Below are 224,456 nucleotides of genomic sequence, written 5' to 3' on the forward strand. Positions count from 1 at the left end.
TGTGGCTCAGTAACACCAACCTCAGTACCGGCAACTTTTGCAGTATAACCAGAAATGAAGTGGTACATAGCCTGGCCTTTAGTCAGTTTACTGATTGGAGGCAGGATACCGAAAGCATCACAAGTAAGGAAGAAAATGTTTTTAGGATCGCCACCGTAAGATGGTTCTTTTGCGTTATCGATATGGAAGATCGGATAAGCAGCACGTGTATTTTCAGTGATAGAACCGTCAGCGTAGTTTACTGTTTTAGTTCCTTCATTGAATTTGATGTTTTCCAGCAGAGCGCCTGGTTTGATTGCATTGTAGATCTGAGGTTCTTTTTCAGCACTCAGGTCAATACATTTTGCATAACAGCCACCTTCAAAGTTGAAGATCGAACCGTCAGCCCAGCCATGTTCGTCGTCACCGATCAATGCACGGTTAGGATCAGCACTCAGCGTAGTTTTACCAGTACCAGACAGACCGAAGAACAGTGCAACATCACCGTCTTTACCTTCGTTAGCAGAGCAGTGCATGCTCAGTACTTTGTGGTCGTGTGGCAATACGAAGTTCAGTACACCGAAGATACCTTTCTTCATTTCACCAGTGTAAGCGCTACCACCGATCAAAATCACTTTTTTAGTGAAGTTTACGATCGTGAAGTTTGCCTGACGAGTACCATCTACAGCAGGGTCAGCCTGGAAGCCAGGAGCCTGGAGAATCAGCCAATCAGGATTTTGAGATGCGATTTCAGCTTCAGTAGGACGCAGGAACAGATCGTTGCAGAACAGGTTCGCCCAAGGCGTTTCGTTTACTACACGGATGTTCAGGCGATATTTTGGATCAGCACAAGCGTATGCGTCACGAACCCATACTTCTTTGCCGCCGAGGTATGCACAAACTTTGTTGTAAAGATTGTCAAACACTGCTGGTTCCAGCGGAATGTTCACATCACCCCAATCAACAGATTTTTCTGTGATTGCATCTTTCACGGTGAATTTGTCTTTAGGGGAACGGCCGGTGAATTTTCCGGTACTAACGCAAAGTGCACCCGTATCGTTCAGTTCTCCCTGTCCCAGTTCAATGGTTTTGTTTACCAGCTCTTCTGAAGAAAGATTCCAATGTGCCACAGCTACATTCAGACCCAGATCTGCGAGGTTTGCCGCCGGGTTTTTCTTGCCAAATTCCTGCATAGTCTTATGCTTTTGTTGAAAAAATTTAGACGGCAAAAATACAACTGAAATACTTTCTAATACCATTCCCACCTATAATTTTTATACAAGTGATTTTCAATATTATATATTTTGTGTGATTATCTTTTAATTGCATTCAATGAGCATGTTAAATAGGGTGTGGAATCAAATGAATGTTTCTAATTAAAATTTTCATCAATCATTTTTGATTGAAAACCCATCAATTGTTATTTTTTTGATTTTTATCATATTTTCTGTACACTGCATCCGGGCGTCGTATGCCATTGATCTCCAGCTGTCGATTTTATTGTTATTTTTATCCCGAGAGTCCCTGATAATGGCTTCGTTTAAACAAAATCTACATTGATTTCCTATGAATCGTATCTCTGCCCTGCTGCAGGACAGTATTCTTCGTAAAAAGGGCTATTTGTATGCTCTGTACTGGATTATTCTTTTTATTCTCTATCTGCCGGCAGCGAAAGCTGGTTTTGTAAAAGATTTTACAGGATGGTTGGCCGATCTCAGAGAAAGCAGTTTCATTGATCATATCAACCGTAGCCATTTTACGGTTCATAGTCTATATCAGTTTACCCAGTTTTGTACCTGGCTGTTATACCAGTTTGTTGGCGCAAATCCATGGGGTTGGCATTTGATACATGTGTCCATGCACGCGCTGAACTGCACATTACTTTACGCGATTGTGTCCGGATTATGCACAGATACAGGATTAAAAAATGGTAATTGGATAGCCTTTGGCGGAACGCTTTTATTCTGCGTGTCTCCTTATGTTTCTGAAGTAATTGTCTGGGAATCAGCTTTCCATTTTTTGTTGGGCTTGTTTTTGTTGCTCGTCATACTTTACCAGGCACAGCAGTTTATTCGTACCGGCAAGGCGAAACACGCGCTGATTGCGGGTTTTGTGTTTCTGCTTTCCACATTCTCCATTGAGTTGTTTTATGTAACTCCGTGGATGGTGCTGAGTCTTGGTTTCTTTTATAGTTTGGGCACCGGAAGGGATAAAAGTACACTCAGGCGGATCATCCTTTTCTTCGTTTTGCCAGAACTCTTGCTTTTTGGGGTGAATCTCGCTGTCTTTCGTTTAATGTACGGTACCTGGTTTGCGCATATTGGGCAGGATGTTGTGATCAAACAGGATTTTATCAGTTATGGTTCAAAACCGCTTAAGTATTTATTTCACGTGCTGCTGCTGGGACGGTTTCGTTCTCATGAATTCCGGGCGAAGATTTACGCAATCTGTGAGATGAAAGCGACACTTGCCATTTTCTACGGCGCCATCGTTGTTTGCTGTAGTTTAATCCTATTCCGTTTTCGCAAAATGGCACCGGCATACAAAACTGCCAGTTTGCTTTTCGTCTGGACTTGCTTCACAATGGGCATTATAACGCCGTTGTGGTTCAATGACCTGTTGCTCGTTCAGTTCGACCGCTACAATTATTTCTATCTGGGCTTTTTGTTTCTTTTACTGGTGACGCTGCTGGCGCAAATCCCTTTTCGTAAAACAGTCGGTGTATTGTTATTGATTTTTATTGGTGTAAATGTTGGGTATACCGGACTGCTGAACTATTACTGGTGGCGGTCGGAAAAGATCGGCGATAATCTGATGAAAACAATTCCGGATCAGCCCGAAAAAATTGTGCTGTTGTTGACCGTGCCCGAGAGTTATAAAGGAATACCGATGGTAGGTACAGATTGGGGTAACGAAGTAAAGCTCTGGCATAACCTGCTGGTGCAGCCGCCGCTCAAAGGACCGGTAATGGAAGTTTACTCATTTAATATGAACGGCAGCAAAGACGGAGCACATGTTAATGTGGAAAATGACAGCACGTTGCTTGTCGCTTTAAATCAGGATGCCACCTGGCTGTGGTTTAACTGCATCGGGGCTTCCAACTATGAAAATGAATATTATCGCACAGAGATAAAAGGCAGCTGGGGATATGAAATTACCCTCAAGCGGAAAATGGACGATTATATTTTGCTGTTCCAAAATGGCAATAGTTGGAAAAAGGTAAATCCTGCGATAAAAGTGGAGTCTCAGTATTGATGATTGATATTTAATGCTTTAGATTATATTTTACGCGCAGCATAATTTGGGAGATGATTAGTCCTCCGATTTTTGCGTATTTCCTTTTTATAAAAGAGGTGTGTGGCTTCTATTTACCTGATGAAATAGAATGAGCGATATATAAATTGATGAAATGTATCTGTGTATATAAAATAAGCTTGCAATTCTTGCGTTGGGGGGCATAGAAATAAACATTTTGGATAATTAAACTATGAAAAAACCATGCTCTTACTTTTTTTTGAATTTAAAACAAGTATCTTTGCGCAAAATTTCAGGGCCGCGTAATGAGTTTTAAACGTATTTTTTCCTTTTTCCTACTGGTTCTTACTTTGTCTGTAGCTTCCTTGCCAGCGTTCGCTAATGAAGGCGCTAAAGAGGCCAAAGAAGGTGAGAAATTCAATGCTTCAGAAGTTATATTTGGTCACATCAGTGATGCGCACGAATGGCATTTCTTTACAGCCGGAGATTTTCACGCTACACTTCCGCTGCCGGTAATATTATATAGTCCAACAAAAGGTCTTTCTGTGTTTTCTTCTTCTGCTTTCGGTCATGAAGGCCATCGCGAAGAACATGAAGGTTATCGCCTTGTAGATGAAGACTACAAAAAAGAACTGAATTCTAAAGGTATGGGTGAAGCTGATGTGAAAGCCATGAAAGTGGGTTCTGTTGTAGCTGCCGACGGTTCTAAAGTCTACGATTTTTCCATTACTAAAAACGTATTGTCGATGTTCCTTTCAGTGATTCTGCTGATTCTGATCATGACGAGCGTTGCTAAAAAATACAAGAAGAACGGTGTAATGACTGCGCCAAGCGGTTTCCAGAATGCAATCGAACCAATTCTGGTTTTCGTTCGTGATGAAGTAGCAAAACCAAACCTCGGCACTAAAAAATACGCACGTTTCATGCCGTTGTTGCTTACTGTATTCTTCTTTATCTGGATTAACAACTTGCTTGGTTTGTTCCCTGCCGGTGCTAACCTGACAGGTAATATCGCTGTTACGGGTTGTCTGGCGTTGGTTTCATTCCTGGTAATGGTGTTTAACGGTAATAAGCATTTCTGGGGTCACTTGCTGAATCCTCCGGGAGTACCAATTGGTGTAAAACTGATTCTGGTTCCAATCGAGATCATTTCTCTGTTCATTAAACCAATCGCATTGATGATACGTCTTTTCGCCAACATTCTGGCAGGTCACATCATCATTCTGAGCATCGTGTCTATCATCTTCATCTTTGGTAAAATGGGTGCAAATCCAGGTGGCGGTTTCGGTTTCTCTATCATTTCTGTAGCGTTCTCCATCTTCATGTTCTGCCTTGAGTTGCTCGTAGGTGCAATCCAGGCGTTCATCTTCACTAACCTGACTGCGGTATTTATTGGTCAGGCGATTGAAGAAGGTCATCATCATGCAGATGAAAATGGCTTTGATCACGCGCATTCAAACGAAGAAATTATTCTTTAATCAGTTTTTTATTTTAAATCCATATATAACATGTCTTTGTTAAACACAGTTCTTTTAGCGATTGACGGTACTGCCGCTGCAGGTGGTGCTATTGGTGCAGGCGTAGCTGCTCTGGCTGCTGGTCTCGGTATTGGCCAAATTGGTAAAGGTGCGGTAGAATCTATCGCTCGTCAACCAGAAGCTGCCGGTGACATCCGCTCTAGCATGATCCTGACAGCAGCCTTCGTTGAGGGTGTTGCGCTGTTCGGCGTAATCGCAGGTCTGCTGGCTGTAGTAGGCTAGTAGTTAAAGATTTTAAACTGCATCCAACGCATAGGGCAGCGGGTGCAGTTTAATTTAGATTTGAAATAGTAAAGAAATAATACAACAACATCAATAATTAATTAGATAGATTATGGGATTGCTTACTCCGGAACTCGGCTTATTTGTGTGGACGCTCATCGCGTTCCTCGTTGTGTTGGTGATCTTGCGTAAAGCCGCATGGAAACCTATCCTTAAAATGCTGAACGAACGTGAGACTGGTATTGCGGAATCAATTGCTGCAGCAGACCGTGTGAAGAAAGAAATGAGCGTGATGCAGGCTGAAAATGAAAAGCTGATGGCTCAGGCTCGTGAAGAACGCAGTCAAATGCTGAAAGAAGCAAAAGAAACTAAAGACCGCATCGTAACTGAAGCAAAAGAACAAGCTAAAGCTGAGGCAAACAAAATCATCGTTGACGCTCAACAACAGATCCAGCAACAAAAACTGGCTGCAATGACTGAGGTTAAGAATGAAATCGGTAACCTGGCTGTTGAAGTAGCGGAAAAAATCATCCGCAAGCAATTGTCTTCTGCAGATGCTCAGAATAGCTATGCAAGCCTGCTTGCTGAAGAAATTAAACTTAACTAATTTGAAAATGTGAAAGTATGGAGATTTGAAAATGCACTCATTTTCAAATTTTCAAATTTTCAAATGAACTAATTGAAATAATGCAAAATCCACGTCTCGCATCACGTTACGCTAAATCACTGCTGGAACTGGCTGTTGAACAAAACAAGCTGGACAGCACTCTTGCTGACATGCAATTACTTTCTGCTATCTGTCTTCAAAGCCGTGATTTTCTCAACATGCTGCGCAGTCCGATCATAAAAGCTGATAAAAAACAACACATCATCGATGCTGTAGTAGGACAGAATATCAGTCCGCTGACAAAAGCATTCATGAGCCTGTTGATTAACAAAGGCCGTGAGGCAAACCTCGACGAAATCGCTGAGGCATTTATCGGGCAATACAAAGAATTGAAAAATATCCGCACAGTGAAACTTACCACTGCTGTTGCTGTAAATGATTCAGTGAAAGCGGCAATTATTCACAAACTGCTGGGTAGCACTTCTCAAGATAAAATCGATTTGGAAACAGCTGTAGATCCATCGTTGATCGGCGGCTTTGTTGTAGAATTGGAGGACAAACTGATCGATGCAAGTATTCGCCGTGATCTGAACGAGATTAAAGCTCAGTTTACTAAAAACCTGCACGTAAGCAGTTTTAACTAACTAGGAATTACGATATTTAAAATAATTACTGAATAATAAACTAACACAAGTCATGGTTGAAATTAAACCGGATGAAATATCGGCGATATTGCGCCAACAGTTAAGCAGCTTCGACGCTGGTGCAAACCTCGAAGAAGTTGGTACCGTATTACAGATCGGTGATGGTATTGCTCGTGTGTACGGACTGAATGGCGTACGTCAGGGTGAACTCGTTATGTTTGAAAATGGTGTACAGGCAATCGCTTTGAACCTTGAAGAAGATAACGTAGGTGTGGTATTGATGGGTGATGGTTCTGACATTAAAGAAGGTGCACGTGTTCGTCGCACTGGTCAGATCGCTTCTATCAAAGTAGGTGAAGGTGTAATTGGCCGTGTTGTAAATACGCTGGGTGAACCAATTGATGGTAAAGGTCCGATCGTAGGCGAACTGTACGAAATGCCGATCGAACGTAAAGCGCCGGGTGTTGTATTCCGTGAGCCAGTAAAAGAACCACTGCAAACAGGTCTGAAAGCCGTAGATGCGATGATTCCTATTGGCCGTGGTCAACGTGAGTTGGTTATCGGTGACCGTCAGACAGGTAAAACAGCTATCTGTATCGACACAATCATCAATCAGAAAGAATTTTACGAAGCAGGTAAACCTGTTTATTGTATATATGTTGCGATTGGTCAGAAAGCATCAACGATCGCCGGTGTTATGAAAACACTGGAAGAGAACGGCGCTATGGCTTACACAACAATCGTTGCCGCTCCTGCAGCAGATCCGGCTCCACTTCAGTTCTACGCGCCGTTTGCCGGTGCTGCGATCGGGGAGTTCTTCCGTGATACTGGCCGTCCTGCACTCGTAGTTTATGATGACCTTTCTAAACAAGCGGTAGCTTACCGTGAGGTATCTCTGCTGCTTCGCCGCCCTCCTGGACGTGAAGCTTATCCTGGTGACGTATTCTACCTGCATAGCCGCTTGCTGGAACGTGCTGCGAAAGTAATCGGTAACGATGAGATCGCTAAAAATATGAACGATCTGCCAGAAAGCATTAAGCATATGGTGAAAGGCGGTGGTTCCCTTACGGCGCTTCCAATCATCGAAACGCAAGCTGGTGACGTATCTGCGTACATCCCGACGAACGTAATCTCCATCACTGATGGTCAGATCTTCCTTGAGTCAAACCTCTTCCTGGCTGGTATCCGTCCTGCGATCAACGTAGGTATCTCCGTAAGCCGTGTTGGTGGTAGCGCTCAGATCAAATCCATGAAAAAAGTATCTGGTACACTGAAACTGGATCAGGCACTTTACCGTGAAATGGAAGCGTTCTCTAAGTTTGGTGGTGACCTCGATGCTGCTACGAAAGTGGTACTGGATAAAGGTAGCCGTAACGTGGAAATCCTGAAACAACCTCAGTTTACTCCGTATAGCGTAGAGAAACAAGTTGCGATGATTTACCTCGGTACAAACAACCTGATCCGCGAAGTTCCGGTGAAAAATGTTCGTGCTTTTGAAGATGCATTTATGCGCGAAATGGAAATGAAACTTCCTGATGTATTGCTTGAGTTCAAAAAAGGTAACCTGCCTGAAGACGGTATCAACAAAATGGTGAAACTGGCTCAGGATTTGATTCCTCAGTTTAAGAACTAATACATTTCAGTATAAAATTGGAAAAGGGTATCTCAAACGGGATACCCTTTTTTTATATATTTTTCTGATCAACTTCGCGGATTCGATTTTTTAGTAACCATTGCCGGAAAGCTTGTATTTCCGCCGGCATCACTCTGATAATACGCATATCCTTCAAGCTCAGAATAACGACATCCATGCAGACAGCGAAAGCGGAGATCTGACAGTGCGGAATGTCGATACCAGGATAATAGGAAAGCTGATCAGCCTGATAGCGATGCTGGTTTTGGTTGTTTCTCATTTTGCGGACAGACATTAATTCGAAAGCCTGTAAGCTTAACAGGTCAACAACTATGCCAGTTTTAAAAAAGCGGTTGCTTTCTGTCCGGTATTTTTTCGGAAATTATTTTGATAGGAAAATCCTATATCGGCGTTTTGCTAATGCACAGATTTCTAAGTTTAATGCAGGAGCAAGGGTTGGAACTGGCATTTTTTCTATAAGAATATATGATTTGTTTCTGCTATACTACTGCTTAACTTTACATCAGATCTTTGACAGACGGCCAATCCATATAGGAGAATCGCAAAATGGTAACTATAGATATTACCATAAAAACGACGCAAAAAAAGAAAACTTTCGTCCGGGTAAATACCGCCCTTCGCGCTCTAAAGAAAACGAATCATAACAGAGAAAAGAATCTTCGGAAGACAAGTATTTCGGTAGTTCATATGAAACAATGGCTGTTGGCCATCTGTGTCATATGGCTGTTTTATTCTGGAAACGACATTCATGAAATATTGAGCGAACTTTCCATCTGTCTAATAGCTGAAAGAGTAACCAAACTTTTTCTTATCCGCTAATCAGCGTAAATCAGGCCTCGTCTGTCAAACTTATAATGAAGGCCAGTGGAGCGTATCCGCTGGTCTTTTTTATGGCTCGTAGTGAAAGATAGTGTAGCCATATACAGATCCCATTTTCCGGAATACAGTGCTGTCAAACTGAACGAATGGTAGCTCTTTTTGCAGAATATTCAATTCAGGATGTTCTTCGCTGGTAACAATATATTGCACCAGGCCTTTATTCATACCGTTTGTAAATTGGCTAAAATCAATTGTATTCGGATTGGCAAGATAGACCTGGCTGGCAACGTCCTTATTGGGTAACAGGCTTTGGTTAAAGAAGATATTATCGAGAAAATGACGTTCGGTGAAATAAACATACTGACCGGGCTGCAGCTTTAATTCGCGGATAAAATAATTATGTAACTGCGTTGCCGATGTATAGAGTTTCTTTTCCTCCTTAAACCAGCGTTCAATAAATACGGAGGAGAAAAGGCCGATTACTTTTGAAGAAATCAATACCACCAAACAGAATGTTGCATAGCTTTTCAGGGTGATGTTTTTGCCACGGATAGTAAACAGCTTTGCCTGCGTTGCACTACTGTTTATAACGCCGGGAAATGCCAGTACGATAAACAAAAGCATTTCGGTAAAGTAATTGTTGCTGCTGCCAATCTTTAAACCTGTAATAACGGCAAACAAGAACGAGAGCAACATTGCCCAGCCGAAAAAACGTTGCATATCGCTGCTTTCACGCATCTGTTTGTTGAAAAAGTAAAACAGTACAAACGCCAGGATATAACAAGGAATAAGGTCGAAATAAAATTGAGAAATGAAAATGGTAATTGGAAAGGTATAGTCGAAGCCGTTTTTGAGACCGAGATAGGCGTTTTGATAGAAGGCATTGAAATCACCACCAATCAACCACCAGAGCAATCCCGCGAAACAAGCGACAGAAAGCGCACCATAAAGGAATGCAACCAGCCATTTACGTTGGATAAACGCCAGGTAGAAGCAAAGAATAGCGGGTAGTAAAATGCCACTTTGCTTGGTAAGAATACAGCTGGCCGTAAACAACGAAGCCAGCAGCAACGGTGCAATATTCCTGGAGTTAAGATAATGGCAAAACAAATAAACAGAAATGCTGAAAAACAGCAAATGCATGCTGTCACAACGACCCAGATAGTGGTTGGTCAAAATCATAATGACCGGAAGAGCGAATACAAGCGCTTTTTTCAAATTGCGCAGCCATAAATTGGTGGTAAGCGCTACGAATAATATGGAGAGTAGGTTACAAAGCAAAGAAACCGTTCGGGTTGCTACATAAATTGCCTGCACATTGTAAACCGGAATATGAAACCTTTTGCAGAGCCAGCCCATAAATTCATAATAGACCGGTGTGTATTGCATAATGGCGAACGGCGCTTTCGATGGATTCTGGTAAAGCGCTTCATTATTAATGACACGCTGAATACCATAAATCACATTTTGGTCGACACCTGCCGGATTCGATTTATAAAAATTGATCAGGAAGATGCGTACAAAAAGTGTCAGACAAAATAGGAACAGTATATAAACAGACAGATAATTGCGCTTCAGTTGGGGCGTCGTCATTTTTTCTCGACCGGTTTTATTTCTTCAAAAATGGATTGGCTGTTATAAATGTTTCTTTTGTTATTGAGATTGACAAGCAGAATACCCAGGATGAAAAATCCGATGGAGATAATTGCCATATTGAGCAGTCCGATAGCCGTAGTGCTTGCCCAGCCGAGAATGGCTGTATGTGCCCAGAATTTCTGATACAATATATTGCTGATCGATACAACGAACAGGATCATGATCAGAATGAAAAATTTCAGGAAGATCATGAGCAAGTCCTCGCCATATTCTACCAGCGATTTAAACGCATGATGTACCAGACTTTTAAAATTCATTTTCGATTTCCCGTCAATGCGCTTGTCGCGGGCATGTACCACATACTGACGGCTTCCTTTCTGTTTGGAAAGAAAAGCCGCGAAGTGATGGAAATTATTGTACAGTGCGGTTTCCAGAATACGTCGGTTGAAAAGGCTGTAATTGCCAAAATTCATCTGGTTGCCGGTAACGGCTTTAAAAATGCCTTTATAAACCCAGTAAGATAGTTTGAATGAAAGGCTTTCCTGGCGTTTTCCGCGGACTACATGCACGATATCATAATTGAGATGCGCAACGAGGTCGGGAATTGCCAGTGGCGAATCTTCGCCGTCAGAATCCATTACAATGAAATGGTCGCAATTGAGATGCTGTGCAAAAACCAGTCCCTGATAGATAGCGCCCTGATGCCCTACATTGAACCGCAGTCTGATGATGTGCAATTCAATATTTGATGCCGTAAATTCAAATGCCTTCAGCAGTTTGATTGTATTGTCGGTAGAATAGTCGTCTACGACTACCACGTGAAAATGATACGGAAGCGTTTGCAAAGTATTCTGCAAAAGATCCAGAAACTTGATTACCGTAACATTTTCATTATGGCAAGGCGATATGACTGTAATAGTTTCCGGCATTGGGCTGCAGGCTCAATTCAAAAAAGATGAGGAATAAAAATACTTTAAATAAATAAGTTTTTCGGTTTGAAGGCCGTCCGTGCTATTTCTTCTTTTGGCGAAACTCCTTATAAGAAAGTTTTTTGCTCTTGTGCGGCTTTTCAGAAGCATCGTTATCGTTTTGCTCCTTCGGTGCCGCTTTTTTCTCTTTTGGTACGTCTTTTCCTTTTCCTTTTGGTGCTTCTTTCGATTTGGCTGGCTCCGGTTTTGGCGCAGGTTTTTTCACCTCCGGTTTTTTGCGTTCGATGCGTGAAGCTTCTTCCGTTTTGCTGCTGTCAGAAACCATTTTTTGAATCGTGTCCATTTCCTCCGGTGTCAGATAGCGCCAATGGCCCACCGGTAATTTACCCAGATGCACATTCATGATACGAATGCGATTCAAACGGACTACTTTATAGTCTAATGTCTCACACATGCGGCGGATCTGGCGATTAAGGCCCTGGGTGAGGATAATGCGGAAAACGCTTTTGCCTTCCTGTGTGATCTTGCAAGGTTTTGTCCATTGACCCATGATTTTCACGCCTGAAGACATTTGTTTGATGAATTCAGGAGTGACCGGTTTGTCAACAACAACGATATATTCTTTTTCGTGATTATTGCCCGCACGGAGGATTTTGTTCACCACGTCGCCATCATTCGTCAGGAAAATAATCCCTTCCGAATCTTTATCGAGGCGGCCAATGGGGAATATGCGCTGCGGAAATTTGAGGTAATCAACAATATTGGTCTTGTCTTTGGTGTCTGTGGTGCTGGTTACACCGGCAGGTTTGTTAAAAGCAATATAAATTGTCTTTACTTTTTTGCGGATCGGCTCTCCGTCAATTTCAACTACATCTCCGGGATACACGCGGTTTCCTTTCGTCGCATCTTCGTTATTGATGGTCACTCGTCCCTGTTCAATATATGTATCGGCTTCGCGGCGAGAGCAAAATCCGGAATCACTGATATATTTATTCAGGCTTACGGAATCATCGCTGACCGGTGTATTAGTTTTTTTTGGAAAGTAACGCTGCTTCATAACGGCACGAAAATACCAATTAGTTTCGGGCTGTGCACAGATGAATAAAAAATGGAACGATATTTGCCTTCTTTGATAACGATATATATGGGTTAGTGAATACCGGCTAAAATCATGGGACCGGTCAATAAATGCAGAATTTATATGATGTTTTTTGAAACATGGAATGTCCGTAAGGCCGGTTTATACAAAAAGAATACTTCGGGCTGCAAAGTTGCGCTGCTGGTTGTTCTGGTAATATCAATGCTGTTTGCCGGAGAAATCAAAGCCCAGGGCGTTGTCTATAATGCTCAAACTGCGGCTTATGTGAAGCGCTATAAGAAAATGGCACATACTTATTCCAAACGTTATAACATTCCGGCAAGCGTGATTTTATCTGTGGCCATTGTAGAATCCTCCTCGGGTTGTGCCGATGTGAGTAAAAGATATCATAATCATTTTGGCATTGTAGGCAAGAATACCGGAAGAGGCAGAAAAAGCCGTTATAAAGAATACCACAGTACAGCTGCGTCTTATAAGGATTTCTGTGAAGTTATCTCCCGGAAAGAATTCTACCCCCGGTTAAAGGGTTCTGAGGATCATAAACTTTGGTTCGAGGAGATCGCCAAGACAGGCTATTCAGAAAATCCGGAACAGTGGGCGAAGCGCGTAGAGGACATTGTTCTCGAATATCATTTATAATAGGCGAAATCCCCGAATATCATTTGTTGTGACCGAAATAATTAATTTCCTTTGTGGAATTAAAGGTGCTTCGGTCTTTTATGAATCATAATAGAAGCGTAGTTGTATTTACGCTTACTTCAACTCTTATTTTGCTGGCCGGATCTATCTGTGCCACTGTTTTTCACCTGGATTTTCTTTCGTTTAAAAATATCAACCTCATTGCAGATGTGGTGCATGAGAAGGTTGCGCCTGACGCGCCCGTTGTAGCTGCCGTACAAGCAACGTCTTCCATGTCTGCACCAGTCTCCTCAATGACGCAGATGCCTGCGGTTGCATTTGATCAATACATGTTGCAAAAAACGCTGGTTCATTTTAATGATGATACGACGCGGCCTGCATTGCCGATGCTGATGGAGAAATTTCAGAAGCTGAAAAACGGTGATAAAGCGAAAGTGCGTATTGCCTGGCTGGGTGATAGCATGATTGAAGGCGATCTCGTAACACAAACTTTCAGGAAACAACTGCAACAGATTTTTGGCGGTTATGGCGTAGGCTTTGTACCAGCGCAATCTGTCACGGCACAATATCGCACGACTGTAAAACATTCCTGGAATGGGGATTGGACAGAAGAAACATTTAAAGATAAAGCATTGACTGCGCCTCTGTTTTTCTCGGGTCATACTTTCTTTACGGAGAATGGAACGATTACACTAACAGATGCTACGTCTAAAGATTCCACCAGAATACTTGATAAATACTTGATTTGCGGTAAAGCGGATGGAAAGGTTTCCATTGAGGTAAATGGCCAGCAGCGCGATTTCACAGCAAACAATAAAATCAACCGCATTTTACTCGACAGCAGTAATAAAGCAGCTGTGAGTTTAAAGATCAACAATAAGAAGTTGCCAGTATATGGTATGTCAATGGAGCCGCAGCGCGGTGTAGTGGTTGACAATTTTTCATTTAGAGGAATTACTGGCCTGGAATTGGGGAAAATCGATACCACTGTTTTGCAGCAAATGAGCAATGAAAATGACTACGACCTGGTAGTGATGGAATACGGCGCCAATCTGATGTTCCGTCCGGATGACAAAGATTATAGCTGGTACGAGAAAAAGATGGAAGCAGTGATCAAACAGCTGCGTAAATCCATGCCGAATACAGAATTCCTGATCGTGAGTACTGCCGATCGTGCGTTCCGTTATAACGACGTCTGGCAGTCTGCCGTGGGTATTGACAGTTTAGTAAAAACACAGGCAGAGCTTGCGTTTCATAACAATACTGCGTTTTATAACATGTATGCCAGTATGGGCGGTGCGAATACGATTGTCAACTGGGCGGCGGCTTCTCCCTCCCTGGCTAATAAAGACTATATACATCCGAATCAGCGTGGTGCAGAGATTTTAGGTAAGCTCTTGAGTGACGCCTTTGTGAAGGAATATAATAAAATACAAACTAAACCCGCTGTGACTGCGCAAGGACCGGCGGCTACCCAAAACGTTAGAAACAGAAAATAAGCGGCGGCTGTATGCAATCTTTCGATCTGAGTCTTTTCCTGAAGCAGTTTTTATATGATCCTAAAAATCCATTGTTGTTCAACAATGGTTTCTTCGTATACTTTTTCGCTGTATTCATTAGTTTATACTATCTGCTGCGCAACAACGCCACGGCAAGAACCTGGTTGTTTTGTTTTTTCTCTCTTTACTTTTTTTACAAGGCGAGCGGCTTTTTCGTAGGCCTGGTACTGCTTTCTGCGGTCATTGACTATGGATTGTCAAATGCGATTTATAAGGCCAGAACAAAAAGTACAAAGAAGCTGCTGTTGATTACGAGTGTTGTTATCAATCTTGGACTTTTATTCTATTTCAAATACACCAATTTCTTTATCGCGCTATGCAATGATTTTCTCGCTGCGAAAATCAATCCACTGAACATTTTATTGCCGGTGGGTATTTCGTTTTACACCTTCGAAAATCTGAGTTATACCGTTGACGTATATCGTGGCGAGTTTGAACCGGAGCAGAAGTTCATGAACTATCTACTGTTCTTGTCGTTCTTTCCAAAATTGGTGATGGGACCGATTGTACGGGCAAAAGATTTTATTCCGCAACTGCATAAACCTTACGAAGTAAATCAGCAGGATTTTTCCAGGGGCTTTTATCTGATCGTTTCCGGTCTGTTTAAAAAGCTGGTCATCTCCGATTTTCTGACAACCAATTTTGTCGACTTTATTTTTAGCGATCCGTCGCGTTATACCGGACTGGAATGTTTGATGGCGGTGTATGGATATGCGATTGTGATTTATTGTGACTTTAGTGGTTATAGTGATGTGGCAATTGGTATGGCGAAATGGCTGGGCATCACGATTCCGGTCAATTTTAAATCACCGTATCAGAGCAAATCGGTAACCGAATTCTGGAAGCGTTGGCATATCTCACTTTCCAGCTGGCTGCAGGATTATCTGTACATACCGCTGGGCGGCAATCGTAAAGGGAAAGTACGCACCTACGTCAATTTGTTCATCACGATGTTGCTGGGTGGTTTCTGGCATGGTGCCAGCTGGAACTTTATCATCTGGGGTGCGATGCACGGTATTGCACTGGCGATGCACAAACTCTGGATGTCGAACAACAAACAGTTTATCGATCGTCAGTCGAATAAAACCTATTATCGCCTGATGGCGCAGTTTGTGACTTTTCAGTTTGTATGTTTCTGCTGGATCTTCTTTAAGGCAGTTGATTTCAATACCGCCACACAGCTTATCATGCAAATTACCCATCATTTCTCACTAAGCGTTTTAGGCGCGTTCTGGAGCAATTACCAATATGTGATTTACATGATGGCGCTCGGTTATTTACTGCATATTATTCCCGATGATTTCGCAGATAAAATGTTGCAACGTGCGCATCGTGTACCGATGTTTGCATACGTAGGCGTATTTCTTGTTTTTGTAATGGTTTATGCGCATTTCAAGACAGGAGAGCCTGTAATGCCGATCTACCTTCAGTTTTAAGGAGTAATTGTCTTCGGTTGTTTGCTGCGGTAATCATTGTAGGTTTTTGCCAGCGCGTTAAAAAATAATTGTCCCTGTAATTGATAGCCTTTTGCGCTGTAGTGTACAAGGTCATGGCTCATGAGTCCGTATTTCTTCCATGCAACTGCGCCTGAATAGCCGCTGCTTACGTGATACAGATCCCAGTAAGGTAAATGGTTGTCTTGTGCAAAACGAATCAATGCATTGGTAACCCGTGCCAGTACGGCATTTGGTTTCACTCCTTTGTAATAAGAGCCTGCCGGCGTTGTGATCAGCACTACAGCATTAGGCGCTGCTGCTTTAATTTGCTGCAGGAAATAGTTGAGTTTCGCGAGTAGCGAATCTTCATTCAGATTTTGAATTTGTGCTTCATTCGTTCCCAAAGAAACGATAAACAAATCCGCATTCAATGCCGGCAACTGCTTCCAGAAAAGTGGTGTGTTCGTAAATTGCTCGTATTGTGCGCCATTTACACCAATAGTGTTATAAACTACGCCTGGCGTATTCCTGCGCTCCAGGGACACACCATAAAAAGAATATTCGCCCGGTGTATTTCTCGTGAGCGTGAATTGCGATAACAAACTATCTGATTGATAAACGAGTGATGGATTATCATGACCCGGTTTCGTGACTAGTGTTATTGGTGAGTTTTTATCATTCACTTCGAGCGTATAGCTGCTACTGTCGTCACCGAGGAAGAACTGCATTTTGTTGAAGTATTGCGATTCGCCGTTTACATCTTTAAGTCGCAGGGTAACCGTTGCATCTTTTTGTGTAGTGTGAATGCCAAATCCGCTCAAGCCATTTACGATGCTGATTTCGGGATGTGCTAAACGATTATACTGCCAGGTAATATTAGAGGATGAAACGATATCGCCCGGCGCATTTGACTTCGCCAGTTGATATGGAAAAACCATTCCGCGGCCGGCGTTGCCAAAAAACTCCTGAATGCCATTACGGACAATGCTGCTCATCATATCGGCCTGCAAATGCGAATCGCCGATGTGGACGATACGTACCACGCCTTTCTTCTTCATCTGCACAGCCAGCAATTTTTTCAAAACCGGTGCGAGTTGATCTGCTTGTGAAATCACATTTTCATTTGGGTGAATAAAGCTCCAAACCGGCATGTCCGGTGCTGTCCATGCGCTGTCAGTAACAGACTGTGCATTCATCGAAATAAAAGAAGCAGACAACAAGATCGTAGTAAGAATTTTTTTGCAGTTTATATTCGGCATGAAGCAAATGCTTTTGAGGTCACACAATTCCGGCGAGCCAGAGAGGGTAAATATAAGTAACCTCATTTAAACCGTTTGAAACAAGTACACATAAAAAAGGGTTGAACCTTTAACAGGCACAACCCAGTATCGTTATTTAAAAGTCGGGCGACTTTAAGTCTACTCGCATTTGTCATTGCGAGGTACGAAGCAATCTGCACGGTATGTTTGGTGCATTTTATTGTGCAGGCCGCTTCGTTCCTCGCGGAGACGTAAGTTGTAAATTTTATTTCTTCAACCCAATTTCACGCAGTCTTTCATCAAGGTATTCACCAGCGGTATAATCTTCATATACTTTAGGATGTTCCGCATTAATACAGCTTTCCAGGCATGCCAGACTCATCTCGCTTTTAGGATGCAGGAAGAAAGGAATAGAAAAACGCGGACTAGCCCATTTTTCGCGCGGCGGATTCACTACACGGTGTGTGGTTGACTTCAAACGGTTGTTGGTAAGGCGTTGCAACATGTCGCCAACATTTACTACGATCTGTTCCGGAAGTGAGGTGACTGGCACCCATTCATCTTGCTTGCTCAGTATTTGCAAACCATCTGCAGAAGCACCTACCAGGAGTGTAATCAGATTAATGTCTTCATGTTGTTCTGCACGGATCGCAGATTTTGGTTCTTGCGTAATCGGCGGATAATGGATGGCTCGCAGAATAGAATTTCCGTTGTGTACGTATTGGTCGAAATAATGTTCGCTAAGGCCGAGGTACAGTGCAATTGCCTGCAGCAGTGCTGTTCCGGATTTCTCGAAAGCGCGGTAGGCTTTGCGCAACGTTGGTGTGAACGGTTCTACTTCATTTACCGAAACATTATCAGGATATGCTGATTTGATCGGATCGTTGTCCGTTACTTCTTGTCCGTATTGGAAAAATTCTTTCAGATCCGGAGCTTCATAACCTTTTGCATGTTCGCGTCCGAAAGACGTAAAGCCACGCTGGCCGGCCAGTTCTGGAATTTCGTAAGTTTCTTTTACTTCGGTTGGCAACGAGAAAAATTGCTGTACATATTCGTACAGATCGGCGATAAGATGATCGGAAATGCCGTGATTTTTTACGGCTACAAAACCGACATCTTCGTAAGCCTTACCCAGCGCCTGCACAAAATTCTGCTTACGTACAGCGTCTCCGCTGGTAAAATCCGAAAGATCCACAACCGGAATACTGTTCATAAAAATTACTTTTTAAGGACGGTAAATGTAACGGAATTTCTATTTGTGGATACCTTCGTGGGCGAAAGTTAATAAATTGACAATGCGGGCCGGTTAAATGGTTAATTGGGGTCAAATAGTTAATTAGTGGCGACTTATTTAACCATCGGACCTTCTAAGTATTTCTACAACCACACCTGATTTAACTCTTTAACCAATTAGCCAGGCTACTCAAAAGAGTAGCCTTTCAAGTATTGCATAGAAATGCCGCTAGGTGAATAACCCACCTGGTAATATTCGTAGAAAGCGGTGTCATTTCCGTGGTGAAAACCGATTGTGTAAGACTTCGCGTCTTCATCTTTTCGCAAAATTGGCTTTAGATTTTTGCCGCCTTTCGGCATCTGAAACTGACCACTGGCTTCATTAGCACCAACCGACGCTTTTACTTCGTATTCGCCATAACCTGCTGAATTGGCATTGGTAATCACTTTCACCGAAAAATTAAACTGATTGAGGCCGTCGGTTACAGGCATGCTGTCTGCCACCACCACAGTGCCTGCAGCAGGAACAGTATAAGTTGCGTCCGTCGATTGTTTCGACGAATTGGACTGGCAAGAGGCGAGCAATAACGCACCGCAAAAAAGAGAAGCGAAGATTTTCATTCCGCCGCAAAAATAAGGGCCTCCTCTAACTCCTCCAAAAGCAGGAGGATTTCCGTCGTGAGTGTGCTGCTCGGAGTCTAAACATCTCGCGGCGCCGCCACGGCGGAAAGCTTAATTGGAGCACCGTCGATGAACGTAATGCGTCGCAACGATGTTTAACCGGAGTGATAGTGTTGGAACCCAATGCTTTTATTAATAATGGAAATTGGCGATAGTGTGGGTAACTGGCAATTGTCCATTGTCAACTGTCAATTGGATTATTTACTTTTAGAATCGATTAAAAACTTCTGTTAATGAAAAAATGGGCTTTACCCGCTATGGTACTTATGAGTGCGTCATTATTGAATACCGCTTGCAACAATAGCGGTAGCAACAAACCATCCGGTGCAGACACCGTTGTGCAAAAATCAGAAGGCCAGGAAGGCAACTTCAAAGTAGAAGGTGAAGGTTTTGCTGACCTCCAGACCTTACGTTATGAAGTGCCGGGCTTTAGTGAACTGAGCCTGCAGCAGAAAAAACTGGCTTACTATTTATATGAAGCGGCACTAAGCGGTCGTGATATCATTTACGATCAACGTAGTAAATACGGTGTCATGCTGCGCAAAACGCTTGAAACCATTTACGGTACTTACAACGGCGATAAAAACAGCGATAAATGGAAACAGTTTGCAGTGTATGCCGGCCGTGTATGGTTTAGCAATGGCAATCACCATCATTATGGCAATGAAAAATTCATTCCGGAATGTCCGTATGAATATTTTGCCGAGATCGTGAAAGCCAGTGATACCGCGAGTTTGCCAAAAGAACAGGGCGAAAGTGTAGATGCATTTTTGACACGCATTAAGCCCGTTGTTTATGATCTGAAATTTGAACCAAAACTGGTAGATCAACGTCCGAATATCGACAACGTTGTCAATTCGTCTAACAATTTCTACGAAGGCGTAACTCAAAAAGAAGTAGAAGATTTCTATGCGAAATTTGATACCAAAGGTGATGCACCATCTTGGGGATTGAATAGTAAAGTAGTAAAAGAAAACGGCCAGATTGTTGAGCATGTTTGGAAAAGCGGTGGCATGTATGGTACTGCGATTGATAGAATGATTGGCTGGTTGCAAAAAGCCGTAACGGTGGCTGAAAATGACCAACAGAAAAAATCACTGGAACTGCTGGTGAAATTTTACCAGACAGGCGATCTTAAAACATTTGACGATTACAGCATTGCATGGGTAAGCGATACAGCTTCTCGTGTAGATGTGGTGAATGGCTTCATTGAAGTTTATCTCGATGCCATCGGTAAAAAAGGTAGTTTCCAGAGCATGGTTTCTATCAAAGATCTGGAAGGTACTAAACGCATCAAAGCAATCGCAGATCAGGCACAATGGTTCGAAGATCATTCGCCGATCATGGATCAGCACAAGAAGAAATCAGTAAAAGGTATCACTGCAAAAGCCATTACAGTAGTGGTGGAAAGCGGCGATGATGCACCGAGCACGCCAATCGGGGTAAACCTGCCAAATGCAGACTGGATCCGCAAAGAACACGGTTCTAAATCAGTTTCCCTGAGCAATATCATTCACTCTTACAATATCGCAAGCGCCAAAAGCGGTCTGCTGGAAGAATTTGCGGTGAACGATACGGTGCTGAAACGTATGCAGCAATATGGCTCACTCGCATCTGACCTGCATACCGACATGCATGAGTGTATCGGTCACGCTTCCGGACAAATTAATCCGGGTGTGGAAACAACAGATAAAACGCTGAAAAACTATGCATCGACATTGGAAGAAGCACGTGCAGATCTCGTTGGTCTGTACTTTATCATGGATCAGAAATTGATTGATCTTGGTGTAATGCCAAATATGGATGTAGCGAAAGCTGAATACGACAGCTATATGATGAATGGTCTGATGACACAGCTGACACGTCTGAAGCCAGGAGATGATCTGGAAGAAGCACACATGCGCAATCGTCAGACGAATGCAATGTGGGCCTATGAGCACGGCAAGAAAGATAATGTAGTTGAATTCGTGAAAAAAGATGGCAAAACATATGTTCGTGTAAACGACTACAACAAACTGCGTGATCTGTTTGGTCAGTTGCTGCGCGAAATGCAACGCATCAAATCTGAAGGCGATTTCAAAGCCGGTAAAGCACTCGTTGAAACTTACGGTGTGAAAGTAGATCATACATTGCACAAAGAAATTCTGGAACGTTATGCAAAACTGAATATTAAGCCTTATCGTGGTTTCATTCAGCCAAAACTGGTTCCGGTAATGAACGGTAATGAAATTACAGATGTGAAAGTAGAATATCCGGAAAGCTTCTATCAGCAGATGATGGAGTATGGTAAAAACTATGGTTTCCTGCCAGTGAAGAACTAAAGGAAACATCAGATGAATTTTTGAAGGCCGGCTAGTCATTGACTAGCCGGCTTTTTTATGTCCGCTTTTACACAAATTATTTGGATTGAATTGCTTTACACACGGAGCAATTTTTAGCCACATTTAGGCCAACGAGAATATAAAAACGATGATGAATAGAATTTGTAAAATGGATTGTGAGAACGAAGTATGTCAGTTTTAAGTCTGGTAGCCAGTTTTGCCTAAATCGCACGGGGCATAGGTTCCCGGTAAGAAAAAATGTACATCTGGAACAATAATCGGTACACCCGGAATTTTGAGAGTGTATAGATTCGTACTAGAAAATTTGAACAGTTTGTGCAAGTTTTTTCCAGGCCTGGATGCGGGATACTTCAGTGTTAAACCCAAAGAAAAAATGATGCTGCGCAGCATACCGTAAACAATGCCGTTAACCCGAAAACGATACGTAGGGATGAACTAAAAAAAATATTTTATGAAATTGGAAAAAATGCAAGGGTCAAAATTTGAATCCTTTAAAGGAAATGAATTGCAGAGCACGTTTAGTGTATTGGGTGGGATGATTTCGAACACTACAGAACCATCAAGCGGTAAATGCGATCAAATTAATGATAAAACGAATGATACCGGGACTATCGACGCAAACACTGGAAAGGGGATTGATTCGCGTTATATTTCGTGTTCGATTGAAATGGGGTCGTTGAACGTTATTACTTCTGTTTAATTGCATTAAAAATTGAGGCTGTCTCGCTTAATTGAGACAGCCTTACTTTGTTTGAGATGGTTACCAAAAAAATTGTTTGCTGCATCTTAGCCTTTACTGGTGTTTTTGTAGTATTTGCACAAAAAAAGAAAGAAACGAATTATCTAATTTATCACGATTGGATCAACAATGCGGAGTCGTTTTATTTTTTAGAAAGCAATTACGATTCCGCCGCATACTATTATAAGAAAGCGTTTAGCAACTTTGATTTCGTTTTTGTCAAAGACTGTATCATAGCTGCAGAATTAGCGGCTGCAAATAAAAAGAAAGAGGATTTTTTGTTTTTCACAACAAGAGGATTTGAAAGAGGGTGGCGCCTCGAGGATATGACAAAGCTCGCATACACAGGCGGCAGCAGGTTCGTTCCTGTCAACGTTTTCAACTCACTGCTTACCGACAAGTCTCTGCACGACTATCTCGCTAAAGAATATCCTCTTCGAAGAAAAAAGTATCTCGCCAGCATCGAAGTGTCGTTACGGGAGAAATTGGTTGATATGTTTATGGAAGACGAGCTGAATAAAAATGTACACATGAAACAGGGTGAAAAATTTGAGGATAGGTATATGAAACATGCAAAAGTGGTTCAGAAAAACAATTTGAGGCTCGATTCAATAGTTAAGAAAGTTGGATTCCCCGGGGAGAAATTAACTGGAATAGAAAACGACCATTTGATGGAAGAACTTGGCTGTAAAGGGAAAGACCCCCTGTGGCAATACGATCACTATTATTACAAATATGCTGACAGTCTGAACATTGACAGAAAGATGTTTTCGTTGGATGAGGATGAATATACTTGTAAAATATTATACGTGCTATTGATTCACGCTTCATGTTCATATTGGAAATATCAAAGCGTGTTTCCGAAAAATATCGCTACTGGGAACATTCATCCTCGTGACGTTGCTTTCCTGCTGGATTTTATGATAAATGACGGGCCTGCTGCAGTTCGCAGAAAGCATACTGCGATAAAGAAATATTTAGGTTGTTCTATTGATACAAACGCAAAACGCAATTACACATCAGGCCTGGACGTTGTTGACGCCCCAGAAGAAGTATTCTATGATGTAAATCAATACCGGAAGAAATGGCACATTGTTCCAATTGAAGTGGATATTGCTAAGCGCAAATATGAATTAGAAGCCGGTGTGCAATTATTTTTTGGCTTCTTTAATCATTTATAGCGCTATGATTTTTATACACAGCGATTCAGATGAAAACAGTACGGATGACGTAATGGATTGGTTGTTTTATCTAGGCGACAGAGAAATTCTGAGATTAAACGACGCAATATGCATAGAAAAAATGACGCACTTCATAGGTGACAGCCTTGGTAATTCATATATCCGAACGAGTAGGGGAGAAGATAATCTATTTAGAGAAATTGAATCTAATTGGTATCGTCGTGGTGGCTATATGTTTTCACAAAACAGTGTGCCCGCTAGTTTGTTTGAATACTCGACTATAGCGAGTGCGATCAATCAATATTATTATAAAGAGTCACAACAGGTTTTTGATACCTATTATCACGATCTTTTTCATCGTTTAAATGGGCTAAACAGATTTTCCGATAACAGAATTAACAAGATTGAAGTCTTGTCGAAAGCATTTCGACAAGGTTTGAAAATCCCGAATACGATTGTTACTAACAGTTATTCAGATCTCATGGATTTTGCCAAAGAGAAGAACGCGATTATTACTAAAGCGATAAGTAATGGGGTTGTCCGTTTTATGGTAAATGAGGAAGCAGAAATGGTTTTTGGTATAGGTACGTCAAAGCTTACTTATAATGAATTAGTCGCGCAGAGCTCTAAATATGTTGATGATCATCTAGCTTTTTCTGTAGCGCAGGAATATGTGGAGAAGCAGATTGAGATTCGCAGTTTTTACATAGGCGGTTCCTTTTTTTCAATGGCAATTTTCTCACAGTCCAATGAAAAAACAGCACTCGATTATCGACGTTATGATTTTGAGCGCCCCAACCGGTTTATACCATTTCAATTACCTGATGACATTGAGGTAAAACTACATTCACTCATGGAAGACATGAGTATGAATTCCGGCTCTTTTGATATCATTTATACTCCAGAAAAGGAGTATGTTTTTTTGGAAGTAAATCCTATTGGGCAATACCAGTGGTTAACAAAACATTGCAATTATTTTATCGACAGAGAAATTGCTTCATTTCTATTAAAATTTGATAAGGAGGTTTAATTATGGATATAGAGAAAATAAAGGAGATTATGAGGCAACATCCTGGTTATTTTCAACTATGTGCCGATAATATGAATATCTCAATTGTTGACCAAAAGCAGCCTGTTGAACCACAAGCCAAAGTGACCTTTGGTCACTATAATTCACAAAGAGAAATCTCCTATCCTTTTTATAAGCCGATCAGCAAAGTGATCGATATAAGTAAACTGAAATGACAAAGTCTTTAAAGTTATTTGCAAATTGTATTCCAGTAAGGGGAAATCAGCGGGGGATCATTTGTGACCTTCAGCGAAATGAATGGCATTTAGTGCCAAGTTCGCTAATTGATTTATTTGACACGCGCGGGGTAATGAGAACTGATACGTCAGAATTTGATGACGAAAGCCAAGAAGCTTTGGAGTACTATAGAAGTTTTCTCCTGGAGAAAGAACTAGCGTTTTATTGTGATGCCGCAGAAATTGAGTTGTATCCGGGTCTATCTATGAGGTGGGATTTCCCGTCGGTAATTTCCAACTGCATTTTAGATTTTGATGGTAACAATGAGCTAGCGTTATCAGTGATCGTTCAGCAATTGAGCGACCTAAATTGTCACTATATTCAGATGCGTTTTTTTGTAGAAATAGATTTTGAGAAATTAATAAACCTTATTGCTGTAGTCAATTTATCTACGATTAAGGCAATTGATTTTGTATTGAAGGAAAACGCAACGACAGGCTTCTATGATAGGCTTGAAAATATCGTTCAGCAAAATCGAAAGATTAGAAGTGTAGTGATACATGATGCTATTGACAATCGTTTCGTCGCACAAGCTAGCAATGCTTTTGGTTCAATTGTTTCGGTGCGAGAGAGTATAAATGAGTTGCACTGTGGCATAATCCATCATTCCTATTTTTCCATGAACGTCGAGACCTTCACCGAATCCCAACACCACAATACCTGCCTCAATCGCAAAATCTCCATCGATGCAGAAGGCAATATCAAAAACTGTCCATCCATGAGCGAGAGCTTTGGAAACATACAAGATACAACACTTAAAGAAGCCGTAGAAAAGCCTGGATTCAAGAAGTATTGGGATATTACCAAAGATCAGATTACAGTTTGCAAAGACTGCGAGTTTCGGCATATCTGCACCGATTGCAGAGCCTATCTCGAAAACCCTGAGGATGATTACAGCAAGCCGTTGAAATGCGGTTATAACCCATACACCTGCGAATGGGAGGAATGGAGTACACATCCGCTGAAGCAAAAGGCGATAGAGTATTATGGCATGCAGGAATTGGTGAGAAAATGAATCCCACATTGAGACGATTCCCTCACGACATACAGCGCAACACAATGGATTGCGGCGCCACCTGCCTCCGCATAAAGTTAAACGGAAACATCAGATGAATTTGTGAGCGCATTATCCGTCGGGGCGAGCTTTTTTATGTCTGTTTTTTTGTTTTGGAATCATAAATGCTTGAAGGGGCACATTACGCTTTGAAGAGAATAAATATTTGAAAAAAGTCTTTTCCACTGAGGGACATAGATGGTTTGACGTAGTTCGGCGATAACAAGCTAGACTTGGGGTACGGGTAGCAGGAGGTGCGTTGAATACTGATTGCGATTTGGTTAGCTATCCGTAATATTTGGCACAGTAATTGATACATTGTTTTAAGCGGGATTTTTTTGAATAAGCTCAATTCTGAGGGATGAAAAAAATGTACGATGGTATAGTTCTACTTGTCGAAATTTAATGGACTTGGACCAATCCCTATCTGGCGTTTCCCTTCGTGAAAAATTGTACCATGTACACAATAGTTGCTTAGTATTTCTAATTGTTAGGGCGGCGAAAGCAAGCCGCCCTATATTCTTTTCTAAAGCAGCATTTCTAAAAACGCATTATGAAAAAATCAGTAAAATCAAAATTATACAAAATGAATTCGTACAAAACGAACGTTGATAACGTATTCGGAGGCGGTTGTCAAACAGGCGGAAGTAGTGGCAACCCAGATGATTACCTGTCAGGCACTTTGAGTGCCGACACTACGACAAATTACAGCAACGATGCCACGCTTTGTGACGGTAAAGATTCTGCTCCTTCCATTGCGGCGGCACCTCAAAGCAAAAGCATGTCAACGATAATTGCTTAATACTTATTGGGTGGCGAGAAACAAGCCCCCCATTCCACTTCTCTACACAATGAAAGTGATTCGATTTTCTGTTATTCTGTGTTTGCTGTTTTTTGCCATGAGGGCATCCGCTCAAAATGCTCGAATAATGTTTTATGACAGTTGCGCATCTCAAATTAACAGGTGTGTTAACGAAAAAAATTATGGTGCAGCTGTTTCTTTTGATAAGAAGTTAAATCAGAAACACCAGCTATTGACAACAAGTTTGTTTGAGTTTTGGGGTTTATCGTTGTTGGCGGAAGATTCAGCCGGATTTTATCAGGCAAGTCGTTTATGGATTTTAAATTCGGCATTGCCCATAAAAACAATAATCGAAAATTATGGTAAGCTATCAACGAGAGTATATGCCCTCAATTATACACCGGAAATAATTGCTCAGAGCAAAATATTTGGCCCGGTATATGAGCGGCTACAGCAAGAGGAGTCACCACTTATTGTCAGAGCAAAGAATACTTTAGATTGGCAATGGATCATATTTCTGGAGGGAATTTTAACGAGTAATATTGATTATCGTTACCTGCCGGATTCCGCATTTGCAGGAAGTGAAGGGAAGATGAAGGGAATCATCTTTATAGACTCTCTTCATTTAATGCGCGTCAATTCATTCATTGCAAGTAATGGATTTCCGACAATGAGTAGACTAGGGATGAATTGGGGAGAAATACAGCCGATATTAAAGCATTGCATTGAGCTTGTTGGGCTAGAAGAAGAGAAACGCTCAGACTATTTTTTAGTTATATGGAAATCCCTTTTCCCGAAAATGTATCAAGCCGTTTTAGACTGGGAAATGGAACCGGATTTTTACAGGTTTCTATATCGTTCATTAGAGCGTTCTCTTACCAAGGTCGGACATTCTGAGAAAATGGATTTTTTTAAGCAATATGAACTTCATAAAACCACGGCACAATGATTTGGATTCAATCGACAGATGACGATTTGTCAACAAATATGGTGATTGACTGGTTCGATTTGCTTAAGGTAGACTGGTGCAGAACAAATGATGCAATTGTTCAGTTTAAAAATTTTGCGATCAGTAACACGAAAAATGATTTTCAAATTTCATTTAAAGATGTTGCAGAACATCAACATAATATTCGCTTGTCTGATATAGCAGGATACTGGTATCGACGCGGACATCTTAGTTTCGGCATCACGTCAAACGCTGAAAGCAGGGAATGGTGTCATCCGGCGGAGTGCAATTAGAATCCGTATATAGCTAAATGGAAAAATGAAGATGGTTATGTATTACTTGCTGAGTGTGGCATAAGAAGTACCGGACACGGCTTTATTTATGACAAGGAGAAAATTGAAACCATAAATGCCGAATTATGATGATTTACAATCAATAGTTTCCGATCAGTCATTTTTGAGAAACAATAAACGTATCCAACATTGAAACGTTTCCCCCACGACATACAGCGCAACACAATGGATTGCGGCGCTACTTGCCTCCGCATCATTGGCAGATACTATGGTAAAGTACTGCCATTAGAATATCTGCGCCAGCAAAGCAATACAAGCCGCGATGGAGCGAGCATGCTGGGTCTTTCGAAAGCGGCCGAGCAAGTAGGTTTTCGTACCATGGCAGTAAAGATCAGCTTTGAGCAGTTGCAGAATGATGCGCCGCTGCCGTTGATCGCACATTGGAATCAGAACCATTTTGTAGTTGTTTACAAGGTGATGAAAAATAAAGTGTTTGTATCCGATCCGGGAAACGGGTTGCTTACTTATACACGTGCGCAATTCATGCAGCATTGGATTGGCGCAGTTGTTGCTGAACAGAAGGCTGAAGGTATTGCCCTGCTACTGGAGCCCACACCGGAGTTTGAAACGATTGCAACACCCGGCGAAGAAAAAGAAACAATCAATACCCGGGCATTTCTGTTTCATTACATAAAGCCATACCGGAAGTTGCTTGGACAGATTATGCTGAGTCTTGTTGCGGGAAGTGTTTTGCAATTATTTGTTCCGTTTCTGACACAGAATATTGTTGATACAGGCATTTATAAGAAGGACATAAGTTTTATCTGGTTAGTGCTGATTGCACAGTTGATGCTTACATTAGGTCAGGTGGCGCTGGAAGCTATGCGTAGCTGGATATTATTGCACGTGAGTAGTCGCATCAATATCTCGTTGGTGGCAGATTTCTTTATCAAGCTGATGAACCTGCCTATTCGTTATTTTGATACAAAGCTCACGGGGGATCTGATGCAGCGGATCGGAGATCATCAACGCATCGAATCTTTTTTAACCAGCACATCGCTTAATGCCATTTTCTCTTTGTTTACACTGGTGTTATACGGTTTGGTTTTGGTCTATTACAATGTAACGCTGTTTACTGTATTCATGATCGGCAGCGCGTTATACGTAGGTTGGATACTCTTCTTTCTAAAGCGGCGGGAAAAACTCGACTATAAACGATTTCAGCAGGCTAGTGAAACCAATAGCAAGGTGATGGAACTGATCAGCGGCATGCAGGAAATTAAACTGCACAATGCCGAACAGCAAAAACGCTGGGGTTGGGAACGTATTCAGGTGAAATTGTTTCGTATCAGTTTGCAATCACTTTCGCTGGAGCAGGTGCAATCAATCGGGTCACGCATAATCAACGAGCTTAAAAATATTTTCACGACTGTTATTGCTGCCAAACTTGTAATAGACGGCCAACTTACACTCGGTATGATGTTGTCGGTGAGTTACATCATTGGTCAGCTCAACAGCCCGATTCTTCAATTGGTTGCTGTTGTGAAATCCTGGCAGGATGCGCGTATCAGCCTTGATCGTCTTACGGAAATACACGTTAAAGAAGAAGAGACAACGATCCAATCGCAAAAAATGCCTGTACCCGGCAATCATAGCCTTAATCTAAAGGAGGTTAGTTTTGCCTATGATTCTTTTGCCGTGCCGGTTTTGCAAAAATTAAATTTGCAGGTGCCTGCTGGTAAAGTGACTGCTATTGTGGGCAGCAGCGGCAGTGGTAAAACAACATTGCTTAAATTATTGATGCGCTTTTATGAACCAACTGAAGGTGAAATATCAGTAGGTGGTACTAAGCTCTCCAATACAGATTTGCAGGAATGGCGGAATCTATGTGGCGTGGTGATGCAGGAAGGTTTTATTTTCAGTGATACGATAGCAGGAAACATTGCTGTTGGCGAAGATCAGCCTGACTGGCAACGATTGAATGAAGCCGCTGAAATCGCAAATATCAAGGATTTTGTCACATCGCTTCCGCTGGGTTTTATGACGAAAATAGGCGCTGAAGGATTGGGTACGAGTACGGGACAAAAACAACGATTGCTCATCGCACGGGCCGTATACAAGAATCCCGAGATTATCTTTTTTGATGAAGCCACCTCTGCACTTGATGCGAACAACGAAAAAACAATCATGAAGCATTTGGAAACTTTTTATGAAGGCAAAACTGTTGTGGTTGTTGCGCATCGGTTGAGTACCGTCAAAAATGCCGATCATATCGTGGTGCTGGAGAAGGGCCACATTGTGGAGGAAGGGACGCATCGCTCGCTTACAATGGATAAGGGACATTATTATCATCTGGTAAAAAATCAGCTGGAATTAGGCAATTAAAATATCGCACATGCCTTACGATCAATCAGAAATTGCGGCAAATCAAAATATCGGTCCGATTCTGGAAATACAAACGCCTGTCTATGCGCCGGAAGCTGTAGATATGCTGGAACGCGTACCATCCGGATTAATGCGGTGGGGTACTCTTTCGATCATTTTCGTGATGGGTTTGCTGTTGCTCATTGCTGTCTTTGTGAGGTATCCGGACACGTTGGAAGGGGTGGCCACGGTCACAACAGATCCGTTGCCGATTCAACTCAAATCAGCAGCAAATGGAAGGATCACGCGGCTGTTTGTTCGCGACAACGACCTGGTGTCGAAAGATGCAGTCATTGCCGAGATTGAAAACAACACTGGTTTTGTAAACATTTATATGCTACAACAAAAAAGTGACAGCATTACCGCCGCTATAGAACAGAATGATTTGCCACGTTTAGGGCGCATTAGTAAGGATAATCTTCAATCGCTCGGTGAAGGTCAGACGGCCTATAATCAGTTGTTGCAAAATATTTCAGCTTACCTGCTCGTGAAGCAACAGCATATTTTCGCGAAGCGGGTAGACAATATTCGGGTGCAAATTGGGCAATACCAAAAGCTTTCGAACGTCACGACAGAAGAAACTGTACTAATTAATGAAGAGCTGAAACAGGCGGATGAACGATTCAAGGCGAATGAGAAATTATTCAACGAAAAAGTAATCAGCAGGCAAGAATATTACGAGGAAGCCGCGAAGCTGCGCCAGAAACAATTGACATTGGAACAGCAGCGAAGAGCGAAGATTCAAAATACGATCAGCATTTCAGACAATAGCAAACAATTGTTCGAGATGACCTATAATAAAGAGGAAAAGGAAAATACACTGGTATTGGCCATACAGGAGCAGTTGCGAAATCTTCAGAATTTTATTGCGGGCTGGCGGAGGCAATACCTGATCGTCGCCCCATATTCCGGACATGTTTATTTTGAACGGCCTTTGCAAACAAACGAACTGGTGACAGCAAATGATGCATTATTTTCTATTGTGCCAGATAAGTTTCACTACCTCGCGTATGTGCAGTTGCCCGCTGCGGGTCTGGGAAAGATCAGGAAAGGACAGAATGCGCATTTGTTGTTAGATCATTTCCCTTATAATGAATATGGCTACCTGGAAGGCGTTGTGAAAGAAGTAAGCGCGATTCCTCAAAGTGTAAGTAGTGCGGCGCAGGGAAGCACAGTTACCTATCGCGCCTATATACAATTGCCGGATTCCCTGGTGAGCAGTTATCACAATAAAATTCCGTTTTCGCCGGAGATGTCGGGTACTGCAAGAATTATTACAAAAGACAGGAATTTACTGCAGCGCTTGTTCTCATTTGTGAGTAAAGCCGACAAATAAAATTCACCTTTCTACGCTGTCCAAAATATAAAAAATAAAATTTATTTAAAGGGATGGCTTACTAAATAATTGCGCTTAATTTTGGCCCTGAATCGATGAGCAGGAAAAATATTGCGATTATATGTGTGTCCAAAGGTTTTGGCGGTCTTGAGCTGAATACGCTTAAGCTCGCTGAGTGGCTCCGTAAATATGGCTGGAATGTAAGTCTGATGGTTGCTAAAGACTCGGAAATGGAACGAAACGCAGGAAGCTATTGCGATTCGGTATTTACGACCGATGTTCACGGCACTTTCGGAAAAATGAAAGCAATCCGGAAGTGGCTCAAAGTTTTTGATGCTTCCGTACTTTTTACACCACACAATAAAGACATTGCCGCAATATCGCTCTACAAGCGTCTGGTCAATAATCGCGTAAAGCAGGTTTATCAGCAGCAAATGCAGATTGGCATGAGCAAGAAGGACCTGATTCATACTTTCCGCTACGGTAAAATCGATCTTTGGATAAGTCCGCTCAATTATCTGCGGGAAGAAGCTGCACTTCAAACAAGAGTGCCGTTACGCAAAATTGCCGTTGTGCCTTTAGGAATTGAAGTTGGTCGCTTTCTCAATAATCCAGTCTCCAGAACTGACGCACGCGAAAAACTTTCGCTGCCGCAAGAACCAAAAATGATTGGCGTTTTGGGACGGATAGATCCCAAAAAAGGACAGGACTTCCTGATTAAAGCGATTGATCATCTGCGAAATAATCCCTCGCAGAATTACCATCTGTTGATCATGGGGGCTATTACGCCAAATGAAGGCGATCATTATCTCAAATCATTGTATCAGCTGGTGGCGGATAATAATCTTACCGATCGTGTTCACTTTAGAGAGTCAACTTCTGACGTTGAGCTTTTCTACTCAGCTATCGATGTGTTCGGCATGCCTTCGCATGGAGAGACTTTCGGAATGGTGACTATTGAAGCAATGGCATCAAGGAAACCTGTTGTTGGCACCAATCGTTGCGGTACCAAAGAAATTCTGCAAGACGGCAAACTGGGTTATCTCTATGAATATGAAAACATGGATGATTTCACCCAAAAGCTGGCTGCACTTGAGCATAACGCGCATCTGCCGGAGATGTTGGAAGCTGCCCGCATTGAGGTAATTCAGAAGTATACCAGTGAGATCATGTGTCGCGGTCTGGATGAAGTAATGACAAAGCTTATCGAAAAATAAAAGCCGGTCAAAGCGACTTCAACCGGCACAAAGGGAATTTTAAGCTTTATTCGGTAACAAGACTTGCCTGATGATTTTTTACAGTCACGTTCAGGCCCATAAATCCAAAGAGATTAGAAGTAGTGCTTGCGACAACTTTTCCGTGTTGCGTTGCCGGCGTAAATTTTAATGATTCATCAGAAAGATAGAAATCAATTCGTTTATTGATGGCGTCCGCGGCAGAATTTTCTATCTGGTCTGTTTTTTCCAGGTCCTTAGGATTGGCGGTTATGCCTGGTTTGCCAGCGATATCGTCTACCGTGTATGCAATACCTTGTTTGTTTACACTTTCTTCAAAATAAACCAGGCGGCCTTGTTCGTCAATAACGGGATTGGTAACTGAGATTACATAATCGCCGTCGGGAAGTTTTCCCATGTCGGATTTTATGAATTTGAAAAGATCCTCACCTGGAGTGGCAGAAACGCCTTTGTATACAGCCTTTTGACTTACTTCATTGTCTTCCATTATTGGATTGCCATTTACCTTTATTGGATAAGGGAGTCGCTGCGTAATCATGCTGCTGATTTTGCCGGTCGTAGCATCCGTTACCTGGAGTGTGTCAAATGAACTGTTGCTCATCTCAAACACATTGCCTTTGTAGGTGATCTTATTTCCTTCTTTTTTGCGTTCGTTGTTGTACTGCGATTTAGAGCAGCAAACAACGGTGACGATAAGGAGCGGCGCTACCAGCAGATATTTGGCGCGGGACAATTTTGAAGATGCAGACTGGGTAATCATAAGTACACGTTTTTTTATGGGTGAATGATAGAATGAATGACTGAAAGAGGGTGTTTGCTGCAACATGAATTGATTCAGCAGAAAGTTTCCGTATTGTTTGGGCGCTACAGGAACGGAAGCGTCAGCCTGATATTCGTGTACCAGTATTAATCTGCTTCGATATAAATAAACAAGTGGGTGGAACCAAAGAACGATCTGGAGTAATTGCAACAGGCAGAGGTCAACTGCGTGAAACTGTTTACAGTGCGCCTTTTCATGGTTCAACACGATTTCATATTCTCCGGTATCCCAGTTGTTTTCCGAGCTGATAAAAATGAAATGAAAAATGGAAAACGGCCCATGCTGCAGGTTGGTGCGTACAATCGTCCAGTTGTCTTCTTTTGTTTTTTCACCACGGCGGTAATATTTTGAAATGATGAAAATTTCGCGCAGCAAGAAGAATACCGAAATACCCGCTCCAATCAAATAAGTCCAAAACAGAATCTGCGTCCAGGGGATCGTAATATTAGCTGCAGGCGTTATCGTGTCAACTAGTGCTTGTCTTGAATGCTGACTGCGAATTTGCAATGCGTTGCTAAGAGAATTAGCAGATGTTGTTGCGGGCGACCATTTAATGAAAGGCGCTACCAGTCCGGAGATTAACGTTACAAGTAAATAGGATCTATTCCAGCTGTGATGCGTATCCCGCTTTAGGAAAAGGTCAAAGCACACGAGGCTAACCAACCATATAGCCGTGCAATTGATGAGGAATGTAATCATGAGAAAATGATTTTAATTGGAAATACAATAGGCTTATAAATGATTGGCTCCACGCTTAATGTCATCAATACTTGTATGTCATATTCTACGTTTGTAAACATCTGATGTTTGAATAGGGTATATAGAGGCCTTGAACATGATTTATTTTTTAGAAGATGAATCGTCTAGCTTTTTCATCAATTCATTTAATTCCTTCAAATTGAGGTTGTCTTTCTTCACCAGAAAACTCACGAGTTGTTTGGGTGAACCGCCGAAGTATTTCTCCATCAGACTCTGCACACCATGCTGTGCATAATCTTCTTTGTTGATGATGGGGAAGTACTCATAGGTTTTGCCGTATGCCTTATGGTCTACAAAACCTTTTTTCTCCAGAATGCGCACTACGGAAGAAATAGTACTGTGCGGCATTTCAGGATCGCCGAGTTTTTCCAGGATATCACGAACCAGGCATTTGTCCAGCTCCCAGATAATCTGCATTACTTCTTCTTCGGCTTTAGTAAGCGTCTGTAACTGTTTTTTCTGTTTCATAACGTAATGTTACGTTACAAAACTGAAAAAACAAAAATAAAATGAAAAATTGCTGATGTCTTGTCTTCTGATGTGTGATTTTTGAGGGGGGAAATTTAGACGTTGTCTTCTATTGGGGCTTTTCGCACGTGTGGGAATTTTTCGGTGAAGCCGAAATAAAAACTCGCGTCATTGTTAGGAACGAAGCAAACGGCACGTTAAGTATGATTTACGTACTATGTGCAGGCGCTTCGTTCCTCGCGATGACGCGAGAAGACATTATCGAATTGTCGAATTAATGATTAGGCATCAATTCTATTATCAAATCTTCTATCACTCTTTTGTCGTTGCCGATAAAAAGTTTTCCCTGGTATGCTACTACAGGACGTTTCAAAAATGTATAATGCTCCAGGATGTATTTTTTGTAATCAGCTTCGGTCAGTGTTTTTTCGGCAAGCCCGAGCGCTTTATACTGTTGCGATTTGCGACTAAACAGCGCTTCATAGCTGCCCGCTTTTTCTTTCATGGCATCCAGCTCTTGTTCTGTAATTGGTTCTTTTTTGATATCCTGCAACTCAAAGCCGTGCTCTGTTGCACCAATTTCTTTCATGATCTTTCTGCAGGTATCACAAGTGGAAAGGAAGTAAATTTTATTAATCATCTGATGTTTTGATTGAGTTGTTTAAAAAGAAAAGACCACGCATTCCGGCGTGGTCTTTTGGTATAATTGTTTGTTTATCGTTTTGCTAAAGCAATATTCAATACTTCCGACATTTCGCTTACGTAGTGGAACCGAACGCCTTTGATGTACGCTTTGTTGATCTCATCTACATCTTTCTGGTTTTGCTCACATACGATGATATCCTTGATGCCGGCACGTTTTGCGGCCAGTACTTTTTCTTTGATACCGCCTACAGGCAATACTTGTCCGCGCAGCGTGATTTCTCCGGTCATCGCGAAATATGGCTTCACTTTGCGGCCGGTAAATGCAGACGCAAGCGATGTTAGCATTGTAATACCCGCACTAGGACCGTCTTTTGGCACAGCGCCTTCTGGTACGTGAATGTGAATATTGTATTCATCAAATTTTTCCGGAGCAATACCGTGTTCTTTGCTGTGTGCTTTGAGGTAGGAGAGTGCTGTTGATGCACTTTCTTTCATCACATTGCCGAGGTTACCGGTAAGCGTCAATCCGCCCTTGCCTCTGGAAAGGCTGGTTTCGATAAACAAAATATCGCCGCCGACATAAGTCCACGCCAGACCGACTACAACTCCCGGTGGGTGTCCTTTTGTATAGATATCGTTGTTGTATTTCGGCTTGCCTAATACTTTTTCAATTTCAGCGTTGTCTATGGTTGCATTCGCTTTTCCGTTCATCGCTACCTGTAGCGCTACATTACGCATAATTGCAGCAGTGAGACGGTCCAGCTCGCGAACGCCGGATTCACGTGTGTATTCCTGGATCATCTTCTGAATTGCCTTATCAGGGAAACGCAGCGTGGTTTTGTTTAAACCGTGCATTTCTTTCTGTTTCGGTACTAGATGGCGTTTCGCGATTTCTACTTTTTCTTCGGTAGAATATCCGGAAAGCTGAATAATTTCCAAACGGTCGCGAAGCGCTGGTTGAATATCGCTCAGGCTATTTGCTGTTGCAATGAACAGGACTTTTGACAAGTCAAATTCAAGCTCCAGATAGTTATCGTAAAACGTGCTGTTTTGTTCAGGATCCAATACTTCAAGTAATGCAGAACTTGGATCGCCACGGAAATCTTTGCCGATTTTGTCGATTTCATCAAGAATGAAAACCGGATTCGCAGATTTTACCTTGCGCAGCGACTGAATAATACGGCCAGGCATCGCACCTATATAGGTTTTGCGGTGTCCACGCAGTTCGCTTTCATCATGCAGGCCACCGAGGCTGAGACGTACATATTTACGCTGAATAGCGTTGGCAATACTGCGGCCGAGTGATGTTTTACCGATACCCGGAGGTCCGACAAAACATAAGATCGGAGACTTCATGTCGCCTTTCAGTTTCAGCACCGCGAGGTATTCCAGAATACGTTCCTTAATCTTGTCCATGCCGTAATGGTCATTGTCCAGGATTTTTTGAGCGCGTTTCAGGTCGTAGCTATCTTCTGTGGTTTGATCCCATGGCAGGTCCAGCATCAGATCCAGGTGATTGTAGATCACCGAATAATCCGGAGTGCTTGGATGCATGCGTTCCAGCTTTTCAACGTTTTTACGGAAAAGCTCTTTTGCAGCTTCTGGCCATTGAATGCTTTCTGCACGTTTCTGCAGATCTTTTATTTCTCTTTCGTTCGGCTCACCGCCCAATTCTTCACGAATCGATTTCAGCTGTTGTTGCAGGAAATATTCGCGTTGCTGCTTATCAATATCAGCGCGGGTTTTGTTGGTGATCTCGTTTTTCAGTTCTACAAGCTGTAGTTCCGATTGTAGCATTTGCAACAATCGTTCTGCTCTCACTCTGATATCATCTTCTTCCAGCAGCAATTGCTTGTCTGTAAGCTTTGCATTGATGTTGGATGCGATAAAATGCATCAGGAAAGACTGCTGTTCAATATTGCGCAGTACGATGCCGGTTTCATGCGGCAGGTTAGGCGATTGTTGCAGTATTTTTTCAGAGTAATCCTTAATAGAAGAAATCAGTGCGTCAAACGAAGCGTCGTTTTTGGGAAACACATCATCTTCCAGTTTGATTTTCGCAGTATAATGAGGCTCAGATTGAGTAAAAGATTCAATACGGAAACGAATGCGGCCCATGATAAACACCGTAGTGTTGCCGTCGGGCATTTTGATTTGTTTTACGATTTTGGCGAGTGTGCCCACCGTATACATATCCTCTGGCGTAGGATCATCGTTGTTGCCGTCTTTCTGGGCTACCACGCCAATCCATTTGCCGTGTTTTTGTGCTTCTGCAATTGCTTTTACCGATTTTTCGCGGGCTACAGTTATCGGCAATACTACATTCGGAAATAAAACGGTATTGCGCAGTGCTATGATGGGAACATCTGTGGGGAGTTTCCCTTTTTCTTGTTCATCCATTTCTTCTTCTCCCAGTGGAACGATGGGCATAAACTCCATTTCCTGTTCCGACTGACCGAAGAACATATCGATCATCGACTTTATTTCAGACATTATGGCAAGTTCAGGCTTTTTTTGAAAGCATGCAAATTATATAGTTCAATAGGTGTGCCAAACTTTTCAAAACTGAAATTTTTGCAGAAAAATTGAGTTTAATATCTTTATAGAAGTAATCATAAGAAATATTTATCTGGATCATCCTGAACTAAATATTAATTCGGTATCAGAAAACTGCCAGGTTTTATTTCTGAATCTTAGCGCTCAAACCAAAATTCTTATTAGATGAAAAGTAAAGTACTTGCATTAGTTATGGCTGCCGGCGCCATTGCAACCGGTGCCAATGCTCAGAAACACAAGGCTGATTCTATGTTTCATCCGAAACTGGAGCCAACGCCCGTCCATAAATTTTATTTCAGCAATGGGCTGGATGCTGCCATTTTTTCCACTTCCAACATGCAATTGCTGGGAGAATCGTCAAAACTGACAACGCTTCGCTTTTCCTATGTGATCAATATCGGCTTTAATGCCAACTATGATTTTACGGATCATTTTGGCGTAATGGCAGGTTTGAGTATGAAAAATATCGGCTTTATCGAAAAAGTGTCGGACAGTACGGTAAAACGTCGTGCGTATACAATCGGTATTCCGGTAGCTATTAAATTTGGTAATATTCCGCGTCGCAATTTCGGATTTATTGGCGGCGGTTTTGATATTCCTTTCGAATACAAAGAAAAAGGATTTACCAGCCGCGGCAGCAAAACGAAGCTCAATTCATGGTTTAGTGGCCGTACCGAAAATTTCATGGGTTATGTCTTTGCCGGAGCTTCAATCCGCCCGGGAATCACGTTTAAATTCCAGTACTATCCGGGTAATTTCCTTAACCGCGATTATGTAGACGGCAGCGGTGCAAAACCATATTACCGCTATGAAAAAACAAATCTCATGTTGCTTTCTATCGGCATGGATATTCATTATAAATCACCAATGCATCATTCATCAAAAGCAACTGACGATGATGAAAATGTAACGATGCGGTAAAATAGTGTAGTCAGTTGTGAATAGTCAAACGTGAAAGGCGAAACGTCAAATACATACTGTAGTTTACACGTCATCATCGTTACGAGGTTCGAAGTTTTGATTTTTTGACATAAGAGAAAAGGAGCGCTTTAGCGCTCCTTTTCTCTTATGTAATTTATTGGTCATTGACGTCTGATGTTTTACCTTTTGTGTTCAAATTCACCATTGACCATTCACTATTGTTTATTTCTTCAACACACTTTCTAGTTTAGCTTCCAGCGCTTCACCGCGAAGATTTGTAGCGATGATTTTACCGTTCGGATCAATCAGGAAATTAGAAGGAATTGCTTCTACGCCATAATCGCGGGCGGCGATAGATTCCCATCCCTGCAGATCGCTCACCTGCGTCCAGGAAAGGTTATCGTCTTTAATAGCTTTCTGCCATTTAGTTTTGTCATTATCGAGAGATACGCCGAGTATCGCGAAGTTTTTGTCTTTATAGGCTGCATAGGCTCTTACCACATTTGGGTTTTCAGCGCGGCAAGGACCACACCAAGATGCCCAAAAATCAACCAATACATATTTGCCTTTAAATGAAGCCAGAGAAACTTTCTTGCCATCCACAGTCGGGAGGTTTATTTCCGGAGCAGTCGCGCCTGAAGCGGGGCCATTGCCAGAAGATTGCTGCATCGGTTGCGCCAGAACATGGTTCAGGTTAGTCACAAATTCCTTAGACATTTTAGCGTTCGGGAAGCGACGGTCCAGACCTTGGGCAAATGCCTGGAGGTAAGATTTTTCTACGTCAGCATTTAACATTCTTGCTGCGAACACAGCGTTTGGCAAATAGCGTGTAGTGTCTGCGTAATGTTCAATGTACTCTGTGAACTGCTGATTCATGTGCTGCATATCCTGACGTGCAGCTACCAGCATACTGTCGTTGCCGTGCGCATTCAGGCTGTCCATCACAGTAGCCATCGTATTGAAATCGCGGATGTGTTCGCGAATAATATGCAGGAAGTTTTTCAGGCTTTCAGAAGGTGCGGAACCGGCAATGCTATAGTTTTCAAAAGCATTCCAGTCGGCAGTTACTTTTAATGTGCCATTTTCAATGGCCAGCAGCACAAAATGGTTCTGATCAAAACGCAGGCGATATAAGCCTGGTTCTGGTGCAGTTCCGGATATTTCAAATGAACCCTTATCGTCTGTTTTTGTGGAATCTATAACGGTAATCTCGCTAACGCCAAGCTCTTCCAGAACAACCGGTTGTTTCGGCGGCGCATTCTGAATATCGCCTACAACGGTGAACTTATTTTTACCTTCCTGACAGCCTGCCAGCCATATAAGAGTAATAAAAAGAAATAATGAGTAAATTTTGCGCATCTACTGAAATTAATGTTCAAATGCAAACCTAATCAATTATTTGTGTCGTCACAGTGGTGCACGGCTGTATTCCGCAATAGAATCACTAATTTTAACAGATTAATTAACATGGTTATTGACAAATGACTGACAGTAAATATTACCCATTGATGGATATTTGTGCCGTCATGAGTAAAACCAGATCGAGCGGACGTATACTTACAGCATTGGTTTTTACAGTCTTATTTACTTCTTGCTTAAAGAAAGAAACACCTGTAACACTGCCACCACCGGGAACTTCGATGCACGCACAAGTGTCGATGGGGGAGGATTATACTACTCAGGTTTTTTTCGATCTGGAATCAGGACAGGTTGTTTATACCAGTCCGGTTGCGTCTTGGGATCTTGCTTTTGAAGCATCCGCCGGCGGCCATCATTTATTTATGAATGGCGGCAAAAATGTTCTGATCGCCGATACTTACGACACTTCATTCAGTCACGTAGATAGCACCACTTATTTAAGTCTGATCAATAACCCGCCTGATGGTGCCTGGAAATTTGACTGGCCGTGCGGCATGCCGGACTCAACAGGTTTGGGCGAATGGCAGGACAGGCAAGGCAATTCGTTGAATCACGTATATCTTGTGTTTTGCGATTCTGTATACCGTAAAATAAGATTGCGTTCGGTAAATGATCAAAACTATATAATGGAATTCGGACCGATCAATAACCCGACGCCAACCGTGATTTCTATTCCAAAAAATTCAAATTACAATTACACTTATTTTTCCTTTACCGCTCAGGGGAATATTACTACACCTGAGCCCCCAATGAATACATGGGATATTGTATTTACCCGTTACCGCTATATCTATAAATACCTTGGTAATTTTAAATATCAGGTTTCTGGCGTACTGCTGAATCCATATAAAACGATGGGTATTGCAGATAGCACCAGCGGCTATGACAATATTTCAGATTCTTCTTTGCAACGCTACACATTATATCCTTGGCGTGATATCATCGGTTTCGACTGGAAATCGTATGACTACACCAATGCAAATGCAAGATATGTGGTGAATCCTAAGAAAAGCTATGTGCTTTATACGCGCAGAAGTCAGTACTGGAAAATCCATTTCCTCGATTATTACAGTCCTACAGGCGTGAAGGGAAGTCCGCTATTTGAATATGAAAGGATAAAATAATCTATCTGAAAAAGGTTTTATATTTAAATTGTAGTTGATGTGTAGAGGTCTCTATATGAATATAGATCTACGTAATTCAACTTTTTTCCTTTTGCTTTTTTCTTTTCACATTAGTATCACTACCTTTGCACAAATTTTCACGAATCTTTTTCTTTTATATAACTGAGTCGTATGCCAAACGTTGGTAAAATCAAACAAATCATCGGTCCTGTTGTCGACGTGCATTTCACGGGCGATAGTAAGTTGCCTGAAATCTACAATGCACTTGAATTAACACGCGAAAATGGCGATAAACTGGTGTTGGAAGTTCAACAACACCTGGGTGAAGATAGCGTACGTTGCGTAGCGATGGACGGTACAGAGGGGCTCGTACGTGGTCTGGCAGTAGTAGATACAGGTAAAGCGATTGCAATGCCAATCGGCGAACAGATCAATGGTCGTTTGTTTAACGTAACAGGTGATGCGATCGACGGTCTGCCTCAGCCAGATAAAACTGTTGGTCGTCCGATCCACGCTAAGCCTCCGAAATTTGAAGACCTCAGCACTGCAACTGAAGTACTGTTCACAGGTATCAAAGTAATCGATCTGATCGAGCCATATGCAAAAGGTGGTAAAATTGGTCTGTTTGGTGGTGCGGGTGTAGGTAAAACCGTATTGATCCAGGAATTGATCAACAATATCGCGAAAGGCCACGGTGGTCTGTCAGTATTTGCCGGTGTGGGTGAGCGTACCCGTGAAGGTAATGACCTGATGCGCGAAATGATCGAAGCTGGTATCGTTAAATACGGCGAAAAATTCCTCCACAGCATGGAAGCTGGTGGATGGGATCTTTCTTCTGTAGATTTGCAAGGTCTGAAAGATTCAAAAGCAACTTTCGTATTCGGTCAGATGAACGAGCCGCCAGGAGCACGTGCACGTGTGGCACTTTCTGGTCTTACAATCGCTGAATACTTCCGTGATGGCGATGGTAGCGGTAAAGGTAAAGACATCCTTTTCTTCGTAGATAATATCTTCCGTTTCACTCAGGCTGGTTCTGAGGTATCTGCCCTCCTGGGTCGTATGCCATCGGCGGTAGGTTACCAACCTACACTGGCTACAGAAATGGGTCTGATGCAAGAACGTATCACTTCAACTAAAAACGGTTCTATTACTTCCGTACAGGCGGTTTACGTACCTGCGGATGACTTGACCGATCCGGCGCCGGCAACAACATTTGCCCACCTGGATGCTACAACCGTATTGTCTCGTAAGATCGCGGATCTCGGTATCTACCCAGCGGTAGATCCATTGGATTCAACATCACGTATCCTTTCTGCTTCTGTAGTTGGTGATGCACACTACAATACTGCAAACAGAGTAAAACTGATCCTTCAGCGCTATAAAGAACTGCAAGATATCATCGCGATCCTCGGTATGGATGAATTGAGCGAAGAAGATAAAATGACTGTACAACGTGCACGTAAAGTACAGCGCTTCCTGTCTCAGCCATTCCACGTAGCAGAACAGTTTACTGGTCTGAAAGGTGTATTGGTTCCGATCGAAGACACAATCCGTGGTTTCAACATGATCATGGATGGTGAAGTAGATGAGTATCCAGAAGCAGCGTTCAACCTGGTAGGTAACATCGAAGATGCTATCGCAAAAGGTAAAAAGCTGATGGAACAAGCGAAAAACTAATTTTAATTTGAAAATCTGAAAATGAGCTGATTTGAAAATGGCTCATGTAATTTTCAAATGTTCAAATTGACACATTTTCAAATTAAGTAAAATGCAATTAGATATTTTAACTCCAGAACATAAAGTGTACAGCGGTACAGTGTATGGCATTCAGTTGCCGGGTATTGAAGGTTCTTTCGAGATCCTCGATCACCACGCACCAATCATCGCTTCTCTCGGACGGGGTAAGATGAAAATCATGAAAGACAAAAATCATACAGAGAACTACGAAATCGCAGCCGGTTTTGTAGAAGTTCTGAACAATAAAGCTACAGTGCTGATTGAAGGCGCTACTTCTATTGACTAATTGATTTTGTCTGAAAATATAAAGACCGGATGTGTACAGCACATCCGGTCTTTTTTTATTTCGAAATATATATAGTCACTCTGACTGGGTGCCTTAAGCTTTTCCCTTTAGGCTATTTCAAAGTATTCAGCAATGACATGTACGTGTCTTTGTTTTTCAGGAAGCTGCTGGTAAGTGAGCTTGCATTCATTCCACCTAAAAGTGATTTAATAGAAGAGCCTACGCCGCTAAAGCTTTTCAGCGTATTGGCCGTAGAAATCCATTTAGAGAGGTCAAAGCCTGATTTTGTAGCGCTTGGTTTCAAAAATCCGCCAAGCTGACCGAGTAATTTCCCTGCGCCAGAAGCTGACGTAACGGTGCTGGCACCTTTCAACCAACTGGTTTTATTCGTCAACCAACTGCTGTTAAGCGCGCCAGGTGCAATACCGTTTGCCAATTCACCCAGTGCTTTGGCTGTATTTTCGACATTGGTGGCTGTCCCAGTGGCCTTGCTGGCCATACTGTTCAGATCTACCTGCGCATTTACGCCCGTAGCGACAAAGCATGAAAGTGCGAGAAAAAGGATCAATTTTTTCATAGATTTTTATTTATTACAAATAAAATTAAATTGATTTTTTTGTAAAATCAGACTTTTAGATGTCTTTTTTAGAAAGGCGTTTAAATCTTGATACAGTTTTATGCTGATAATTTATAATGCAAGTTTTTTAAGAGCTATATTCTAGTGGTTTTTGGCTAGTAGAAGAACTATTAGAGAAATATGAAGCCAAGCATTAGATATAATAAATTGATTTAAAGCTTAATCCCGCTTTTAATTATTTTTACCCCGCAGGCAGATAAGCCTTTGTTTCTATTAACTTTGAATGCATTTTGAATCTTCCGTTTTTCATAGCGCGTCGGTATTTATTACGACAAAAAGGAGCGTTTTCTTCTTTTATCATCAGGCTGGCCATTGTGGCTACAAGCCTGAGCGTGGCCGTTATGATACTGGCAATCGCATTTATATCAGGATTCAAATACACCATCCGTGAGAAACTGTTTAGTTTTTGGGGCCATGTGCATATAGCACCTTATAATACAAATCCGTCATCGTTGCTGTCCTCTACGCCGATACAGATCAATAATGGTCTGATACAGTCTGTAAAAAGTATGAAGCATGTGGATCAGGTTTTGCCTTACGCTGTAAGGCCTGCGATTGTGCAGGCGCATGGACAAATGGATGGTATTAAGCTGAAGGGTATTCCGCCGGGATATCACTTTAGTTCGACAGTAGATTTTAAAGGCAACAAGATTGATTATAGTGATACAGCGTACGCACATCAGTTGATATTGTCGCAGACTATCGCTAATCGCCTGGAGCTAAATTCTGGTGATTCCGCATTGATTTATTTCCTTGAGCCGGGCGCTACTTTTCCACGTATCCGGAAGTTGCAGATAGCAGGCATTTTTCATACCGGTATGGATGAAATTGATCAGGATTTTGCGATTTGTGATCTGCGTTTATTACAAAGAATCAACAACTGGAGCCCCGATGAAATAAACGGGTATCAGGTAGACCTTGATAATGAAATGCTGGCTGATTCATTGGCGGAAGACATTCGTATTCGTTATGTGGAGCCGCCGCTGACAACGCATTCCATCAGAGAAATTTTTCCGAATATATTTGACTGGCTCAGTTTGCAGGATGTAAACGCGCAGATCATTATTTTGATCATGGCCATTGTGGCAGTGATTAATCTGGCGGTAGCCTTGATGATCTTGATTGTGGAGCATACGCGGATGGTGGGCTTGCTTAAAGCCCTGGGTATGAGTCAGGGTATGACGCAGCGTATATTTCTTTACCATGCCAGCGTAATTGCTTTTATCGGTATCATGACCGGCAATATTATCGGACTTGGTTTCTGCTGGTTGCAGCAGCGCTATGGTTTCCTGAAACTTTCCGAAGCCACTTATTATATGAGCCAGGTACCGATTCGAATTCATTGGTGGCAGGTAGTATTGATAGATGGGGCAACACTTGTGCTGTGCATACTTTGCATGTGGTTGCCAACGTTGTATATTCGTCGTATACAACCGGCCAGGGTATTACAATTCAAATAAGGACTTGACAGCAAAACAACTCTATAAAGCTATTTGTGCACAATCACCGGATCTGCCGGTGTTCTTGCAGTATTGGTGGCTGGATGCGGTTGTAGGAAAATGGGATGTCGCGATTTCCATGAAAGGGCAGGCGATTACTGGTGTCTGGCCATATGCCATTCAAAACAGGTTGCGGGTAGAGATGCTTCGCAATCCACCGCTGACAGCTTATCTGGGTCCGCATGTTTTTTTTCCGGAGGATATCAAAGAAAGTAACCGGGATAATTTTGAACATGAAGTGATCACGCAGTTGATAGATCAGCTGCCGAATTGTGATGTCTGGAAATTGTCGGTACAGCCGGGCCTGAAGCAAGCAGGAATTTTCAAGGATTATGAGCTTGCAATAACTGTTCAACAGACTTTTTTAATCGATCTGAACGAAACGGAAGAAGTGCTTTTCAGTAATATGAAAGAGCCACTGCGCCGCAATATCAGAGCTGCAGAAAAAGAGTTTGAAATATCAGATGATCCAAATTGTCTGGATGCATTATTTCGTTTTCAAAAAGTAACACTCGAGGATAAAGGTACCGAGCAGCATTACGATTTTGAACAAGTAAATCGTTTGTTTGATGCGTGCAGAATCCATAATAGCACCGCGCTTTGGGTAGCCAAAAAAGAAGGCGTAGCACAAGCCGTGATCTGGAATGTTTGGGACGGCGAACGCAGCTATTATTTTATGGGAGCTAAAAATCCTGAAGCTGATAGTTACCGTGCGATGTCTGCATTGCTTTGGCATTCGATTAAAGAAGCAAAGAAAAGAGGTAACAGGTTTTTTGATCTCGAAGGTAGCATGGATCCCGGTGTGGAGCGCTTTTTCAGGAGCTTCGGTGGTAAGCGGGAATTGTACATGGTGCTGAAGAAAAATCAATCGTTGCTCTGGCGATTGATCGAGATGGTCAAAAAATAATTAACAAATTCATAGGGGAAATCTTCCATTCCTGCGTATTCTCTTATATCGCTTTACCCTATGAATAAATATTTGACCATTGCCCTGTTAGTGTTGTTTGCTGCGTGTAAAAAAAACGACGACAAACAATATATACCGCTCAATGCAGACCTTAAAAAGAATTACAGTTTTAAAGAAGGGAGTTACTGGATTTATCGCGATTCGCTGAGCGGCAGAGAAGATAGCTTTTGCGTAACGGGATATTCTCAGCGCGATCAGTACATCCAGAGTGCTGCAAATGTTTATGAGACAGTAAACATGGTTATCTATCAATATCCGGCCTCTAATCCGTATTCAGATTCTGCAAGCTGGGTTATGAGCCTGAATACCGGTGGCAAAATCAGCCTGGACTATTTTTATCAAATGCAGCCACTGGAAAGTTTTCATATCACCGATCTGAACTACGACTATCCATTTGCTACCAACAATTTTGCGGATATCACCATTCACCCCAAGCTCGTTGTACGTGGCGCAGCGTATGCCAACGTTGCGGAATGTGCGGAAGGGCAGGATTCCTATTTTTTGAAAGACAGTGTTGGTTTTGTGATCATCAAAACGCATTATGAAACCCAAAGCCACGTCTGGGAATTAGAGCGATATCATATCAACTATTAAAAACAAAACAAATCCATTTATGAGAAAAAAATTGTCCTGTCTGACCTTATTGTTTTTGTCCCCAATTGTATTTTTCTCTTGTAAGAAAGGAGATGGCAACTCGGTTACTCCTAAAAGCCAGATAAGCAAAGTGACCTTAAAGGGAGACGGATATACCGACCAATATGTGTTGTCTTACAATGCATCTGGTGAAGTCAGTAAAATCGTTGTCAGTGGCTCACTTTCGTATACAATTAACTACAGCTACACGGCACAGTATAAAGTCGGCACGTATGAATCTGCGACAGGTATTTTTGCTTTGGATTCTACAGTGCTGAGCAATGGGAAAGTGATACAAAATGTACATATCGACAAAGATCACGGCGACACTATTACCACTGCATACACCTACGATAATAGTGGAAATCTTACTCAGGTTACCGAATCAGAAAGCTTCTCGGAAAATAGTACTGCCTACACCTGGCAGAACGGAAATGTCGTTGGCATATCTTCGCCAACATCTACGAATACGACAACGTACACTTATGATGCAAATGCTGTTTTTCAGGCAGGCGACTATCTGTATGTAAATGATCTGATTAAGAATGGTGCCTCAGTAATACTCAATAAAAACCTGGTGACTGGCAGTACAGCAACCTATCCTGGAACCACTATCACTAAAACATTCGTTTATGATAAAGACAGCAAAGGGCGCATTATAAAATGTTCGGAAGTAGAAGCGCTCGGAACAGGCAATGTGTGGACCTATGAGTACAATAACTAAGGAACTGGTAACAAGCAAATAAGCAGTAATTTTCTAAACCACCAGTCTGTTTTCCGCAGGCTGGTTTATTTTTGCGCGGTATTTTATAAGTTTAGGCAGCCAATCTTTGTGCAAGAATGTCATTTTGGCAAAAAAACAGGGACTGGCAAGCTTATTGAGCATAATATTAATAGCATGTTTTTTAAAAAAAAGAAAGCTATGAACGATCAGGCGTTTGACAAAAAGAATGCAGATATGGAAAACCAAGACAACATGACACCAGACCAGAATAAGAATAATGAAGCGCTGGAAGATGCGCTGGCTTCAGAATTGAATGTGGATGACAGCATGGCGGGTACCCAGAAATTGGAAGACCAGCTCGCTGAAGAAGACGAAATGGCAAAACTGAAGAATGAAGTAGAGGAAGCGAAGGATAAATACCTGCGTCTTGTGGCAGAATTTGAAAATTTCCGCAGACGTAATGCCAAAGAACGTGTAGAACTGATCCAGACTGCCGGAAAAGACATCGTACAGTCATTGCTGGTTGTACTGGATGATACGGACCGTGCATCTAAGCAAATGGAAAAATCAACTGATATTGATGCCCTGAAAGAAGGCGTTGGTTTGGTATTCAATAAATTGCGCGGTGTAATGCAGCAGAAAGGTCTTGTGAAAATGGAAAGTATTGGTCAGGATTTTGACCCTGAGCTGCACGAGGCAATTACCGAAATTCCAGCTCCGAATGAAACAATGGTTGGGAAAGTAATCGACGTAATCGAGCCAGGATATTATTTGAATGAAAAATTGATCCGTCACGCTAAAGTGGTGGTTGGTAAATAAATTCATCAAAACAGTCCGTGTAAAACTGGACAATTTGTCTATTAATGGCAATTGTTGAATGACGGATTTTCAAAGAAAGTAAATGTCAAAGAGAGATTATTACGAGGTGCTTGGGGTAGCGAAAACTGCCAGTGCGGATGAAATCAAGAAATCATACCGTAAAATAGCGATGCAGCATCACCCAGATCGTAATCCGGGCGATAAAGCAGCAGAAGAAAAGTTTAAGGAAGCGGCGGAAGCATATGATGTGTTGAGCAATCCAGACAAAAAAGCTCAGTACGATCGTTTCGGACATGCCGGAATGGGTGGTGCAGCCGGCGGTGGTTATGGCGGTGGTCCTGGTGGTATGCGCATGGAAGACATCTTCCAGAACTTCGGCGATATTTTTGGCGATGATATGTTTGGCAGCTTCTTTGGCGGCGGTGGTCGTCAAGGCGGTGGTGGCGGACGTCGCCAGGGTACGCGTGGCGCAAATCTCCGTGTAAAACTGAAAATGGATTTTGGTGAAATCGCAAATGGCGCCAACAAAAAAATTAAAGTAAAGAAATACGTTCCATGTCAACCATGTGATGGCAGCGGTGCGAAAGATAAAAGCTCTGTACAGACTTGCGGTACTTGCGGTGGTTCTGGTCAGGTACGTCGTGTGACGAATACCTTTCTGGGCCAGATGCAGACAGTTACTACTTGTCCAACCTGTAATGGTGAAGGCACACAGATCACTGCGAAATGTACCCATTGTAAAGGCGAAGGCCGCGTATTTGGCGAAGACACGCTGAATCTGGACATCCCTGCAGGTGTAGTAGATGGCATGCAGCTGAGCATGGGCGGCGCCGGTAATGCCGGTGAGCGTGGTGGTCCTGCGGGCGATCTGCTGATCGTTATTGAGGAAGAAAAACATCCGCATCTGAAACGCCAGGATCTCGACGTGATCTATCAATTGCATGTTTCTTTCCCTGATGTGGTTTTAGGCACGCAGGTAGAAGTTCCGACAATTGATGGTAAAGCGAAGATCAAGATTCCGGCAGGTACGCAAAGCGGTAAAATATTCAGACTGAAAGGAAAAGGCTTCCCGGCTTTCCAGTCATATGAAAAAGGTGATGAACTGGTAGAAGTGAATGTATGGTCTCCGCAACATCTGTCTAATGATGAAAAGGCTTTACTTGAAAAGCTGAAAAATTCAACAAATTTTCAGCCAGGACCAGACGCCAAAGATCACAAAGACGAGAAAAGTTTTTTCGATAAGATAAAAGACGCATTCGGGGGTTAAGCATAAGCTTAACCCCTTTTTTTATATATTCCCTTTGCTTCCAACTTTTTTCTTTGTAATATAGTCTTCTTAATAATAATATAACGTTTATTAAGCTAAGCTATTTCCTATGAAAAAGTGGGCTATTTTCTTGCTCTGCGTCTTTTGCGCTACCTGGCCCTTTTCCAACAAGCTAACAGCACAGGCCCTGCCGCCATTACAACCGGAGCAGGACGCTTGTAACGCGCTGGAGCTTTGTGGGCTGTCATTTACCGTGCCGTATTCTTATAGCGGTTACGGACAAAAACTAGAACACTCTCAAGGACCGCCAACCTTTAGCTGCTTTGATGAAACCAATTCAGTCTGGTTCAAAATTACCGTAGCAACACCCGGCAATATTGTCTTTAAGATTGTTCCGGCTGATTCTACCAATGACTATGACTTCGCTGTGTTCGATGTTTCTCAGCATCCATGCGATTCCGTGCTTTATTCAACCCAACAGATCCGTTGCAATGGTAATACCATCTTGCCGATTGGCAGTATTCCCGGTGGTATCATCGGGCTGGATATGACGTCTACTTTGTTGAATGTGCCTGCCGGTACTATAGGTAGTCCGTTTTGTCAATTTATAGCAGGTACTGCAGGGCAACAATTGCTGATACTGGTAGATAACTTCAGCGCCAGTGCTGCCGGCTTTACAATAGACTTTACAGGTACTACAGCCACGTTTGTACAAGGACCGCATCCTGCGCTGGCACAAGTAATGCCGGCATGCAGCAAAAGCGAAAAAATAACGGTAAAAACAACGAAGCCTGTAAAATGTAATTCTATTGCGACTGATGGCTCTGATTTCTTTCTAACTCCGAGTGGTACGATAGCATCGGCTGTAGGACAGAACTGCAGCACGCCGAACGGATATACTACCCAGATAGATTTGCAATTTGCATCACCACTGGCTCCGGGTAATTATGTAGTCAACGCACAAACAGGCACTGACGGGAACACTCTGCTGGATCTTTGCGGCAATGCATTGATAGCGCCGGATACACTACATTTTGTGGTAGACCCTGCGAATAATCCTGCGATGGTCCGCCTTGATACGCCTGCTTGTATTGATGCTAAAGTGGTGCTTAGTCATAGAATCCTAAACAGCACAGTCGCGGCTAATGGTAGCGATTTTAAAATAACCGGTCCCGGTCCGGTGTCTGTAGTAAAAGCGATTCCGCTTGCGGCTAATGCATCGCCATACGCGGATACGATTGAGCTCTTCTTCAACAGTTCCATAAAGGTGCCAGGTAATTACACCTTATCTGTGGTAACTGGTACTGATGGAAACAAAGTGGTAGATACCTGCGGATTTTCGGTCATCAATACAATCGGATGGTATGTGTCTGACCATGGTTATCTCACAGCAAGTGCAACGCCGAATGTGTTATGTAAGCCAGGTTATGTCAGTCTCAGTGCCGCAGCACAGATACCGCCACCTGCGCAAGTGTTGAACTGTGGTGTTAACGGAACTGTTTGCAGTAATCCTTCTAATCCTGTTTCTATCGGTGATCCTTTAGCTGCTGGTAATTCATACGAGTCACCATTCATCGGCTACTATAAAAACGAGCGTACACAAATGTTGTTTAAAGCCTCTGAATTAATTGCTGCAGGCATGACGTCTGGTACTATCTCGCAACTTACGATGAATGTGATGTATAAATACAGCACCAGTCCGTTCAATAATTTCACCATCAAAATGCAATGTACTACACTTGATTCGCTCAATGATTTTGCATCGGGAGGACAAATTGTATATGCGCCTAAAACCTATTCTACCGTTCAGGGCACGAATACTTTTTTGTTTGACAATACCTATGATTGGGACGGTATGAGCAACGTAATTGTGGAAATGTGTTTCAACAATAATTCCTGGACATCTGCCGATGAAGTTCAGGTAACACCAAATGTAGGTTCAAAGGTGTTTTTGAATATGCTTGACGATAACACCAGCGGTTGTGCATTAGCGTCTAATACCGCCTGGTATCCGCCAGCATCTGATCGCCCGAATATTACGTTCTCACAGTGTTTACCTCCGAGTGGCAGTTATGAGCCTACCTGGGTGAATGCTTCATTGATTGGTGATAGTACTAGCTTTAATACGAGTGCTTATGCGCGTAATTCAACAACGTATAAAATCCAGATCTTCGATACAAATCGTTGTTACCGCAGAGATACCGCCAATGTAATCGTATCTGTACGAAATCCGATGCTACTTCCTTCTGCCGATACTGCTATTTGTTACGGTGATTATGCCACGTTAAATGCAAGTGGCGGTGTTACTTATCAGTGGTATCCTGCTAACGGTTTGAGCTGTACTAACTGTCCAAATCCGACAGCTAATCCGATGACCTCTTCCGTGTATTATGTTTCGATTGCGGATCAATATGGTTGTGCGGACACGCTCAAAGAATCAATTAAAGTGAACCCATTGCCGATGGTGGAAACGCGCGCTGATACCAGCATTTACTGGGGCGGATCTGTGGTGCTTAATTCTTCGGTTACGCATGGGCTGTATTATCTCTGGTCGCCGATTACCGGTTTGGATAATCCGAATATTAAAAGTCCGACAGCGACGCCACAAGTGACAACGATTTATACTTTATTGGGCATAGACAGCAATCAATGTAAAAACAAAGATTCTGTGAAGATTACCGTGATGGACAATATTCCGATTTTCATCCCATCAGCATTTACACCGAATGGTGACGGCAGGAATGATGATTTTCATGTGAAAAATTTGTCCATTCAGCGCATCACAGAATTCCGCGTATTTAATCGCTGGGGACAAGAAGTATTCTCTACAAATGGCAATGATAAAGGCTGGGATGGTACTTTCAAAGGCGTTGACCAACCAACCGATGTCTACAATTATCTAATCAGAATCACTTCGCCGGACGGACATTCGGATACGTATAAAGGAGACGTGACCCTAATCAGGTAATGTGTTTAATATGGGAAATGTGGTTTTACTAAATAATAAAAAATGGAAAAAGGGCGTTCATTGAACGTCCTTTTTTATTGCAGCAGGATGCCGTTTAAAATTTGGTATGAAGATTGATTAAAAGATCTGTTGATGGTAAAAAAACATGAAAGATGCGATTCTTGTTTCGGGTTCGTTTTGATGTTTATGGGCTCCCAAATGATTTATAATGTTTAGTTAAGTGTTGTTTTTATGAAAAAGTGGGCTATCCTATTGCTCTGTATGTTATTTGCTGCCGGGCCCTTTGCCAATGATCTGTTTGCACAGGCGTTGCCTCCAATGCAACCCGAGCAGGATGCCTGTAATGCTATAGAACTTTGTGGACTGACATTTATGACGCCTTATTCCTATAGTGGGTACGGACAGAAAATGGAGTATTCACAAGGAGGACCAAACCTCGGTTGCTTTAATGAAACCAATTCTGTCTGGCTCCGGTTTAGAGTAGCGACAGCGGGAAATATTGTATTTAAGATCATTCCGCAGGATTCCACCGACGATTATGACTACTCAGTATTTGATATTACTCAACATTATTGCAACGCTGTGCTGAATACTTCGCCGGTTCGCTGCAACGGTAATACCATTTTTCCAATCGGCACTATTCCTGCGGGGATTGTAGGTTTAAACATGACCTCTACCTTGGTGAATGTGCCGGCCGGTACCATAGGTAATCCGTTTTGTCAGTTTATTACGGCAACGCCGGGACAGCAATTCCTGATTCTGGTAGATAATTTCAGTGCGAGTGCTGCCGGCTTTACCATTGACTTCACCGGCACGACTGCAACTTTTGTACAAGGACCGAAGCCGGTGCTTGCTGAAATAATACCAGCCTGTAACAAAAGCGAAAGCATCAATATAAGAACCTCCAAGCTGGTAAAATGTAGTTCTATTGCATCTGATGGTTCTGATTTCTTCCTAACGCCAAATGGTACGATTAGTTCCGCAACCGGCTTGAATTGCAGTACGCCTAATGGTTATACCGATCAGATAGAATTGCAGTTTGCGTCGCCATTAGCTTTGGGAAACTGTGTTGTCAATGCGAAAACCGGCACAGACGGCAATACCTTGCTGGATCTTTGCAATAATGCTTTGCTTGCCCCAGATACTTTACACTTTACCGTAGATTCATTAATTGATCCTGCGATAACACGTCTTGACACCCCTGCATGTGCCAGGGCCAGGGTCATCCTCAATCATAGTATTAGAAACAGCACGGTTGCCTATGATGGCAGCGATTTTAAGATAAATGGTCCCGGGCCGGTAAGTGTGATTAAAGCAATTCCAATTGCTGCGAATTTATCTCCTTACGCCGATGCAATTGATCTTTTCTTTAATAAATCGATAGAAGTACCTGGCAACTACACCTTGTCTGTAGTGACCGGCAGTGATGGTGATAAAGTCCTCGATATTTGTGGTCTTTCTGTCGTCAATACCATCAGCTGGGATGTGTCTGATCAGGGTTATGTAGTAGCTAGCGCGGTGCCGGCCGCATTATGTAAAGAGGGGTATGTTGATCTCAGCGCGACGGTTGCGGAAGGTTGCTATGGGCCTGTTTGGCTAGACAGTTATATGCTGGGCAACGATACGATTTTCAATACGCAAGCTTACGCCAATGCTACTAATATTTATAAAGTGCAGGTGTACGACAGTAATAGCTGTTATCGGAGAGATACAGCAATGGTTGTTGTTTTCAACGACTGTGTAGATACGCCCATTGTAAAGTCACCGCCGTTTTTCATTCCTTCTGCGTTTACACCAAATGGCGATGGTAAAAATGATTTTTTTCACGTCAGCAATCTTTCTGCCCGGCGTATTTCGGAATTCAGAGTTTTTAATCGTTGGGGACAAGAGGTGTTTCGTACAAGCGGCAAAGATAAAGGCTGGGATGGCACCTGTAATGGTGTGGCGCAACCAGTAGATGTATATTATTACATTATCACAGTTGCCTCGTTCGATGGGCATTCGGATACGTTTAAGGGAGACGTGACACTCGTTAGATAATGTGTTTAATGTGAATAAATCTGTCGAATGTGATTTCTCAGAATAATTTGAAAAGGACGTTCATAGAACGTCCTTTTTTCACGCCCGCACACAAAACACATTCATCATATTAAAACACATTTCGCACATTAGTAGTTCTCGCATTAAATTTGTGTTCTCATCTGACGATTTATGTTTTCACTTCTGATCATTGACGACGAAGAAAAGCACCGGAAATTACTGGCCCGTTTATTGACCATGGAAGGTTATAAAGTTTCAGAAGCCGGAACAGCACAACAGGGTTTAAAATTGCTTGCACAGCAGCATACAGACATCATTATCTGCGACGTGAAATTGCCCGATGCGTTTGGCGTAGATCTTGTGGCCGAGCTAAAAAATAAATATCCTACAACCGAAATCATTTTGCTCACCGCCTATGGTAATATTCCTGATGGCGTGAAGGCGATCAAGAATGGCGCGTTCGATTATATTGTAAAAGGCGACGATAACGACCGGATTATTCCTTTGCTGAGTCGTGCCACGGAGAAAGCGAGTTTGCAACAACGCGTGGCATCGCTGGAGGCAAGGCTGCAGAAGAAATACAATTTCGACAGTATCATTGGTGAAAGTGCGGAGATCAAGCAGGCAATAGCTTTAGCAGGGAAAGTAGCGCCGACAGATGTCGCTGTATTATTGACCGGCGAAACCGGAACTGGTAAAGAAGTATTTGCACAGTCTATTCATTACAATAGCAAGCGGAGTTCAGAACCATTTGTGGCATTGAATTGCAGTGCACTGAGCAAAGAGATTATGGAAAGCGAGTTGTTCGGGCATAAAGCAGGAGCATTCACCGGGGCAATGAAAGACAAGAAGGGATTGATTGAAGAAGCGAAAGGCGGCACTTTGTTTTTGGACGAGATCGGTGAGATGCCGCAAGAACTACAACCAAAGCTGCTGCGCTTTTTAGAGAATGGAACTTATTATCGTGTTGGTGAAACTGTAGAACGCAAAGCAGACGTGCGTATCATCACGGCTTCCAATCGCGAGTTTAAAGAAGAAATAGAAGCCGGCCATTTTCGCAGCGATCTGTATTACCGCATCGCAGTGTTTACAATTTTGTTGCCTGCTCTTCGCGATCGCAATAAAGATATTCCGATGCTGGCGCAATATTACCTCCGGATTTTTGCAGAGAAAACAAACGGACATTTGAAAGCGATCAGTAAAGAAGCAATCAAGGCATTGCAGCAATATGCGTGGCCTGGTAATATACGCGAACTCAAAAACGTTATTGAACGTGCAGTAATTCTTGCTGATGGAGATTCACTGGAGATAAATAATTTGCCGTATGAATTACAGCATTGCGGAGATACTGAATCTGCAACTTCCATTTATGATCTTGCATTGATCGAAAAACAACATATCAGAAAGGTGCTGCAGCATACATCTGGCAATAAAACAGAAGCTGCGCGATTGATGAATATTGGATTGGCAACACTGTATAGAAAGATAGAGGAGTACTCGCTGAAATAATGGACAACTGTCAATTGCGTCCCCGGCGCCTCCTCATTTTGATAAAAAGACCTTCTCATTTTGAGAAGGTTTTTTTGTTTTGGCACGTGCCAATTTCCCTTCTTTTATAAATTAATTCGTTGCGTTTCATTCGGTTGCATGCAGTTTGAATTCCCTTTAACAATTCTGGTACAGCGTTTGGCTTATATAGTTTGTGAAGTGGTCAAAACCGCCTCGCAAACCTAACATGAATCAGTATGAAGTACCGGCCTGCATCGAAGATGAATTGCCGGAAATTAAAGACGAACTGAAAACCGTTAGTCCGGTTGTAAACGTGTTTAAAACACTTCAGTGCCTCACCGGTTATACCCGAAAAATGATTGCTGCTCATGATTTCAAAACAGCAAAAAAATGTTTTTCGCTAGCCGGAAAAATTTATGAAACAGGTAATTCGGTAGTAAGAAATGCTGTCGAAAATGTGTTCGTGTATGCATTTCCGTCCATGTTCTGCCGGTGTGAAGAAACAGAACGTAACAGACTTTACGCCCTCATGCCGATGTCGTTGTACACGGTGTACATCGCTCAGGTGATCAAATCAGGTATCTAAAATTCCATTTATGGTTATTCTACTTCTTATAGCAGCCCTGCTTTGTTTTGGGCTGTTTTACAAATCAATCGACTTCTTTGATAAAATCTGAATCTTATGATGATGCTTCTTTTTCTGGTCTGCATACTGGCTTTTGTCTACCTCATTTATGTATTGCTCAAACCAGAGCGATTTTAGACTGCCACTGTGAAAAAAATAAATTCAAAACGATACAACTAATATGAATAGCGAATATCTGGGCATAATATTTAGTTACATTCTTACCATCTGCATTGCCTTGCTGCTGGCGCGTTACATTGCTAAAGTGTTTTTGGGAGAAAAGGTCTGGACCGATAAATTGTTTGGTCCGCTCGACCGGTTCCTCTTCCGTTTTATGGGGATAAAAGAAGAGGAGGAGATGACCTGGAAAGAGCATCTCAAAGCATTGCTCACCATTAATATGCTTTGGTTGGTCTATGCATTTTTTGTTTTGCTCTTCCAGGATAAATTACCACTCAATCCGGATCACAATCCTGGTCAAACGCCAGACCTCGCGTTCAATACGGCGATTTCCTTCCTTGTAAATTGTAACCTGCAAGATTATTCCGGAGAAAGCGGTGCTACTTATTTCAGTCAGCTGTTTGTGGTTACATTTTTACAGTTTGTAAGTGCTGCCACCGGTATTGCCGCGCTGGCAATAGTTTTCAAAGCACTCAAAGAAAAGACAGTTACTAAGCTCGGCAACTTCTGGGTGTATTTTACAAAATCGATCACACGCATTTTATTACCAATCTCTATTGTTATTGCAACCGTACTGGCATTCAATGGTACGCCGGCCAGCTTCAAAGGAAAGGATACCATCATTACAATGCAGGGCGATACACAAAATGTATCTCGTGGTCCGGCAGCTGGCATGATAGCAATCAAACACCTTGGAACCAATGGTGGTGGCTGGTTTGGCGCTAACAGTGCACATCCTTTAGAAAATCCGAACTACATCACGAATGTTACAGAGATCGTAGCGCAGGTAATTCTGCCGGTAGCATTAATCTTCGCCATGGGCATTTATATACGTCGCAAGAAATTTGCCTACATCGTTTTTGGTGTGATGACTGTGGGGATGTTTATGTTACTCATTCCAACAATTGTCAGCGAAGTACATGGTAATCCTGCTATCGCACACATGGGCATCAACGGTGCCAATACTGCAATGGAAGGCAAAGAAGTACGACTAGGCATACCTGCCAGTGCTTACTGGACAACCATGACGACTATCATTTCTACAGGCTCTGTAAACTGTATGCATGAAAGTATGATGCCGATGACAGGTGGTATGCAACTGCTCGGAATGATGATCAACTGCTTTTATGGTGGTTGTGGCGTGGGTATTCTCAACTACTATATTTTCATCATCATTGCCGTATTTATTTCCGGATTGATGGTGGGTCGTACACCCGAATTTATGGGACACAAAGTAGAAGCGAAAGAAATGAAGATCGCGGCGATTATCGCATTGCTGCATCCGTTTCTGATACTTGCCGGCACAGCAATATCATCGTACGTAATCGTGAATCATGGTGGTGCTGCATGGACAGTGCAACCTAAAAACTGGTTAAATAACCCCGGTTACCACGGCTTCTCCGAAATGCTTTACCAGTATACATCCTGCGCTGCCAACAATGGCTCTGGTTTTGAAGGTCTCGCAGACAACAATATGTTCTGGAATGTGACAGCAGGTTTCGTATTGATACTTGCACGCTTCCTTCCCATCATCGGTCCGGTCGCAATTGCGGGTATTATGGCGCAGAAAAAGTTCATTCCCGAATCTGCCGGTACATTGAAAACAGATACTGCAACTTTCGGTATTATGACGATGGCTGTAATTATGATCATCGCTGCACTGGCCTTCTTTCCGTCGCTGGCACTTGGCCCGCTTGCAGAATATTTTAGTATGAAATAGTCCTTAACTGGAGCTGATAAAAAGATAAAAATGAAATCGTCTGGCAATAAATTATTTGAAAAAGAACTGGTGATGACCAGTCTGAAAGCTTCGTTTGTGAAGCTGAATCCCAAAGTGATGTTCCGCAATCCGGTGATGTTTACCGTAGAAGTGGGCACATTGATTATGCTCATCGTCACTGCATATACTTTCATCACAAAAGATCACACACAAGGTAGTTTTGGTTATAACCTCACTGTTTTCATCGTGTTGCTGCTCACATTGCTGTTTGCCAATTTTGCCGAAGCCATTGCCGAAGCAAGGGGTAAAGCACAAGCGGATAGCCTGCGTAAAACAAGAGAAGATACCCCTGCGAAAAAGATTATCCTCATGGGTGAAATTTTCCTTAATGAAATACACACAGTAAGTTCGGTGGAGTTGAAAAAAGGAGATTATTTTTTGTGTGAGGCGGGTGATGTTATTCCAATGGATGGAGAGATTGTAGAAGGATTGGCTACTATTGATGAAAGCGCTATCACAGGGGAATCTGCTCCCGTAATTCGCGAAGCAGGTGGCGATAAATCTTCCGTAACAGGCGGCACGAAAGTGCTTTCAGATCGTATTAAAGTACGTGTGACCACAGAGCCAGGAGAGAGTTTCCTTGATAAAATGATTGCACTCGTAGAAGGCGCCAACAGGCAAAAAACACCTAATGAAATTGCACTCACCATATTGCTGGCAAGCTTTACACTTGTGTTCATTATTGTGTGCGTTACCTTAAAACCGTTTGCAGATTATGCGCAGACACCTATCACCATTGCGGCATTCGTCTCCTTGTTCGTTTGTCTGATTCCTACTACAATTGGCGGTTTACTTTCTGCCATCGGTATCGCAGGTATGGATCGTGCGTTGCGTGCCAATGTTATTGCGAAAAGTGGTAAAGCTGTTGAAACGGCCGGAGATATAGATGTATTGTTGCTCGACAAAACGGGTACTATCACGATCGGTAACCGTAAAGCATCTCATTTCTGGCCTGCCGACGGCGTCAACGAGAAAGCATTTATGGAAGCCTGTATGCTGGCTTCGCTTTCAGATGAAACACCGGAAGGTAAATCCATTATTGAACTGGCAAACACGCGCAGTATGAATACGCCGGTTTTGAAGAAAGAGGAAGTGTTGAAGTTTATCAAGTTTACTGCTGAGACACGGACTTCCGGTATTGATCTGGATCGCGCACTGCATCTGCAAAAAACAGGCAGTCATAATGGAAATGTGGCTACGCTCGATGATCCTTGTATCCGTATTCGTAAAGGTGCATTTGATGCGATCCGTAATATCGTAACGAAAGCGGGTAATCAATTTCCGCCGGCAACTGCGGAGAAAGTAAAAGAGATATCTGGTAACGGTGGCACGCCGCTTGTAGTGTCGCAGAATGAAAATGTAATGGGTGTGATTGAATTGCAGGATATCATCAAACCCGGTATTCAGGAGCGTTTTGAACGCTTACGCAAAATGGGTGTGAAGACGGTAATGGTAACCGGCGACAATCCGCTTACTGCAAAATTCATTGCTGAAAAAGCAGGTGTGGATGATTATATCGCAGAGGCGAAACCGGAGGATAAAATGAACTACATCAAACGGGAACAAACGGAAGGCCGTCTTGTTGCTATGATGGGTGATGGTACGAATGACGCGCCGGCACTGGCTCAGGCAGATGTGGGTGTGGCTATGAACAGTGGTACTTCGGCCGCGAAAGAAGCAGGTAACATGGTTGATCTCGATAATGATCCGACTAAATTGATTGAGATCGTAGAGATTGGTAAGCAATTGCTGATGACACGCGGCACGTTGACCACTTTTAGTATTGCCAATGATGTTGCCAAATATTTTGCGATTGTTCCCGCATTGTTTATTGCTACTATTCCCGCGTTGAAAGCAATGAATGTGATGAATCTGACAAGCCCTGAATCGGCAATTCTTTCTGCTGTTATTTTCAATGCCATCATTATTCCGCTGCTGATTCCATTAGCGTTGCGTGGTGTTGCCTACAAAGCGATTGGTGCAAGTGCGTTGTTACGTCGCAATCTGCTGATCTATGGTATTGGTGGTGTCATCGTTCCATTTATCGGTATCAAATTAATCGACATGCTCATTTCCCTGTTCCTGTAAAAACGAAAAAGAAAAGCTATATGAAAAAGTATTTGTTGCCATCGATTAAACTCACTGTTGCTTTGCTGGTTTTGCTGGCTGTGATTTATCCGTTGTTAATTGCAGGTATCGCTAAGATGGCGCCGGGTGCTGGCGATGGCGTTAAAGTATATAGAGATGGAAAGGTAGTGGGCTATGAGAATATTGCACAGGCTTTCAGTGATGATACCTATTTCCAGCCACGTCCGTCTGCTGTTGGTTATAATGCCGCAGGTTCCGGAGGTAGTAATAAAGGTCCGACCAATCCTGAATTTCTGAAAACCGTACAGGATCGTATTGATACGTTTATGGTGCATAACCCGGGTGTAAATAAAGCAGATATTCCAACGGAACTGGTAACCGCATCCGGTAGTGGTCTTGATCCCGATCTTTCCCCGGAAGGCGCCCGGATACAAGTGAAACGCATCGCAACATTACGTCGTGTCCCAGAACAGAAATTGTATGATCTGGTAGCGGCACATACGCAGAAATCACTGCTCGGTCCTTCGAAAGTGAATGTGTTGAAATTGAATGTTGCACTTGATGAATTGAAATGAAACATCAGATGATTTTAAAAACGAAAGGACTATATGAAGAAATATTTACTGGCAGGATGTATGCTGTTGGCGATCGAAAATGCATCCGCGCAATTCATTCGTTATGCATCGGGACCGGACTCTGCTAATAATGTACAGGTATCATTGGAAGGTTATGTAGACGCTTATTTTGGCTATGATTTTAATCAGCCGCAGGATGGGAACAGACCCTATTTTGTATCGGCAAACAGACACAGCGAGGTGAATGTGAACCTCGCTTACCTGAGCCTGAAACTTTCCTCAGACAGGGTACGTGCTACCTTCACCCCTGGCTTCGGAACTTACATGAATGCCAATTACACTGCCGAGCGCACAACGCTTCGCAACATTGTAGAAGCAAACGTTGGCGTAAAGCTATTCAAACACAAAAACATCTGGCTGGATGCGGGTATTATTAATTCTTTTTACACCAATGAGTCCGCAATCTCTTTTGATCAGTTGATGTATTCCCGGTCGCTCGGCGCGGAATACGTACCGTACTACCTTGCTGGCGCGAAGCTGAGCTTACCGTTGACGGACGAAGTCAATCTTTATTTATACCTGCTTAACGGCTGGCAGGAGATCGAAGACATCAACAGCCCGCTTTCTTTTGGCAGCCAGGTTGAGTATAAGCCCAACGATAAGCTACTGGTCAATTGGAATACTTATGTGGGCGATGAACGCTCCAATACACATCCTACTTTCAGCACGCGTTATTTCTCGGACGTGTACGCCATCTATAATCCTTCGTCCAAATGGTCATTCAGCTCTAGTGTTTACGGAGGTATCCAAACTGAAAAAACAGAAGTAGAAACAACGAATCCGAAATGGTGGCAGGCAAATCTGATTGGACGGTATTCGTTTGCAAAAAATCAATCGCTCGCTGCGCGTGGTGAATATTTTAGCGATCCGCATGCCGTTATGGTGGTGCCGGTAACCAATGCCGCCAGTTTTTCTTGTTCCAGTGCCAGCCTATGTTATACAATTGGGGTAACATCCAGGGTGTTGGTCAGACTTGATGCCAGATATTTCTGGTCTGCAGGTAACGTTTTCTTCAATCCTTCGAGCATCCCAATTAATAATGATTTTGCATTGCTGGCAGGAATTACTGCTAAATTTTAAACAGTTTTAAACGAACAACAAACCATAGATGAAACATTCACGATTACTCTTAACTTTTATTGCAGGGTTCATGGCTATCCAAAACACATTCGCCGAAGCAACCGATACTGTCGTGAAGGAGAAAATTCCTTTTGAGGGAATGGATTTTACCTGGCAGAACGGATCTGATCGCAGAACCAATCCGATACTGCAAACCAAATACTTTACCGGGAGCGTTATTGTTGATGCAAACTATACGCATTCGTTCAATAATCCCAATGATAATACCGTTGTGGGTTCTACAGCTTTGGCGCGCAACAATGAAATGGAAGTTTCCTGTGCATCGCTTGGTGGTGATTTTTATTACGAAGGTGCACGTGGCCGTATCATGACACAGTTTGGTACGCGATCTACAGTGGTGCCACGCAACGATTACAGCGTTTATCGGGGACAGTATGATCTGGCAAATGCATACCGTTATATCAGCGAAGCATACGGCGGGTATCACTTCAATGTATGGTACGGCATTAACGTAGACGCTGGTATGTTTATGTCTTATGTTGGTTTGAATTCTTACTATCAGGTAGAAAACTGGGAGTATCAGGCGTCTTATACTTCTGATAACACGCCATGGTTTTTTAATGGTTTGCGCGTACAAATGTTCCCGGCACAAAAGCTGAAAGTGGAATTGTGGTTGATTAATGGCTGGCAGAGCTATGGTAAGTTCAATAGTATGCCTGGAGCAGGTTTCAATGTAACCTGGTGTCCGAATGAAGCAGTTAAATTGCTGACGAATGATTATTACGGCAGTGACGCAGCGGGTATTCCGGATCGCAAACGTTTCCATTCAGACAACAGTTTTCTGTACCGTTATTACAATAATCCCACATCGAAAGGAATTACAAAAATGGCCTTTTCACTTACCGGAGATATCGGTTTTGAGAATGGTGGTGGCGTGACTGCATTTGGTGGTTCTGGCGGACCAGCGCAAAATTTTGTGAGCGGTATGTTTTACAACCGTATCTGGTTTGCGAAAAGCAAGCTGGCATGGACTATCGGTGGTGGCGTAATGACTAATCCTGGCCGTTATCTGGTATTGCTGCCAACTGGTGATGCAAGCCCGCTGCCCAACCCGAACGATCCTACTCAGACAATTGGTACGCATCCATTCACTGCTAATCCCGGCGATAAATTTACTGGATGGGACGCGTCAACTAATATAGACTGGATGCCCAATCAGAGTATTACATTCCGGGCCGAATATGTACACAGAGAAGCCAATGTGCCTTATTTCGCCGGCGCAGGTGGCGTGACTTCTCCAACGGGCTACACAACAACGCCGTTGCCTGCAGACTGGAAACCCGATCTGGTGAAGTCAGAGAGTAGATTGATTTTTGCAGTGCTGTTCCGTTTATAGGTACAGTGTTGTTGATATAAACAGGTGAAGTGGCAGCATTAACGTTGCCCGTCGCCATTTTAGCTTATCTTTTAGTTAGAAAAGAAAGCTCGCTGAAAATGAATTTTTGACATCATCATCTGAAAAGGTATGATAGAAGAACAGGAACAAAATGCCGAACATTTCCTGGAGATGATCCGGAAATCACGTCGCGGGAAATTCAAGATTTACATCGGCATGAGCGCTGGTGTGGGAAAGTCGTATAGAATGCTGCAGGAAGCACATTCATTGTTGCACAACAATGTGGATGTGGTTGTTGGTTATATTGAAACACATGGGCGTAAAGAAACGCTGGCGCTCGTTGAAGGCTTGCCGGTAATTCCGCGCCGGAGTGTTTTCTATAAAGGCAAGGAGCTTGATGAGATGGATACACAAGCCATCATTAACCAGCATCCGGAAGTGGTGTTGGTAGACGAGCTGGCGCATACAAATGTGCCGGGAAGTAGAAATGAAAAGCGCTGGCAGGATGTGCTGGACATACTGGAGGCAGGTATCAATGTAATCAGTGCCGTCAACATTCAGCATATTGAAAGTCTCAACGATACTATCAAGAATGTCACCGGTGTAGAAGTTGCAGAACGTATTCCGGATGCTATTTTGAAGGAAGCAGATGAAGTAGTGAACATTGATCTTACTGCCGATGAACTAATAGAAAGGCTGAAGTCTGGAAAAATTTATGCGGCAGACAAGGTTGAAACTGCTTTGAGAAACTTTTTCAAACCCGAAAGTATTCTGCAATTGCGTGAACTGGCGTTGAAAGAAGTGGCCGGACAAATTGAGCGCAAGGTGGAAACTGTAGTGCCGCGTAATGTGGGCTATCGACACGAAAAAATATTAGCCTGTGTGAGTACCAACGAAAAAACGGCAAAGATTGTAATTCGGAAAGCTGCACGACTGGCTAGTTACTACAATGCGCAGTGGTTTGTGCTCTATATAGAAACGCCTGGAGAAAGTCCGGATAAGATTCCACTGGATAAGCAACGTTATTTGATTAATAATTTAAAATTAGCCACAGAACTGGGTGCGACAGTGATTAAAAATACCAGCGACCGTATATCTAAAGGGATTTTGGAAGAAGTGGAGAAGAGGGCTATCACAACAGTTTGCATTGGTAAGCCGCATTTAAGTCTGTTACAAGTAATTTTGTCTACCAGCGTGTTTAATGATCTGTTGAAAAAGTTGTCACAATTTAATGTAGACTTGATTATTCTTTCCTGATATGAAATTGTCCATCAAATCCAAGCTGTCTATCGGTATCAGTGTACTGTTTGTATTACTGCTGACCGTAAGTGTGGTGGCTTTTACCTTCATCAATATTCTTTCGGGACAAACAGAAAATATCCTGAAGGACAACAATCTTTCTATTCGCTATTGCAATGAAATGCTACGTGCTGCCGACGAGTTTAAAGCACATCCGCAGTCATTCGTCAGGTTTGAAAATGCGCTGAAACAGCAGGATGAAAATGTTACGGAAAAAGGAGAATACGCAGCAACAGCAGATGTGCATGCCTATTTTGACAAGATCAAAGACGGACGTTATACAGATGCAGATGTAGATAGCCTTAACAGGAAGATCTATCATCTGTCAGACATCAATCAGTCCGCGATAGAGAAGAAGAATAGTGCTGCTATCAAGGCGTCTCATGAAGCAAGGTTGTGGATCTCTGTATTGGCCGTAGTTTTCGTGTTAGTCGGTTTTACTTTGACCATTAATATTCCTGCTTCTATTGCGGAGCCGATGCGATTGCTCACAGAAGGTATTCGTGAAATATCCGACAAGAATTATAACAAGCGCATTTACCTCGATAATAAAGATGAGCTTGGTGAAATGGCCGGTGCATTCAATAAAATGGCCGAGAAATTATACGGATATGAGCACAGTAATTTATCGCAATTGATGTTTGAAAAGAAACGTGTGGAAACAATCATCAACCAGATGGAAGATGCCGTAATTGGAATGGATGCGGAAAATAAAATCTTGTTTATCAACAATACGGCCGAGCATTTATTTCATCTCAAGTCATCCGAAATATTAGGCAAATACGCACCAGACGTGGCTTTGTACAACGATTTGCTACGTACCGTTTTGCAGAAAGATCAATCGAGTCAACCATTGAAAATAGTGGTGGATGGCAAAGAGAATTATTTTTCTGCCGACGCGCGAACGGTTTTTAATGAAGAAAAACAAATTGGGGAAGTGTTTACGCTCAAGAATATTACCTCATTTAAAGAGCTGGATATTTCTAAAACTAATTTGCTGGCGACTATTTCTCATGAACTGAAAACTCCGATTTCATCCATTAAAATGAGTACAAGACTCTTGACCGACGAACGCATCGGCGACCTGAATACAGAACAAAAGGAGTTGATCGGGAATGTCTCAGATGATGCGGAAAGACTATTGAAGCTGACTGGCGAATTGTTGAACATGACGCAGCTGGAAACGGGGCAAATTCAGCTTAAGCTTCAGATTATCCAGGCTTCGAAAATTATCGATATGGCATTGCCGGCAGTACAGGTGCAGGCGTCTCAGAAAAATATACATCTAGAGAATACCTATGATGATAACCTGCCAGACATCATCGCTGACGCGGAGAAAACTTCCTGGGTTTTGATTAATCTATTGAACAATGCCATCAAGTTTTCACCGCAGGGAACTAAAATTATCATCCATGTATCGCATGACCATAATAAAGTTTTCTTCTCCGTAAAAGATTTTGGTCCGGGAATTGATGAAACCCATGCGGCGCATATTTTTGATCGTTATTACAAAATTCCCGGAGAACAAGCCGGAACTGGTCTGGGACTTTCCATCGGCAAAGAATTTATTGAAGCACAGGGTGGAAAATTGATGGTAGAGAGCAAACTGGGCGAGGGTAGTACGTTTATTTTTCAATTGCCCGCCGGTCGCATTTAGCATCCCGAAGTATACCCAAAAAACGAACGGGCCTGCATCTAGCAGACCCGCCATTATTACAAAACCAACCGAGTTTAAAATAGCTTTCGAACAATGTTTTGGGGGTGGTTGTGTTAACCTTCGGTCGATCTAAAAATTTAAAAGGATTGTGTACCTGGCTTTCGTTTCTGAGTGTAAAATTTGCTTTTTAAATTGATATTCTTTGTTAATGGAATACTATTGAATAGCTTAAAGGGTATCGTTAACAAACGATTAAGAAAAAGTCTACTCTAGCTCCTCCGAAGCAGGAAAACTTCCAGTGGAAATAGGAATCTATTATGAAAGCGATCCAGATAATGTGATATTAAATGCGAAATCAGATCCCCACGTCGTGCCTCTGGATGACCAGCGTGGTGTGTTCCCAATATAGTGTACAATACCGGCCGGGTTATTACGAGGAATTGCCAAACAGCGAAGCTGTGGGGACGACGTGGTAATCTGATTTCGCTCCGGGAAATTATGCACCACATCTTGTGCTGCAAAACATCAGACCTTTTCGTTTTTGCTCCTTGGTGTTTTTTGAGGGAAACCACTCGCTGTTACCCGGAACATTTCCTTCGTCGATGTGACAAACGGGAGTGCATCGATTTTGTGCCAAACAAAACATCAGACCTTTTCGTCTTTTCGGGAAATGCTCGCGCCGAGCTTCGTTTTTATGGAATGCCGTTGCGCCTTCGTGAGAAGAAAGACCTTTACATCTTCGTTCCTTATGATCTTTGCAGGAAACTCTAGTGTTCGGACTTCGACTCCGCTCAGTCTGACAGGAAATAGATAACGAAAGCCGTTGCGCCTACGTGAGAAGAAGAAAGACCTTTACATCTTCGCCCCTTAGCATCTTTGCAGGAAACTCTAGGGTTCGGACTTCGACTCCGCTCAGTCTGACAGGAAATAGATAACGAAGGCCGTTGCGCCTCCGCGAGAAGAATTCAGACGTCAGAAATCAGACATCAGCGATCCTACTCCTGTTCGAAGAAATAAACAATCAGCATCACCGCTGGCTTTTTGCCTATAGTGCGCGGTACGTGCGACAGACGACCATCGAAGAAAAGTGAATCACCTTCCTCCAGCACATAAGAATTACCATTGATTTCGTATTCGACTTTACCACTAATGATATACTTGTATTCAAAAGCTTCCGTTTGCACCATTGGTCGTGTAGCGCCGGGCTCCAGTGTAAGCAATACAATGTCTACGGTTGCGGCAGCTACGTTTTGCGTATGAATGCGATGGTAAAAAAAGCCAATGGCATCTTCTTTCTGGAAAGGTTCATATTCCTCCTTCTTGCGAACAATAACCGGTTCTACATCGAGATGAGCGGCGATGTCCGCGAAAAAATCACTAATGGCGATTTCCAAAGATTTAATAATACTAAACAAAACAGGAAGAGAAGGAATGCTTCGTCCGTTTTCAATTTGTGATATGAGTCCCTTGGTGACACCTGAGCGATCGGCTAATTCTTGAAGTGTAAACCGTTTCTCCGTTCTGTATTTTTTAATTTTTTTGCTGATTTCCAGCAGGAAAGCACCTTCCATTTTGTGAGTCTTGATGGTATTGTGGAAACGCAAAAATAGGTATTTCGTATAAATCTGTCTTTATACGGACGTTAAATAGAAGTAAACAATGTTTAGTATTTCTGTATTTCCTTTCTGGGAGTTAAAGGGCAAAGGGTTAAAAGATTAATTGGTTAAATGGGGGGTGCGAGTAAGTATCATCTTATTTAACCTTTTGCCATTTTAACCCATTAACCGACACAGGTATATAGATACTATACATTTCTCCCTTTTTATCAGACGCTGTTGTGCACTTTTTGTATTCAGATATGGGTGTGAATCTGTTTATTTATAAGTTGTTGATTGGGATAGTGTTTGTTTGGTTTCTTTTTCTAAATACGTAGAATTGTTAAGTAATACTAAACATTCTTAACAATTTGGTAAACTGATGTTTAGAATTAGTAAACATTCCTGAGGCACTTTTGCTGTCGAAAATCGGTAGCAAAAAATGGAACACTTCAACACAACAAAAAAGCTTTTACGCTATGGCATCGCTTGTATGCTGGGCGTGTTTGGCTTTGTAAGCGCCCAGGCACAAGGGGGCGGCAGAGCTATAAGTTTCCCTGGTACATCGGCGAACGAACACATCAATCTTGGCGACTCTCTTTCCAACAAACTGGATACGGTGAGTTTTACGTTGGAGATGTGGGTAAACTTCAATGTAACGAGCAGTGACCCGAGTTTTATCGGAAATAAAGACTGGAATAGTGGTGCCAATACAGGCTTCGAATGGAATCTGAAAAGCAGTGTTGCAACACAGATTCAATTCAATTTTAAACCTGCCGGAGGTACGCGTGTTGACTACGTGATGACGGTTCCGAAACTACAAGGTAACTGGAACCATATTGCAATGGTCGTAGATCGCAAAGGTATGTTGACCGGTTATGTGAATGGCGTGCAGAATGGTACTCCGGTAAGCATTGCGGCTGATTCTGGAAAGACACTGGATGGTGCATTGCCGATTCGCCTTGGTCAGGATGGTACAGGCACATACGGTTCAAAGTTTGCAGGTAAAATAGACGAGGTGCGTTTCTGGAAATCGGTTCGTACACAAGCACAGCTCCGCGACAATATGTGTCAAAAACTTGCTGGTACAGAAGCTGGTTTGCTCGCGTACTATCCGATGAATGAAACGACGGGTAGTGCAATCAATAACAATGCGACTGCTTATGCAACTGTGTTTAATGGTGTGATGACGAACAGTCCGGTGCGTGTAAACAGCGGTGCTGCGATTGGTGATACTTCGGCAAATATTTATGCGTCTTCTTTCACTGGTGTAGTGCTGTCGCTCGCTTCTGCCGCGCATGGCAGCACAACCGTGCAAAACATGACCGGCAGTCTGAAAGGCATGCAGGTCTATCGTGTAGATGCGGCGCCGAATACTTATGGGTCTATTCCAAACCCAAATGCAAACAATGTTTACTTCGGTGTTTTTCCGGTAGATTCTGCTACGTCAGGAAGCTATGCAGTGTTGCATGATTATACCAACTTTCCTGCGGCAAATACGTTTGAAGGCGGCATTGATCTTTATAAAAGAAAAGGTCCGGACTCTACGTGGAATGCTGCAGCTGCAACAAAAAATACAACTGCTAATACACTCGCACTTAGTGCGCAGACTGGATTGTATGAGTTGATTATTGGCAATTTTTCTAACCCGGCTATTTGTAATACGCCGTCAGGTTTAGGTGTACAAAATATCGCGGCAACTTCTGCTACGCTGAATTGGGTAAGTGGTGGTTCTAACCGTTGGAACATTGAATACGGTGCCGGTAACTTCACAATCGGAAACGGTACACGTATAAGCAATCTCAGTGCAATCACGTACAATGCGTCTGGTCTTGGCGCAAACACTACTTATACTTTTTATGTACAAGATACTTGCGCTGGCTTGAACAATAGTAGTCCGTGGGCTGGTCCGTACACATTTACTACACTCGCTGATTACAGCAAATATGGTGCTGGCTATGCAATGTCTTTTCCTGGTACTACTGCGAATGAGCATGTAAACCTTGGTACGGCTGTATCTGCGGAACTGGATACCAACAATTTCTCGATTGAACTGTGGGTAAACTTCGACAAATTCAACGATGATGAGGTAATCATCGGTAATAAAAACTGGAACAACGGTGCAAACGTAGGTTGGTCGCTCGGTCGTTCTGATAAATCTGGTTTTCCTGCCAGTACACTTTGGTTTAACGTACAGCCACTGAACGGTATTCGTCGTGATTGGCATATCAACTTGCCTGGTCTGAATCTGATTCATAACTGGAACCATGTTGCAGTAACCGTAGATCGCAAAGGCAGCATCGCATTTTATATCAATGGTATTCCGGCAAATATTCAAGGATATGCACAAGGTGGTACGAGTAGCTGGACGACGCCAACAATGGACATCTCTGTTGATTCAAATAAATACACAAAAGGTACACTGCCATTCCGTTTAGGTCAGGATGGAACAGGTACCTATGGTGTGAAATTTAAAGGGATGATCGATGAAGTACGTATTTGGAAAACAGTTCGCACGCAAACAGAGATTCGCAACAATATGTGTCGTAAGGTAGCGCCGTCAAATACAGATCTGCTGGCTTATTACCGGATGGATGAATTGACCGGCAACGCTGCTACAAACCTTGCTGCTTCTACTTCAGGTTCTTTCAATGGTACGCTGACAAACAATCCGGTGCGTGTAGCGAGCGGTGCAGCAATTGGTGATACAAGTGCTTATGTTTATGCAAATTCACTAGCAAATAATTCGCTTGAACTGGCTTCTGCACAAAATGGCAAAGTGATAGTAGATAGCTTCGGCGGTACCTATTCTGCTGTCCAGGTTTATCGTGTAGATACCCTTCCAAACACTACTTACGATATGGCAAGCCTTGGCAATAATAAAACATACTTCGGCGTATTTGCCTATGACACTGCGGGGGTAAGTAATACCAACATTGTTCAGATTTCTTCAGATTACCGTTTGCGTTATGACTACAGCAACTATCCGACGGCTGTGACAAATGCTGCAAATCTGCATCTCTACAATCGAAATGCTGCTGATGTAATGATGTGGACGGATTTTGGCGCGAGCAACAACACAACAGTTCATCAGTTGACAGTGGATGGCATTCAGAAACGTAAAGAGGTAATGCTCGCAGATTTCAATGCGCAGTCTTGTGCGAATGTTACCAATGTGCATGTGGATAGTTTGATGAGTCATTATGCACGCATCGCGTGGACTAGTAACGGGAACAAATGGAATGTGCAATACGGTCCGAAAGGTTTTGTGTTAGGTACAGGTACAATTGATACCGTCACAACTGCAAAAGATGGTATTGCTAATCTGAATGCAGATCAAACATATGATGTTTATGTTCGCAATCGTTGCAGTAATACAGACAGTAGCAAATGGGTGGGCCCTTACAGTTTCCATACGCCTGATCCTTGCGCAGCACCTACAGGTCTTGAAATTCATTACCTCGGCGGAGATTCTGTAATCATTATGTGGCCAAATAACGGTGCTACATCTTATACCCTGGAATGGGGGCAGCAAGGTTATTCACTTGGCGCTGGTATCCTGATTGAAGGTGTTGATTCTAATAAATACGTTTTGACTGGTCTTTCTAACAATATGTCATTTGATGTTTATCTCCGTGATAGTTGCGATGGCATTGGTTATAGTAAATGGTTTGGTCCGGTGACATTCCAGGCAAATGGCCCGATCTGGGATCCAAACCCGCCAACACCAACATCCGTTTCAAATACAGCAGCTAAAGGCGCTGAGTTCAAAGTCTATCCGAATCCGGCACAACAATATATCATCATTGAGCCTTCGGTAAAAAATGAAACCAGCACCGTAGAACTCTACAATGTTCAGGGTGTGGTGGTTCGTAGAGAGACTATAAATGCAGATCATTACCAAATGAATACAGGCGACCTGGCAGATGGACTGTATATGCTGAAATGCAGCAACACGACAACGAAGCAGACATTCAAAATCGTTGTCCGTAAGTAAAATAATATTCAATAAAACAATAAGCAGCGCAGATCATGTGTGTATTCAGATTGAAAAGTCTCTTATTGGTTACCCTGGTTTTGCTGTGTCAGATTGGTCTGGCGCAGCAGGGCCTAAAGGGTAAGGTAAGCGGCGTTGATGGAAAACTGGCCGGAGCCTTGATAAAATTGGTCGATACAAAATTGGGTACGGTTACCAATGACGATGGCAGCTTTGAAATCAAAGATGTGCCGGAAGGCCAATACCAATTGCGTATTTCTTATGCAGGGTTCGAAGAAAAATTAATACTGATCACTGTACAGAAAGGAAAGGAGACGGAAATCGGCAGCATTGCATTGAAAGATAATTCGCATGCAATGAAGGAGGTGACGGTGAAAGGTAAGGCCAACAATGGTTCTAACCTGGAAGCATTGAAGATGACGAAGAATTCAACTAAAATTGTTACCGTCCTTTCGGCGGAGAATATTGGTAAGTTGCCGGATAAAAACGTAGCCGAAGCTGTGCAGCGCGCCGCTGGTGTAAAACTGGAACATAATAAAGGGGAGGGTAGTACAGTTGCATTACGCGGTACTCCTACTGATTGGACTGCTACTTTTGTCAACGGTGATCGTTTGCCTACCTCGGATGAAGATGATCCGAGCCGCACTTTTCACTTCGAAGTTTTTCCATCGCAACTGGTCGATAATATCATTGTAACAAGAACTGTGACTCCAGATCTTGATGCGGATAATATTGGCGGTGCCATTAACTTTCAGACAGTAACACCGCCAACAAAAAAGGTATTCAATATTGACCTGGGCGCTGGTATGAATGTGCGTGCTGGCAAGCCTTTGTATGATATCAATTTTACTTACGGGAATACGACGAAGGACAAGAAATTCTCTTACGTACTCAGCGGCTCTTATTATCAGCGGGCTTATGCAACAGATGCCATGCGCATGGTTTACGGCTCTAACTATAGCCATGAGATTAACGCACTGGAGTTGAAAGATTATTTCGGTACGCGTAAAACACTTGGTGCAAATGCGGCGGTAGAATACAAACCTAACTCACGACTGACGCTTGGAGCGCACTTCATGCACGGTCGTATGGACGACGATAAATGGCAGTATAAAACTACTTATAACTGGGCAGATGGTGAAGGGCAGCGTATGCGTGATATCGGTACGCACGGTGTGTTGCAACGCAGATTGTACGGTGGGGATGTCACGGCTTCCTGGAATGTGAGCGATAAATTTAAGCTTGATGCTAAAGTAGCCAGTTACTATAATTCATTCCGCTACGGGCCATTCCCATATGGAAAAGGCGATCCGAGAAATGGTTATGTAACGTTCAATTTTATCAATTCGATTGAGAAGACTTTCTATTACAACGATTTTGTCAACACAGATTTTTATGGCAAAATGCCGTCTGATCCAAGTGTGAAAACCACGCCATATGTATTGTTGGATGGAGATAACCCTTACGGTACAGGGCCGCATTACGACAATATACACCCCACGCCAAATTACCTGCCAGGAACCGATCAGTACTATCTGGAAAGTATCACGAGTCAGACAAATAATACCTGGGAAAAAGATCCGGTAAGTGCGCAGGTAAATGGTACCTGGACTTTAAATGATAAGGTAACTCTTAAAGCTGGATTGAAATTCAGAGCGAAACAGGGAAGTCGTGAAATCAGTGAGTATTCGTGGTATCCGAACACCGGCGAGATTCAGAACTTGCGTATCTGGCTGAATCAGCATGAAACGCAAGACCCGCCGCGCAACAGCACTTTCCTCAACGCAATGAGTGGTGCTTATGCCGGGCAGTTGATGCCATTTCTGACGCCGTCAGCGATGACAGGTCTTATTGGTAATCTGGGCGACAGTCTGAAAGGTTATGCAATGGATCAGTACAATAACAACTATTATGTCTGGGTCGGTTCAAAATACCATTATCAGGAGCAGGTTTCAGCGGGTTATGCAATGGCGGAAGCAAAGTTGGGTAAATGGGAATTAGTAGGTGGGCTACGTATTGAAAACACACATTTTGTAGAAACTGGTGATACGCAGTCTACGCAAGGTCAGATGTACACAACTCCTGATGGGACCACTTCTGTCTGGTATTTTGCGCCGGAGAGCAGAACTGTAGATAGGAACTATCTCGCCATTTTACCTAGTTTAAATGCGAACTATTCCATCGATAGTAAGTCAGATTTGCGTCTGGCGGTATCGCGTACATTTCACCGTCCCAACTTTGAGGAAACCAAGCCTGGCGCACCGGTGATTCGTTTCGAAGATCTGGAATTCAATTTTGGTAATCCGAATCTGAAACCAACCTATTCACTCAATTTTGATGCCACCTATCAACGATATTGGGGTAAAGGTCTGATGACTTTCGGGTTATACTATAAAAATGTAACTGACCACATATTCACCAGAATGGAGGCAGATACAGACCCTGTGAGTGGTATCATTTATAAGTACTATGAGAATGCAGGCAACTCTTACATTATGGGTGCAGAAGCATCTATCGATCGCAAGTTTGATTTTCTGCACGGCTTCTGGAGCGGCTTCGGGGTTTATGCTAACGTAACTTATTCTTATGCGCGCATGCAGGTGCCGGGACGTCCAAGCAGTCAGGCAATGACAGAACAAACACCGTGGTTATACAACATTGCACTCTATTATGAGAAAGGTCGTGTGAATACACGTCTGGGTTTGAACTATACCGGCGCTTATCTGAAAGAGTTGAACCTGGCTTCTGTTGCGGGTTACGGTATTCTGCACAAAGACACAGACTATGATTTGTTTGTTGGTGAAACCTATTCGCTCGATTATCAGCTTGCAGTTACTGTCAGTAAACACATGAGCGTATTCGGTGAGGCAAACAATCTTTTGAATGCGCCTTACAAAACATATATCGGTCAGCCTTGGCGTCCACGTCGTATCGAATACTACGGCCCGCGCTTCGAAGTGGGTGTCAAATTCAATCTGTAATTAATTATCAAAAAATAATCAAACCAAAAATTATGAAGCGCTTAAAGTTACTGGCATTGTTGCTGATGGGAAGTACTGTATTGACTTTCGCATCACAGAAAAGAAAAGTATTGTTGATCGGTATTGATGGTACGCGCGCAGATGCGTTGCAAGCTGCAAATACACCGAACATTGATTCTTTGATCGCTACCGGTGCTTACACATTCGACTCATGGCATACTGGTATTACAGTGTCGGGTCCATCATGGTCTACCATTTTTACTGGTGTGAACTATATGAAACATGGTGTAACGGATAACTCTTATTCTGGCAGTCACTTTGATCAGTACAATGAGTTTCCGAAGCTGGCAAAAGAATACAAGCCAAATTTGTATGCGGCGGAAGTGATCGAATGGTCACCGTTGGTAGACAATGTTCCGAATCAATACGACGGCTATAATTCGCGCATTAAAGTTCCGGACGGCGGTACCACACCAACGGGAAGTGTAGCTGTAACGCAGTTGCTGAATTCAAACATGGATGTACTCACTGTTTATTTTGATGCAGTCGATCTCGCTGGTCACTCCAATGGTTTCAGTCCAAACAATCCATCTTATATCTCTGCGATTCAAGCGGTAGATGCACAAATCGGCAATATCATCACAGCGCTGCATAGCCGTCCGAATTATGCAAACGAAGACTGGTTGGTATTGATCACAACTGATCACGGCGGTCTGGGTACCGGTCACGGTGGTAACTCAAATGACGAACGCCATATCTGGTGGATCGGAAGCGGTAATCATGTAATCCACAAACAACTTTTTGGCGCAGATCCTGGAACATACCGTATCGTTCCTCCGGGTGTTGATACAGCTATTCTGAAACACACACCGGTTCAGGCAGATATCGCTGTAACAGCATTGCACCACCTGATCTACGACGAAAATGTTCGTCCTGATACAGTAACGCGCTGGGCACTGGATGGTAAATCATTGCTGGATTCAATTCACGTAGAAACCGTCGATACAACTGGTAACGACACGACATCGACACCTATTGATCCAACAGCAGTAGGTAATGTAGCCTCTCAGGAACTGAATGTGAAAGTGTATCCAAATCCATCTACAGGTTTGTTCACATTCTGGTTCGATCCAAATCACCAAAAGGTTTCTTACAGCGTGTTTAATACAAATGGCATGTTGATTCGTCGCGAAGAGGATGTGCAGATGGGTTATAAACTCAACGTAGATCTGTCGGCACAGGAGAGCGGTATGTATATCATCCGTATTCAGGCTGGCGCGAAGGTGATGGACAATAAGGTGATTATTGCGCATTAACGGTTTGTCGTTGATTGTTGACGGTTTCAGGAAATCGGAACTCAGTTATGCGTCGAATTCGTTTAGGACGACGAATGCATAAGCAATTCAGACATCAGCTTAATACCTGATACTAATTACTTGATACTAAAAATAGAATTCAATTCCGGCGCCTGTTCCATTTAAATGTAAAGCGATTCATAAACATGTAACGCAGGCGCCCGGAAATGAGCATAGAATTTTTAAAACAAACAGGAGATATGTCTATCAAACTTGTAGTATTTGACATGGCGGGCACGACCGTAGAAGACAATAACAGCGTGGCAGCAGTGCTGCAATATGCAATGAAGTCATTTGGTTATGACGCAAACATGGATGAGGTAAACAAAGTAATGGGTTACCCGAAACCAGTAGCTATTAAAGCTTTGCTGGAAATTTACGGAGAAAATAATGAAGCTGCTGACGATGCTAAAGTGACAGCAATACACGATGTGTTCGTGGGTAAAATGATGGAGCATTATAAGCAGAGCCCGATTATACGTGAAAAAGAAGGTGTGCGGGATACATTTATAAAACTGAAAGAACAAAACATCAAGATCGGTATTGATACAGGATTTTCGCGTGATATCGCCGACGCAATTTTCGATCGTCTGGGTTGGAAAGAAGAAGGACTTTTTGATGTGAGTATTACCAGTGATGAAGTCGCTAATGGCCGTCCATATCCGGATATGATCTTCAAAGCAATGCAAATGACAGATGTCGCGGATGTAGCCAGTGTGGCCAAAGTTGGCGATACGGCTTCTGATATGCAGCAAGGTGCTGCGGCGGGTTGCAAATACGTAATCGGCGTTACTACTGGTTCTTATACTGCGGAAGAATTGCAAACGGAACCACATACACATCTCATCAATCATCTTTATGAAGTAGTCGATATCGTTTCCTGATATGAGCAAACTCAGTTCCGGTTTTTTACAAAGAACACTGGCGAAAAGCCATCCTGTATGGCTCACGATTCTTGCAAGCATAGCCGCTTTTGGCACGTACTCCTGTATGTATGCTTTCCGTAAAGGATTTACTGCAGGAACATATTCGGGCGATCAGCTCTGGGGGGTCGACTATAAAGTATGGCTGGTGTTTGCGCAAGTGTTGGGGTATATGCTGAGTAAGTTCGCAGGCATTAAAATCATCTCTGAACTCAGAACTGGTCAACGTGCATCGAGGTTGTTTCTTCTGATAGGCATTTCATGGATAGCATTGCTAGGCTTTGCTGTTGTGCCCGCGCCGTTTAATATTCTTTGCTTATTTATTAATGGTTTTCCATTAGGAATGATCTGGGGTATTGTAGTGAGTTATCTGGAAGGACGCCGTGCAACTGAATTTATGGGTACGGTGATGGCTGTGAGTCTTATTTCTTCATCAGGGTTGGCAAAAACAGTGGGTAAGATACTCATGCTTTCCTGGAATGTTCCCGAAAACTGGATGCCATTTGCCGTGGGCGCTGTATTCGTTTTGCCGCTTGTACTTTTTGTGTTTTTGCTGGAACAAATTCCCCCACCGAATGAGGAAGATATTAAGCTGCGTGCTGTCCGTAAACCAATGACAAAGCAAGAGCGTAAATCCTTTGTTCGTGAATATTTGCCAGGTATTGTGTTGGTGGTTTCCGTCTATCTGCTGCTTACGATCATTCGTGATATCAGGGATAATTTCGAAGTAGAGCTTTGGACGGCATTGGGTTACGGTAAACAACCGACGATTTTTACGCGTACTGATTTGCCAATCGCATTCAGCGTACTGATTATTATGAGCCTGCTCATATTGGTGCGCAATAATCTTAAAGCATTTACCCTCATTCATATTATGGTATTGTTAGGTTGTGCCATTGTAGGCATCAGTACTTGGCTTTATGATATACATTGCATCAGCAGTATCGCCTGGATGTCGGCTGCAGGATTGGGTTTGTACATGGCGTATATTCCGTTCAACTGCATTTTCTTTGAACGTATGATTGCTACATTTCGCATCGTCGGTAATATCGGCTTCGTAATGTATATCGCTGATTCGTTTGGTTATCTCGGAAGTGTGGGTGTACTTTTTATAAAGCAGTTTGCCCGGCTCAATATTTCATGGCTCGGTTTTTTTCACGCAGGGCTGATGATCTTATCTTTTACAGGATTCACTGTAGTACTGCTTTCGCTGATCTATTTCAGAACGAAGTACAACAAGAAAAACCTTTTTGAAAAAACAGTAAACAACGTGTATGCATAAAACAGGAATAGTAATTGGGGCAGGCATTGTAGGTCTGGCAGCAGCAAGGGCCTTGGCCGTTCGTGGTTACAAAGTGCAGGTGTTTGAGCGCAGTGCAAAAGCAGTAGGCGCATCTGTGCGCAATTTTGGAATGATCTGGCCAATCGGGCAGAAGGTAAATGGATTGTATGATCGTGCTATGCTTTCACGCAGTATCTGGCAACAGATTTGTGAAGAGGCAAATATCTGGTATGATCCCTGTGGCTCATTGCAGATGGCTTATCACGATGATGAGATGAATGTCATCTCTGAATTTGAAACTGCAAACCGTTCGCTTCGCGATTGCGCATTGCTTTCACCGGAAGCGACGCTTGCTAAATCGTCCTTCGTAAATCCGGATGGTTTGAAAGGCTCATTGTGGAGTAGTTCCGAAATCATTGTAGATGCTCGTGAAGCAATCGCAAAGCTGCCGGATTATCTCAGCGAAAAATATGGAGTCGAGTTTCATTTTAATAAATTGGTTACTTCGGTTGAATATCCAGGAGTGAAGGTTGGTAGCGATGTGTATGAAGCAGATGAGATATTCGTTTGCAGCGGTCCGGATTTTGAGACATTGTATCCGGAATTATTTGCAACAGGTATTACCAAATGTAAACTACAAATGATGCGTTCTGCACCTTACAATCACGATATAGGTGCTGCACTTTGCGGTGGTATGACATTGGCACACTACGCTGCGTTTGAAGAATGTACTTCGTTGCCGGCGCTAAAAAAACGTATCCAGGAACAATATCCGGACTATGTGAAATACGGCATTCATGTGATGATTGCTCAAAACGGACTGAACGAATTAGTAATCGGTGATTCGCATGAATACGGCAATACGCACGATCCGTTTGATAAGCATTTCATCAATAAAATGATTCTTGATTATCTCGCTACGTTTACCACATTTCCGGGAATGGAAATTGCACAAACATGGCACGGTATTTATCCAAAGCTTGCAAAAGGAACAGAGATAATCATGACTCCTGAAGATGGCGTGACAGTGGTAAATGGCCTTGGTGGCGCAGGTATGACGCTTTCTTTCGGGTTGCTTGAACAATTAATCGCAAGCCGCGTTCCGGCTTAAAAACTTTTTTATAAGAGAGGAAAAATGAGAAAAACCTCCGGTGTCTACCGGAGGTTTTGTTGTCTTTAATTTAAAAGTAAAAATTCAAAAGTAAAAATCAGCGATAATTGGTTCCCCGCAAAGATGCATAAGATGCAAAGGTCTGATGTTTTAGACAGTGGCACACCGTTTCGATAAAAATTTATTCGTAAAGTGAGAAGCTTATGCCTCTTTGCTTCTTTCCGTCTTTGCGGAAAATAAACAGCATCACGGGCCAAAATCAGAAATCAGACATCCGCCGCCAGCGATCAGAAGACTATTGTAAGGAGAACGTCAAACCATTGTCACCAAAGAGTAGAACCACCATTTTCTTATTGCATTTCGGATACATAAATGGTAGGTTGCATATGCAATCAAACTTATGGTCAGCCCCACAAAACCCTAAAATTATTTGCAGGTGAAATGCTTCATTTCACCTGCAATTTTTTATTGAACAGAAAGCTTCAAAGTTTCTAGGCGGTCTTTCATTTGTACTTTCAGCAAATACATGCCAGCGGCCCAGTTGCGGGTATCTACCTCGACAGAATTTTCACCTTTCACAACATCTTTATGGTATAATAGCTGTCCTTGCAGATTCAATACATCAACAGCGAGTACTTCATCTGGCGTTAGCTGTTGCCAGTTGATTGTTACCTGTTCGTGCGCAGGATTCGGATACAACGCAACCTGATTTCTGACTGCTTCAAAACTAGCTACAGAAAGCGAAGCGCAATTGCCATTCCCCCAGATACAATCAGCAAATTGCGGATAGTCAATAAACGGATTTCGGTTGCCTTGCAATGCATAGGCTGCATTGTTGCGTGCAATTTCTTTAGTGCTTACCGGATCCAGATGATGCCAGCTTAGCAGCATCTGAACTGCCCACGGTTGCAAAGTTGCTTTAGTGGCCATTTCCCAGTTGCTGAATTTATTGCTGTCAGCAAGGTAGCGCGTCACGATATAAAAATAGCTGCGGGCAATGTCTCCTTTAAACGAATCAATCGGTTCAAAGCAACTACTCACCGGTGCTCCCAAATAAGTATTGTTGCCAATTTTGGTTCCGTTGGTAAATGTTTTGGTCGCTGTACCAACTATGCCGTATGGAAGATCTGCCCGTTGTCCGTTCACATAATAATCCGTTGGGTAAGCGATCCAGAGATCAGACTCCATTGGATAGTTGCTGCTGAATTTGCTTTGTGGCCAAACATGTTCGCGGTTATAGCAGGAGTTTTCATGATTGGCGCCATTGCCGCATTGTTGCGTGCCCATAGTATATTCATAGGAAGGCGTACCGCCGGGAATATCAGAATATATGTCCCAAAGCTTGCCATTGGCCTTAGCATCTGTGCTGTAGTAAGCATTCCAGAGGCCCGGGGTATAAGAAAGTTGGGTATAACCCGCTGAAATAATGGAATGGAGTTGTAATTCCAGTGCATTGCCGGAAAGCCCGTAGGCGCTGTTGTAATAGCCGGAGGGCTGTGCTTGCGCAAAAAGAGGTAGCAAAAATAAGAGTGCGAAAAATCTGCTCACAGGTTCAATTTTTTGCAAAAGTAGCGGATCAGAGAGGTGCAGGTCGCTGTTTGCCAACTGATAATAAAAACATAACACGACTGAGAAAACCGTTGGCGTTGGCCCAAATCTTTAAATTAAAGACATTACCTTTGCGCCATGCAAATTCTGGACGGTTTAGCAGTTTCTGCTCATATCAAAGAGCAATTGAAACAAGAAGTTTCTGATCTCAAAGCAAATGGCCGCAAAGCACCGCATCTGGCCGCAATTCTCGTGGGTAACAATCCGGCAAGCGAAGCGTACGTTGGTAACAAAGTGAAAACCTGTGAAGAACTGGGTTTTGACTCTACTTTATTGCGTTTCGAGACTTCCATTACGGAAGAGGAATTGCTCAATGAAGTAAAGAAACTGAATGAAAATGAATCTGTTGACGGTATTCTGGTACAATTGCCTTTGCCAAAACATATTTCAGAAAATGCAGTGATCGATACCATTGCTCCTGAAAAGGACGTAGACGGTTTCCATCCAATCTCTCAGGGCAAAATGGTGCTGGGTCAGCCTGGTTTTCTGCCGGCAACACCTTATGGCATTCTCCTGATGCTTGAACATTATAACATCGACGTAACTGGTAAACATTGCGTAGTGATCGGTCGCAGCAATATCGTCGGTACGCCAATGTCTATTCTGATGAGCCGCAATGCTAATCCGGGCAATGCAACCGTTACCATGTGTCATAGCAAAACAAAAGACCTCAAGGCAATGACCCTGCAGGCTGACGTGATTGTTGCCGCTATCGGCCGTCCGCGTTTTGTTACTGCCGACATGGTTAAAGAAGGCGCAATCGTAATCGACGTAGGTATCAACCGCATCGACGATGCTACCCGCAAAAGCGGCAGCCGTCTCGTTGGTGACGTAGATTACGACAACGTAGCTCCAAAATGTGCTTATATCACTCCGGTTCCCAAAGGCGTAGGCCCAATGACGATTTGTGGTTTGATGAAGAATACGCTGCTTGCCGCGAAAAATCGTTCTAATGCTTAATGCCTAACGCCAAAAGCTTAAAACTTTTGTCCTTCGGCTTCGCTTAGGATGACTTGCGATGGACAAGCTTTCGGCTTTAAGCGTTGAGCTTTCAGCAATTTTTGACTTTTAACTTTTGACATTTCACTTGTCACCCTGAGCGGAGTCGAAGGGCGCAATTGACAACTCACAATTGACAACTCACAATTCATAATTTTGAATACAGATACACATATCTACAGCTATCCCGTCATGGAGCATTTCTACACCCTCCAGGGAGAAGGCCGCTTCAGCGGCCAGGCAGCCTATTTCATCAGGCTGGCTGGTTGCGATGTAGGATGTGTCTGGTGTGATGTGAAAGAAAGCTGGGATACAGAAGGCCATCCGTTGTTTACCACAGAAGCAATTGTGACAGCGGCATCGGCGCATCCCGGCAGAATTGCCGTTATTACGGGAGGCGAGCCTGCTATGCATCAACTGCAACCCTTGACAGATGCACTGCATGCGGCAGGATTTCGAGTGCATATTGAAACATCGGGTTCCAGCACGCTCAGTGGAGATCTGGATTGGATTACCTTATCCCCTAAGAAATTTAAAGCACCTCTTGAAGAAAGCCTTCAGCAAGCCAACGAGCTGAAAGTTGTTGTATTTAATAAAACAGATTTTGCGTGGGCCGAGCAACATGCTAAAAATGTGCCCGAACACTGTATCTTGTACCTGCAGCCAGAATGGAGCAAGCGAGATCAGATGACACCGCTCATTATCGATTTTATACAGCAAAACCCACAATGGCAACTTTCATTACAAACACATAAATATCTCAACATTCCTTAATCATGACTTGGTTCCAAGCCATCATCACAGCCGTAGTAGAAGGCCTCACAGAGTTTTTGCCAATTTCGTCTACTGCCCACATGAAATTCGCACAGGCATTTATGCACGTTGATCCAAAAGATCCTTTTATCAACATGTTTGACATTGTTATCCAGTTTGCCGCCATCCTTGCGGTGATCGTGCTTTACTGGAAGAAATTTGTCAACGTCAAGCATATTTCCTTTTACATCAAACTGCTTGTTGCCGTAATACCGTCGCTCATTTTCGGGGCTTTGCTCAAAAAACATATTGAGCACGTACTCGGCAGTATCACTATTATCGCCACTATCACCGTTTTGGGTGGTATCGTGCTTTTATTCATTGATAATTTCTTCAAGAATCAGACCATCACAGAAGAGCCGCAGATCAACAACGGTCGCGCGCTCAAGATTGGTTTCTTTCAGATTCTGGCAATCGTATTTCCTGGTTTGAGCCGCAGCGCTGCAACCATTATTGGTGGTATGGCTTCTGGTCTTACTCGTAGCCTGGCTGCAGAATTCTCATTCTTCCTTGCAGTGCCAACTATGGCAGCTGCTACAGCGAAGGAGTTGCTCGATACTTATAAAGAAACACCAGAAGTTTTCCATTCGTCCAATAACGGAATGCTTGTCGCGGGTTGTCTGATCGCGTTTATCGTTTCTGTAGTTTCCATCAAGTTTTTCATTACCTACTTGCAGAAACACGGATTTAAAGTGTTCGGTGTTTACCGCATCATCGCCGGTCTTATCATTCTCGGCCTTGCGCTGACCAATGTGATTTAATTAAACTCATTTTTATAAAGTGAAAAGGATTGCACAGGTTTTGTGCAATCCTTTTTGTTTACTGGCGCAAGTCTTCCGTAGGGCGACTTGTGTCTGCAAAATTCTGCCCGGATTGTATCTGGTTCGATTTTCAGTGTGAGCATACACACATCATCAATTGTTCATCGTTACTGTCCACTGGTATGGGCGTGCCCCTTCGGGTCGGGCTATCCGCTACAAGTCCTCGCTCCGCATTGCTCCGCTGTGGGCTTTCCGCTACTATCCCTCACGCTTTTGCGCTGGCGTGAGTCTGCCGAAGGGTGCTCATGTTTGCATAAATTTTCTGCAGATTGGATCCGTCACAGAACCGGACGATAAATTATTTTTTATACCCGATAAGGTATAGATTGAATGGAAATTGCCCATTTTATACCTCAACGGGTATAAAATGGATTTGGCAACCTTCATAAAAGAATGAGGTTTTATAGCCCTCTTTGGTTATGAAGTAGGTGCGGTGCCGGTAAAAAGAGAAACTAAGCTCTAAACAAAAAAACGGTCAGACGACTTTGGGCCGTCCGACCGTTTTCTTTAATCAGACATCAGGAAATCAGCGATCCTACGCCGCTTCCCAATTATCGAACAGCATATTCAAAAAGTAATTTTCTTCTTTAGTGATCACATGGTCCGCTTTGGCCAGGCGGATTGCAAATTTGATCAGACTCTTACGCTCTTCTTCTGTAGCGTCATCATAAAAATCATCCATAGCTTTCAGGAAGTGGCCTTCCCATTGGTCGGGATGCAGATTGCTGATGATTTCCATTTCGCGGTCCAGATTCACATGAAACGGAAATTCTTGCACAAGGTATTGCCGAATGACGCTGTCTTCATTCGCACTGATCCGGAAATCCACCGCAGAGAGTATCATCAGCAAGTGGTATCCGGCAATAGTTTTATTCATTCTGTTGTTGGGCATAAAAATTTTCAAGGATTAGTGATTGGTTAACTTTGAGAAGCCAGCAAAAGGTCAAGATCCGTGTATTTGAAATTAAAACGCCTTGCCAGTGGCGCATTCGTTACACAACCTTTGTACAGGTACACGCCGTTGCGGATACCTCGCTTCGCCTGGATCAGCACTTCTGCGCCGCCCAAGTCTGCGCATTGCTGTAGTATAGGCATCAATACATTGCTGATCGCCCTGGAAGCCGTCCGTGATACGCCGGAGGCAATATTGGGTACGCAATAGTGTATGACATCGTATTTTCTAAAAATAGGATTTTCGTGTGTGGTGACATGTGACGTTTCAAAACTGCCGCCACGGTCAATGCTGACGTCTACAATAACAGATCCTGGTTTCATATTGCTCACCATTTCTTCTGTTACAACCACGGGTGTAATGCCGTTTACGGGCTTTAATGCACCCACCGCCACATCTGCGTTGCTCAGTTCTTCAGCCAGCGTTACGGGCTCCAGAACGGATGTAAACAGGCGACGGCCCACATTGTTTTGCAGACGCATCAGACGATAAATGGAATTATCAAAGACCTTTACCGAAGCACCAAGACCAAGTGCTGTCCGTGTTGCAAATTCGCCGACGACACCTGCACCAATGATAAGCACTTTTGCCGGCGGAACGCCAGAAATACCGCCCAACAAAATGCCCTTTCCGTTATGGACATTGCTCAGATATTTGGCTGCCGTAAGAATAGCTGAATTGCCCGCAATTTCGCTCATAGAGCGCACAATCGGGTATGTGCCCGAATCATCCTTGATCGATTCAAAAGCGATGGCAATAATCTTTTTCTGAATCAGATGCTCCATCATGTCCGCTTTCAGAAACGGAAGATGGATTGGAGAAATGATTACTTGGTTTGGTTGCAGCAAATGCACTTCATCTTCAGAGATTGGCGCTGATTTAATGATCGTGGTCGCTTTATAGAGCTCCGCTTTTTCATAAACAATTCTCGCGCCTGCTTCGCTATAGTCACTGTCAGAGTAAGACGATCCCTCGCCTGCATTGTGTTCTACCGCTACGTCATTGCCATTGTTCACCAGTACTGAAACTGCCTCCGGAGTAAGCGCCACACGGTTTTCCTGAAAAGAAGTTTCTTTAGGAATGCCGATAAAAAGTTGCTTTTTTTTAGGCTGAATTTCCAGTGTCTCTTCCAGAGGAACGTATGAAAATGAGGGTGAAATATATGGTCGTTTACTCATGCCAGATCCCGTATTTTCATTAATGCAGAAATATACGAAACTACTTCCAATAAAAGAAACATGCCAATGTTTCGCAGAGAACGTTAAATTGCCTTTAAAACTTTAAAGCAGGGAAGCCTTGCATTGTTACTCAAAGTTTTATTTTTGTAAGGAAGAAGATATAAGACCGGATGCTTAAACAGTCGCACCAACAGAAACTCTTGCAGAAGTTGTCGCCACAGCAGATTCAGTTAATGAAGCTGCTGCAGGTTCCTACTGCAAGTTTGGAAGAAAGAATTAAGGAAGAAATAGAAGAAAATCCGGCACTTGAGTACAATGATGGCGATGACGGAACGGACCGGTATGACCTCTCTGATGATAACGAGAATTACGAGAGTGAAGAAGCAGAACCGGAATTGAGTGAAGAAGCTTCAGAGAAAGTAGACCTCGATGATTTCCTGAAAAGTGAGAGCGATGATGGACCAAGTGATTACAATTATGGTGATGATTACGGAGAAGAAAAAGTGGGTACACCGGTTAAGGTTGAAAACAATTTTCACGATTATGTGCTCGATCAGCTGCGTATGTTGGAGCTCGATGAGCGGGAACATAAAATAGCCGAACAGATTATCGGCAGCATGGACGATGACGGTTATTTGCGACGTGAAACAGGTCCGCTCGTAGATGATCTCGCATTTAGCCAGAATATCTATACTTCGGAAGAAGAGATCAATGAAATCATTGAAAAAATCAGGCAGTTTGATCCGCCAGGTATCTGCGCCTGGACTTTGCAGGAGTGTTTAGTACTGCAACTGAAGCGTATTGAGCAAACCAGAGATGTAAAAAATGCTATCGAAATACTCGATAAATATTTTCACGAATTTATCCGCAAGCACTACGAAAAAATACAGAAGCACCTGGGCCTTGATGACGAAGAATTTAAAGAGGTGATCAATTGCATTATTAAGTTGAACCCGAAGCCTGGGGCAGCTTTTGCAGTAGTGAGCAGTGCTGCCGGTTATGTAATTCCTGACTTTTACGTTAACTCAAATAATGGTACACCGGAGCTAATGCTCAATGCAAAAAATGCACCGGAATTGAGAGTTTCGGAAGGCTACAAGGAAATGCTTACGGCCTACAGTCGCAACGATAAAAAAAATAAACGCCAGAAAGAGGCAGTGTCTTTTATCAAGCAAAAGCTCGAAGCAGCAAAATGGTTTATTGATGCGATCAAACAGCGCCAGCATACACTGTTGCACACAATGCATGCCATTATTGAATTTCAACGTGACTTCTTCAGTACCGGAGATGAGGCTTTGCTGAAACCGATGATCCTGAAAGATATTGCAAATCTTACCGGCCTGGATGTTTCTACCGTTTCGCGGGTTGCTAATAGCAAATACGTGCAGACGGAGTTTGGTACTTATAAGCTAAAGTTCTTTTTCTCGGAAGCAGTTCATAAAGACAACGGGGAAGAGGTTTCCAGCAGGGAGGTGAAAAGCATTCTGTTTGATTTTATCAACAACGAAGATAAACGCCGGCCACATTCTGATGAAAAGCTCACAGAAATGTTGCAGGAAAAAGGATATACTATTGCGCGCCGTACTTTGGCAAAATACAGGGAGCAACTCAATATCCCCGTCGCAAGACTAAGAAAGCAGCTCTAAGAGCTGCTTTCTTTTTTATTTACTGCCGTTTATTTTCTGTGCTACTGCATCAAGTGTGTCGTAGAAATCCTGACCGTATTTTCTGATCAATGGTCCTTTCAGAAACTGATATACGGGTACCTGAAGTTTTTTTCCCAGTCTGCAGGCCGGTTTACACAAAGTCGGACGAGGTTCGTAATTGACCATTTCATATCCGTCGCCTTCTGTTATACGGATAGGATAGAGATGGCAGGAAATCGGTTTCTGAAAGTCAACAACGCCATCTTTCCAGGCTTTCTCGATGCCACATTTCACAATGCCTGTGTCAGCCTCGGTATAAGCATACACGCAAATGCCGCCGTCTTTGGTTGGCGTCACATATCCGTATTCATCGTCCATGACGTGTGTTCCCTGCTTTTCAATTTCGGCTACGTATTCCGCCGGCAGGTAACCTTTTATTTTAGGGTAAATTTTAGCGATGATATGCGTTTCCTCTTCGGTGAGTGGAGCACCGCAATCGCCATCTACACAACAGCCGCCTTTACAGCGTTGCAGATCACATACAAATTGCTGTTCTACCACATCGTCACTCAACAATACATGATCTATTGCTATCATAATAAAATAATAAAAGACGTGCAGCTTTGCGGCTGCACGTTATGTTTGGAATTTTTTACAAAATTAAGGTAAATGCTGATTTTGCACAGCGCAATTTCCCGGGATTACATATTGATGTAGTTCATCAATAATTTATACCTGCTGATCATGTCCTCGGCGCCGCCCTGTTCACCAAAGATTTCTTTGATGTTATAACCATGTCTTTCAAAAGATGAAATGACTGCGCCAAACTCGGTACGATTGGTTTTCAGCGTCACTTCCAGCATGCCGGTTTCAGTGTTGGTATGCAATTGGGTGGCTATCAGCAACACATCTTCGCTTTCGCAGATGCGGGCAATCTCTGTAAGGCTGTAACTTCTTGGTTCCACTTCCAGAACAATGATACCGCCTGGGTTGTCCAGACCACTGTTTTCGGTTATATATTTTAGTAAACCATCACGTGTAATTGCCCCCACATAAGTGTTGGAACGATCTACTACCGGAATGATCGACAGATTTTGCTGGTGTGCGATGCGTAAGGCATCGTACGGGTGACCATTAGCAAATACAGCAGGCTGGTATGTCTGAAAATCGTATGCGCTCAGCGGACGTTCAGGTGTCTGCCAGTCCAGCATGTCGTTTTCCATTACAAGACCCATATACTTATGGTCGAGTACCAAAGGCAATTGTGTCAGATGATTTTCTTCCATCAGGTACAAAGCACGGTTTCCTGTGTCTGTCGGCATCAGCGTTGGTACGATCGGCGATATTAGTTGCTCAATTAACATGATTCAAACTTCTCTTACTAATATATGTACAAATCTCAGGCCAGTTCGGATGTTTACGTACCCCAAAGAAAATCAATTTAACAAAACAACTATCCTTTGTGTTTGTTAAGGAACTCCTCTAAGATCGCATTAAACTCACCTGGAACTTCCATCATCGGTGCATGTCCGCATTTGTCAATCCAGTGCAGTTCTGAATTAGGAATCAACTTTTTAAACTCTTCCGCTACCATTGGTGGTGTGATCGTATCATTCTTACCCCAGATGAGGCAGGTAGGCAGTTTTATGTCCTGTAATTCTTCCCCGAGATTGTGACGGATAGCTGATTTCGCCAGCGCAATAATTTTTAACGCTTTCAGGCGGTTGTTTACAATGCCGTAAACTTCGTCCACAAGCTCTTTTGTTGCTACCGTCGGATCATAAAACGTCAGTTCTGTCTTTTTTCGTATAAAGTCGTAATCACCGCGTTTTGGATAAGTTTCGCCCATACCGTTTTCAAACAGTCCGGAACTACCAGTTAACGTAATGGTTTTCACCAGGTCCTGGTGTTTCAGCGTATAAACGAGTCCAACGTGTCCGCCCAAAGAATTTCCCAGTAAGTGTACTTTGCGGAAACCTTTCGCTTCAATGAATTTCTGTACGTGTTTGGCCAGTCCGGACACTGTCGTGTCTAACAGAGAAAGATCAAACAGTGGTAGCATGGGAATCACTACCTTATGAGTACGTTTAAAGTGTTCTACGAGGTCTTTAAAATTGCTGAGCGCACCAAACAGGCCATGTAACAGTACCAGTGGTTCGCCTTCTCCTTCTTCTACAAACTTAAATTTGCCTAAGTGTTTGATTTCGTATTGCATCAGGCTGGTTTGTTGCTAAAATACTATTGTTTGCGCGATTTTACGCTTTTTCACAAAACTTCATCAAAAGAAAATATCATTGCAAATCAATTATCTTTCTGATGTAAAGATATGTAATAATTTTTTTTATTATGGAAAACTAACTTATTTGCTGCACATTATGAGAATGGAATGACATTGCTCGGCTAAGGTAAAATAAGACCGATAAAGCTTGTGGTTTTTCTCAATATGTATACAAAAAACTACGAAAATGCATTCCCCGGTTTAGCTGAATTAAACAAGACTTATCACCTCCGCTATCCATATTACTTTACCTTTGCGAAAGCATTGATAGCAGAAATATGTTGCAGTATTATAGTCCCTCGCTGACTACTTATAAAAGATTACCAACCAGAGAAGTAAAAATCGGTCATCTGCTGATTGGAAACGATAACCCGGTCCGTATTCAGACAATGACCACTACTGATACGATGGATACAGAGGCAACCGTTGCTCAAACTATCCGTTGTATTGAGGCGGGCGCTGAATTGGTACGCATTACCGCTCCAAGCAAGAAAGAAGCTGAAAACTTACTGAATATAAAAAATGAGTTGCGCAAAAGAGGTTACGAGACCCCGCTTATCGCAGATATTCATTTCACACCAAATGCTGCCGAAATTGCGGCGCGGATCATCGAGAAAGTGCGGGTAAATCCAGGCAATTATATCGATAAAAAGAAGTTTGACTTTATTGAATATACCGATCTTGAATATGCTGCCGAAGTAGACCGTATTCGTGATCGTTTTACGCCGTTGGTAAAAATCTGCAAAGAGTACGGAACTGCAATGCGTATCGGTACGAATCATGGATCGCTCAGTGATCGCATTATGAGCCGATACGGAGATACGCCAATCGGTATGGTGGAAAGCGCAATGGAATTTTTGCGTATTGCCCGTAATGAAAGCTACCATCAGATTGTGCTCAGCATGAAGAGCAGTAATCCGCAGGTAATGGTGCAGGCGTACCGTTTGCTGATCCGTAAAATGGACGAAGAATTTGGCGAATGCTATCCGTTGCATCTTGGTGTTACCGAAGCCGGTGATGGCGAAGACGGCCGCATTAAAAGTGCGATCGGTATTGGCACTTTACTGGAAGATGGCATCGGCGATACTATCCGTGTTTCACTGACAGAAGATCCTGAATTTGAAATTCCGGTGTGTAAAGATCTGGTGAAGAGATATGCCGGCGCGGCAACACAAAGCAAACAAACGCCGGAGATTGCAATATTGAATTATTCGCCGTTTGATTATAAACGCAACGAAGCTTTTGCTGTTCAGAATATAGGAAATAAACAAGTTCCTGTTGTCATCGCTGATCTCAGCAAGGTTGAAAAAATAACACCGGCTGATCTGCAGAGTATTGGTTACACTTACAATGAAACCACTGATAAATGGGCAATCGGTGACGCAGCAGCAGACTATGTTTTTACTGGAAATCAATTATTGGATTTTGCTTTGCCGGGTACGCTGAAAGTAATTGTTTACCCAGCTGCATGGCAACTCGCCGAGGATAAAGCCAAGTATTTTCCAATCTTCCAGGATAGTGGATTTGTTACTGCAGAACAGAAAAGTGACAGTCTGAATTTTGTGATGGTCGATTGTTTCAACGATATTACGACGATCAATGATTATACACATTTAGACAAGCTGGCAAACGATCCTTCGGTAGTAATTTGTCTGAGCAGTACTAACAAGAATGCGATGCAATCGGTACGCAGAATGTGTACGGAGATTCAAAACCGTAATATCCATAATCCGATTATTCTGATCACAGACAGTAACGCTGCAACGCCTGATGAACATCTGATTCATTTCGCAACAGAAACAGGTGCCTTATTGCTGGATGGTTTTGGTGATGGCATTTGTCTGGGTTACGGTGCAAGCGCAAAATTGGAAACTGCGAAAGTGCAGGGTAGAACTTATCTTCCGGTAAAAGACATTTACCAGTTTACTAATAATACGGCTTTCTCTATTCTGCAAGCGACGCGTACACGTATTTCTAAAACAGAATACATTTCTTGTCCATCATGTGGTCGTACTTTATTTGATCTTCAGGAAACCACTGCGCAGATTCGTGCGGTGACCAATCATCTGAAAGGTGTGAAGATTGCTATTATGGGTTGCATTGTAAATGGCCCGGGTGAAATGGCAGATGCTGATTTCGGTTATGTAGGCAGCGGCCCGGGAAAAATTACTTTGTATAAAGGCAAGGAAGTGGTGAAGAAAAACGTACCGAGTGAAGTTGCGGTTACGGAATTGATACAATTACTGAAAGACAACGAAGCCTGGGTGGAACCAACTGCTCTGAGCTAAAAGCTTAAGACCAAAGCCGAAAGCGCCGTGGCTTTGAACCACAAAAAGGGTTATGCTGTTTTTGATATGTTCGCATATCGAGCGACTAATAAAAGGGATTTTCAATCCCGACGAAATAAAAAGAGACGGTTCCCACAATTGTGGGAACCGTCTCTTTTTATCTGATATTTTTTATTGAAGGAAGCCTTCAGTCTTAGGCTTTAGGCGTTCAGCGATATTAGTTATTCCGGAATCGGTTCTTTGCTTTTTCTGTCAAGGATTACGAGCAAGGCGATACTCAGATAGAATAGCGAACCTACTTTGTGTGTTTCCAATAGTTCTGAGAAGAAGTTATTGATAAAGCCGGCGGCAAACATCATCGCGATACCTATTGTAACACTCCGGTAGAACTTATCTTCAAACCGATGGTATACTTTCTGGGCCTGATAGAAGAATACAAACACGAGTATCGCATACAATATCAGTGCTGGCCAGCCTTGCTCCACCAACATATACAGGAAGTAGTTGTGTGTGGTGGAATGTTCATCATTACGACTTACATAAGTGCGGAATGAGGTAACAGTATATGGTTTGTAATAATAGTAAAATGCATTCGGTCCTACACCGGTCCATGGGTTTGCAGTACTCATGCGGGCTCCGGCGATCCAGCGGTAAAGGCGTTCCATCGATGACATATCCTGACCGCGGAAAGTTGCAATCATGTGATCGGTGAAATTGGTATGCATATAAGTACGCTCGAAATTCGGACGGTAGTCGATGTACTTATGGTCACGCGACATATACACAACCAGTAAAGTGATAAGCCCATAAAATACAGGCATGATCAAATTGACCAGGCGTATTCTTATTGCAATGCCGATAACTACTGCAAAAACAATTGCAATCATTGCTGCACGTGCATAAGTCAGATAAGTTGCAGGCAGCAGGAATAATGCGATGAATAATAAAATGCCACGGACCCACCATTTTTGATTCCGCGACAGCACAAATGCGATGCAGGCAACCGGGAAGAACATGGAAAGAATCGTGGAGTAGTCAACGTGGTTGTAGTACAGTTCGTTGATCGCTTTTTCAATCTTCCGGAAGTTAAAGCCGAGCTGCCAGTGACGGTAAAAGATTACGAATACCGTTCCCATGAGTGGGATTACCGTTACGATAAATGCAGTTCTGAAATCTTTTTTCTTCTGAAAGATCAGTACTGGCAAAACGAAAAATGAGGTCAGGAACCAGATTTTCGCTAACAGGAATTTTACCGAAATCAATAATTCTTTTGAATAGATCACCGCTACAATTAACCATAGGAACTGTAGTAAGATGATCATTACAAGCGGATTTCGCCACCACCATTCCGGAAGTATTTTGGGATTGCTCGCAAATAAAACACCGAATAGCAGAAGCATCAGCCACATCATTGGCTCATCGGGCACACTGGTAGAGAGTGTTTCGTTGAGAAACCAAATCTGTATGGAAAACGGAATGCAGAACAACAACAGCCAGTATGCTGTTTTCCAATTGATCGTAATTAGCGCACAATAGAAAAAAGCGAATGGTGTCGCCAGACAAAGAAAGTTCCCTGTCAGTGCATATAGCAAAATACAAAGAAGTCCCAGCGTTATGGAAACGGGCTGGAACCAGTCTTTGTTTATTATTTGTGATTGCTGCATTTTAACGTTCAACCGAAATTAATGCACGGTAATAAGCACTGAATAAAACGGCCAGTACTGCAACGAAGAAGCCAACAAACGTGCAGGCGATTACTGAAAGAATAAAACCGAGACCTGTTGGTTTTACAGGTGGCGTTGCGGAGCTCACTACCTTCACATAAGAAAGTTCGTCTGCTCTTGTACCGGTTTCAAATTCATTCAGAAGAGAAGCATATTTCGCACGGTCCATTACAAACTGGTCTTTCATCGCTTCCACATTCTGGATTTGCTCGATGCCACGGCCAAAATCAGCTGCAGTAGGTTTTACGTCTCCGCTTACAATGCTTTGGCGGTTTGGACTCACGATACCGTAAATTTTATAACGGTCACGCATATGCGCTAAAGAATCGGTCAGCAGTGCAATATTGCTATCCACTTCATGCGCTTTGTTCTGAAGTGAAAAGATCATTTTACCCTTGATCGTATTGAAGTAGTTGCGGTATGTTTCTTCTACTACGCGTACAATCTCATTGGTAACATCGGCAGACACTTTAGGAGAATGATCGATATAGCTAACTTCCAGATTTTTGTTTTCAGTTCTCTGGATCTCAAAATTCTTCTTGTACTTACCGCCCATTTTTTCCTGATCGTCTACGTTGTTCGGATCAAGTTCATAAATTTTATAGAGGTCGGTATTACGGATTACCTGGTTACGCACCATGTCCGATTTTGCGATGGCCATTACACGATCAATATCTTCTTCACTTGCGAAATAATCGATGGAACGGGTATCAACATTTCTGAAAATGTTGCTGCGATCAGCAAACTCAGGGTTGGTAACAAGGAATTCTGCAATCGCCTTGTATTTTTTCTTTTGCACCAGATAGCCAACAACACCAAGTATAGCGGCGGCTACTGTGATCCCAATAATCAGCTTGCGGCGGATTTGTATTGTTTTTGCAATATCTACCAGGTCAAAGCGTGGAGTCATGCTGTGTTTTAGTTTTTATATTTTGGGTAAAGAAAACCAGAATAATGGATAAATCCTTGTTTTATCAAGGAAAGTTTTGATTAAGTTCAATTGTTTAGCCCACTGTTTCTCCCGCCTGCATTTTCTCCGCATTCTCCGCAAACTGCAGTGCTTCCAGCATCTCCTGAATGTTACCATCCATAAAGTCGTCCAGATTATAGATCGTCATATTGATACGGTGATCTGTAACGCGGCCCTGTGGATAGTTGTAGGTGCGGATCTTAGCAGAACGGTCGCCTGTGCTCACGAGACTCTTACGGCGATGTGCAATTTCTTCTTCGTGTTTGCGAACTTGTTCTTCATATAATTTGGTACGCATCATAGCAGTTGCTTTTTCGCGGTTGCCAAGCTGTGTACGTTCTGTCTGACAGGTAATAACTGTTCCGGTAGGGACGTGGGTAAGAATTACTTTTGTTTCTACCTTGTTTACGTTCTGTCCACCGGCACCACCGCTTCGTGCGGTTTCCATTTTCAGATCACTTTCTTTCAGTTCAAAATCGATCTCTTCTGCTTCCGGCATTACTGCTACAGTTGCTGCAGATGTGTGTACGCGGCCGCTCGCTTCCGTTGCAGGAACACGTTGTACACGGTGTACGCCACTTTCAAACTTCAGTGTGCCATATACATCTTCACCGGTTACTTCCAGCTGTACTTCTTTATAACCACCTACTGTGCCTTCCGTTTCAGACAGCGTAGAGACTTTGAAACCTTTTTTCTCACAATATTTGATATACATGCGCATCAGGTCGCCGGCAAAAAGACTAGCTTCATCGCCGCCGGTGCCGGCACGTACCTCAATGATGGCATTTTTCTCGTCCTGAGGATCTTTGGGAATAAGGAGCTGACGGATTTCGGTCTCCAGTTGTTCTTTCTGAACTTCCTGTTCTTCCAGGTCGGTTTTAGCCATGTCGCGCAGGTCTTCATCGCTTTCATTTGCCAGAACTTCTTTCCCGAAATCGATGCTGTCCAGACATACTCTGTACTTCTTATATGCATCAACGATTTTTTCCAGCTTGCGATATTCGCGGCTGGTTTGGGAAAACTTCTTATTGTCACTTACGATTTCAGGGTTGGTCAGCGCAATGCCTAAATTGTCGAAGCGGCCCTTTATCGCTTCCAGTTTCTCTATTATAGAACTCATGAGTGCTTGCCTCTCTTATTAAAACAGGTGCGAAGTTAGCATTAACCGAGGGACGAACAAAGAATTGAGGAATTTGTATTAAGAATGGCGTTTAAGTTCTCTGCCATTGCCAATGTTTTGTTTTATACTTAATGATAAAAATATGTTTATCTTGATAAATAGACATTTGTTTTATTTGGAATATAATTAGCTTGTTTTGCCTATACGAACGCTATCAGTAGTTGTCATTTTTGCAATTGTTTCTGTTCTCGAGCTTTTTTCGAGCCATGAATGGGTGGATCATAAAGTAGCTGTTTACGATGCTTCGGGATATTATCTCTATCTGCCCGCCGTCTTTATTTATCATGATTTGCCGTCTTTGGAATTTTATCCGGAGGTTAATAGAAAATACAATCTTTCAGATCAGGAATGGTACGGCATCTATAAGCAACCTTCAACAGGCAGGAAACTGAATAAATATCCGGTTGGTGTGGCGCTGGGGGAATTGCCTTTGTTTTTTGTTGCTCATACTGTCTGCTTGTTGAACCACGAATATCCACCCGACGGTTATAGTGTACCTTACCAGTTTTGTATCAGTTTCAGTACGCTCTTCTGGTGCATAATAGGATTATGGTTTACCGGAAAGCTTCTTGCTGCTTTTTTTTCGGAAAATGTTGCCGCCATTACGCTTTTCTTCCTGGCATTTGGCACTAATATTTATGCTTATACTTGTACGAGTTCTGGAATGAGTCATTTATTGGTATTTGCCCAGTTTGCAATCTTGCTTTGGTATTGCTATAAATGGCTACAGACGAGGAGGCCAGCCCATCTCTATATACAAGGCCTCTTACTCGGCTGGATCGCTATCACGCGCCCGGTGGATGTTTTTATAGCTATTATTCCTTTGCTCTGGATGACCGGGACGGCTTTAAAAGAGCAGGATTTTAAACAACAACTCAAAGAAAACTTAAAGTATTTATTAGGTGGCATGCTATGCGGCTTATTCGTTCTACTCCTGCAACTGGGATACTGGAAATATGTAACCGGGCATTGGGTTTACTATTCTTACGAAGGGGAAGGATTTAATTTCGATAAACCACATATAGTAGACGGTTTATTCAGTTATTATAAAGGTTGGTTTGTGTATACGCCGGTTGTACTATTTGCATTATTTGGATTGTTTTTTCTGAATGCGAGGTCAAAAGCTTTGCGGATACCTATTATCATTTATTTGTGTGTCATCATTTACGTGGTCTTCAGCTGGTATTACTGGTCCTATGGCTGGGGATTTGGTTGCAGGGCGCTTATTGAGTCTTTGGTGGTAGTTGCCATTCCATTCGCGGCATTAATAGATAGGATAAAGCGGAGTAGAACGGCGGCGCAAATGTTGGCTTGTATCATTGGTTGTTTGCTGGTGGCGCTTAATATTTTTCAGACTCATCAATATGCATCAAACACTTTACCGGAGGGAATCACAAAGGAATACTACTGGCGGGTATTTTTAAAAATGAATGCAACGGATGAAGATAGGGCTGCGCTGCGCAAAATGCCTGTGAGGTAATAAAAAAAACGGCAGCTTACAGCTGCCGTTCCAATTTTTAAATCCGTTATAATTATAAAGTACGTTTGATTTCCACTTCTTCGTAACCTTCGATGATATCGCCGACACGAACGTCGTTGTAGTTTTTGATAGAAAGACCACATTCGTAACCTGCGCTTACTTCTTTCACGTCGTCTTTGAAACGTTTCAGAGATGCCAGCTCACCGCTGTAGATAACGATACCGTCACGTACCAGGTTGAGTTTCGTATTACGTCCCATTTTACCGTCCAGAACATAACAACCTGCGATGGTTCCTACGCCGCTGATCTTGTAGATTTCGCGTACTTCGATATTAGAAACTGTTTTCTTCTCAACTTTTGGTTCCAGCAAGCCTTCCATCGCGCTCTTGATTTCTTCGATCGCGTCGTAGATGATGGAGTAGGTACGGATCTCGATGTTTTCCTGTTCTGCCAGTCGTCCTGCCTGCAGTGACGGACGAACCTGGAAGCCGAGGATGATCGCGTCGGAAGCTGTTGCCAGCAATACGTCGCTTTCGGTGATCTGACCAACTGCTTTGTGAACCACGTTTACAGCTACCTCTTCAGTAGAAAGTTTCTGCAGTGAGTCACTCAATGCTTCTACAGAACCATCGAAGTCACCTTTGATGATGATCGGCAATTCCTTAAAGTTACCCAGTGCCAGACGACGACCGATTTCGTCGAGTGTGAGGTGTTTACGAGCGCGGATACCTTGTTCACGCATGATTTGCGCACGGTGTGTAGCGATATCTTTTGCTTCGTTTTCGTCTTCGTAAACTTTAAATTTCTCACCCGCCTGTGGTGCACCGTTCAGACCCAGTACCTGTACCGGAGCTGATGGACCTGCTTTGGTAACGCGTTGGCCACGTTCGTTGAACATCGCTTTCACTTTACCGTAGTGCTGACCGCAAGCGATCATATCACCTTGTTCCAGCGTACCGTTTTGTACCAGGATTGTTGCCTGATAACCGCGGCCTTTATCCAGCGAAGCTTCAATTACACTACCCATTGCCACGCGATCCGGGTTTGCTTTGAGATCAAGCAATTCTGCTTCGAGCAATATTTTTTCCAGTAAGAGATCAATGTTCAGACCTTTTTTGGCTGAAATTTCCTGGCTTTGATATTTACCACCCCAGTCTTCAACGAGGATGTTCAATTGTGCCAGTTGTTCTTTGATCTTTTCAGGATTTGCACCTTCTTTATCTATTTTGTTGATCGCAAAGATCATCGGGAGACCGGCAGCCTGAGCGTGCGAGATAGCTTCTTTTGTCTGAGGCATGATCGCATCGTCCGCAGCTACTACGATAACTGCAACGTCGGCAACTTTCGCACCGCGTGCACGCATCGCGGTAAACGCTTCGTGACCTGGCGTATCGAGGAAGGTGATTTTCTTACCTTCTTTAGTAGTTACCTGGTATGCACCGATGTGCTGTGTGATACCGCCTGCTTCACCCGCAACTACGTTTGCACTGCGGATATAATCAAGCAATGATGTTTTACCGTGATCTACGTGACCCATGATCGTAACGATCGGTGCACGTGCAATCTGTTCGCCATCGTCCACGTCTTCTTCCTCAACCATGTCAGATTCCTGCTGCAGGTTGATGAATTCTACTTCGTGGCCGAATTCGTTGGCAACCAGTTCAATTACTTCCGCATCAAGACGCTGGTTAATAGACACCATGATACCGAGGTTCATACACTTGCTGATTACATCCGCAAAGCTTACATCCAGGAGGTTTGCCAGTTCACTTACAGAAATGAACTCAGTTACCTGTATTGCACTGCCTTGTTCTGCGTTTTCAGCTGCGGCGCGTTTTTCAGCCATCATCTCGCGCTTATCGCGACGGTATTTTGACTTCTGGTTTTTACCACGTCCGCCACCGCCGGCCAGTTTGGCCTGGGTTTCCTGTATTTTACGTTGAATTTGTTTTTCGTCAATTTCCTGAGGTGGAGTATTGCTACGATTATCACCTTGTCCGTGACGCTGGAATCCACCGCCGCGACGGTCATTACCGCCACCACGATTTTGTCCGTGTCCGCCACCCTGGTTATTGCCGCGGTTGTATCCGCCACCGCCTTGACCTTGCTGGCCGCCGCGGTTGTTGTTGTTGTTGTTATTATTATTACGGTTGTCGCCGCCACCACGGTTTGGTCCACCATGTCCGCCGCCTTGTTGGTTGCGGTCGCCACGATGTTGTCCACCCTGACCTCCACCTTGCTGGTTGCGATCGCCGCGGTGTTGACCGCCTTGTCCGCCACCCTGACCTTGTTGGTCTGGTTTGAATGTTTCAGGTTTTTTCTGAACCGGGATACGTTTTCTGTTACGTTTCTCGTTGTTTTTATCATTGTTCGATTTGGAACTGCCGGTATTTGCAACAGGCAATTCAATCTTACCAATGATTTTTGGGCCTTCCAGTCTTGGCGCTCTCATTTCGATATGCTCAGGCTTCGGTGCTTCTTCCTGAACGGGAGGTGCAGGTGGAGGCGTTACCGGAGGTGCTGGTTTCTCTACTTTTGGCGTTACTGGCGCAGCAGGTTTTTCTGCTTTCGGCGCTTCCTGCGGTTTCGGTGCAGGCGCTTCCTCTTTTTTCGGAGTTTCCACTACCGGAGGTTGTGGTGCTGGTTTTTCTTCTTTCACTGGAGCTTGCGCTACTGGTTCTTGTTTTTCCTCTTTTACCTCTTTTACCGGTTCCGGAGTAGCAGGTGCTTCTGCTTTTTTCTTCGCCGGTGGCGGAGGTGTGGCACCTTTTTTAGGACGGGATGAAAGATTCAGTTCGTCCAGGTTTATTTTACCCAAAATATTCGGTCCTTCCAGTTTCGGCGCTTTCACGTCGATATGCTGTTGTTCCGGAGCTTCTTCGGCTACAGGCGGTGCTGGTGGCACTGGCGCTGGTTTTTCTGCCGGAGTTTCTTCTTTTGGTTTTGGTGTAACAATTTCTTTTGGTGTTTCTGGCTGTTGCGCTACTGGCTCAGGTTTTACCTCTACTGTAACCTTTGGCTCTTCTTTAACGGGAGTTTCCGGTTTGGTTTCCGCAACTGGTTCCGGTTTTGGCGCTGGTGCCGGTTGTGGTTCTGGCGTAGGTGCAACAACTTCTGCAGCCTCTTCTTTCGCCGGAGGTGTTACTACTTCCGGTTCTTTGGCCTTTTCTTCTTTTTTCTTTTCTGTTGCTGCCGGAGCTGGTGTTTCCGGCTCGTCCCCTTTCTTATCTCTTACCGCAAGATCAAGTTCCTCTTTAGATTTTTTAAGATTATCAAGCAAAGAGCCTTTAGGCAAAGCGATCTCTTCGCTCTTGCGTTTAGCGAGTTTGTCTTGAGCAAACTCTGCCTGCAAAGCGTCGTACATCACCTCGGTGAGCTTTGTGTTAGGATTGCTTGCATTAATCTCAAAGCCCTTACCAGTCAGAAACTCTACGAGTGTTTCTTTACCGATGTTAAATTCCTTGGCTGCTGCCAGTAATCTTGGGGTTTTCGTTGCTGTTGCCATTCGAAAATTTAGTCAAAAAATAATCGCTACAGGTACGTGTCCTAAGCCATTTTATAACGTACAAACCTACATCATTTTCATGAGATTGGCTTTAGTTTCTGTATCTATAGCTTGTTTTAAGTGCCCCGTTCTTGTTTTTCGGGACACTGTAATCTTATTCTTCATTGAATTCTGCCTGAAGGACAGCCCGTACTTCCTGAATTGTTTCTTTTTCAAGATCGGTACGGCGTTCCAGTTCCTCTGCAGAAAGTTCCAATACACTCAGTGCGGTATCACAACCGATACGTTTGAATTCTTCTATGATCCACGGTTCAATTTCGTCACTGAATTCGCTCAGGTCAATGTCGTATTCTACTTCAGATTCCTGAACATCACGATACACATCAATGCCGAAGCCGGTAAGTTCTTGTGCCAGTTTAATGTTGACACCTTTTTTACCGATGGCCAGTGATACCTGGTCTGGTTCGAGGTACACATCTGCGTGGCTACCTTCAGTATCCAGCTCAATACGGTTGATTTTTGCAGGCGTAAGCGAGCGTTGAATCAACAGTTGGCTGTTGGCTGTAAAGTTGATGATATCGATGTTTTCATTGCGCAGCTCACGAACGATACCGTGAATACGGCTACCTTTCATACCTACGCACGCGCCCACCGGATCAATACGGTCATCATAGCTTTCTACAGCTACTTTAGCGCGCTCACCCGGTTCACGAACGATTTTTCTGATCACGATCAGACCGTCCATGATTTCAGGTACTTCAATTTCCAGCAGTTTCTCAAGGAAAGAAGAGTGTGTACGGCTCAATACGATGATTGGTGTATTGTTACGCATCTCTACTTTCTTTACAACTGCACGTACGCCTTCTCCTTTTTTGAAGAAGTCTGTAGGAATCTGCTCTGATTTCGGAAGGATCAACTCGTTTCCTTCGTCATCAAGTAACAGAATTTCTTTTTTCCATATCTGGTACACTTCGCCGCTGATGATTTCACCAACGCGCTCTGCGTATTTTTTAAGAAGGTTGTTCTTTTTCAGATCGCCGATACGTGCAGCCAGTGTTTGTTTGGCAGCAAGAATCGCACGACGGCCGAAATCGATCACATTGATCTCTTCATAAACTTCCTCGCCGACGCTATAATCCGGCTCAATTTTTACCGCTTCTGCGTATTCAATTTCCAGATTGTCATCTTCAGAGAATCCATCCTCTACAATGATACGACGGCGGAAAATTTCAAGGTCACCTGTCTGGTCGTTTACAATTACGTCGAAGTTTTCGTCTGTACCGTATTTTTTACGGAGCAGTGTCTTGAACACATCTTCGATTACCTTCATGAGGGTGGGACGATCGATGTTTTCTGCATCTTTAAACTCCTGAAACGACTCGATTAGATTGATACTTGACATGGTCTATCGATTTTTGAAAAACCGGTTTTATCCGGGGTATTAAAAAATTATTTGTACAACGGTTGATTTGATATCAGAAAATGGAATTTCCACAATCTGCGTCTCTTTTTTCTTAGGAATTTTTACTTCCAGCACTATTTTCTCTTCGCTTACTTCCTTCAAAACTCCAGTTTGTTCGGCGTTTTCGTTATTGGTTACCAATACAGTGCGGCCCACATTCTTTTTATACTGGCGCCATGAGCCCAATGGTTCATCTACGCCCGGGCTGGAAACCTCGAGTGAAAAATCGCCGTCAGGAAACATGCCTGATTCTTCTATGAGATGGTAAAGTTTGCGGTTTACTCTTACGCTTTTATCTACAGATAAACCGGTATCGGAATCAAGGAACAGTTTTATATTATTGGTGGGTTTAATCTTGATGTTGACAATAAAAATGTCGGTTCCTTCGAGTAACGGCTCTGTAAAAGCTTTTATTTTTTCTAATGTATCTGACATAGGCAAAAAACAAGGGGACCACCTTGTGTCCCCTTCGAATGAATTATTTCCTTTGCGAAAGTACAATAAAACTTTCTATTAAAACAAAAAATTACCAAAAGCGTTCTCTATACGTTATTATATTTTTATTAACGTATGGCTGACGCCTCTTTTGTACCTTTGATGCCATGTTGCGAATGATTGTATATACGCTCGGATTTATTTTACTGTACAGGCTGATTGTAAATTTCATCCTGCCTGTATTCCGGATGACTAAACTGGCAAATGAGCGCGTGCGCCAAATGCAGGATCAGATGAACAATATGCAGCAATCTAACCAATATAATAATAACCACCATCAGGCTTCACAGCGTATTAAGGAAGGTGATTATATTGATTATGAAGAAGTAAAATAGATTTCAATAGCGTTACGAACTTTTAGCCTCCACGATTGTGGGGGCTTTTTTGTTTAACGTGTTGTCTGTCACTGTCGGGCTTCCTGCGTTATGCAGGCTAGCTGGCGTGCTAAACATTTTTAGTTTGAGGCTTTCAGCTCTTCGCTTTTCACCTTCGTGCGGACCAAGTATTTAATATCATTGATTTTTCCAGAAAGCTAAACGGTTGATAGTTAGTACTGCGCCTGTTTGTCTGCTCGAATTTCCCCAGTTCTGATTCGTTAAATAACGTATTAAAATAATTAATTAGAAGCTCTTATGTCTGTTCATTTGCATTAACCCTATTCCCCGATTAAATCTAACCCGATTGTTTAATTGTAAATGAATCATGCTTATGAAAAAAGTCTATTATTTATCATTCCTGCTTTTAGCGACCGGTTTTACCGCGAGAGGCCAGGGTGTCGGTCCGTCTGTGCTAAACAGTGCAGGTGGTGACGGTACCGCCGGCGGTAATTCTTTTAGTTGGTCGATGGGTGAAATGGCATTGGTAAGTACGGTAAGCAACAGTAATCTCGTAATTACACAAGGTGTGTTGCAACCATCGGAACAACCGACTGGTATTCGCCAAAACTCATTGCCCGTTGATGCGCTGCACGTTTTTCCCAATCCCACTTCCGATCTGCTCTACATTCAGCCGAGTTTAAATGGCGCTGCAAAACTGGAGTACACGTTAATGGATATTACGGGCAGGGTAATTTTTAATCAAAGCACCGACCTCCCCGGCGGAAATGAAAAGCAAACCATCAATCTGAGTGCACTTGCCAACGGGCATTATGCATTGCATGTAAATGTGCACCTGCAGCAACAGGATTATCAGGCGGTTTATAAAATCGAAAAACTGCAGTAGCATAAACCCACATCAAATCTTTAATCGTTTAAAAGCTAAATCATGAAAAAATATACATTTTACCTACTCGTTGTTTTGTTCGCCTGCCTCACGAAAGATGCATGGGCGCAACCTGGAATCATCAATTATCAAGGTATTGCCCGTAATGCGAGCGGCCAGCCACTGGCCAACCAGGCGCTGGGGCTGCGTATTTCCATCATGTCAGATTCTTCTGCCGCCGCAACTGAATTGTATAAAGAAACCGAAACGGTTACTACTAATGGATACGGCCTGTTTAATGTGTTGATCGGATCTGGTACACCTGTTGTCGGTTCGATGGGCAGTGTGGGCTGGTTGTCCGGAAGCCGCGCTGTAAAAGTGGAAATAGACCCTGCCGGTGGTACTGCCTATACACAGATCGGTGGACTGGCGCCGCTGGCCTCTGTTCCATACGCGTGGGGAGCTAACTCTGTTTTGTCTACCAGCAGCGGTGGACAAGGTTTGATTGGTACAGGTTCTTCCAGCTTGTGGTGGGGTTTTTACGAAGGTGGTAACTATAGAGGTTATCTCGGTAGCTATTCCGGCAAAAACGAAGATGTGGATTTCGGTACTGGCGCCAGCAATACAGTTGGTAATTTGAATTTTACCATACAGGCAGTGCCTAAAATGACGATCGATTCTATTGGCCGTGTAGGTATTGGTACGCTTCACCCGATGACAAACCTGCAGGTAACTTCTGCCGCAAATGACATTATCAATATTGGCAACATGAATGGCTGGACGGGTTTTGGCCTTGCCAATACAGCTACTGGTCCGTACAATGTAATTGCAAATGGCGGTACTTATCTGAGCTTCCTGTATTACAGCGCACCGACTACAAGCATCTCTGCTACCAACTCAAAAATGCTGATGGATGGAACGACCAATACATTCCGTCCAACGAACGATAATGTAATGTCGCTCGGTGCGAATGGCTCCCGCTGGACAGCTGTCTGGGCTGCTAATGGTACTATTCAAACATCAGACGAACGTTATAAAACAAACATCCAGCCATTGCAGGCGGGTCTGAATATGATTATGCAGCTGCGGCCTATTTCTTATAACTGGAAAAACGAAAACCTGCGTCTGGGTACAGGCGTGAACTATGGTTTCTCAGCACAGGAGCTAAATACTACTGCACCAGATCTGGTTATTCACAGCACTACGCAGGTAGATAAAGAAACCGGCAAGCTCACTGCCGAATATGCGGATGCCTATGGTGTGAAATATGCAGAGTTTACGCCAGTGTTGGTAAAAGCCATCCAGGAGCAGCAGGAAATGATTAAAGTACTGCAGCAAAAAGTAGCCGATCTTGAAGCGCAAATGAAGCAGAACGATAAAAAATAATTTTCAGTCAAGCTTTGGCTTGTTGTGGAATGATTCCGGACTTCCGGCTGGTGATAAAAAGATCATCAGTCGGAAGTTCTCTTATATGGCTATTATCGAATGAAAAACAGCCTTAAAGAAATGATAACGGTTGAAATATTTCCGTAATCGGCACAATATAGCGGGGTGCTGGTCGTTTTAATATCTGTCTGGCAAAATGGCCTGCCCCTGAAACCCAATGGCTGCAATGTGCAGCCATTTTTTGTATTTATTCATATCATTGTTTTTGAGGAATTTGCGTGTTGTTGTGTTGCTTGGTGTATTTGTTTATTTGTTTGATTATTAGTTATTTGCATTTGGTTTTTTGGGTAGTTTCCCGGTGCATAAAAAGCCTTTGCTTGCAAATAGGATGCAAGAGTAAAGGGTTGTTTTGCCCTGAGGAGCATGATACCAGATCATCTCTAAAAACAATTATTTTAGCCACAACGTTTGAATCTTATGCCTGTAAATAAAGCAGCCCGGTACCGGTTTGAAATTATAGATGAATGTCTGCGGAACACCAAGAAAAAATGGTCTAAAGCAGAACTTTTACGATTTGTAAATCGTCGGCTGGAGCTGCATATGGGTAGTGAAACACATGTATCGGCGAGCCAGCTGCGTTATGATCTGGAAAGTATGCAATCGGAATATGGTGCGCCGGTAGAGATGTATAAAGTGGGCCGTAGTTTTTATTACCGCTATGAAGATCCTGAGTTTTCCATCAAGTCAATTCCGGTTGAAGAAGAAGACCTGGTGAAGTTGAATAATGCAGTGCAACTACTACAACAGATCAAAGGTTTTACAATTGCTGATGAGATTGCGGAGATTGTGAGCCGTCTGGAAAGCCGGTATAAATACAGCAGCAATAATGAGACGCCGGTGATTGCATTTGAGAGTTCGCCGGAAATGCAGGGCGTGGAAAACCTCGAAGATATTTACCACGCCATCATTCGCAAGAATGTTTTAAAGATCAGTTATCAAACCTTCCGTGCGCAGGAGCCTCGTGTATGGCATATCCATCCATACCTGCTGAAAGAGTATGGGCATCGTTGGTATTTACTTGGCTATACAGAAGAGAAAGAGACGATCGGCATTTTTGCGCTCGACCGGATGAAGGATATCAAGATTGCCCGTCATGAATTTATTCCCAACAGTTTTGTGAATGCGGCGGATTATTTCCGCGATGTAATTGGTGTTACGATTCTGCGCGATCAGAAGATAGAATCTGTGTTGTTGCGTTTCTCTAATACCATTGCGCCTTATATCAAAACCAAACCACTGCATCGCTCGCAGCAGATATTGCAACAGCATGAAGATGGTAGTGTGGATGTGCAGATTGATGTGGTGCTGAATCCGGAGCTGACGAGTATGATGATGAGTTATGGCAAGAATGTAAAAGTGCTGCAACCGGAGCGCCTGGCGGAAGAGATAAAAAGAGAGGCAAGCTCTTTGCTGGAGAACTACGGTTTAAAGTCTGACGCCTAAGGGTTTTCTATACTTACGCTCGCTCAAAAAAGTAAAGTTTTTTCTCGCGACGGCACAACGACACGCGTTTATCATACCGAAAGAGGGATCCCGCGTTATGTGTCTTGCATTTCGCGGGATGTCTTCTGCCGTCGACATGACATTGTGGTTACTTATTTGTACTCCCGCGTTTGTCATGATGAGCGGAGACGAATCATTGTGAGGTGGCCCTTCGACTCCGCTCAGGGTGACACTTATTTTCTATAATACAATTGGTTTATTCGTGCTGTCATCCCGATGAAAGAGGGATCCTGCTTAATGTGGGTCTTGCATTTCGCGGGATGTCTCCTGCCGTCGATATGACATTGTGGTTACTTATTTGTACTCCCGCGTTTGTCATGATGAGAAAGAACGGCGAATCATTGTGAGGTGACCCTTCGACTCCGCTCAGGGTGACACTTATTTTCTATAATACAATTGATTTACTCGTGCTGTCATTCTGATGAAAGAGGGATCCCGCGTTGTGGGTCCTGCATTCCGCGGGATGTCTCCTGCCGTCGATATGACATTGTGGTTACTTATTTCTACTCGTGTGTTTGTCATGATGAGAAAGAACGGCGAATCATTGTGAGGTGACCCTTCGACTCCGATCAGGGTGACACTTATTTTCTATAATACAATTGATTTACTCGTGCTGTCATTCCGATGAAAGAGGGATCCCGCGTTATGTGTGTCTTGCATTCCGCGGGATGTCTCCTGCCGTCGATATGGCATTGTGGTTACTTATTTCTGCTCGTGCGTTTGTCATGATGAGCGGAGACGAATCATTGTGTGGTGGCCCTTCGACTCCGTTCAGGGTGACACTTATTTTCTGTAACTCATGTAGTTTACTAGTGCATGGTTATTAAAAAAACGGCGATCCTATTTGGATCGCCTGTTTTTTTGACCGCAATTACATCGGCAGCATGCCGCTGAACTGCAGCGCATGATCGCGCAGGGGTAGCACGAGTCTGCTGGTTGTGGTGCCGGAAGTAGCGGCTGGCTGTTCGCGGTTACGGTCGCGGATGACCAGCTCAAAATTGAAGTCTACATTCTTGGTAGCGGCGGCGATGGGCGTGATACCCAGCTTGTCCCAGTCGCCATGCAGGCGGGTGTAGCTGTTGACTACGGTGCCAATGGGCTTGTCGTCGACTTTGCCCAGATACTGGCCTACAATATTTGCAATCTGCATGGAGATATTGGTGACGGCCGCAAACGATGCGGTGTCTGCCACTACCGAAGAAAGTTTATCCACCAGCGATTTGTATTCCGCATCGTCTTTTACGTGCGTCATGATGTCGCCGGTTTCACGAAGGCTCTCTTTGCTTTTAATAACAGAGCACATCGTGTGCAATTGATTGGGAGCCTGGCTGGCGCCGTCTTTGTCCTCCCAATAAAAAATACTCTTGTTTACGGGCAGGAATTCATTTTTCCCGATACGGGGAAAAGCATTGAGATCCATAAGACCGGTGAGCTGGTTGGCTACATCGCTTATGACTATGGTGAGACAATAAAGTTTTGCATAGCCTGGAAATGGCCAGATGCGCAAGGTGCGATTATCGCGGATAAATGGCGGCAACATTCTCAGCTCAATGCCGGACACATCTACCGACGATGGTACCACACTCAATGCGCCGGCTTTGAGCTGGCTGTCGGTTTGGATTTGGGAGGTTTCTTCGTCTAAGAAATCTACTGACATAGTGATTGTTTTTGTTTTTTCTTGGTGATAAAATCGGGTTCTACGCCTGCTTATGCAGGCTTTCTTCATTTGCTTTCATCTCAACCGTTAACTAATGCAAAATGCATCGGGTCTTTACGGCCTACCCAGTTTTGTCCGCAGAAAATGCCATTTACCAGCATTGTTTCCAGGAATGCCTGCGACCATTTGCCTGCCGTTCCCAGCGGGTTTTCGGGAGCATTCATATCGATGGCTGCGCCCCAGCTGTGCACGGAAAGTGCGCTGTTGCTGCCACGTACGTAGCGGATGTTAAAGGCGCCATCAAACGATTTGATTTCATGATGTAGCCCTTTTGCTTCCAGCTCGTGAAAAGCGGCGGTGAGCTTCGGTTTAAAATCTTTGTGGATGTAGATGGCGGCCGCCGGAAACCAGGAGAATTCTTTCCTGATTTCCCAACGAGTCATCCATTTGTTTTCCCATCCCTGTGTGCGCGGATCGCCATAACGGCCATAGAGCAGGCGTTGTGCGTTTCCTGAAAATGCAGCGGAGGTATTGATAGGGTTTGTGTTCATAGCGGGTTTAATTTTATTGATCGTTAAAACTGACAGGGTTTTCAAGGGCTGTTTTTGCTTTCGTGAAATGGGGCAGCACAGGGATTACAGGTTACAATGTCATTCGTGAAAGGGTTTATAAAGGGTTTACAGGTGTTGGGTTTACAGTGTTTTCGTGATTGGTTGTTTATAGGTTTTGTTGAGCACTGTCAACTGTTATCGTTTTCATGATGTAAAGAAACAACAGGTGTGTGCAGTGTATTTGCAAGTTTTTTTGATAGTTGATAGTTACTCGTGTTTGTTATGCTGAGCGTTTGTTTAATAGTGCCACTGGCGTTGAAGCGTGCGACGCAAGGGAGCTTAATCAGGGCGTTTATGCTGGTTGCAAAAAGGGTATCAGAATATGTCTGCTTCGACTCCGCTCAGCATGACAAAGAGATCGCGAAATCAGGTTGCCACTTCGTCGTTCCTCCTCATCGCAATGACCATGTTTTTATATAGGCCAGGATGTGCGTGCTTCGACTCCGCTCAGCATGACAAAAGAGTTCCGCGAAATCAGGTTACCACTTCGTCGTTCCTCATCGCAATGATCTTGTTTTTATATAGGCCAGGATGTGCGTGCTTCGACCCGCTCAGCATGACAAAGAGTTCGCGAAATCAGGTTACCACTTCGTCGTTCCTCATCGCAATGATCTTGTTTTTATATAGGCCAGGATGTGCGTGCTTCGACCCGCTCAGCATGACAAAGAGTTCGCGAAATCAGGTTGCTACTTCGTCGTTTCTCCTCCTTTGGAGGAGCTAGAGGAGGCTAATTGTTGACCGTCCATTGTTTCTCTATCCGTTCGCTGAGATTATTGATGGCCTCTGTGAGGCGGGCATTGGTATCGCACTGACGGGCGATGGCTTCAATGTTTTGTTTTTCTACTGCAAACTGTCGATTAAAGATCTCTTCAAACTTTTTGTCGCTCTCTTTCTTGTCCGCTTCGCGCATGCGCTGTACCTGTTTCAGTTCTTTCATAAAATAATTGAGAAATAAAACCAGCACGGTGACGATCGTTAAATTTTCAGCAAGACCGCTGAGTACATCTGTATTCGTATTCATAGGCGGCTGCGGGTTTAAAACGGTGCGTCATTCTCTGTGTTGGATGAATTGCCCGACTTGCCGACCGATGCTGCTTTAGGCAGAAACGACATGCCGGTAACCGTGCTGATGATAATGAGCAACTGATCTGCGGCCGCTGTGAGCACATCTTTGGTAGCCTGATTAATAGCGAACAGGTTTTGCGATACCAGGAAATTTCCGGTGACGATTAATACGCCGAGTGCAATCATAGCTATGCGCAGCTTAATGAAGAATGCGGGTGAGCTGGTCTTCAGACGTTGAAAGAACTCGATGATAAATGACTTCATAGATTTGAGGGTTTAGGTTAATTAATAAACCAAAATTAAGGTCTGATGTTGCAGTGTATCTGCACGCTGAAAGAGGCTGAGGGTAGGGGATTGGTTGTGAATTATTCATAAATTAGCCGCTGCATTATCTGTTATGAAAAGAACGTTTTCCGCTTTATTACTGCTGGCTTGTTGTTTGGGGTTGCTGCTGTATGGCTGCAGAAAAAGTGCGCCGGTGCCGGGTCCGGGAAGCTTTGAGTACCGGTATAATGTGTTTTACAAGGATGGCATCAAATACTTTCATGAGTTTGCACACCCAAGTAATATTGTAATGCTGGGCACTTCGCTTACTTACTATGGCGACTGGTGTACGATGCTGCGACGTGCAGATGTGATGGCGCAGGGGATACAGGGCGATAATTCTTTTGGGTTTAAACATCGGATGAATCTGGTGTTTGATGTGCATCCTAGAATATGCTTTGTAGAAGTGGGGGCGAATGATGCGCGCAATGTATCGGCTACTACTTTTTATCTGGTGCGCAATAATATTAATGGCATCATCAACACACTGAAAGCGAAAGATGTGGTGCCGGTGCTTACAACTATTCCATACGGTATCAGCAATAGCGACAAACGGCGGATGTATAATACGAAGGTGTACATCATGAATGAACTGATCCGCGATATTGCGGCGCAGCAACGTATAAAGCTGATAGACCTGAATAAGATGTGTGCTGAGGGCCTGTCTTTAAAACCTGAATATGCATCGTGGGACGGAGGACATCTTTCTGCGAAAGGATTCAGACTTTGGGTGGATGCGGTGCAGGATTTGCTGTGGGAATATAAAATCTAAGTCAAAATTCAAAAGTCAAAACCTCAAAGTTTTTCGTGGTGTTGTAGAGACGTAGCATGCTACGTCTCTACGTGATGTGTGCGGTTGCTATTTATCAATTCGCAGTCATCTTAAAATACAGACATTCCAGCAGCACACCAATGCCAAACAAAAGCGCTGTTGCGAGTATTCTTTCCCAGCGGTTCAATTTCCTTAATCGTTTACGCAATAAGAATCAAAGCACAAGGTAGATGATCAGACAGGGTGCAACGGCGAGGATAGCTAAGGCAAATAGTCCGCTGTTATTGAATTCCTGTGCAAGAAGAAGCATTAGTGTTTTGTTTATCAGTATTTCAGGCCGTTTGTGCTAATTTATAAGTGGCACGTTGCTTGTGTCGCGTGCAAATTGCCGTCTTCAATTTCTCATAAAATTAACTTTTTTTGGAACCGATGTCTGCCGGCTTTATTTGGGCGAAATGTAGCGTGGCGGCGAATCAGACGCTGATTTTTGTAATAGTGACTTGCCTACATTCGGACTTCTAATAGATTCATTAACCCCCAAAATAAGGCATTATGGCTTTAGACAATCTTATCAGCGTATCATTTACGCCTCAGGAGCTCGACCAGATCGATAGCGCGCTCAGCACAATCACGAAAGTAATGGAAGACAAAGCAGTCAACCTTACGCCCGACCAGCGGCAGCAATATGGCCGCGTGCGCTATGCAATGGAAGTATGGATTCAGAAGGCAAACAGCTACATGGCACAAAACACGCAGCTTGTGCCCGGCTTTGTAGACTATGAAGAACACAAAAAAGATCTGGCGGCGCACAATGCCCTCAATCCGCGTATCGACAGAATGCAGACCGTATTGCAAATGCTGCTCGATACCAACCTGCTGCTTGGCACCGATCTGTACAACAACAGTCTGGCCTTTTATCGCAGCCTCAAGGCATCTACGCAGAGCAATGCCGCCGGCGCCTCTGCCATTTATCACGATCTGAAACAGCAGTTTCCTAATACTACCTTAAACCGGGTAGCGAAAGAAAAAGACAGTAATGCCAATTCCTGATCAACGATGGTAGTTTGCAAGAAAAGCGCGCCCGCCACATCTGTAGCAGGCGCGCTTTTTTTCACTTATTTTTCCTGAGCCATCGCTAAGTGTAGCGCCGCTGCCCTCAGAGGACTTCTTTAATACCCAACGATGACCTTTTAAATACTCGATGCCCACCAATTTAGTACCCGTAGCCTACTTTTCTAGTACCCATCGAGGACCTTTTTAGTACCCGGCGACTACTTCTTTAGTACCCAACGACTACCTTTTTAATACCCGGCGCCTACCTTTTTAATACCCAGGGATGACCAAATTAGTACCCGGCGATGACCATTTTAGTACCCGCCGGGTACTTCCGGAGTACCCCAAGGCTTGTAGGCTATTATCAAAGCAACGTAAATGCATTGTTTCTGACTTTTCGGGCGTGCCCCTCCGGGTCGTGCTATCCGCTGCAAGTCCTCGCTGCGCTGCGGGCTTTCCGCTGCTATCACTCACGCGGTTTCAGTTGACAGTTGACAATGGACAGTTGACAGTTAGCAGTGATGCCAATACCTGACGATTTTCATTTCTCCAGGCTGTAATAAAAAGTAACTATGTTTGCAGCTCCTAAATCATTACATAATGCATAAAATATTTTCACGGCAGCCCGTGCTATGGTGGGTATATCCGAAAGGATACCAACGCTGTAATGAGCGTAGGACACCTAACGCACGGGCTGCAGTATTTTCCTAAATCATTACATTATGGTACGTGTTACCGAAGACAAACTGATCATTGAGATCAAATCGGATTTTCCAGCGCTCCTGCTCCGCGATCTGCAAGAAAGCCTTTTGAGTGTACTCCAGCGCCGCAGCGACAGCTCCACGCCAGAGGCTATTGACGATGTCAACTGTCTGGAGCTCCTTAAAGCGCTCTTGCCAGAAACCGAGGCTTATGAACGTAGTTACGAAGCATAGTTATTCTAAAGAGAAATGTCCGGCGATGAGCCGGACATTTTTATGTGAACTAATTTATTTGAGTTGGACGATTCCAATTTGCAAACTGTTTGTTGAAGAGTGTCGCATCAATTTCCTAAAAAGTCCTGAACTGGGCGGGCTAATATTTTGTTTTTATTTTCTGAACGTGTCACATATACATCATTTGACAGGAGATGGCACAATAACTGGTAAATATTGTTAGAAAAGGGGTTTGACTCTATACGTCCAGGCAATACGATCGTGTAAGACCAAAAATTTTCTAAAATAATTTTTACTTCAGCACTTGTGACTTTTAAGTCGTTAAATATGGCTACGGTGGCATCAAATCCCTTTTGCTTATTCGCAATGATGGAAAAACTACCTTCGCCATTCTCATTTAATTCATAAGATGAATCGTCGTCGTGTGCTTGGTTATCTTTTGTAAAAAATAGCCAGAGCATGTTATCAATGGAGCTTTCTTTATCAACGACACATTTGGGCCAAATTTTTTTTATTTCGGATATCAAAATTGTTTCTAACTCAAAAAAAGATTTCTGAGAAAATAGAATGTAATCATAGCCGGTGATATTCATAGTTTTATCTTTTTGGTGGTATACCCGCTATTCTCCATGTTAGCGTAGCGCATGTCGAACTACAGATAGCTTGCGATTTATAATCGTACACAATACTCCGTAAAATACATTAAAACCAATATCGGCACACTGCAGCTTTAGGATTGATAAGGTTCGTGATTGGGGTGAATGCATCTTGTGTGCGTTACGTACTACATGCAAAAACGGCCAGCTAAAGCCACCCGTTTTGTGTTATTTGATTTGTTGATGATAATGTTTGAATAGTTGTGAGATGCGGACTAGAAATCTCCCCAATCCTGAGGACCGTACCAATCATCCATCAAATCCATCCATGTTTGATCTCCGGACCAATCCGAATTTAAATCAAAACCCATCACAGCATCGATAAATTCTTGAGGTGGGCGGTAGCCATGTTCAAGAATATAGTGTATGATCAAAGAAGGGGCCGCAAATGTTTTTGCTTGGTCATTGTTGGGAACCCATATTTCGGCATGGCCTAGTATACGATGTTTGCCTTCTTGTAAATAGACCCACCCTCTTTCGGGCGGACAAAAACCACATAAATGCACTCCTCTTGTCAGACACGTGGCTTCTCTGTCGTGTAGAGCTATTAATTTTTTTACGACTTTCTCATCTACTTCTCCTTTTTCATAATCGTGTTCTGGTTCTAACCAACCAATATGTAGTACGCGGCCTTTCGTATTTTTGTATTCTGTAAAATCTTTAAAAAACATATGTTCAAATTTAACGTTTATTCCCGCTGTTCGCCATGTTAGCGTAGCGCATGGAGAACTATAAATAGCATGCGATTTATAATCGCACACAATACTCCGTAAAATATATAAAACCAATATCGGTACACTGCAGCTTCAAGATTGATAAGGCTCATGATTGGAGTGAATGCACCTTGTGTGGGCGTTACATACTACATGCAAAAACGGGTAGCTTTCGCCACCCGTTTTGTGTTATTCGATTTGTTGTTGACAATGATTGAACTGCTAGCGAGATATGGATTGGAAATCCGTTTTGTCTGGTCGTACCTTAATCAAAAAGAGAGTTTTTAAGATTAAATCTATGGTGCAGCAACTATTAATTGTTGTTTTCTAGAAGAACAATAAATCCTAACTTTTCTAATTTTTCTAGAAGTTCAGGCAGTTCTTTCTCAGAAATATCACATGAAATATCTTTCATAGAATGGAACATATCTCGTAGAACTCCAACAGTTTTAAATTCCATAATGCTATGTTCTCTAATTTTATCTAGAGCGAGTAAAATGTGATTGTTTTTATTTTCGATATAGGGAATTTTAATCTTTATCATTGTTTAATTTTTTGCGAATTTACTTCTGTATTTAGTCCCGCTGTTCTCCATGTTAGCGTAGCGCATGGCGAACTACAGATAGCTTGTGATTTATCATCGCAGACAATACTCCGTAAAATACATCAAAACCATATAGACACACTGCAGTTTCAAGATTGATAAGGTTCGTGATTGGGGTGAATGCATCTTGTGTGCGTTACGTACTACATGCAAAAACGGGCAGCTAAAGCCACCCGTTTTGTGTTATTTGATTTGTTGTTGGTAATGTTTGAATAGTTGTGAGACGTGGATTGAAATCCGATTCATCGGCTTCGACATGCGCTGTGCTAACATGTCGAAGAGCGGAATTTTTGATAGGTTTGAAAAGAAAAATATTCGCTGTGTACTTTGCCGGACATTTCTTCTTTTGCCTATTGCTTGAATTTAATTAAATAAAAAGAGTATTTTTTTCAGCATTGATGTAAAATTTTCGTTCGCGTTATTTGTTGTAATAATGCCTTTTTCTCTTTTTAAAAGCAAACTTTCATTATTCGCGAGTAAAACTGCATCTGCCTCGCATTGAATAAGCAGGAATTGTACAATTTTCAGAATACAAAAAAGAGATTTGTTATAGTCAAAGAATTTATCTGTTCGGAATGAAATTTCAGTGCATTTCCCCCATGTATAATCAATATTTTTTTCATTTGCTTCGTATTCGAAATGATTGACTTCTTTCGTTTTTATCCCGATAAGAATACCGCAATCGTTGTATAGGTCGTATTTTTCATTTGGACTTTTCTGGTAACTAATTTTGTTTTCCGTCAAAAAAAGCTCCAATGATGATTTAATTTCGAAATGACCGTTTACATAAAAGTTGTATGAGATCGCCATAATGGTGGTTTTAGATATAATAAATTATTCTGGTTGTCTAAAATTATTACTTCTTTTAGTCCTTTAATTGGATAGTTTTTAAATTGAAGTTGCAATTTACCTAAATCTCCACTCCAATATTTTAAATTCAAAAATATTCGATCGGCTTGTCCCTCGGTTACCTTATCGGCGGCTTCAGTCCAAATCCCACGTATAGACTTGTTGCTATTATAAGGAGAATAGCAATCAAAAATTAACCCTTCTATTTTATAATCTGGGTTTTTATTAGAATTTGGTACCGCTGGATTTTGTTCTATCGAATATCCTGTTTGTGCTAATGCATCAGCTCCTTCATTTTCTCGCTGCAGTGAGGTTTTGTGTGAGGGTTGCATTTCGTCTCGTATTATTGTTCTTTTCCCACTAGGAGCGGCATCCGTGGAGGGTATATTAGACGGTAGAGTGAATTTCTCTGTGATAGGTGAAGGACCTTCCGTTGTCTGAATAATTTGCGTTCTTTCTGGCATTACCGGCCGATCGGCGTGCAGTGCAACACCTGCTTGCGCTGCATTATCAACCTGCTGTCCAATAAAAGCCCCCTTGTCACCCTGTATCGCATATCCTAGGGACCCAAAAAAGCCTCCAGCAATCGCTTCGCCAAGTCTATCATAATATTCCGTATTGATTGCATTCACTGCAATTTGCACATCTTTTGCGGGCCCGATATGACCATTACCATAAACGTCACTGCTTAATACTTGTTGCTCTGGGTAGCCAATATTTTGATCATTCCCTAGTGCCGCCATTGTTTCCTTTAGTTGTTTTTTTTGTGCAACAGATGCCACTGGTAATTCAATCGGGTTTTCGTATGAACCCAAACCATTTGCAAAGCCCGCGTGAGCATGAAATGTGTCTGGTGTAGAGGCCGGTGCGGCCATCGGCGCATGCCATTCCTCTTTTCCATCATTCTGTGTTCCCGTACTATCCGTATTCATAACCGGATTACAAGTACAATACTGATACGCACTCCATCCGCTATACTTCCCTTCCAGCGGATCCACGGCACACCATCTACCCAACCACGGAATATAATACCGTGCGCCATGATAGTACAAGCCAGATTCATCATCGCGTTCTTTGCCCGTAAAACGATAACGCTTCGCAACAGCTTTGATTGTATCACTCATTGCCTGATAAGCAGTAGTGCCATAAGGATGATACTCTTCGTAAGAAATAATCTCTGCTTCGTCATCGAGCTCTAAAGTCGCAGAACCCAGATGATTGCTGTATACATAACGTTGCAGGAAGTCTGGCGTGTTATTATCAATGATAGAAGTACCGGTAGTACGTCGTTCCAATAATGCAATACGACCTGCATCATCGGCGATGTGTATCGTGATGCGCTCGATGGTGATCTTGCCTGTCGCTGTGTCTATTTTACGATAGCGTTCAAAACCGCCGAGGTATAGACGTTCCTCTGTGAAATTAGTATTCACGGTGTACTTACGGATCCGTTGGCCGCCGCTATATTGGTAGTAAGCCTCCCCCTGACCCCCTCCAAAGGAGGCGGAAATGTGGCGCAGCTCATTGAGCAGGTTATAATCCATGACTGGCAGATGCGGCATGGTAATCATATTGCCACGTGTATCGTAAGTGTAAGGATAGCTGGTGGATAGGGTGCCATTACCCGCTGTTGTGCTTTGCAGTCGGTTTGTTCCCGTTGTGTATGTGTAGTCTCGGGTATAACTGCCAGTCGTGCCTGCACAGTGTTTCAGCTTCATGATATTGCCCACGGCGTCGTAGCAATAATGCTGTGTGTAGTTGCGCAGTGCCAGCGGATTATTGGACGATGGAGTGCTATCAATATCACTAACATTGTCTGCGGTTGGAAACGATGGCGTATTTGTTTGCTCGCGTCCTTTTGCTTTAATCAATCGGTACAAGGCATCATAAGTAAAATCCTGATCTGCGGAAACTAAGGAGTTATCGAAAAAGACGGTTTTCTGTGCATTATCACGGATATAGGTGATATTGCCAACTGCATCGTAAGCGTAATTGAGATCCTGCAAAATATTATTATTAACGAGACCAATCGTCAATAATCTTGTAAGCCTGTAGGTCAGCGGATCGTAAACGTATGATGTTTTGGTGTTGTTGCCATACCAGATGGATTGTCTCTGTCCTTTGGCATCGTAATGGATGTCCTGTACATGCGTGATGGCAGACATTTCTGCTACTTCTTTTACCGAAACCGTTTTCAGTTGTCCGGATTTATCATAGGTATGATAAGTGATATTACCACCGGCATCGCTTTGTGAAAGTACTTGTCCGAGCGCATTGTAGACGATGGAAGAACTGAAGACTTCGTTGCTGAGTGTTGGTGCAGTCGTGTCCCAGGTGACATCACTGAGTGCTGCATCCGCCAGAAATTGCTGTTGCGCGCTTACTGGCATGCCTTTGAAATCATAAGCGGGAACGGTTTTCAGTCCGCTGCCATCTTTGTGCGAGATCAGTTGCCCGCGTAGGTTGTGGTCTACATCGTAAGTGCCGCCGTTAAAGCCTTCACCATAGGTAGAAATTTCTAATGATGATGGCACGCTGCCAATCATTATTTCTTTACTGACCGGACGGCGTAATCCATCGTAAGTAAAATGGAATTCATTGCCGGCTGCATCCCAGCTGTAGAGCGGCGCGCCTGCAACATCTACTAGTGATACCTGTGTACCACCATCAATGCTTTGCTGCCAGCATGCAGCTTTCAGATAGTTATAACGATACTGCAGTTGCTTGCGCTTCAATCCATCAGTCACCGAAATCTTATTGTCAATGATATCGAGCGTTACGTAACTGTGGATATCCATCACCCCTCCTCCGGGGGAGGCCACTGTATAAAATGGTCGCGCTAGTGAATCAAGGTACATGATCGTTGGCGTGTTGTAATGCACTGCTGCTTTGGCTGCTGCGTTCTTTTTAGCTATTATGGCTTTGTCGGCGGTTGAAAGACTGGTACCGGTAGGTGTAACTAAAGCCTGTATGGTTGCGTACCAATCGCTGTCGAGAACGGTATCATTGCTGTCATAAACGGTCTGGTCCCAACTGGTCCATTCTGTTTTGCTGAAGGTCCCATCCGGCATTACTGTTTTATAAGCACGGCCCAATGGATCATAATAGATCTTCGGAGAAACCGCGCCGCCGATCACGCCGCCCGAAGAAGGCAGGGCAGCTTGTTCTGCGGTATCGTAGGCGCCGGTGAGACTGAAATAAGGCTCATACTGCATGACGGCATTGCCTTTGTTGTTGTAGACGGTTTTGCCGGAACCAATCCAGCCTTCGTTAATAGTTATGCTGCCTTCTTCGACTTCGCTCAGAATGACACCAGTAGCGCTCAGGATGACAGAGGAGGGGAGATCAGCCTGTACTTTGTGCATGGCGGCACGACCAAAACCATCGGTGTAAGAAATACGGATCGGTACTTTGGTGTCGAGATTATTGGCTTGTTCATAGATATAATGCTCTTCGCGGGCAATCATTGCTACGCGTGCGGGCAATAAGTTTCCTGCTGCATCTTTGGCACCGAGCTGATAAATACAACGCCAGCTGGCACGTTGGAGTAATGCTTTTGCATAGGTGTCGATAGCTGCGGGCGTATTGGTATCTACTGCCTCCCAGAATTCGCTTTGTGCAGTAAGATCATCATCGCTGTCAGCAATAAGCATATCACCGGTGTTATTGATCAAGAGACTGTCGCCTTGTGTGTGATCTGGAACGCTCACTTTACCCATGATTGCCGTTGCCACTGGTAAACCTAACGGATCATAACAAATCATCTGATGATTTTCGTTTTCGTCAATCATCTCGGTTGGTTGCAGCAGCGTCCAGTCGTACACTACACTGCGGGTATTGCCAGGCGTGTTGGTATTGATGTCTGGTGTTGTTACTGTTTCCGGCAGCAGGTAATAGTCATTCACATAAGTGATGGTTGTTTCGCCACCCCAGGGATCGATGAAAGAGACTGGGGTATAAAAACGATCTTTTGCACTGATGAAATTTGCTTTTCCGGAAGCGATCCACCAGCGGTTTTCTTCGGGATTAGTGCCTGTTGTCAGCGTGGCGAACGGAGTGTTTGTTGTTTGCTGGTATTTGCCTTCTGTCAGCATCGCCGATGTCACTTTGCTATCAAAGCAATTATCGATCATTGCCTGGCTGTCATATGCTAATGTGTATTGCTGTGCAGGAATAGCCAGCGATTCCATAGTGCCGAAGGTCAACGGCGTCATGGCATCAGCGTCAGCTGCGAATACCGTACGACTACAGCTCAGTAATATTTTTACAGTAGTTGCATCATTGATCGCGTTGACTGCATCCGCAAAAGAAAGAACCTCGGAAGTACTGGTGCCAGCGGGTAGCGTGGCTTCGTAACTGCTGCCTTCGTATGGAACGCGCAGATGATAGGCGAGCGATGGCGTGTTGTCGTCAGTTACAATAGCATCGTTAGTGTACTTAGCATCCGTAAGCACTATATGCATTTTTTGTTGCTCGGTTGCTACTACATCAGGCATACCTGTTGTGTCCTTACGACCATATACAATCGCTGCACTTTCCAATACATTCCCATATTCATCTACCGAGAGTGTGAGACTATGTTGCACACGCGGATCAGCAGCATCGCGTTCGCAGCTCCAGGCAAGACTTTGCTGCTGGTAGCTCAGGAAGGAGGCATAACGATTGCCCGCTAAAGGTTGTACGGTTTTTGTGGCATAAGAAGTACTAGTAATGGTGTAAGGAATCGATTCTTTATCCGTTCCATCCAGCGCATATACTTCTTGCCGGAGCGGTGAGCCTTTGAGTGAACGATGCGCCTCGCGTAGCTCCTGTGGATTCAGACCAACAGGTTGCTCTAGAGTATTCGGCAACACTACGTCACCATCTAAGGCGAAATATTCGGTAGCATAAGCATCCAGCAAGGTGCGTTCACGGATCCACGCACCGGTGTGATACCAGGTTTTTGTAAATACAGGTGATTGATCTAGCGAGTTGCCGGCCCCTGAAGAGGTGACTGCTACTGCGCTATCAATATCTGTTGTATCAACCCGTCCGAAGCCGCGAAACTCGCGTTCTTCATGATCGTAATAGCCGTGGTGGTAGCTGTAAGATTGCGTGTACGAAGTTTCACTTACCGCATCGGTAGTCGTTACTTTTTGCAGACACTGTACAGGGAACGGCAGACGGGTGGCCCATGGCGTGTTGTTGACTTTGTCTTCGAGATAGTACATCGCGGAGCTTTTGTATTGCAGCGATATGGTTTTACCCATATTGTTGCGATAGCTCTTCAGGATATACGGTTTGATACCGCCCATCAGATCGACATAGCGTATTGGCGCGGATGCATGTTGTGGTAGCGGGGAGCTCCATACAATGCTGCCCGTGCCATTACCCAGAAAATCGAGTACTGCAAATTTTGAATAAGGTTCTACCGAAGGCAGCGAACTGATTTCTTGTCCGGTGCTCCAGCCATTACCCGCCAGGTTGATCCAGGCAGTGGCGCTGTTGTGACTGAGATAAATAATATCGGCGGCGCCTGTACCGCTGATGTCGCAGAGCTGCAGATAGATTGGGTTAAACAAATCCGGATTGGCGAAACGAGGTGCGTTTGCCATTGTTACCTTCGCGCCGAAACGACCATAGCCCATATTTGGCCAGTAGCAGATCTCGCCGTTTTTGATGCGCACAATATCGGTCATGCCATCGCCATTCATATCGGCGAGGAAAATGCTTTGCACATTATCGTTGAGCACTAAGCGCGGACCTTTTTCTTCATCAAATGCGGCGCTTGATTGTCCACCTGTAATGATGCCATCAGTACCTTCGTTTTTGTACCAGGTCCAGACACGATCTTCTGTGAGCAGCAGATCGGCACGACCATCACCATCCAGGTCCAGCATTTTGGTAAATGGACTGTTCCAATCAATATTGATATTGTTTTTGAAACTGCGGAACGAAAGCCATTGCTGATCATCATTCAGTTCAAAATAACCGGGCATATGGGTGCTGCGTGATACCAACTGACGGCGACCATCAGCGTCGAGATCCTGCCATTGTAGTTCTGTGCCAAGACCGGCTATAGAAGGTTTTCGAGCGATCTGTACCGCTGGCGCAAAATGACCATTGCCGAGGTTAGATTTATAAAACCAACTGCCATTTTGCTCGGAAAGAATACCCGGCAATCCTTCGCCCCAGAGATCCGTCCACTGGTAATTGCCGGTAAGGCCCTGTGGTGCATTGGCAAAATCTTTGGCCGTTACCGATTGCATGTTTTTATTCCATTGCAGCGGCTGGTAATCCATTTCCATAGCTGGTAAAGACTTACGGAGCGGACCGCTGGCAGTTTGCTGATAACCGGTTTGACTGATTTTGGTGATCATATCTGCTTCCTGCAGATCGGTGTTGCCATCGTGCAGATAAGTGAGATCGAGCGAGCGTACTAAAGTAGGTATTGGGTTGTGGGCCGCATCTTCCGCCAGTTCGTTGATGATATGAAACATCAATACCCGGCGGCATTTGCGATAAGTGCGGATTTCGAAGCCGGCATGAAAATCAGAAAACGGATCATTGCGTAATGACCAGCTTGTATCTGGTTCCAGTCCTGAGACATCAGATGTATGATCACCATAATCCAGTACTGCTTCCATGAGGTAGGTAAAATCTTCAGGGAGCGTGGGCTCATACATTTGCTGTATTTCCGTTTCGTCGATCAGAAAAGGAACCCTATTGCAATAGCGGATGTGTTTCAGATAAGTGTTCGTGCAGAGTGCATTACTGTTCATTCGATTTCGTTCATAAACGGCCATGGGCACATTTTCGAAGTCTTCCTGCTTGTAGGCAAAAGTCTGCACATTGCCTTTATTGTCGATCGTAATTTCCGGCAGCCATTTATAGATACGACCCGCATCAGCAGGATCCGCGATACGCGCGCTTGCCGAAAGACCATACCAGGTTGTGATATTGTCTTTGGTGGTAACACGCCACCATTTATCGGCAGAACCCATGTCGCCGATCAGTTCAATGCGCGCAAACAGTCCTTCGATACGAGGGATATAACGGCGCACGGAATATTTTACGACGCCATCAACGGAGATATAATTTTCATGCGGCAAGCCCTGGCCATCCAGCCAAGGCACCAGATCTTCGGCGCCCGCGAGCAGGAATACATCGCTTTCGCCCGCGTCATCATACAGCGGTAGTTTTTTATCGGTACGACGTTGGATAGCAGGAAGACTTAGTCCCCAACCGAGACCGAATTCACTGTTGCCACCACCAGAGCTATAGGAAAGTGACAAGGCGGGTGTAAAGCCACCACGGCCGGGAGACAGCGGCAGACCTACTTGCAATCCGGCAGTACCATTGATTGCATTGACGGAAAATTTTTCATCAATGCCTTTGAGTGCACCGCCACCTTTAGGTAGCGAGATCGTTGGCGCCTGGGATTGGTAGTAGGGGCTGTCGTCTTTTTTTTGCTGCGGTTGATTCGTGTAGCGGTCGAGTGGATTGCTTTGCCCACTGCCGTTTCCATTCGTGTTAGAGGGTTGCATTTTTTATATGATTTAGAGTTTTTAGAAATAGGGTACAAAAAACCACCGCCCCCTTAAGGCACAGTGGTTGTGTTTTTGTGACAGGGTTTACATTCAAAATGAATCAAAGAAGTAAAGAAACAATGCACGCGTGCAGCTTATTTGCAAGAGAGCGAAATGATCTTTGAATGCAAGAGTGAGATTTAAAATCCCGCTCTGTATATTTATTTCTGTGCAAAGACGGAACTAAGATTGTGGAATGTTTTCTTGGGTAATGATAGATTCAATTATCAAATCATACATCGGTAAGATTGGCTGATAAAGGCCCTTGCCGATCATGCTTACAAAGAAATCCAATTGACCCGCGTAGCCGGGTTTCAATGATCCATGTTCATCTTTTGCCTCAGAGGATGGCACTAATGACACCGTTTGCGTATTAATGAAGTTTTGGTTTGTGATAATAATTGATTCATTTCTTACAAAAATCCACTCTGTTAATCCCGAAGGTTGTATCTGCACAGAATACATGCAGGTAATTTGACGGCCATGTTGTAACTCCGTAAAATTGGGCACTGTCATTATAGCGCGAAATTTATTGGCGCCTTCCTGCCATTCAATGCCTGGTAACAGGCCATTAGCGGTTTCTATGAAAGCTCCGTTTTCTAAATTGTAGTATTTCATTTTTTAAATTTTAGTGGATAATCGATTTTGAATTTTTATTTAGTATTTGATTTTTAAATCGCCGTTTGAGGTACGGTACATCTGATCTGCCTCAAGTGAGGATGCTTGTGTATTGTCATCGTATACAGGCAGGTTTTTTAGGACGACCTTGCCATTATTAACCAGTATCGCGTAGAGATTTGCGCTTGAATCGCTCGCTTGCATGTCTACATAAACGCCGTAAGCGCGTTGGTTAACCACGTTGCCAATAACTTTCAGGCCATAATAACCATTATAATAGGGAACATCACTTTGGGTGGCGGTCATATTGGCTGCAAATACCGCGTTGCTGTGCGTTTCGCCATTGCGCATACCGGTCAGGTTTCCTTGGTAGATATCGCCATAGGAGTAGTCTGTGCTGAGATTAACAATACATCCCACATTGGCAGCATCTGCATATAGCACACCACCAAGATTGCCGCCAGTACTACAATAAAATGCGTAGCCGTTATAGTTCAGCCTCACGCCTCCTGTCCAATGCGCGGAAAAAGTATTCACATTACCTTGGTTGACTTTGAAATCGGCAGCTTGGGGCGCGTCGTATTGGTTTTGTATATAGTAATTTGATCCGCTTGTCGGCGCTGTGTCGATTGGATCGTCTTTGTGCACATAACTATCCATCCAGTCGTGGAAGTCGTCTTCTGTAGGCTTTGCGCCATTGATGAATATTTGTTCGAGTTCTGCTCGTGTTTTATTTGACATAAAAAAGGGTTTAGGATCCATGAGCAGGGTAGGAGCGGATTTACGGATCCGCTCTTATTACCTGTCATAGAATTGGTGAAAGAATTAGCTAACAATAAAGTCTTTGGAAATGATCCAATGGCTGATGCCGGATGGGCCACCACCAGTGCCGGAAGTATCCTCGCCTATTGTATAATTCAGGATCAGATAGAGATCGTTGGCTACGGTATCCATGTTTACCGCTTTATCTTGACTGTCGACCAGACGCATACCGATGATTGCTCCGGGTAGCGTTACCTTCAAGTCTGGAGCGGTTGTGAAGTAACCAGGTGTGTCAGGATTAAGGCCTACTTCTATATATTTTGTTTCATTCGGGGTTGTCGTCTTATCTATATAGAAGAGTTGTATCTTATAAGAGGCGCTTGCTGCATCTTTTGCCGTAAAGCCAAATGAAAGATTAGCCACAGTAATATCATTTTCTTCGCAGAAATAAGGGAACATATTGTGTCCGACGCTGAAAGACATTGTTTCTGTACCATTGTTGTTCACATAAGAATTCCACGCAGTATTGAATTCACGTTTCATATCGAAGAGGCGCGGAATAACCGGATTCGCTAACGATGCGACCAGCTTTTGAACAGATTCAGTCGCCAGCTTTTTCAGTGTGCTGCCACTATCTAATGCTGTGTATTTGATATGCAGGATAACATCAGAAATGGAATCGTAGTCAAACTGAGCATAGACTGCCGGTAGTTCGATGTTCCAGGTACTGATGGCGCCTGTGCCTTCAAACGGTAAGTAGCGTTCATCACGGAAGCTGAACTCAAACATGCCTGCATCATTTTGTGCGCTGCTGGTTGCGATCGACTGAATGTTTCCGTATTGAGTAGCGAAACGAAGATCAGATGTCGCTTCTTCATATTGTTCATTTACCAGTGTCGCATTTTTGCGATACTTGCTTTTCGTCTGAGAGAGCTTACAGCTAACCGTTGTATACGGGCCGGCCACACAAGGGATAGAAATGCTTACTGATTTGATACGGCGCATATAATGACCTGGATAGTCCATGTCGAATAGCCATTCCTGAAGATCAATGCTGCAAGACTTGCCAGATTTGAGATCAATCAGTTGATCCGGTGCAAACATTGCAAGCGATACATGTTTCGTTAATTCCAACTGACGTTTGTTTTTCTCCAGATATGAAGTTTCCATACGCTTGATATCATAGATCAGTTGTTCACCGGCAAGCAATCCTTTTTTCAGATTGTCCCAATAACCAGCCTGAATGAAGCCTGTTCCTTCAATGCCGAGTTCGTATTGGTAGCAACGTTCTGCACGTTTGGCGATATCACATGCCAGTTTGTAAGCCTGGAAGTAAGAGAAGGAAATCTGGCCAATCATCCAATCATAGAGATCTTCGTTGGTGTATTTTTCTCTCATCGCCACATCCATATCTTTTGCGTTTTGCAATTGCAGCTGATGGTTGCGGAGTTCTACAGAAGCCATTGCCTGGCGGATTTGCGCAGCAATGATTTGTTGATTCAGCTGCGTGATTTCTTTTTCAGCGACCTTCAATTGTAAACTCCAGTCTGCGGCACGGCGTTTGTATCCGGCATTGATGCCTGCCATGGTGCCGATGGTGCCGGTAATCTCTGCCAGTGCTTTTTGTGCTGCGGCTCCTTTAGCGGAACTTTCTGAAAACTTACTACCGCCGGTTTGAGCACCAGCAGAAAATGCACCTAACGTAAATTCAGGGACAAGCTGCAAGCCAGCAGCTAATGCTTGAATACCTCCGGTAACAAGGGTGATAGGAATAGTTGCTCCAATACTTCCCAGTTGTAGCTCTTCCTGTCCACTCAAGCCGCCATCAATTAATTGGCTGTAATAGTCTCTACGTTGCGTTGCGGAAGAGAGCTGCGTATTCAGCGCGTCAATTTGTGCACCTGCTTCGTCTACTTGTTTTTCCTTCAGTTCTGTTACTGCATCGAGTACAGACATTTCCTGGCTGCTGCGGAGTAATGCTAATGATTCAGCATCTTTCTTTTCCAGTGCGGAGAGCAATTGGCTCCCTAAGCCTTTTACTTCTTGTGCCAGTTCGGTTGCTTTCTGCGAAAGCACATTAAAGCGATAGTTTGGCAATGGTGCGTTGATGCCTGAAATCACATCAGCCAGATTCAGACCAGATGCTGCTGCTTTAACGAGCAGTGCAGGATCAATTGGCGGATCGAATAATGCGAGTTCGCGTTCTACACCATCAATATTCTGACAGTTGCGGATTTTGAATAAGCGGTCTGCGATCGTATCCCAGTACTGATCCATCATGTCGTTGGATGGGAGACAGAAATAGTACATGCTGTCGTTAGATAGTTGGCTGCTGGTGCTGCTCGGTACGCCGGTACCTGTGGTGCCAGATGCCTGCATCACACTTTCAATTTTTACCAATGCCTCTGCAAAAGCATTAAATGTGCCATCTGTTGATAACGTGGCATAGGTATACAGTTTTGATTTTGCCCGTGCCGGAATTTTATCCGGACGACGGCCCAATAGCTGCGCAGCGAGTACGTAGAGCAATGTTGCTTCGTTGATGTTTTCACGCGTATCGGTACTAAACAGATTATCACCCCAGGCAATCAGATTATCCAGGTATTTCATCACCGTATTCTTCATGTAGGCAGAAGGACGGGTACGCGCAACCAGATGTGGTTTGAATGGATCATTTGCCCAGTTGTCTACAGCTTTTTGCAGATTAGTATCGCCCATTATGTCTGCAATACTAGGTGTCTGTGTTGCAATATCAACAAACGGCTGGAAGTTCCAGAAATCGGTTACTGAATGTGGTGTTGCAGCCGTTGGATTGAAGACGTATTGATACCAGGTACGGGCATCTTCAAATTGCTGGTTCTGGCAAAGCTTATTCGCAATCAGCATCGGGATATGATAGAACAATTCCCAGTTATAGCCGGCATAGGCGCCATCTGATGAGAAGTCTACATTGTTGACTGGATAATTTGTGTCCACATTTGACGTAGGGGAGTATTTACTTTTGAAATTGATAGTATCTAAAATGCCACTGATAAAAATCTTATCCAGTAAAGCATCCACGCCACCAGCGGAGAATGTCTCCATAAAATCGTCCACATTATCATGATGGAAATTGTGGAAGCGGTAGCTCGTAGCATAAATGTTTCCATCGGTAAAAGAAACAGGTGTAGTCTGCCATGCATTTGCATCATATCCTGTTTGGAATCCTCCATTGGGACGGCCAACAGTAAAAGTTCCTCTGCCGGTAAAAGGTGTTTTGGTAGGCGTTATAAAATCTGTACTTTCTGTGTTGTCGGAAATGACACCAGTTAAAGCTTTAGTTATTTTTTCTACAAAGAAGGTGTTTTTGAAATCCTTGTAGAAGAAATATGGGATGTTAATTGCAGTACCTTCTGTATAGCCCTGCGGTACAATGCGAGGAAACACGAGAGATTTGTTACCTATAGGGTCGGTTGTCCAGTTTGGAGTGCCTGTGAGTAGCGGAGTGTTCCCGTTTGGATAATGGTTGTAGCCAGAGTTGGTATAATTGTAACTTGTACCATCTATTTGGTACCCATTTCTTAAAAGCCCTTTTGCATTATCAAAACCATAATAAATGCATTGCGCAGGAGTATTGATCTGCGATGCCAGCACGCCATTAAACTTAACAGTAAAGGAGCCATTGAGACCGTAAACGTCGAGATAGTTTCCAGCAAGAGCCTGATTGTCCGTCATGCTTTTTAGTTGTTTCAAGGCACTGGTAAACTCTTTGTCGCCCAGCGTTTGCACCTTTATCTTAGTAATATTCCCCGAAATATTTTTGTGAGAAATGGTACCATCAGGCGGATAGGCAATATTGATTAAGGTATCGTGGAGACTCTGTCCAGAACGGCTTACCACAAGTTCGTTTACATTGAACTTTAATTGACCATCATTATCGATATTACAGTAGAAGTGCAGTCGATCTTTTTTCACTCGATCGAGTGAGCCTGCCAGAAACCAACCACGGGGATATTTGTCGAAGAATGCCCCAAAATATTCCACATGCGCCCAACTAACTGGATCTTCTTCAGTAATCGTATTTGAATACCAGGATTGTTTGCCAATCTGCTGCGCGGTCCAGGTTCCGTTTTTATATTCGGTCCAGGCCAGGTCTACTTTCCAGCGTACGTCGTCTGGTTTTACAAACGGTTCGTTGGAGCGTATATTAGTAGCCGTTTGTTGAATAACATCTTTAGTAAATACCAGCCAGTAAAAACGCAGACGGTTGCGCCATACTACCGGAACAAAGTGCTCACTGTCGATCTGCACATTCATTTTCTCCCATGCAGTCCACATATTAGTAGCATACTTTCTGTAGTAATATATATGCGGCGCAGATTTGGTACGTCCGAAAACGTGCACCACGTCTGTATTGCTTGGTGTTTTCTCCTGATACAGACCTACAATGTCCAGGTGAGCGACTTCGTCTAGTCGTTCCAGATAAGTAGCATATGCAGTTTCTACCACATCTGCTGTTACATCATTTTGTTTCAGGTTTTTTTCCAGCTCCAGGAAGAACGGTGATTTATCATCGCGCAATTCTGGTTCAATCCAGTTTTCAGGATAGAGGAAAATTTTACGGTTGGCTTCCCATACGCGATACAGTTTGCGCCATGTATTCCATTGGCGGGTATCGTCTTTGTCCATAGCGTAAGATGGTTCCAGACCAAGCAGAATGCGCTCGATGAATAGCTGAATGGTATTGATGGCAAGCAGAATGCGGGTTGTAGGCATGCATGGTGTCATCTCTACATCTACCATGATTGTTTCGTAGATATCATTATCAGTAAGCCATTTGCTTTCGTAGCCACTTACCGGGTAAGCGAGCAGGTAGGCAACCATTGCATCGCGACGCTCGATACGCAGCATATCGTTTACAGGTTTGATCACGTTCAGCCAGTCGTTATCGTTGTACTGTGATTTTACCAGCTGCATCACTACTGATGCCGTGCTTTGGGTGTCTGCGGTTAAAACGCTACTGGTAGCTGCCCCCAGCGTTTTCATGCTTGCTGGCAGCAAAGATTGCATTTCCAGACAGTCGATGATGCGGAGGTATGTAAGCGGTGACCAGTAAGTGTCGATGCTAAAGGCAATTTGCAACAGGCCATTGTCGGAAGCCAAACCACCCAGCAATGCCGTGATATCATCGTGGTTTGTTTTAAATGCTTTCACGATTGCAGCGATCGCTTTTTGCTTATCAACCGTAGGGTCAGGAAGCGGTTGCGCAGACAATGGGTTAATGGAAGGGCCTGTTGGAGGAGGTACCGGGCTAAACCGAGCTGCCAGTCCATCGAACAGTACATAAGCACCGTCGCCAAGGAATGCACGTACATGCATCCAATAGATCAGGTTGAGGACAGTAATAAACGAAGCGTCAGCGACCGTTGGCAAAGTCGTTTGTGCTGTTCTTACCGGGAGCTTTGATAATACCGGAATGGATGGAATCGCCAGCGGTGTTTCGGTAGCCGCGATGTTCGGATTCGCCCATAAGCGAACGATGTCATTTTTACCGAGACCAAACTTGTTGATCATGATTGACGCCTTGTGCAGTTGCAGCACAATCTTAAACTGGTTGTCAAAAGCATGATTAGCATCCCAACGAACGATAGTGTCGCTACCTCTTAAAAATGTTGCGTTTAACAGTATATCATATGCGCTAGTACCACTATCAAAGCCAACACAGCTGTCAAACAAAACTTGTGCACAATCTTCGCTTATCTTAAATTCTTTGGCAAAGAAGCTAACCGCAGCCGGTTTGAGAATCGTTTCGCTGATGTACGTTGTCAGGCAATTGAACAGATAGTCGCGACGGGCAATTGTTGTCGGTGCGTTTTCAAGATCACTTTCCGAAGGAATCAAAAAATTCAAATCGCCGGTGATCAGTGTTTTTACATCTGCTGAAAAAGGATCGGTTGTATCTTCAATTGCGGTGATCAGCAGTTGCGCATTTCCTGCGTCTGTGACAGATGCCAGGATGTCCTGAAGGATGATGCTTCCGGTATCTTCTGTTTTGTCGTAATCCGGATACATTTTCTTCGCCAGTGCTGCACGATAAGATGTCAGTGTATTTACCAGTGAGTTCTGCACAGTATCGTCCGCAATAGTATCTGCGATATTGTCTCGCAGTAAATATTCTACGTCAGCGAGTGAAAAACGTGCATCTTTCAGCAAACGTGCAAAAGCAATGTACTGGATAGTTGTCAATGGATTACTGAACGGTGCCTGCAACGTTGTTTGCGTCGTATCCATCGGATTGCCAAATGACGGAAGCGATGTGATATTGCCGAAGTAATTCGTGATAGAACCGGTGCCCACGAAATTGGTGCCGGATAACCACTGGCGGAAGGTCAGCCAGTCTGTTACAGTCATTCCCAGTTTTTTAATCAGCAAGCCGCAAGTGTACAAAGTGCTTATGCCTGCTAAGCTGGTAATGGCAATAGGATGCGCAACATTAGGAATGGCGCTGGCCAGCAATAAAATGTCTGATGAAGACATGCCTACTGCACCCGCAAGGTATTTCAGTACCGCATCCTGAGATGTGCCAATTGTCCCGTCATTATTAAACGGATAGTCATCAGCTTTGATATTCGTCAGCAGATTATTGCAGAACAAACGTTGGTATTGTGATGGAATATCCTTTGGCTCGGAAGTCGTATAGTCGCGGTACGGCAATGTGTCGACCGTATTTGTCCAGAACATGCATGCTTCTTCCACTGTACATTTCAACAGTTCTGTAACACGTTTTACTTGCACCATCATTGTAAGTGCATTGCTGTCAATATTACCTGGCGTACCAGTTGCCGCAGGGCACAACACGCGCATCGCACGATCCAGTTCATAATAAGTCCAGCCCAGCGCTTTAGCAGCACGCACGAAGCGGTAGAGAATAGCTAATACGCTCGCATCAAGTCCGGTAATCTGTAATTGGCTGAGGTCGCAAGTACCGAGGTTTGCTCCGGAGATTGCTGCAATCTGTATTTTACGGGTTACTGTGCTTCCGCTGTAAGTGGCAGGGTTAATCATATAACAATCCAGCAATTGCAGCAGGTCTGTATATGCTAATCCACTTTGTTGTAGAAATACATCTACACGACCACCCAAAACATCAGTCCAGGTGGAATTGTTTGGATACAAGTAGGCGCCTTTTTTTGCAGGATCAGGTATTGGGCGAGGACCGCTGCCAGTCAGTGGTTTCAGACCATATGCCTCCATCAGATCTGTAACCGTTCCGGTTAGTGCCGGAGCTGTTGTGATGATGTTCGCTTGCTCGTTGGTAAGTCCGAGGTACTCATTGCAGAATTGGTTGCCGGAGAATACATGGATTGAGTCAAGGCCACCAAAACGTTGCACGAGTTCATGTCCTTTAACGCCGGCAATTGCAAGGTGTGTATCAATTTGCCTTTTGTAGAAGTTGTAAGGGAGTGTTTGCGGATACTTTGCAATGCTCAGTTTTGGGTATGGGCTCGCTACATAAGTGGTGCCGAAAGTTACGCCCGCAGTATTTACATATTCTGGGATAATACGTTGTGTGGCGGCATCTGCAACGGTTTGTCGGGCAAAGAATTTGTATTGCCCGGTACCAATCATGTCTTCCAGCATTTCATTGACCATATCAATTTGCGGAACGGAGGTATTGGTGTTTTGGCAACTTAATTCAATGTCCTTGATGTCCGGACGACGTGTATTGATCAGCGCATCGTGAATTGGTTTGGACACATTGTTCAACAGAAAGCGCAAAGTATCTGTCATGTATGCAGCAGGACTGAATACAGAGGTGCATTGGCTACAATTGCAGCTGTCCAGGGTGCCGAAAAGGCTGCGCCAGTCAGGATGTGCGACGTCTGTCAATGCATAAATATTCTTACCGTAGGCGTTGAAGAATTTATCGATGATGGCAGCTGTGTTAAACGTCGTGACAGCCTGTGCCTTTGTATAAATAGCACTTGCACCTGCAGTGGTAGCTACTGGGGCGTATTGTGTCACGAAGCTTTCCTGCGGACTTTGTGAGATCTGAAGGGAGGAATGGAAACCGCCTTGTGCCAGTGCACTAATAACCAAATTGTCTGTAGTGACATTCATGAGGCGCTGCACAATACCTACTTCGTCAGAAAAGGCCTGGCGGTCGGTGACTCCTGAGAAATTATAGTTAGTGTTGTTCGGATCAATGAGATCCGCGGTTGAAACAGTGCGAATATCGAAGCTGGCATTTTGAACCGAGAATGTATTTAAATCTGTTTTCAGCGCTGTAAATGGTGTGCCATCGTCCGCAGTGATGTGTGCATTAATGCTTTGCGTAGGATAAGCGATGCTGAAAGTAGCTTGCAACGTGTCTGCGTAATTGGAAATCTTTTCGTCTACCGTATTCCCGGCAATAGTGGCAGGAATCGCAAACATGCTACTGTTGGATGTTTGGGCCGTACTCAATGTATTTACCCAATCCGTTTTAGACAATGTTGCCAGTGATGAAAGACCTGATACAGGAAGACTTTGAATAGAAAAGTCTAATAATTGCACATGAGGCGGGGCGGTCTGATCGTACAGACTTGTTACCATAGCTGGGTTATTGCCCACCATTGATATCAGATTGAATGCGCTTTTCAGCCCGTCAATGTAGTTAGTTAAAGTTGGATCTACGGAGACTACATAGTCCCATACCGACATGTCGCTATTGTTCGGATAGCTGTAATAAGCATTCAGGAAACTTTGTGTTTTGTCCTCGTCGCCGTTTAAAACGTGTTTGATCGAAACATACGTAGTACTCGCTGCTGCATCACCGCTGCTGTCTGAAATCAGAAAACGTAAAATAGCACTTTTCAGTGCAGATACACTTGTTGTAATACTCGCGTCTGGCATGGTCACAATGGTATTATTGACCATCGCGATCTTTAGATTGGAGATCAGTGTATCATTGGACTGTGCTAGCAAAGGTTGGTATGCAACAGAAATATTCTGCCGGATCAATGCATAGATAACATCCGCAGTTACGCCAAGATCAACTGCAATCTTATTCGCCGTGATAAATTGACTAATTCGCTCTTCAGATTCACCCGTCTGTTGTGACAGATGCGTTACTTCTTCAGTATCACCGGCCAGATTGATGTCGTGAAATTGAATGTTAGGTGCCACAGCTGCAACAGCGTTTGCGATCTCACTATATTCTATGTAAGCAGTGTTAGTCGCATTGGCTCCTAGATTGATCTGATCGTTTCCTGAAGCCTTATACAGTACATCTGACGGGAATTCTTTTTGTGTATCGCCGGCGCCCGTGTGTACTGCTACCTGCAACGCAACATTTGGTGTCGCAGTGGTATCCAGAAGAGATGAATCATAGGAGATGTAGTAAAATCCTGTTTCGTCTATCGGCGCTGTTGCAATAGCATTTTTGTTGCGCAAAAATACCTGGTAAAGTGTGATCGTTGGATTGTAGTTAACGTTGTCGAGCGCTACATATCCGCTTACGGTGTATTTAAGAGAAAGCAACGATTGCGCATTTACCATCACGTTGATTGCCTTCGCAACAATATCGTCTACCAGTAAATCTGATCCAGGAACGATATGGTTTTGGGCGATGAAAAATTTAATCAATTGCGCTGTCGCTGTTCCAAGTGTCGCAGCTACCATTTCTGTATTCACCTGGTCAGTGAGCGTCAATGGCGCCGTTAATGAACCTTGCGATACAAATTGCAAAAGAATGTTTTGAAGATTTTGTACTTCAGGACCTTGTTGCCCGATAAGGAAAGGGGCTTGTACAAATGAAATTGGTGTTGACATTTTGTTAGTTTTTAAATGATGGTTGTACCTTTTTTCGACAACCGTTGGGGTTTAAAAAGTTTTAGAATTGCTTGCATTGACTTCTGTATGGGCGCCGGCGGCCCAGTTAGAAGTAATTTTATTGAGACTGGAAGATTACGGGCATGGCAATATCTTACGGTGTATTACCGCCCGGACTAATCTCAGGATTTGTATGGGTTTGTTAGAATCCTGTATGGATAGAAATATGTTGTTGTGCTGATAGATCTGTAATATCACCACAGTAAATCAATGTGTCGTCTTTTAAAATATTAACGAATGCTTTTGTGTGTTGCTGTTGAACGCTAAGGATTTCTTTTTCTGGCAGGTAGATGTAGAAGCAGCCATTGCTGTCTGTTTGCGTGCCACCCATCCATTTCGGTGCAGCGTAATCACGTTGCAGTTCTATGCGTACGTTAGGAAGCGGATTGCCAGTTTTTTCGAATTGAATTTTTCCGGAGAATAATATCGTGCTTGTCATGGATGTATCGGTATTTAAGGATAGGTAGATGTTTTCCATCATTGAATCTGAACGTAAAATAAGTGTGTGTGTGTGCAGTCTATTTGCACGTTATTTTTTGTGGAAAGGATGATTTGCCCTGATTCCCTCTTGTATGGCCGGATGGTGGCTTTTTTGCTAATACATCTGATGTTTTCGGTCGCTTCGCTTGCAGATACAATGCAGGTGTTCATAGTTAATTTGCAGCCCCTACGAAAAAAAGTTTTTTACGTTCACGATTTACCGGTAATCGCACCGTATTTTTTTTCGTTTATAGATAGCTATCTGACTTTAATTTTTCATCGAAATATTATTTACCACCCCTTACACCAATTGCTCATTATTGGGCGAAACTTAAAATATAAACTACATGTCACAAAAAACACGGGAAGAATTAAAAGAAATCTTCATTACCAGTGCAAAGCCGCTTGAAATCGACTTTCATGATTGGCTTGATTCCTACGTTCACCAATCTGATAATCTGGAGATAAGCAATATCGACGGATTGGAAGCTTCGCTAACTGATATATCCAGCCAGGTATCCGCGGCCAATGCAAATAGCAGTGCGCTATCCGCACACATTGGCAACCTCGCCAATCCGCATCAGACTTCCTTGCAGCAGGTATTGAGTACAGATAACAAAACCACTGCCGGGACAAATTCAAAGGCGCCGATAGTATTACAGCCCGGTACTTTGCTGGTAACTCCGCAAAATGGTGCCATTGAAAAAGACAGTCGCAGTACTTACATTACCGATGCAGAAGGATTAAGAATTGATCTGCTGGCCCCGCACAGAGGTGTGCATAAGCTTTATGGCTGGGGCGATATAACTGTTGGGCAAACATTAAACTGGCAGTTGCCGTTAGGAGGAGATCAGTATTCCTGGAACTTAACTGGCGATGGCACTGCAACAATTAGTACTGCCTTTCAATTTTGGAACTATACCGGCAGGGTTAAGGTGGAGTACTATCTGCAAAATACTTTGATAAGCCGATTTGTCGTCACTTCTTATCCTCAGGATACCGTATGGGCGGGTTTTATGACGATGGATATAAAATTGCAGAAACGCTTATCCAATCCTTATTGGCTTTTTAATGGACCAGATGCAATTTTTGATGGCCATGGCGGTGTTCTTACTGAAACTAGCCGTTTGACGGGACTGGTTGCAGACAATAGCAACATAGCAATGCCGCAGCTTGTAGTGAAAATCACAGATGCTGATAATCCTGGCCAAACCGGAGGTTCCATTGGTCGTATGGAATCGCTCACATTATGTATAAACAAACCAATTGCTGGTTCCTGGCAATAACTATTTCTTACTAAGAATTAAAAAAAACAATTATGAAAAACATAACAACACAAGTAATTTCAAATCATCCTGTATTTACGGATGTAGTCCGTACCGTTCTGGTAGATAGCTTTCAGCCTGTTGCAAGCAGAGAGGAATTTCGAATAGTCTTTACACTTCGCTATGAGAAGAATGGAGTGGATATTACAGATACGATGAGTCAACCCGCGGTAAATGTCATCAGCGCCAACAACAACATTAATTTGCTGCTTCGCGATGAACATTTCAATCCGATTCCTGATCCTAATTGGAATGGTACAGATGCTAACACAGAGTTTCTTACCATGCCCGGCTATGATTTTGTTGCGCAGCTTTTTGATCAGCCGATTTCCATTGTCGATCTGCTGAAACGCTATATCCTGGTTAATGATGCCGACGGATTTTTCAATTAATGATTTAAAAACGGGGGATGTACTGCATGTACATTCTCCGTTTCGCTTTGGTAAACCCGTTCGCTGGTTAATGGTTCTGGTACGCTGGATTACCAAATGCTATTACAATCACACAGCTATTGTTGTTCGTATCTGGGGGCAGGTGTATGTTGCTGAAGCCGATGTAAAAGGGATTACGATTACTCCTTTTGAACGCTGGGCTGAAGATTTGAATATTTGCGTCGCCAGGGCAGATGTGCAATTGGAGGAAGGTGAAATAGCGTCATTTGTTTTGCAGCAAATGGCGATTCCTTATGATTATGCCGCTACACTGTTTTATCAACTTGTCTTTTCGGCAACAGGCAAATGGTTTGGCGCCACGAACGACAAAAACGGCAAAATGTATTGTTCGGAATTCGTAGCATACGTTTATTATCATTCGTTGGGATGGTTTACTACCTGGTATCAAACAACACCTACGGCACTTGTCGGAAGCCCAAACTTTGTCAAATTATACTTTGGATATGCGAAAAACGTGGTATAGGTTGAAGTCTAAAAGATCAAATCTGCTTTAAATTATGGTTTTCAATATTTTTGCAGCTCCAAATACAAAATTTTTTCTGCCAGCGCCCCTTCACCATCAGTTTACTCGTTGTGTGCTAAGAGTTGATATCATTATTGATAGCAAAAAATGGGATCACTCGTTTGTGGCCTATTTGCAGACAGTTAAACCTCCTTTTTATCGAAATCTTTCTATATATTTAAAGATGGTGCCCGATGTTTATTTGCCGGATTCCGGACTTATAACACAGGCAAGATGGTCGGCTAAGCTTATTCGCGGATAAAGAAAATAAATGACCGTTTTGCGAAACTGTTGTAATTTTGGACCGGAAAACGATTTTAGTCGAAAGTTAGAATCGGTACAAGGGCTTTTAAATTACATGTTTATGAATCAAAAGCTATTCGACAAAGTAAGTGCTTATCAAGATGCAGTAAAGGCGAGAGCGGCTGGGATTTATCCATATTTCCGTCCGATTAACTCTGCGCAGGACACAGAAGTGATCATAAATGGCAAACGGGTTTTGATGTTTGGTTCCAATTCTTATCTCGGTCTGACCAATGATCCACGTATTAAAGAAGCTACAAAAGCTGCGATTGACAAATATGGTTCTGGCTGTGCCGGGTCCCGGTTTCTCAATGGTACTTTAGATATTCATATACAACTCGAAAAAGAGCTGGCAGCATTCGTTGGAAAAGACGAAGCTATTATTTTCAGTACTGGTTTCCAGGTTAATCTGGGTGTTATCTCCAGTTTACTTGGTCGCAATGATTATTTGTTGCTGGACGAATACGATCATGCATCTATCATCGATGGCAGCCGTCTTTCATTTGCACGTTCTATCAAATACCGTCACAACAATATGCAGGATCTGGAGCAGAAGCTAAGCAATCTGCCTGTAGAATCACTGAAACTGATCGTGACGGACGGTATTTTCAGCATGGAGGGCGATCTCGTAAAACTGCCTGAAATCACTGCATTGGCAAAAAAATACAATGCGGCAATTATGGTAGATGATGCGCATAGTCTCGGTGTGATTGGTGAAAGCGGCGCTGGTGCAGCTTCGCATTTCGGTCTGACCGACGATGTGGATCTGATCATGGGTACCTTCAGTAAATCGCTTGCTTCACTGGGTGGCTTTATTGCTGCAAGTGCACCGACGATCGATTATCTGAAACACCACGCACGCTCGCTGATCTTCAGCGCCAGTATGACGCCGGCAGCTACTGCCAGTGCGCTTGCTGCCTTGAACATCGTCCGCAACGAGCCTGAGCATATTGAGCGTTTGTGGGCAAATACACGTTACGCTACAAATCTGTTGCAGGAAGAAGGTTTCGATATTGGTCCTTCTGAATCTCCAATTATTCCAATTTACATACGCGACAACATGAAGACCTTCCAGATTACCAAAATGCTGCAGGAAAGCGGTGTGTTTGTGAATCCGGTAGTGTCTCCGGCAGTTCCGTCAAATGATACATTGATCCGTTTCTCGCTCATGGCATCCCATACGTTTGCGCAGATCGACGAAGCGATCGATAAAATGTCGAAAGTATTTAAAGCGGTAAACGCTGGCCAGATAAACGTTACAGTATAATGATCCAGGTTGTACCCGTAGATACCAAGCAGCAATTGAAAGCGTTTATCGACTTTCCGCATGAGCTTTATAAAGATGATCCAAACTATGTACCGGAGCTATTTATAGCACAACGCGATTTGCTGACACCAGGAAAACATCCTTTTCATGAGCATTCAACGCTCAGACTTTTTCTGGCAAGTGAAAACGGAAAAGTAGTAGGTCGCATCGCTGCGATTCAAAATAACAACCACAATAAATTTAATGGAACCAATGATGGTTTCTTCGGATTTTATGACGTGGTAAACAATAAAGAAGTAACGACGGCTTTGTTGTCGGCTGCAGAAAAATGGTTAAAGGAAAAAGGCGCTGCGACGATTATCGGGCCGGTGAATTTTTCTACCAATGAAACCTGCGGCATGCTGGTAGAAGGCTATGAGCTACCACCGGTGGCTATGATGACGTACAACAAGCCGTACTATAATACATTTATTTCCGAAGCTGGTTTTGATAAGAAAACGGATCTGATCGCATGGCGTATCTCTAATGATAACTATGATGATAAACCGTTCCGCATGACACAGATTCTTCGGGAACGTCTTTCTCAGAAAGGCATCACGATTCGTCAGGCAAATATGAAAAACTTCAATCACGAAGTAGAAAACCTGAACGAAGTATATAACAAAGCATGGGATAAAAATCTCGGTTTTGTGCCGATGACAGAAAAGGAATTCAGTTATATGGCTAAAGACCTGAAGCTGATTTTGGATCCTGAGTTTTGTCTGATCGCAGAAAAAGATGGAAAGGCAATTGGTTTTGCATTGTGCATTCCCGACGTGAATCAGATTCTCATCAAAGTGAAAAGAGGCAGATTATTTCCAACCGGAATTTTCAAACTGCTGCTGGGTAAAAAGAATATTAACGGTATTCGTGTGATTGCATTGGGTGTTTTGGAAGATTATCGCAAACTGGGTATAGAAGCCGTTTTCTACGGAACGATTATTCAGAAATGCGTTGAAAAAAATATAAAAACAGCAGAAGCATCGTGGATTCTGGAAGATAATTTTTTGATGAATAAAGCAATCGAAAACATCAAAGGAAAGCCGTACAAGAAGTACAGGATTTACGAAAAAGCAATTTAGCATGAAAGGAAAAGTTTTGGTAACAGGAGCAAGCGGTTTTATAGGTTATCACCTTATTGACGGCTTGTTGCGGGAGGGTTATGAGGTATACGCAGCCGTTCGCCCTTCCAGCGATATAACGCAGCTCAAGTCGTTTAAGCTCGGTTATACCAATATTGATTTTACGAACGTTGAGGCGATTAAAAGAGATTTAGAAGAGAAACAATACGATTACATCGTACACGCGGCCGGTACTACAAAAGCAGCTACCGAAGCGGAATACAATGATATAAATGCGGGCTATACGCTTAATCTCGCAAAAGCTGCTGCAGAAGCAAATATTCAACTGAAGAAGTTTGTGTTTATCAGCAGTCTGGCTGCACTTGGTCCAAGATACTACGAAGATCCTGTGCCAATCAGAGAATTGAGTCTGCCTTTGCCGATTACTCGTTATGGTAAAAGCAAATTGCTGGCAGAAGATCATCTGAAAGATATTCAATTACCACTTATTACCCTTCGTCCAACTGCTGTATACGGGCCGCGTGAAAAGGATATTTTTTTGATGTTCAAAACGCTGAGCAAAGGGTTTGAACCATATATCGGCAGAAAGAAACAGATACTCACATTTGTGTACGTAACGGATCTGGTAAAAGCGGTCGTTCTTGCGATGCAGTCAAACCTGGTCAACAAGACTTACAATCTTTCTGACGGCAAAGCATACAGCAGATATGCACTCGCTGATATCACGAAAAAAGTGCTTGGTAAAAAGACATTCAAATTGCATGTGCCATTGCCGATTGTGAAAGTGATTGCGGGTACGCTGGAGAAAATGGCGGGTGAAAAAAAGACGCCAGCATTAAACGTAGAAAAACTGCAGGAACTGACAGCGGAAAACTGGAACTGCAGTATCGAAAATATTACGAAGGAATTGGGATTTGCGCCGGTCTATGATCTTGAAAAAGGCCTTACAGAGACATTGCACTGGTACAAGGACAATAAATGGTTATAAACGAAAAATTAAGTAACATGAAGTATGATATTCAACCCGCAGACGGCAAGCTGGGAGTGTTGATCCCGGGCCTCGGCGCAGTGGCGACTACATTTATCGCCGGTGTAGAAACGATTAAAAAAGGACTTTCACAGCCCGTTGGTTCACTCACACAAATGGGTAATATCCGTTTGGGTAAGAGAACAGAAAACCGTTATCCGCTGATAAAAGATTTCGTGCCGTTGGCAAATCTTAATGACATCGTATTCGGTGGCTGGGATGTGTATGACGACAATGTATATGAATCTGCGTTGAAAGCGAAAGTGTTGGAAACACATTTGCTGGATGCTGTGAAATCAGAGCTGCAGGCCCTGAAACCAATGAAAGCAGTTTTTGACAGAGAATTTGTGAAGAATCTTGATGGTACCAACATCAAGACCGAAGCTAATAAAATGGATTTGGCAAAAGCTTTGATGAAAGACATCGAAGACTTTAAAGCCACAAATAATTGTAGTCGCGTAGTGATGGTATGGTGTGCATCAACAGAGAAATATCTGGAGCACGCTGACATCTACGAAACAGTAGCAGCTTTTGAAGCAGCGATGACTGCAAACGATCCACGCATTGCGCCGAGCATGATTTATGCTTATGCTGCGATCCGTATGGGTGTTCCTTTTGCAAATGGTGCTCCGAACCTGACTTGTGATATTCCTGCGCTGGTAGAACTGGCGAAAGAATTGCAAGTGCCTGTAGCCGGTAAAGATTTCAAAACAGGACAGACACTGATGAAAACCATCGTGGCGCCTGGTCTGGCGGCACGTGCGCTGGGTGTGCGTGGTTGGTTCTCTTCCAATATCTTAGGTAACCGTGATGGTCTGGTACTGGACGATCCGGATAACTTCAAAACGAAAGAAGTTTCTAAACTGAGCGTGCTGGAAGAAATTCTGCAACCGGAAATTAATCCGGAACTTTACGGTGAATTGTACCACAAAGTCCGCATCAATTATTATCCGCCGCATGGTGATAACAAAGAAAGCTGGGACAATATTGACATCTTTGGTTGGTTAGGTTATCAGATGCAGATCAAGATTAATTTCCTTTGCCGTGACTCTATCTTAGCTGCCCCGATTGTACTGGACCTTGCACTGTTTATGGATCTCGCTTCACGCGCAGGCATGAGCGGCATCCAGGAATGGTTGTCTTTCTACTTCAAATCTCCGCAAACTGCGCCAGAATTGAAACCAGAGCATGATATCTTCAAACAGCTGATTAAACTGCAGAACACACTGCGTCATATCATGGGCGAAGATTTGATCACACACCTTGGACTGGATTATTATCAGGAATTAGTTGAATCGCTTTAATATAAAAATGCACAAGGTAATATCCTCCGTATTTGGTATAGGATACATAGGCAAAGGCGGCGGTACGGTCGCTGCCATTGCCGCCTGCATCGCGTGGTATTTTTTGCACGCCGGAGGATATACCGTAATGCAACAGGTCATTATCTCAATCGTTATTTGTCTATTGGGAATATGGTCTGGAAATGTAGTGGAAAAGGACTGGGGCAAGGATAATAAGAAAGTAGTTATTGATGAAGTAGCAGGCATGTGTATCGCGCTGATAGCAGTTCCGGGAAGCTATCTGGGTATTTTAGCGGCGCTTGTATTGTTTCGTTTTTTTGACATTGCGAAGCCATTATTTATTCGCAGCACGGAAAAATTACCAGGTGGCTGGGGCGTTATGATGGATGATATTGTGGCAGGAATTTATGCCAACCTTATTTTACAATTTTTCATTTACCTGAAATGGCTGTAAGATGATCACCTTTTTAAAAGCACAGGCATCTTCGTTGATTGCCACGGCAGTCGATTTTCTTACCACCATATTGCTCGTGGAAGTTTTTCAGGTTTGGTATCTCCCTGCATCTGTCACCGGTACTATTACAGGCGGTGTGGCCAATTTTGTAGTAAACAGAGTTTGGGTTTTTGAAGCAACAGATGAAAGAACAACACCACAGATCTTGAAATATTTTCTGGTCTGGGCAGGTAATCTGGGGCTGAATGCCGGAGGACTTTACCTGATGACAACCTACAGCGGCTTTAGCTATCTCGTTTCAAAAATATTGGTTTCGGCGGTGGTAGGTTTTAGTTACAATTATGTTTTGCAGAAGAAGTTTGTTTTCAGATAATACTATGTATCGTAAGCATATAGCGGTCTTAATTGTTTTGGTATGCCTTATCGTATCTCCTTTGTGGGCTGCGGCGCAGGCTACCATTGTTAAAGGACGTATTACAGACGCAGCTAACGGAAAGCCACTTCCGTTTGTAACCATCAATTTTACTTCGACCAACATAGGAACGAACTCTGACGACAATGGTAATTACGAACTACGATCTGATGACGGACACACACAGATACAGTTTTCTTTCATCGGCTACAAAACGATTCGTAAAAATGTCGTTGCCGGAAAGGAAACGGTTTTAAATATCCAGCTGAACAGCGAGACGCGGGAATTGAATGAGGTTGTAGTCAAGCCGAAGAAAGTGAAGTACCGCAACAAAGACAATCCGGCAGTAGAATTAATTAAAGAAGTTGTAGCACACAGGGAACAAAACAAACCGGATTTCAACAATTACATACAGTATCGTCAGTATGAGAAAATGAAATTCTCGCTGAGCAATACTGCTGAGAAATTGAGAAATAATTTTCTGTTTCGCAAATACAAGTTTATGACAGATAATCTTGACACGACTACGCTGGAGGGCAAAGCCCTGATGCCGTGGTATATGCAGGAAATGCTGTCGGATGTGTATTACCGCAGATCGCCGGAGAAGAAAAAAACTTATGTGCTGGCCGATAAGAAAGTAGACTTCGGTGAGTATGTGGATATCCAGGGTATGAGTGCATATCTCAAGCATATGTATCAGGATGTGGATATTTACAAAAACAGCATCAATGTTATCACCAACGAATTTTTAAGTCCGATCGCGAATCTGGCACCTACATTTTATCGATTTTACATCCTCGACACAACAGAACACGATGGTGCAAAATGGGTAACCTTGTTTTTCTCGCCGCGCAATAAAGCGGATTTTCTTTTTCAGGGAAAAATCTATGTAACGCTTGATGGTAATTTTGCAGTTGCCAGAGTGGACATGGAACTGAACAAGAACATTAATGTCAACTGGATCAAAAGCCTGCACATTATTCAGGACTTTGACAAAATGCCGAACGGCAGATATTATCTGGCAGACAGCCGTATGATGGTTGATTTTGCTTTGCTGAAAACTGCGAAAGGCGGTGTTTTTGGTGAGCGCGATGTCTCTTTTCACAATTATCAGATCAACGTGCCGCAACCGGACAGTTTATATGCTGGTATGGACGTAGAGCATTTGAAAGAAGCGGAAAATAAAACGGATTCATTCTGGGTAACCAGTCGCCCTGATAGCTTGAGTACCGCCGATGCACAGACTTATGTCAACATCGATAAACTGAAACACAGCAAATCGTTCAACCGTACGATGGACTGGATCACATTGTTCCTGGCGGGTTATAAAAAAGTGACGCCTTATGTAGAAGTCGGTCCGGTAAATACATTCTATAGCTTTAACCCTGTGGAAGGTTTTCGTGCGCGTGTGGGCGGACGTACAACACCGCATCTGAGCAAGCGCGTTTATTTTGAAACCTATGCTGCTTATGGTTTTAAAGACGAGAAATGGAAATATTATCTCGGCGGCATGTATTCATTCAGTGGTGGTAAAACGATCAATGAATTTCCACTTACGGCACTCAAAGCCAATTTTCAGCGCGATACCAAAATTCCGGGACAAGAATTACAGTTTGTGCAGGAAGATAATTTCCTGTTGTCATTCAAGCGCGGCGTCAATGATAAATGGCTCTACAACGATATTTACAACGTACAATTCATAAAAGAATTCAAGAACCATTTTTCCTACACCGTTTCTTATAAAAACTGGAAACAGTCGCCGGCAGGTGGTTTGGAATATATCAAAAGTGATGCGGCCGGAAATACGACCAATATAAATTCAATTACAACTTCCGAAGCTGGTCTGGAATTACGTTGGGCGCCTAATGAGCAGTTTTATCAGGGCAAGCTTTATCGCGTTCCGATTCCGAACAAATATCCGGTCTTTACATTCCGTACCAATATCGGTATGAAAGGAGTGCTGGGCGGCGAATACAACTATCAGGATTTTTCGCTGAATATTTACAAGCACGTATACCTTTCTCAATTGGGTTATTCAGACGTTGTGCTCGAAGGTGGTTATGCAGCCGGAACGATTCCATTCCCACTGCTCTATATTCACCATGCCAATCAGACTTATGGATTTCAGTTGCAGTCGTATAATATGATGAACTTTCTGGAGTTTGTGAGCGATCACTATGCAAGTCTGGCGATTGATCATTGCTTCAACGGATTTTTCTTTAACAAAATTCCCGTGTTCAGGAAGCTGAAATTCCGAGAGTTTATCGACTTCAAGATGCTGTATGGTGGTATGCGCAATGAAAATAATCCGAATTACAACCACGACCAGTTACAGTTTCCGACCGATGAAAATGGAAAGACGACCACTTTCATTCTGGGCAAAGAACCTTATGTAGAAGGTAGTGTGGGCATTGGCAATATTTTGAATTTTGTGCGGGTAGATGTGGTGAAACGATTTACTTATTTAAACAACCCGAACGTGCCGACAGTCGGTATTCGCGCGAGGGTTAATTTCGATTTTTAAAAAAATAAATGAGACTGTATGAGTGCTAAACAAGTAAGAGACGGGCTGCAGCAGGGCATTTATAAAGTGATAGATCCTTTTGTAAGGTTCCTGATCAAAATTGGTCTGACACCCAATGCGGTGACCATGATCGGTTTGCTTTTGAATATTGGTGTGGCTATTGTTTTTATTATTGGTGGAGAAGAAGGTAATCGCGGTGAGCTTTCCTACGTGGGCTGGGCTGGTGCGCTGGTGCTGTTTGCAGGCCTGTTTGATATGCTCGACGGGCAAGTGGCGCGTATCGGTAAAATGAGTTCTTCTTTCGGTGCTATGTTTGATTCCGTTCTGGATCGTTACAGCGAGCTGGTGATGTTTCTGGGCATCTGCTATTATCTCGTAAGACACCATTATTTTTTGAGTTCTTTGTTTGCATTTATTGCGTTGATCGGTTCCATGATGGTAAGCTATACCAGAGCACGTGCCGAAGGTTTGGGCGTAGAATGTAAAGGTGGGGTGATGCAGCGTCCGGAAAGAGTAGTATTGGTTGGGGTTTCTGCAATTGCCTGTGGTGTGGCTTCTTCGTTTATCGGTGGAGATTACAAGCTGTTTATTCCGGGCATCCCATTTCATGTGTTTGAGACTATGTCTATATTTACCATCCCGCTGACCGTAATGGCAGTGTTGACAAATATTACCGCAATCAACAGAATGAGAGACGCTAAAAAAGCATTGGATTTTAAAGATCTTTCCAGAAAAAACAGTACAGCATCACCTGTAAAGAATGCCGCTGCCGCGGTTCTCGGCGCATTGCTGCTGACCGCATTCGCCGGAAACGTACAAGCGAAAACATTACCAGAACCGAGGTTGTTTGAAGTGGTGAACGAGGTGGATACATTTCCCGTTCCGAAGAATATAAAGGATATGATGTTTTATGTGCAGCGCACGCCGAATACCAATACAATTGTTTACCAGTTGAATTATAAAGACGGCGGTGTAATCGACAAAGACGACCCGATTCACATATTCTGGATCCGTTATCAGGAACACGGAGAGCATAAAGAGCTCAATTACATTCAGCGCAAATTTGCCTATGGTCTCAAAGTAGATGATCTCGGTAATAATAAATGGAAGCTCCGTTTTGTATCTTACGACAAACATCCGATGTATCTGGTACTCGCTGAAAATGGAAAGTATTATGTGTTTACACAGATCAATGGTAAGCGGGCTGTACTCAATAGAATTTATTTAAAAATTGATGGTGGCTCTTTCTGGAAGCCAAATGTGTTGTATATAGAATTGAAAGGCACTGACGCCGAAACTGGCAAAGAAGCCATAGAAAGAATAAAACCTTAGTAGCATGCCAAAGAATTTTGTCTCCAATTCAGAAGAATCCGTACGGATGTTTAAGAGCAACTTTCTGGAAGCCTTTTCCAGAGTGAGCTGGTACGTTCCGTTGATTATATATGTGCCTGTAGTTTTGTTTTTCAGCTACAAAGCATTTGCCGCAGGTGATAGTATTCCTGTATTTGCCGGCTTCTTATTGCTTGGCATTTTTGTATGGTCGCTGACCGAATATTTGTTGCACCGTTTTGTATTTCACTTTGTACCGAAATCAAAATGGGGATTGCGTATGCACTTTATCTTTCATGGCGTGCATCATGATTATCCAAACGATACGAAACGCCTGGTGTTGCCAGCGTCGGTGAGTGTACCGCTGGCGTTTCTGTTTTATTTTATTTTCTCCTTCATCCTGACTCAAGAGCATTTATACGCATTCTTTCCAGGATTTGTGATAGGCTATTTGTTTTACGACATCAGCCATTACGCACTGCACCATTTTAATTTTAAAGGCAATTTTTGGAAGAAGCTGAAGAAGCACCATATGTTGCATCATTACTCAGATGCCAGTAAAGGTTATGGTGTAAGTTCTCCTTTCTGGGATAAAATCTTCTCTTCAGATTTTATAAAAAAGACGAATGAACAATAGTACTCAAACAGCAGCATTAAAGCCATTCTTCAGGCTCAGCGACATATTGGTTATGGCGTTGATTACTGTTGGCTACCTGTTGCTGTCTGCCCTGCTGGTTGGGTTTAAACCGGAGCAGGTTTTTCTGGCCGTGCTAACGAACGCGTTGTATTTCGCGTCCAAGCCAACACGGAAATTTATACTTGGTTTCTCGGTGTTTATCGTGTACTGGGTCATTTTCGATTACATGAAAGCATTGCCAAATTATGCGGTAAGTCCGGTGCATATCGAAAGTATTTACAATGCAGAGAAATCAGTATTCGGTATTCACAGTGCGGGAAAAATACTGACACCAAACGAATGGTTGCTGGCGAAAAGTAATTCATTTCTGGATGTAATGTCTGGTGTGTTTTATCTTACGTGGGTGCCGGTACCCTTGATGTTTGCAGCGTTTTTGTTCTACAAAAACAAAAGACAATTCCTGTATTTTTCGTTCACGTTTCTGGTCGTCAATCTTGTAGGATTCGTGATCTATTATAGTTTTCCGGCGGCGCCACCATGGTATGTGCAAGCGCATGGATTTGTGTTTAATCCGCACACGCCCGGTAACACAGCTGGCCTGGCAAGGTTTGATGCCTATTTTAATGTGACTGTTTTTAAATCGATATACGAGAAAAGTTCCAACGTGTTTGCTGCGATGCCTTCATTGCATTCTGCATACCCGGCCATTGTTTTTTATTACGCGATGAAAAATAAACTGGGTCTGGCAAACATACTGTTCGGTACGATTATGGTCGGCGTGTGGTTTGCGGCGGTATACACGAGTCATCACTATGTGCTCGATGTGCTTGCTGGAATTTTATGTGCTATTGTTGGAATCAACTTGTTTAACGCACTGCTGAAAACTAAATCAATCGGCGGTTTCATCGATAGGTTGTATGGTAAAATAGTGTAGCAGCGAATGTTATCTGATGGTAAAACTTTGCCGTGACGTTTAGAAAACAGATTGAAAATGCTTTTATTTACCGTTTTTAAAGTACGAAACAAGTGATGGATGCATCAAAGGATGAAATAGTAAGAGGGCAAATTATTGACGCAGCTAAAGAGCTTTTTCAAAAATTTGGCATGGCAAAAACTACCATGGAGGATATTGCCAAGGCCATCGGGAAAGGTAAAAGCAGCCTGTATTATTATTATTCCACGAAGGAGGACATATTTGAAGCGGTCATAGCAAAAGATAAAGCCCAGATCATTGAAGAGACAAAAGCAGCCATAGAAAAGGAAACTACGGCCGAGGCGAAATTATATGCTTATGCGCACACCATTTACAAAGCAGTAAGAAAGCGAATCATTCTCTTTAATATTCTTAGCGCAGAGATCAAAGACAACATGTGTCTGATGAAAATGGTCCGTAAAAAATACGATGCCATTGAGCTTGATCTGATCTGCAGCGTTATCAAATTTGGTATAGAAACTGGTGAGTTTGATCAGGCGAATGACGATAAGCTCGATGAAATTGCCTTCGTAGGCATTAGTGCGTTGCGTGGTTTGCAAATAAATTTAGTCCACGAAAATAATCGCTCCGGACATAGCATTAAACGGTTGATCAACACCGCAGTAGAGATGTTGGTGAAAGCTTTGAAATCGTGAAATCAGGCGGCTTTCAAAAAATATTTACGAAAGAAGTTTGGGAAATTCAAAAAATACTCATTTAAATTTGCAGCAAGCAATACACACAAAATGATCCAAAATCTGCATATGCATCATCATCATCTTATCCATCGGGTAAGCTGGGATGCTATTGTGCAGCATTGATCGGATCAACTGCATAAATTATTTCTCCAGGGCTTACCAGATCGGTAAGCCCTTTTTGTTTTTCGCCTGCTTCATTTCCATTTTCATGAAACTAAAAATTGCCATTCAGAAATCGGGCCGTCTTTATGACGACTCGCTCAAAATGCTCCGGGACTGCGGTATCGAGCTAACCAACGGCGTCAATAAATTGCGGACGGACGCCTGCAACTTTCCGTTAGAGATTCTTTTTCTCCGTGATGATGATATTCCGCAGTATGTAGCTGATCGTGTCGCGGATATTGGTATCGTCGGCGAAAATGTGCTCCTGGAAAAACAAGCATCTGTGCAGCTGGTGCAACGTCTCGGGTTTGCCAGATGTCGTTTGTCAATCGCAGTTTTGCGCGGCGAAGAATATAACTCGATAGCATGCCTCCGTGGAAAGAAAATTGCGACTAGCTATCCAGGATTACTCCAGCAGTTTCTTGACACGGAAAACGTACAGGCTGAAATTCATGAGATTAGCGGATCTGTAGAAATAGCGCCTGGTATAGGTTTGGCGGATGCGATTTGTGATTTGGTCAGCTCGGGAAGTACGCTGTTTTTGAATGGCCTCAGAGAAGTAGAGACTGTTTTGAAGTCAGAAGCTGTATTGATCAGTAATGAAGATATTGGTGCACAAAAGCAGGAAATACTTGATCGTCTGTTGTTTCGTATTAATGCAGTCAAGAAAGCAAAACGTACAAAATACATTTTACTCAATGCGCCAAATGATAAGCTGGATGCAATCTGCAATCTGATTCCTGGCATGAAAAGCCCAACAGTACTGCCTTTGGCGTTGGAAGGATGGAGCTCGCTGCACTCAGTGGTAAATGAAGACGAGTTTTGGAATGTAACGGAAAACCTGAAGGCACTTGGTGCGCAAGGTATTTTAGTGATCCCGATAGAAAAGATGATTGTATGATGCAGTATGTTCAATATCCTCCAAAGCAATATTGGGAGCGACTTTTAGAGCGTCCATCTGCAAATAATGAATTCGTTAACACGGTTGTGTCAGATATTTTACAACGAGTAAAAGACGGCGGTGATCAGGCATTGATTTCATTGACACAAGAAATTGAAGGCAGAATTGTTGCCGCGATAACATTGCCGGGATCTGATTGGCGGTTTGCTTCAGAGCAAATAAGCAGTTCACTCAAAGCTGCAATTGACCAGGCAATTAAAAACATCAGATGTTTTCATAGTGCACAAATGGAGCCCGTAAAAAAAATAGAAACTATGACTGGTGTCTTCTGCTGGCGCAAATCTTTGCCGATGAAGCGGGTGGGATTATACATTCCAGGAGGTACAGCACCTTTGTTTTCAACATTGCTGATGCTCGCGATTCCGGCGCAGATAGCTGGTTGCAAGGGGATTTATGTTTGCACACCAACTGATAAAAATGGCAGAGTTCATCCGGCTATTTTATATGCGGCGCAGCAAACAGGAGTTACTGAAATATTTACAATCGGTGGTGCGCAAGCTATTGGCGCACTCGCGTTTGGTACAGAGACCATCCCGAAGGTCGATAAAATTTTCGGTCCCGGGAATCAATATGTTACCCAGGCCAAACAACTTGTGAGTGCAACAGGTGTCGCCATCGATATGCCTGCGGGGCCTTCTGAAGTCGCAATCATCGCAGATGAGTTTTGTAATCCGGATTTTGTAGCTGCTGATTTATTGTCACAAGCGGAACATGGAATTGACTCGCAGGTAGTTCTGGTAAGCGATAGCCAGCGTGTGATCGAAAAGATACAGCAATCCTTGAATGTGCAGCTGGCAAAGATTTCCAGAAATGAAATCGCTATAGCAGCGTTGGAGAATAGTAAGGCGATTCTTGTGAATAATCTGGAAGAAGGAATGGAATTGCTGAATGCCTATGCACCGGAACACTTGATTATAGCTTGCCGGGGATATGAATCCTTAGCGGACAAAGTGCAAAATGCTGGATCCGTTTTTCTTGGGAATTATGCAGCGGAAAGCGTTGGTGACTATGCTTCCGGGACCAATCACACATTGCCAACGAATGGTTTTGCCAAAGCCTTTAGCGGAGTATCAGTAGATAGTTTCCTGAAGAAGACAACGTTTCAATATTTAACTGAGACAGGATTGAGGAACATAGCGCCAATAGTAACGGAAATGGCACTGGCTGAAGGTTTGGACGCGCACGCAAATGCTATTCAAGTAAGAATAAAACAACTGAATGATGAAATCAATTAACGCAGAGCAGCTTTTTCGAAGGAATATTCTTGATGCGAAACCATATTCTTCCGCAAGATCGGAATATACAGCAAGCAATGGTGTATTCCTGGATGCCAATGAAAATACAACTGTGACTTCAAAGGAGAATCGTTATCCGGATCCTTTGCAGACAGAACTTAAAATTAAAATCGCAGATTGGCGAAATATAGATGTCGAAAATGTCTTTATCGGTAACGGAAGCGATGAGCCGATTGATCTGCTTGTTCGTGCTACTTGCAATCCGGGGCTTGATAATATCCTAATCTGCCCACCCACTTATGGGATCTATGAAGTGGCTGCACAAATCAATGATGTGGCCGTAAAGCGAGTATTGTTGCAAGCCGATTTTCAGCTGGATGTAGCTGCAGTTTTGGCAGCAATCGACGGAAATACAAAGCTCATTTTTATTTGTTCTCCGAATAATCCAACGGGAAACCTGTTGCGTAAAGAGGATGTTGTTAGTCTGCTGAATGAGTTTCAAGGTTTAGTAATTGTTGATGAAGCCTATATCGACTTTGCAACAGAACAGTCGTGGCTGACAGCGCTTAGTGAGTATCAGAATTTAGTGGTGCTTCAAACTTTCTCTAAAGCCTGGGCGCTTGCAGCTGCCAGAGTGGGAATGGCTTTTGCAGATCAATCAGTGATTGGCATACTCAATAAAATAAAACCGCCTTACAATGTTAGTCAACGATCGCAGGAAGCTGCGGTAGCGGTATTTACAAAGAAAGCGGAAGTTCGCACTGCGGTGGCTGAAATATTAAAGGAGCGGGCAGAGCTTGCAAATGAGTTGCAGCAGTTTGGTTTTGTACGGCGCGTTTTTCCATCAGACGCCAATTTTATTTTAGTTCAGGTCGATGATGCGCTGCAATTGTATGAGTTTCTGCTTGCAAAAAATATCATAATCCGAAACCGGAGTCAGCAGCCACTTTGCGAAAATTGTTTACGCATTACCGTCGGTAACGCAGGGGAAAATCAAATTTTATTAAACGTACTCAAGCAGTTTCAGTCATGAAGAAAGTACTTTTTATAGATCGTGACGGAACGATCATTGACGAGCCGAAGGACACATTTCAGGTCGATACGTTGGAGCAGTTGCGTTTTTTGCCCGGCGCCCTGAGAAATCTGTATCAGATTACGCAGCAGTTCAGTTATGAATTGGTCATGGTTACTAATCAGGATGGGCTAGGTACAGATAAATATCCGCAAGTAAATTTTGATAGTGTGCAAGCGAAAATGATTCAAATACTCGAGGATGAGCGGATTTTTTTTAGCGCTGTGTACGTTGATAGCTCTTTCCCGGAAGAGGGGAAGGATACACGAAAACCGGGCATTGGTATGTTGCGCGAATACTTAGACGGTACCTATGATTTGCAAAATTCCTACGTTATCGGCGATCGTTTGACAGATGTGCAACTGGCAGAAAATCTGGGTGCAAAATCAATACTCATTTTAAATAATGATGGCCCTGAAGGCTTGGAGGGCAAGATCAATTGCTGCGCTAAATCATGGGATGATATTCTCGGGTTTTTGCAAAAGGAGAACAGCAGATTTGCAGTGATCCACCGGAAAACAAACGAAACCGATGTGCGAATTTCGTTGAATCTTGATGGCGTTGGAAAATACCATATTGATACGGGGCTTGGTTTTTTTGATCATATGCTGGAGCAGTTGGCTAAGCATGGCAAGTTAGATCTTCAGGTAACAACCAAAGGAGATCTGCATATAGACGAACATCACACGATAGAAGATACAGCAATCGCGCTCGGTGAAGCGTTTCGTTTAGCGATGGGAGATAAAATGGGCATGGAGCGTTATGGATTCTGTTTGCCGATGGATGATTGCCTGGCATTGGTTTCTCTGGATTTCAGTGGCAGAAGCTGGCTACAATGGAATACATCTTTTAAAAGAGAAAGGATAGGCGATGTGCCCACAGAAATGCTGATGCACTTTTTCAAGTCTTTCTGTGACGGTGCCGGTTGTAATCTTTACGTCAGAGCGAAAGGTGAAAATGAGCACCATAAAATTGAATCGATATTCAAAGCCTTTGGCAGATCGATACGGCGGGCCGTAAAGAAAGATAAAACGGATGCTTCTATACCAACGACAAAAGGAGTTTTATGATCGCGATTTTAAAATACAACGCCGGGAATGTTTGTTCTGTTGCGTTCGCATTGCGGCGACTTGGGGTTGATGCTGTAGTGACAGATGACGTGGTTGTTTTAGGAGGTGCAGATAAGATCATTTTCCCGGGTGTTGGTGCTGCAGGTGCCGCAATGGCTTATCTGCGGGAGAAAAGATTGGATGAGGTAATCTGCAGTTTCCAGAAACCATTGCTGGGTATTTGTTTGGGAATGCAGTTGATGTGTTCATTTTCAGCGGAAGGAAATGTGGATTGTCTTGATATTTTTTCGCAAAAGGTCAGACGTTTTGATGACGGAGAATGTTTGCAGCATGTGGGTTGGAATCAAATAAAGCAGCTCAGTTCACCGCTATTCAAAGGCATTGCTGAGGACGAATACCAATACTTTGTGCATGGTTATTATGCTGAAATTTCGGCACGTACAATTGCGGTTACGAACTATGAAAATGCGTTTAGCGCAGCATTACAGAGAGATAATTTTTATGGTGTTCAGTTCCATCCCGAAAAATCAGGACCGGTTGGGCAGCGTATTCTTCAAAATTTTTTATCCTTATGATCAATATTATTCCGGCAATAGACTTAATAGCAGGGAATGCAGTCCGGCTTTCGCAAGGAAACTTTCAACAACAGACCGTTTATAGTAGCGATCCGGTCGAAGTTGCAAAGCGATTTGAAGCTGCCGGGTTAACGCATTTACACCTGGTAGATCTTGATGGTGCCAAATCGGGTAAGGTGCAGCAGCTATATGTTTTGGAATCTATAGCAAAAGCTACGGACCTCAGTATTGATTTTAGTGGTGGTATTAAGACGTCTGATGATTTGAGTCGTGTGTTTGATGCAGGCGCATCGGTAGCGGCCCTGGGAAGTATAGCAGTAAAAAATCCAGAACTATTGGGAGAGTGGTTAGGTAAATACTCCGGTGAAAAAATATGGCTTGGGATTGATGTGTTACAAGATCGTGTGATGATTAACGGCTGGCAGCAAGATTCGGAAATGACGCTGTTTCAATTGCTGGATGGATTCTATGGATATGGATTAAAAAACATTTTCTGTACAAGTATAGAGCGAGATGGTATGCTGCAGGGTCCGTCTATCGCAATGTATCAGCAAATAGAGAAGCGATACAAAAGTCTCAATGTAATTGCCAGTGGCGGTGTTGCGTCGATTGATAATATCTTGGCATTAGAGGAAGCAGGCTGTGATGGCGTTATTATTGGTAAAGCTTTTTACGAAGGGCATATTTCATTAGCATCTGTATCGAAAATGATTTTGGACAATGGGGCTTACTAAAAGACTCATCGCCTGCCTGGATGTTAAAGACGGGCGAACCGTAAAAGGCGTGCAGTTTGAATCGTTGCGCGATATGGGTGATCCTGTTGCCCTGGCTGGTTACTATACGGAAGCCGGGATCGATGAACTCGTTTTTTTGGACATTTCTGCCACGAATGAGCGTAGAAAAACGTTGACTGGATTGGTAAAACGAATTGCACGTGAGATAAACATTCCGTTTACCGTTGGCGGTGGCATTTCTTCCATTGCGGATGTGGATGCATTGCTGGAGTTCGGTGCAGATAAGGTTTCCGTCAACACAGCAGCCATTAATGATCAGTCGCTAATCGAAAATCTGAGCAAACGATTCGGTAGCCAATGTGTCGTAGTAGCAATAGATGCAAAGCAAACAGCAGACGATTGGCTTGTTTATAAAAACGGGGGAACCGTTGCAACTAAAATACCGGTTACTTCATGGGTTAAGACAGCGCAGGATTTGGGTGCCGGTGAGATTTTGCTCACTGCCATCAATAATGACGGTACTAAAAGTGGATTTGCCAATGAACTTTACAATAGTATTTCACCGTATTTGCGTATACCTGTAATTGCCAGTGGTGGTGCTGGAAATGCGCAGCATTTTGCAGAAGTGTTTACTCAGGGCAATGCAGATGCTGCACTTGCAGCGGGGATTTTTCACAACCGTATGCTGGGTGTGCCTGCACTCAAACAATTTTTACTAACACAGAACATTCCCGTAAGGATATGACACCAGATTTTAAAAAATATACAGATGGGCTGCTTCCGGCTATTATACAGGATGAGCTTACCGGCAATGTATTGATGCTCGGTTATATGAATGAATCTGCTTTTTTGCAAACGCAGGAATGCGGACAAGTGATTTTTTACAGTCGATCGAAACAACGGCTGTGGCGGAAAGGTGAAACATCAGGTAATTATCTGAATGTCGTAAAAATGAGCCTGGATTGCGATCGGGATTGTCTGTTAATTAAAGTAAATCCTGTTGGCCCCGTTTGCCACACAGGATCGGAAAATTGTTTTAGCGAGCTGCAATTAAACTTTTTGCCTGTGCTGGAAAATGTGATTGCGCAGCGACGACTAAATGGTAATGAACAGTCTTATACAAGTAGTTTGTTCAGGCGCGGGATTAACAAAATTGCACAGAAAGTGGGAGAGGAAGCGGTGGAATTAGTGATAGAGGCAAAAGATAACAACGATGATCTATTTAAAAATGAAGCGGCTGATCTTTTGTTTCACTATCTGATACTATTACAGGCAAAAGGTTTTAGCCTGAAAGATATCGAAGCTGTGTTGAAGGCCAGAAATACAGGTTCTGTACCAGCATAAAAAAAATGCCCCCAACAATAACGTTGGGGGCATTTTACTTTTAATTCTTTATTTGAGATAGTTCAGAATCTGTGGATCGTCTGGAGTCACTTTGCTTGGAAAATAAGCGATCATGTGTCCATTTTCGTCCAGCAAAAACTTATTGAAGTTCCAGGAAATCTCGGCATCCAGTACTCCATTTTCTGATTTATGGCAAAGCCATTTGTAGACTGGCGCAATGTTGTCCCCTTTCACATCAATCTTGGTAGAGAGTGGAAATGTCACACCGTAGCGTTTTTTACAGAATTGTTTGATCTCTGAATCAGAGCCTGGCTCCTGTCCGCCAAACTGATTACAAGGGAAACCTACGATGACCAGTTTGTCCTTGTATTTTTCATACACCTTTTGCAGCGCATCATATTGTGGTGTATAACCACATTCAGAGGCTGTGTTGACAACCAGGATTTTCTTTCCCTTAAATGCAGAGAAATCGATTTCTCCGCCGTCAATACTTTTTACCTTAAAACTGTGGATCGACGGCTGAGTTGCCGGAAATGTAAACGCACTGAGCATAGCAATAATAATACAGCTGAGAAAATATTTCATGATTTATGTTCTTGATAAAAGAATTGTAATGTAAACTTAGTATAAAACGAACATTCAACAACGTTAAAGTCTTCTTTTAAGATCATATAATATGGCTGGGATTGGTGAATTAGGAGATAATAAATAAATTCACGGCGCGGCCAATAAATGGCAAGTACTCAACAATTCTGTCAAGACCCCGGTTCTCTAAATGAATAATAATAAAGCTCAGCTTGCTAAATTTTACGGTATAGTGCTGATTGGTACTATATTTTTATTGTTTCCTGCTTTATATAATGGTTATCCACTCCTAAATCCGGATGACGGGACCTATATACATTCGGGTTTCAAGATAGAAATGCCTGGTGATCGTCCCATCACTTACGGCCTGTTGCTTCGGGCATTTAGTTTAAATGGTATCTCGCTTTTTATAGCTGCATTTTTTCAATGTTGGCTGATGAGCTGGTTGCTTGTAAAGAATATAAAACTCATTCTTCGCGATCCGGCAAAACTCTATCCGGTATCAATTGTTACGATTTTCCTTCTGTCGTTTCTTACATCTTTATCGTGGATCAGCAGTGAACTAATCCCTGATGTGCAGACGTCGGTAGCTTTTCTCTGCTTATTCCCGCTATTAATGCAGCGGGAAACGAAGTTTAATACATTGATTTTTGCAGGCCTTTATATGATTAGTGTGGCCACACACATGTCGAACGTAATGATTTTTATGTTTTTGCTGGCAGGTATCTGGTGCTTCCGAAAGAAATTGTTTCCGGAGGCGGCATTTCGTAAAAATGCAATACGGATCATCTGGGCATGTGTCATACTTACGGGTTCAACAGTTGTCATCATGGCAAAATCCGCAAGGAAATCAAAACATGTTTTCTTTTTAGGGGCAATGCTTGATCAGGGGCTGTTGAAGCCATATCTGGATGATCATTGTCCTACAGCCGGATATAAGATTTGTGCATACAAGGACAGTTTGCCTGGAGATGCAAATGAATTTCTCTGGTCGGAAAATAGTCCGCTTTACCGTACCGGTGGCTGGGAAGCCAATAAATTGGAGTATAACAAGATTATGTACGGCTCCATGAAAGAGCCTAAATACATCTGGCTGCATATAAAAATGTCAGTGATATTCACACTCCGGCAATTTAAAGAATTCAATATCGGCGACGGTAATTTCGAATTCCCAACCGGTCATCTCGTTAATTATATGGTCAACGAACACATTCCACGCGATGTGAATATGCTCAATAAATCCCGCCAGCAACAGGACGACTTTTTGCCCAATCTGGATATACCTAATAAGATTATCTACGCAGTTGTGTTATTAAGTCTTGCGGTTATTATCGTTTTATTTTTCATGAAAGGTCAGATGTATCAGCCCTACCAGTTCTTTGTGATTGCCGGCGTAATGATGATAGTGCTTAATATCTGGAATTGCGCAACGTTTGCACAGATCAACGGCCGCTATGGTTGCAGGGTGATGTGGTTGATACCGCTGTTCGCGATTATTGGTGTGGTGAACTATCTCACCGGTAGAAAGCTTAAGGCTCAAGGTTCTTAGCTGGTTTCGTAGCATTCTTAAGGAAAAGTGTCGCGATATACGAGTGCTTATTTCCCCAGTTTTCCCAATTAAGGTAAATAGAAATGGAGCAGACTGTCTTCCATTTCCGGACTCGCTGTCATATGGCTTTCGGCTTCGCTTTTTTATTCAACTGTTTTTAGTTTAGTATTTATTTAAATCCGTTTTCTTTTAGTGAAATGCCGGTATTGCAATAGAACTGGCATGATTATTTAGTAAATAAGCTTCCTCCTTCTCACTGAAAATTACCCTGTTTTAAGGCATCAGCTACCGCAGCACATCGAAACAACCATCATTAATCTGCGTAAAAACTAAAACAGTATGCAACACAAAACGGACAAAGTGCTTAAAATCACTGTTGAGAAACACACTGCGATTACATCGTCAACTTATTGGGTCGCCGACGTAAAAGACCGCGTGATTATCGACGTAAAAGAATGTAACAGAAATATGGGAAAGGGGAATGTGGGCCTGTACAAAATGCTTGGGAATCAGCTACTCAGGGAGTTGGAAATAGAAAATGATCAGATTGTGCTGGATGCACGTTCGCTGAATGTCAAGAACACGAGTTATGTTGTCGAATTGCCGAGCGGCATGCGCATCGAGTTGTTGGCTGGTGATGTGCCGGTGCATTCGTAAGTAAGTCAGCATAATGAAAAAGGATTTCAAACAGCAGGTTTGAAATCCTTTTATTATTAAGATAAGTTCTTGCCATTAAGACATCTTTCTTCTATCCAGACATCTGAAATTAACCGCCGGTTTGTTTCTTTTGTATCTGTTCACTTTTTTTTTCATCGTCTTTTCGTCGTTTCAACCAGTATAGCCAGCATTTCCGCGCATGGATACCAAAAAAAGCAGCCTGGTGTGTGATATTTTCTTTGTCGAAATTAAAACCTTCGCAAAATTCCGGATAGTCCATAAATAAGAAAAAACCTTTCCCGGTAATATAGCCATCAGTTTCACCACAAAGTAATACACCGATCAGGGGACGGCCTTGAAGCCATTGTTCGCCGTTAATTTCGCTGCATATTAAGCCAATTAGTTTTCGGTGGTAACTGTAAGTGACGTAGAGAGGGATGTTTAAGGCGGTGTACAATTCTCTGAAAGTGCATTTGCTTCCTACCTTGGCTAAACCAATGAGGTAATTAGTAATAGCTTCTTTTAAAGATTGATAATTGGAATATTCACCGAGCAAATGTGCGGGATATTCAGTGCAGCGTACAAAGGCTGGATGCCCAAAAGGTATTGACGATAATTGATCCATGTTTATGAATTTTTCGTATTATGAATAGTGCTTAGTTCTTTACAAGAACTGTCACACTTTTAAAAAAAAGACTTTGATTTATGGAAGTCTTTTGTGTGGTCCCACATGGAATGGAATTCTATGCTTTGGATGGATTTGGATTGACTTTAAAACAGCTGTATTACAGCTGTTTATGCAAATTTGCATAAGGGTGGATTCATGGATATTCCAATAAAGTCTAGTATTTTTGTCAACGTTTTTGTCAATGGTGTAATTACATCGCCGGCGGAAATGGCAAACTAAAACCCATGAACGTATCTTTTTACCTGCTAACACCGAATGCAAAAACTCAATCACAGCTTTACGTATCTATTTCAAATAAAAGTTCGCGTCTTCGATTCGCCGCCGGCGAGGAATTTCTTATCAAATATTGTAACTCCAGAGAGAAGAAAGGAGATAAGACATTGGTTAAGCGAAATACTCCGTTCACATTGGAGTATAACAGTATCCTCAATTCAATCAGCGACAACTTGAGATTGCTTGCAATGCAGCTGCAAAGGGAGCAAGGCGAGTATAGCTTACAAGATGTTCGGAATATTTATTGGACACGTATAGGCTGGATAGATGATAAGAACCAGGTAACTTTCGCCAATGCTTTTGAACAATATAAGGAGGCATCCAGGATACATTGGTCAGTTGAGTTTTATAAGATACAATGTGCAATGGAGAACCATTTGACTGAATTTAAGAAAGCGCGTAATGAAAGTGTCGAATTCCAAAATTTCAATAAGGATTTGTGGGAAAGCATTATCAGCTATTTTGTTCTTGATTTAAAAACTGCGAACTCGACGACGAATAAATATCTGAAATCGCTGAAGAGATTCCTCAAATATTCTGCGAAGAAAGGTTACTTCAATGGTAGGGACCTTGATGATTGGAAATACTTAAAAGAGCATGAAGTTTTTAAGATTGCACTCAAAGAGCATGAAGTTGAAAAGCTGATTAATTTAGACTTGTCGGCAAGTAAGCGATTGGAGAAAGTAAGAGATTTGTTTTTGCTTGAAATATTACTGGGCAAAGGTTTTCAGACGTTCACAAAGTATTAGATCGTGAAAACTATGACGGTAAATCTATCCGCATTTTTCAAGAAAAAACTAATGCTCTTGTTGCAATTCCTAAGCATTCCAAACTAGAAAATCACCTAGATGTACTTTTTGAAAAGTATCCTCAAGGCTTTCCGGTTATTTCTAATCAGAAGTTCAACGACTATCTAAAAGAGATTTGTGAGCTTGCTAAGTTCAATCAAAAACATCAATGGGTAAAGTTGGTAGGCAAACAGAAGGTTACCGAGAGTGACTTTCGCTACAACTTAATCACTAGTCATACGGGCCGGCGAACCTTTTGCACTATCGCGCTGAAAAAGGGGATAGACTCAGAATTAATAATGAAAGTTACTGGACATAAAAATTACGAACAGTTTCGAGCTTATGTAAAAGTCGATGATGAGGATTTAGAAACAGCATTTTCAGAAAAATTCTAGCATAAAAAGAATGTTTTTTCTCTCTTCACTCGTTCACTTCGCACACAAAACATAGCAAGGCTACAACATTCTACCATTCTATTCTGCTTAAAATAAACCCTTATGGCGTTAGCGAAAAATGGGGCAATCGCCCCTTTTGTTTATTCACCATTTCCGCAATGTTGTGTTTGGCAAATAATGCTTCGTTTTTTTTGTGTATTGTCACTTATGGACGTTACAAAAAGGTCTTTATAGCCCAGTTTTTACTTGGGTGTTGGCTCAGTACATTGACGATACTAACAATACCTATGGCTAGACCTACTTACTATGGAAATCTAATTCAGAGAAATTAGAGAATTAACCCCAGCTTACATCGCCGGTAAAGATAAAAGCTGGGGAATACTAGAAAAGTCTATCATCTCTAAACAACTGTCGCAGCAATACGACCTTTATCAGTAATTGCCAAAACGAAGTTTTCTGATGTAAGCGTTGTCGTGATCCACCGATCAATATATCGCTCATTCTCCAACGTTTTCAGTATGTCCGTAAGCTCATCCACATTGGTTTCTGTGAGTCTACAGAGACTATCAATTGATACACTTAATTTACCGCCTGCCGGTACATACTGACCCACTGTTTGTAGGACCAAAAGTTCATTTTCAGTCATGTTACTTTTTTTTAGGTGGAGTTTTCGGTTTGTCGGTTTCTTTTACGGTCGTTTTGGGGTTTTTATCAGCATAATCTTTACTGGTGTATTGACCGGTGTCGGCATCCCTGTACTTAGGAGCTGGTTTTGATGATTTCGCCATAAGCTAGAAAGACGCCCTGATTTTATGGGCTATAGATATTGCATCAATTGCAATGCCAATGTAAAGGTTGGTCAAAATGTCAGTACACATGTCATAAAAATACCTATATCAAGGGAGGTACCACGAATAAATGTCATATAATCACAATCCATTAGCGGTATATTGTCTGTCACTATGAGTCATAATCGGAATCATACGGTTTGGTAAGCAGTACTTTGCCGAAGTCGAATAACTTGAGGGAAATATTTTTTACGTCAACTTCTCATCTAAGGGGATGCTATGAAACCCGTTATGGTAAATGATTTCGTCGATTATTCAAAGAATCGCAAAGTCAAACCATCGAAAAAAAATGCGTTGAAAATTTTGAAGAATGGATTTTGTCGATTACAATAGACATACACACATACCGCAGAGTCCTATGACAAATCCTTTTGAATCCTTGGAGCATAAACTTGCCAGGATTGAAACCTTGCTCGAAAGCCGGTTCATTGAAAAAACCGAAAAGAAAGATGCTATCGATCACACGCTTTTCATGCCAGTACAAGACGTTTATCCGCGCTATTGTAGCCGACAAACATTCTACAATCATGTAAAAAACGGCATGATTAAACTCTACAAATTTGGCAACCGTTCTTTTGTTAAAAGGGATGAGTTTTTTGCCACATTTAAAGAAGTAAAAGTTGCCCAATCACTTTCCAATTTAAAAACCCACAAAACCAAGGAGGCCCATATTGCACAATGAAATTGAAAACCTAACGACCCTTTGTCAAGTCCCACTTTCAAACACCGTCCTACAGAATCTTCTGGATAATCTTCAAGAGGTAAATCTTAACACACTTATTTACGAACGCGCCGGCGACGAAGTTAAAAGCGGCATAAAACAGAAGCACTACATTGTCTGCATTATTGATGAAATTATTCGCCAAGCTAAAAAAACAATTTCGGTTTGTGCCAGCGTCATGATTTTATTTATGCTTATAACGGAACTTATTGGGAGTTGATCGATGGTAAAGAATTCAAAACATTCTTAGGCCTCGCGAGTCAGAAAGTCGGCCACAAGGGCCTAGAAGGTCAACACTATGAATTCCGCGATAAATTGTTCAAGCAGTTTTTTTCGGCGGCGTACTTGCCCACGCCAATCATTTCAGATGAAGTTGTCCTTATTAATTTAAAGAATGGGACTTTAGAAATTACTCCGAAAGGATTCAAGTTGAGAGAACATCGGAAGGCGGATTTTATGACCTACCAGTTGCCATTTGCCTTTGACCCGTTGGCGAAATGCCCAAGATTTGAAAAATACCTATTGAAAGTATTACCGGAAAGTCAATGCCGTGACATTCTAGCGGAATTTATGGGTTATTCGTTTACCAGGAAATTAAAATTGGAAAAGTGCTTGTTGTTATACGGAGATGGTGCGAACGGAAAATCAGTTTTCTTTGAAGTAATGTATGCGGTCTATGGCCGAGAAAATATTTCAACGCTGTCATTGGGCAGCCTGAAAGAAGAGCATAATAGGGCAATGCTATCGAACAAACTACTGAATTATGGCAGTGAAATAAACAGTGGTGCTATTGAGGTTGATACGTTCAAACAACTAGCTTCGGGTGAACCTGTGCAAGCCAGGCTGAAATACGGCAATTCATTTATGATGGAATTTTACTCGAAACTAGCTTTCAATTGTAACGCACTTCCCTCAGTATCCGAATATTCAGAAGCCTTTTTTAGACGGTTTGTAATCATTCCATTTGACATAACAATTCCAGAGAAAGACCGCGATCCGAACCTTTCCAGTGATATTATTGAGAACGAATTGGCTGGCGTTTTTAACTGGATTCTTGTAGGTCTTACTCGATTGCTCCAGAATAATAAATTTACCACTAGCGAAAAAGTCAAAGCGATATTGAATAGATATCGTATTTCGAGTGACACTGTAGCATTGTTTTTAGAAGAACAGGGGTATAGGCCATGTGTCGATAGTACCATGTCACTCGCTCACTTGTATGACAAATATAAAACCTACTGTGTCACCGGCGGATACCGGAGTATAAGCAACAGAAACTTTAGTGACCGCCTCAAAAAGTTAGGCTTCGAATCCACTCGCAAAAACAGCGGCACGTTTATATACGCGGCGTACGCAGAGCTTTCCTCTTCCTCTTTGTAAAGTACTTTACAAAATCTAATTACATTTTACAGTTACACACATTATTAATAATTTACTTCAGTGAACGAAGTGAAAGAAGTGAAGTATTTCAAACACTTTTTTTATACAAAAAACTCTATGGCAGATATCAAGCTTGAAATACCCAAAAAGATAGCGACGGAAATCCGTTGGCAGGCACACTTAAACAAATTGAGCTTTGGAGAGTGGGTAGAGCGGAGTTTGATGGATCGTTTAACTAGTGACTGGACATCAGAACATGTTAACACGACCTTTTATCCGCTCCATCCACCAGAAGCATACAGCCAAACAGAATGCGTTACATTAACTATTCCAGATGACGTAATGTCAACTATGAAGTCCTTAGATATGTTTACCCGAATATCAATTGAGAAATGGTTATATGTCTCGTTGCTAAATGATGTTCAGTCATTCGAAACAAGGCGATTGGCTTTATTAGTTTATGAAGAGGAAATGTTCGAAAATGAGACAGGAATTTACCAATTTAATAACTCCAATAGTGAGATCGCATCTTTCATAGAGAGCATTGATAAGGACAAACTGGTAAATATCAGATGGCTGGCTTACGGGCTAAATACCCAGTTTAATTTGCTTTTAAAGAAAATGAACCCTGAAGATATCGAGTGGGTGTATGAATGTTTTCGTTCAATACTATCAATCATAAGAGAGAGTGTGTCTAACAGTCCGACGTACAATGGAGCGTTAAAAATTATTGGAAGAGGTCGGGACAGTTATGGTTGGAAATTCCCTGGCACAGTTAAACAATCTAATTAAAGTAGGTAGCCCGTTCAAAATGAATGGGCTTTACTAGTTGGTAACGACTCAGCGCGTTTTTAGCTGACAGTAATACTTTTACACATTGCTGCATCCTATTTAACCGGGTGAATTCCTATTTTAGTGTCTCAACAACCCAATAACCCTGTTGTTCGACGAACGTGGAAAAGATAAAAACTCTATTATTTGTAATATTGATTGTTGCAAGCACTCACAGTGCATTCGGCCAATCGTCGGCCTATTATCCTGACGGCAAAAAAATAAATATTGAGTTCAGTACAATCCCAAAAAATGAAGTTGACAATATAACCATTACAGACTGGGAAGAATACGGAAAAAGAACAGTTCGCTAAAACAAAGAACTCCGGGTAAATAACTTACAGTAAAATACTCCCGAATACCCGAACTTTACCCGAATTTGTAGCGTCCATTATTCGGCCTTAGAACTCCAACCTGATTACAACCGCCGGCGGCCTACGATATAAGGGGGCTGGGCATTGCAGAATAATAAAAACGGTGGGTCCTTCCTGGAGTGAAATATATGCGGGTGCGAACACCCGCGAAATCAGACTTTCCATAGAAATTTTTTCTTACCCGAATTTTAGTTGAGATTTCTTCCCCAAATGCTCGAAATTCTTAAAACATATTGCAGATCCCCCACTGATGTATTTTAAGTCCGTCGGAACTTTAGATGTTATCGAAAAGTAGTTTATCGGCGTCTGTCTAAGAGTGCTAGCTGCGTATGAGATTTAATAGATCGGTAAGATATGTTTCTCTTTTCGTAGCGCTGCTTAGTTCACACTGCCAGATTACTATAACCCGCCATCCCAGCGATTGAAGGTCTTTCTTATTTTTTATATCGCGTTCTTTATTCTTCAAAATTTTTTCCCTCCAAAATTCTGTTCGTGTCTTGGGAAGTCTGCCTCCTTTACAGGTATGTCCGTGCCAGAAGCATCCGTGGACAAGAATTATAGTTTTGAACTTACTTAGAACTATATCCGGCTTTCCTGGGAGTTCTTTTACATTCTTCCTATATCTAAAACCATGAGCGAACAAGTATTTTCTAACCAATACTTCCGGATGAGTGTCTTTTCCAGAAATATTGCCCATAATTTGGGATCGCTTTTCTTGAGAATAAATGTCAGACATTATTTGATTGAGTCGATACTGGAGACGATTGCATTATAGTCGCCATTTTTTTCATTTATCCATTTTTGGATAAAGATTTTTTGAGTCGCTAGTATATCTTCCGATGTGTTACCGCCAGATGTGTATTTGCTATGAATGGAGAACTTTTCTTTGTAGTTTGTTGTTGAACGTATTTCGTTCGAATACTCCTTATACTTGTCGGTTCCTAATATCGCTTTTGCAGTACTGTTAGAGAATGAGTCACTCCAGATTATTTCTTCGGGCGTATTTTTGGGGAGGTAGAATACCTTATACAAATAGAAGTCTAAATAGTTTTTTTGAAGTTCTATTTGTTGAGTTTCATTCCCTGAGTTTCCAAGACTGTCGACAGAAAATTTAATATCTTCTTTGGTTTGCTCTTTGATTTTACTTTTCAGAAAGGAAACGTTTAAATCAGCTGTGCTAAATTTTTGCCAGTTATAATGATCATTAGTCGTTTTTTGATCTCCATCAAAGAATACAAAATTATTTCGACTTCCATCCCGACAGAATACGGGTATAAACTCTTTTTTTATGACACTTTCGCCACCGGGATTATATTTGACATTGAAAATATTTTTTATTTCCGGCCCTAGCTCGTTTAATGTTGCCAAAATAATTTCACTAGCCAAGATATCCTCAACTATAATATTTTTCTTTGTGGCAAGTGGAAATTCGATATGATAGAATGCCTCTTCGCTAGTTAAATTTTCTTTTACCAAAAATCTGCCAGTGTTGGGGCTTTGGTGAAATACCTTGATAGCTTCTTTAGGTAGGCCATCTACAATAGAAGCGGAATGACTTGTTAGGACTATTTGGTGCTTTTTGATCTTAATTTGTTCTAGTAGAAATACTTTTAGTCTCTCTTGTGCTCCAGGATGCAAAGATACTTCGGGCTCGTCCAAGAGAATGAGTGAATACTCCGCGGCTTCTAGTATTTTAAGCACCAACCTTACTACTGCAACCTCGCCACTCCCAGCAAATGCTTCGGAATAATTTGCAAAATCAGTCTTGAATATAACAGTGTAACCATGATTTCTAAAAAAAGAATGTTCAACGAAATGGGCCGATATATATTTCTTGCCTAGAATAAAAGATATCCATTTGAGCTCGTTTTCGCTTAAAGTTTTAACTGGCCCGTTTACCGCTCCAGCTTTTGTATAAATAAAATCTTTCTTTCCTGTGATTATATCTTGAAGTTGTTTTGATTTTTTTCGAATAAACTCTTGCTTATTGCGGGTTGAGATTCCAACCGTATCGCCGAAATAGAAATATTTGTCGAAGGCGCTTAATTCGGCTCTAAAGTCGATATAAACTACGTTCTTCTCTATTGGTGGATTACGTCTACTATCTTCTCTTGGTATCATTCCGGCCCACACTAAGGGCCTACTTGTTTCCCAATAGTTAGGGTCGTTGTTTCTTCTTATTCTCGCTTTGACGACTTCGTTACTTTCGCCCCTTTCATTTTTGAATACGTACCAAAATGAATGTCGCTTCTTTTGGTCGTCGAAATATTCCACGGGATCTACACTTGTATCAAACCAAAATTCATAAGGAGTTTTGCCGCGTGGGGCGCCATACAAGGCGTGTAGACATGAGCTTTTTCCACACCCATTTTGACCAATGAATACGGTCAGAGGAAAATCAAAATTGATTATTGTATCAATTTCTAAATTCCTGTAAAATGGGAATCTAATAAAATCAATATATTTTTTGATGTTACCAGATTTTTTAACGCTTTTTATTGTTGTTATTAGCTGCTCTACTTGATACATGATAAGGTATTTCTAATTTATGATCGTCTTCTAAGCCATTCAGATTCGTCTAAGCCGACGCGGGAAAGATCGCTAGCAAAGTCGTGTGAGATACGTTGAGCATGGAGATCTTTAAGGTCTAACACCCATTCGTAAGCTTCATCTTTTTCATCATGATAATCTACATGACCGTCCTTGTATAAAGATTCAAAGAGAAACTTATTGTCTTTTGAGATTGCTTTAATAGAATCCTCTCCGTCGGCAACTGCAAATTTTATAGTTCTTAAATCGAAGCTTTTTTTCGAGAGCTTTAAATGCTTTCCGTCAGGAGTAACAAAATTGAATTTTGCTCCATTTTCTGCCGTAACATCCTTCAACGGGAGGAATAGAAATCTTGTTACGCCGCTTAATCTTACAGAATCACACCTTTGTTGAATACACACCCAATAGCCGCTTTTATTTCCTTTTATTACGGCACCCAAAGTAAGTCTTGGTGTAACGGAACGAGGTTTAAAAATACTTTTATGATGGGTCAGAATCGAAAATTCAATGTCTTTGTCAGTAATTGCGTTGTCATTTGTTAGTGGTGACACTGATTTTGAAAGTTTATCTTTTACATTTGTCGCCGCTTTTTCTTGATCGTCTGTAAGGTCTTCCCCCCATTGTTCGGCAATTGCTTTTGAGAACCCTTTCTCAGTCCACGTGCTAATAAAAGCCGCATTTATAGTAGCTGCTTTTCCACCGACGGTAATAGGTTTGTTGAATTCTTGGTTTTTCAACCATTCCTGAATGTCTGTTATCGAAATCCGTTTGCCGGCGCTGTTATAGTGTAAAAGAGCTTGGAAAGAGTCTGATAAAATATCTATCATTTGCTCTTTAGAATCTTGGGGCGTTGGCAGAAGAAGATGGTGAGTTAGAAAGGCAAGGTCAAGTCCCTTATTGTAAAGCTTTATCAGTCGAAAAGTATTATTTCTCAATATCGTTAAAGAATCTAATACAAAGTTGGATAATAATCCTGACGTCATTTTGGTGAACTCGTCGAGGATAAAATCGGGCAATTGTTCATAGCTTTTTACCTGTGCGTTGAACTCTGGATTGTGGATGAATTTAGATTTAGGGTTTCCATTATCATCAACTTCATTATCTGATTTCGCTACGATAATAATTTTTACGTTGTCGGTTGATATTTCGAATGCAGAAGCAGTCGCGGCTATGCCGTTTTCCTCTAAATTCTTATGAATATCATCGCGGATATCTGTCAGCCCAGTTTCACCGGTGTAAACAATAATTAGCTTCATGCTGCCTTCGCCTGTAATAGGATCAGATAAAATTTCATGGATGATCTTTAAGGTGTGTGGTCCTCTTGGATCATCATTTTCTGCATCCTCTTCTTCGGCACCTAAGGGAACTGGTTCGTCCTCAAGGTTTATTTGCCAGTCCAGTACAGTTATATCCGCTTTCTTCGCTAACCGGGCAAGTAGCTCAATATCGGCGGATGTTTTAGGTTTATAGATTGCGCAAATTTTATTCTTCTCAGCGAAAGATCGAGTCACGGCGTATGCATCAAAATCGTGATTTGTTGCACCATCGGCAGTGTTAAATGCTTTGTCGTCAATAAAGACTATGTTTTGGAGAAAGTTGTTTGCGACTTCTTTTGAAACGGTGAGAAAATCGGCCATGGGATTAACTGTTATTAGATTCTATTTTAAATGTTACGTTACCCCCCTCTCTAGGAGAGTCAAGGTATATTTTATAGTTTTCGGCAGCAAGTACTTCTTTGCTGATATGCAATCCCATCCCTCGGCCATTGACTTTGCGTGAAAACCCGAGTTCGAATATGCGTTCCGCATCTTTTGTTGGGATTGAGGGGCCATTATTTGAGATGTAAATGCCTGTGTCATCAGCATGCAACCTGATAACTTTTTCTTCAACTCCATCATTTTGATTGAGCCAGTGAATTGCGTTATCAATGATGTTTACGAAAACCGGATAGAAAGTAGACCTAAAGCCAAATAATTTGTGACTGCCAAACGCCTTGGTGTGTTTGAACTTTATGTCGTGGCGTTCAATTCGAGCCTTAAACAAATCGATCAGAAACGTCTTAATCTCTAACGAAGGAATAAATTCTCGTTGTCTGTTCAGTCTTTTATTTAATGGGGTAAACAGGTTTAAATATTTGTCAAGATGTTCGAAGTTTACTTTAATATTCTTATAAACACCTTCCAGCTTCTCGTTGACGTCGGCCCATGCTCGCAAATCTTTTAAACTACCTCTAATCGATTTTACCGTACTGTTGAACTCGTGATGGATTACGCCGACCGCCAGTCCTAATTGGCTTAGTTCAATATCAGCTTGTACCCGTTCTCGTAACTCTTCCAATTCCTCTGCCATCGCATCGGATATTTGATCGTTCGTAATAAATTCATTATTGGAGTCCTTATCCCAGTAAATTCCTTGCAATTGACGGATTACTCTCTCTAAAGTTTGAGTTGCTCTATCCTTACCTCTGCTGATGTCTGCCTCCATTATTTTTCTCTCCTCTACAAGGTCAAAATCTTCTTCGTTGCTAACATTAAGATTCTTGAATCTGTCTTTTACATCCCTGATTTGGTTATCCAAGTCTATCATTAAATCATTCGCTAGTTCTTTAACTTTAGACGTGATTTCTACAACGGCTTCTTGTGCTTCTTTCCTTTTCGCTGAGGCAGCTTTTTTTGCTTCGGCTGAAATATAATCAACCGCCATCTCTAATCTTTTCCGTTTATCTATTTCAATATTTAAAAGCGTTTTATACTCTTCTACTATTGTGTCAATATTATCAGCGGCATCCTGGAGAAGGCCGCTTTCTAATTTCTGTAGCTCTATTTGATATGCTTCGAAATCACGCGAGGTATCTTTGGAGATCGTAAAGCCCTTTGGCGGATTAATTTTTATTTTTTGTCGATAATCATCGATTAGTTTTCTAGATGCTATTTCGTGATTGATTAAGGCTTGTCCTGCTTCTTCGGGATCTTCTATATGGGCAACTGAACTAAAATCCCTCTCTATAGTTTGAATTAGCTCAGCTATGTCTTTTTGATGCTTTTGATTCTTACTATCATCAAAGAATTTATTCAGTGTGGTTTGGAATTTTTCTTTTCTAACCTTAGCCTGTTGATCTCGTCTTTCAAGTGCTTTATAATAAGTTTCTCTTTCTGCACGTTTTTGAACCCAAAATTCAGCTTTCGGACCACTGCTTGAACCTTCTCTAAAAAAATCAGCCGCTAGCTGTACAAAAAAGTTTTTAAGTATGTCTTGTAACTGACGATAGGCTTTGTTTTCAATAAAACCTTCGCGGCCTGCTTTTTCTCTAAGATTGGCATTCCATTTCTTATCAATGTCAATTACGCCGAACATTCGACGATAAGAAAAGAAATAGAATTTGGCACTTTTGGTCCTATTTTTTTCGACGTCGATGAAATCATAGTCAGAATTGCCGTATGGTAATATGCGGATATTGTCACGGTAGATATATAGACCACCGTATTTGTCGCCTTTGGCTGTGATTATGCCGTAATTTTCTGAGTCTATTACGGATTGCCTTTGTAACCCTTGTACATAAGCAACATTGAGCTTAAACGGACCGCATTCCGTTTCTTTATAATTGTTTCCGTTCCAGCCAACTTTATGATCAAAAGTTTTTTCCCTGTAAACTTTTATTGTTCCGGAAAATTGTCCGAATTCATCAAAAATGCCCTGAAAATGATGGTCCGCTATTTCGAAGTCTTCTGGCGCAAAAAATTCTTCTTTATCTAGGAGGTCGTAATAGAGGTTGTCGTTGCCTCTGAAGTCTCTGAAGGCAACCGTGATTTGCGGTTCTGGATGTTCAGGAGTCATGGTGTTTGTAAACCCCATGAGCATTTTTTCTATTTTTGTTGCATCCTGCGAATCTTTAGCTCCATCAATATCGTTATTTAATGTTTCGTCCACTGGCGAAACGTAAAAGAAAGTCCCACTACGATCATTCGCAAGAGAAAAATCTCCAATTAGATAATCGTTCAGCTCAATTGGGGAAACGTCTAGTTCTGTGATTATTTGAATAATAGATTGGGCTTCTTCAAATGTAATATCGTCATTCTTTGCTAAGTCATTTAGAGAGTCGATAAGTTCTTTCTTCATTTCCTCGATGTCTCCTCTGTCCGGTAGTTCATCGAATTCTCTGACAGGTATAGTAACTTGGTCAAGATCGAGGCCAGGTAATTCAAATATTTTCCAGTTGATCAAGGCAGCGACAATCTTGTGATTGTAATTTCCTCGTCTTGCTTTTGTTAGTATTAATACTTGACTTCCGATAGATGCAATAGCAAGGCGGCCTATTCCCTTTTCCCCCATAATAGCGCGTTCTGATTTGTTGGCTGGCCGAGAAGGAGGTGGGGTTTTCCTATTAGTAAATTTACTTTCTGTTCCGAGTGTGAGCCAGCGAGATTCAAAATCAGCTCTGGTCATACCAATGCCGTTATCACGAAGAACTAATAATTTGCCCTTCCTGAAATAATCTATTTCGACATTGTCTGCATAAGCATCGTGTGCATTTTTAAAGAGTTCATTTATAGCTGTTGGAATTCCGGCAATCTGTTGCCGACCGAGCATATCTAATGCCCTTGCTCTTGTCTTAAACTTTGCCATTTATGCCAATGTGTGTTTAATGATTGCCCGATTGCTTCAGCTAGTTTCGGAGGAACTGCATTTCCAATCATTGTTGCTATATCTCCTTGATTCGTTGAATGGAATTTATAATTTAAAGGAAACGACTGCAATGTTGCGCCTTCCCTTAGGGAAAGAGCTCGGTTTTGTTCCGGATGGGAATATCTTCCGGTACTTGTGTAAATAAATCTGGTAGTTATTGTTGGTGCAGGTTTATTCCAGAATAATCTTCCATAGACGTCATAATGGCCTTCATGATCTTTATAACAGTCTAATTGAAGCCTTTCGTTAGATGACCACGCCCGTCTAGTTCCTCCATTTTTTGGAGTCGCTTTCATTCTTTCCATATTTAGGTCTGAAAGGCGGGCTACCGAATGTTGAAAGCCAGTTTCATCTTTATGCCCCATGCTGACTTTTGGAAATATTGTATAATCTCCAATTGCCTTTTTTACCGTTACAATTTGATCTTTTTTCCGGATTTGTTTGGGAAGCTCGATTTTGTTCAATAAACGAGTTCCAATTAGTACAAATCGTCGTCTGCTTTGAGGAACACCGAAGTATTTTGAATTTAACACAGTTTGATCGAAGGTGTAACCTTCTAGGCGCAATTGCTGCTTAAATCTGTGTAGCGGGCTGCCTTCTTTAGTTTCTAAACCTGGAACATTTTCGATAAAAACAAACCCCGGCTTATAGTAGAGAACAAACTCTTTAAAATCATCTAAGAGTAGACGACCAGCCTTAGATTTCGTTTTGTCGGATTTCAGATTGGAATAATATTGGCATGGGCTACATCCAACAAAAATTAGATCGTCTTGATTTAAATTGATAGGAAGGAAATCTTGCAATTTTTCGGGTTTCATGTTTGAAACGTCCTCGTTAATAAAAATTGCATTATTGTTTTCTTCGTATGTTCTTCGAAATTTAGAAACGATATCAATTCCCCCTAAAACTTCGATTCCAATATTTTTAAAACCACAAGTAACTCCGCCTGCGCCACAGAAGAAGTCAACAGCTTTTAGTGAGGGTGTTATATTTGTGTTTTTTGCGGGCATAATAAAATTCCCCGAAAATACAAAATTCCATAAAGATCAAACACTAATGTGTCCACATTTTAAAACAAGAATTTAGATTACGATGAGGGCTGTAAATCTTTAGGTCGTTTTCTTTTCGCTGCGACATTTTTATATAGAAACCATAAAATAAAAAAGCCCCTCGAGTGAGGAGCTTTGAAAATGTCAATATTTTTGTCAATGGGTGTATGTAGCCAGTTGATTATCAACATGTATTGTGGTCCCACATGGGCTTGAACCATGGACCCCCTGATTATGAGTCAGGTGCTCTAACCAGCTGAGCTATAGGACCTGTAGCGTAACGCTAACGGACGGCAAAAATAATTTATTTTCTGAAAAATCCAGCGCTGATCAAATTATTTTTTGTCACCTGTTTATAAGTGGTCAACTTTGCAACGCAAATAGAGAAACTTATGATTCAGGGCATCCGGCATATAATTTTTGATCTCGGTGGGGTATTGCTCAACCTTGATTACCAGCTTACAGAGCGGGCTTTTATTGATTTGGGGATTAGCAATTTCGGAGAATTGTATTCTCAATTACAGCAAACTCCTGTTTTTGATCGGCTGGAAACCGGTAAAATCGGACAGGCGGAGTTTGTAAAAGCAATACAGGATATTTCGGGTCTGCCGCTTTCAGAACAACAAATTATCGATGCCTGGAACGCGATGTTGCTCGATTTCCCCCTGCGCCGTTTGCAGATTTTGCAACAGCTCCGCAACCACTATGATTTATTTCTGTTGAGCAATACGAATGAAATTCACGAAGCGGCATTCAATAAAACATTGCTCGAGGATCATAATATTTCTAACATAGGTTTATTTTTTGATCGTGCTTATTTATCACATCGTGTAGGGATGCGTAAACCGATGAAAGAAATTTTTCAACATGTACTAGATGAAAATGGATTGAAAGCGGAGCATACTTTATTCATTGATGATAGTCCGCAGCACATAGAAAGCGCAAGGCTTGCCGGCATTCAAACAATTTACATTGAGAAGGGAATGACCATCGAAGAACATATTTTCAAACCTAAAACGCAGACTGCGTAAAGGTTTTAGAATTGATACAAATAGGAGCGTCTCAAAAGGGTGCTCTTATTTTTTTTAGCATTTCCCTTTTTTGATAATGGTTTTCCTGTTTTTAAAAACTAAAATCGCCAGATGATCATTTCTTTGTGGCGTTGAAATAATACTTGCTCCCACCTTCAACAACACTGCAGTGTTCTGCTGCACGCTGTTGTTCGTTACAAATAGTTATTGATCTATGATGCAGTCCCACTGCTGCGCACGATCGGAAAAGTTTTTCAGAGGGATAACCACATTGCTTTGGGTAGTGTGAAAAAATAGGTGTGCTGCTCCGCGCGCATGTGTAATCATGCGTCGGTTGGGAGCAAGAAGACTGGCGAAATGGTGAAAGTGCAGCGGAGTTAGCCGCCTAACAATTAAACGAACTGACTAATCAACTATATAATGAAGCAAGTATTACTTACCGCTCTTCTAGGCATTACTGCCCTTTCCGGAAACGCACAATCTGTAACCGATACTGTATCTGTTGGCACTAATGCCGGCGGTGTTTCTTACCCCAATAATGTTTGGTATAGCCTTCCGAACGATGAACAAGGTTCTGTATCTAAGAAAAACTGGGATCTCGCTTTTCAGGTGTATGGCGGTTATACGGCCAGTATCATGGCAAATAATATTGGAGGTACTACCGTGTGGCTGTATCCGAAAGATGCTGCAACAACTACTTCATGGGCTGCAGTAGATACAAACGGACTCAGCACCTGGTCTAAATTATACAACTCCGATATTACCTGGGGCGACGGCGCGCTTTCCCGCAATGTAGACGTTACGAACGCTAACGATCTTGGCTGGGGGCTATACGATATGAATACACACTACGTAATGGGTGATTCTATTTACATCGTAAAAACAGTTTCAGGTACTTATAAGAAACTTTGGATCAAATCGCTGATCAGTAGTGTTTATACATTTACGTTTGCGAACCTCGACGGTACTGCTGAAACAACGGATACGGTTGGAAAAGCTACTTACGCTGGTCAAAACTTTGGTTATTATTCTTTAGATAACAGCGCTGCATTGTCCCGCGAACCGTTGACGGCTAACTGGGATATTGTATTCGGTCAATACTATTCTTCTGCTTATAATCCTCCATATGCTGTAACAGGTGTATTGCAAAACAATGGTGTGAAAGTTGCGAAAGCTGTAATTGATCCTTCTACGGTCGGTAACTATGTTGATACCAACCACACTTTTGCTACATCCATCAGTACAATTGGTTTCGACTGGAAAACCTTCAATGGTCAAACTTATGACGTAAATGATTCAGTGGTTTATTTCGTAAAAAGAATGAATAATGATATCTGGAAAGTGGTATTCACAGGTTTTGGCGGCAGCACTGACGGTAATTTTATTTTCACTAAAGAAAAGATTTTTACTGCGCCTCCTGCGCCAACTGCGGTAGGCAATGTGAATGCGCCACAAACAAGTCTGGCACTCTATCCTAATCCTAGTCGCGGACAAAATGTAACGTTGGTGTATAGCTTCGATAAACAAGTAGCCGGCGCAAAACTCAATCTGTTTGACCTGAATGGTCGCGTAATCTTGAGTGACAATCTGCAAACGTCGACTGGCCTGTATCAATATGTATTGCCAACGCAATCCCTGAGTGCAGGCATGTACGTCATCTCTGTAGAAGCGGATGGTGCGCGTACACAACAAAAACTCATCGTACAATAAGATAGCTGACCATGGTAAGCCGCTTGCAACAATTGTTGCGGCGGCTATGCCTTAAAATGATCAAGAAATGAACAAGATAGCACATCACATAACTGTGTGCGCTTACTTGCTGGTGCTTCTTTGTGTCTCCTGTAAGCAAACAAAACAAGATAACCACATCGTTATCGACAGCAATACCCGCATCGTTTCGTTAAGCGGTACTACAACTGAAGTGCTTTGTGCGCTTGGGTTGCAGGATAAAATTGTAGGCGTGGATGTGACCAGTACGTATCCTGATGCAGTAAAGCAACTGCCGAAAGTAGGCCATAATCGCAATATGTCGGCCGAGGCGATCATTGCATTGAAACCAACCATTGTAATCGGTATTCAGGAAAATATTAAACCACAATTAGCGGAGCAAATACAATCTGCCCACGTTACATTACTCTCTTTCCCCCTTCAGTACTCAGTTGCGGGTGCAAAAGAATTGATCGCGCATCTTGCCGACACGCTTGGGTATGCAGATAAAGGCGTTGTGCTGACGAAAGAAATCGACAGTGATGAAAACGCTAAGATCGCTCAGGAAAAACAACCGAATGTGTTGTTCATATATGCGCGTGGTGCTGGTACTTTAATGGCTGCAGGTAATAACACTTCAGCCAGCAGCATGATTGATCTGGCTGGCGGCAAGAATGCCGCTAATGGCTTTGATGATTTCAAGCCAATCACGGCAGAATCTTTAGTAGCTGCAAATCCGGATGTGATTCTCATGTTTGACAGCGGTCTGCAAAGCCTCGGCGGGGTTGATGGTCTGTTGCAAATACCAGGTGTTGCGCAAACAAACGCTGGAAAAAATAAAAGAGTAATTGAAATGGATGGTCAGTTTCTTACAGGGTTCGGACCTAGAACGGGTAAGGCGATAGCTGCTTTGTCAAAAATGCTGCATGAAATATCTGTCCATTAAAATATTGTATGTGGTGCTCACTGTACTGCTGGTGATTGCGGTGCTGTTAAGTGTAGGCATTGGTGGCGTAAAGATCGCTCCGATGCAAACCATTGCTATCATTGGAAAGACGATGGGCATACACAGTAATAGTTCTTTTAGCGACACGCAGGAAGCGGTTCTGTTGTCTATTAGATTGCCAAGGGTAATACTGGGGATGCTCACAGGAGCGTCCCTGGCTATTGCAGGAGCTTCGATGCAGGGGCTTTTCAGGAATCCACTGGCTGATCCCGGTTTGATTGGTATCTCTTCTGGTGCTTCAATGACGGCCGTGATTGCACTCGTAGCAGGGGCCGGAACATTTGCCGGTGCTGCAGGTTTTTATCTGCTCTCCGGTATTACATTTTTGGGTGCACTGATTACAGCTGTCATCGTATATCGCTTGTCGCTGTTGAATGGCAGAGTGATCATCAGTACAATGTTGCTTGCGGGCATTGCGATTAATGCGTTGACATCTGCCGTAACGGGTGTATTTACTTATTCAGCGAACGACGCACAATTGCGCAGCATTACTTTCTGGATGCTCGGTAGCCTTGGCGGCGCCTCCTGGACTAATGTAACAGGTTTGCTGCCGTTCACGATTATTCCGGTTTTGTTGTTGCCACGCATGGGTAAAGCGCTCAATGCTTTTTCACTAGGTGAAGAAACGGCGGTTCATCTGGGTGTGCGAACCGAAAGAACAAAACAGTTGATCATCCTTTTGGCTACGCTTTGTGTGGGTGCTACTGTTGCGGTAACCGGTGTTATTTCTTTCGTTGGGTTGGTTATTCCTCATATTATTAGAATGATCGCGGGACCAGATCATCGTTATACGCTGGGCTTGTCTGCCTTGGCGGGCGCGACTTTGCTGACATTGGCAGATCTGATTTCCCGTACGCTTTTGGCGCCGGCAGAAGTGCCGATTGGTATCATCACTTCGCTGACAGGTGCCCCGTTTTTTATGTACATCCTGATTAAAGAAAAGAAACAGGAAAAACTTGTGTAAGATGGTACAGGCAGAAAACATATCCTACTATATCGGCGCTATGCCTATTGTGGACAAAGTTTCGTTTGAGGCTTTGCAAGGCGAAATCCTGGTTGTGCTTGGTGCTAACGGTGCTGGTAAATCCACACTGCTGAAAATTATTACCGGGCAATTGCAACCGGCTGTTGGGAAAATTTCTATTCAGGGTAAATTATTGCAGCAGTGGCGAAATGATGAACGCGCGCAGTTTTCGGCTGTTTTGCAACAGCACAATAATCTTTCGCTTCCATTTACAGTTTCGGAAGTTGTAATGATGGGGCGTTATCCTCATTTCAAAAAACAACCGACTGTCTTAGATAAAACAATTGTACGGAGTGCGTTGAAAAAAGCAGGTATCGATAAGTTTAGCGACAGAAATTATCTGAGTCTTTCCGGTGGCGAGAAACAAAGAGTACATCTTGCCCGTGTATTTGCTCAGATATGGTTTGCTGCGAATTTTGAGACACGTTATCTTTTTATGGATGAGCCGAGTAATAATCTCGACATCCGCCATCAGCATACTTCTTTACAGATGGCCCGCGAATTTGCTGCAGAAGGGAACTGTGTAATCGCCATTCTTCATGATCTCAATCTGGCATTACAATATGCCGACAAAATATTAATGCTCAAACAAGGGGAAGTCATAGGGTCTGGCAAACCAGACGATATTCTTTGCGAGAAAACGATCAGCAAAATGTATGACATGCCTTTGCAGATCTGCCATCATCCGGATTATTCACATCCAATTGTGATGCCGGCTATTCAGTCAAAAAATCAATTCATCAATAAATAATTGCTAGAAAAATGGAAAATGCAATCCTTGAATTAAAACAACAGTATGAAAAAGCAAAAGCGGAAAACCCACGTCTGCGTATCCGTGATATTGCTCAGATAATGCATCAAAGCGAAGCGGCTCTGGTAGCTATGCGCACGGGTGATGGCGTTGTGCGTCTGGAAGGTGATTTTAAAGAGCTGTTGAAAGAAGTGCACACGCTGGGCGTTGTGATGGCTTTGACTAGAAACAATAACGCGGTGCACGAACGTAAAGGTGTGTACAATAATGTTTCTTTTGAAGGACCAATGGGAATCGTGCTCGATCCGGATATCGACCTGCGTCTGTTTATGATGCACTGGCAGTTCGCGTTTTCTGTGAAAGAAGGTGATCGTACAAGCCTGCAGTTTTTTGATAAGAGCGGCGAAGCAGTTCATAAAATTTATCTCACTGAGGAAAGTAATGTCGGAGCATATGAGGCATTAGTCGCGAAATATACTGCGCAGGAGCAAACGCCAATCATCAGCACTGTTGCATATCCTGCTGTAGAAGCGGAATTGCCGGATAGTGAAATCGATGTTGCCGCATTTCAGGAAGGCTGGAAAAACTTGAAAGACACACACGAGTTTTTCGGTCTTACGCGCCAGTTCAAACTAAGCCGTACACAATCATTGCGTCTCGCTCCGGAAGGTTTTGTAAAGGAAGTGTCTGTCGATACTACTCGAAAAATACTCGAAGCTGCATCCGTAACACAAGTGCCTATCATGGTGTTCGTAGGCAGCAGAGGTTGTATTCAGATTCATACCGGTACGGTAACAAAGCTGCTGGCTACGGGTCCGTGGTTCAATGTACTTGATCCGGAGTTTAGCATGCATCTGCGCGAAGAAGCGATTGTAAGTTCATATATCGTGAAGAAACCGAGTACCGACGGCATTGTTACTGCGCTTGAAATTTTCTGTAAAGACGGACAAATGATTGCCCAGTTTTTTGGTAAGCGCAAACCTGGCAAACCTGAACTGGAAGAATGGCGTGCCATTGTAAAAGACGTCACAGGATTTTAATTGAGTGTTATGTGCGTTTACAAAAAACTCCATCACAATGAAAACGGCTATGTAGTGCGCTGTAAGGTATGTCAGCATTTTCATGTGGCATTCGGCAGCACTGTTTTAGCACATACAGAAGACCAGTTCTATGACTTTATACGCACGGTAGATGAGTATTACGAAATAAACCGTTTTTATTCCTGCCGTGCGCAAAAAGTAGTGCAGATACCCACTATAGCACGGTCAATAACACTTGTTTACAGTCTCGAAGAACTCAGAAAACTATCAGAACTACTGCATCAGGCAGCTGATAAACTTGATAAAGAAAAACTCTTTGCCTTCAACAATAACTGAAGCATGAAAAACAAACTATTCTTTTACGGCGGAGCCGCTTTGTATTTTTTATCCGTTTCCGGAATTGCTTTGCCGGCAACTGCCAAAGACAAGAAGGATAAAAATAGTGTGTCTGTTTTTGCAAAAGATAAAGAGGACGAAGTGGGCGGTGATAATACTAATCTGAGCAAGAAGGATTTTAGTATCAAGGAGGTTGTGGTGACCGGACAGTATGCGCCGGGCAATACAGAGAAAGCAGTGCAGAAAATAAAACTTATTGATTCGAAAAAGATTCAGGCGATGAGCGCCCAGAATCTGAAAGACGTGCTTTCCAACGAACTGAATGTGCGTTTATCACAAGATAATATTTTAGGCAGTAGCCTGAATATACAAGGTGTTGGTGGTGAAAGCGTGAAGATATTGATAGACGGCGTTCCTGTAATTGGTCGTCAGGATGGCAATATCGATCTTTCACAAATCAGTCTCAGCAATATCGATCGCATTGAAATTGTAGAAGGGCCGATGGCTGTCAATTATGGTACAGACGCGCTGGCTGGTACGATCAATCTCATTACGAAGAAGACACAAAAAGAAAAATGGAGTGCAGGACTTTCTACTTACTATGAAAGTATCGGTACTTATAATGTCAACGGGCGTCTGGGTTTTCATAAAGGTAACCATCATATTTTACTCTCTGGTGGCCGTAATTTTTTTGATGGCTGGAGAGATGGCGAAAAGCCTTTTTCGGTTTCATTTGCAGCCAGGGCGGCCGATAGTAACCGTGTATTTCAATGGAAGCCTAAGGAGCAGTATTTTGCAAATCTGCAATACATCTATCAGATAGGTAAAACAACATTTACCTATAAAGGAGATTATTTCAACGAACTTATTACCAACCGTGGTACTCCTTATGCTTACGGAGAGAAAGCATCAGATGATGACTACAGAACGATCCGTTTCGATAACGCTGTGTTTATGTCGACGAAACTTTCGGACGATAAAAATCTGAATGTGCAGGTGGCGTACAATGACTACAAACGTATCAGCAATACTTATCTCAATGATTTGACAACACTGCACCAGACACTTACAGACAATGCTGGTGATCAGGATACGTCATTGTTTCATCAATGGAGCAGCCGGGGTACTTATAGTACCAGCAAAGCAAATGCGAAAATTAACTATGAAGTAGGCTATGATGTTAACCTTGAAGATGCATCCGGTCTGCGCATTAAAAATACAAAACAGACCATCGGCGATTATGCTGCATTTACAAGTGCGGAATATCGTCCGGTAGAAAACCTGACGATTCGTCCCGGTGTACGCTATGCTTATAATACCGCCTACAAAGCACCGTTGATCCCATCGGTAAATGTGCGCTATAAGCTGGATGCTGTGACCTTCCGCGCATCATTTGCGCAAGGTTTTCGTTCACCTTCGCTGAAAGAACTTTATTTTGATTTTCATGACAGCAATCACGATATCGATGGGAATCCGAATTTAAAACCGGAATATTCTAATAGCTATAATCTTTCTGCCGGATATACTAAACGCGTTGGTAGTTACAATTATAAAATTGATGCATCCGGATTTTATAACGATATGCATGATCGTATTGAATTGGCACAAACCGGCGCAGGTGTTCAATATAGTTATGTAAACATCGGACGTTATAAAACATTGGGTGTACAGGCAAACGTGGAGTTGTCTCATAAAGGACTGAAAGTATTGGTAGGCGGATCTTATACAGGTCGTTATAATAGTCTGTCGCAGACAAGCGGTGTGTCGATGTTTAGCTATTCGCCGGAAATGCGCTGTAATATTTCTTACGAATTTGCAACGTCAGGTATCACGGTTAATTTCTTCTATAAATACAATGGAAGCCTTCCTGGCTTTGCTTTAGACGAAAAAGGAAAGGTAACTACCACGAATATCGCAGCATATAACATGGGAGATATTTCTGTCGCCAAAGCATTTTTTGATAAGCGCGTTAATATCACCATCGGTAGCAAAAATATTTTTGATGTAAAAACGCTTTCTGTTACAGGATCCGTAGCAGATGCAAGTTCACCACATTCGGCTGGTACCAGTATGCCCATCGGAACTGGCCGTTATTATTTCTTAAGATTAGATTTCAACCTCAACAAACAATAGAGATGAAAGCGTTCGGAAGTGTAGGAATTGTAGTAGTAAACATCTGCTGTTTGGTTTTTATAAGCAGTTGTCTTCCAAAAGAATTGCCGGTGCCAGCACATGACCCCGGTAATGTGCTAACAGCTTCTGTGAGTATGGATGCCGATTATAAATGGCAGGTCTTTTACAGCCTCCGTTCAAACGCGGAAATATCCCGGAATTTAAAAACCGCATGGGATTTAGGTTTTGAGGCGACAACCGATGGCTATCATGTAGTATTGAATACGTCAAAGTCTATGTTTTCCATGAATACTGGAAAGCAGGATTTTGATCAGGTAAGTATTTCTGATACTGCGGGATTCAGTGCGCATAAGCATTGGGACAGTCCTTCGGGAAATCTTGATAGCACCGCGATTGGTGACTGGCGTGGCAGACAGGATGTGTTTGTGATCACACGAGGATTTAATGAGAAAGGTCAGGCGCTTGGTTTTGTCAAAGTTCAACTGCTTGCGGCAGATGCTTCGGGCTATACAATTCGTTGTGGTGCTTTAGACGGGTCGTCAGATAAAACAATTACAATTACTAAAGATGCCAATTACAATCTGGCGTTCCTTTCTTTTGAAAATGGCATAACACAGGTTTCTGTTGAACCCCCTAAAACGGCCTGGGATATAGAGTTTACTCAGTATACGCACATCTACACAGATCTGGATAATATGCCTTATACCGTTACAGGTTGTCTGTTGAATCGTTATACGACCACAGCTGCCGCAGACTCAACTATTGCATTTGATGCTATCAATTATGACAAGGCGATGACTTATACTTATACGTCTGCTGTCAATACAGTCGGCTTTGAGTGGAAAACATTTAATGGTACATCTTATACCGTTGATATGAATCATTGTTATGTCGTTCACACACAAAATGACTTGTATTATAAACTGCATTTTATTGATTTTTATGATGCTGCCGGTGTGAAAGGTGCGCCGAAGTGGGAGTTTCAACAATTGTAATCTCATTGTTATTTGTGATTTTTATCACAAATGTTTGGGATGTTGTAAGCCGTTGTGAAAACAGAATGGGGCTCTGGCGTGTTCAAACATCAGATGATATTTATTCAACTTTTTTTCAGAATTATCCAACATATTTTTGTGAGACACCGTCTTTAGAAGTAGAAAGCCTCACATATGCAACCGACTAAACCTGAAGGTAGCAACCTCCACCAAAGGTGCACCTTCAACAGAAGTGCTAAAACTGCTGTAGCAGTATTGACTCTTTTTCTGCAATGTTCCCTTGTGGCTCATGCGCAAACAGCTCCCGTGGTACCAACAGCAATTTTGGCCTGCGGAACTGATAATTTCTCGCTGAGTGCGACGAATCCGGCAGCCGGGTCTACTATTAAATGGTATGACGATTTTTACAAAACGAATCTGTTGTATTCTGGCAATACCTTCAGTGGTGTGGCCACACAGTCTGTGCAGTACTACGCGGCAACGTTTGATAACACCACCAATCAGGAAACAAAATATCCTGCCATGGCGTATGTTTTTCATCCGTATAAAGCAACGCTGCATGCTACTGTTGACATAGATCCCGTTACTAACTGTCATGGTAGTATTACTATGCAGTCGGATACTTCTCGCGACAGTATTATACTTATCCCGACAGATGATGCTTATGTAATTGCCAGCGCCGCAGGAACAAACTATGGTTCCGCCGCATACGCCGCAATCATCTCTTCTTTTTACCACAGTTCATCCAATACGCGTGCTTATTACAAGTTTGATCTTAGCGCTATTCCGCATGATGTGACCATCGAAGATGCACGGCTTAGTATGACGTGCACGGGCGGTTATGCTAACGGTAATGACGGTAATATCTATGCCAATTTTGTAGCCAATGACAACTGGTCTGAGTCTTCAATTACATGGACGAATCGCCCGCCGGAAACTGTGACGAACCGATACATGTATTGGATCTGGAGAAATAACGGAAGCACGTTTTATCTGAACATGGCAGGTACTACAGAGTATTCGCCAACAATCTTTACAGACAATAAGCTGCCTTATTCAAACAACGCAAATCATCCGTATTATTCACCAGATCAGGGTGGGTTAGTGCCGTTCGTACAATCGGAATATGCGGGTGATAAAGTGATGTCATTTGCGTTGAATTCTCCGGGATATGAAACACGCTGGCGCACTAAAGAATATGCCACGAATCTCGCACAGATTCCACATCTGGTAATTTACTACCGTTACAACGACGTTGTGAATTATGCATGGTCAGGCCCTAATGGATTTACATCTACACAGCAAAATCTGACCAACGTGTTGCCGGGTACTTATCACCTTACTGCCAGCAATCCGTTTGGCTGTACGCTTGATACCAATATTGTCATTCCGAATACAGTTGTTGCCACAGGTTTTGAGGATACAATCTGTCATGGTGAAAGTGTAACCTTCGCCGGACATACTTATACTGAAACTGGTGATTATCCAAATACATTCACGAATCAGTTTGGTTGCGATTCAGTCGTAACGCTGCATTTATTTGTAAAATACACGCCCCCCGGTCCTTCTGTAAGCCCGTATATTGTATGTCAGTATGATTCTGTAAAAGACTGGAACATTCAGGGCGAGGATATAAAATGGTATGACGTCCCTACAGGTGGCTTGCCGTTGTCTCCCGCACCAAGAATGGAAACCGGATGGCCAGGTTCATATGTTTATTACGTAACGGATCAGCGCGATGGTTGTGAAAGTGCACGTTCGCAAGTTGTGGTAAATGTAAACCAGATGCCGAATGCGCCAACCGTGACTACGAACAAAATTTGCATTAATGATCTGCAAGATTTCAGAGTACTGGCCGATAGTGTAACATGGTATACAGCCGCACTCGGTGGTGTTGGCAGTCCAAAAATGCCGCTGCCTTCCAATACGGTTCTTACAAGTCCGATGACAATCTACGTTTCACAGACATTCCAGAAATGTGAGAGTGATCGTACGCCGGTTGAGATTGTGCCGTGTTGTATTGTAAACGTACCTGATGGTTTTACACCAAACGGAGACAATAAAAATGACAAGTTTCAGGTTATTAGTAACGGTGGTGTGAAAGTGTTGTCAATGATGATTTATGACCGCTGGGGGCAACAGGTGTATCAGTCAAACTCAAACACCGCAGCCTGGGATGGCACCTATGGTGGAACACCTGCAGGAATGGGAACCTATTTTTATGAAATAGTCTATAGCTGTGGCAGTAGCTTAAACTCCTCAGCAAAAGGAAGTCTTACCCTGGTAAGATAAAAATTGTATTTCTGAGGTTTTAGAGGGAATAAAACCCGCAGAAGTTAACTTATACAATTTGGATGATGAAAATCATGGAGCTGCTTTTCTAAGCGGCTCTTTTTTTGTGCGTATTGTGGAGATGTCTATCAATTCTTGCCAGATTTTATCTGGCGCTGTAAGCATTTTTTTTGCCACCAGTATCGGTAACTCCGGTTAAACTTCGTTGCGTCGCAGTACGTTCATCTTCACCACTACTATTGATCATTTCCATAACAATGTCGTTTCCTTGAAAAAAGTACTCGCGGAAGGAGTAACAAACCATATGGGTCGTTGCGCAGAGAAACGACGTCGCAATCTGATTTCGCGGTGTGTTTATTCAAAGTGAGCGCTACGCTAACTCTGGCGTTAATAATAAAAAAATCCCCCGACGTATTTGTCGGAGGATTTTTATTATCGAAAATTATTAGAACTCGCTAAGAGATCCCTTTATTGGTTAGAATCCTGAGGCGGTTTGCTGATCACACCGATTTTACGGAGTGTTTTGCGGTTCGCTCTTTTGTGCATCAGATTATACACACGGGAGTAGATAACCGGAAGAATCAGCAATGTCAGCAACGTAGACGTTACCAGACCACCGATTACAACAATAGCGAGTGGCTTCTGCGTTTCAGAACCGATACCTGTACTTACAGCCGCCGGAAGCAAACCAATTGCTGCCATCAACGCAGTCATTACTACAGGACGGACACGTGATATCACACCATGCTCAATCGCTTCGTCAAGCGGCATCTTAGCCTCCAGATTTTTTCGGAACACACTGATCAGGATTACACCATTCTGAATACACACACCAAACAAGGCGATGAAACCGATACCGGCAGAAATACTGAAGTTCATATGCGTTACGTGCAGCGCCAGGATACCACCGATGAGCGCGAACGGTACGTTCATGATCGTAAGGATAGCATCTTTAGCATTACCGTAAGTAATAAACAGAATGAGGAAGATCGCTACCAGACACAGTGGGACAACTTGCGCCAGGGTATTGCCGGCACGCTGTGCATTTTCAAATTCACCATTCCAGGTCATGCTATAACCTTGTGGCAGTTTCACGTGTTCAGCCACTTTTTTCTGTGCTTCCTGAACGGTACTTCCAAGGTCACGGCCACGAATCGAGAATTTTACCGGAATATAACGGGCATTGTTGTCACGGTAAACAAACGAAGGACCAATCAGCGTTTTAATTGTGCTGATCTCACTGATCGGAATAGAAGAACCATCTTGAGTCGGTACTTTCAGCTGTTGGATTTTCTCCTGTGTATTACGGAATTCTTTATCGTAACGAACGCGGATATCAAACTTGCGTTCTCCTTCATACAGCTGAGTTGCAGCTTTACCACCAATCGCCATTTCAATCACAGCATTCGCATCGGCAATACTTACACCATACAATGCCATTTTCTGCTGATCAAGCTCAATGCGGAATTCCGGCTGGCCAAGGTTACGGAGTACACCAAGATCTTCTACACCTCCTACCGTTTTCAATTGATCCATTACCTGATTCGCCAGGCTATCCAGCGTTTTAAAATCACGGCCAAATATTTTTACCGCCAGTGATGCTGGTACACCCGCTACCGCTTCCTCTACGTTGTCGCGAATTGGTTGCGAATAGTTAAAGAGAATACCTGGAATTTTGCTCAATTGAACGTTCAGATCATCTACCAGTGATTCTGTTGTAACGCCTTTAGGCCATTCTTTTTTCGGTTTCAGATCTACCGCAATTTCCACGTTAAAGAAACCTTTAGGATCGGTTCCATCCACCGTACGGCCAACCTGTGCCAGCGTATGGTTTACTTCAGGGAATTTGCTGATCATTGTCATCATCTTGCGCGCAATCTCATTCGACTGGTCAAGCGATGAGTTCATCGGCAGCTGCGCTTTTACCCACAATGCACCTTCATCGAGTTCTGGTAAGAATTCAGAACCGAGAAATTTAGCTGAGCCAAAAGAAATTACCATGAATGCAATGGCAACGATCAGACTGATTTTTTGGTTTTTATATACCCACCGGAAGGCGCCACCTACATTTTTCTCAAAGAATTGCACAACCGGGTTGTGTTTCTCTTTTACGTTTTTGCGGAGCAATACACTCGATAGTGCAGGTACAAAGGTCAGCGTATAGATCAATGCGCCCAGCAATGCAAAGCCCAGTGTAAAGGCGAGCGGCGAGAACATTTTACCTTCTACCTTTTTAAATGCGAAGATTGGAACCAGACAGGTAAGGATAATCAGTTTAGAGAAGAAGATCGCTTTACCCATTTCTGTACCTACTTGTTTAAACAAGCCGAGTTTCGCCAGCTTATTAAACCGTTCCATACCTACTTCTTTGGCTTTATGGTCAAGGGCTACGAATATCCCTTCCACCATTACCACCGCACCGTCAATGATGATACCAAAGTCAACCGCACCCATCGAAAGCAAGTTGGCAGTCATGCCGCGCATGCGCATCAGCATAAAGGCAAAAAGCAATGCCAGTGGTACAATGAGACCAACAATCAAAGTTGTGCGCCAGTCGGCCATGAAGATCAATACCACGATTGTTACCAGCACGATACCTTCAAACAAGTTGTGCAATACCGTTTCTGTCGCGTAATCCATCAGGGTAGTACGGTCATAGAAAGGCACAATTTTCACATCTTTCGGAAGGATATTTTCGTTGAGATCTTTTACTTTTTCATGCAGGCGTTCCAATACCTGTTCGGCATTTTCACCTTTCCGCATTACTACAATACCTTCTACGGCATCTTCCTCCGCATCACGTTTTACATCGCCCAAACGTGGTTTTTCTGTTTCTTTTACCGAAGCAATATTTTTTACGAGAATCGGAACACCGTTGATTTTTGTAACGATGATATTGTTGATCTCATCAATATTGTTCAGCAAACCGATACCACGAACGATAAAGGCCTGTCCGTTTGTTTCCAGCACATCACCACCTACGTTGATATTGCTTTTCGCCACAGCGTTATAAACATCGAGCGAAGTCAGTCCGTAGTTCGTGATCTCGTTTGGATTCACCCGGATTTCGTAAATTTTTTCGCCACCGGAGAATGTGTTTACGTCTGCAACGCCCGGCACCGATTTAAACTGGCGATCCAGCACCCATTCTTGAATGGTATTGAGATCACGGATGTTTTTCGTTTTACTTTCAAGGGTATAACGATAGATTTCACCTGTCGGACCGTAAGGTGGCTGTACATCCGGTTGTGTGCCTTCCGGTAATTCAGCACTGTTGATCCGGCTGAAAACCTGTTGACGTGCAAATGCATCATCTACATCATCATCAAAAATGAGACGTACATAAGACAGACCGAAAGAAGAAGTAGAGCGCAGATTGATCTTCTTTTGTACACTGTTCAGCGCTGTTTCCAGCGGAATTGTCACGAATTTCTCTACTTCTTCGGCACTACGGCCCGGCCATTGTGTGATAATAATAATCTGTGTATTGGTTACGTCGGGAAACGTCTCAATCGGCGTGTTCCGGTAACTTACATAGCCAATCACTGCCAGCACGGCCGTCATAAAAAAGACGAGATACCGGTGTCGGAGTGAAAAGTGAATGATTTGTTTTATAAGCTTATTCATGAGGTTCTGTTACTCTTATTTGAGTATTTGCTGGGTACGCAAAGTGCTATTGCGCCATCAGTTGATTAAAAATCAGGTTCTGGAATTTTGTAATAACGATCTGGCCCGGTTCTACACCGCTTGTTACATAAGAGGTGCTGCCAACTGTTTTAATCAGGTTCACTTCAGCAACGCTTACATCTTCCTTGCTTTTGTAAATGACAACGTAATTCTTCGCATCCTGTGGTACCAGTGCAGACGACGGAACGCAAATTGCTTTTGAACCTTCCTGATTGCTTACAACTACTTTTGCAAACATTTCCGGTTTCAGCAGCATATCCTTATTCGCCAGTGTTACACGTACGCGCAGCGCTTTGCTCTGCGGGTCCAGTACTTCGCTTACTTTGTCTATCGTGCCATCAAATACTTTATCCGGGTAAGAAAGCGCTACCACTTTTACCTGATAACCTTCCTTCACTTTTGAGATATCCTGCGCATAAACGTTTGCATACACCCAAACATTTTTCAGATCAGAAATGGTAAACATATTGTCTGCCATATCAGAACGGATGAATGATCCGGCGGCGATTTTCTTTTCAACGATGTATCCGTCGATCGGAGAAATTACCTGATATTGACCACCAGCAGAAGATTTCGAGCCACCGTTGATATTCAGGATAGACTCTACTTTATTCTTAGCAGCCAAAGCTTTTTCATAGTTCTGCTTCGCTTCCGTGTATTCACGTTGGCTGGCGATTCCATTTTTATAAAGCGATTCCTGACTTTCCATCTGGCGTTTTGCAATCGCAAGATCCGCATTCGCGCCAGCGAGATCGCTGTAGTTACCCGCGATGTCAGAGCTGCGGATCACTGCCAGCACCTGACCCTTGGTCACGTGATCTCCGAGTGATACACGGCTTTCAAGAATCTGGCCGCTGCTGCGTGGAAATATTTTTACTACATTATTTTCATTAAAGCTTACCTCGCCGCTCAGAGAGATTTCGTCCTGGATATTGCAGTAACGCACAGAATCCAGTGCAATCATATGCTGCATAGAATCACTCAGCACAAACTTGGTATTCTCTTCTTTTTTCTCCTCTTTTTTGCCGCAGGCAGCCAGCAATGTAGCGGCCAGCAAGGATGATAATACTATTGGGTGTTTCATCTTAGTCTTGATGTAGAATTATTTTAAAAAGATTATTGTATTACGTCGGTGCCCACCTGGCGGTTTAGTTCTTCCTTCGCCAGCTGAACATTCAATTCCTGCTGTATCTGCTTTTGGCGGATGTCTTTGTATGCTTCGAAGTAATCGGTAAATTCAATCAGGCTGATCTGGCGTTGCTTGTAGCTTTCAACAATATTGGTGTACAGTTTGCCGTAATCATCGTAAAAAGCCTGCTGCGAATTGGTGCTCAGCTGCAGCGTGTACTGCAGTTTTTTCCACGCGTTCATTACGTCGTTCTGCAATTGCTGATCTACCATCTGCATATTGGTTTCTTCCTGTTTTATCTGGTAACGTGCCGATTTGATATTGCCCTGATTGCGGTTGAATACCGGCAACGGAAGCGAAATACCCAAACCCACATAATGCGGCGTGTAGTTACTGTTCTGATCGTAGTTCGGTCCTAATGTCACATCCGGAACAGCAAGTGCTTTTTGTAACGCCAGGTTTTGTTGCTGGAACTGAACCTGTAGTTTCTGCAGTTGATAAGCTGCGTTATTTTGGCGCGCCGTGCTTACCAGATCTTCCAGGTTTTGCGATGGCATCGATGGAATTGAAATGTTTTCCATCACCGGTTTTACATAAGTATCGCCTGTGATCTGAAGCATCGTTTTCAGTTCGGCCTGTACGTCGCTGAGTTGTTTTTCATTATCGGTGGCATCTTGTTGTAGACCGATCTGCAACGCCTGTATGCGCAGATAATCTTTGCGGGCAATGTTTCCGGCACTCAGCTGAGAACTCATTGCTTTCAGTAAAGTGTTGGTTTGTTCCTGCTCTTGCTGATATAATGCACGATTGTTTTCCAGTTGGTAAACGGTATAAAAATCGCTGCGCAATTGCATTTTCAGATTACGCATCAGATCGTTGAATTGCCATTGCGTAATCGTTGCATTCGTAGCTGCGAGTTTGATTTGCTTACCGCGTTTGCCTGCCGTTTGTATTAATTGCTGTACCTGGATATAGTATTGCCCCTTCGGCGTACCATCCGGATTCTTGCCATGTTCAAACCAGGCGTTATTAGAATAAATGTTCTGATCCGTATTCAGCACTGGGTTGTCCCAGAGCTTAGCCTGCTGTATCAGTGCGCTGTCTGCCTGTACATTATAATGCGCTGCCAGCAATTGAAGGTTCTTTTCAAAAAACACTTTTTCGGTTTCCTTCAGTGTCAGGCGCAGCGTGTCGGGTTGGGCATTACCAGCCTGCGCTTTTGTAATGCCGGGTTGTGCCAAGCACATGCAGCAAGCGATGCATGTAATTTGCACAAGCTTTGAATAAAGCATGTTTACTATTGTTTTATTATAACTAATGAGAACTTCTGCGATTATGCATCGCAAAATAAGATATTAAAAATTAACAGAACTTGGGAGGCGGTGGATTGATCTCCCGGAAGAAGGTATATCTGTAATTTTTAGGCACTGATGGTGTGTGCACGATACTTTCGTAAAACGAATGGAAATTGATGTCTGGCGCCTTTGTTACGACGCTTTGCACTGAAATATGTTTGCCAACCTGATATCTTTTGCTGCGGTGTTCTGGCAGGATTTGGGTTTTCTTTTGCTGGTGAATGATGCTTTGATCCATCATAAACGCACCATGGTGGTTCTGCGAAGAGATCACTGTGATGCCTTGCTCAATCGCAAATTCGTCCTCGTCTACATCGTCCGCATGGGCCGTCAGGATAAACACCTGAAGCACCAGCAGCATGCAAAAAAAACGACCTATATGTTTTAGCATTTTGGGCAACGCAAAAAATTCGCGGTGCAATAATAACTAATGTTATACGATTTCGGCAACAACAAGCTGTTAAAGTTGGATATAATACATTGACCTTTACAATCTGTTTACAGGAAATTAATTATGGTTTTAATGATATCTGAATAGAATGGACGATTGTGGTATTGTGCCGTCGTGAGAAAATCTAATGCCCGCCGTGAAAGAGAAAGAATTAATTTTCCGGGGTAAATAATCGAACATGTTAGTAAAAGATGTGATGAGTGCAATCGAGGCATTCGCACCGTTGGCTTATCAGGAGAGTTATGATAATTGTGGTTTGCAAGTTGGCGATCCCTCCGCAGAGGTAACCGGCATGTTGCTCACGCTTGATGTAACTGAAGAGGTTTTAGCCGAAGCAATGGAGAAAAACTGCAATTTGATTGTGGCGCATCATCCGCTTATCTTTTCTGGCTTGAAAAAAATTACAGGCCGCAACTATGTGGAACGAATTGTGAGAACGGCTATTAAAAACGACATCCATATTTACGCAGCACATACCAATCTCGATAATGTGCGCCAGGGAGTAAATGCCAAAATTGCTGAAAAACTCGGGTTGCAAAACACCTCGATTCTGGCGCCAAAGGGTACTACCTTATATAAATTGTATACTTATGTGCCGGAAGCGGACCTCGGATCAGTGCGTGATGCGCTGTTTGCTGCGGGTGCCGGAAGCATAGGCAATTACAGCGAATGCAGTTTTAATACGGAAGGAATTGGCACTTTCCGTGGCAATGAACATTCAAATCCAACAATCGGTGAAGCCGGCGGCGATCGTGAATATCAGGCGGAGGTAAAACTGGAAGTAATTGTTCCGGTAAATCTGAAACATGTCATCGTCAATGCGTTACGAGCCAGCCATCCTTACGAAGAAGTTGCTTATGAACTGATTGCGCTCGAAAATTACAACCAGGAAATCGGCGCCGGAATGGTCGGCTTTTTGCCGGAAGCAATGGAAGAACCAGCGTTTTTATCCTTCTTGCAGAAGCAAATGAAGGTGGATTGTATCCGTCATACCGGGTTTAAAGGTAAACCGGTACATAAAGTGGCACTTTGCGGCGGGTCCGGAAGTTTTTTGCTGAAAGACGCTATTGGTTCGCAGGCAGATGTTTTCATAACCGGAGATTTTAAATATCACCAGTTTTTTGATGCAGAAGGCAAAATTGTTATTGCTGACATCGGTCACTATGAAAGCGAGCAGTTTACCGTAGAAATCTTTAAGGAATTACTTACAAAAAAATTCCCTAATTTCGCCGTTGTTTTAGCAAACATATATACCAATCCTGTAAAATATTTTTTCTGATATGGCTACTGTAAAAGACTTTTCAGTTGAGGAAAAGCTGATTGCCGTCCTGACTTTGCAAAAGATCGATTCAAAAATTGATGAGATCAAAACATTGAAAGGCGAGCTACCAATGGAGGTGAAAGACCTCGAAGATGAAATTGAAGGCTTACAAACCCGTATCCAGAACATCGATGCGGAAATTGGCAGCATCAATAGCTTCGTAGAGGCAAAGTCAGAGGGTAAGAAAGAAGCCCAGGCTTTGATTAAAAAATATGAGAAGCAACAGGACAACGTAAAAAACAGCCGTGAGTTTGAAGCGATCAATAAAGAGATCGAAATGCAGGAGCTGGAAGTACGCCTGAACGAAAAACACATTAAAGACGCTGGTTTTGAACTGAAAGATCGTCAGAACCAACGTATGAGAACTGAAGATAAGATCGCAATCGTAGAGGATGCATTGCGCGTGAAAAAAGGTGAACTGGAAAAGATCATCGTTGAAACAGAAAAAGAAGAAAAACAACTTTCTGACAAATCTGATGCAGCGAAAGAAGCAGTAGACAGCCGTTTGCTGAGCGCTTATGATCGTATCCGTCACAGCTACCGCAACGGTCTGGCTGTAGTTCCTATTCTTCGCGATTCATGCGGTGGTTGCTTCAACGTTATTCCACCACAGCGTCAGTCTGAGATCCGTCAGCGCAAAAAAATCATCGTTTGCGAACACTGCGGCCGTATCCTGGTTGACGTAGATCTGAACGAACAAGTGAAACTCGATATCTAATCAAGTCTTTCTAAAGAAGTAAAGGGCCGTCATTGACGGCCCTTTACTTCTTTTAGGCTTAAAGCTCAATGCAAAAAGCTGAAAGCTACGGTACGTAACATAGCCCTGAGCTTTAGGCGTTCAGCTTTTTGAATTAACTTCACTTCGTCAAATAATTTGCCATGAACGTAAATGAGGTGCCGCAAGATCCTTTGCACTACAAAGAGCGCGACCAGCTCAAAAAAAAGATGTATGCCGTAGATAACAACGGTAAGTACACTGGTGTTAGTTCTGTGGGCTGGGAGGCAGAAAATGCTGCTACAAAACAGGCCTGGGATGAAGTGGAGCAGTCGCTCGCAGAAACCGAAGCAAAGGTGAAAGCCGGTGAAATGAGTCCGTTGGCATACTTCATGGAGAAAAACCTGATGGATTTGCCACTTTTGGCGAAATATGCGGGCAAATGGCAATGGCAGGTAAAAAAGCATCTGAAACCAGAAGGGTTTGCGAAGCTTAGCCCTGATATGCTGCAACGTTATGCGCAGATATTTAACATCTCCGTTGACACATTGACCAGTTTTGGTAAATAGCTTTGCGCCGCAGTGTAAAAATTTGATGATTAAAAACTTTGACTTTTTTAATTAATGATAGTTCCCAATTTTGAGCATCAGCAGCATGCCCATTGCGAAAGCGGTGTGACTGCCAATTTGCTGAATTATTATAAAGTTCCCATTTCAGAACCGATGGCTTTTGGTATCGGAGCCGGTCTGTTTTTCGGTCATTTACCTTTTTTAAAGATCAACGGTACACCAGGCACTACTTTCCGTACCTGGCCGGGTGCAATCTTCAAACGGGTGACACAGCGACTGGGTATTACCATGCATACCGAAAAATTCCGCACGCCGGAAAAAGCAATGGAAGCGCTGGATCGCGCGCTGGAAAATCATATTCCGGTAGGCATGCAGACCAGTGTATTTTATTTGCCGTATTTGCCGGAAGCATTCCGTTTCCACTTCAACGCCCATAATCTTGTAGTATATGGTAAGGAAGGCAACGAATATCTCGTAAGTGATCCCGTAATGGAAGTAGCTACCAGGATCTCTGCAGAAGACCTGGCTAAAGCGCGTTTTGCAAAAGGCGCACCAGAGCCGAGAGGGTTTATGTACTATGTGATTGATGCTCCGAAAAAAACAGATTACGAAAAAGCAGTGCAACAAGGCATCAAGCAGACCTGCTTTATGATGATGTCGCCGCCAATACCATGGTTTGGTAATAAAGCGATCTTTTTGCTGGCTAATAAAATAAAAAACTACCCGAAGAAATTAACGCAACGCAAAGCTTCCCTGTATCTGGGTAATATTATCCGTATGCAGGAAGAGATTGGTACCGGTGGTGCAGGGTTCCGTTATTTATATGCGGCGTTTTTACAGGAGGCCGCGGAAATGATGAAACGAGATGATTTGCAACAATATGCCAGTGAGCTTACCAAAATCGGTGATGACTGGAGAAATTTTGCTTATCACGCTGCGCGTCAGATGAAAAACCGCCAGACAGACCTTGTTTCTTTCGATGAGCTCAGCGATCTTTTGCGTAAATGTGGGGACGAAGAGAAAGCTTTTTTCAAGAAGATGGAGCATATAAAATGGTGATTATCAATTTTATTTTACTGTCTATAAATAATTGTATTAACACAAATCATAAGTGTACGGCGCCCCAATTAATCGAATTAGCGTATCTTCGCACCGATTTTTGTAATTAAATGAAGGCAATTAGAAATATAGTACTGAGCATCATCGACTTTTTTCATAAGCCGTTTGCTAAGTGGATCGATACAACAACGTTTCGCTATCTCGCTTGCGGTGGATCAAACCAGGTGTTGTATATTTTCCTGTACTGGCTGAGCTATAATTTCCTTTTGGCAAAGCATGATGTTCATTTCCCATTTTTGACCGTCACTGCGCCAATTGCAGCCTATATCATAGCGTTTACGGTAAGTTTTCCAATAGGTTTCACGTTGTCGCGCCATATCGTATTTCCGGAATCGAATCTGCATGGCCGGGTTCAGTTTTTTCGTTATGTACTGCTTACTGGCATGTGTATCCTGCTGACTTATCTGTTCCTGAAGTTTTTCGTAGAATGGTGTCATTTCTATCCAACGCCTTCATCTGCCCTGACGAGTGCCATTATCGCAATATTTAGCTTTGTCTCGCAGAAACATTTTACGTTTAAGGTCAAGGAACATTCCGTTTCGATCATTGAAGTGGATGAAGAAGGAGTGATAATAGAACCGGTAGAAGTTCCTGTTCAAAATTAATTTCCTTTAAAATCAGAATATTATGAGCTCCGCAACGACCTGCGGGGCTTTTTTTTGTGCATTTTCGAAAATTTGGCACGCAAATTGATCTAAACTAAGCGGTAAAGAGTTTCATGGTGAAAAAAGGCTGGCTTGTTTTCAGGCTGGCTATTTTTTTGTACTGGTAAACCTATATTTCCGGAAACAGTACATTACCGTAAAGCTGAAATCGTGCAGATGGTAGGAATAATTTTGAGAAGGTGCGCCATACAGACGTATCGGCATATACCATTCAAAGCCGATCGTGGTACGTTGATCGAGTGTGAGGCCTAATCCGGCTGTAGGAGCAATATTTGCTCTGAGGCCGCCATCGGGGTAATCAGTACGAACCAGTCCGCTCGTTTCAATAATCGGCATAATACCCAGATTGGTTCTTAAGAAGAAGTTTCCAACGGGAAACACTTTCTGTACCGTAAGCGGGGCACTCATGCTTAATCCGAAGAAGCCTACAGGTTCCATATTTTCGCCCGATGGCACCGTACTGAAATAAAACAGACTGCCTTGCAATCCAATTCCGATATAAAGATTTTTCTTCTTGGTGGCATATAGTGCATCGCCTCTTATGCCCACGCAGAATCCCGGCATTGGTTTGGTGATATTCTCATTCCGTTCTATAATTTGTGGTAATGCGACGCCCATTACCGGCCCCATTTCAATGATTTTCTGGGCAGATAAATCAGACGTACTCAGCAGTAAAAAAAGCAGCGAATAAAGGGGCTTCATGCACACCTCCTGGTTTCCTACCTAAGTTAGCACATATTAAGATCAGGTATCATTTAGCAATGTGCTTTTTCTGTAAAACTTTTTGAATGGCTGTTTAAGGCATTACGGGTTCGGCATTTGGCGCTGATGCCTTGGCAGTGCTATCAGCTTTATATTTTTGAACACGTTTATCAAATTCCGCGCAGATATCTGTTTTACGTGCATTTTCTGCAGTCTGATAAAATAACGTGGCCCATAATGCGGCGTAGTCGTTTCTGTCTTTCGGGAAGATGGGTTGAAAACCGAAAGAATTCTCTAGCAAATGGTAGGCCTCATATTCATTGGCCCTATTGAAGAAGGTGTTGTTGTAACTCTGTGAGATAGAAGCATAACTTTGAAGTTGCACGCCATTTACCGCCATTATAAATGGATTGGGGGAATGATCCGCCTGAATTACATCGTCGTCCTTGTGATTTTTATAACCTTCGAAAATAAGTGCGAGGTGGTTAAGGTGATTGATAATCCGCTCCTTTATTTCCGCACAAGATTCTTCGTGATCGGGATGAAGGCGCCAGCGGCTGTTTGCCAGACTATACGGATCGTGCTGGGCATCATACTGAACCTTTTCTTTTTGAAATACCAGGTCGTTAGCCATTCTGAATGTAATCCGTTCTCTGTTTGCATCATTGGGAATACGCTGATCCAGCAGATTGTTGAAGCCCGTAATATGCGCGTTGAAAAGGTTGTTGGCGTAATTACTGACTTCGAAAACCCATTTCTTATTGTAAAGGGTTATCGGTCGCTCAGAAGTTAAAGTCAGGATACCACTTTCATTTCGGTACTTCCAATGGCCGTAGTCAAAATAATCAGGTAAATAACCAGTATAGCTGCCGTCTGCACGCAGGTTAAAATAGGCGACCTGTTCTGCCAGTCTGTATCCTTCGTTATGGGCGCTCTTGGCGGATGATATGCTCCACAGGCCCACCAGTTCTTCGTGAGAAGGAATATGCGGCATTTGTTTACAGGACGCGAATACTAAAGCGAACAAAGAGAAAACAGCAATTTGAAGGGCCTTCATGAACCGGAAATTTGGGCTGCAAAGTAAAATAAAAAACATACTTAAAACAGCGATCGCGTAACTTTGCATCCACTATGACGATTGAGCAATTGAAAGAAATGCGCGAGCGGGTTCAGCATCTGCATCGTTTTTTGCGCATTGAAGACCGTCTTGCCAAAATTGAGAATGATAAGCAACTGACTTTGTCACCTGGTTTCTGGGATGATAACCAACGTGCCACAGGTATTCTGAAAGAAATTAAAATCAACCGGTATTGGATCGATTTATATGAAAAAGTGCATTCTTCTGTTGAAGATGCAGCTGTGCTTTTTGATTTCTGGAAAGAGGGCGAGGCTACTGAAGAAGAAGTGAAAGACGCTTACCAGAGAACATTAAACGAAGTGGACGAACTGGAATTTAAATCTACCCTTAATGAGCCTGAAGACGAAATGCAGGCGGTAATGGTGATTAACTCCGGTGCTGGTGGTACGGAAAGCCAGGACTGGGCCGAAATGCTGTTGCGCATGTACCGTATGTACGGTGAACGCCAGAATTGGAAAGTTTCGGAGATTGATGTGCAATATGGTGATGGTGCGGGTATCAAACAGGCGACGATTGAATTTGACGGCGAATTTGCCTACGGTTTACTGAAAGCAGAAAGTGGTGTGCATCGTTTGGTGCGTATATCTCCGTTCGACTCCAATGCCCGCCGGCACACTTCTTTTGCATCTATATTCGTATATCCTTTGATCGATGATACAATCGAGATTGAAGTAAGCCCTGCAGATCTGGAATGGGAATTTTACCGTTCCGGTGGTAAAGGTGGACAAAACGTAAATAAGGTAGAAACAGCGGTTCGTTTGAAACACATTCCAAGCGGCATTATCGTAGAATGTCAGCAGGCGCGTACACAGGGCGAAAACCGCGAGAAAGCTTTGACGATGTTGAAAAGTCGTTTGTACGAAGAGGAAATCCGTAAACGCGAAGAACTGAAGAATGCGACGAATGCCAATAAGAAAAAAATCGAGTGGGGCTCACAGATTCGCTCTTATGTATTCCATCCGTACAAAATGATTAAAGATCACCGTACCGATTATGAAGTCGGTAATGTTGGGCCTGTAATGGATGGAGAAATTGATGATTTTATCAAGGCGTATTTGATGAGTTTTAAGGATGAAGCCGAGTAATAATTGAGATGGAAGATTCGTAAAGGGAGGCTGATCTAAAAAAAATACCAAACCGTAATAATAGCAAGGAACGTGACTACACCAGACAAGAAAAAAAAGAAGCTGTTTGATTTTCGCCTGCTGGGGCGCCTGTTTTTATTTGCGGGCCCTTACAGAGGTGGTTTTATTTTTTCGATGATCCTGTCTGTTGTATTGGCAATACTTTCACCGCTGCGCCCTTATCTGATACAGATATCTGTAGATAAATATATCGCCGGTCATTTGCTGGAAGGACTGATTTTTATTTCCGTTGTTCAGCTTGGTATACTGCTGCTCGAAAGCGGGTTGCGCTTCTGGTTTTTGTACCGGATCAACTGGCTGGGACAAAATGTGGTGAATGATATTCGCAAAGAAGTATTCCGAAAGGTCATTTACCAGGATATTGGTTATTATGATCGCACGGCGATCGGTACACTGACCACACGAACGATCAACGATATTGAAGCGGTCAACGATGTTTTCTCAGAAGGCATCATATCTATTGTTGCAGATGTGCTCACCATCATTGCGATCATTATTGTGATGCTGATTACAGACTGGCGTTTGGCGCTTGTTTGTCTGGCTACTTTTCCGGCATTGATTATCGCTACCTATGTATTTAAGGAAAGCGTCAATAAATCGTTTCAGCGTGTGCGTAATGCGGTTGCACAGCTCAATGCCTTTGTGCAGGAACATATTACTGGTATGTATCTTGTGCAGGCATTTGCTGCAGAAGACCGCGAAATAAAAAAGTTTAACGAGATTAATAAAGAACATCGTAACGCCAATATCAAAGGTATTTTCGCTTATTCGGTTTTCTTCCCGGTGGTAGAAATTATCCTTGCCACCTCTATGGGATTGCTGGTGTGGTGGGGTGCCAAACGCATGCTCCATTATGAAGTGACACCGGGTATTGTAATTGCGTTTGTGATGTATCTCAATCTGCTTTTCCGGCCATTACGTATGCTGGCCGATAAATTTAACGTGCTGCAAATGGGCATGGTGGCTGGTGAACGCATCTTTACGGTTTTGGACAGTGAAGAATATTTGCAGGACAATGGTACGCATGCGCCGGAACAGATTAAAGGCGATGTGCGTTTCGAAAATGTACAATTCAGCTACAAAGAAGGTGTTCCTGTATTGAAAGGAATTTCATTTCATATTCCTGCGGGTAAAACCCTGGCAGTTGTAGGGCATACCGGTGCCGGCAAAACATCTATTATCAGCATTCTCAACCGACTCTACGAAATACAGGGTGGCCATATCTTCATTGATGACGTAGAATTGCGTGATTATGATGTGTACGCATTGCGTCGTCATGTGGGTATTGTACTGCAGGACGTGTTTTTACTCTCTGGCAGTATCTATGATAATATTACGCTGCGCAATGAAAATATTCCGCTGGCCAAGGTGGAAGAGGTTTGTAAAATGCTCGGCCTGCATGAGTTCATCATGCGCTTGCCAGGCAACTATCATTTTAATGTAATGGAGCGCGGTAATACCATGTCGCAGGGACAACGTCAGCTGATTTCTTTTGCGCGTGCATTACTCTATAATCCTTCCATTCTTATTCTGGACGAAGCAACTTCTTCAGTAGACAGTGAAAGTGAGCAATTGATACAACACGCGATTGATACACTTATTTCAGGCCGTACGGCGATTGTGATTGCACATCGTCTTTCTACTATCCGTAAAGCCGATCAGATTATTGTATTGGATAAAGGGGTGATTATAGAATGCGGTAATCACCAGTCTCTGATCGATGAAAAAGGCGCGTACTTCCAGCTTTACACAGCTGTGGAAGGTGCAAAGGAACCGATTTAGGCCGTTAATATGTCGATCGGTAAAATGGTTGACATGCCACAACGAAAAACTGATTATTCGCCACTTAGACATATAACTTTAGATAAGAAAAGCCGGTAGAAACCGGCTTTCTTGTTTTTGGTTTAACAATAGAGGCTAATATCGGTAATGGCCCGGTGGTGGCGGACCGTAGTGTCTGTAGTGATGATGATAATGATGATGCGGATAGTAACCAGGATAAGCTACCACACACGAACTAAGAAATAGGATCGTCAGGAGCGGCAGCATCAATAACCATTTGCCGGATAAAAACGACCGGCGGCATTCTTTCAGGGGATTGTTCTTAAAAGGCTGTTCTTTCATCTTCGGTTCTTTTATTTAATCTATGTACATCAATTAGACTGCCAGAGTTGCGCAATACCTAAAAAGCCAGTGTTAAACTCTTTTAAAAATTGGGTTACCACCTGAAACGCTCCGGTATGGCCTGAGTTGCGTCGCACATTTCAGCGACAGAATAACCACCACCTATGTTGAAAAAATAATTGGGTTTTACTGAGGAAGGCCATATTGCTGTATTCCGGGAATTTTATAGTTAGATCTGTACGCGTTTTGTGCATGTTTCATATATTTACAATACATATGTATATTCTGTATTTTTTATTACAGTGGAGAAATAAATAACAGAACAGGCTGATAATGTATAGATAAGGCTATTCGGACGGATAGTTTTTCTCGGAAATGAGGCTTTGATGCGATAGAATGACCAATTGCCGTAAAGGCAAATAAATGTCGTAAAGGAAATAAATCATTTTGTCAATTGATGGTATGAAAGCAGTACCAGAAATGCACATTGGAAAAAAGGTAAAACGCATTCGGGCGTTTCGCGGTTTAACGCAGCAGGATCTCGCAAATGCCATCGGGAAGACACGTTCGCTCATCTCTCATTTGGAACGGACAGGCGAGGTTAGTAAATATACCCTGAAAGAAATTGCAGACGTTCTTCAGATTTCCGTTGAGCTGCTCGAAGACGAGCCAGAGGTCGGTTTGACAAATGTAAACGAAGCGCCGACACCATATGGGAATGTTACTGAGGCTGAAAAGATGATCGTACAATTGCAAAAAGAAATTATTCATCTGCGTGAGAACATGGCAAGACAATGGCAGCTGATCTTTGAACTCTCCAAACGCTTCGTCGATAAAGTGGACAATGACGATAAAGAGGGTGACCCGCAGAAGGCATAAAAAAAGAACACCGCAGCTGCGATGTTCTTTCCCAATTAATCCCGGAATAGAATTTCCCCTATCTTATAACTACAATTTTTCTCGTTACGAAGCCTTTGTCTGTTTGTATCAGGAATGTATAGATGCCGGCAGCAAGACTAGATAATTTCACCAATTCTTTTTTACTGTTCAGCTGCTGCTGTGCTACAACCATACCAACGTTGTTGATCACCGATAACGTTTGTAACTGGGCTGTACTGCTGTTTTCGATTGTTACCACATTGTTGGCAGGGTTTGGATAGATGTTCAAATCCTTCTCCGCAATAACGTTAGATACGCCCAAACCAGAGATGGTCAGTGTCTTTGTCAGTGTATCACTGCCGCAGTCATTGGTTGCAATCAGCTGTACGGTATAAGTACCGTTGGCGGTATACGTGTGCGTAGGCGAAGCTGTAGTAGCGCTCGTATTATCGCCGAAGGTCCATGCGTAAGAAGTTGCATTCTGTACGTTGGCGGTAAAGCTGATGGCAGGTGATGAACCGCTTGTATTAATAGCAGTGATAGTTGGTAAAGGATCTACCGTTATTGTGATGGTATCTGAAACGGCGCAACCTTGCGCACTGGCTGTTACATAGTAAATGCCTGTTGCATTGACAAGTAAAGTATCGCCTGTAGAGTTGTTGTTCCAATGATAAGTAGCACCGGGGGCATTTGCGAACAACGTCATAATGTTGCCTTGACAGAAGCTGGTGTCGTTGCCGAGATGGATCGCCGAGAGATTACAAGAAGTAATCAATAAGCTGTCCACGAAAATTTCGTTGTCGGCCGGATCGTTGATAGCTCCTTCTGTAGCGTAGATGCCGATTTTCACCACGCCGGTATAACCCGTAAGCGGCACTGTAAAGCGTGCGCCGCCAGTTGTGTTATTAACCGGCGTATTAGCAGCGGTAAACAATTTCACAATGTTAGCTTTGCTCCAGGTAGCACCGTTATTGGTAGAAACGACAATTGCCACGCTGTCATCGCTACCGAGTTGTGCGGGAATAATATCTGCATATTCGACGACACCGAAGTTGAACGATATAACAGCATTACCGCCGGAACCTAAATCAATAGACGGAGATATCAGCCAGTCATTGGTTCCGGTACTGTACAGATTAATATCAACCGCCGGATTATTGACGCTGACGTCATTGAGATAATAACTCGGGTACCATGCGGTGTAATTACCCGAGAGTGTTGTACCCGTTCCCAGATAACCTTGCGCTTCTGTCCAGCAGCCAGGTAAATAGTTGTCGAATGTTTGTATGTAAGGCAACGTTGCGGCGGTAGGGCAGTTCATAGTAAAATAGTAAGGCCCGGCCCAGGAGCTGGTATCGCCGCTGCCGCAAATAGCACGTACATAGTAGTAATAACTGGCTCCCGGAGAGAGGTTGCTAAGTGTCGCCGTTGTACTGGATGCGTATTGCATGACGGGCGTACCGACAAAAAATCCGTTTGTTCCGTATGCTATCTGCCATTGAGCGGGTGTGCCGGTTTGTGTCCAGCCGAGTGTAGCGCTGGAGCCCGTTACAGCAGATGTTGCCGTCAGTGTATTTGGCGCAACGCAAGTTGGTACGCGTACGGTCAAACTATCCATGCCTATGTCCGTACCTCCATAATCACTGACTCCTTTAAAACGGATAATAGCATTGGCGGATGTACTGGTAGTTGCGAACAGCGCGTATGTCCAATCTACAGCAGCTTTCAGCGTACCGAGATTAGTCCACGAACTGCCACCGTTGGTAGATAATGAAACAACAAGCGAATCATCGCCATCCTGATTGATGTAATAGAATGAAATTTCTTTAGTGCCAGCCGGACTTAAATTAATATACAAATCCATGGTGCCGCTATCTAAAGCCGGCGTATTGAAGCTGTGGAATCTAGCTGAGTGCGCACCGTATTTCGAAGCCGGAGTGTAGTCGCCAGCGGTGCTGCTCCAGTTTGCAGAAGATCCTTGATCATCTCTGCGCCAGGAATTATCTCCAGTTCCCGGACTCACAATCCACGAATTGCCAGGCAGCTGATTAGTATAACAACTGGTGGTCCAGCTTTCAAACGATTGGTAGTAGGGCAGCGTAGCGACCGTTGGTGGTGCGCTTTGTGCTACGGTTACAGTGTTGGAATTGACGCTGGCGCCGCCGTTTGTACAGGTAACTTTTAACCGGTAATCAGTCGCGGCGGTTTGATTAGTCACCGTATAGTTCGCAGTATTGGCGCCTGTGATATCGGTGAATGTACCGGCACCTGTTGGTGAACTTTGCCATTGGAAGACAATTCCCGGAGTTGCAGTTGCACCAGCCGTACTTAATGTAAATGGTGAACCGATACAGGCTGTTGCGGTATTGGCAGATGCCGTTCCGGCAGCAGGAGTACCATTGCAGGCCGGTGGAGGGTTCCAGGTATAAGTAAGCCCGGATACCGGAATGCTACTGCTGCTCAGACTTATGGTGCTGTTGTTTGAACCTCCTGCAGTTGAGAGTGCCCAGGTGCTGGTCCGGTTGTTGTAATCGCTGGAGGATGCACCGCGCAGCCCGACCTGAGCTGTCCGTGTACTGGAATTGGAGATGAATGAACTGCCATATACTACTGAAACAGTTTGATTGGCTGTATTACCGCCTCCTTCACTCAGTTGTATCTGAAAGTTCAATCCTACATTATTCGGAGCTGTGCTGGAATTAGCATAGATGCCCATGTTTTTGAACTGGATAATGAAAGTGCGGTTGGGTGATGTACCGGTTGTGGCAGTACGTATTTCACCAGATGTGAAACTGAAGAAATCACCAGTGCCGGATGATGTGGCCGCTGCAGACATAGTAATGGTATTCGCGGTAAACGATGAGATTGTCGCGCCCGCAGGAACATCATTACCTTGTATTTTTGCACCGGCTACACAACTAGTGGTGTTACTCACATTGGTAATGGTAGCCGATCCGTTGGTAAAAGTACCGGTAGCACCAGACGGTCCCATCAGGTCTACTCCTAATGCAGCAATGATACCGCTGAAATCCGGATCGGATCCGCTGATCGGCGTGGAACCTAAGAATGTGCCGGAGCCAAAAGCAATCCATCCGTTAGTGCAGATGGTCGCTTGTGTGTAAGTGCCACCGTTAAAATAGAATGAGAACGGCAAAGTAATCGGATGATAAATAAAATCGTCCATTGCAGCAGAATCATCTCCGCCCGGATAAGGTTCGGAATTTGAAACGACAACGGTGCCGCCAGTAATCGGTGTGTAGGTACCGCTGCTTTGTGAAAACGAATAATTGGAGACCAGTTGCCCGGTCGATTGCAGGGCAAGCAGAAACAGAGACGCAAATAATGCAGTCGCTTTAAGGATTCTGCCACCAGATAAAGAGAATAGAACCTTTTTCATAGGAGCAAATTTGATAGATGCCTACTCTGTTCCGGATTTTCGGCGTCCTCCCGGCTTACTTTTTTGAGGGTTTTCAGCCATATGCCCTCTGTAGAGAAGTGTGTAGGTGAGCGTGTCGAGATGGAAAACGGCTAGCGCAAAGATTTGTCTGTTTCAGGTCAAAAAGAGAAAAAGGGGATCTATTGGTTTTCCGGGATTAAGTCTATAAATATATTTAATATGTCTATTTGTAGCAAAAAATAATTAGGTAAAAATTATGATGGGTGGCAAAAGGCTAAAGTTCAAAGCATAAGCTGCGAACGTGCAAACCGGTTTTCGCCGAAATGCCTCTTTGCCTCTAGGAAAATCTGCGCACAAAAAAAGCGTTCACCGAAGATGAACGCTTTTGATTTTTGATTTTTCAATTTTTATCCGTGATAAACTCTCGATGCTACAATCATCCCTTCTTTGATCTCCAAAACTTCGCCGACCAGCATATCCGGTTCGTTTGCAACCTGACGAGTATATTCCATAAAGACGCGCTCATTGTTCGCCGTCAGCGAGGTGACTACGTAATGCAGTGTTGGAAGGCGATCAAATGAATCCTGCCACCAGGCGCGTAATGCAGCTTTGCCTTTTACCAGGCCGTTTGTTTCCGGTTGACGGATTTTCAACTTCGGACTATAATGCACCGCTTCGTCATGGTATAAAGACAAAAGATTTTCGAGGTTATGCTCGTTGAACGCAGCAAACCATGCATGCGCAATTTTTTCTAAAGCTTCAGGTTGCATTTAGTTATTCTTTTAAGGGAAATTATTTTACGTTTTTATCCAGCCACTCCGTCATCGTCTGTAGTGCAATCGGAGCAAAGGTTTCTTCAATTACACGATATTCCTCAACGGAGCAAGTGTTGCAGGTTTGGAACAAATGATTCAAACCTGCAAGTTCGCGTACTTCATAGTTTTTGGTTTTACTTTTTGCTAATGAAGCACGAATGCCATCAAGATTTGGCTGTGAAACTACCTGAATGTCTTTCTCTCCGTTTAATGCCAGTACTTTGCAGGAAAGCTTTTCGAGATACACAGTTGGATTAATCGACAGGAAATAGTGAAACCAGGGGTCATTATACATCTGTAGAAACAGATCGGTAGATTCCGTCACGGCTTCCGGTCCGCGCATATCCAGTCCGTCCAGGATTCCGGGTTCTGCTTTTAGTTGCCACTGTTTTACTGCCTCTGTAATTTTTTGCCTTGCAGTGGCACTGTCTTTGCTGGCATTGATCGCCATTACTGCACCGTAATAAAGAAAACCATATTGGTCCGCCAGTACTTCAGTTAAACCTTTTTTCTTCATTACTGCCACGTTTTGCAGTTCCATTCCTTTGGTTGTCGGAATACCCACTCCCGCCAGCATTACGATGAAATCGACATCTTTCCTTTCGCTCGCTACTATTGGTGCAATGATTCCACCTTCACTGTGTCCTATCAGTCCCATTTTTTTGTCATTCACCTCTTTGCGCGATTTGAGATAATCGAGGTGCGCATTTACATCTTTGGCAAAATCTGCAGTAGTTGCACCATGATAAATACCCGTTGTTTTACCAGTGCCGCGATCATCTACACGCAGCACTACATAACCGTGTTTGGTGAGTTGATCTGCTATTACGGCAAAAGGTTTGTGACCGAATACTTCTTCATCGCGGTTTTCCGGTCCGGAGCCAGTAATCAGAACTGCCGCAGGGAAAGGACCTTTACCGTTTGGAATAGTAATGGTTCCTGCATAAGTAATGGAGTGGTCCTTATTGGTAAATGTTACATCTTCCGATTGGTAATTGAATGGTGGTTTCGGTGTTTGCGGACGTTTCAGTTCGAGGGGAGTAGCCGTTCTTTTTAATGGTACAGAGTAAGTGCTGCCTGCCTGGTGCCATTCGCCGTCAATACTATCTGCGGATATCAGTACGCCGGTATATTGAATGCCAAGATTACTCATGTCTATGAGCAGACTGTCTTTATCTACAATCACCTCTTTTACCTGAAGCCCCATTGCACCCTGATCCGGACTATCCACTGTACCTTTTATCTTGCCGTTTTCTTCAACGAAATGAAATGTCAATGGCAAACGCTTGCCGAGGTTAATGTTGCCTTGCCAATGACCGATCAGTTTTTTTTGTGCAGTCAAATCATCAGACGTCAGATGTTTTACCGGAGCGTCTGAAACTTTCGATGATGGTGCGGCATCGTCCATTTTTTTAAATGGTATTGCCATGCTTCTGCCTGCCTGGTGCCATTGGCCGGCAATACTATCATTGGATGCGAGCAAGCCGGTATATTGAATGTGGATATCACTCATGTCTACCAGTATGCTGTCTTTATTGCGTTTTATCTCTTTTATTGGAAGTCCTGTAGAGCCCTGGTCCGGACTGTCCATTGTGCCGGTAATGGTGCCATTCGCTTCTGTAAAATGAAAGATCAGACGAAGCGGTCTTGCGTCTGAGCCGACATTGGCCTGCCAGGTGCCGGTAAGTTTTTTCTGCGCATATAAGTGACTGCCTGCGCCAAGCAGCAATAGCGTAAATAGAAATGAAAGATGTTTCATGAGGGGCAAAAGTAATAGATGGAAACTGATAGTTGCTGTTAAAATGTTGGTGAATTGTGAGGGGCTAATGGTGAGTGTCAAAGCTCAAACGTAAGACGTCAAATCTCTCGTGCAGCGTCATTGCCGAGGCACAAAGCAATTTGCACAAGAAAAAAGCGACACCGTATAGGTATAAAACAAAATAGTTCCCGCGGAGCTGCGGGAACTATTTCAAAGATATTTGGAAACTTAGTTTGTAAACTAAGCTACTGTTTCACTAGCTGCAACGTAAGAAAGTGCTTTGGTCACCAGGTTTTTAGAACCGATGAAGATTGGTTCGCGTTGGTGCAGTTCGGTAGGCTGAACATCCAGAATGTCGACATGGCCAGTGCTGGCCAGACCACCCGCAGCTTCCATCAGGAACGCCATTGGGTTACATTCGTATTGCAGACGGAGTTTACCGTTTTTATTGCTTTTATCAGCAGGGTACATGAAAATACCACCTTTGATGAGTGTGCGGTGCATATCAGCCACCATTGAACCGATATAACGGTGAGAATAAGGACGGCCTTCTTCTTTGTTGCTTTCCATGCAATGATTCAGGAAAGATTTCATACCGTCATCATATTTCTCCGTATTGCCCTGGTTAATAGAGTAGATCTTACCTACTTCCGGACATTTCATATTTGGATGAGACAGACAGAATTCACCGATAGATGGTTCCAGCGTGAAGCCGTTTACACCCAGTTTAGTAGCATAAACCATCATTGTGCTTGAACCGTAGATAACATAACCAGCGGCCATCAGACGATTACCCGGTTGCAGAAAATCTTCTTTCGTACATGGTTTGCCCAGTTCGCTTACACGGCGGTAGATAGCGAAAATGGTGCCGATCGGTGCGTTTACATCGATGTTTGAAGAACCGTCAAGCGGATCAAACAGTACTACGTATTTAGAATTGAAAGAGAAAGTATCTTCAAAGCAAACATGATCGTCGTTTTCTTCAGATGCGATACCGGCACATTCCGAGCTGTTTTTCAGTACGTTAATGAGTGTTTCATTAGCGTAAATATCCAGTTTCATTTGTTCCTCGCCTTGCACGTTTGTAGCGCCGTGTTTGCCGAGAATATCTACCAGACCAGCTTTGTTTACCTGTTTGTTGATCATTTTAGATGCCAGGCTTATATCGCGAAGCAGGGCGGAAAGTTCTCCCGTTGCCTGAGGAAAGCGGCGTGTTTCCTGGATGGTAAATTCATCCAGTGTTATCAGTTTACGTTGTGGATTCATTTATTGAATTTTTCCTGAAATATTAATGCAAAAGTAATAAAGATGCCCGTAAATTGAGGCTTCAATACCTAAATGCTTCATTTGCAAGTTGGTCGCTTTTATGTTAACGGCCCATGAAATTTTTTACATCGTTTTGGTTTTAATTTTTGACAGCTTACTTTTCCTAAATGGTTCAGTTTTATAAAAATATCAATCGGCAAACGCTGGAAATAGAGCAGCCACAAGGTGCTAACTGGATTAATGTGACGCCGCCGTTCCAGCAATCGGAAATTGATAATTTATCTGAATCACTCTCGATACCACGTGATTTTCTTACCGATACACTTGATATTGAGGAACGTGCACGTTACGAAGTGGAAGACGGCGTCAAGCTGGTGATTTTGAAAACCCCGGTGGAAAATAAATCACTCAATGAAAGTGACGCCTATTATATTACCATTCCGATTGCGATTATTGTAACCGAGCATAATCAGGTGATTACGGTGAATTCGTTTGAGAATGTAGCCATTCGCCGCTTCCTGACCACGTTTGCAAAACGTCACCCGGAACGCCCGAATATGATGGTGTTAAAAATCTTTGAAAAAGTGGTGATGGATTTTATGGAAGTGCTGAAAGAAATCAATCACCGCCGCAACATTCTGGAACAAAAATTATACGATGCCAACCGGAATGAGGAGTTACTTTACCTGATGCGTGTACAAAAGAGCCTGGTGTATTTCATCACTGCCTTGCGTTCCGACGAATTACTGCTGATGAAAATGGAGCGGACCAACTTTCTAAATTTTGATGAAGAAGAGCGGGAGTTTCTTGCCGATCTGATTGTAGAATTTTCACAGGCCCTTGAGATGGCCGATACGTATACCAACATCCTTAGTTCTACGATGGATGCATTCGCCAGCATCATCAACAACAACATGAATATTGTGATGAAACGTCTGACGGCTATCACGATTATCTTGTCGGTACCGGCTCTGGTGGCTGCTTTCTTTGGTATGAATGTGCATTTTCCGACAGAAAATACAATCGTTGGTTTTTACGCAGCCATTATCATATCGATCATCATTTCTGTAATCATGAGTTTGTATTTCAATAAAAAGCGCTGGTTCTAATGACAGAGAAAAATTTTAATGTGCGGGTTTACGGTCTCTGGTTACAAGACGGACAAGTGCTGGCTTGCGATGAATATCTCAAAACAATGAGGGTGGTCAAGTTTCCCGGTGGTGGCCTTGAGATGGGCGAGGGAACCCTCGATTGCATTAAACGGGAATGGATGGAGGAGCTGGGATTGGAGATAGAAGTGCTGAGCCATTTTTATACGACTGATTTTTATCAGAAATCAGCTGTCGATCCGTCACAGATCATCAGTATTTACTATCTGGTTCGTCCGCATGTTCCTACAGGTTATGTTTTTCCTAAAAATGAGGTGGAAACCTTTCTGTGGCTACCGGTTGACGACGCACTTCCCGGAAAAATCACGTTGCCGATTGATATCAAAGTGGCAAAAATGCTTGCCGGGCTCGAATAAATATCTGTAATTATTTTCTTTAATTATCAGCATATAGGCAGAGGCCCACATATGTTGCGGTTTCTCCTTGTTATCTTTGTAAACTGTATGAAATTACTACTACAATATCTCAGCCGTTACAGGGGGCTTATCCTGCTAACGCTGCTGATGGCTACCATCAACCAGGTTTTTTCCCTTTTCGATCCTTATATTTTTGGCCACTATCTTATTGATCCTTTTGCCAACAAGGTGGGGCAATTTAAAAGTGCCGGCAAGGACAATGAATTTTTCAGGGGTGTATTGATCGCGTTAGGAATGCTGATCACTACTGCGATGATATCGCGTATTGCTAAAGCTTTCCAGGATTATACTACGAATGTCGTGATCCAGAAATTTGGTGCACGGCTGTATACCGACGGTTTGCGTCATGCGTTGCGTTTGCCTTATCAGGATTTTGAAGATCAGCGCAGTGGTGAAACACTTTCCGTATTGCAGAAAGTGCGTGCCGATTGCGAAAAATTCATTACCAGCTTTGTAAACGTATTGTTTGTAACTGTTGTAGGCATTGTGTTTGTGATGGTATATGCGTTTACGCTGAGTCCGTGGTTGCCGGTTATTTATTTGGGCGGTGCCATTGCGTTGAGTGTGCTGACCAGTGTGTTGAGTAAAAAGATCAAGTTTATTCAGAAGAACATTGTGAAAGAAACCAATGCACTTGCCGGTTCTACAACAGAATCGCTCCGCAATATTGAATTGGTAAAAAGTCTCGGTCTCACTAATCAGGAAATTCGCCGTCTGAACGCTAATACCATTAAGATTCTTGGCCTGGAACTGAAAAAAGTAAGAAGCATCCGTTCTATTTCATTCGTGCAAGGAACATTTGTAAACTTCCTGCGTCAGTGTATCATGTTTGCTTTGCTGTATTTTCTCTTTCATGATAAAATCACGCTGGGCCAGTTATTCACGATGCAGTTTTATTCCTTCTTCATTTTTGGTCCATTGCAGGAATTGGGTAATGTAATTCTTTCTTATCGTGAAGCGCAAGCGTCGCTGAATAACATGGAAGAATTGATGAAACGTCCTGTAGAAGTGAAACCAGAGCATCCAGAAGCAATCAACGATATTCAGACACTGCGTTTTGATTCGGTTCGTTTCCAGCATCAGACTGCGATGCGTCCAGCATTGGAAGAAATCAGCTTTGAAGTAAAACGAGGCGAAACGATTGCTTTTGTTGGTCCATCGGGTTCTGGTAAAACAACATTGGTGAAATTGCTGGTTGGATTATACCCGCCGAATAAAGGTCATGTTTATTATAATGGTCATGCCGGCGATAAAATTGATTTTGATGAGCTGCGTCACCAGATTGGTTTTGTAACACAGGATACACAGTTGTTCTCGGGTACAATCAGAGAAAACCTGCTGTTCGTAAATCCGGGTGCAAGCGATGAATTGATCAACGATGTGTTGCAGAAGGCTGCTTGTCAAAACTTGCTGGCTCGTGCAGAGAATGGTATCCACACGATGATTGGTGAAGGTGGTCTGAAACTTTCCGGCGGTGAACGTCAACGTTTGTCGATAGCACGTGCACTGCTCCGTAATCCGCATCTGATGATTTTTGACGAAGCTACTTCCGCGCTCGATTCATTGACCGAAGAAGAAATTTCCATGACGATTCGTAATATCACTGATCAGCGAGAGCATATCACGGTAATGATCGCACACCGTCTTTCTACCATCATGTATGCCGATCGCATTTATGTGCTTGAAAAAGGCCGTGTAGTAGAAACGGGTACACACTTATCACTTATCGAAGAGAAAGGTCTGTATTACGCCATGTGGCGTCAGCAAATTGGTGAAAGAAAGGAGACGCGTGCTCCGCAGCTGAATTAGTTTGTGAGATGTGGTGAATGTGGGGAATGTGTTTCTTAATGCGATAATTCGCGAATGTGAAGAATGAGATTTAATACAAGGAATGGTCGGACGACTCCAAGTCGTCTGACCATTTTTCTTTATTTCTATAAAATAAACGAGTGAGACGACTTGGAGTCGTCCGATTGTTTTTACAAGTGCTGTTTTATCAAAGCATAACTGTCGGTATAAAAAGTACTTACATTATAGCCGGTTATCGTCATCAACATTTCCTTATTGCACAATGTTCCGTTACGCAACCCGGCGTAATCTTTGAATGAAGAGTATTCCCAGTCTTCTAGACGATTTACCAGTCCTGCGCGAATCGGGTTTTGGTGAATATAATGCATGCAATTGATTGTGTACTGCTCTAATGTTAGTGAGGTAGTTTGTTGCAACATTTCGGAAAGCGATTTTGCTTTCGTTTTTTGCTGAAAGAGAGAGCCAGAATCGTTTTTTTGTTTATTAATCGCGCGGCAATAGCTACTTAACGCCCCGGCCGATGTGGGATGCAAGTCGCTGCATCGGTTTCCCTCCATAAGAAGCGTGTTCGATGATGCTGGACTTATTGGCACGTAACAGTAGATGAAAGTGATTGGGCATAAGGCACCAGCATAGAATATCACTATTGGGTGCAATTGATTCTTTTATTTTTTTCAAAAAGAAAATGTAGTTCTCGTCTTTAAAGAAAATCTGACGTTTATTATTTCCACGATTATATACATGATATAATTCGCCTTCGATAAATCGCATTGTTTCTCCTTTTTGAAGGGAGTAACGCAATTTTCTTGCCAAATTTAAATGGTCGGACGACTTCGAATTGTCTGACCATTTAAATTTGTTTCTAAGACAAACTAATCAGACGACTTGGAGTCGTCCGACTAGGTTAAAGCACAATATTCTGCAGCATCTCGCTTTTTTCCGGATAATCAGTATTGAAATGCAGACCACGGCTTTCTTTGCGAAACTCTGCACTTTTTATAATGAGATAACCGATCGTAATGAGATTACGCAATTCCAGCAACTGCGGCGAAAGATTGGTGGATTTGTACAGGTCTTCTGTTTCGGTATGGATGAGGTCAATGCGGCGCATAGCACGTTGCAGACGCATATCATTGCGCACAATGCCTACGTAGTCACTCATGATTAACTGCAGCTCCTTCAGGCTTTGCGTAATTAGAATCATTTCCTTCGGATCAGTAGTGCCTGATGCATTCCAGTCCGGAATATTTTCGTTGAAATCAATGCGCCCAATATTCTCAGCTGCATCTTCTGCACATCGGTGAGCAAATACTAAAGCCTCCAGCAGCGAGTTAGAAGCAAGACGGTTGGCGCCGTGCAAGCCCGTACTACTGCATTCGCCGCAGGCATAAAGATTACGGATCGATGAATGACCGATTGCATTCACCTTAATGCCGCCACAACAATAATGCGCAGCTGGTGCTACAGGAATCATCTGCTGCATTACGTCTATGCCAATGTCCATGCATTTTTTATGGATATTAGGGAAGTGCGCTTTGAATTTGCTTTCATCCATGTGTCGACAATCGAGATACACATGTTCCGTACCTGTGCGTTTCATTTCATTATCGATGGCACGAGCTACAATATCACGCGGTGCTAAATCTTTGCGGCTATCGTAGCGTTCCATAAATGCTTCGCCGTCTTTGTTGCGAAGAACACCGCCATCGCCGCGTACTGCTTCTGTAATCAAAAACGAAGGACTAATGCCTGCTTCAAAAAGAGCAGTAGGGTGGAACTGGATAAATTCCATATTCTCAATTCGGCCTTTGGCGCGATACACCATAGCGATACCGTCACCTGTTGCAATACGGGGATTTGTTGTTGTACGATACACTTGTCCTGCGCCGCCAGAAGCCATCAGGGTAATGCGTGATAATATTTTTTCGATCTCGCCAGTCTGCAGATTCAATGCATAGACGCCAAAGCAATTGATGTCTGGTGTTGATTTGGTAACGAGAAATCCTAAATGGTGTTGTGTGATGATATCGATTACAAACCAGTGATTGTGGATATGAATGTTTGGATATTTTTTCACCTCTTCTATCAAAGCGCGCTCCATCTCAAAGCCCGTAATATCCTTATGGTGTAGTATTCTGAATTCAGAATGACCGCCTTCTTTTCCGCGCAGATATTCACCTTCTTTGTCTTTATCGAAACGCGTGCCCCATTCAATAATTTCATTGACACGATCCGGCCCTTCCTTTACCACAAGCTCCACGATGTCTTTATTACAAAGGCCATCACCGGCGATCAGTGTATCTTTAATATGTTTCTGAAAACTATCGTGCTCCAGGTCATTTACAACAGCAATGCCACCTTGCGCATATTTGGTATTTGTTTCGTCCGTATTGGCTTTTGTAAGAATTGTTATTGTCTTGTCAGGAAAACGGCGTGCAGTTTTTACGGCAAACGTAAGTCCTGCGATGCCCGAACCGATAATCAGAAAATCTGTTTTCAGCATAAAATGAACAGCTTGGAATAGCAATAAAAAAAACGGTTCCCGAAGGAACCGTTCACAATTTAAACATTTTATCTGAGCCTGAATTAGAAGCTGGAAGTCAGACCAATCTTCAGACCGTTAAACGCTGGCTCGTAGCGGCATACGCCACCTGTACAGTTGATACCTGATGGCTGACGCACATAAGACAGTGTAAATCGGTTTGCTCCTTGTGTAAAGGCGCCGAATACGTTGAAGTAGTGTACTGCTGTTTGGATATTATCGCGGTTGTTCGGATTCAGGTGTGTTGGGTACATGTCTGATGCAGAAAAAGACCATTTTGGTGCAATGTTGTATTCAAGCAATGCAAATGCCCAGTCACCATAGTCTTGTTTGGTAAACATGTATTCACCTTCGAAACGAAGTGATTGTTTTCTGTTGATTCTATAAGTGACCTCCAGGAACGGAGTTGTTGCTTTTACAATCGGATCTTTAACTGGTGTTACTTGGTACAATTGCTGGTTGTAGTGCATGTATTGCACACCGCCGTCAAAAAGCCATTTTTTCATACCACGATATTCAAATTCACCATAAGCTTCACGATACAATTCTATGTTGTTGAGATTATTGATATAAGTGAAATCTGTAGTGATGGTAAGATTATCGTTTGGCGTGATCAGCAGATCCATGTTAGTACCCTGTTCTGATAGATCTTGTGACGCAGGTGTGTAGCGGGCCATCAAGCGTTGTGGGTGCAGGCGCGCGATGATTGGCTGCCAGTTCATGATACCGCGGATCAGCGTTTCATTTGGTGATGTACGCATAGAGAAGTTCTCTGTACGCTTACCCGTCAGATTTACCGCAATACCTTTTTGCGCATAACCCAAAGTAGTGTACACAACGCTACCTGGTGCATCATAAAGAGAATCGGATTGGTAAGGATCTACAATCGCTTCGTGTGTTTTGTAAGAACCTTCCGCATACCAGGAGAAATTACCAACAGACAAAGTATTATAAGCAGTGAATGCGTAGTTGTTGTAGCGTGGTACAAAACGCGCTTCCACTTCCATGTTGTTGATGCTCGATACCACAGCATTCATCGAAGTCTGATCCATGGTACGGTTCAATGCGCCTACGCCCGGAGACAAATGCACATTTCCCGCCTGAAAATCACCTTCTGCGCTAAATGTTTTGATGATCGGACCGTAAAATTTATTTACAGCGGAAACGTCTTTTTGCTGACCCACCATGGCTTTGATGTTGATGTTGTCTGTCAGCTGGTATTTTACACGTGCGCCCACCAGTGCGTTATCGATCAAGAGACCACGGTCTTCGTAAGAACGGAACAGGATACCACTCCCGATCTGATCATATATATAACCGCCGGTAATAGAGGCTTTACCGATGTCTTTGCTCAAACTCCAGGAACCAATACCAAATGTAGTATACGGTGTACCCGGCAGATAAAGGTTTGAATTCTGCATCGCGTCCATGCGCAAAGTCGCGGTAAAACCTTTGTAGTTATAACGTAATCCTAACCAGGCTTCACCACCACTTTTATAGTTGTTATACAGTTGGTTGTTGGCGTTGATCGCAGAATCTCTTACGTAGAAGTTCGCGTTCGCCATAAATTCACCGGAAAGTGTTCCCTGTGCAAATGCACCAAGCACACCGGCCGACATGAGTAAAGAGAGCGTTGCAGTTTTTTTCATTAACCTGATGTTAAATCTCAAAAAATTTTCCGAATTTAGGACCTTTGCCGACATTTGGCAAGATTTTTGGACATTATTTTATTCAGTAAATATAACAGACATGAAAAGAATCCTCGCATTGGCCACCGGCCTGTTTCTTACAGTTATGGCTCATGCACAGACAGCAGAATTGCCGGAAACAACAATAAAGGACGTAAATAACGGTAAGAAAGTTGCGTTTAATCAGACTTTCGAGAAAGGAAAGGTAACCGTGGTAAGCTTTTGGGCGACATGGTGTGTGCCTTGCAAAAAAGAAATCAAAAACATCCGTGAGAAATTAACAGACTGGAAAAAAGAAGCTGATTTCAACTACATGACTGTTTCAATTGATGAAAGTCGTGCCGAAGGTCTCGTGCGCAGCTATGCAAAATCTCAGGGCTGGGATTTTCCTTACTACATTGACGCAAACTCTGATCTGAAACGTTCTCTTAATTTCCAGAACGTGCCATTTACAATCATCGTAGACAAAACCGGTAAAGTTGTGTTCATGCACACAGGTTATGAAGAGGGTGGAGAAGAAGAGGTTTTCGCAAAGGTGAAAGAACTGAGCGCTAAATAATTCAGAGATCTGCAAAAAATTATAGTAAAGAGACTGTCGAAAGACAGTCTCTTTTTTTGTAAATGATATTTAAGCCGGGCATCGGCACTCTATTTCGCATTCGTCCTGCTGTTCGCTTTTACTCCTCGCTCGTTACCTCGCTGTGGGGTAACCGCTGCCATCAGGGCTATCATCCAGGCGACTGAATTATTATTAAACATGTGCCAATCGTCAATCCGAAATGGTCAATCTTATACAAAAAGAAACGCCGGAATTTTCCGGCGTTCTTCAATTTGTGGGTGGTTCTAAATTTTTTAAATAAAACTTGTCAGAGCGAAACTGGCAGGTCTTTTTATGTGCATGAATGGTAAAAGGTTTGCCTAACTAACGGGTTACTACAAATTTTACCGGAGCAAACGTCTGCTGTTTGCCGGTTACACGGAGATAGTAAACACCGTTTGCAATATTGTCTACTGGAATAGCCATTGGCTGACGAGGTTCCAGACGGGAAGCATTTTGTGTGAAGATTGTGCGGCCTGTAACATCCATTACGGTTACGGTTGTGTTGTCGATCGCTTTGTTGCCAGAGAAAACAGCATAGATGGTACCTGTGTTTACAGGGTTAGGATATACACCCAGCTTGCCATTTCCTTGCTCTACGTTTGCTACAGCAGTTGGTGTTTCTGAATCATCGCCACCTTTGTAGATTGCCGGTGAATTTACCGCAGAGTTGTAGTAAACTTCAAAATCGATGCTGCCTATACGTTCGTTGGTCGTTGCATTGTATTGCGTCAGCATAAACTCATTTAGGTTCGCCGGAAGATTCACGAATGGTAATGTTTTCACACCGATTTCAATTACCGTAAACACGTGTTCATTTGCATTCATCTGAATGTTTTTCAAACTGGCGTTGCTGACGTCAGTGAATGAAACATATTTTAGGTTGTCATCGTAGCCGAGGTATTTGCCCTGGCGGCCGCCTGAAACCCAACGTGCGTAAAGATTTCCGAGATACACACGAATCGTCATCAGACTTTTGAAATCACCACTCATGTATTTGTACACATCTTTCATCGCGTTCAGGTTAAAATTCATCGTAGTAGATGAAGTGTACGGATTCACGAGATAAAAAGCAGTACTGTTTACAAGTGTGTTGCTGTCGATAGATACTTTTACGAGATTATTGATCGCAAGATTGTTAGAGTTGCGCATATTCACTGGTGTTCTCGTCGTTTCTGTAATACCAGGACCTTGATCAACGCCGTTGTTGCCATAGGTCGAGATACGTGCCAGTAAGCTGAGGTTGCCTTCTTGTGCTTTCGGCGCAGCAATTGCGTAGTTTACCGGATGCCATGCAAGACGAATTACAGTGTCTTTACCAGGCTGAATTACCGGAATGTCGATTGGTGTTGTAGTGATTTCGCCACCGCAGGCAATTGTTGCATTCCCCGCGTTAGTATAAGTAAATGAGCTGTTGAAATCAGTAGTCCAGTTATGGCTGGTTGATGGGAAAGACCAGTACAGGCGCAGTTTTTGGCGGCTATTTCCTGTTGTTACCGGAGAAGCCTGACAGCCCGTGTTATGCACGCGTACATTGATGTAGTTGTTAGCAGCAGCGTAATTTGCCGGCTGATGCAAGGTAATGGTATCGTTCTGCTGGCGGTTCCAGATATCCGGACTTCTCCACAAATTCCAGTTGCGATTGTCAAGGCTGTCCTGCAGGTTGATCGCATCATAATTGTCGTGGTAAGAATCGCGAATAGAAAGGTCGTAGTTGCCAGTGTTGGTCAGTGTAACTTTAATGATCTTGCTCGCTACTTTTTGAACCGGAGAATTATCATATACAGTAAGACGATACCACAACACATTGCCGCTGATAAGGCTCACAACGTTTGGTTGCTCCGCACTGTAATTGTTCAGCTGCGCGGCATTGCCCGGAATTGCTTCCCAGTTGTAGGTAAACGGAGCAGTACCATTTACAACAGTTGGTTTCAGTTTGGGTAAAGTACCGTTTGGCAGCGCTGCAGGCGTACAGGTCGTGGTGATATCAATGCCTGCAACGAACATCGATGCCGTGGCAGGGTCATTCACGTTAAGCGACGATGCCATTGCAACAGCCGAGCCTGCATCCAGGCGGCCGGAACCCAGCATACCGGCATAAGCAAGGTTTTGCGGAATAGTGTCAATTTTTGCCGCTGTTTTTTTCAGAATATATTCTATCTGGTAAGGCGATAATGCTTTATTAGCGGAAATCATCAGTGCGGCGGTGCCAGATACAAACGGTGTTGCAAATGATGTGCCCCATGCGTTGTAGGCTTGAAATCCATTAGGGTTAGCAGGGGATAACGTGCCGGAAGATACGCCATGACCCGGTGCACAAATGTCTACCTTGTCATAGTGGCTGTAGTCCGTAGCCGGGAAGCCTATAACGCGGTTGTGTACATCATTCCAGCTCCAGCCGGTAACTGTACCACCATAGTTATAATTGTATGTGCCGACAGGAAACTGACTGCCTACTGATGTTACGCAGATATTGTGATCATATGCGCCAGGGAAGGCGTATGCGTTTGCCGCGCCGCAAGTGCTGCTGCCATTACCGGCCGAAAAACAGCTAACGGTGCCGTTTTCATAAATGGATGTGTAAACGCCCTGCTGGATTACATCATAGCTACAGTTGTTGAACCAGCTGCCGTTAATTACAGGCACGCCATCGGCAGACATCTGCAGCATTTCATCGTCATACATGTTGCCGGAAATATCCATTTTGCAATTGTATCCGATTGATGCGAAACCCGCATTATTATCCGTTCTGCCAGCTGCAATTGTTGCCACCATTACGCCATGTTTGTCGGGAGCGCCTCCGTTGTAACGTATACGCGCAAACTTGCTGATCAGATCTGGATTGGTTGTGTCGAAATAAGTATCTGTGATACCTATCAAAACGGAAGAGTCACCTTTGGTGATATCCCATGCGTCTTTTGCGCGGATGAGATCGAGGTCGGTCTGGCCTGTACCAACGCCCGGATAACCGTAATCATTAGGCGAGTAAAGGGTTGTAGCCTCGTTTTCAATTTTTGCGTATGGAAATAAATCGGCGTTATAATTCTTGAGATCTTCAAGTAGTTTCGGTGAGCTGACCTCCACTACCCATATATTCTTAAGGTAGCTTTCTGGCGCTGATGGATAAGCTTGTTGAAACTTTCCGATCGTATAGCGCGCAAAAATATTGTCTATTTCAGCATTGTTGAATGAAACCACTGTTCTGTCTCCCCTTTGTAGAACTGTAGGTTGCAAACGTGTGTTGTCAATACTGATCAGCATACGTGTTGTTTGTGCACTTGCTCTTGCCAAAACAACGGAACATGCTGCTGTAATAAGCAGATTGTACCACTTCCTCATAAAAAAGGTTTAAAAAATTAATAACTCCCCTTGCGTATTCTGTTATGAAGACACAACAGTTTTCCCTGGGCATGTTAATGCCCAAAAATTTTTAATAAAAAACTGTAAATAAGCAGGTATGCAATAGCCCTCCCCAGAGCTGCTACACATGGTAGCGCATGCAAACTTTCTGTGCTTTCCGACTTTGAATAGGAGTCGCCTTTTTTAGAGCTGGCGGTCGTAGCTCGCTTCTTTTAAATAGATGATGGCACTTTGAAAAATCAGGAGTAAGTCGTTTAAAACTGTTATGAATCGATCCCCCAACCGGTTCATAAAACGTCCTCCCGGAACTCTTTGTAAGTGCCAAAGTAGTAAATAGTTTGTTAACGGCAATGATTTTTTCAAAAAAATTTCAAAAAAATAAAAATCCTTTGTCTCTGAAAACAAAGGAGTCAAGTCTTGATGAATCGTCTGATGTTTCGCCGGAAGCTATACCAGTAAAAGGATTAGTATATATTACGGGTTGATTTAGTTGGCTGGAAAATGGCCAGTAGGGCCAACTATCGTATATGTGAATAGTCCTGAAAAAAGTTGACGGATTTTAAATAGTCCCGGTTGCCTCAAGTGGCCGGGATTTTTTATGCACCTGTTGTGGCGTTTTCATGCCTAAAGAAAGATGAGGTCGTCGATTGTTGTACAAATCTACAGCTTGTTCTGTCAATGGTATCGCTAACTTTTTATTTGGCAACGTAGCGCCTAAACCAAATTCATCTTTTAGGATTCTATTCATTCGCTCTGCTAATGCGTTCTCGTAAGGATCGCCGTTTTGAGTCATACTTAGTCTTAAACCGTTG

Annotated in this window: 178 protein-coding genes and 1 tRNA gene (1 of these 179 only partly in view); 113 read left to right on the plus strand and 66 right to left on the minus strand. The window is 43.0% G+C overall.

The window, feature by feature from the left end:
• Positions 1 to 1,172 carry the 5' portion of a phosphoenolpyruvate carboxykinase (ATP) gene (gene pckA / locus DN068_RS05550; RefSeq protein WP_110998080.1) on the minus strand. It extends 442 nt beyond the left edge of the window, so 1,172 of the gene's 1,614 nt are visible here — the first part of the coding sequence; it begins with the start codon at positions 1,170 to 1,172; the stop codon falls past the left edge of the window.
• 373 nt (positions 1,173 to 1,545) lie between these two features.
• Here pckA and DN068_RS05555 point away from each other — a divergent pair, with 373 nt between their 5' ends.
• The 6 genes from DN068_RS05555 to atpA all read left to right on the plus strand — a co-directional run bounded on the left by DN068_RS05555 (position 1,546) and on the right by atpA (position 7,878).
• Positions 1,546 to 3,234, plus strand: a complete 1,689-nt coding sequence (locus DN068_RS05555; protein ID WP_110997905.1) for a hypothetical protein — start codon at positions 1,546 to 1,548, stop codon at positions 3,232 to 3,234.
• A 305-nt stretch (positions 3,235 to 3,539) separates the two neighbouring features.
• The gene (gene atpB / locus DN068_RS05560) at positions 3,540 to 4,712 is read left to right on the plus strand and encodes a F0F1 ATP synthase subunit A (RefSeq protein WP_110997906.1); all 1,173 of its coding nucleotides are present in this window, start codon (positions 3,540 to 3,542) and stop codon (positions 4,710 to 4,712) included.
• Between the two features lie 30 nt (positions 4,713 to 4,742).
• Positions 4,743 to 4,994 (plus strand): ATP synthase F0 subunit C, encoded by a 252-nt coding sequence (atpE, locus tag DN068_RS05565; RefSeq protein ID WP_110997907.1) that lies wholly within the window; start codon positions 4,743 to 4,745, stop codon positions 4,992 to 4,994.
• A gap of 112 nt (positions 4,995 to 5,106) precedes the next feature.
• Complete coding sequence (atpF, locus tag DN068_RS05570) at positions 5,107 to 5,601, plus strand: F0F1 ATP synthase subunit B (RefSeq protein WP_110997908.1); 495 nt, start codon at positions 5,107 to 5,109, stop codon at positions 5,599 to 5,601.
• An 80-nt stretch (positions 5,602 to 5,681) separates the two neighbouring features.
• Entirely contained in the window at positions 5,682 to 6,245 is a 564-nt protein-coding gene (atpH, locus tag DN068_RS05575; protein ID WP_110997909.1) for an ATP synthase F1 subunit delta, read from the plus strand.
• Between the two features lie 52 nt (positions 6,246 to 6,297).
• Positions 6,298 to 7,878 (plus strand): F0F1 ATP synthase subunit alpha, encoded by a 1,581-nt coding sequence (atpA, locus tag DN068_RS05580; RefSeq protein WP_110997910.1) that lies wholly within the window; start codon positions 6,298 to 6,300, stop codon positions 7,876 to 7,878.
• Between the two features lie 52 nt (positions 7,879 to 7,930).
• Here atpA and DN068_RS05585 read toward each other — a convergent pair whose 3' ends face one another.
• The 4 genes from DN068_RS05585 to rluF all read right to left on the minus strand — a co-directional run bounded on the left by DN068_RS05585 (position 7,931) and on the right by rluF (position 12,300).
• Complete coding sequence (locus DN068_RS05585) at positions 7,931 to 8,158, minus strand: hypothetical protein (protein WP_123985241.1); 228 nt, start codon at positions 8,156 to 8,158, stop codon at positions 7,931 to 7,933.
• A 629-nt stretch (positions 8,159 to 8,787) separates the two neighbouring features.
• Positions 8,788 to 10,311 carry an ArnT family glycosyltransferase gene (locus DN068_RS05595; RefSeq protein WP_110997913.1) on the minus strand — a complete coding sequence of 508 codons (1,524 nt, stop codon included), beginning with the start codon at positions 10,309 to 10,311 and terminating at the stop codon, positions 8,788 to 8,790.
• Positions 10,308 to 11,243: a glycosyltransferase gene (locus tag DN068_RS05600; protein WP_110997914.1), complete on the minus strand. Its 936-nt coding sequence runs from the start codon at positions 11,241 to 11,243 to the stop codon at positions 10,308 to 10,310. The genes DN068_RS05595 and DN068_RS05600 overlap by 4 nt, the downstream gene beginning before the upstream one ends.
• 82 nt (positions 11,244 to 11,325) lie before the next feature.
• Positions 11,326 to 12,300 (minus strand): 23S rRNA pseudouridine(2604) synthase RluF, encoded by a 975-nt coding sequence (gene rluF / locus DN068_RS05605; protein WP_110997915.1) that lies wholly within the window; start codon positions 12,298 to 12,300, stop codon positions 11,326 to 11,328.
• A gap of 144 nt (positions 12,301 to 12,444) precedes the next feature.
• Between rluF and DN068_RS05610 the strand changes: the two genes are divergently transcribed.
• The 3 genes from DN068_RS05610 to DN068_RS05620 all read left to right on the plus strand — a co-directional run bounded on the left by DN068_RS05610 (position 12,445) and on the right by DN068_RS05620 (position 15,976).
• The gene (locus DN068_RS05610; RefSeq protein ID WP_165836291.1) at positions 12,445 to 12,981 is read left to right on the plus strand and encodes a glucosaminidase domain-containing protein; all 537 of its coding nucleotides are present in this window, start codon (positions 12,445 to 12,447) and stop codon (positions 12,979 to 12,981) included.
• 80 nt (positions 12,982 to 13,061) lie between these two features.
• A complete protein-coding gene (locus DN068_RS22555; RefSeq protein WP_110997917.1) occupies positions 13,062 to 14,480 on the plus strand; it encodes an SGNH/GDSL hydrolase family protein in 1,419 nt (472 codons plus the stop codon).
• 11 nt (positions 14,481 to 14,491) lie between these two features.
• Positions 14,492 to 15,976 (plus strand): MBOAT family O-acyltransferase, encoded by a 1,485-nt coding sequence (locus DN068_RS05620; RefSeq protein ID WP_110997918.1) that lies wholly within the window; start codon positions 14,492 to 14,494, stop codon positions 15,974 to 15,976.
• Here the strand turns inward: DN068_RS05620 and DN068_RS05625 are convergent.
• The 3 genes from DN068_RS05625 to DN068_RS05635 form a co-directional block, all read right to left on the minus strand.
• A complete protein-coding gene (locus DN068_RS05625) occupies positions 15,973 to 17,235 on the minus strand; it encodes a GDSL-type esterase/lipase family protein (RefSeq protein ID WP_165836292.1) in 1,263 nt (420 codons plus the stop codon). The genes DN068_RS05620 and DN068_RS05625 overlap by 4 nt on opposite strands.
• 265 nt (positions 17,236 to 17,500) lie before the next feature.
• On the minus strand, positions 17,501 to 18,448 hold the full coding sequence (locus tag DN068_RS05630) for an isopenicillin N synthase family dioxygenase (RefSeq protein ID WP_110997920.1): 948 nt from the start codon (positions 18,446 to 18,448) through the stop codon (positions 17,501 to 17,503).
• Between the two features lie 206 nt (positions 18,449 to 18,654).
• Positions 18,655 to 19,089: a hypothetical protein gene (locus DN068_RS05635; RefSeq protein WP_110997921.1), complete on the minus strand. Its 435-nt coding sequence runs from the start codon at positions 19,087 to 19,089 to the stop codon at positions 18,655 to 18,657.
• Positions 19,090 to 19,382: 293 nt separating this feature from the next.
• On the opposite strand from DN068_RS05635, the gene DN068_RS05640 reads away from it, so the two are divergent.
• The 12 genes from DN068_RS05640 (at position 19,383) to DN068_RS05700 (ending at position 32,792) form a co-directional block, all read left to right on the plus strand.
• Positions 19,383 to 21,470: a dipeptidyl-peptidase 3 family protein gene (locus tag DN068_RS05640; protein WP_110997922.1), complete on the plus strand. Its 2,088-nt coding sequence runs from the start codon at positions 19,383 to 19,385 to the stop codon at positions 21,468 to 21,470.
• Positions 21,471 to 21,942: 472 nt separating this feature from the next.
• The gene (locus tag DN068_RS05650) at positions 21,943 to 22,191 is read left to right on the plus strand and encodes a hypothetical protein (protein WP_110997924.1); all 249 of its coding nucleotides are present in this window, start codon (positions 21,943 to 21,945) and stop codon (positions 22,189 to 22,191) included.
• Positions 22,192 to 22,247: 56 nt separating this feature from the next.
• Positions 22,248 to 23,411: a hypothetical protein gene (locus DN068_RS05655; protein WP_110997925.1), complete on the plus strand. Its 1,164-nt coding sequence runs from the start codon at positions 22,248 to 22,250 to the stop codon at positions 23,409 to 23,411.
• A 4-nt stretch (positions 23,412 to 23,415) separates the two neighbouring features.
• Entirely contained in the window at positions 23,416 to 24,441 is a 1,026-nt protein-coding gene (gene gwsG / locus DN068_RS05660) for a grasp-with-spasm system ATP-grasp peptide maturase (protein WP_110997926.1), read from the plus strand.
• 2 nt (positions 24,442 to 24,443) lie between these two features.
• Positions 24,444 to 24,656, plus strand: a complete 213-nt coding sequence (locus tag DN068_RS05665) for a hypothetical protein (RefSeq protein ID WP_110997927.1) — start codon at positions 24,444 to 24,446, stop codon at positions 24,654 to 24,656.
• The gene (gene gwsS / locus DN068_RS05670; protein ID WP_110997928.1) at positions 24,653 to 25,732 is read left to right on the plus strand and encodes a grasp-with-spasm system SPASM domain peptide maturase; all 1,080 of its coding nucleotides are present in this window, start codon (positions 24,653 to 24,655) and stop codon (positions 25,730 to 25,732) included. Before DN068_RS05665 ends, gwsS begins: the two co-directional genes overlap by 4 nt.
• 625 nt (positions 25,733 to 26,357) lie before the next feature.
• Entirely contained in the window at positions 26,358 to 26,573 is a 216-nt protein-coding gene (locus DN068_RS05675) for a hypothetical protein (RefSeq protein ID WP_123985242.1), read from the plus strand.
• A gap of 49 nt (positions 26,574 to 26,622) precedes the next feature.
• Positions 26,623 to 27,522, plus strand: a complete 900-nt coding sequence (locus tag DN068_RS05680) for a hypothetical protein (protein ID WP_123985243.1) — start codon at positions 26,623 to 26,625, stop codon at positions 27,520 to 27,522.
• Positions 27,519 to 27,815, plus strand: a complete 297-nt coding sequence (locus tag DN068_RS05685; RefSeq protein ID WP_110997931.1) for a hypothetical protein — start codon at positions 27,519 to 27,521, stop codon at positions 27,813 to 27,815. Before DN068_RS05680 ends, DN068_RS05685 begins: the two co-directional genes overlap by 4 nt.
• Before the next feature lie 189 nt (positions 27,816 to 28,004).
• Positions 28,005 to 30,200, plus strand: coding sequence for a peptidase domain-containing ABC transporter (locus DN068_RS05690; protein WP_110997932.1), 2,196 nt, complete (start codon positions 28,005 to 28,007; stop codon positions 30,198 to 30,200).
• Positions 30,201 to 30,210: 10 nt separating this feature from the next.
• Positions 30,211 to 31,575, plus strand: a complete 1,365-nt coding sequence (locus DN068_RS05695) for an HlyD family secretion protein (RefSeq protein ID WP_110997933.1) — start codon at positions 30,211 to 30,213, stop codon at positions 31,573 to 31,575.
• A 95-nt stretch (positions 31,576 to 31,670) separates the two neighbouring features.
• Positions 31,671 to 32,792, plus strand: coding sequence for a glycosyltransferase family 4 protein (locus tag DN068_RS05700; protein WP_110997934.1), 1,122 nt, complete (start codon positions 31,671 to 31,673; stop codon positions 32,790 to 32,792).
• Between the two features lie 46 nt (positions 32,793 to 32,838).
• Here the strand turns inward: DN068_RS05700 and DN068_RS05705 are convergent, their stop codons facing one another.
• The 4 genes from DN068_RS05705 to lon form a co-directional block, all read right to left on the minus strand.
• Positions 32,839 to 34,329 carry a M56 family metallopeptidase gene (locus DN068_RS05705; protein ID WP_110997935.1) on the minus strand — a complete coding sequence of 497 codons (1,491 nt, stop codon included), beginning with the start codon at positions 34,327 to 34,329 and terminating at the stop codon, positions 32,839 to 32,841.
• Positions 34,330 to 34,470: 141 nt separating this feature from the next.
• Positions 34,471 to 34,857 (minus strand): BlaI/MecI/CopY family transcriptional regulator, encoded by a 387-nt coding sequence (locus DN068_RS05710; protein WP_110997936.1) that lies wholly within the window; start codon positions 34,855 to 34,857, stop codon positions 34,471 to 34,473.
• Positions 34,858 to 35,131: 274 nt separating this feature from the next.
• Positions 35,132 to 35,497, minus strand: coding sequence for an arsenate reductase family protein (locus tag DN068_RS05720; protein ID WP_243630115.1), 366 nt, complete (start codon positions 35,495 to 35,497; stop codon positions 35,132 to 35,134).
• A gap of 74 nt (positions 35,498 to 35,571) precedes the next feature.
• The gene (lon, locus tag DN068_RS05725; RefSeq protein WP_243630117.1) at positions 35,572 to 37,995 is read right to left on the minus strand and encodes an endopeptidase La; all 2,424 of its coding nucleotides are present in this window, start codon (positions 37,993 to 37,995) and stop codon (positions 35,572 to 35,574) included.
• A 228-nt stretch (positions 37,996 to 38,223) separates the two neighbouring features.
• Between lon and DN068_RS05730 the strand changes: the two genes are divergently transcribed.
• Positions 38,224 to 38,979: an outer membrane beta-barrel protein gene (locus DN068_RS05730; protein ID WP_110997938.1), complete on the plus strand. Its 756-nt coding sequence runs from the start codon at positions 38,224 to 38,226 to the stop codon at positions 38,977 to 38,979.
• 222 nt (positions 38,980 to 39,201) lie between these two features.
• On the opposite strand, the gene DN068_RS05735 is transcribed toward DN068_RS05730, so the two are convergent.
• Positions 39,202 to 40,338 (minus strand): TlpA disulfide reductase family protein, encoded by a 1,137-nt coding sequence (locus tag DN068_RS05735; protein ID WP_110997939.1) that lies wholly within the window; start codon positions 40,336 to 40,338, stop codon positions 39,202 to 39,204.
• A gap of 167 nt (positions 40,339 to 40,505) precedes the next feature.
• Between DN068_RS05735 and DN068_RS05740 the strand changes: the two genes are divergently transcribed.
• The 3 genes from DN068_RS05740 to atpC all read left to right on the plus strand — a co-directional run bounded on the left by DN068_RS05740 (position 40,506) and on the right by atpC (position 43,545).
• Entirely contained in the window at positions 40,506 to 41,522 is a 1,017-nt protein-coding gene (locus DN068_RS05740; RefSeq protein WP_165836293.1) for an HmuY family protein, read from the plus strand.
• A gap of 171 nt (positions 41,523 to 41,693) precedes the next feature.
• Positions 41,694 to 43,199 (plus strand): F0F1 ATP synthase subunit beta, encoded by a 1,506-nt coding sequence (gene atpD, locus DN068_RS05745; protein ID WP_110997941.1) that lies wholly within the window; start codon positions 41,694 to 41,696, stop codon positions 43,197 to 43,199.
• Positions 43,200 to 43,290: 91 nt separating this feature from the next.
• Entirely contained in the window at positions 43,291 to 43,545 is a 255-nt protein-coding gene (gene atpC / locus DN068_RS05750; RefSeq protein ID WP_110997942.1) for an ATP synthase F1 subunit epsilon, read from the plus strand.
• A 112-nt stretch (positions 43,546 to 43,657) separates the two neighbouring features.
• On the opposite strand, the gene DN068_RS05755 is transcribed toward atpC, so the two are convergent.
• Positions 43,658 to 44,122: a hypothetical protein gene (locus DN068_RS05755; protein ID WP_110997943.1), complete on the minus strand. Its 465-nt coding sequence runs from the start codon at positions 44,120 to 44,122 to the stop codon at positions 43,658 to 43,660.
• Positions 44,123 to 44,496: 374 nt separating this feature from the next.
• Between DN068_RS05755 and DN068_RS05760 the strand changes: the two genes are divergently transcribed.
• The 18 genes from DN068_RS05760 to DN068_RS05845 all read left to right on the plus strand — a co-directional run bounded on the left by DN068_RS05760 (position 44,497) and on the right by DN068_RS05845 (position 67,348).
• On the plus strand, positions 44,497 to 45,642 hold the full coding sequence (locus DN068_RS05760) for an ABC transporter permease (RefSeq protein WP_262508847.1): 1,146 nt from the start codon (positions 44,497 to 44,499) through the stop codon (positions 45,640 to 45,642).
• A gap of 4 nt (positions 45,643 to 45,646) precedes the next feature.
• Positions 45,647 to 46,588 carry a GNAT family N-acetyltransferase gene (locus tag DN068_RS05765; RefSeq protein ID WP_165836294.1) on the plus strand — a complete coding sequence of 314 codons (942 nt, stop codon included), beginning with the start codon at positions 45,647 to 45,649 and terminating at the stop codon, positions 46,586 to 46,588.
• A 60-nt stretch (positions 46,589 to 46,648) separates the two neighbouring features.
• Complete coding sequence (locus tag DN068_RS05770; protein WP_110997946.1) at positions 46,649 to 47,242, plus strand: hypothetical protein; 594 nt, start codon at positions 46,649 to 46,651, stop codon at positions 47,240 to 47,242.
• A 19-nt stretch (positions 47,243 to 47,261) separates the two neighbouring features.
• Complete coding sequence (locus DN068_RS05775; RefSeq protein WP_110997947.1) at positions 47,262 to 48,005, plus strand: DUF4595 domain-containing protein; 744 nt, start codon at positions 47,262 to 47,264, stop codon at positions 48,003 to 48,005.
• Between the two features lie 174 nt (positions 48,006 to 48,179).
• Entirely contained in the window at positions 48,180 to 48,824 is a 645-nt protein-coding gene (locus DN068_RS05780) for a nucleotide exchange factor GrpE (RefSeq protein WP_243630119.1), read from the plus strand.
• Between the two features lie 82 nt (positions 48,825 to 48,906).
• Positions 48,907 to 50,091 (plus strand): molecular chaperone DnaJ, encoded by a 1,185-nt coding sequence (dnaJ, locus tag DN068_RS05785; RefSeq protein ID WP_110997948.1) that lies wholly within the window; start codon positions 48,907 to 48,909, stop codon positions 50,089 to 50,091.
• A 109-nt stretch (positions 50,092 to 50,200) separates the two neighbouring features.
• Positions 50,201 to 53,059: a gliding motility-associated C-terminal domain-containing protein gene (locus tag DN068_RS05790; protein ID WP_110997949.1), complete on the plus strand. Its 2,859-nt coding sequence runs from the start codon at positions 50,201 to 50,203 to the stop codon at positions 53,057 to 53,059.
• Positions 53,060 to 53,290: 231 nt separating this feature from the next.
• The gene (locus DN068_RS05795) at positions 53,291 to 55,099 is read left to right on the plus strand and encodes a gliding motility-associated C-terminal domain-containing protein (RefSeq protein ID WP_110997950.1); all 1,809 of its coding nucleotides are present in this window, start codon (positions 53,291 to 53,293) and stop codon (positions 55,097 to 55,099) included.
• A gap of 171 nt (positions 55,100 to 55,270) precedes the next feature.
• On the plus strand, positions 55,271 to 56,608 hold the full coding sequence (locus DN068_RS05800; RefSeq protein WP_110997951.1) for a sigma-54-dependent transcriptional regulator: 1,338 nt from the start codon (positions 55,271 to 55,273) through the stop codon (positions 56,606 to 56,608).
• A gap of 226 nt (positions 56,609 to 56,834) precedes the next feature.
• Positions 56,835 to 57,194, plus strand: coding sequence for a DUF7674 family protein (locus DN068_RS05805; protein ID WP_110997952.1), 360 nt, complete (start codon positions 56,835 to 56,837; stop codon positions 57,192 to 57,194).
• A 102-nt stretch (positions 57,195 to 57,296) separates the two neighbouring features.
• Positions 57,297 to 57,371 (plus strand): potassium-transporting ATPase subunit F, encoded by a 75-nt coding sequence (locus tag DN068_RS22485; protein WP_394342324.1) that lies wholly within the window; start codon positions 57,297 to 57,299, stop codon positions 57,369 to 57,371.
• A gap of 43 nt (positions 57,372 to 57,414) precedes the next feature.
• Entirely contained in the window at positions 57,415 to 59,133 is a 1,719-nt protein-coding gene (gene kdpA, locus DN068_RS05815) for a potassium-transporting ATPase subunit KdpA (protein ID WP_110997954.1), read from the plus strand.
• Between the two features lie 30 nt (positions 59,134 to 59,163).
• Entirely contained in the window at positions 59,164 to 61,281 is a 2,118-nt protein-coding gene (kdpB, locus tag DN068_RS05820; protein WP_110997955.1) for a potassium-transporting ATPase subunit KdpB, read from the plus strand.
• Positions 61,282 to 61,301: 20 nt separating this feature from the next.
• Complete coding sequence (kdpC, locus tag DN068_RS05825) at positions 61,302 to 61,856, plus strand: potassium-transporting ATPase subunit KdpC (protein WP_110997956.1); 555 nt, start codon at positions 61,302 to 61,304, stop codon at positions 61,854 to 61,856.
• A gap of 33 nt (positions 61,857 to 61,889) precedes the next feature.
• Positions 61,890 to 62,996: an outer membrane beta-barrel protein gene (locus tag DN068_RS05830; protein ID WP_110997957.1), complete on the plus strand. Its 1,107-nt coding sequence runs from the start codon at positions 61,890 to 61,892 to the stop codon at positions 62,994 to 62,996.
• A gap of 70 nt (positions 62,997 to 63,066) precedes the next feature.
• A complete protein-coding gene (locus DN068_RS05835; protein ID WP_110997958.1) occupies positions 63,067 to 64,392 on the plus strand; it encodes an outer membrane beta-barrel protein in 1,326 nt (441 codons plus the stop codon).
• Between the two features lie 129 nt (positions 64,393 to 64,521).
• Positions 64,522 to 65,649 (plus strand): sensor protein KdpD, encoded by a 1,128-nt coding sequence (locus tag DN068_RS05840; RefSeq protein WP_110997959.1) that lies wholly within the window; start codon positions 64,522 to 64,524, stop codon positions 65,647 to 65,649.
• Position 65,650: 1 nt separating this feature from the next.
• Positions 65,651 to 67,348, plus strand: a complete 1,698-nt coding sequence (locus tag DN068_RS05845) for an ATP-binding protein (protein ID WP_110997960.1) — start codon at positions 65,651 to 65,653, stop codon at positions 67,346 to 67,348.
• 995 nt (positions 67,349 to 68,343) lie between these two features.
• Here DN068_RS05845 and DN068_RS05850 read toward each other — a convergent pair.
• Complete coding sequence (locus DN068_RS05850; protein ID WP_243630120.1) at positions 68,344 to 68,952, minus strand: helix-turn-helix domain-containing protein; 609 nt, start codon at positions 68,950 to 68,952, stop codon at positions 68,344 to 68,346.
• A gap of 433 nt (positions 68,953 to 69,385) precedes the next feature.
• Between DN068_RS05850 and DN068_RS05855 the strand changes: the two genes are divergently transcribed.
• The 6 genes from DN068_RS05855 (at position 69,386) to DN068_RS05880 (ending at position 80,592) form a co-directional block, all read left to right on the plus strand.
• Positions 69,386 to 72,940, plus strand: a complete 3,555-nt coding sequence (locus DN068_RS05855; protein ID WP_110997962.1) for a LamG-like jellyroll fold domain-containing protein — start codon at positions 69,386 to 69,388, stop codon at positions 72,938 to 72,940.
• A gap of 35 nt (positions 72,941 to 72,975) precedes the next feature.
• A complete protein-coding gene (locus tag DN068_RS05860; RefSeq protein ID WP_110997963.1) occupies positions 72,976 to 75,921 on the plus strand; it encodes a TonB-dependent receptor in 2,946 nt (981 codons plus the stop codon).
• 32 nt (positions 75,922 to 75,953) lie between these two features.
• Positions 75,954 to 77,237, plus strand: a complete 1,284-nt coding sequence (locus tag DN068_RS05865; RefSeq protein ID WP_110997964.1) for an alkaline phosphatase family protein — start codon at positions 75,954 to 75,956, stop codon at positions 77,235 to 77,237.
• A gap of 239 nt (positions 77,238 to 77,476) precedes the next feature.
• Positions 77,477 to 78,160 carry a phosphonatase-like hydrolase gene (locus DN068_RS05870; protein ID WP_165836295.1) on the plus strand — a complete coding sequence of 228 codons (684 nt, stop codon included), beginning with the start codon at positions 77,477 to 77,479 and terminating at the stop codon, positions 78,158 to 78,160.
• A 1-nt stretch (position 78,161) separates the two neighbouring features.
• Positions 78,162 to 79,481: a DUF5690 family protein gene (locus tag DN068_RS05875; protein ID WP_110997966.1), complete on the plus strand. Its 1,320-nt coding sequence runs from the start codon at positions 78,162 to 78,164 to the stop codon at positions 79,479 to 79,481.
• Positions 79,474 to 80,592, plus strand: a complete 1,119-nt coding sequence (locus tag DN068_RS05880) for a TIGR03364 family FAD-dependent oxidoreductase (protein WP_110997967.1) — start codon at positions 79,474 to 79,476, stop codon at positions 80,590 to 80,592. Before DN068_RS05875 ends, DN068_RS05880 begins: the two co-directional genes overlap by 8 nt.
• Before the next feature lie 465 nt (positions 80,593 to 81,057).
• Here the strand turns inward: DN068_RS05880 and DN068_RS05885 are convergent, their stop codons facing one another.
• Complete coding sequence (locus DN068_RS05885; protein ID WP_165836296.1) at positions 81,058 to 82,140, minus strand: endonuclease; 1,083 nt, start codon at positions 82,138 to 82,140, stop codon at positions 81,058 to 81,060.
• 138 nt (positions 82,141 to 82,278) lie between these two features.
• Here DN068_RS05885 and DN068_RS05890 point away from each other — a divergent pair, with 138 nt between their 5' ends.
• From DN068_RS05890 to DN068_RS05900, 3 genes are all read left to right on the plus strand, one after another.
• Positions 82,279 to 83,160: a bifunctional 5,10-methylenetetrahydrofolate dehydrogenase/5,10-methenyltetrahydrofolate cyclohydrolase gene (locus DN068_RS05890; RefSeq protein WP_110997969.1), complete on the plus strand. Its 882-nt coding sequence runs from the start codon at positions 82,279 to 82,281 to the stop codon at positions 83,158 to 83,160.
• A gap of 195 nt (positions 83,161 to 83,355) precedes the next feature.
• Complete coding sequence (locus DN068_RS05895; RefSeq protein ID WP_243630123.1) at positions 83,356 to 83,973, plus strand: 7-carboxy-7-deazaguanine synthase QueE; 618 nt, start codon at positions 83,356 to 83,358, stop codon at positions 83,971 to 83,973.
• A 2-nt stretch (positions 83,974 to 83,975) separates the two neighbouring features.
• Positions 83,976 to 84,773 carry an undecaprenyl-diphosphate phosphatase gene (locus DN068_RS05900; protein WP_110997971.1) on the plus strand — a complete coding sequence of 266 codons (798 nt, stop codon included), beginning with the start codon at positions 83,976 to 83,978 and terminating at the stop codon, positions 84,771 to 84,773.
• Between the two features lie 595 nt (positions 84,774 to 85,368).
• On the opposite strand, the gene DN068_RS05905 is transcribed toward DN068_RS05900, so the two are convergent.
• Complete coding sequence (locus DN068_RS05905) at positions 85,369 to 85,725, minus strand: tellurite resistance TerB family protein (RefSeq protein ID WP_110998084.1); 357 nt, start codon at positions 85,723 to 85,725, stop codon at positions 85,369 to 85,371.
• 26 nt (positions 85,726 to 85,751) lie between these two features.
• Positions 85,752 to 86,963, minus strand: a complete 1,212-nt coding sequence (locus tag DN068_RS05910) for an alanine dehydrogenase (RefSeq protein WP_110997972.1) — start codon at positions 86,961 to 86,963, stop codon at positions 85,752 to 85,754.
• Between the two features lie 170 nt (positions 86,964 to 87,133).
• Between DN068_RS05910 and rpoN the strand changes: the two genes are divergently transcribed.
• Positions 87,134 to 88,609, plus strand: a complete 1,476-nt coding sequence (gene rpoN, locus DN068_RS05915) for an RNA polymerase factor sigma-54 (RefSeq protein WP_110997973.1) — start codon at positions 87,134 to 87,136, stop codon at positions 88,607 to 88,609.
• A 15-nt stretch (positions 88,610 to 88,624) separates the two neighbouring features.
• Here rpoN and DN068_RS05920 read toward each other — a convergent pair whose 3' ends face one another.
• The 3 genes from DN068_RS05920 to DN068_RS05930 all read right to left on the minus strand — a co-directional run bounded on the left by DN068_RS05920 (position 88,625) and on the right by DN068_RS05930 (position 90,824).
• A complete protein-coding gene (locus DN068_RS05920) occupies positions 88,625 to 89,206 on the minus strand; it encodes a DUF3109 family protein (protein ID WP_110997974.1) in 582 nt (193 codons plus the stop codon).
• Between the two features lie 104 nt (positions 89,207 to 89,310).
• Entirely contained in the window at positions 89,311 to 89,973 is a 663-nt protein-coding gene (locus tag DN068_RS05925) for a CBS domain-containing protein (RefSeq protein ID WP_110997975.1), read from the minus strand.
• Positions 89,974 to 90,062: 89 nt separating this feature from the next.
• A complete protein-coding gene (locus DN068_RS05930; protein ID WP_110997976.1) occupies positions 90,063 to 90,824 on the minus strand; it encodes an alpha/beta fold hydrolase in 762 nt (253 codons plus the stop codon).
• 341 nt (positions 90,825 to 91,165) lie between these two features.
• Between DN068_RS05930 and ispG the strand changes: the two genes are divergently transcribed.
• Positions 91,166 to 93,175: a (E)-4-hydroxy-3-methylbut-2-enyl-diphosphate synthase gene (ispG, locus tag DN068_RS05935; RefSeq protein WP_110997977.1), complete on the plus strand. Its 2,010-nt coding sequence runs from the start codon at positions 91,166 to 91,168 to the stop codon at positions 93,173 to 93,175.
• Positions 93,176 to 93,396: 221 nt separating this feature from the next.
• Here ispG and DN068_RS05940 read toward each other — a convergent pair whose 3' ends face one another.
• From DN068_RS05940 to prfA, 3 genes are all read right to left on the minus strand, one after another.
• Positions 93,397 to 94,839, minus strand: a complete 1,443-nt coding sequence (locus DN068_RS05940) for an O-antigen ligase family protein (protein ID WP_110997978.1) — start codon at positions 94,837 to 94,839, stop codon at positions 93,397 to 93,399.
• Between the two features lies 1 nt (position 94,840).
• Positions 94,841 to 95,809, minus strand: coding sequence for a Wzz/FepE/Etk N-terminal domain-containing protein (locus DN068_RS05945; protein WP_110997979.1), 969 nt, complete (start codon positions 95,807 to 95,809; stop codon positions 94,841 to 94,843).
• 94 nt (positions 95,810 to 95,903) lie between these two features.
• Complete coding sequence (gene prfA / locus DN068_RS05950; RefSeq protein ID WP_243630125.1) at positions 95,904 to 96,989, minus strand: peptide chain release factor 1; 1,086 nt, start codon at positions 96,987 to 96,989, stop codon at positions 95,904 to 95,906.
• A gap of 196 nt (positions 96,990 to 97,185) precedes the next feature.
• On the opposite strand from prfA, the gene DN068_RS05955 reads away from it, so the two are divergent.
• Positions 97,186 to 98,529 carry a hypothetical protein gene (locus tag DN068_RS05955; protein ID WP_123985245.1) on the plus strand — a complete coding sequence of 448 codons (1,344 nt, stop codon included), beginning with the start codon at positions 97,186 to 97,188 and terminating at the stop codon, positions 98,527 to 98,529.
• Between the two features lie 52 nt (positions 98,530 to 98,581).
• Here DN068_RS05955 and infB read toward each other — a convergent pair whose 3' ends face one another.
• The 3 genes from infB to DN068_RS05970 form a co-directional block, all read right to left on the minus strand.
• A complete protein-coding gene (gene infB / locus DN068_RS05960) occupies positions 98,582 to 102,034 on the minus strand; it encodes a translation initiation factor IF-2 (protein ID WP_110997981.1) in 3,453 nt (1,150 codons plus the stop codon).
• Between the two features lie 154 nt (positions 102,035 to 102,188).
• Positions 102,189 to 103,436: a transcription termination factor NusA gene (gene nusA / locus DN068_RS05965; protein ID WP_110997982.1), complete on the minus strand. Its 1,248-nt coding sequence runs from the start codon at positions 103,434 to 103,436 to the stop codon at positions 102,189 to 102,191.
• A 39-nt stretch (positions 103,437 to 103,475) separates the two neighbouring features.
• Positions 103,476 to 103,931, minus strand: coding sequence for a ribosome maturation factor RimP (locus DN068_RS05970; RefSeq protein ID WP_110997983.1), 456 nt, complete (start codon positions 103,929 to 103,931; stop codon positions 103,476 to 103,478).
• A gap of 167 nt (positions 103,932 to 104,098) precedes the next feature.
• Between DN068_RS05970 and DN068_RS05975 the strand changes: the two genes are divergently transcribed.
• The 4 genes from DN068_RS05975 (at position 104,099) to DN068_RS05990 (ending at position 108,080) form a co-directional block, all read left to right on the plus strand.
• Positions 104,099 to 104,326: a hypothetical protein gene (locus tag DN068_RS05975; protein ID WP_110997984.1), complete on the plus strand. Its 228-nt coding sequence runs from the start codon at positions 104,099 to 104,101 to the stop codon at positions 104,324 to 104,326.
• Between the two features lie 373 nt (positions 104,327 to 104,699).
• Entirely contained in the window at positions 104,700 to 105,212 is a 513-nt protein-coding gene (locus DN068_RS05980) for a T9SS type A sorting domain-containing protein (protein WP_165836297.1), read from the plus strand.
• A gap of 42 nt (positions 105,213 to 105,254) precedes the next feature.
• On the plus strand, positions 105,255 to 106,577 hold the full coding sequence (locus DN068_RS05985; protein ID WP_110997986.1) for a tail fiber domain-containing protein: 1,323 nt from the start codon (positions 105,255 to 105,257) through the stop codon (positions 106,575 to 106,577).
• A gap of 477 nt (positions 106,578 to 107,054) precedes the next feature.
• Positions 107,055 to 108,080 carry a helix-turn-helix transcriptional regulator gene (locus DN068_RS05990; RefSeq protein WP_110997987.1) on the plus strand — a complete coding sequence of 342 codons (1,026 nt, stop codon included), beginning with the start codon at positions 107,055 to 107,057 and terminating at the stop codon, positions 108,078 to 108,080.
• Between the two features lie 931 nt (positions 108,081 to 109,011).
• On the opposite strand, the gene DN068_RS05995 is transcribed toward DN068_RS05990, so the two are convergent.
• The 4 genes from DN068_RS05995 to DN068_RS06010 form a co-directional block, all read right to left on the minus strand.
• Positions 109,012 to 109,797, minus strand: a complete 786-nt coding sequence (locus DN068_RS05995) for a hypothetical protein (RefSeq protein ID WP_110997988.1) — start codon at positions 109,795 to 109,797, stop codon at positions 109,012 to 109,014.
• A gap of 80 nt (positions 109,798 to 109,877) precedes the next feature.
• Complete coding sequence (locus DN068_RS06000) at positions 109,878 to 110,348, minus strand: M15 family metallopeptidase (protein ID WP_123985246.1); 471 nt, start codon at positions 110,346 to 110,348, stop codon at positions 109,878 to 109,880.
• A 787-nt stretch (positions 110,349 to 111,135) separates the two neighbouring features.
• Entirely contained in the window at positions 111,136 to 111,429 is a 294-nt protein-coding gene (locus DN068_RS06005) for a hypothetical protein (RefSeq protein ID WP_110997990.1), read from the minus strand.
• Positions 111,430 to 111,443: 14 nt separating this feature from the next.
• Positions 111,444 to 111,737 carry a hypothetical protein gene (locus tag DN068_RS06010; protein WP_110997991.1) on the minus strand — a complete coding sequence of 98 codons (294 nt, stop codon included), beginning with the start codon at positions 111,735 to 111,737 and terminating at the stop codon, positions 111,444 to 111,446.
• Positions 111,738 to 111,870: 133 nt separating this feature from the next.
• Between DN068_RS06010 and DN068_RS06015 the strand changes: the two genes are divergently transcribed.
• Entirely contained in the window at positions 111,871 to 112,569 is a 699-nt protein-coding gene (locus DN068_RS06015; protein WP_110997992.1) for an SGNH/GDSL hydrolase family protein, read from the plus strand.
• A 552-nt stretch (positions 112,570 to 113,121) separates the two neighbouring features.
• Complete coding sequence (locus DN068_RS06020; protein WP_110997993.1) at positions 113,122 to 113,619, plus strand: hypothetical protein; 498 nt, start codon at positions 113,122 to 113,124, stop codon at positions 113,617 to 113,619.
• Here the strand turns inward: DN068_RS06020 and DN068_RS22490 are convergent, their stop codons facing one another.
• On the minus strand, positions 113,620 to 113,778 hold the full coding sequence (locus DN068_RS22490) for a hypothetical protein (RefSeq protein WP_165836298.1): 159 nt from the start codon (positions 113,776 to 113,778) through the stop codon (positions 113,620 to 113,622).
• A gap of 566 nt (positions 113,779 to 114,344) precedes the next feature.
• Here DN068_RS22490 and DN068_RS06030 point away from each other — a divergent pair.
• Positions 114,345 to 114,557, plus strand: coding sequence for a hypothetical protein (locus DN068_RS06030; protein ID WP_110997995.1), 213 nt, complete (start codon positions 114,345 to 114,347; stop codon positions 114,555 to 114,557).
• 107 nt (positions 114,558 to 114,664) lie between these two features.
• On the opposite strand, the gene DN068_RS06035 is transcribed toward DN068_RS06030, so the two are convergent.
• The 9 genes from DN068_RS06035 to DN068_RS06075 form a co-directional block, all read right to left on the minus strand.
• Positions 114,665 to 115,150, minus strand: coding sequence for a hypothetical protein (locus DN068_RS06035; protein ID WP_110997996.1), 486 nt, complete (start codon positions 115,148 to 115,150; stop codon positions 114,665 to 114,667).
• Between the two features lie 278 nt (positions 115,151 to 115,428).
• Positions 115,429 to 115,884, minus strand: coding sequence for a DUF7919 family protein (locus tag DN068_RS06040; protein WP_110997997.1), 456 nt, complete (start codon positions 115,882 to 115,884; stop codon positions 115,429 to 115,431).
• Between the two features lie 355 nt (positions 115,885 to 116,239).
• Positions 116,240 to 116,470: a hypothetical protein gene (locus DN068_RS06045; RefSeq protein ID WP_110997998.1), complete on the minus strand. Its 231-nt coding sequence runs from the start codon at positions 116,468 to 116,470 to the stop codon at positions 116,240 to 116,242.
• A gap of 423 nt (positions 116,471 to 116,893) precedes the next feature.
• Entirely contained in the window at positions 116,894 to 117,340 is a 447-nt protein-coding gene (locus tag DN068_RS06050; RefSeq protein WP_110997999.1) for a SitI3 family protein, read from the minus strand.
• A complete protein-coding gene (locus DN068_RS06055) occupies positions 117,313 to 124,905 on the minus strand; it encodes a SpvB/TcaC N-terminal domain-containing protein (protein WP_110998000.1) in 7,593 nt (2,530 codons plus the stop codon). Before DN068_RS06055 ends, DN068_RS06050 begins: the two co-directional genes overlap by 28 nt.
• 225 nt (positions 124,906 to 125,130) lie before the next feature.
• Positions 125,131 to 125,565 (minus strand): hypothetical protein, encoded by a 435-nt coding sequence (locus DN068_RS06060; protein ID WP_110998001.1) that lies wholly within the window; start codon positions 125,563 to 125,565, stop codon positions 125,131 to 125,133.
• A 39-nt stretch (positions 125,566 to 125,604) separates the two neighbouring features.
• A complete protein-coding gene (locus tag DN068_RS06065; protein ID WP_110998002.1) occupies positions 125,605 to 126,306 on the minus strand; it encodes a hypothetical protein in 702 nt (233 codons plus the stop codon).
• 84 nt (positions 126,307 to 126,390) lie between these two features.
• Complete coding sequence (locus DN068_RS06070) at positions 126,391 to 136,119, minus strand: Tc toxin subunit A-related protein (protein ID WP_110998003.1); 9,729 nt, start codon at positions 136,117 to 136,119, stop codon at positions 126,391 to 126,393.
• Between the two features lie 202 nt (positions 136,120 to 136,321).
• Positions 136,322 to 136,618 (minus strand): transthyretin-like family protein, encoded by a 297-nt coding sequence (locus DN068_RS06075; RefSeq protein WP_123985247.1) that lies wholly within the window; start codon positions 136,616 to 136,618, stop codon positions 136,322 to 136,324.
• Between the two features lie 388 nt (positions 136,619 to 137,006).
• On the opposite strand from DN068_RS06075, the gene DN068_RS06080 reads away from it, so the two are divergent.
• The 22 genes from DN068_RS06080 to hisIE all read left to right on the plus strand — a co-directional run bounded on the left by DN068_RS06080 (position 137,007) and on the right by hisIE (position 158,140).
• Positions 137,007 to 137,945, plus strand: a complete 939-nt coding sequence (locus DN068_RS06080) for a hypothetical protein (protein ID WP_110998005.1) — start codon at positions 137,007 to 137,009, stop codon at positions 137,943 to 137,945.
• A 32-nt stretch (positions 137,946 to 137,977) separates the two neighbouring features.
• On the plus strand, positions 137,978 to 138,376 hold the full coding sequence (locus DN068_RS06085; RefSeq protein ID WP_110998006.1) for a hypothetical protein: 399 nt from the start codon (positions 137,978 to 137,980) through the stop codon (positions 138,374 to 138,376).
• Complete coding sequence (locus DN068_RS06090; protein WP_110998007.1) at positions 138,351 to 138,899, plus strand: YiiX/YebB-like N1pC/P60 family cysteine hydrolase; 549 nt, start codon at positions 138,351 to 138,353, stop codon at positions 138,897 to 138,899. Before DN068_RS06085 ends, DN068_RS06090 begins: the two co-directional genes overlap by 26 nt.
• 403 nt (positions 138,900 to 139,302) lie before the next feature.
• Positions 139,303 to 140,508 carry a serine palmitoyltransferase gene (gene spt, locus DN068_RS06100; protein ID WP_110998086.1) on the plus strand — a complete coding sequence of 402 codons (1,206 nt, stop codon included), beginning with the start codon at positions 139,303 to 139,305 and terminating at the stop codon, positions 140,506 to 140,508.
• Positions 140,508 to 141,629, plus strand: a complete 1,122-nt coding sequence (locus DN068_RS06105; protein WP_110998009.1) for a hypothetical protein — start codon at positions 140,508 to 140,510, stop codon at positions 141,627 to 141,629. Before spt ends, DN068_RS06105 begins: the two co-directional genes overlap by 1 nt.
• A gap of 1 nt (position 141,630) precedes the next feature.
• Positions 141,631 to 142,617, plus strand: coding sequence for an NAD-dependent epimerase/dehydratase family protein (locus DN068_RS06110; protein WP_110998010.1), 987 nt, complete (start codon positions 141,631 to 141,633; stop codon positions 142,615 to 142,617).
• A gap of 17 nt (positions 142,618 to 142,634) precedes the next feature.
• Positions 142,635 to 143,960 carry an inositol-3-phosphate synthase gene (locus tag DN068_RS06115; protein WP_110998087.1) on the plus strand — a complete coding sequence of 442 codons (1,326 nt, stop codon included), beginning with the start codon at positions 142,635 to 142,637 and terminating at the stop codon, positions 143,958 to 143,960.
• A gap of 7 nt (positions 143,961 to 143,967) precedes the next feature.
• Positions 143,968 to 144,414 carry a phosphatidylglycerophosphatase A family protein gene (locus DN068_RS06120; RefSeq protein WP_110998011.1) on the plus strand — a complete coding sequence of 149 codons (447 nt, stop codon included), beginning with the start codon at positions 143,968 to 143,970 and terminating at the stop codon, positions 144,412 to 144,414.
• A 1-nt stretch (position 144,415) separates the two neighbouring features.
• Positions 144,416 to 144,787, plus strand: coding sequence for a GtrA family protein (locus DN068_RS06125; protein ID WP_110998012.1), 372 nt, complete (start codon positions 144,416 to 144,418; stop codon positions 144,785 to 144,787).
• Between the two features lie 4 nt (positions 144,788 to 144,791).
• Positions 144,792 to 147,350, plus strand: a complete 2,559-nt coding sequence (locus tag DN068_RS06130; RefSeq protein WP_110998013.1) for a DUF5686 and carboxypeptidase-like regulatory domain-containing protein — start codon at positions 144,792 to 144,794, stop codon at positions 147,348 to 147,350.
• Between the two features lie 18 nt (positions 147,351 to 147,368).
• Entirely contained in the window at positions 147,369 to 148,682 is a 1,314-nt protein-coding gene (locus tag DN068_RS06135) for a DUF4833 domain-containing protein (RefSeq protein WP_110998014.1), read from the plus strand.
• Between the two features lie 4 nt (positions 148,683 to 148,686).
• Complete coding sequence (locus DN068_RS06140; RefSeq protein ID WP_110998015.1) at positions 148,687 to 149,316, plus strand: sterol desaturase family protein; 630 nt, start codon at positions 148,687 to 148,689, stop codon at positions 149,314 to 149,316.
• Positions 149,306 to 150,250 carry a phosphatase PAP2 family protein gene (locus tag DN068_RS06145; protein WP_110998016.1) on the plus strand — a complete coding sequence of 315 codons (945 nt, stop codon included), beginning with the start codon at positions 149,306 to 149,308 and terminating at the stop codon, positions 150,248 to 150,250. The genes DN068_RS06140 and DN068_RS06145 overlap by 11 nt, the downstream gene beginning before the upstream one ends.
• Before the next feature lie 95 nt (positions 150,251 to 150,345).
• On the plus strand, positions 150,346 to 150,945 hold the full coding sequence (locus DN068_RS06150; protein WP_110998017.1) for a TetR/AcrR family transcriptional regulator: 600 nt from the start codon (positions 150,346 to 150,348) through the stop codon (positions 150,943 to 150,945).
• Positions 150,946 to 151,195: 250 nt separating this feature from the next.
• Positions 151,196 to 152,050 (plus strand): ATP phosphoribosyltransferase, encoded by an 855-nt coding sequence (gene hisG, locus DN068_RS06155; RefSeq protein WP_110998018.1) that lies wholly within the window; start codon positions 151,196 to 151,198, stop codon positions 152,048 to 152,050.
• Positions 152,047 to 153,345, plus strand: a complete 1,299-nt coding sequence (hisD, locus tag DN068_RS06160) for a histidinol dehydrogenase (RefSeq protein WP_317047140.1) — start codon at positions 152,047 to 152,049, stop codon at positions 153,343 to 153,345. The genes hisG and hisD overlap by 4 nt, the downstream gene beginning before the upstream one ends.
• Positions 153,329 to 154,378, plus strand: a complete 1,050-nt coding sequence (gene hisC / locus DN068_RS06165; RefSeq protein WP_243630128.1) for a histidinol-phosphate transaminase — start codon at positions 153,329 to 153,331, stop codon at positions 154,376 to 154,378. The genes hisD and hisC overlap by 17 nt, the downstream gene beginning before the upstream one ends.
• The gene (gene hisB / locus DN068_RS06170) at positions 154,375 to 155,487 is read left to right on the plus strand and encodes a bifunctional histidinol-phosphatase/imidazoleglycerol-phosphate dehydratase HisB (RefSeq protein ID WP_110998019.1); all 1,113 of its coding nucleotides are present in this window, start codon (positions 154,375 to 154,377) and stop codon (positions 155,485 to 155,487) included. Before hisC ends, hisB begins: the two co-directional genes overlap by 4 nt.
• Positions 155,484 to 156,062 (plus strand): imidazole glycerol phosphate synthase subunit HisH, encoded by a 579-nt coding sequence (hisH, locus tag DN068_RS06175; RefSeq protein WP_110998020.1) that lies wholly within the window; start codon positions 155,484 to 155,486, stop codon positions 156,060 to 156,062. Before hisB ends, hisH begins: the two co-directional genes overlap by 4 nt.
• Positions 156,059 to 156,796 (plus strand): 1-(5-phosphoribosyl)-5-[(5-phosphoribosylamino)methylideneamino]imidazole-4-carboxamide isomerase, encoded by a 738-nt coding sequence (gene hisA, locus DN068_RS06180; protein ID WP_110998021.1) that lies wholly within the window; start codon positions 156,059 to 156,061, stop codon positions 156,794 to 156,796. Before hisH ends, hisA begins: the two co-directional genes overlap by 4 nt.
• Positions 156,783 to 157,541, plus strand: a complete 759-nt coding sequence (gene hisF, locus DN068_RS06185; RefSeq protein WP_110998022.1) for an imidazole glycerol phosphate synthase subunit HisF — start codon at positions 156,783 to 156,785, stop codon at positions 157,539 to 157,541. The genes hisA and hisF overlap by 14 nt, the downstream gene beginning before the upstream one ends.
• Positions 157,538 to 158,140, plus strand: coding sequence for a bifunctional phosphoribosyl-AMP cyclohydrolase/phosphoribosyl-ATP diphosphatase HisIE (gene hisIE, locus DN068_RS06190; RefSeq protein WP_110998023.1), 603 nt, complete (start codon positions 157,538 to 157,540; stop codon positions 158,138 to 158,140). Before hisF ends, hisIE begins: the two co-directional genes overlap by 4 nt.
• A 48-nt stretch (positions 158,141 to 158,188) precedes the next feature.
• Here hisIE and DN068_RS06195 read toward each other — a convergent pair whose 3' ends face one another.
• Complete coding sequence (locus DN068_RS06195; protein WP_110998024.1) at positions 158,189 to 158,725, minus strand: glutathione peroxidase; 537 nt, start codon at positions 158,723 to 158,725, stop codon at positions 158,189 to 158,191.
• A 190-nt stretch (positions 158,726 to 158,915) separates the two neighbouring features.
• Here DN068_RS06195 and DN068_RS06200 point away from each other — a divergent pair, with 190 nt between their 5' ends.
• Together DN068_RS06200 and DN068_RS06205 are read left to right on the plus strand one after the other, a co-directional pair.
• Positions 158,916 to 160,274 (plus strand): hypothetical protein, encoded by a 1,359-nt coding sequence (locus DN068_RS06200; RefSeq protein WP_110998025.1) that lies wholly within the window; start codon positions 158,916 to 158,918, stop codon positions 160,272 to 160,274.
• Between the two features lie 339 nt (positions 160,275 to 160,613).
• The gene (locus tag DN068_RS06205) at positions 160,614 to 160,931 is read left to right on the plus strand and encodes a hypothetical protein (RefSeq protein ID WP_110998026.1); all 318 of its coding nucleotides are present in this window, start codon (positions 160,614 to 160,616) and stop codon (positions 160,929 to 160,931) included.
• A gap of 109 nt (positions 160,932 to 161,040) precedes the next feature.
• Here the strand turns inward: DN068_RS06205 and DN068_RS06210 are convergent, their stop codons facing one another.
• The gene (locus tag DN068_RS06210; protein ID WP_123985248.1) at positions 161,041 to 161,556 is read right to left on the minus strand and encodes a hypothetical protein; all 516 of its coding nucleotides are present in this window, start codon (positions 161,554 to 161,556) and stop codon (positions 161,041 to 161,043) included.
• Between the two features lie 287 nt (positions 161,557 to 161,843).
• On the opposite strand from DN068_RS06210, the gene DN068_RS06215 reads away from it, so the two are divergent.
• Together DN068_RS06215 and DN068_RS22495 are read left to right on the plus strand one after the other, a co-directional pair.
• Complete coding sequence (locus DN068_RS06215; protein ID WP_110998028.1) at positions 161,844 to 162,641, plus strand: phage integrase SAM-like domain-containing protein; 798 nt, start codon at positions 161,844 to 161,846, stop codon at positions 162,639 to 162,641.
• A 26-nt stretch (positions 162,642 to 162,667) separates the two neighbouring features.
• On the plus strand, positions 162,668 to 163,075 hold the full coding sequence (locus tag DN068_RS22495) for a tyrosine-type recombinase/integrase (RefSeq protein WP_394342325.1): 408 nt from the start codon (positions 162,668 to 162,670) through the stop codon (positions 163,073 to 163,075).
• Between the two features lie 400 nt (positions 163,076 to 163,475).
• Here the strand turns inward: DN068_RS22495 and DN068_RS06225 are convergent, their stop codons facing one another.
• Entirely contained in the window at positions 163,476 to 163,703 is a 228-nt protein-coding gene (locus DN068_RS06225) for a hypothetical protein (RefSeq protein WP_123985249.1), read from the minus strand.
• A 530-nt stretch (positions 163,704 to 164,233) separates the two neighbouring features.
• On the opposite strand from DN068_RS06225, the gene DN068_RS06235 reads away from it, so the two are divergent.
• The 3 genes from DN068_RS06235 to DN068_RS06245 all read left to right on the plus strand — a co-directional run bounded on the left by DN068_RS06235 (position 164,234) and on the right by DN068_RS06245 (position 166,816).
• A complete protein-coding gene (locus DN068_RS06235) occupies positions 164,234 to 164,605 on the plus strand; it encodes a hypothetical protein (protein ID WP_110998032.1) in 372 nt (123 codons plus the stop codon).
• Positions 164,606 to 164,809: 204 nt separating this feature from the next.
• Positions 164,810 to 166,024 (plus strand): DNA primase family protein, encoded by a 1,215-nt coding sequence (locus tag DN068_RS06240; protein WP_110998033.1) that lies wholly within the window; start codon positions 164,810 to 164,812, stop codon positions 166,022 to 166,024.
• 117 nt (positions 166,025 to 166,141) lie between these two features.
• Positions 166,142 to 166,816 (plus strand): hypothetical protein, encoded by a 675-nt coding sequence (locus tag DN068_RS06245; protein WP_110998034.1) that lies wholly within the window; start codon positions 166,142 to 166,144, stop codon positions 166,814 to 166,816.
• Between the two features lie 732 nt (positions 166,817 to 167,548).
• Here the strand turns inward: DN068_RS06245 and DN068_RS22500 are convergent.
• From DN068_RS22500 to DN068_RS06275, 6 genes are all read right to left on the minus strand, one after another.
• A complete protein-coding gene (locus tag DN068_RS22500; RefSeq protein WP_110998035.1) occupies positions 167,549 to 167,965 on the minus strand; it encodes a very short patch repair endonuclease in 417 nt (138 codons plus the stop codon).
• Entirely contained in the window at positions 167,965 to 169,758 is a 1,794-nt protein-coding gene (locus tag DN068_RS06255; protein WP_110998036.1) for an ATP-dependent nuclease, read from the minus strand. Before DN068_RS06255 ends, DN068_RS22500 begins: the two co-directional genes overlap by 1 nt.
• 17 nt (positions 169,759 to 169,775) lie before the next feature.
• Positions 169,776 to 171,416: a response regulator receiver domain gene (locus DN068_RS06260; RefSeq protein WP_110998037.1), complete on the minus strand. Its 1,641-nt coding sequence runs from the start codon at positions 171,414 to 171,416 to the stop codon at positions 169,776 to 169,778.
• A gap of 4 nt (positions 171,417 to 171,420) precedes the next feature.
• Entirely contained in the window at positions 171,421 to 174,402 is a 2,982-nt protein-coding gene (locus DN068_RS06265; RefSeq protein ID WP_110998038.1) for an ATP-binding protein, read from the minus strand.
• Entirely contained in the window at positions 174,369 to 175,472 is a 1,104-nt protein-coding gene (locus DN068_RS06270; RefSeq protein ID WP_110998039.1) for a DNA cytosine methyltransferase, read from the minus strand. Before DN068_RS06270 ends, DN068_RS06265 begins: the two co-directional genes overlap by 34 nt.
• Positions 175,473 to 175,708: 236 nt before the next feature.
• Positions 175,709 to 175,782, minus strand: a tRNA-Ile gene (locus DN068_RS06275).
• Between the two features lie 121 nt (positions 175,783 to 175,903).
• On the opposite strand from DN068_RS06275, the gene DN068_RS06280 reads away from it, so the two are divergent.
• The 10 genes from DN068_RS06280 (at position 175,904) to DN068_RS06330 (ending at position 187,826) form a co-directional block, all read left to right on the plus strand.
• Positions 175,904 to 176,542, plus strand: a complete 639-nt coding sequence (locus tag DN068_RS06280) for an HAD family hydrolase (protein ID WP_110998040.1) — start codon at positions 175,904 to 175,906, stop codon at positions 176,540 to 176,542.
• Between the two features lie 420 nt (positions 176,543 to 176,962).
• A complete protein-coding gene (locus tag DN068_RS06285; RefSeq protein WP_110998041.1) occupies positions 176,963 to 178,252 on the plus strand; it encodes a T9SS type A sorting domain-containing protein in 1,290 nt (429 codons plus the stop codon).
• A 67-nt stretch (positions 178,253 to 178,319) separates the two neighbouring features.
• On the plus strand, positions 178,320 to 179,195 hold the full coding sequence (locus tag DN068_RS06290) for a heme/hemin ABC transporter substrate-binding protein (RefSeq protein WP_110998042.1): 876 nt from the start codon (positions 178,320 to 178,322) through the stop codon (positions 179,193 to 179,195).
• A complete protein-coding gene (locus DN068_RS06295) occupies positions 179,176 to 180,219 on the plus strand; it encodes a FecCD family ABC transporter permease (RefSeq protein WP_110998043.1) in 1,044 nt (347 codons plus the stop codon). The genes DN068_RS06290 and DN068_RS06295 overlap by 20 nt, the downstream gene beginning before the upstream one ends.
• A gap of 1 nt (position 180,220) precedes the next feature.
• Positions 180,221 to 181,030, plus strand: coding sequence for a heme ABC transporter ATP-binding protein (locus tag DN068_RS06300; protein ID WP_110998044.1), 810 nt, complete (start codon positions 180,221 to 180,223; stop codon positions 181,028 to 181,030).
• An 11-nt stretch (positions 181,031 to 181,041) separates the two neighbouring features.
• A complete protein-coding gene (locus DN068_RS06305; protein WP_110998045.1) occupies positions 181,042 to 182,070 on the plus strand; it encodes a hemin-degrading factor in 1,029 nt (342 codons plus the stop codon).
• A gap of 9 nt (positions 182,071 to 182,079) precedes the next feature.
• Positions 182,080 to 182,406 (plus strand): DUF6686 family protein, encoded by a 327-nt coding sequence (locus tag DN068_RS06310; RefSeq protein WP_110998046.1) that lies wholly within the window; start codon positions 182,080 to 182,082, stop codon positions 182,404 to 182,406.
• Between the two features lie 3 nt (positions 182,407 to 182,409).
• Complete coding sequence (locus DN068_RS06315; RefSeq protein ID WP_110998047.1) at positions 182,410 to 184,539, plus strand: TonB-dependent receptor plug domain-containing protein; 2,130 nt, start codon at positions 182,410 to 182,412, stop codon at positions 184,537 to 184,539.
• Between the two features lie 2 nt (positions 184,540 to 184,541).
• Positions 184,542 to 185,534 (plus strand): HmuY family protein, encoded by a 993-nt coding sequence (locus DN068_RS06320; protein WP_110998048.1) that lies wholly within the window; start codon positions 184,542 to 184,544, stop codon positions 185,532 to 185,534.
• A 174-nt stretch (positions 185,535 to 185,708) separates the two neighbouring features.
• Entirely contained in the window at positions 185,709 to 187,826 is a 2,118-nt protein-coding gene (locus DN068_RS06330) for an Ig-like domain-containing protein (protein WP_110998050.1), read from the plus strand.
• Between the two features lie 468 nt (positions 187,827 to 188,294).
• Here the strand turns inward: DN068_RS06330 and DN068_RS06335 are convergent, their stop codons facing one another.
• From DN068_RS06335 to DN068_RS06350, 4 genes are all read right to left on the minus strand, one after another.
• The gene (locus DN068_RS06335; protein WP_110998051.1) at positions 188,295 to 191,453 is read right to left on the minus strand and encodes an efflux RND transporter permease subunit; all 3,159 of its coding nucleotides are present in this window, start codon (positions 191,451 to 191,453) and stop codon (positions 188,295 to 188,297) included.
• Between the two features lie 46 nt (positions 191,454 to 191,499).
• Positions 191,500 to 192,597 carry an efflux RND transporter periplasmic adaptor subunit gene (locus tag DN068_RS06340; protein WP_110998052.1) on the minus strand — a complete coding sequence of 366 codons (1,098 nt, stop codon included), beginning with the start codon at positions 192,595 to 192,597 and terminating at the stop codon, positions 191,500 to 191,502.
• Positions 192,598 to 192,629: 32 nt separating this feature from the next.
• A complete protein-coding gene (locus DN068_RS06345; RefSeq protein ID WP_165836300.1) occupies positions 192,630 to 193,889 on the minus strand; it encodes a TolC family protein in 1,260 nt (419 codons plus the stop codon).
• 115 nt (positions 193,890 to 194,004) lie between these two features.
• The gene (locus DN068_RS06350) at positions 194,005 to 194,388 is read right to left on the minus strand and encodes a hypothetical protein (protein ID WP_123985250.1); all 384 of its coding nucleotides are present in this window, start codon (positions 194,386 to 194,388) and stop codon (positions 194,005 to 194,007) included.
• Positions 194,389 to 194,626: 238 nt separating this feature from the next.
• On the opposite strand from DN068_RS06350, the gene DN068_RS06355 reads away from it, so the two are divergent.
• The 5 genes from DN068_RS06355 (at position 194,627) to DN068_RS06375 (ending at position 198,777) form a co-directional block, all read left to right on the plus strand.
• Positions 194,627 to 195,727, plus strand: coding sequence for a Nif3-like dinuclear metal center hexameric protein (locus DN068_RS06355; protein WP_110998055.1), 1,101 nt, complete (start codon positions 194,627 to 194,629; stop codon positions 195,725 to 195,727).
• Between the two features lies 1 nt (position 195,728).
• A complete protein-coding gene (locus DN068_RS06360; protein WP_110998056.1) occupies positions 195,729 to 196,487 on the plus strand; it encodes a zinc ribbon domain-containing protein in 759 nt (252 codons plus the stop codon).
• Positions 196,488 to 196,648: 161 nt separating this feature from the next.
• Positions 196,649 to 197,053: a hypothetical protein gene (locus tag DN068_RS06365; RefSeq protein WP_110998057.1), complete on the plus strand. Its 405-nt coding sequence runs from the start codon at positions 196,649 to 196,651 to the stop codon at positions 197,051 to 197,053.
• Between the two features lie 54 nt (positions 197,054 to 197,107).
• Positions 197,108 to 198,112 carry a BtrH N-terminal domain-containing protein gene (locus DN068_RS06370; protein WP_207798862.1) on the plus strand — a complete coding sequence of 335 codons (1,005 nt, stop codon included), beginning with the start codon at positions 197,108 to 197,110 and terminating at the stop codon, positions 198,110 to 198,112.
• A 110-nt stretch (positions 198,113 to 198,222) separates the two neighbouring features.
• Positions 198,223 to 198,777 carry a GtrA family protein gene (locus DN068_RS06375; protein ID WP_243630130.1) on the plus strand — a complete coding sequence of 185 codons (555 nt, stop codon included), beginning with the start codon at positions 198,223 to 198,225 and terminating at the stop codon, positions 198,775 to 198,777.
• A 147-nt stretch (positions 198,778 to 198,924) separates the two neighbouring features.
• Here DN068_RS06375 and DN068_RS06380 read toward each other — a convergent pair whose 3' ends face one another.
• Both DN068_RS06380 and DN068_RS06385 read right to left on the minus strand, forming a co-directional pair.
• Positions 198,925 to 199,539, minus strand: coding sequence for a hypothetical protein (locus tag DN068_RS06380; RefSeq protein ID WP_123985251.1), 615 nt, complete (start codon positions 199,537 to 199,539; stop codon positions 198,925 to 198,927).
• A gap of 94 nt (positions 199,540 to 199,633) precedes the next feature.
• Positions 199,634 to 200,596: a hypothetical protein gene (locus DN068_RS06385; protein ID WP_110998059.1), complete on the minus strand. Its 963-nt coding sequence runs from the start codon at positions 200,594 to 200,596 to the stop codon at positions 199,634 to 199,636.
• Positions 200,597 to 200,670: 74 nt separating this feature from the next.
• Between DN068_RS06385 and prfB the strand changes: the two genes are divergently transcribed.
• Together prfB and DN068_RS06395 are read left to right on the plus strand one after the other, a co-directional pair.
• Positions 200,671 to 201,762 carry a peptide chain release factor 2 gene (gene prfB, locus DN068_RS06390; protein ID WP_110998060.1) on the plus strand — a complete coding sequence of 364 codons (1,092 nt, stop codon included), beginning with the start codon at positions 200,671 to 200,673 and terminating at the stop codon, positions 201,760 to 201,762.
• A gap of 72 nt (positions 201,763 to 201,834) precedes the next feature.
• Positions 201,835 to 203,604 (plus strand): ABC transporter ATP-binding protein, encoded by a 1,770-nt coding sequence (locus DN068_RS06395; protein ID WP_243630133.1) that lies wholly within the window; start codon positions 201,835 to 201,837, stop codon positions 203,602 to 203,604.
• Positions 203,605 to 203,739: 135 nt separating this feature from the next.
• Here DN068_RS06395 and DN068_RS06400 read toward each other — a convergent pair whose 3' ends face one another.
• The gene (locus DN068_RS06400) at positions 203,740 to 203,946 is read right to left on the minus strand and encodes a hypothetical protein (protein ID WP_110998062.1); all 207 of its coding nucleotides are present in this window, start codon (positions 203,944 to 203,946) and stop codon (positions 203,740 to 203,742) included.
• A 462-nt stretch (positions 203,947 to 204,408) separates the two neighbouring features.
• Between DN068_RS06400 and DN068_RS06405 the strand changes: the two genes are divergently transcribed.
• Positions 204,409 to 204,825, plus strand: a complete 417-nt coding sequence (locus DN068_RS06405; protein WP_110998063.1) for a helix-turn-helix domain-containing protein — start codon at positions 204,409 to 204,411, stop codon at positions 204,823 to 204,825.
• 58 nt (positions 204,826 to 204,883) lie between these two features.
• Here the strand turns inward: DN068_RS06405 and DN068_RS06410 are convergent, their stop codons facing one another.
• From DN068_RS06410 to fbp, 4 genes are all read right to left on the minus strand, one after another.
• On the minus strand, positions 204,884 to 208,222 hold the full coding sequence (locus DN068_RS06410; protein WP_110998064.1) for a PKD domain-containing protein: 3,339 nt from the start codon (positions 208,220 to 208,222) through the stop codon (positions 204,884 to 204,886).
• A 407-nt stretch (positions 208,223 to 208,629) separates the two neighbouring features.
• Positions 208,630 to 208,992, minus strand: coding sequence for a nuclear transport factor 2 family protein (locus DN068_RS06415; RefSeq protein ID WP_110998065.1), 363 nt, complete (start codon positions 208,990 to 208,992; stop codon positions 208,630 to 208,632).
• A gap of 22 nt (positions 208,993 to 209,014) precedes the next feature.
• The gene (locus DN068_RS06420; protein ID WP_110998066.1) at positions 209,015 to 210,796 is read right to left on the minus strand and encodes an alpha/beta hydrolase family protein; all 1,782 of its coding nucleotides are present in this window, start codon (positions 210,794 to 210,796) and stop codon (positions 209,015 to 209,017) included.
• A 240-nt stretch (positions 210,797 to 211,036) separates the two neighbouring features.
• Entirely contained in the window at positions 211,037 to 212,062 is a 1,026-nt protein-coding gene (gene fbp, locus DN068_RS06425) for a class 1 fructose-bisphosphatase (RefSeq protein ID WP_110998067.1), read from the minus strand.
• Positions 212,063 to 212,229: 167 nt separating this feature from the next.
• Between fbp and DN068_RS06430 the strand changes: the two genes are divergently transcribed.
• The 3 genes from DN068_RS06430 to DN068_RS06440 all read left to right on the plus strand — a co-directional run bounded on the left by DN068_RS06430 (position 212,230) and on the right by DN068_RS06440 (position 215,456).
• Positions 212,230 to 213,171, plus strand: a complete 942-nt coding sequence (locus tag DN068_RS06430) for a magnesium transporter CorA family protein (protein ID WP_110998068.1) — start codon at positions 212,230 to 212,232, stop codon at positions 213,169 to 213,171.
• Entirely contained in the window at positions 213,171 to 213,587 is a 417-nt protein-coding gene (locus DN068_RS06435) for an NUDIX hydrolase (protein ID WP_110998069.1), read from the plus strand. The genes DN068_RS06430 and DN068_RS06435 overlap by 1 nt, the downstream gene beginning before the upstream one ends.
• 87 nt (positions 213,588 to 213,674) lie before the next feature.
• Positions 213,675 to 215,456: an ABC transporter ATP-binding protein gene (locus tag DN068_RS06440; RefSeq protein WP_110998070.1), complete on the plus strand. Its 1,782-nt coding sequence runs from the start codon at positions 213,675 to 213,677 to the stop codon at positions 215,454 to 215,456.
• Positions 215,457 to 215,626: 170 nt separating this feature from the next.
• Here DN068_RS06440 and DN068_RS06445 read toward each other — a convergent pair whose 3' ends face one another.
• The 3 genes from DN068_RS06445 to DN068_RS06460 all read right to left on the minus strand — a co-directional run bounded on the left by DN068_RS06445 (position 215,627) and on the right by DN068_RS06460 (position 219,647).
• On the minus strand, positions 215,627 to 215,875 hold the full coding sequence (locus DN068_RS06445; protein WP_123985252.1) for a hypothetical protein: 249 nt from the start codon (positions 215,873 to 215,875) through the stop codon (positions 215,627 to 215,629).
• A 485-nt stretch (positions 215,876 to 216,360) separates the two neighbouring features.
• Positions 216,361 to 217,959 (minus strand): L-aspartate oxidase, encoded by a 1,599-nt coding sequence (gene nadB, locus DN068_RS06455; protein ID WP_110998073.1) that lies wholly within the window; start codon positions 217,957 to 217,959, stop codon positions 216,361 to 216,363.
• Between the two features lie 83 nt (positions 217,960 to 218,042).
• Positions 218,043 to 219,647, minus strand: coding sequence for a DUF6029 family protein (locus DN068_RS06460; protein WP_123985254.1), 1,605 nt, complete (start codon positions 219,645 to 219,647; stop codon positions 218,043 to 218,045).
• Between the two features lie 100 nt (positions 219,648 to 219,747).
• On the opposite strand from DN068_RS06460, the gene DN068_RS06465 reads away from it, so the two are divergent.
• Positions 219,748 to 220,245 carry a TlpA family protein disulfide reductase gene (locus DN068_RS06465; protein ID WP_165836301.1) on the plus strand — a complete coding sequence of 166 codons (498 nt, stop codon included), beginning with the start codon at positions 219,748 to 219,750 and terminating at the stop codon, positions 220,243 to 220,245.
• Positions 220,246 to 220,608: 363 nt separating this feature from the next.
• Here the strand turns inward: DN068_RS06465 and DN068_RS06470 are convergent, their stop codons facing one another.
• Together DN068_RS06470 and DN068_RS06475 are read right to left on the minus strand one after the other, a co-directional pair.
• Positions 220,609 to 223,623 (minus strand): S8 family peptidase, encoded by a 3,015-nt coding sequence (locus tag DN068_RS06470; protein WP_110998076.1) that lies wholly within the window; start codon positions 223,621 to 223,623, stop codon positions 220,609 to 220,611.
• A gap of 580 nt (positions 223,624 to 224,203) precedes the next feature.
• Positions 224,204 to 224,456: integrase core domain-containing protein (locus DN068_RS06475; protein WP_133254085.1), on the minus strand; the 253-nt coding region annotated here is incomplete at its 5' end.

Source organism: Taibaiella soli (assembly GCF_003236175.1).
In the GTDB taxonomy this organism is placed as follows: Bacteria; Bacteroidota; Bacteroidia; order Chitinophagales; family Chitinophagaceae; genus QKTW01.

Excerpts from the sequence above, each read along its gene's own strand:
- DN068_RS05555 (WP_110997905.1), top strand. The coding sequence starts at position 1,546 with ATGAATCGTATCTCTGCCCTGCTGCAGGACAGTATTCTTCGTAAAAAG.
- atpB (WP_110997906.1), top strand. The coding sequence starts at position 3,540 with ATGAGTTTTAAACGTATTTTTTCCTTTTTCCTACTGGTTCTTACTTTG.
- atpE (WP_110997907.1), top strand. The coding sequence starts at position 4,743 with ATGTCTTTGTTAAACACAGTTCTTTTAGCGATTGACGGTACTGCCGCT.
- atpF (WP_110997908.1), top strand. The coding sequence starts at position 5,107 with ATGGGATTGCTTACTCCGGAACTCGGCTTATTTGTGTGGACGCTCATC.
- atpH (WP_110997909.1), top strand. The coding sequence starts at position 5,682 with ATGCAAAATCCACGTCTCGCATCACGTTACGCTAAATCACTGCTGGAA.
- atpA (WP_110997910.1), top strand. The coding sequence starts at position 6,298 with ATGGTTGAAATTAAACCGGATGAAATATCGGCGATATTGCGCCAACAG.
- DN068_RS05585 (WP_123985241.1), bottom strand. The coding sequence starts at position 8,158 with ATGAGAAACAACCAAAACCAGCATCGCTATCAGGCTGATCAGCTTTCC.
- DN068_RS05595 (WP_110997913.1), bottom strand. The coding sequence starts at position 10,311 with ATGACGACGCCCCAACTGAAGCGCAATTATCTGTCTGTTTATATACTG.
- DN068_RS05600 (WP_110997914.1), bottom strand. The coding sequence starts at position 11,243 with ATGCCGGAAACTATTACAGTCATATCGCCTTGCCATAATGAAAATGTT.
- rluF (WP_110997915.1), bottom strand. The coding sequence starts at position 12,300 with ATGAAGCAGCGTTACTTTCCAAAAAAAACTAATACACCGGTCAGCGAT.
- DN068_RS05610 (WP_165836291.1), top strand. The coding sequence starts at position 12,445 with ATGATGTTTTTTGAAACATGGAATGTCCGTAAGGCCGGTTTATACAAA.
- DN068_RS22555 (WP_110997917.1), top strand. The coding sequence starts at position 13,062 with ATGAATCATAATAGAAGCGTAGTTGTATTTACGCTTACTTCAACTCTT.
- DN068_RS05620 (WP_110997918.1), top strand. The coding sequence starts at position 14,492 with ATGCAATCTTTCGATCTGAGTCTTTTCCTGAAGCAGTTTTTATATGAT.
- DN068_RS05625 (WP_165836292.1), bottom strand. The coding sequence starts at position 17,235 with ATGCCGAATATAAACTGCAAAAAAATTCTTACTACGATCTTGTTGTCT.
- DN068_RS05630 (WP_110997920.1), bottom strand. The coding sequence starts at position 18,448 with ATGAACAGTATTCCGGTTGTGGATCTTTCGGATTTTACCAGCGGAGAC.
- DN068_RS05635 (WP_110997921.1), bottom strand. The coding sequence starts at position 19,089 with ATGAAAATCTTCGCTTCTCTTTTTTGCGGTGCGTTATTGCTCGCCTCT.
- DN068_RS05640 (WP_110997922.1), top strand. The coding sequence starts at position 19,383 with ATGAAAAAATGGGCTTTACCCGCTATGGTACTTATGAGTGCGTCATTA.
- DN068_RS05650 (WP_110997924.1), top strand. The coding sequence starts at position 21,943 with ATGAAATTGGAAAAAATGCAAGGGTCAAAATTTGAATCCTTTAAAGGA.
- DN068_RS05655 (WP_110997925.1), top strand. The coding sequence starts at position 22,248 with ATGGTTACCAAAAAAATTGTTTGCTGCATCTTAGCCTTTACTGGTGTT.
- gwsG (WP_110997926.1), top strand. The coding sequence starts at position 23,416 with ATGATTTTTATACACAGCGATTCAGATGAAAACAGTACGGATGACGTA.
- DN068_RS05665 (WP_110997927.1), top strand. The coding sequence starts at position 24,444 with ATGGATATAGAGAAAATAAAGGAGATTATGAGGCAACATCCTGGTTAT.
- gwsS (WP_110997928.1), top strand. The coding sequence starts at position 24,653 with ATGACAAAGTCTTTAAAGTTATTTGCAAATTGTATTCCAGTAAGGGGA.
- DN068_RS05675 (WP_123985242.1), top strand. The coding sequence starts at position 26,358 with ATGAATTCGTACAAAACGAACGTTGATAACGTATTCGGAGGCGGTTGT.
- DN068_RS05680 (WP_123985243.1), top strand. The coding sequence starts at position 26,623 with ATGAAAGTGATTCGATTTTCTGTTATTCTGTGTTTGCTGTTTTTTGCC.
- DN068_RS05685 (WP_110997931.1), top strand. The coding sequence starts at position 27,519 with ATGATTTGGATTCAATCGACAGATGACGATTTGTCAACAAATATGGTG.
- DN068_RS05695 (WP_110997933.1), top strand. The coding sequence starts at position 30,211 with ATGCCTTACGATCAATCAGAAATTGCGGCAAATCAAAATATCGGTCCG.
- DN068_RS05700 (WP_110997934.1), top strand. The coding sequence starts at position 31,671 with ATGAGCAGGAAAAATATTGCGATTATATGTGTGTCCAAAGGTTTTGGC.
- DN068_RS05705 (WP_110997935.1), bottom strand. The coding sequence starts at position 34,329 with ATGATTACATTCCTCATCAATTGCACGGCTATATGGTTGGTTAGCCTC.
- DN068_RS05710 (WP_110997936.1), bottom strand. The coding sequence starts at position 34,857 with ATGAAACAGAAAAAACAGTTACAGACGCTTACTAAAGCCGAAGAAGAA.
- DN068_RS05720 (WP_243630115.1), bottom strand. The coding sequence starts at position 35,497 with ATGATTAATAAAATTTACTTCCTTTCCACTTGTGATACCTGCAGAAAG.
- lon (WP_243630117.1), bottom strand. The coding sequence starts at position 37,995 with ATGTCTGAAATAAAGTCGATGATCGATATGTTCTTCGGTCAGTCGGAA.
- DN068_RS05730 (WP_110997938.1), top strand. The coding sequence starts at position 38,224 with ATGAAAAGTAAAGTACTTGCATTAGTTATGGCTGCCGGCGCCATTGCA.
- DN068_RS05735 (WP_110997939.1), bottom strand. The coding sequence starts at position 40,338 with ATGCGCAAAATTTACTCATTATTTCTTTTTATTACTCTTATATGGCTG.
- DN068_RS05740 (WP_165836293.1), top strand. The coding sequence starts at position 40,506 with ATGAGTAAAACCAGATCGAGCGGACGTATACTTACAGCATTGGTTTTT.
- atpD (WP_110997941.1), top strand. The coding sequence starts at position 41,694 with ATGCCAAACGTTGGTAAAATCAAACAAATCATCGGTCCTGTTGTCGAC.
- atpC (WP_110997942.1), top strand. The coding sequence starts at position 43,291 with ATGCAATTAGATATTTTAACTCCAGAACATAAAGTGTACAGCGGTACA.
- DN068_RS05755 (WP_110997943.1), bottom strand. The coding sequence starts at position 44,122 with ATGAAAAAATTGATCCTTTTTCTCGCACTTTCATGCTTTGTCGCTACG.
- DN068_RS05770 (WP_110997946.1), top strand. The coding sequence starts at position 46,649 with ATGAATAAATATTTGACCATTGCCCTGTTAGTGTTGTTTGCTGCGTGT.
- DN068_RS05775 (WP_110997947.1), top strand. The coding sequence starts at position 47,262 with ATGAGAAAAAAATTGTCCTGTCTGACCTTATTGTTTTTGTCCCCAATT.
- DN068_RS05780 (WP_243630119.1), top strand. The coding sequence starts at position 48,180 with ATGTTTTTTAAAAAAAAGAAAGCTATGAACGATCAGGCGTTTGACAAA.
- dnaJ (WP_110997948.1), top strand. The coding sequence starts at position 48,907 with ATGTCAAAGAGAGATTATTACGAGGTGCTTGGGGTAGCGAAAACTGCC.
- DN068_RS05790 (WP_110997949.1), top strand. The coding sequence starts at position 50,201 with ATGAAAAAGTGGGCTATTTTCTTGCTCTGCGTCTTTTGCGCTACCTGG.
- DN068_RS05795 (WP_110997950.1), top strand. The coding sequence starts at position 53,291 with ATGAAAAAGTGGGCTATCCTATTGCTCTGTATGTTATTTGCTGCCGGG.
- DN068_RS05800 (WP_110997951.1), top strand. The coding sequence starts at position 55,271 with ATGTTTTCACTTCTGATCATTGACGACGAAGAAAAGCACCGGAAATTA.
- DN068_RS05805 (WP_110997952.1), top strand. The coding sequence starts at position 56,835 with ATGAATCAGTATGAAGTACCGGCCTGCATCGAAGATGAATTGCCGGAA.
- kdpA (WP_110997954.1), top strand. The coding sequence starts at position 57,415 with ATGAATAGCGAATATCTGGGCATAATATTTAGTTACATTCTTACCATC.
- kdpB (WP_110997955.1), top strand. The coding sequence starts at position 59,164 with ATGAAATCGTCTGGCAATAAATTATTTGAAAAAGAACTGGTGATGACC.
- kdpC (WP_110997956.1), top strand. The coding sequence starts at position 61,302 with ATGAAAAAGTATTTGTTGCCATCGATTAAACTCACTGTTGCTTTGCTG.
- DN068_RS05830 (WP_110997957.1), top strand. The coding sequence starts at position 61,890 with ATGAAGAAATATTTACTGGCAGGATGTATGCTGTTGGCGATCGAAAAT.
- DN068_RS05835 (WP_110997958.1), top strand. The coding sequence starts at position 63,067 with ATGGCTATCCAAAACACATTCGCCGAAGCAACCGATACTGTCGTGAAG.
- DN068_RS05840 (WP_110997959.1), top strand. The coding sequence starts at position 64,522 with ATGATAGAAGAACAGGAACAAAATGCCGAACATTTCCTGGAGATGATC.
- DN068_RS05845 (WP_110997960.1), top strand. The coding sequence starts at position 65,651 with ATGAAATTGTCCATCAAATCCAAGCTGTCTATCGGTATCAGTGTACTG.
- DN068_RS05855 (WP_110997962.1), top strand. The coding sequence starts at position 69,386 with ATGGAACACTTCAACACAACAAAAAAGCTTTTACGCTATGGCATCGCT.
- DN068_RS05860 (WP_110997963.1), top strand. The coding sequence starts at position 72,976 with ATGTGTGTATTCAGATTGAAAAGTCTCTTATTGGTTACCCTGGTTTTG.
- DN068_RS05865 (WP_110997964.1), top strand. The coding sequence starts at position 75,954 with ATGAAGCGCTTAAAGTTACTGGCATTGTTGCTGATGGGAAGTACTGTA.
- DN068_RS05870 (WP_165836295.1), top strand. The coding sequence starts at position 77,477 with ATGTCTATCAAACTTGTAGTATTTGACATGGCGGGCACGACCGTAGAA.
- DN068_RS05875 (WP_110997966.1), top strand. The coding sequence starts at position 78,162 with ATGAGCAAACTCAGTTCCGGTTTTTTACAAAGAACACTGGCGAAAAGC.
- DN068_RS05880 (WP_110997967.1), top strand. The coding sequence starts at position 79,474 with ATGCATAAAACAGGAATAGTAATTGGGGCAGGCATTGTAGGTCTGGCA.
- DN068_RS05890 (WP_110997969.1), top strand. The coding sequence starts at position 82,279 with ATGCAAATTCTGGACGGTTTAGCAGTTTCTGCTCATATCAAAGAGCAA.
- DN068_RS05900 (WP_110997971.1), top strand. The coding sequence starts at position 83,976 with ATGACTTGGTTCCAAGCCATCATCACAGCCGTAGTAGAAGGCCTCACA.
- DN068_RS05905 (WP_110998084.1), bottom strand. The coding sequence starts at position 85,725 with ATGCCCAACAACAGAATGAATAAAACTATTGCCGGATACCACTTGCTG.
- DN068_RS05910 (WP_110997972.1), bottom strand. The coding sequence starts at position 86,963 with ATGAGTAAACGACCATATATTTCACCCTCATTTTCATACGTTCCTCTG.
- rpoN (WP_110997973.1), top strand. The coding sequence starts at position 87,134 with ATGCTTAAACAGTCGCACCAACAGAAACTCTTGCAGAAGTTGTCGCCA.
- DN068_RS05920 (WP_110997974.1), bottom strand. The coding sequence starts at position 89,206 with ATGATAGCAATAGATCATGTATTGTTGAGTGACGATGTGGTAGAACAG.
- DN068_RS05925 (WP_110997975.1), bottom strand. The coding sequence starts at position 89,973 with ATGTTAATTGAGCAACTAATATCGCCGATCGTACCAACGCTGATGCCG.
- DN068_RS05930 (WP_110997976.1), bottom strand. The coding sequence starts at position 90,824 with ATGCAATACGAAATCAAACACTTAGGCAAATTTAAGTTTGTAGAAGAA.
- ispG (WP_110997977.1), top strand. The coding sequence starts at position 91,166 with ATGTTGCAGTATTATAGTCCCTCGCTGACTACTTATAAAAGATTACCA.
- DN068_RS05940 (WP_110997978.1), bottom strand. The coding sequence starts at position 94,839 with ATGCAGCAATCACAAATAATAAACAAAGACTGGTTCCAGCCCGTTTCC.
- DN068_RS05945 (WP_110997979.1), bottom strand. The coding sequence starts at position 95,809 with ATGACTCCACGCTTTGACCTGGTAGATATTGCAAAAACAATACAAATC.
- prfA (WP_243630125.1), bottom strand. The coding sequence starts at position 96,989 with ATGAGTTCTATAATAGAGAAACTGGAAGCGATAAAGGGCCGCTTCGAC.
- infB (WP_110997981.1), bottom strand. The coding sequence starts at position 102,034 with ATGGCAACAGCAACGAAAACCCCAAGATTACTGGCAGCAGCCAAGGAA.
- nusA (WP_110997982.1), bottom strand. The coding sequence starts at position 103,436 with ATGTCAAGTATCAATCTAATCGAGTCGTTTCAGGAGTTTAAAGATGCA.
- DN068_RS05970 (WP_110997983.1), bottom strand. The coding sequence starts at position 103,931 with ATGTCAGATACATTAGAAAAAATAAAAGCTTTTACAGAGCCGTTACTC.
- DN068_RS05975 (WP_110997984.1), top strand. The coding sequence starts at position 104,099 with ATGTTGCGAATGATTGTATATACGCTCGGATTTATTTTACTGTACAGG.
- DN068_RS05980 (WP_165836297.1), top strand. The coding sequence starts at position 104,700 with ATGAAAAAAGTCTATTATTTATCATTCCTGCTTTTAGCGACCGGTTTT.
- DN068_RS05985 (WP_110997986.1), top strand. The coding sequence starts at position 105,255 with ATGAAAAAATATACATTTTACCTACTCGTTGTTTTGTTCGCCTGCCTC.
- DN068_RS05990 (WP_110997987.1), top strand. The coding sequence starts at position 107,055 with ATGCCTGTAAATAAAGCAGCCCGGTACCGGTTTGAAATTATAGATGAA.
- DN068_RS05995 (WP_110997988.1), bottom strand. The coding sequence starts at position 109,797 with ATGTCAGTAGATTTCTTAGACGAAGAAACCTCCCAAATCCAAACCGAC.
- DN068_RS06000 (WP_123985246.1), bottom strand. The coding sequence starts at position 110,348 with ATGAACACAAACCCTATCAATACCTCCGCTGCATTTTCAGGAAACGCA.
- DN068_RS06005 (WP_110997990.1), bottom strand. The coding sequence starts at position 111,429 with ATGAATACGAATACAGATGTACTCAGCGGTCTTGCTGAAAATTTAACG.
- DN068_RS06010 (WP_110997991.1), bottom strand. The coding sequence starts at position 111,737 with ATGAAGTCATTTATCATCGAGTTCTTTCAACGTCTGAAGACCAGCTCA.
- DN068_RS06015 (WP_110997992.1), top strand. The coding sequence starts at position 111,871 with ATGAAAAGAACGTTTTCCGCTTTATTACTGCTGGCTTGTTGTTTGGGG.
- DN068_RS06020 (WP_110997993.1), top strand. The coding sequence starts at position 113,122 with ATGGCTTTAGACAATCTTATCAGCGTATCATTTACGCCTCAGGAGCTC.
- DN068_RS06030 (WP_110997995.1), top strand. The coding sequence starts at position 114,345 with ATGGTACGTGTTACCGAAGACAAACTGATCATTGAGATCAAATCGGAT.
- DN068_RS06035 (WP_110997996.1), bottom strand. The coding sequence starts at position 115,150 with ATGAATATCACCGGCTATGATTACATTCTATTTTCTCAGAAATCTTTT.
- DN068_RS06040 (WP_110997997.1), bottom strand. The coding sequence starts at position 115,884 with ATGTTTTTTAAAGATTTTACAGAATACAAAAATACGAAAGGCCGCGTA.
- DN068_RS06045 (WP_110997998.1), bottom strand. The coding sequence starts at position 116,470 with ATGATAAAGATTAAAATTCCCTATATCGAAAATAAAAACAATCACATT.
- DN068_RS06050 (WP_110997999.1), bottom strand. The coding sequence starts at position 117,340 with ATGGCGATCTCATACAACTTTTATGTAAACGGTCATTTCGAAATTAAA.
- DN068_RS06055 (WP_110998000.1), bottom strand. The coding sequence starts at position 124,905 with ATGCAACCCTCTAACACGAATGGAAACGGCAGTGGGCAAAGCAATCCA.
- DN068_RS06060 (WP_110998001.1), bottom strand. The coding sequence starts at position 125,565 with ATGAAATACTACAATTTAGAAAACGGAGCTTTCATAGAAACCGCTAAT.
- DN068_RS06065 (WP_110998002.1), bottom strand. The coding sequence starts at position 126,306 with ATGTCAAATAAAACACGAGCAGAACTCGAACAAATATTCATCAATGGC.
- DN068_RS06070 (WP_110998003.1), bottom strand. The coding sequence starts at position 136,119 with ATGTCAACACCAATTTCATTTGTACAAGCCCCTTTCCTTATCGGGCAA.
- DN068_RS06075 (WP_123985247.1), bottom strand. The coding sequence starts at position 136,618 with ATGACAAGCACGATATTATTCTCCGGAAAAATTCAATTCGAAAAAACT.
- DN068_RS06080 (WP_110998005.1), top strand. The coding sequence starts at position 137,007 with ATGTCACAAAAAACACGGGAAGAATTAAAAGAAATCTTCATTACCAGT.
- DN068_RS06085 (WP_110998006.1), top strand. The coding sequence starts at position 137,978 with ATGAAAAACATAACAACACAAGTAATTTCAAATCATCCTGTATTTACG.
- DN068_RS06090 (WP_110998007.1), top strand. The coding sequence starts at position 138,351 with ATGATGCCGACGGATTTTTCAATTAATGATTTAAAAACGGGGGATGTA.
- spt (WP_110998086.1), top strand. The coding sequence starts at position 139,303 with ATGAATCAAAAGCTATTCGACAAAGTAAGTGCTTATCAAGATGCAGTA.
- DN068_RS06105 (WP_110998009.1), top strand. The coding sequence starts at position 140,508 with ATGATCCAGGTTGTACCCGTAGATACCAAGCAGCAATTGAAAGCGTTT.
- DN068_RS06110 (WP_110998010.1), top strand. The coding sequence starts at position 141,631 with ATGAAAGGAAAAGTTTTGGTAACAGGAGCAAGCGGTTTTATAGGTTAT.
- DN068_RS06115 (WP_110998087.1), top strand. The coding sequence starts at position 142,635 with ATGAAGTATGATATTCAACCCGCAGACGGCAAGCTGGGAGTGTTGATC.
- DN068_RS06120 (WP_110998011.1), top strand. The coding sequence starts at position 143,968 with ATGCACAAGGTAATATCCTCCGTATTTGGTATAGGATACATAGGCAAA.
- DN068_RS06125 (WP_110998012.1), top strand. The coding sequence starts at position 144,416 with ATGATCACCTTTTTAAAAGCACAGGCATCTTCGTTGATTGCCACGGCA.
- DN068_RS06130 (WP_110998013.1), top strand. The coding sequence starts at position 144,792 with ATGTATCGTAAGCATATAGCGGTCTTAATTGTTTTGGTATGCCTTATC.
- DN068_RS06135 (WP_110998014.1), top strand. The coding sequence starts at position 147,369 with ATGAGTGCTAAACAAGTAAGAGACGGGCTGCAGCAGGGCATTTATAAA.
- DN068_RS06140 (WP_110998015.1), top strand. The coding sequence starts at position 148,687 with ATGCCAAAGAATTTTGTCTCCAATTCAGAAGAATCCGTACGGATGTTT.
- DN068_RS06145 (WP_110998016.1), top strand. The coding sequence starts at position 149,306 with ATGAACAATAGTACTCAAACAGCAGCATTAAAGCCATTCTTCAGGCTC.
- DN068_RS06150 (WP_110998017.1), top strand. The coding sequence starts at position 150,346 with ATGGATGCATCAAAGGATGAAATAGTAAGAGGGCAAATTATTGACGCA.
- hisG (WP_110998018.1), top strand. The coding sequence starts at position 151,196 with ATGAAACTAAAAATTGCCATTCAGAAATCGGGCCGTCTTTATGACGAC.
- hisD (WP_317047140.1), top strand. The coding sequence starts at position 152,047 with ATGATGCAGTATGTTCAATATCCTCCAAAGCAATATTGGGAGCGACTT.
- hisC (WP_243630128.1), top strand. The coding sequence starts at position 153,329 with ATGATGAAATCAATTAACGCAGAGCAGCTTTTTCGAAGGAATATTCTT.
- hisB (WP_110998019.1), top strand. The coding sequence starts at position 154,375 with ATGAAGAAAGTACTTTTTATAGATCGTGACGGAACGATCATTGACGAG.
- hisH (WP_110998020.1), top strand. The coding sequence starts at position 155,484 with ATGATCGCGATTTTAAAATACAACGCCGGGAATGTTTGTTCTGTTGCG.
- hisA (WP_110998021.1), top strand. The coding sequence starts at position 156,059 with ATGATCAATATTATTCCGGCAATAGACTTAATAGCAGGGAATGCAGTC.
- hisF (WP_110998022.1), top strand. The coding sequence starts at position 156,783 with ATGGGGCTTACTAAAAGACTCATCGCCTGCCTGGATGTTAAAGACGGG.
- hisIE (WP_110998023.1), top strand. The coding sequence starts at position 157,538 with ATGACACCAGATTTTAAAAAATATACAGATGGGCTGCTTCCGGCTATT.
- DN068_RS06195 (WP_110998024.1), bottom strand. The coding sequence starts at position 158,725 with ATGAAATATTTTCTCAGCTGTATTATTATTGCTATGCTCAGTGCGTTT.
- DN068_RS06200 (WP_110998025.1), top strand. The coding sequence starts at position 158,916 with ATGAATAATAATAAAGCTCAGCTTGCTAAATTTTACGGTATAGTGCTG.
- DN068_RS06205 (WP_110998026.1), top strand. The coding sequence starts at position 160,614 with ATGCAACACAAAACGGACAAAGTGCTTAAAATCACTGTTGAGAAACAC.
- DN068_RS06210 (WP_123985248.1), bottom strand. The coding sequence starts at position 161,556 with ATGGATCAATTATCGTCAATACCTTTTGGGCATCCAGCCTTTGTACGC.
- DN068_RS06215 (WP_110998028.1), top strand. The coding sequence starts at position 161,844 with ATGAACGTATCTTTTTACCTGCTAACACCGAATGCAAAAACTCAATCA.
- DN068_RS06235 (WP_110998032.1), top strand. The coding sequence starts at position 164,234 with ATGGATTTTGTCGATTACAATAGACATACACACATACCGCAGAGTCCT.
- DN068_RS06245 (WP_110998034.1), top strand. The coding sequence starts at position 166,142 with ATGGCAGATATCAAGCTTGAAATACCCAAAAAGATAGCGACGGAAATC.
- DN068_RS22500 (WP_110998035.1), bottom strand. The coding sequence starts at position 167,965 with ATGTCTGACATTTATTCTCAAGAAAAGCGATCCCAAATTATGGGCAAT.
- DN068_RS06255 (WP_110998036.1), bottom strand. The coding sequence starts at position 169,758 with ATGTATCAAGTAGAGCAGCTAATAACAACAATAAAAAGCGTTAAAAAA.
- DN068_RS06260 (WP_110998037.1), bottom strand. The coding sequence starts at position 171,416 with ATGGCCGATTTTCTCACCGTTTCAAAAGAAGTCGCAAACAACTTTCTC.
- DN068_RS06265 (WP_110998038.1), bottom strand. The coding sequence starts at position 174,402 with ATGGCAAAGTTTAAGACAAGAGCAAGGGCATTAGATATGCTCGGTCGG.
- DN068_RS06270 (WP_110998039.1), bottom strand. The coding sequence starts at position 175,472 with ATGCCCGCAAAAAACACAAATATAACACCCTCACTAAAAGCTGTTGAC.
- DN068_RS06280 (WP_110998040.1), top strand. The coding sequence starts at position 175,904 with ATGATTCAGGGCATCCGGCATATAATTTTTGATCTCGGTGGGGTATTG.
- DN068_RS06285 (WP_110998041.1), top strand. The coding sequence starts at position 176,963 with ATGAAGCAAGTATTACTTACCGCTCTTCTAGGCATTACTGCCCTTTCC.
- DN068_RS06290 (WP_110998042.1), top strand. The coding sequence starts at position 178,320 with ATGAACAAGATAGCACATCACATAACTGTGTGCGCTTACTTGCTGGTG.
- DN068_RS06295 (WP_110998043.1), top strand. The coding sequence starts at position 179,176 with ATGAAATATCTGTCCATTAAAATATTGTATGTGGTGCTCACTGTACTG.
- DN068_RS06300 (WP_110998044.1), top strand. The coding sequence starts at position 180,221 with ATGGTACAGGCAGAAAACATATCCTACTATATCGGCGCTATGCCTATT.
- DN068_RS06305 (WP_110998045.1), top strand. The coding sequence starts at position 181,042 with ATGGAAAATGCAATCCTTGAATTAAAACAACAGTATGAAAAAGCAAAA.
- DN068_RS06310 (WP_110998046.1), top strand. The coding sequence starts at position 182,080 with ATGTGCGTTTACAAAAAACTCCATCACAATGAAAACGGCTATGTAGTG.
- DN068_RS06315 (WP_110998047.1), top strand. The coding sequence starts at position 182,410 with ATGAAAAACAAACTATTCTTTTACGGCGGAGCCGCTTTGTATTTTTTA.
- DN068_RS06320 (WP_110998048.1), top strand. The coding sequence starts at position 184,542 with ATGAAAGCGTTCGGAAGTGTAGGAATTGTAGTAGTAAACATCTGCTGT.
- DN068_RS06330 (WP_110998050.1), top strand. The coding sequence starts at position 185,709 with ATGCAACCGACTAAACCTGAAGGTAGCAACCTCCACCAAAGGTGCACC.
- DN068_RS06335 (WP_110998051.1), bottom strand. The coding sequence starts at position 191,453 with ATGAATAAGCTTATAAAACAAATCATTCACTTTTCACTCCGACACCGG.
- DN068_RS06340 (WP_110998052.1), bottom strand. The coding sequence starts at position 192,597 with ATGAAACACCCAATAGTATTATCATCCTTGCTGGCCGCTACATTGCTG.
- DN068_RS06345 (WP_165836300.1), bottom strand. The coding sequence starts at position 193,889 with ATGTGCTTGGCACAACCCGGCATTACAAAAGCGCAGGCTGGTAATGCC.
- DN068_RS06350 (WP_123985250.1), bottom strand. The coding sequence starts at position 194,388 with ATGCTAAAACATATAGGTCGTTTTTTTTGCATGCTGCTGGTGCTTCAG.
- DN068_RS06355 (WP_110998055.1), top strand. The coding sequence starts at position 194,627 with ATGTTAGTAAAAGATGTGATGAGTGCAATCGAGGCATTCGCACCGTTG.
- DN068_RS06360 (WP_110998056.1), top strand. The coding sequence starts at position 195,729 with ATGGCTACTGTAAAAGACTTTTCAGTTGAGGAAAAGCTGATTGCCGTC.
- DN068_RS06365 (WP_110998057.1), top strand. The coding sequence starts at position 196,649 with ATGAACGTAAATGAGGTGCCGCAAGATCCTTTGCACTACAAAGAGCGC.
- DN068_RS06370 (WP_207798862.1), top strand. The coding sequence starts at position 197,108 with ATGATAGTTCCCAATTTTGAGCATCAGCAGCATGCCCATTGCGAAAGC.
- DN068_RS06375 (WP_243630130.1), top strand. The coding sequence starts at position 198,223 with ATGAAGGCAATTAGAAATATAGTACTGAGCATCATCGACTTTTTTCAT.
- DN068_RS06380 (WP_123985251.1), bottom strand. The coding sequence starts at position 199,539 with ATGAAGCCCCTTTATTCGCTGCTTTTTTTACTGCTGAGTACGTCTGAT.
- DN068_RS06385 (WP_110998059.1), bottom strand. The coding sequence starts at position 200,596 with ATGAAGGCCCTTCAAATTGCTGTTTTCTCTTTGTTCGCTTTAGTATTC.
- prfB (WP_110998060.1), top strand. The coding sequence starts at position 200,671 with ATGACGATTGAGCAATTGAAAGAAATGCGCGAGCGGGTTCAGCATCTG.
- DN068_RS06400 (WP_110998062.1), bottom strand. The coding sequence starts at position 203,946 with ATGAAAGAACAGCCTTTTAAGAACAATCCCCTGAAAGAATGCCGCCGG.
- DN068_RS06405 (WP_110998063.1), top strand. The coding sequence starts at position 204,409 with ATGAAAGCAGTACCAGAAATGCACATTGGAAAAAAGGTAAAACGCATT.
- DN068_RS06410 (WP_110998064.1), bottom strand. The coding sequence starts at position 208,222 with ATGAAAAAGGTTCTATTCTCTTTATCTGGTGGCAGAATCCTTAAAGCG.
- DN068_RS06415 (WP_110998065.1), bottom strand. The coding sequence starts at position 208,992 with ATGCAACCTGAAGCTTTAGAAAAAATTGCGCATGCATGGTTTGCTGCG.
- DN068_RS06420 (WP_110998066.1), bottom strand. The coding sequence starts at position 210,796 with ATGAAACATCTTTCATTTCTATTTACGCTATTGCTGCTTGGCGCAGGC.
- fbp (WP_110998067.1), bottom strand. The coding sequence starts at position 212,062 with ATGAATCCACAACGTAAACTGATAACACTGGATGAATTTACCATCCAG.
- DN068_RS06430 (WP_110998068.1), top strand. The coding sequence starts at position 212,230 with ATGGTTCAGTTTTATAAAAATATCAATCGGCAAACGCTGGAAATAGAG.
- DN068_RS06435 (WP_110998069.1), top strand. The coding sequence starts at position 213,171 with ATGACAGAGAAAAATTTTAATGTGCGGGTTTACGGTCTCTGGTTACAA.
- DN068_RS06440 (WP_110998070.1), top strand. The coding sequence starts at position 213,675 with ATGAAATTACTACTACAATATCTCAGCCGTTACAGGGGGCTTATCCTG.
- DN068_RS06445 (WP_123985252.1), bottom strand. The coding sequence starts at position 215,875 with ATGTTGCAACAAACTACCTCACTAACATTAGAGCAGTACACAATCAAT.
- nadB (WP_110998073.1), bottom strand. The coding sequence starts at position 217,959 with ATGCTGAAAACAGATTTTCTGATTATCGGTTCGGGCATCGCAGGACTT.
- DN068_RS06460 (WP_123985254.1), bottom strand. The coding sequence starts at position 219,647 with ATGAAAAAAACTGCAACGCTCTCTTTACTCATGTCGGCCGGTGTGCTT.
- DN068_RS06465 (WP_165836301.1), top strand. The coding sequence starts at position 219,748 with ATGAAAAGAATCCTCGCATTGGCCACCGGCCTGTTTCTTACAGTTATG.
- DN068_RS06470 (WP_110998076.1), bottom strand. The coding sequence starts at position 223,623 with ATGAGGAAGTGGTACAATCTGCTTATTACAGCAGCATGTTCCGTTGTT.